Genomic DNA, 230,686 nt, shown 5'->3' on the forward strand with positions numbered 1-230,686 from the left:
CCGTAATCTGCTGGTGGTAAACGTCGAACACGAGTTTCACGTTCGGGCTGCCGACTTGATCGATGACGTCGACCGATTCGTCCGAACGTTGAAGGAAGTGGCCGGCGTGATCGACCAGCCCGTTCAATGGTTCGACCTCCAGCACGATGCCGGCGTCTTCGAACAGCGGAGCGCAGCGCTTCAGCGTCTCGACCATCGTTTGCCGTTGCGTATCGCGCGGCACGCCGTCCAAGACGTTGCCCGTCTGGGAGATGACCGAGCGGACGTTCAGAATCCGGCACGCCTCGATCGTCTGGCGGACGCCTTCCAGATAAGCTTCCCGAAGCGATTCGTCGACCAAGCTGATGAACTTCGTGCAAGTCGCGCTAATGCCGACGCCTATACGTTCTTGTTCCTTGGCTACGCCCTTCAGATCGTCCAAGTTCCACCAAGCGTAATACTCGAGACCGTGAAAGCCGTGCTCTTTGATTTTCTCCAGGTGATGGATTTCATCTTTGCCCGGGTAAGCTCCGATGCATAAAGAATATTTCATTCGATACAGAACTCCCTTCTCTATTCGGATAATCGAACCGGTTGGCCGGATACGGCGGACTCGTTGGCGGCGATCGTAATCTCGTGCGTGCGGAGAGAATCCTCGTAATCGGATAGGATGCGGGATCTGTCTCCGGTTCTAAGCGCATGAACGAAAGCCTCGTCTTCAACGAAATACGGGTTGGCCACGTTCGGATGAATGCTCCGTCCCGCGGAAGTAATCTCGTTTAACGCGTCGCCTCGCAGCTCGAGAATTCCGCTCTCCGTATAAATATCCAACCCTACGTGATGCCCGGCGGGCAGTAAGCACGTATTCGAGATCGTGGCGACCATGCCGTTCGCCAGCTTCAGCGTTACCGTCCCCACGTCCGGCACGTCGGTGCCTTCCACTTTGTCGCCCATTACTTGCAGCGCGTAAGCCGCATATACTTCGCTGACTTCTCCGCACAAATAACGGAGCAGATCCACGATGTGCGTCGTCTGTTCGACGAACTGGCCCCCGGAACCTTGCTGCACCCTCCACCAAGGAACCATCGGCATGCCGCCCATCCAGTATCCAAGCGCCATTCCCGCTTTACTATTTTCCAAGAGACGTTTGGCCAAGGTCGCCGATTCGTTGTATCTCCAGTGGTAGCCGACCGAGGTGAGGAGATTGCTTGCCTTTACTTTGGCGCCGATCGATCTCGGAAGCTCCCGGTCGATGCCGAGCGGTTTCTCTACGAGGAAAGGAATTCCCCGTTCGACCAGCTTATTTTCCGCGTCTCCGTGCGCCATAGGCGGTACGCAGACATAGACGCCGTCCAGCTTCGTCCCGTCCAACATCTCGTCCAAATTAGAGAACGCTTTCGCTCCGCCGTGAACGTCCGCGGCCTTTTGCGCTCTTGCGAGGTCTAAGTCGTAGAATGCCGTCAACTCGATGCCGTCAATCTTCGTCAAGTTGTCGAGGTGAGCATTGGCGATGCCGCCCGTCCCGATAAATCCAAGCTTCAAGGTCATTGGCTTATCCACTCCTGTAAATAGGGTATAAGATAATTCAACTACGACCCTATTGTAGATCAGCGGATAACGAATTAAAATATAATATAATTCATATTACGTATAGAAAAATGAAACTAGGTGAATCGCTTGAACGAGGCTTACAGCAGGCATTTCGTGACGACGGAATGGGACCGGGGCTTGCCGCTGCACCTGACGAGCGTCGGTCTCTCCGCGCACCAGCAGCCCATTCATCGGGAGCACGGTTTCGATAGCTACCATTGGCTGCATACGGTGGAAGGCTGCGGATCGTTCACGGTGAACGGCTCCACCGTGAAGCTTTATCCGAACCAAGGCATCTTGTTGAAGGCGGGGACGCCGCATAGCTATTCCGCGGAAACCGAGGTTTGGTCGACGTGGTTCATGACGTTCGACGGGGCGCTTGCCAGCCCCATTACGGCCTCGCTCGATCTTCCTCAAATGCTCCCGGTCAGTTGGGACGACGATTGCCCGCTGGCTCGCGTTCACGAGCAATACAGCGAGAAATTCGGCTATAGCTTCGATTTCGCGGGCATTAACGGCTCGCTCGAAGTGTACGTTTTCCTGACGCAATTGAAAAAATACGGGCAAATCAGCGGACGGTCTTCCTTGTCCAAAGGGCACGAAAGGCTGACGCCGATCTACTTGCTCATCGAAGAGCGTTACGGGGATCCGGGGCTGGGACTGGACAGAATGGCCGAGGAGTTGCTCGTAAGCCCGCAATACCTGAATAAGCTATTTCGGACAAGTTGGGGTATCAGTCCGTACCAATACTTGATGCAATTCCGCATTCAAAAATCCAAGGAGCTGCTGCTGGCGAACCGCGGCCGGACGGTTAAGGATATCTCCGCGGCGGTCGGTTTCCAGGACGATAGCCACTTCGTATATACGTTCCGCAAGCTAACCGGCAGGACTCCGATCCAATTTCGTCTGGAGTACGGGGATTAACTGATCGTAGGTCGATTCCAATCTTATGCCATGCAAGAAAAACGCAAATAGAATATTGCTTTTTCGGAAATACAGCGCTTCTTCGACCTCGTAAGATGAATGTATCAAACGCATAACATTACGAGAGCCGAGGAGTTGTATTGAGATGTTGAACGAAAGCCAATTAGCCGAATTCGCGAAAAACGGATTTTTGAAGGGAAGCGTGGTCCTAAACGATGCGGAGGTCGAAGCGTTACGCGCGGAATTGGACGATGTCATGCAAGGCAAATCGGTCAAGAAACCGGTATTGAACCATAACTTGCTAGGCGAAGATACTCTCTATGACGGCATGAAGATGACCGCGAACGAGAAAGTCGTTCAGATCGTTAACATCTGGATGGCCAGCGACGCGTTCTTCCGTCATGCCGCCAACAAAACGATTTGCGAGGAAGTTGCGCAATTGTGCAATACCGACACGCTTCGCGTGTGGCATGATCAGATTCAATACAAGCCTCCGATCACGGGTGGACCGACGGCTTGGCATCAGGACCATCCGCTGTGGCCGATCATCCAGCCGGCGGATCTCGTCAGCGCCTGGGTCGCGCTCGACGACGCGGTCATCGAGAACGGATGCATGTGGATGGTTCCCGGCAGCCATAAATGGGGCAACCATCAGAAGCATCTGACGAGCGACAAAGACTTCAAGCCCGTTCATCGCCATCCCGAGCTGTTGCCGGAAGGCGCCGACACGACGGCCGTGCCGTTCGAGATCAAGAAAGGCCAAGTCGGCTACCATCACAGCCTTACTTGGCACGGAAGTCCCAACAATCGCTCGGAGCTTAAGCGGCGCGCGATCGCCGTTCATTACATGCCCGCGCATACCCGCTACGAGCCGACGAGCAATCACGTCATGCTGAGTTATGTGGACGTGAACAAGGGAGATATCCTCAAGGGAGAACACTTCCCGGTCGTGTTCGAGGTCACAGGCTCGAGGTAGTAGCCAAACCTTTCGAGCCGCTCAACCGCCGCAGTCCGGCCAAACCGAATTGCACTGCCAACAACTCTCCCCCTTCACGGGTCAGGAGGGTTATTGGCGTCCTCAGCTCTCGATCCGAGCAGGCTCTCGCGAAATCGGAGATTGCGTCCAAACCGCCCTCGTTTTACAATCAACTCATCAATCATCGAAGCTCGTCGATCCTAGTGAAAGTTGGTGGATGAAAATGACCGATACGGCTGCGCAGCAATGGCCATTCGTGCATAGCGTAGGGGACGTGTGGGCGCAAGCGGGCAGCGTGCTTGGACCCAGAACGATTACGGACTACGAGCTCGTTTATTTTCCCGAAGGGACAGCTACTACATATGAACTTCAGGGTAAAGCGTTGCCGCTAGATTATCCGTGTTTCGTCTTTACTCGACCCGAAGAGGAGCACCGTTACGAATTCGATAGGGATCGCAACGTTCGTCACCTTTTCCTCCACTTCGACTACGTCGCTTTGCGCCAAGCCGATCCCAGGTTCGCAACGCTATTAGAGCCCGCCATGTCGATTCTTCCCGTTAGCGTCAATAGTTTGCTTCCATCGCTCATGAAACAGATGCTGCGAATCGCGAATTTCCAGCTTGCTCATTGGAAGAGGCGCCTTTCCGTCTTGCTCGCGGCAGCTTTGGAGGAATTGTGCGCATCCGCGGACAATGCGCTGGAGGAACTTGCCCATCCGCTTCCGATTCCAATCGCAAGAGCGATTGCTTTCATGGAACAGCACCTCGAACAACCGTTAACGATTGAAGCGATCGCTAGACAGTCGGGGTGGTCGCATGAGCATTTCACCCGAATGTTCGTCTCCAGCGTCGGCATGTCGCCGAAAAGGGCACTGCTCGAACGAAGATTGCTTCGCGCGGAGCAGCTCATGATGAACGGGCAATGGACAGTGAAGCAGATCGCTTACCGGGTCGGGTTCGGGGACGAGCATCATTTTTCGAAAATGTACAAGCACATCCGCGGGAATACGCCCACGGAGTATAAAGATCGCTGCGAGAACAGCCTATTCCGTCATACGACCGCCGTTCTCGACCCGGAGAATCCCTACCCCGCCAACCATCATATTCTGGTTAACGACGATATCAAATAAACACATCGTTTGCAGGGTTCCCTCCATTGAGTGAAGCGCCTCTCTTCGCGCACAATGGAAGTAAGACAATCAAGCAGGAGGGTTCTCCGATGGGTATTATTTATACGCCGAAATCGAAGCAACGCGAAGATAAATATTTGGTAAGCATTAAAGAATATGCGCAATACCATCGCAAAGGATATTTGATCGTTAGAGGTTTGTTATCAAAAGAAGACATCGGCGAGCTCTACCAACTGGCGGAGAAAACAAGGCTCGATAACGTGAAGAAAAACGAGAGGAAGATCGGAGAAAATGATCCGCTGAGAGCGGAGTTCGTCTCGCAAACCCGGGTCCATATGCTTTCCCGATTGGAAGCGGCCGCCGAGCGGGGGATGCTTCATCCGCGGGTGTTGGACGCGGTCGAAGCGCTAATCGGACCGGATGTCTACGCGCTTCAATCGATGATGTTCCTCAATCCGCCGGGCAAAGGCGGTCAAGGCTGGCATCAGGATTCCTGCTATATCAAGACGCATCCGGATACGTTGATCGGAGCTTGGATCGCGTTGGAAGAAGCGGACGAGGATAACGGTTGCCTGTGGGTCGTACCGGGCTCTAACCATGAACCCGTCTATCCGCCGGCCGAAGTCGGGGGAGGCAACGTTCATGCGGTCGACGCTTTCGCGGATCTGCACAACGTCCACAACGTGAGCCATCTTGACGACGAAGTGAATACGCTATCTAAGGTCGTTGCGAATTATCCGCCTCCGATTCCGGTGCCGCTTAGCCCGGGGGACGTATTGTTTTTCCATTCGCACCTGCTGCATCGTTCCTACCCGAATCGGACAACGGATCGATATCGCCGGTCTTATGTGCTCCATTATTGCAACGCGCGTTCTTGGGTTCCTTGGGATCATGACGGTTATGAGGGCGACTCAGGCAATTATCGTCAAATATTGGCCCGAGGCCGAACGCATTTGCCTTATGCGGAGCCGACTTTCGGTACGGAAGTGTGGTTAACGGAGGCGGATGAGGCGGAGGGAAGCGTTAGGATGATGGGAATGGATAACGGCATGATGATGCCGGTCGTTCAGATGAAAGAATAGTTTGTCTGAAAAGAACCCCTGCGGCTATTAGCGATTAGCCGACAGGGGTTCTTGCCGTGAATATCGCAGTCCCTCTGCCAAGCTAAGGTCTACCGAGCATTCGAAACTCGCTAGGCGTTAACCCGGTCACCCGTTTGAATTGGTGGCTGAAATAATGAAGGCTGGTGAATCCGAGACGCTCGGATAAAGCTTCGATTTTTTCTCCGTTCAGCAATGCACGCTTCGCCAGTTTGATCCGTTCCCCGATAATGTAGTGCTTGGGAAGAAGCCCGAGTTCTTCCTTGAACAGCTTGGCGAAGTGGATCGGATGGTAGCCGCAGAGAGCGGCGAGCTCCGATACGGCCCAGTTTCTCCCCGGCTCGTCATGCATGGCGACGATGGCCGGCTCGATCCGCCCACGGGTAACGGGCGGTTTGCCGATGTCGAGCAACTGGCGCAAGATGTGAACGATCGCTTGCATCATAAGCCCCCGCAGAGCGAGGCCGTACCCGGGACGCTCGAATTCGTACTCTTTGACGATTTTCGCTAGAATCGGCTCCAAACCGGAGACGGTCATATGCGTCGGGAATGTGACTTCCCCATAAGGAACAATGACGATCGAAGTCTGCGAGAGGGTAGCGCTACTAAGTTCCGCGTCATCCGCGTAGAGGATATGATGCCCCGGATGAACGGGAATTGCCGTTTCTTTCCGCCATTCGAAGTGGACGCTATAGTAATCCGTCCCGATCGGGGCACTCAATGCGTGAGGACATTCCGGACCGTAGTAAACGCATTCTCCCGTCCGAATCGTGTACGACTTTCCGCCGATGAATAGCTCAGCCTGGCCGGAGACGACATAAACCAGCTGGCAATCCGGAATGATGCGGGCTCCCCAGTCGGTATCGGTTTGAGTCGTAGCACGGTTAGCGAAATTGACGGTTGGCATGAGGTCGTCCAAAGAGCTTGTCGTCATGCGTGTTTTCTCTCCTCAGTTGCGACGAAAATAGGAAATCAACTTATGATTCCCCTCAATCTTAGCTATCGCAAAGGAAAGCCGCAAGATGCATTTGCTTTCGACCGGATCGGACTGAAAACGGCACGTATGGACGATCCGGTAGCGAATTCGTATCGGAATATACGTTTAGTACATGTTTTCGCAAAATGAGCAGTAGGTTTATGGAAGGGGAAAATATACAATCTGGATGAGATATCGCAAACAGTCATCAACACGAGGAGGGCTTTCGCGTATGTTGCAAGCTATTTCATTTTACGTATCGCCGCAAGGGAACGACGATAATCACGGTAACGAGCGGTCACCGTTCCTAACCATAGAACGAGCGCAAAGGGCAGTTCGCGAGAGCATCGCTAGCGGAATGTCCGCGGACGCGAACGTATACCTCGGCGGAGGTTACTACGAGGTCGGAAGTACGATTATGTTCGATGAAAGGGATTCGGGTCGAGACGGCTTTAGAGTTCGTTATCGGAACGTAACCGGCGAGAAACCGATTCTGGTCGGCGGGGAGTTAATAACCGGTTGGGAACGGCATGACGATTCGATCTGGAAGGCGAAACTGCTTCCCGGCCGCAGATTCCAAACGTTATATGCCGATGGGAGGAGGGTACGTAAAGCCCGTTTACCCGCTAGGGGGTACTTCAACACGGATGAGTCAGCCCCGGAATCGTCTAAAGAGGGAATCCGATATTTCGCCGCCGATCTTCACGACGAGTTGTGTTTGGAGGATGCTCAAGTGTTTACTTGGCCCGGGGAAGGGGAATGGAATTGGTTTTCCGAGACGAAATCCGTGAGGGAAGTCGATAGACAATCGCGAATGCTACTATTCGAGACTCCCGCGACGTGGGGCATCGGGCACGGCTCCCGTTACTATTTGCAAGGATCGTTAGCATTCCTTCAAGCTCCCGGTCAATTCCATCTGGACGAGCCGGGAGGAATCGTCTATTACTGGCCGGAGCAAGACGAAAAGGAAAGCGGAGATCCGAATCGGCAGACGATCGCGGCACCGATGGTAACCCGGTTGATCGAGTTGAGCGGAAGGGATAACGACCGAAGGTTGCGGAATTTCGAGCTGTCAGGATTAACGCTAGTATGCACGGACGGGTTTCGCGATTACGGCATTATGGACGGTAATTCGGAGCGAGCGGAACACCGCGAAGCGCTCATCTACCTTAATCGCGTCGAGAACATTAGCATTAAAGGCTGTACGATAAGCCAATCGGGTTCGTCCGGCATTTTCCTCGACCGCTATGCCCGTCAAGTTACGATCGATCGCAATACGATCGCACATGTCGGTTACGTAGGCGTCTATGCATCGGGTTACGCTCCGGGGGAAGGGGACTTCAAGACCGCGGACGACTCTTACACGAACAAAGGGCATACGATTACGAACAATCGGATTACCTGCGGGGGAGAATTGATCGGACACGGATGCGGGATCATGCTCTACCAGAGCGGCGATAACGGCATTTCACATAACGAGATTTCGCACATGCCGCGCTATGGAATATCGCTCAAAGGATTACGATTCGGTACGATGCCGGAATCGCTGTATGGCATTCCGGTTACGTGGGACAACCACTACGACTTCCTGCATTCCAAAAATAATCGGATCGCGTACAACGAAATATTTAACGTGATGACCGATAGCCAAGACGGAGGGATGATCGAAGCGTGGGGCCCCGGGAAGGGTAACGTCATTCATGGCAACCATCTGCATCATAGCGGAATCCACTTTTCGTTCGGATTCGGAATTTACTTAGACGACGCGAGCGATGACTTCACGGTTACGAGCAACGTGCTCAATGATCTCTACAGCACCGGTCAAGGAAAGCTGTGGATGCTGATTTTCTCCAAGGGGATCGGAAACCGAATTTACAATAATCTATTGGCTAACAATCCCCGGGCGATTTCCGCGTTCGGTACCCAAGAGATGGTCGGGGAGGCGAACCGTGACGTAGACATCGCGTCGAACCTCGTGTACGACTCCGGACAATATGTCTACTACTTTGTGAATTGGGACAAGACGAGGTTTAAGGCCGCCGATGGCAATCTCTATTGGAGAAACGGGGCTGCTTGCCTTGTGGCGGGAGAGATCGCGCAGTTGAAGCCAAGGGGACCGGATAGGCTTGAACGCAACGAATATGATTGGGAGGAGTGGCGGTCGCTCGTAAACGGAAAATACGACGGCAACACGATTATCGCGGATCCGTTGTTTCTCGACGAGGAAGCGAGAGATTACCGGCTCCGGCCTGATTCTCCGGCTTATCGGATAGGCTGGCAAGAAATCGAATTCGATCGGATCGGCCCCAGAAAAGATTAACCGTCGGCGGCTAACCGGCTTTTGTCGAAAAACTCCACTTCGACAAAGGCCTATTTCCGTTTGACGAATCCTGTAATAGTTCAGTAATTCGAATATTTCATAGTAGAAGTTAGGCCATCGATATGCGATTCTATAATTTGAAAAGCAAAATCGGATAACTTAGCTTGCACTGTAGAGGGAGCGGCTTACGATGCGGGTGCTGGGTCTCTATAAATCCAAAAAGTATTTGCAACGGGTTCTAATCTCCATCATGTTGTCGATGGTGTTGGTAATGTCGGCCTTATCGATTACGAATACGTTTATTCTGGAAAAGTCGGTCAAGAGGAACCAAGAGGCATCCAACTTAAAGGTTCTTACGCAAATTCAATACAACCTCTCTTATATGAACGAAATCATTACCCATCTTTCGATTTTCGTGTATCGGGATAATATCCTTATTCCGATGATGTTCGAGAACGATCTTCCCAAAATGGATTTGATTCGCGGTTATCAGAGACTGAATACCATATTGGAGAGTTCCTCCTTCCTGCATTCCATCGTCGTCTACAATCATAGCCAGAATAAGCTTTACGGAACGACGACTCCTTTCCTCTTGGACGATGGCGTGACGGAAGCGAAGATCAGGAAGTGGCTGTTCGATCCTTCGAGCCCGCACAAGAATTCAAGGCTGATTCCGGTCAGCCTGGAGAAGAAATCCGGGCAGATCGACGCGTTCGCGTTCATTGTCGCCGATTCTTTGAACGTGTTCAATAGCAGCGAGTCCGCGATCATTCTGTATATCAAATCCGACTGGGTATTCGATAGCTTGAAGAAAATGAACGTGGGCAGCGACCGGGAAATGGGAGAAGTCTATATCGCGGACGACGACGGCAGGCTGTATTCGTCCAGAACCGATAATCTGGTCGCGAGCGAGAAGGATCAGATGCAGGTCAAACAGCTCATAGACGGGGACAAAAAAGCGATGAACCGGCAATCGGGGTTCGTTATCGGAAACGTGGCGGGCAAGAAAAGCATGATTACATACATGGATGACGGCATGCGTAATTGGAAAATCGTTTATATTCAATCTTACGACAAGCTGATGCAGGATGTCAGACAGACGAGGCTTCAGTCTATCATGATCTCGGTCATTTTCCTCGTCGTCGCGATCGCCTTATCCATCGGGGTGTCTTATAAGCTTTACCATCCGATAGAGAACATGCTGCAACGGCTCCGACTGCACGTCCCGGGCAACGACCAGTCGGATCCCAACGAACGGGATGAGCTCTCTTTGATGAGCAACCGGTATTTGAAGCTATCCGACAAGCTGCACGAGATCAGCTCCGAGCAGATCGTTAACAAATATTACATTCGCAAATTTCTTACAGATAGCCAGATGTTCTCCCACAACGATATGAAGGATCTAATAGAAAAGCACAACCTCAACATATCCATAAGCAAGGAAATCATCGTTTGCGTGCTTCAAATCGATCACTATCCGGAATTCGACCGAATGACGACGGGCGCGACGAAGAAAATGTACAGTTTTGCGATGCTCAACATCGCTCAGGAAATGATGTCCGAGAGCTACCCTTGCGAAGCCGTCGAAATCCGGGGAGATCACGTCGTTCTGATCGTCTCCAAGAGCGATCGGGAAACCGACTTCCGGCAGGTTCATCCCATTATCAAAGAAATTCAGGACAAAATCCATCAATACTACAACCTTTCTTTATCTTGCGGGATCAGCGATACGATATCTCAATTCCCGTATCTCGCGTCCGCATACAGCCAAGCTATCCAGCTTATCCCTTACCGGATCGTAAGGGGAAACAAGTCGATTATCACGTCGGAGGAAGTAAAAGCGAATTTATCCAACAAACAAGTGGCGTTGCCGGATTCGATCGAGAAAAAGCTGTCGGAGGCACTGAAGAAGGGGCAAATGTCCGAGGCCGGAAGCGAATTGGAGAAGGCGTTCTCGATATTGTCGACGTTCCATTACGACGATATGCTGCGTGCCGTATCGAACCTAAGCTGGATTATCAAGAATACGGCCATGGAAATATCGAGCAACCGGATCGTCCAATTGGACAGGGATATGGATCATATCTTGAATTTATCGCAGGAGAAAGAAACTTTGGAGGAGATGTACGTTCCTCTCTTGTCCGCCTGCGCCCAGATTTGCGGAATCGGAAGGCCGGCAACGATGGAACGCAACGATATGATTCTGGAAACGATAAAGGAATTGATCGAACAGAAATATTCCGATCTGAATCTAAGCCAGCAATCGATCGCATCCAACGTGAAGCTTACGTCGGCCTATATCGGCAAGCTGTTCAAAGATAGCACGTCCATGTCCATTACCGAGTATATTAACGATATTCGCTTGAAACATGCGCAACAATTGCTCGAGAGCGATAAATATACGATTCAAGAAATCATGGAAAAGTGCGGTTACTCGAACTCAAGCTACTTCTTCCGGTTGTTCAAAACGAAATTCGGAAGCACGCCGAAGGAATACCGCATGAAAAAGATGCTTTTTTAGAAGAATAAACGCGGCTTGACCCGTATTCTTAGACCCGTAGAGGGTTCGAGAATGCGGGTTTTTTGGTTCGTATACGCGAATAATGCATGGAATCGAATTTTGTACGCTTCGGGTTTATGCCTTTTCGAACATTGTATCGTATTTTTATTCCGGGCCATGTGGCAAGATTGGCATCACAAGGAGGAGATAGAGACATGGATAAGCGCAAAAGGGGATTAAGCGGTATCGTCTCAAGGGAGATCGTACACTTACGCAAGAACAGAGAGTTGCTCATACTCGCGATTCCCGGAATCCTATACAAACTCATTATCAATTATTTGCCTCTCATAGGATTGATCCTAGCGTTTAAGTATTACAGGTATGACCGGGGCATTTTCGGCAGCAAATGGGTAGGGCTGGACAATTTCAAGTTCTTATTCAAATCGCAAGACGCGTATCGGCTAATCCGGAACACGTTAGGCTACAACTTTGTTTACATCATACTGGGCACGATCGTCGCATTAACGTTCGCGCTCTTGTTAAATGAATTGACCGGTCGAATGATCAAGGTATATCAGACGACGATGTTCTTGCCGTACTTCCTGTCGATGGCTCTGATCGGATTCGTTACCTATGCTTTCTTGGAAAGCAAGAGCGGGTACTTGAACCAAATTTTCGTTTCAATCGGTTTAGAACCCCATAAATGGTTTTTCGAAACGAAGCCATGGCTATTCATTCTGCCGATCGTTGCCGTGTGGAAGGGCGTAGGCTTCTCCACGCTCGTGTATTATGCGGGAATTATGGGAATCAGCAGCGAGTATTACGAGGCGGCCAAGCTGGACGGCGCATCGCGGTTTCAGATGATGATGAGAATCACGCTTCCGCTGCTCAAACCCCTTATTATCATTTTGTTCATCTTAAGCTTGGGCAATATATTCCGCGGAGATTTCGGGCTTCACTATTTCGTTCCGAACAACGTAGGGTTGAACTTTGCCACTACCGATATCATCGATACTTACGTTTACCGTGCCCTGAAGCTAAGGAACGATATCAACTCGGCGGCAGCCGTAGGCTTCTTGCAGTCCGTTGTCGGTTTCGTTACGGTCGTAGGCGCCAATATAATCGTGCGCAAGGTCGACAAAGAAAACGCCATGTTCTAATCGAATGAAAGGAGATCGCCATGAATACTTCTACGTCTCAAACTACTTCGAACGAAGTTACGGAACTGCGGTTGCCCGAGAACGAAAGCTCCAGGAAACCCGGGCAATCCTCGAATTGGTTCATTAATCTCTTTTTCATCCTCATTTGCGGATTCATCGTCGTACCCTTCGTGCTGGTCATCGCCATCTCCCTTTCTTCCGAACAAAGCATTACGCAGAACGGTTTCCGGTTTATCCCGGAGCAATTCAGCTTTGAAGCTTACCGAATCGTATTCGAAGTTCCGCGGACGATCATAAGGGCTTATGGAGTTACGATATTCATTACCGTCGTAGGCACGGTTATTTCTTTGCTCATGACCGCTTTGATGGCGTATCCGATCTCCCGCAAAGACTTTCGTTACAATCGGCCGTTAACCTTCTACGTTTTTTTCACGATGCTATTTAACGGCGGAATGATCCCGTTCTACATCCTAATGACGCAATACCTTCACTTGAATGATACGTTAGCCGCTCTGATCATTCCGCTCTTGCTAAGCCCCTTCAACATTCTGATCATGAAGGGCTTCTTGGACAAAATCTCGCTCGAAATTATCGAGTCCGCCAAAATCGACGGGGCCAGGGAATTCCGGATTTTCTTCCGAATCATTCTCCCGCTGTCGACGCCTGCGCTCGCCACGTTAGGCTTGTTCATCGCTTTCGCCTATTGGAATGATTGGTATAACGCTCTGCTGTTCATCGATAGCGACAAATACGTTCCGTTACAGTTACTGTTAGTCAGAATTATTACCAAAGTGGAATTCCTAGCTAACTCGCCCTTCGCGACGGCGGCCGATAAGCTTAAATACGCGAGTTTCCCGACTATGTCTGTCAGGATGGCCATGGCAATCGTCGCGGGTGGACCGATGCTATTCATTTTCCCCTTCTTCCAGAGATATTTCGTCAGAGGGATTTCTGTTGGTTCGCTGAAAGGCTAACAACCCGTTGCATGGGACTTAAACAATCATTATTGAAGGGAGGTGAGGGGAGCGGCTTAATGGATCGTTAGGTAATCACGATATAACAAGTATGGGGTTAACAAAGAAGCATGGGGTTAAAAAATACGGAGGTGTCCAGGTTGAATAAAACAAAAAACGGATTAATGAAGCTCTTGTGCATCGTGCTCGTGGTTTCTTTAATGGCTGCATGTTCCAAGAACAACAATAACAATGCTTCCCCATCGGCAAGCGCAAGCTCGCCGGCGGCCTCGGATCCGGCCGCAAGTCCTAGCGAAAGCTCCGCTCCCGATCTACCTGAAGTTAAACTGACATTCTACTATCCGGTCGGTAGCGCGCCAGGAGCGGATCAACAGAAGGTAAACGATGAAATCAATAAATACCTGAAGGAAAAGATCAACGCGACCGTGGACTTGAAACCTCTTACTTTCGATGAATACGAACCTAAATTAAACGCGGTTATGGCTGCGGGCGAAGCATTCGATATCGCTTGGAGCTCCAGAGGCTGGTTGCTTAACTACCAACCGAACATCGACAAAGGCGCCTTCACGGAGCTGACGGACGCCATGATCGAGCAGTACGCGCCGCAAGCGCGCGCTAACATTCCGGATAAATTCTGGCCGGATATGAAAGCGAACGACGGTAAAGTATACGGCTTCCCGATCTACCAAGTTTCCGCGAAAACGAAAAGCTTAGTCGTGCAAAAACGCTTTATCGACAAATACAATCTCGACGTATCGAGCATTCATACTTACAAAGATTTGGAGCCGTTCCTGAAACAAATCAAAGACGGCGACCCTAGTATCATTCCGCTCGGAATGGCGGCCAATAGCTGGGGCTTGTACACGAACCCGGATGACGTTGGCGCGGACGGACTCGCGGCCGTGTACAAGAAAAACGATGCTTCCTATACGAGAATAAAAGAAATCGATCAGTATAACGAGAAACTAGACTTCTATAAAACGTTACACCAATGGTATAAAGCGGGCTATATCAACGAAGATGCTCCGATCATACAGAACATCAATGACCTGAAAGCCAAAGGGAACGTTGCGGTAGGCTTGGAGTTCACGTCCAAACCGGGCGGAGAAGCCGACGAGAAGAACATTAACGGCGGCAATGATGTCGTCTATATTCCGCTCACGGACTCTTACTTCACGGGCATCGCAAGCGCGATGCACGTCATCAGCAGAACATCGAAAAACCCTGAGCGTGCTCTTATGCTCCTTAACCTGCTGAACACGGACAAATATTTGTACAATCTGATATGCAACGGCATCGAAGGCACCCACTATACGAAAACGGGCGACAACACGATCGAGCCGATCAAAGATTCCGGATATGCTCCTAACGGAGACTGGGTATTCGGCGACCAATTCAACGCCTATCTCAAACCGGGTCAAGCGCCCGACGTATGGGAAAGAACCGTTAAATTGAACGATGAAGCCGTCGTTTCCGCCGCGTACGGATTCTCCGTCAACGAAGAGAAAATCAAATCCGAGATCGCGAACATCGAAGCGGCGAAAACGGAATATCGGGTTACGCTCGAGACGGGAGCCGTTGATCCCACGACGATTCTGCCGAAATTCATCGACAAGCTGAAAGCGTCCGGCATCGAGAAAGTCGATGCGGAAGTCGACGCCCAGTGGGATGCGTTCCTGAAAAGCAAAGGCTTGAGATAATTCGAATGAAGCTTGAACGAGAGGCAAGCAAGGGTCGATATTCCCTAAAGCTGTAAGAGAAGGCGTGCCTTGGCGTCATAGGAAAGGGGAGGTCGCAAGTCGTCGCGGAATCGCGATGTCTTGCGGCCTCCCCTTTGGTTTACGCGGCGAACGCCATAGACGGAGACAAAGTACCGCGTCTCGCGGATGCGGACGACGACGTTTGAAGGCGCCTGCTTTGCAGCAGGGCGATCGCCGGAGCGAATTCCGACTCGTTGTGCTGCATAAGCGCGAGCAAGGCATCGATGTCCCCGATGCGATACGCGGTAGCCAAGGCTCTAAGAACTTCAGAGAGCCCTTCCTCCTTGGGCGCGGCTAACATTTCCTTGTCGATAGCCTCTCTAACGGACGGCAATGTCAAACGCGCCCGATGAAGCGCGGCCTTGATTGCCCCTTCCGAAGTTCCGAGCAGGCTCGCCGACTCCGCGCTGGAGTATCCGAACAAGTCTCGCAGCAGAAATACCGTTCTTTGCAACGGAGACATATGCGCTAGCAAAGCTTGGAATATCGATTCGAGCACGATCGCTCCTTGATCGGGCATCTCGGCTTTCGCGGTCTTCGCCGACGCCTGCTCGGCGCTAATCATTCTGGCCAGCGCCGATTGTCTTCTTGATCGGTCGATCCAAGCGTTACGGGCAATCCGAAGCAAATAGGCTTCCGGATTCGCGTGGTTGAGGCCGATGGCGGAATCGATAGCCTTCAGCCAAGCTTCCTGCGCCAGATCCTCGGCGTCCCAACGGGATTCCGTCAAGCTTAAGCAATATCGACTCAGTGCGCCTTGGAGCCCTTCGACGGCTGAGCGATCCAGCCCGACTTCCGTCGCGGCGATGACAGGGTTCGGGGTCATACGGCACGCTCCTTCGTTTCTTATTTCATGTTATGGATAGAGGTATCCTTATTAAAGTAAACGAATGAACTCCCCCTAAGGGTACGCGATTTATCCAATTTTATTTCTTCTTTTGCCCGTATCTTCGCTGCGCGTTCTTTCGTTTACGTGTCGTAATCGATAATACGCCAAGAAAGAGGGATGACCCATGAGTAATTACGTACCGTACGTCGTCGAACAATCGAGCGGCGGAGAAAGATCCTACGACATCTATTCCCGTTTGCTGAAAGACAGAATCATATTCCTCGGTACGGCGATAGACGAGCAAGTGTCGAATAGCGTCGTAGCGCAATTATTGTTCCTGGCGGCGGAGGATCCGGACAAAGAGATCAGCCTGTATATCAACTCGCCGGGCGGATCCACGACGGCGGGATTCGCCATCTACGATACGATGGAGTTCATCAAACCGCCGGTGCATACGATCTGCATGGGGATGGCCGCTTCCTTCGGATCGTTCTTGTTGCAAGCCGGAGCGAAGGGCAAGCGGTTCGCGCTGCCGAACAGCGAGATCATGATTCATCAGCCTTCCGGAGGCGCGCAAGGACAGGCGAGCGACATCGCGATTAGCGCGAGAAGAATATTGGAGCTTCGCGAGAAGATCGTGCGCATCACGTCGGAACGGACGGGGCAACCGCCGGACAAGGTGGCGAAGGATATCGACCGCGATTATTTCATGACCGCCGAGGAAGCGAAGGAATACGGGCTCATCGATCAAGTTATTACGCAGATCGGTCACGTTTAACGCTGGGTTAAGCGCCATCGAAATGCTCGATCGATAAGAGCACGGTTCTGAGCTTGGCTTCCATATGAGCGAGTTGATTCGCGAGATCGTGCGTTTGGCCGGATCGAACTATATTCTGCAGTTGCCCGGCCGCTTCGGCAAGCTCCGTCGCGCCGATATTCGCCGCAACCCCGGATAGCGTATGGGTTAACGATAATACAAGCTCCCGGTCTTCGCTTACGGCCGCTTGCCGAATCAACTCCACCGCATCGGAATGCTTGCTCGCGAACATGGCGAGGATTTCACGGTAAATTTCGGTTCGATTGCCTAAGCGCTTGAGAGCTCCTGCCGTATCCAAGCCAGGCAGTCCGCCGAAAGAGAGCAAGCCGGCCTCGAGTGCCCCCTTATCGAAGCGGTTCAAAGAGGAGCCGGCAGGCTGCCGCAAAATCCGTTCCAGCATTCCGAATAGCTTAACGGGATCGAACGGCTTGGTGACATAGGCGTCCATGCCCGCCGCCAACACTTGTTCTTTGACCCCTTTCATGGCATCGGCGGTCATCGCGATAATCTTGATGTCGGACGCATTATCCAGCTTCCTGATTTCCCAGGTCGCTTCGTAACCGTCCATGACCGGCATCTGCAAGTCCATGAGGATTAAGTCGTAGCTGGTATGCTTGATTCTCTCGATCGCCGCAAGCCCGTTGCCGGCAACGTCGACGACCGACGCTTTTTGCTTCAGGATTTCTTTGGCCACTTGTTGATTGATCTCGTTATCCTCGACGACCAATATTCGGGCTTGCCGCAAATAGGCATAAGGCTCGGCCGAAGTTAGAGGCTGCACCGGACGAAACCGCTCGGAGAAATAATGCCGGAAAAGCTCAACGATTTCGTTGTAGAGCAGGGAATGGCTAATCGGATAGAAGAGCGTTTTGTCGACCGCGGAATTCGGCGAGCTTTCCGGCAATACGGGCTCATGGTAGGAACTGACCAACAAGAGCTTGGGCACAGGCAGAGCGTGGGCTCCCAGTATGTCGTCGATCATTTTGTCCATCCCCGGATCGGTCGGCTTCCATTCCAACACGACGAGCTCGTATCTATTGTTCGACAGGATGAGCCCGATCGCTTCACCTTCCGTTGCGGCCAGATCGACAAGGAAAAGGAACTGCTCGAACTGAGTCTTCAGCACGATCCGCATCTCGGGATCGCGACAGACGAGCAATATGCGAAGCGGACGCCAAACATTGCCGTCTAGCCGTGAAGCCGGCATATTAACGGGGATCCCCGGATTCATTCGGCTGTACGGGGCCGCGACTTCGAAACGTGCCGTGAAGGTGAACCGGCTACCTTTGCCGACTTGGCTCTCTGCTTGGATCGTTCCGCCCATGAGCTCCGCCAGACTTTTGCTGATCGCAAGACCGAGACCGGTGCCGCCGTATTGCCGCGTCGTGGACATATCGGCTTGGGTAAATTCGCGGAATAGCCGGTCCATCTGATCCTTCGTCATGCCGATGCCCGAATCGGTAACGGAAAATCGGAGCATAAGGCCAGTCTGCGCGTCAGTAAGCAGTTTATTGTCATCTACCGTCGTCGCTTCGATCGCGATTTCGCCTCGGTCGGTGAATTTCACGGCGTTATTCGCGAGATTGGTCAGGATTTGCCCTAGCCGAAGCGGATCGCCGACGAGCATTTGCGGAACTTCATGATGGATGGAGAAGCGCAATCTCAATTGCTTGTCGTAGGCTTTGTAGCCGATGAGATTCGAAACGTTGTTAAGCACTTCGTACAGGTCGAATTCGACAGCCTCGATGCTCATTTTTTTCGCCTCGATCTTGGAGAAGTCGAGGACGTTATTAACCAAGGCCAGCAAGTTTTCCGCCGAATGCATCGTTTTGCTTACGTAGTCCTGCTGCTGCTCCGTTAGCTCGGATTGGCGAAGCAAATGACCCATGCCGATGACGGCGTTCAGAGGCGTGCGAATCTCGTGGCTCATGTTGGCGAGAAACTCGCTCTTCGCCCGGCTGGCGGACTCCGCGGTTTCCTTCGCAACCGCCAATTGGGCGTTTTTGTTCGCAAGCTCCGTCGTGCGTTCTTCCACGAGATCTTCGAGATGCTCCTTATAATGCATGAGCGCTTTTTGCTGTTGTTTCATTTTCGTCACGTTATGGCCCGTTCCCATCACCTCGACGATCATTCCGTTCTGGTCGAAGATTGGAGAAAGCGTGTAATGATAATTCTGGCGCTCGCTTCCGGGATAAAACCGGTCGCCTTCGAACGATTTCGATTGTTTGGTCGCCAGAACTTCTCCCAACGTCTGCCGCCAGAGGTTGAGGTCGTATTCCGAGGGAATGAGAGTCGTTATGTTAAGTCCGATTAACTCATCGGTTCGCATCCTTAGAAATTCCGTCATCTGATGGTTGACTTGCGTCAGCTTCCCGTTCAGATCGCAGCAGTAGATGAGATCGGGTGAATTCTCGACGAGGGAACGGTATTTTTCTTCGTTTTCCTTTAACTTTCGTTCGGTTTCGTATCTCTTGTATTCGAATGAAATCAAAGAATAGAAAAGCGGCGTAGTCAACAAATGAAATAAGAGAAAACTAAGGGCGTAATCGCCATAAAATAGCTTTTGCGTTTCCGGAGGCGCAAGCAGCGCCCAAGCCAGAGTCTGCACGCCGACGATTAACCCGAGGAGCCACAGGTTTCTTTCGAGGCCTTTCTCGTGAGTCCGCTTCAATCGGTAAGCCGTGAAACTGATCATGTAAGTCGTCAGAATGGCCCCTACGGGGAAAATAATGGCTCCTCCCAAGGAGATCCGATAGCCGGCGAGGAACACGGTCGTGATGAGTCCCGATAGAGGACCGCCGAAAATGCCGGAGAGCAGAATGCTGATGAGCCGAACGTCCATATGCAAGCCTTGCGAAATAATCAAGGGCATTTGCATGATAACGAAGCCCATCGCTGCATAAGCGATCCCGTTGATCACGGATTGCATGCGAGGCGATCGGGTACTCATGAAAGGATAAAGCCGTCTCATGAGAAAGACGAATGTGACCAGTACGGCGCTGTACTGCGCAAAATAGACAAGAATATCCACTGCGGCACCCCTATGTCGTTATCTCTTTGTCGAATGTTCCCGAATCGGCTGCTGATAAATCTATCATCGGCATTTCGCGGGCGTGACGTAAGAGAGGTTTGCGACTTGACGATCATTCAAGCTCGTGCCATAATGTACACGCGTACATTATTCATTGACGGACAGGAAGATTACCCATTGACGAATCGCAAGGAAGTCGCCAGACTGGCAGGCGTATCGGAAGCAACCGTGTCGCGCGTACTTAACGGAATCGGCCCAATGAAGGATTCAACGAAGAAGCGGGTTTTGGATGCGGCCAAGCAATTGAACTACGAGTTGAACGCGGTCGCCTCGAGCTTCGCCAGGGGGAGAAGCGGCAATCTTGGCGTCGTGATGCCGCATGTTCCGAAAGTACATCTGTTCTCCACCTATTATTTCTCGGAGCTTCTAAGCGGCATCGGCGAAGCCGTTCGCTCGAAGGGATATGGGCTCCTATTGCTGTTTCGCGACCCGGCCGCGGAGTTCGACTACGTGTCCTTGTACCGAACGCAACGCGTGGATGCTTGCCTGATCTTAGGGGCCAGCGCGATCGATTCGGAGATCGCCGGCATTCATCGCCTAGCTGAGGCAAGTTTGCCGTTCTGCGTCATGGACCAACGATTCGAGCATTCGGGGCTTAGCATCGTGGCGGCGGATCACGAACAGGGCAGCTACGACGCGGTACGGCATTTGATCGACGGAGGCTGCACGCGTATCGGCTTCCTAAACGGTTCTCCGCAATATTCCAACAGCCAAGACAGGCATGAGGGGTACTTAAGAGCGCTTGCGGAAGCGGGAATCGAGCCGGACGAATCGATTTTCTACGAAGGCAACTATAGTCGCACGAGCGGAAGACGGGCGGCGGAAGCCGTCTATCGGGATCTCGGCCGGTTAGACGCGATCTTCGTCGGCAACGATCGAATGGCGATCGGGCTGATGCAAGCATTAAGGGAAAAAGGCTGTCGGCTTCCGGACGACCTGAAAATCGTGGCATACGACGACTCGGATGCGGCGAGCTTCACGGAGCCTCCGTTAACTACGGTAAAGGTCCCGTTCTACGACATGGGAAGATTGGCCGCGGATAAGCTGCTTGCCAGATTAACGGATAAGGATCAGACGGACGGCGTGATCAACGAGAAATTGCAAACCGAACTTAAAATAAGAAAATCAAGCGGCAATTAAGCGGAATGGGGAATATCGCGATGAAGAAGGCATTGATCGTATGGGGCGGATGGGACGGCCATCAGCCGAAGGAAGTGGCGGAAATTTTCCGCGGTCAGCTTGTCGAAGAAGGTTTCGAAGTCGAGGTGTCGGACACGTTGGAAGCTTTCGCTGACGGCGAGAAGCTGAAAGGCCTTGATCTGATCGTTCCAGTATGGACGATGGGACGCATCGAGCAAGATTGGGTCAATAACGTATCGGCAGCGGTGCAGAGCGGCGTCGGCTTGGCCGGCTGCCATGGCGGCATGTGCGATTCCTTCCGCGACAACACGGATTGGCAATTCATGACCGGCGGGCAATGGATCGCCCATCCGGGCAACGACGGCACGGAGTATACGGTGGAGATCAAAGCCGGCTCCAGCCCTCTAGTAGCGGGCATCGAGGATTTCGTCGTCTCGACGGAACAATATTACCTGCACGTCGATCCGGCAAACGAAGTGCTAGCCACGACCCGGTTCCCGCTTGCTCCGGGACCGCATTCTGCGAATAAGGCAGTGGATATGCCGGTCGTTTGGACGAAACGTTGGGGTCATGGACGAGTGTATTATAATTCGCTCGGCCATCAAGCGAACATCATGGAAATTCCCGTCGTGAAGGAATTAATGCGCCGGGGCTTTAACTGGTGCGCGGAAGGCAAGGGGCTGGCTCCGGCCGGCGAATCACAGGAAGCTTATACGGGCATGGCGGACAATCAACTCTAATAGCCGGGGGCAGAGGATACGAATGGATAAAATCAAAGTCGGCATTATCGGTACGGGGAATATTAGCGGCATTTATTTTCAGAACGGCAAAAGATTCGAGTCCATGGAAGTCGTCGCTTGCGCCGACTTGGACGTGGAACGCGCCAAAGCCAAAGCGGCCGAACACGGAATCCGCGGTTGCTCGGTAGAGGAGCTTCTGGCGGATCCCGAAGTCCAGATGATCATTAACCTAACCATTCCCGCGGCGCATGCCTCGGTTTGCCTCCAAGCGCTTGAAGCCGGAAAACACGTTTACGTGGAGAAGCCTCTTGCCGTTACTCGCGAGGAAGGCTTGCGGGTGCTCGAGCTTGCGAAGAGCAAGGGCTTACTCGTCGGAAGCGCTCCGGACACGTTCCTGGGCGGAGGAATCCAGACATCGGTCAAGCTCGTCGAGGACGGCTGGATCGGGACGCCGATCGGCGCTACCGCGTTCATGTTGTGCGGCGGACACGAGTCCTGGCATCCGGCTCCCGAGTTCTATTATCAGCAAGGCGGCGGTCCGATGTTCGATATGGGCCCTTATTATTTGACGGCATTGATCGCGTTGCTCGGACCGATTACCCGCGTGACGGGATCGACCCGCGTTTCCTTCCCGGAGCGCACGATCACGAGTCAGCCGAAATTCGGGCAGAAGGTGAAGGTCGAGACGCCTACGCATATCGCGGGCATTATGGATTTCGCGTCCGGTCCGATCGGAACGCTGCTTACGAGCTTCGACGTGAGAGGCAATACGATGCTTCCGCGGATTGAAGTATACGGAAGCGAAGGCACCTTGCTCGTTCCCGATCCGAACGGCTTCGGCGGCCCTGTCAGCGTATGGAGGGCGGGAGCTAAAGAATGGTCGAACATCCCTCTGACGCACGGCAAAGCCGAGAACGCCCGCGGCGTCGGCGCTGCCGACATGGCGCGCGCGATCCAGACAGGCCGTAAACACCGCGCGAGCGGAGAGCTGGCATACCACGTACTTGAGGCGATGCATGGCTTCCATGACGCTTCCGAACAAGGCGCCCATTACGTCATGAAAAGCTCCTGCGAGAAGCCCGCTCCGTTGCCGCTGGGCTTGGCGGACTTTAGTCTCGACTGATGCTAGTCGAATGAATCGTTTAAGAGCGTCGCTTTCCCTCCTTCGGGAGGGTTTTATTTTTTGCTTGGCGGGACTCCGAATCTTCGTAAATTGTTGTTGCGTCTTGGACGAATATCCTGCACACTGTGGATGGATTGCCTAGAGAGATAGGAGCAGAGACAGAAATAATGGACAAAAAGTGGATTTACTACGCGGGGTTAATTCTCGTTTCCGCCATTTGGGGAGCCAACTTCGGCGTATCGCGTTCGGCGATGGAAACGTTCGATCCGATCTTATTTTCGTTTCTTCGATTCGGACTAGCGGTACCGTTTTTCTTCCTGATCCTGAAGCTACGGGAGGGAAGTATCGGAATACCGTTCAGATTGGCGCTGCAGCTCGCGTTGGTCGGTTTGGTCGGGATAACGGGGCTGGAGATCGCGGTTATGTATTCGATCAAATATACGTCCCTTGCCAACGCATCCTTGCTGAACGTGGCGCCTTGGCCTATCTTCGCGGCGTTATTCGCACCGTTGTTCGTGAAAGAAAAGTTTACCCGGAGGCTTGGCGTCGGGGGCGCGGCGGCGATCGTTGGCGTCACGTTCATTATATTGGGGGGCGCAGAAGGGTTGGATCTGTCTTCCACGCACATGGTCGGCAATTTGCTGGCGTTCGGGGTAAGCGTGGTCGGAGCTCTATATAATCTGGCGTGCATGCCGATGATGAAACGCTATTCTTCCTTGCGCATCAGTACGTGGATGATCTTGTTCGGCAGCTTGTTCATGTTCCCGCTGACGTTGGGAAGCTGGAGCAAAGTCGACTGGGGCGAGCTCGGCGCAAGCCACTACACGGCAATCGCCTATAACGTGCTCATCGCCACTTTGTTCTCCTTCGTCGTATGGAATGCGAGCATGTTCAAAGTCGGCGCCTCGCGGGCGAACTTCTTCCGTTATGTCGTTCCGGCGGCGGCCGTCGTCGCGGGCTTCTTTTTCTTCGACGAAGGCATCTCCTCCTGGCAGATCGTTGGCGCCGTCTGCATGGCCGGCGGGTTGGTCTGGATCAGCAAGGAGCGGAGGGCTCAAGCCGTGGTGGAAGCTTAGTAGCTAGTAGTCTAAGGCGCGTAAGATTATAAGAAACGGCCGTTCCCGCGGGGGAAGCGGCTGTTTCTTTGTCGTTATTCGGTTATCCGTGATATCGGCTCGAAGTCTCGATACCAAAACCGAACTAGAAGCTCCCGAAGTCACTCAAACCTCGCTGTAGTCCGGCGAAAACGAACTAAATGCTCTGAAAGTAACTCCAATCTTGCTGTAGTCCGGTAAAACCGAACTAGAAGCTCCAGAAGTCTCTCGAACCTCACTGTAGTCCGGCGAAACCGAACTAGAAGCTCCCAAAATCACTCGAAGCTCGCTGTAGTCCGGTAAAAACGAACTAAATGCTCTGAAAGTAACTCCAATCTTGCTGTAGTCCGGTAAAACCGAATTAGAAGCTCCCGAAGTCAATCAAACCTCGCTGTAGTCCGGTAAAACCGAATTAGAAGCTCCCGAAGTCAATCAAACCTCGCTGTAGTCCGGTAAAACCGAATTAGAAGCTCCCGAAGTCAATCAAACCTCGCTGTAGTCCGGCTAAACCGAACTAAAAGCTCCTGAAGTCAATCAAACCTCGCTGTAGTCCGGCGAAACCGAACTAGAAGCTCCCGAAGTCAATCAAACCTCGCAGTAGTACGGCGAAACCGAACTAAAAGCTCCTGAAGTCACTCAAACCTCGCTGTAGTCCGGCGAAACCGAACTAGAAGCTCCCCGAGTAACACAAACCCCTATGTAGTCCGGCGAAACCGAACTAGAAGCTTAAACCTAGCTACTTACTATATTCCGGAGTATCGCAATCCTCGTTGTCGGCCCATGAGCAATAATTTGACTAAGTCAAACTAAACGATTCGAATGGAGGTGAGACGAGAACATTAGTTTGACCAAGTCAAACTAACCGGTTCAATTGGAAGCGAGACGAGGACATTAGTTTGACCAAGTCAAACTAACCGGTTCGAATGGAAGCGAGACGAAGACATTAGTTTGACCAAGTCAAACTAACCGGTTCGAATGAAGGCGAGACGAGGACATGAGTTTGACCAAGTCAAACTAACCGGTTCTATGGAGGGGGAGCCGAGGACATTAGTTTGACTAAGTCAAACTAACCGATTCGATGGAGGCCCGAGCAACCGAACCCCAACGATTATCGCGGATTCCGAGCCGTATGCCGGTATTCGGAGGGAGCCTGACCCCGCCATTTGCGGAATTTGCGGGAGAAGTAGAGCGCGTCCCCGAAGCCGACGGAGGAGGAGATCTGCTCGATCGTCATCGAGGTGGTCAACAGCAGTTGCTCGGCGCGCGTCATCCGTATTTTCATCAAATATTGCATCGGCGATATGCCCGTGGACTGTTTGAAAAGCTTGCAAAGATGCGTCCGGTGATAGCCGAGCATGCTGGACATTTGGGCGATGGAGATCGTTTGGGCGTACTGAAGCGACAAATATTGAATCGCTTGTTTGATGGCGTAATCGCCCGCGGAATCCGTCGGCGGGTCGATGGCCGCAGGCTGGCGCTTCGCGAGCCCGAGCTGCTGGAGCAGCAGGCGTAACCAGCCGTTCGCCTCCAGATTGGACAGCTCCGGATGCGTGCCGGACGGGAAGCATTCCCGAAGCTGGTTATAGTAGCTTCTGATCCGGGGAATCGCAGTCCCTCGGATGACCGCTTCATCGGGCGAAGCTCCGATCGTCTCCATCAATTCGCCCGACCCACGGCCCGCGAAGGCAACCCAAACATAGCTCCAAGGCTGAAGCTCGTCCGCCTGATAGAAGAACAGCTCTCCAGGGAAAATCAGGAAGGAATCTCCCGCCCGGCAAGAATAGCTTCTGTCCCGGATCGAGAACTTCCCGCTGCCGGACAGCACCGTATGGATGAGGTAATAATCGTGAATGGCCGGCCCCATTTTGTGCAGGGCAATAGGCTGGGCTTCCCCGCTGAACAATACGGACATTTCGCTTTCTAGGGGAGAAGGGTTAATGACCAGTATGTAATAGTCGTGTTCGGAACTCACTGTGCCGCACCTGCCTTGACATTAGTCTTATTAGTTTAACAATTAAACGACAAATGTCCATATAGATGCGCGAACTTTCCATAGGCATCCGAATCCGCTTGCATTAAATTAAGGGTAGCGGTACACCCACATTCATCGGAGGTCATGAACTTGCCCAAAATTACTTTTCTAGGCGCCGGAAGTACGGTATTCGCCAAAAACGTCCTCGGAGACGTCATGATGACGCCCGCGTTGCAAGGCTTCGAAATCGCTCTCTTCGACATCGATCCGGTTCGTCTGAAAGATTCCGAGAATATGCTCAATAACATCAAAAAGACATCCGGAAGCACCTGCGTCGTAAAGTCCTTTTCCGATCGCAAGGAAGCGCTTCGCGGAGCCAAATACGTCGTCAACGCCATTCAAGTCGGCGGTTACGATCCTTGTACGATTACCGACTTCGAAATTCCTAAGAAATACAATCTCAGACAAACGATCGCCGACACGGTCGGCATCGGCGGCATTTTCCGCAACTTGCGCACGATTCCGGTCATGCTCGACTTCGCCGCGGACATTCGCGAGGTATGCCCGGACGCTTTGTTCTTGAACTACACGAACCCGATGGCCGTCCTGACCAACGTTATGAATACTTACGGAGGCGTAAATACGGTAGGTTTGTGCCATAGCGTTCAAGCTTGCGTTCCCGAGATGTTCAAGCATCTGGGCATAAGCACGGAAGGCGTTAAAGCCAAGATCGCCGGCATCAATCATATGGCGTGGCTGCTGGAAGTGACGAAAGACGGGGAAGACTTGTATCCGGAGATCAAGCGGCGCGCGGCGGAGAAGCAGAAGGAAAAGCACGGCGATATGGTCCGGTACGAAATGATGCTGAAATTCGGCCATTACATTACGGAGTCTTCCGAGCATAACGCCGAATATCATCCGTATTTTATCAAGCGCAATTATCCGGAGCTCATCGAGCGGTTCAATATCCCGTTGGACGAATATCCGCGCAGGTGTATCGAACAAATCTCCAATTGGAAAAAAATGCGCGAAGAGCTCGTCAACGACGCGAACCTGGAACACCATCGCTCGCACGAGTACGCATCGTATATTTTCGAAGCAATCGAGACGGACGTGCCGTTCAAGATCGGAGGCAACGTCATGAACACGGGCGGACTTATCGCCAACCTGCCGCGCGAAGCCTGCGTCGAAGTTCCGTGCCTCGTGGATCGCTCCGGCGTAACTCCGACCTACGTAGGCAATCTTCCGCCTCAGTTGGCCGCGCTTAACCGCACGAACATTAACACGCAGTTGCTGACGATCGAAGCAGCGATTACGGGCAAAAGAGAACACATCTACCATGCGGCGATGCTCGATCCGCATACGGCGGCCGAGCTGTCGATGGACGATATTATTGCGATGTGCGACGACCTGATCGAAGCACATGGGGATTGGCTGCCTAAGTTCTCTGTGGTATAGTACGAAGGCATCAACTTAAGAAGAAAATCCGAACGCAGGGCCGAAGATCGGTCCGAGCGACGGGAGAGGTTCGCGAACTCCCTCTATAAAAAACTAAGAAAAACGCACACGTCCCTTACCGCCTGGCTGCAGCGCGTTCACGCTGCGGCCAAGGCTAATAAGCGGGTGCCGTTTTTTTCATGTTCTTTAGCAGACACGGGGCGTTCATGGGAATCTCTTTCTTCTACATTCGGAAGGGAGAGTTTTTTTATGCGCACGCAAGACGAAATGAAAGACATTACGTTGCTTGGTAATCAGGGAACGAAATATGTGTTCGAGTACGATCCGGGGGTACTGGAGGCGTTCGATAACAAACATCCGGGCCGCGACTACTTCGTGAAGTTCAATTGTCCCGAATTCACGAGCCTGTGTCCGATGACCGGACAGCCCGACTTCGCCACGATTTACATCTCTTACATTCCGGACGTCAAAATGGTCGAGAGCAAAGCGCTTAAGCTGTACTTGTTCAGCTTCCGCAACCATGGGGACTTCCATGAGGACTGCATGAACATCATCATGAACGATTTAATTCAATTAATGGAGCCTCGTTATATCGAGGTGTGGGGTAAGTTTACTCCTCGTGGCGGCATCTCCATCGATCCTTATTGCAACTGGGGCAAACCCGGTACGAAGTACGAGACGATGGCGGAACACCGTCTGCTGAACCATGATCTATATCCCGAAAAAGTCGACAATCGCTAACCTGGAAGACGGCTGGAACGAAAGGGACTAGCGGAGCGGCAACGCGATGACCAACTCGCATCCGATCGGTTGGTCGTCTTCACCCTGGGCGGATCCGATGGTTATCTCTCCCCCAAGCAAGTGAATGCGTTCCATCATCGTCGTCAGGCCGAAGCCGGGTTTGGCGTTGCCGAACGGCATGCCGTCGTTCCAGAGCGTAATTTCCAGCCGTTCTCCGACCGGGCGAAGCGTATAACGGAACCAACTGCAGCCGGCATGACGAATGCCGTTCGTCAATCCTTCCTGGAGCGCGCGGTAGATAACCTGCTCCGTGAGTCTATCCAGCTCCAGATCCTCGGGGATGACGATATCCGCCTCGATCGCGACTTCCATCGTCTCGATCGTATCGCGGATCAGCTCCCTGAGCGCGGCTTCCATTATAAGCTTAGGCGAATCGGTCTTGAGCAGGCGCACGGTTTTTCGAATATCGTCCAAGCCCTTTCTTACCAGCCCGCTTACCGTATCGAGCTTATCGATCGGTAAGCTTTTTTCTTTGGCGGCGAGCTTTTTCCCCGCTTCCAATTGGACGATCGCGGCGGTAAGCGTATGTCCGACGACATCATGCATCTCATGGGCAATCCGATTGCGTTCTTCAAGTACGGACACTTCCGCCAATGTTTCCGCTTTTTCTCTCATCGTTATGGACAGCGAGCGGTTAGCTTCTTCGAGCTCTTCCGTGCGGGTAACGACGAGAAGCTCGAGATTGCGATGGAATTGCTCCAGCTCGTTGTTCTTCGCCTGCAATTCTTTGGCATTGCGTTCGGATTCTTGATAGACTCGTCCGATTCGGTGAAAGAGAATCATGGCCATGCAAAGCATGAAAAGAAACAAGCCGTTGGCAAGGAAATTGTTAATGACGTTGTTCAAATAGGGTAGGGAAGAAAATAAACGATCTGACGCAGAATCGAAATTGGATAGAATATGTCCCAGACCGCAAACGACGAGAATATTATAGCCGCGAAGCAGCCATTTGCGCTCATTCTGCGGTTGCGAGCTAGGATAGCGAATAATCGCGTACGTAACGACGCCGATCGCGGAGACGGCAAGCCAAGGAAAGCCGAGCGTAAGCATGTTCCAATAGAGGGCCGGGCTTTGAAATCCGGCGATCAAGCAGGCAAACGAATAGATCAGCAACATGTTCTTGACGATTCGCACGGGAAATCTACGGGAAGCGCCAAGCGCCTCGCTCAATAGACCGGTAAACGAATATACGCCGATCGTCAGCAACATGTCCTTCCAATAGTACAGCGACCGGACGTTTAAGAACCATTGCAGGGATAAACATAATAGCAACAAGCCGAGTCCGGCGCATAACGCAAGCGAGGCGAACCACAGATAGAGGCGCTCTTTTCGTCTAACGAAGAGAATAAGACCGACGGCGAATGCGATCAGATAGATGACCGAGTATAAGTATCGAGCCGAATCCAGTCGGAGCAGTTGACTTAGGATTTGATGGGGATTGCCCGCGAGTACCCAAGAGTTGCCGAAGAATTTCATCCGATCCCAAGAGATTTTCATCGACAGTGTTTTCCCTGCGTCGTCGGGGCTGATGCGCAGCGGGTAACGGGTCATATAATAGTGGTTGTACACCGGACGATCGTCCATATGGAAGCTAATGACCTGGCGTCCGTCTAAGAATACTTGGTAACGGTTCATCGAGCTAATGTACAAATAAGGATCTCTCCAAGGAATTGGGGGAAGCGTTCGCCTGACCCATAAGACGCCTTCGTAGTTCTCCATATTTCTCCATTCCGAAAGGCCGAACGGTTGCCAGCCGTCTGCCGTCGGAGAATCGTGACCGTATTGGACTTCCCAATTTTTCGATAACGACACGGTCGGCGCAGAATCTCTCTCGTAAACGGAATGGCCTCTGAAAAAATACGAAGGGATGAAGAGGAGAACCGTAGTCGCGCAAATAACAAGCCATAGCAGGAGGGAAGCCGTGCCGCGTTTCATGGATTTAAGATCTCCTTTAGACGGATGATCGCCGCGCTGCGGTCGTTCGTGCCGATCTTGCCGTAGATCATGCTGATATAATTGCGGATCGTGCCCTCGCTCATATAGAGCGCGGAGGCGATCTGCTTGTTCGGTTTGTCTTGCACCATGAGCTGGATGATCTCCCGTTCCTTGTCGTTGAAGTATAAGCCCTGCAGCTTTAACGACTGTTCGCGGAATAGGCTCGGCTCGGGGGGATATTGGGAGAGTTGCTCCGTTAAACGTTGTGTCAGCTTGGCGGAAATCGGCGAAGGAAGAATAAGGTGCCCGCCAACGGCTTCCCGGATCGTCTGCACGAGCTGCTCTGCCGCGATGTCCTTCATTAAAAAGCCGTCGGCTCCGACCGCCATCGCTTCGATGATCCAGTTATCCTCCATGAACGTCGTCAGCATGAGCACGATCACTTCGGGATGCTGCTTCTTGATCGCTTTCATGCTCTCGATACCGTTTAAGAGAGGCATTTTAATATCCATGAGAATAACATCCGGCTTTAGGCTAGCGGTCAGTTCGATCGCTTCCAGCCCGTTTGACGCCATTCCTGCCGTCTGCATATCCTCTTCCAAGTTCACGATCGTCTGCAGTCCCTCGCGGAGCAAGGTTTGATCGTCGACAATCATTACGCGTATCATGGGCATCATCTCTCCGTTAAGATGCTTCCAGATTAACACAGACGCGCGCGAAAATGCGGGAAGTTCCCCATCTCATGACCAAAATGACAAAAATGGTGACGGGAGTCACGGGTGGGGGGAAGAAGGCGGAGAACGTAGCAAAACCCCCGACTTTGAATAAGTCGGGGGAGGAACAATCGATTGGAATCAGCTTGGGCTCGGCTTCGCGAACGTATGGGCCTTTTTCCACGTTTTCCCGCCGTCGGCGGAAGTATACATGACGGAAGGCTCTACGCTATCCGTGGTTACCCACCAGACATGTTGCGCGTTCTCCGCGGCGATAAATTGCGGACCGTAGCCGGAGAAGCTCGACTTGAGATTCGTCCATGTTTTCCCGCCGTCTGTCGTTTTGCCCATCGTGTTCGGGAGGTCGCAAGGGCCGCAAAAGCCTCCCATGAACGCTGTCTTCGTATCCACGACGTACAGAGGTCCGGGCGCAGCTCCGTTATTGCGAGGAACCTTCGTTTCGGCGTCGTTCTTGTAACCAGGCGCGGGACCCGATCCGGCTTGATTATTGGCGATTACGGGTTGCCATTTTCCGCCTCCGTCGGTCGTATGGAACAGAGAGTAAGAAGTCTGGCTCATTCCGGAATCCCCGACAAGCTCGATCCAGGCATCATTCTTGCCGGCGGAACGGATAATCGCTTCCGTCACGGGTGATACGGTCGGCATTTCATGTACGGATTTCCAGCTTTTTGCCCCATCGACGGTTCTCATGAAATGGATTTTGTCCTTGTCGTAAGTAACGGCCCAGCCGTTGTCGCGATCATGGAAATAGGCGTTATTGACGGTATTGTCCGGTAATTTGTACTCGGTCCAAGTTTTGCCGCCGTCCGTCGAACGGGCATTGCCGCTGAAAGCTTCGTTCGAGGACGCGAAGTGCAGGAATCCGTCGTTAGGCACCGTGCCTGCGTTGTTCCAATTGTTCCCGCCATCCTTCGAATGGAGAAGCTCCAAGCCTGGCGAGCCTGCTCCGACAGTCGCCCATACTTCCCGGTTGTTCAACGCGAATAACTGCTTAACCGTAGATGCCGGATACGTTTGCGGTTGCCAAGTCGCCCCTCCGTCGTCGGTTCTCGCGATCCAGCCTTCTCCGCCGGCCCAGCCGGTCTTGAAGTCGGCTAACCGCAGAGCGGTCACCGTTCCAAGCTCTTTCGTCGGGGATGGAGGCTTCGGCGACTCGGGCGAAGCGCTCTCGGACGATACGGGCGAACTGTCGGGGCTTGAAGTCGCTCCGGACGAAGGGGAAGCGGTCGCGGTTTCGCTCGGGTCGGACGTGCCGTTCGTTGCGAGGCTGCTTCCTTTCGAACACCCGATCAACGTTAATGCGACCAGGGAGGAGACGAGAAAGAGTTTGAATGTGCTCTTGGTTGCCATGATACTCCACTTCCTTTCTTGCTGAGTTAGACGATACGGACCTTAGGAAGTTCATTCCTGCCCGTTATCGCCATCGTTTAACCATTTTACCCAGTTCGCTCCATTCATAATAATAAAATAAACAAGCCATGATTACCGTGCGAACGGTTATCATGGCTTGTTCTTAATCGTGTCGTATAATCCGCGATGCGTTAAACTTGCGCCTTAATTTTCTCTGCGATCAGCTTTCCGTGAAAACGGCCGCTCTCGATGAATATTTCGTTCGCTTCCCGTCCCGCGGCGATGACGCCGGCAATGAACAGTCCCGGGACGTTCGTCTCCATCGTCTCAGGATCGAAAGCGGGTACCGTCGTATCGGCGTTCACTTCGGCACCCGCATCCGTGAGCAGCGTACGCTCCGGGCGGAACCCCGTCATCGCGAGGACGAAATCGTTCTCGATCGTATGCTCAGCACTGCCTTCTTGGTTAGGCTGAACGGTTACGCTCCGTTCGTCGATACGGACGACGCGCGATGAGAAAAGCATCCGAATTTTGCCTTTGGCGACATTCCCTTCGAACATCGGCCTTACCCAAGGTTTAATGCTCGGCGAATAGTCGTCGCCGCGATAGACGATCGTCACTTCGGCGCCTACGCGCAACAGCTCCATGGCCGCATCGACCGCGGAATTGTTGCCGCCGATGATCGTCACTTTCATGCCGGTATACGGATGGGCCTCGCGGAAAAAGTGGGTGACCTTGGACAACTCCTCCCCGGGAATGCCGAGAAGGTTCGGATGGTCGAAATAACCGGTCGCGACGATGACGTTCCGCGCCCCGTATTCCGTTATTCCTCCGAATCGATCGACCGTCCGCACGCGAAACGATCCGTCTTGAAGCTTCTCGATGGAGGAAGCTTCCTCGTAAGCTTTTATCCGAAGCTTTCGGCGAAGGGCGACGTCCCGGTAATAGTGCAAGGCTTCCAGACGGTAAGGCTTTTCGTTCGGGCAGGTGAACGGAATTCCTCCGATTTCCAGAAATTCCGCGGTGCTGAAAAATTGCATATAGGTCGGGTATTGGAAGATGGAGTGGACGACCGCGTGTTTCTCGATCAATAACGGCTCGATTCCGACGGCTTGCAACTCTAACGCCGCCGACAATCCGCACGGGCCAGCTCCGATTATGATCGCCTGTTCCATGATTTCGTTCGTGATATCGTTCATTTCGTATACTCCTAAGTATGATCCTGGGGAATAGCGGACAGCACCCACTCGCACCACTCGATGTTTGTTCGGCAGCTCATAAGCGCTTTGTTCAGTAAAATATACGCACCGAACAAAGGATCGCGATACGCAGGAACCTCGCCTTCGTCTAAGTCGCTGGTTTCCTTGATTTTGCGTATTTTTTCCTCGTACCTTTGAAGATTATTCCTGTAATACTCCAGCCGGGACTGGAATAAGTCGCGTGTAATCGAGGGGTCTACCAATGGGACGCAGTAGGCTTTGAGCATCAGCTCGTCGCGAAGTACCGGTGCGGAAGCAGGCTCGGATAACCACTCCCGAAGGGAATCGATGCCTTTGTCCGTTATGGAATACACTTTCTTATCGGGTTTGTCGCTCTGCGCGACCGTCTCGAAGGTGACCTGCTCGTCTTTCTCCATCTGGGAGAGAAGGGGGTAGATTTGGCTATGCTTGGCCGGCCAGAACGGCTGGATTCTTAGCGTAAGATCGTACCCGGATAAGGGAGAATGGGAGAGCAAGCTCAACAAGCCGTAAGACAAGGTATTCATTTCCAGTCCTCCATACCATAGGTAAACTTTGACATAGTAGCAATTCGGTAGTATTATTATTTCTTTGGTCTCTATTATATGTAAAATGAGACATAAGATCAATGAAGGACATGGGGGAACAGCATGCAGGAGTCCAGTAATCAACAAGTACGTTTTTTGCCGATCATGGTTGCAATTTTTATCGGATCATTTTTATGTATCCTTGCTTCAAGTACGATTAATATCGCGCTTGAAATTCTGAAGAACCATTTCGAAACGACTTTGGATACGGTCACGTGGACGCTTACGGGCTTCATGCTCGCGATGGGCACAACGGCTCCGATCGTAGGTTATCTCGGAGAGAAAATCAGCTACAAACGACTTTATTTGTATTCGTTGATCGGATTTACCTTAAGTTCGGTATTATGCGCGGCGGCTTGGGACGAATACTCCCTGATCGCTTTCCGTGTGCTTCAAGGCGCATTCAGCGGATTGATCATACCGGCGACGATGTCCATCATTTATCAAATCATCCCTCGCGAGAAGCAAGCGATGGCGATCGCGTTATGGGGCCTCGCGTCGATGATGGCGCCGGCATTCGGGCCGACCTTAAGCGGCTGGTTGCTGCAAAACTACGATTGGCAATGGTTGTTCCTGATGAACGTGCCGGTCGGCATCATCGGAATCTGGTGCGTGGCCAAGTATATTCCGTATTATCGACTCAATGTTCCGAAAAGCTTTGACTTGCTCGGGTTTCTGACCGTCATTCTTAGCAGCTCCTCGTTATTGCTCGCGCTGGGCCAGGGGCACAAATGGGGCTGGGACTCCGCGAAAACATTAACCCTGCTCGTAGGCGGAGCGATCATGCTCGTCCTGTTTATCTGGAGAGAGCTTACGGCGCAGACGCCGTTGTTGAACCTGCGGGTATTCCGCAACGGCAGGTACACGTTAAATCTCCTGATCGCGAACATCTTGACGATCAGCCTGTACTCGGGTACTTTCTTGACGCCGGTATTCCTGCAACGGATCCAGAAAGTATCCGCCATGGATACGGGTCTCATCCTATTGCCTGCTTCGCTCGCCATGGCGCTGGTCATGCCGATCGTGGGCAAGCTCTACAGCGTTGTCGGACCTCGCTTGTTGATGGCGGTAGGTATCGTATTGCTGACCGTAGGAACGTTAACGTTGAGTTGGCTTAGCATTGACGTATCCCATACCTATATTTTGCTCTGGATGGTCGTTCGTAACTTGGGTATCGCGCTCGTTATGATGCCTTCGAGCAATGCGGGCATGGAAACCGTGCCTCGCGAGCTGTCCGGACACGCTTCGTCGATCATGAACTGGACGCGCAACGTCTTCGGTTCGTTCGCGATCGCGATCTTCACGACGCTGCTCGCGACGCGTTCCGTTCATCACGGCACGGCCCTCGCGACGGGCGGAGATACGGATCAAGTCCATATCTCGATGATGTCGTTCACGATGAGCGTCAACGACGTATACTTGATCGCGACGTTTATCGCAATTGCGGCATTGCCGTTAGCTTTGTTCGTCCGTAAGGTCAAGCACGAGCCGACGGTTCCGTTAACGAAATCGGAGAAGGTCTCCGCATAATCACCGAATACGCAAGTTTTCAGAGCCGTAGACGTTGGGGATAATTCCCAGCGTCTGCGGCTCTTGTTGTGTGCTATAATGAATCGTTTGCTCCGCAAAGCGGAGCCGCGGTTCGCAAACTCCCGCGTCAACAAAACTAGGAGGAAAGATGATGTTTAATTTCGGTTGGGGCGTATTGTTCGTCCTGGTCAACTTTGCGCTGTTCTTGATCTGTTATCGGTTGTTCGGAAAGATGGGGCTGTACGCTTGGATCGCCGCCGCGGTCGTGCTCGCCAACATCCAAGTCGTCAAGACGATCGGCATGTTCGGCTTCGTCATGACGCTAGGAAACACGATGTACGCGACGATCTATCTCACTACGGATTTGCTGAACGAGAAGTACGGGGAGAAGGAAGCTAAGAAAGCGGTATGGTTCGGGTTTTTCTTCTTGCTCATGTCGACGGCGATCATGCAAATGGTGCTCGTGTTCCATCGGCAGGAATCGGATTTCGGACAAGAGGCGTTGCAGACGATTTTCGGATTGGCGCCGCGCATCGCTTTAGGAAGCCTTACCGCCTATATGGTCAGCCAATTTCTCGACGTGCGGATATTCAGCAAGCTGAAGGTCATGTATCCGACGAGAAGCCAGCTCTGGATTCGCAACAACGGAAGCACGGGAGTCAGCCAATTGGTGGACACGCTTGTCTTCTGTTCGATCGCGTTCGCCGGGGAATATACGTGGGACATCTGGTGGGAAATCGCGATTACGACCTATGTTCTGAAGTTCGTCATCTCGGTCGCATCGACGCCCGTCATTTATATCGCAAGGAATTTCAAGTTCGATAAAGAGTAAGCATAGTAAGCCGGATCGGAGTCTTCTCAGACTTCGGTTCGGCTTTTTCATTTAGGTCGATTTTAACGAAACTTAGACCGAAGCTCCAATCTCTTCGCGTCTACGGCCTCCGCGTAACGATTCTCGAATGACTCCTCCGAGTAGGGGCTTCAATCGACGTACCTCTTCCAAATTCGTCCTTTTTTTACATCGTACATGAAGGAGGTGGGTAACCGCATTAAGATTTTCTCATGTAACCCCTTTCCGAAGCGGCGCGATACTTGACTATAGGAAAACGCAATTCTACACTGGTTACACTTAAGCGTTAAGCATCGGAGGGAAACATACGTGGCTTCGTTCGCCGGATCGAACCGGGTAGCCTCGGACCCGGCTGCCAAGGCAGCCGTGCCGATTTTGCTCGCCATCAGCTTGGTACACATGCTCAACGATTCCATGCAAGCCGTCGTTCCGGCTTTGTATACGATTCTTGAGGATTCATTGAATTTGTCTTTGGCGCAGGTCGGTTGGATCGGATTCATGCTCAATATGACCTCGTCCGTGATGCAACCTGTAGTCGGAGCGTTCTCGGACAAACGCTCGCTTCCGATCATGCTTCCAATCGGTATGGGACTTAGCCTTATTGGAATGCTGGGGATCGCATTCGCCCCGCAATTCTGGTACTTGCTGTTCGCGGTCGTATTCGTCGGGCTCGGTTCGGCGATTTTCCACCCTGAGGGCTCGCGCGTTGTTTATTTCGCGGCGGGAGGCAGACGGGGATTCGCCCAGTCGGTATATCAGGTAGGCGGGAATGCCGGTAGCTCGCTAGCGCCGCTCATGACGATTTTCATCTTCGCTCCGCTTGGTCAGATCGGCGCGGTCTGGGGCACGCTGTTCGCGGCGCTTGCGATCGCGGTTCTGTTGGGGCTGCTGCCTTGGTATAGGAGGAAGCTGAAGGAGTGGGAGACGGCGCGGGCTCAAGCCGCCGCATCTAGTGCTGCGGGTAATGGGGGGGCGACGCTTGTCCAAAGAGCGAGTCACCCCCGGGTGAAATTCGCGATGGGCATGCTCGTATTTCTCGTCTTCGCCCGTTCGTGGTATCATGCCGGCATAAGCAGCTTCTACCAGTTTTACTTGATTAGCGATTACGGGCTAACGAAGCAACAAGCGCAAATTCCCGTATTCTTGTTCCTAGCCGCGGGGGTGTTAGGAACCTACTTCGGAGGCGTCTTGGCGGACCGGTTCGGCTTGAAAAACATGATCGTGTTTTCGATCGCCGGAGCGTCGCCGCTCGCGCTCTTATTGCCGCATCTTCCGCTGGCGTGGGTATATCCGTTGATCGCGGTGCTCGGATTCGTCATCCTGTCCGGATTTTCCGTCGCCGTGGTATACGCTCAGTTCCTCATGCCCGCCAACGTCGGGATGGCTTCGGGAATGACGACCGGTCTGGCCTTCGGCATGGGAGCGATCGGAGGCGTCGCCCTCGGGAACGCGGCGGACGCTTACGGCTTGCACTCGGTCATGTTCGCGTGCAGCTTCTTGCCGCTAGTCGGGCTGTTCGCTTTCTTCTTGCCAACCGATCGGCCGAAAAAACAATAAAACAACGCCCTAGTGGGAGCCGATGCGGCCTCCATATAGGGCGTTTGTTAATTTTTTGGCGATAGACTCCAATTCCGCACGCATTTAGTTTGACTAAAGCTAACTACAGTCTCGCCAACCTGCTACCGAACGCATTTAGTTTGACTAAAGCTAACTACAGTCTCGCCACCCCTGCCACCGCACGCATTTAGTTTGAATAGAGCTAACTACAGTCTCGCCAACCTGCTGCCGTACGCGTTTAGTTTGACTAAAGCAAACTAAACGCGTGACAGAGTGAAGCAATCACTTAGTGAAAGAAATGTTACTTAAATAAATGCGTACCTTGAGAATGACCGAGAACAATCGTACGCGTTACATATCCCTGCGAAGCGCCCGAAGAACGTCTATTCGCGTTGCGCGCTTGGCCGGACGGTATCCGGATAGCAAGGCGACGCCGAGAGAGATCAAGCATGCGATGATCGCCAAGTAGGGCGGGATTAAGGAGAAACGGAAATCGTCCGGCACTTTTTCGTCCATGAAGCCGCGGATGATGATCGGCAGTCCGATGTTGACCGCTACGGAGATGATATAAGCAACGATCGTGCCGATCGCGGCGCCAAGCAGTCCGATCATGCTGCTCTCCAGCAAGAAGATACGGCGGATCGAATTCGGATGGGCGCCTATCGCTTTCATGATGCCGATGTCCTGAGCGCGCTCGGTAACCGCCATAGTCATCGTGTTAAAGATCCCGATAGAGGCGATCAATACGGCGATCGTTCCGATGAAACCGAGCCCGATCTTCATAATCAGGAAAACGAGGTTGATTTGCTTCAGCTCGTCGGCGATCGAATGGCTGATATAGCCCTTCAGGCGAATTTCTTCCGCGATTGCCTTAACGTGATTGGCTTTGTCGGCGATAACTTGAACCCCGCTGTAATGACGCGGATCGTCCAGCCCTATTTTATCGATGCCGGATTCGCTGTCTTTGACCCCTGGAACGCGTTGCGCGCCCCATTGGGTCTGCGTGAAGCTCTCGATTTGCTTCAAAGTTCCGTTGCCGATGTATACCGCCGTATCCGTTTTCCACTCGCGGGTAGGTTTCTCGGTTACGCCGACGATCTTTACGGACAACGTCTTGCTTTGTTCGGTGCCGTCCTCGGCGAATTGGGACACTTTCATCTCGAGGGACTTGCCAATCCAATCCTTGGCAGGCGGGACTTCGTCACCGGGTTGGCTATTCGGCAATTGCCGAACGTTGTATCCGACGACCACTTCGTTCTCGCCGGCCGGGAGTCTGCCCGAGCTAAGCTTGAAACCGGCTTTGTTTTCGGCGTCGAAGTCGACGTTGATCGTCGAACTGCTGTTCACGTCGGTTCCGTCCAAGGTAATCATTATCGATTGTTGAATGTAATTGCGATAGGTGACGGCCTTAACATGATCGACGGTACGTAAATAGTCCAAGTTGGATGTTCCGATCTGCCTGCCTTCATCGTTGTCGGATTGGATGCCGTAGATTTCGATGGACGTGACCATCCGATCGCCGACGGCTTTGTCTACGATGCTCTTCTGCAGACCGAAGCCCACGGAAGCGAGTACGATGAGGAAAGAGCATCCCATTGCCGTCGCCAGCACGGTCATGAACAGTCTGGTTTTGTTTTTCTTCATATTTTGCCGGACGAACCGGAACTGGTCATTGAATTTCATGGGCTAGCGATCCTCCTTTGGCGTATGCGTGCAAGAGATGGCCGTCCTTCAGCTTCAGGATCCGATGCGCGGTGGAAGCGACTTGATCGTCGTGAGTGATCAGCACGAACGTCGTCCCGCGTTCCTCGTTCAGCGTTCGGATGAGCGCAAGAAGCTGCCGCTCGTTATCGCTGTCCAAGCTGCCGGTAGGCTCGTCCGCGAGTACGATGGGAGGATCCAGCATAAGCGACCTCGCCACGGAAACGCGCTGTTGCTGGCCGCCGGACAGTTCTCCGGGATAGTGTCCCGCGTATTCCGCGATTCCGACTTGCTCGAGGAGCTCCATGACGCGTTGTTTGCGCTTGGAAATGCCCACGCCTTGCAGCACGAGCGGAAGCTCAGCGTTCTCGAAGGCGGTCATGCTCGGGATGAGTTGGAAGCTCTGGAACATGAAGCCGAGATGGGACAGGCGGAAATTCGCCCAATCCCCTTCGCTTAACTTAGTTACGTTCTGTCCGTTCACGAGTATTTCGCCCGATGTCGGCCTAATATAACCGGACATGAGGTTAAGCAAGGTGGATTTGCCGGAACCGCTCCTTCCGACAATCGCGACGATCTCGCCTTGTTTAACGTGAAGGTCGATATCATGCAGGACGGGAACGATACGTTCCTTGCCCTTCTTGCCTATGGCGAATTGATGATTGACTCGGTTTAATTGAATCATGGGGTTATCCCTCCGTTCTAGTTCGATTATACAAATACAAACATTAATAAAGTGGTAATAAGTCTTAAAGAATTTCTTAAGAATACATTCAGCCCATTTTCATGCCTCGTTAAGTTAGGGTTAATCTTCTCCTCAGTAAAGTGGACAATAATTGGTGTGCAAGCCCAATTCGTCATCCAAGGAGGAAAGCAATATGAAAAACACGGTAAGAACGCTAGGAATAACGGCCGCTTTGGCGGTTATGATCCCATTATCGGCTTATGCGGCGAACAGTTCGGGAAGCTCCTCGACCACGGTTACGGAGAAAAAGAGCGAAGCGGCATGGTCCTTCAACGGAGGAGCGACCGAGAAACGCGGGGACTTCGAACGCGGCGGCAAATTCGTCGGCCAAGAAGTGCTTGATCTGCTCAAGCTCGATCAAGCGGGTTTGGACGAGAAAATCAAAGCGGGCTCTACGCTGGCTCAGATCGCCGAGCAGCAAGGAGTAACTCGGGAGCAATTGAAAAGCGCGATGACCGCTGCCTACAATAAGCAACTAGAGGAGCGGAAGCAGGAGTACGCAGACAATTTGGACAAGATGATCGACTCCAAACCGACCGATAATCAGAAGTGGGGACGCGGCGGTTCGTTCGGCGCGCCAACCGATTTCACGGCTGCCGGAACCTTGCTCGGGCTCAGCGCCGATGAAGTGAAAACGCAACTGAAGGCCGGCAAGTCTCTGGCCGATCTCGCGAAAGAGAAAGGCGTGGAAGCGCAGAAGCTCATTGACGCGCAAGCGGCGGCGATTACGAGCAGCATTAATCAAGCCGTCAAAGACGGCAAGCTGACTCAAGCTCAAGCGGATAATCAATTGAAGAACGTAGCGGACATAGCCGCGAAAATCGTCAACGGCAAAGGTTTCGGCGAAGGTCGCCATCCGGGCGGGGCAGGCAAGGGGCGCGGAGAAGATAAGCCGACGATAGAAGCGGATACATCGTCTAGCTCGGCTAGCTAACGGTAGAAGAAAAAAAGTAAAGTAAACCCCATTGCGTTTTCGTCGCAATGGGGTTTTTGGAATTGTTGCGACACAACCGCGTTTACGCTCCGACGGAAATCAATCTGACTTCGATGCCGGAAGGATCTTTGACGCAATATTGCCCTTCTTGAAGGCTATACGGGAATCCGGCGTCATCCAGCCGGGCAACGATTCGCTCCAACTCGCTGCCGTTTGGAAGCACGATCGTGAAATAGGCCAAACCGGTCGCGTTGGCGGGAGCCTGAGGCGCGCCGACGCCCGCCCATATGTTCATGCCGATATGATGGTGATAGCCGCCCGCCGAAACGAAATAGGCTCCCATCATGCTCGCGCCGTCCACCACAAGGTCGAAACCGAGGACGTCGCAGTAGAACGCCTTGGATTCCGCTAGAGAGGCGACGTGCAAGTGAATGTGACCGAGAATCGTCTGCGGCGACAGTCCCGTCCATGGCTTGTTGCCCGCGAGCGCCAGCAGTCCCTCGATATCGACGGGATCCGTACCCATTAGGATATTGCCTTGCGCATCATGTTTCCATTCGGACCGAGGCCGGTCACGGTAAATTTCGATGCCGTTATTGTCCGGATCGGAAATGTAGAGCGCCTCGCTAACCGAGTGATCCCCTTGGCCGACGGGGATGCCGGATTCGGCCAGCCTACGCAAAGATAAACCGAGATGTTCTCTCGTCGGTACGAGGATCGCGAAGTGGTACAACCCGGAAGACGTTCTTCTCGGCGTAATCAGCGCGCTCGGAATTTCTTCGAGAATAGCGAATGCATGAATTCCGTCGACGGTTAGCCGAGCGGAGCTTTGGTCTTGGCTTAATACTTGGAAACCGACGACTTCCCGATAAAATTCGATCGATCGTGCCAAGTTGCTTACTTTTATTTTAAATGAACCGAGTACGGTATCCGCGTGTATGGATGGAATAGTCATCCGATCATACCTCCAATGAAATTTAGTTACTTATTGTAAGTTACTATAACAAACGCAATCAGATATGTAAATATTAGCTCGATGAATCAATGAGATTTCTCTATAAAGACTGCTAATGCCCCGCCCTCCCACATAAGGATAAAATAGCGGGCATAATCGGGAGGGATCCGGGTGGCGATCAAACCATTAGCGTTGGCGCAAGGGGATACGGTCGGAATCGTAACGTTAGGCAGCCCTCTTGCGCGCGAAACGATCGATACGCGGATCGCCTATTTGCAGTCGATGGGATTAAAGGTCGTCATCGGGAAATACGTATACGCGGAGAACGGTTTTCTTGCCGGAACGGACGCGGAGCGGGCGGAGGATCTGATGAACATGTTCCGCGACGATAGGGTAAGGCTCATTCTGCCATCCCGAGGAGGAGTCGGCGTGGAAGGTATTTTGCCCTATCTCGACTACGATTATATTCGGCGACAACCGAAAATCGTAAGCGGATATAGCGACATAACGGTACTGTTAAACGCACTGGCGCAGTTTTCCGGAATCGTGACCCTCCATAGCTTGCTTTTGATCGACTTCAAACCATCGACTCCCGCCTATAACTTCGAGCAGTTTTTTACCGCGACTTCGTCGATCGTGTTGCCTCGAAAGCTGGACAATCCTCCGGGAAAGCCATTAACCGGCAAAGTGGCGGGCATTGCGAGCGGACCGATCGTCGGCGGAAACTTAACTTCGCTGGTCGGTTCTCTAGGCACTGCATTCGAAATCGATACTCGCGGCAAAATTCTTTTTTTAGAGGAGGTCCATGAACCGGTTAACACCGTGTACCGTTATGTGGAGCAGTTAAAGCTGGCGGGTAAGCTCGAAGATTGCAACGGCATTCTTATGGGCGAATGCACGGAATGCCAGGATGCCTACGGCGTCTCGTACGAGAAAATGATCGACGAATACATCGTGCCGCTAGGCAAACCTCTCATTATCGGCCTTTCCTCCGGACATGGCGTATATAAAATGGCTATCCCGATTGGAGCTTACGCGAACATGAACGCGTACGAAGGAACGGTAACGTTGCTGGAAGCGGCGGTAAGTTATTGAGGCAAACGGAATCGCGGACGCTCGAAAGCAATATTCGTTTATTTAATGGGCAAAATGGTTAGTTGGTAAAGATAGCGATTATGAGTCAGGAGGGACAAGCATGAAACGTTCGACGGTAGTATGGCTTGTGGTCGGGGCGCTCGTGATTATCTTGATCATGTCAGCGGTTAGTTCTTACAACGGTCTAGTTTCGAAGGAAAACGCAGTGGACAACAAGTCGGCGCAGATCGATACGCAGCTGCAGCGGAGGGAAGATGTGATCCCGAATCTGGTGAGCACGGTGAAAGGATATGCCGCGCACGAGAAGGAAGTGTTCCAAGCGATCGCCGACGCGCGCACTAAGCTAAGCGGCGCGGGTACGACCGCGGAGAAGTCGGAAGCGAATGCCGAGCTGGAAGGCGCCTTGTCGAGATTGCTCGTCGTCGTAGAAAATTATCCTACCTTGAAGGCGGATGCCCAGTTTACCAAATTGATGGACGAGCTGTCCGGCACGGAGAACCGCATTGCAGTCGCCAGGCAGGACTATAACAATTCCGTGACGGAGTACAATACGAAGATCAGGAAATTCCCCGCGGCTTTGTTTGCTTCGATGTTCGGCTTCGAGAAGAAGGACATGTTCAAAGCGGCGCCGGGCGCGGAAACCGTACCCGAAGTGAATTTCTAAGATGGCTCGCCTTCATCGCGCCGTGAAGGTGTTCGCCGTCGCTTGGATCGGGATCGTCTGGTTAGCGTTCTCCCCGAATGCCGCGACCGTGCGGGCGAACGTCGATTACGGCGTATACGTGCAGGACGAAGCGGGGGTTTTGTCCGCGCAGACGAGACAGGAACTCTACAATCGCGCGATTTGGCTGCACGAGCAGACCGGGACGGCGCAAGTCGGCGTCGTGGCGGTGAAAGACTTGGAAGGTCGGACGCTGGAGGATTACGCCGTCTCGAGATTCCGCAAGCTGGGACTAGGAGATCGGAAGAAAAACGACGGTGTGCTGCTCCTTTATGAGGATGCGGGACGCCATGTGAGAATCGAAGTCGGTTATGGGCTCGAAGGGCGAATCACGGATGGTAAAGCGGGAGCGATCCTCGATACGTACTTCGTTCCCAATAGGGATTCGGGTCAGTTGGACTTGGCTTTCTCGCAAACGCAGAGCGCAATCGTAAGCGAGGTGGCGGCGGAATACGGGATTGACGCTTCGGGAGTTACGGACCGGGGACTTCCTCCGTTAGAGGATGGGACAGGCGGAAGTTGGTTTGCTGCGATGCCAGGTTACGCGAAGCTGATTCTGGGAGTGGGAATCGTCTTCTTGATCTTCCTCGACTTCAAGTTTACCGGCGGGGCGATTACCTTCTTCGTCCTTAATCTCATTGGAAGAAGAGGGGGCTCTGGAGGCGGACGAACGGGAGGGCGGGGTGGAGGCGGCTCATCCGGGGGCGGGGGAGCTAGTCGTTAGCAACGAGCCTAAGGATCGCGGAACAATAACCCGGAACGGATTCCGGGTTATTCGCGTTGACAGGAACAGGTCTCTTCGATGTAGAATTGGTAGAAATAACTCGAATCATGAGGATAACGTCGACAGGTGACAATATGAAGGCTAAGTTATGGACGATCGCGATCGTTTTCGTTGCGCTGCTCGGGGCGCGGTTGATCTGGATATACGTAGACGAATCGCCCAAACCGCAGGCTCAAGCGGGAGTCATGGACTTATCCCGCTGGAATCCGGACAATGGAGATGTCGTCAGCCTCCGGGGAGAATGGACTTTTATCCCGGGAAAGCTGATCGAACCGAAACCCGGGGAAGCGCTGCGGGAAGACGAAGAGGCCGAGTATTTGAAAGTGCCCGGAAGCTGGGACCGGGCAGTCGCGCCCGACGGGACGACGACGGCATACGGGTATGGTACATATAAGCTTAAGATTTTATTGCCGCCGGAAATAAAGCGAGAATATGCCTTAAGGCTGCAGACCATCCGAACGTCGCATAAGCTTTTCGTAGACGGCAAGTTGGCAGGGCAGAAAGGAGAGCCGGGAACGGATCGCGATTCCGCCAAACCGCGGGTTATGCCTTATACGGTGAAGTTTACTCCGGAAGGCAACGGGGTGGAATTGGTTGTCGCGGTTGCGAATTTCGGTTATGGCCATTACGGCGGCATCTTCGAGGATATCCGTTTCGGTTCGTCGGAAGCGATCGAAAGGAGCACTCAGCTTCGGCTCCTCGGAAATAATCTGATGATGGGCTTCTATCTGATCAGCGGAATATACTTTCTCTTTCTATTTCTATTCCGCAGGAGGAACAAGGAGCTTCTGTACTTTAGTTTGTTTTTCTGGATGTCTTTGGTTTTTTGGTCGACGCACGGCGAAAGACTGCTGTTCTGGTTGTGTCCTTCCATCGGTTACGTTTGGCAGACAAGGCTGCAATTGTTTTCTTCGTTCGGGGTATTTTTCTCGCTGTTCCTAGTCGCCCGTTCGATGTTTCCGGATTACGATAGACGTTGGGTTTCCCGTTTAATCTCGGCAATAAGCGCCATTACGGCTTGCATAGCGATTACAAGCGACGTGACTTTCTTCTCTAAGTTGGAAATACCGTTCATGGGCGCGGAACTCGTCATTTTCGTATATTCTTTTTACGTTTTATTTTTCGGGAGCCTCAGGAACGAGAGCGGCACGACGTATTCCTTGATCGCCGCCGTTTGCATCCTGATGGAAGGACTTGTTCAAGGTTGGCATTACTTAGGTTATGCTCCTAATGCGGCCATCCCGCCATTCGAGCGGATTGTATTCATCTTCGCGATGGCACTATTTATCGCGAAGAGATTTTTCTCGAATATGGAACAGGTAGAGATCCTGTCCAAGCGTCTGCTGCTCGCGGACCGGCTGAAGAACGAATTTCTCGCCAATACCTCGCATGAAATACGAATGCCGTTGCACGGCATGATTAATCTGGCGCAGCTTATGATCGACGACGGCGCGCAATGGGAGCCGAGACAACAAGAACGTCTGGGACTTATGGTGGCGACCGGCAGAAGATTAGCTTACCTGTTGAACGATATTCTCGATCTGTCCAAGCTGAATGAAGGAGTCGTCGTACTGCAGCCCCGGGCGGTCGATACCCGAATAACGATTAACGGGGTATTGGAAGTCATGCGATACATGACGGACAGCGGCAAGGTGAACTTCGAGAACCGTACGGAGCCGGGCGTCCCTCCCGTGCTGGCGGACGAACAGCGATTGATGCAAATTTTGTTCCAACTGCTGCATTACGCGGTGAAGTCCGGCGCGGATGGCGTCATAGCGGTTCAAGCAGAACCCGCGGGCGACGGGGAGAGGGCTAGGATCGCGATCGTTGCTTTTTGCGGAGACGATACCGCGGTAGAAGCCGGATCGGAATCGGAGCTCAGCCTCGAAATCAGCCGCAAGCTGATCGAGATGCACGGTGGAGAGTTGCTCGTCAACGAGGCGTCTTTCTCCCGGCGTATCGGCTTAAGCTTCACTCTGCCTTTGTCCGCGGATGAAAGCCCGCAGATCCTAACGGGGGGTCTCGATTCAGGCATCGCCGAGACGGCGGCGTCGCTATCGCTGTCGCAGACCGAGGCGCCCGTGTGGAGATCGGGCTCTCCGGATGCGCCGAGAGCGTTAATCGTCGACGAAGATCCGGTTTCCCTGCGAATCATGGCGAACATCCTGGAGCAAGAGGGTCTAAGCGTTACGGCCGAAACCGACGGCTTGCGAGGATTGAAGGCATGGGAGAGCGGAAGCGATTGGGAACTCGTCGTGTTGGATATCATGCTTCCGAGCATGTCCGGATACGATTTATGCCGCCATATCCGCTCGAAGCATTCCTTCTATGATTTGCCCGTGATTTTCTTGACGTCCCGCAATCAGCCCGCCGACCTGCTCGTAGGCTTCAACGCCGGAGCGAACGACTACGTCACCGAGCCGATCGACGCTTCCGAATTTCGAGCTCGGGCAAGGACGCTGTTGCGGATGAAGCAGTCGATACGCGATCGGTTGCATATGGAGATGGCGCTTTTCCAAGCGCAGATCAAACCGCATTTTCTGTTTAATACGCTCAATACGATCGCGAGCCTGAGCGAGACGGATCCGGATAGGACGAGGGAGCTATTGAACGATTTCGCGAGTTACCTTCGCGGTAGCTTCGATCTAAGAAACCTGGATAAGCTCGTTCCGTTCTCGAAGGAATGGACGCTCGTGCAATCCTATCTGCAGATCGAGCAAGCGAGATTCGGCAATCGGATACGGGTGTCGATAGAGTTGCCCGACTACCGGGAATTCAAGCTCCCGCCTCTATCCATTCAGCCGATCGTGGAGAACGCCCTGAGGCATGGAATATTACAACGATTCGATGGGGGACAGCTGTTCATCGGAGTGGATAAAGAAGCCGACGGTTACCGCATTCGCGTCCGGGATGACGGCGTTGGATTCCCCCCGGGCAAAGCCGAGGCGGCATTGTCGGGAAATTCGCGAGCGGGTATCGGGCTGATGAACGTACATCGCCGATTGATAGGGGCGTACGGCACCGGGCTGACGATTTTAAGCGAACAAGGGATTGGAACGGAAGTCAGCTTCCGGATTCCGATCGTTAAGGAGGGAACGGTATGAGAGCTATCGTAATCGATGACGAGAGGCCGGCGTTGGAAAGCTTGGCGCGCCTGTTGGAACGCAACGGCGTGGATGTGGTCGGAGCTTTCCAAGATCCCAGGGAAGCGTTGAAGCAAGGGGGGCTCCATAAGGTGGACGTCGCTTTCGTCGATATCGAAATGCCCGAGCTCAACGGGCTGGAGTTGGCTGCCCGATTGCAATCCGCGGAAGCGGACATTCATATCGTTTTCGTGACCGCTTACGAGCAATACGCGATCGAAGCCTTTGAACTGGCGGCCGCGGACTACTTGTTGAAACCGGTCCAACTGGCAAGACTCGATGTTACGATTAAGCGGATTCAAACTATGAAGTTTGCTAGAAGCGACAAGAAAGACGATAAATACCCCGGGACATTGTGCCTGTTGCACCGTCTGGGATTCATGGATGGGCACGGCAAACAGCTCGAGATTACTTGGAGAACGACGAAAGCGAAAGAACTGTTCGCCTACTTGCTCCATGCCGGCGACAGGGCTCCGAACAAAGACGAACTGCTCGACAGGATCTGGCCGGACGGAGAGATCGAGAAAGCGGCGACCCTCTTGCACACGACCTTGTATCATGTCCGTCAGACGATGAAGAACGCCGATCTTCCGCTACGCATCGATTACAAGGAAGGGCGCTATAAGCTTGTCCTTCCGCAAGGCGCCAAGGTGGACGCCAGACTATGGGAGCAAGCGATATCGGAAGCGGTAGACCAAGAAGATGCCGAACGCCAGCAGCGACTGCTTCTCGACGAATATCGGGGAGATTACTTGGAGATGGAAGGTTTTCTGTGGGCGGAAAACGAGCGGGAACGGTTGCGGGCTTTATGGCTTGAACACGCCCTGCATTTCGCCAGTTGGATGGAAGTATCCCAGATCAGCGTTGCCATTCCTCTCTATCAGCGGATACAAGCCCGTTTTCCGGAAATCGAAGAAGGTTATTTCGGTTTGATGAGACTATACGATAAGCTGGGCCATACTTCCGAGGTTCGGCATCAATACGCTAAGCTTACGAGAATGCTCGAAGAAGATTTCGGAATGCGTCCCACTCGGAGCGTTGCGGCTTGGTTCGACGAGTGGAACGGGCGCAAGTATTCTTGATCGCATACTGAAAACGGAAAATTGTTCAGAATTTGTTGAGTATCGTCGTTTATGATCGAAGCAGGGCACTCCGGTTTAGTCGGAAGTCTAAGATAAGGGTGTTCCCCGCTTGGAGGTAATGCCGATGGCGAGAATCATGGTAGTCGACGATGCCGCGTTCTTGCGCGCAATGTTAAAGGATATCTTGATAAAAGGCGGACATGAAGTCGTCACGGAAGCCGTGAACGGACAAGACGCCGTCGATAAATACAAGGCAATGCGTCCGGACCTCGTGACGATGGATATCACGATGCCGATCATGGAAGGCGTGGAAGCGGTCAAAGAAATTCGCAAACTGGACCCGAACGCGAACATCGTCATGTGTTCCGCGATCGGTCAAAGAAACTTGATCATCGAAGCGATTCAGAGCGGCGCCAAAGATTTTATTATCAAGCCGTTCCAGACGAACCGGGTGCTGGAAGCGATAGAAAAGGCGATCGGTCTATAGTCGGTTTTACTCCAATATCGAAACCGCTTTGCTAGAAACTAGCGAAGCGGTTTTTTTGCATGGGCCGAACGTCTTTACGCGTGGCCCATGCTCTTCCTGCGGAAAGCCAAGGGAGTGATGCCCTCCTTGGCGGAAAAGCAGAACGTAAAGTAGGAGCCATGCTGGAACCCTACCTCTTCGGCGATGCGGCCGACCGACCATTCGGTCTGCAAGAGCAGCTTCTTGGCTTGTTCGATGCGATAGTGGACCAAATAGTCCATGGGCGTCATCCCGTATACCTTGAGCATGCACTTGGCCATGTAATTCGGGTGATAGTTCAATTCGCTCCGGAGCGTCGAATTCGTTAGCTTGCCCGTATAATTCTGCCGGATGTAGAGCTCGACCTTCTCCGCCAGTTGGAACGCGGTACCGTCGGACGTCTGGGCCAATTCGCGGTCCAGATGCTGGATGAACAATTGGAACGAGCTCTGCCTCTTCCAGTTGCGCAGCGATCTCGCTTCGTCTTCCAATTGGAAAAACTGCCCCAGAATATCCATCGCCTTGGCGGTTAACTTCGCATGCTTGGGAAGGAAGACCGAACACACTTCGCTATGGTTCAAATAAGCGTTCTGCTTGTGGGCGGCGATGAGGGCGGATTGATTATCCAAGCACTTCCCCATGCTGCTGCATTCGTCCCAAGCTCCGAACGTATTGAAGTGAATCCAGATGATCTCCGTATCCGTCTTGCAGGGCTCGGTGCCGTAATGGCTGGCGTCCGGCCTTAGAATGAACGACTCCCCGGTTCCGATCGTCCACTCGCTTGACCCTTCGCCGAGATGCAGCGTACCCTTCGTAACCACGACGAGATCGAACACTCCGATGTTATTCCGGGTAATATGCCGCTCTCCTTCGCCATAATACGCGCGGCCGCAATCGATGAAATAGGGGATGGGCGGAGAGATGAAATGCAGGATGGGAGAGCTCATTCAGGATGCCTCCTGTTGGTTGTAATTTCTAAAAAAGTGGTTGTAAATCAATATATAAATACCATGATATCACATGTAATATGATTAATGTAGCGCTTTCATCTAAGGTGGGATTTATAAAATAAAGGGGCATACTTGATGAGTAATTTATCCATATCAACACCCGTTCAATTGAAGAACGTGACGATCCAGGATGACTTCTGGTCCCCTTATATTTCATTGGTTCGCGATGTTGTCGTGCCATACCAATGGGAAGCGCTTAATGACCGAATCGAAGGCACCGAGCCGAGTCATGCCATCCGGAATTTCAGAATCGCGGCCGGATTGGAGCAGGGAGACTTCTACGGGATGGTGTTCCAGGATAGCGACGTGGCGAAGTGGCTTGAAGCCGTCGGTTATCTATTGGAGCGAAAGGCTGATCCCGAATTGGAAAAGATAGCGGACGAAGTCGTCGATCTGATCGCTAAGGCGCAGCATGCGGACGGATACTTGAATACTTATTTCACGCTCAAAGAGCCGTCGGGCAGATGGACGAATCTCGCCGAGTGTCATGAGCTCTACTGCGCGGGTCACCTGATCGAAGCGGCGGTCGCCTACGAGAAGGCAACGGGGAAAGGAAAGATTCTGGAAGTCGCGTGCAAGCTCGCCGACTGCATCGATGCGGCGTTCGGCCCGGAGGAAGGCAAGATCAAAGGCTACGACGGGCATCAAGAGATCGAGCTGGCGCTGATGAAGCTCTACAGAGCCACTTCGAACGACCAATATATGAAACTAGCGAAATTTTTCTTGGACCAGAGAGGACAGACTCCGCACTTCTACGACCTGGAGTACGATCGCCGCAACGGGGATACGCATTTCAAGTCGTTGAGGATGGCCAAGGACAAATCTTACAGCCAAGCGCATCTCCCGATCCGTTTGCAAGAGACGGCCGAAGGCCATGCGGTAAGGGTTGTCTACATGTGCGCGGGAATGGCCGACGTGGCTGCCGCGACCGGCGACGAAGAGCTGCTCCAGGCTTGCTTGTCGCTCTGGAAGAACATCGTGAACAAGCGGATGTACATTACCGGAGCGATCGGGTCGATGGCATACGGAGAGTCGTTCACGCTCGATTACGATCTGCCGAGCGATACGGCTTACGCGGAAACTTGCGCATCGATCGGTCTCATCTTTTTCGCCCAGCGCATGCTTCAGATCGAGCCGAGAAGCGAATACGCGGACGTCTTGGAGCGTGCTCTCTACAACACCGTGATCGGGGGGATGTCCCGCGACGGACAGCATTTCTTCTACGTCAATCCGCTGGAAGTATGGCCCGAAGCAAGCGGCAAGAATCAAAGCTTCGATCACGTCAAGATGGAGCGACAGCGATGGTTCGGCTGCGCGTGTTGCCCGCCTAACATCGCCAGGCTACTCGCCTCGTTGGGCAGCTATATCTATTCGGTTCAAGGGCAGACCCTCTACGCGCACTTATATATCGGAAGCCAAATCACGGTAGATCTGGACGGCAGCGCCGTTCAATTCGTTCAACATTCCGAGCTGCCTTGGGAAGGGAACGTTCGATTCGAGCTGACGATGGACCGACCGAAGAGCTTCGCCTTGGCGCTTCGAATCCCGGGTTGGTGCACAGCGTCGGACGTCAGGGTGAACGGGCAGCCGGTTCCGGAAGCGGCGAAGCGCATCCTTAACGGTTATCTTCATCTCGAGAGGGAATGGAGCTCCGGAGATATCGTTCATCTCATTCTGCCGATGAACGTAAATCCGATGAAAGGCAATCCGGACATTCGCGAGACGGTCGGCATGGTCGCCATCCAGCGAGGACCGATGGTGTACTGCCTGGAGGAAGCCGATAACGGCAAGGGCCTGCACAAGCTGCTCCTTCACCCGGGCGGAGGCGATCGGGTTCGCTTCGATCCTGATTTAATGGGCGGAATGCTTACCATCGAGCTTCCCGCTTACCGGATTCAAGAAGAAGGTTGGGCGGACCAGCTCTATCGCGCGAATGCCGAGGATCGCTTGGAAGCGACGACGGCCACTTTCATTCCTTACTTCGCCTGGGCTAACCGGGGAATCGGCGAGATGAGAGTATGGGTTAGGGAAAATACGGCTTTACCCTTTTGAGGTGCAAGAATAGATGATTGCTGACTCTGGTCAGGGAGGGAAGGGCATGGAGCTAGCGTTCCTCAGTATAACCGTCTCATAGACAGATGAAATATTCCCCGCGGACGCGGGAGGAATTAAGGAATGACGACGAATTATATATGATGGAGGGGTTAATGTGAAGACAATGAAAAAGGGATTCATGTTAAGTATCGCTATGATCTTGATTTTGGCCTTGATAGTGGGATGCAGCTCCAAGAATAACAACAATACAAACGCATCGCCTTCGGTAGAAGCTTCGAAATCGCCAGAGAATTCTCCTGAGAGTTCACCGGAGAAATCGCCAGACAAACCGGCGGAGAAAGTCGAAATTATCTACTCGGTTTGGGGAACCGCGGAAGAGGGGAAAGTAGTCCAAACAACGGCGGACAAGTTTAATTCCTCCCAAGACAAAATCCAAGTCAAAATTCTTACGATTCCGAACGAAAACTACATGACCAAGTTGAATACGATGGCAACTGCGGGCCAATTGCCGGATGCGGGGATTATGCGGGAGGATGGCGTCATTCAGTGGGCCTCCGAAGGCATGCTGAACGATGTAAGCTCCATGTACGAAGGAAGCGACAGCAAGCCGCTGGATAGCTTGGCTTACACCTATCAAGGCAAGCCCGTAGCCTATGCCGCTGCCAATGAAATCCTCCTCATGTATTACAACAAAGATATGTTCGACAAAGCGAATGTGCCGTATCCTCCTTCCGTGCTGGATAAAGCATGGACATGGGATGAATTCGTAGCAACTGCTAAGAAGCTGACGATTGACAAGAAGGGCAAACATCCTGACGAGGCTGGCTTTAATCCGCAGAGCATCGTTCAGTACGGCGCATCTGTAGAAAATTTTACGTGGCAGCTGGAACCCTGGACGCTTTCCAATGGCGGCGGTTTCTATAACACTGACGGGACAGAGGTCAGAATCGGAGAAGACGCCAGCGTCGAAGCGATTCAGAAAGTCGCGGATCTGTACTTGAAGGATCATGTTGCCCCGTTGTCGGTTGGACAGACCGATGACGGCATTCAGCGCACCATCATTTCAGGTACGGTCGCCATGGCTACGAACGGCGCATGGAACGTGGGAACCAGCCTGAATGCGTGGAAGGATGCAGGTAATCATTATGGCGTAGCCGTATTGCCTTACATGAAGGAAAAGGTTACCGTCAACACAGGCGGCGCCAACGTTGTATTCTCGCAAACCAAGCATCCGAATGAAGCAATGGAATGGCTCAAGTGGTACGGTCAAGAAGAAAACAACTGGGGACTCATCTCTTCGGGCATCTGGATGCCAGTGCTGGATAAGTGGTATAAGGATGAAACGTTCACCCACAAATGGGTCGACAATCCGAACTTCCCTCCGTATGACCAATACAAGTCTGCGGTAGTCGATTATGCGCAATCCGCTGCTAGACCGGCTTCCTGGTTCTTTACGAATCATACGACGGACTTCAACGCCTTGCTAGGATCGACTCTGGGAGATGTGTGGACCGGTAAGAAGACCGCCAAGGAAGCGATTTCTGCAAATCTCGATGCTTTGAAAGCGGCCAATAAAGGCACAAAATAAAGAATATGAAGGATGACCGCCAAGTTCACGCAAGTGGCGGTCATCCTTCAAACATGGGGTGGGGAGCGAGATATGGAAATCATCAACAAAACGACGAGACGCCGTTCCCGTTTTTATTCTAGCGAGGCACGAGTTGCTTATCTATGCTTGATTCCGGCTTTTCTCGGACTGTTCTTCCTGACTTATGCGCCTCTTGTGGGGGTGCTGGGAATCAGTATGACGAATTGGACAGGGTTAACTAAACCCGGATTCGTCGGCTTCGATAATTACGTCAATCTATTTAAATCAGATCCTTATCTTAAAGATTCGATTATCGCGACGATCTACTTCGCTATTTTATCCGTCGCCGGAAGCATGATTTATTCGCTTTTTATCGCGATTCTGTTGAATCGGAAAATTCCGGCACGAGGTTTTTTTAGAGCCGTATTTTATGTGCCGTTTGTTTTGCCGGCTGTCGCCATATACGTTGGTTGGTCCTGGCTTTACGAGGCGAATTTCGGGTTTTTCAACTTTCTGCTCTCCGAAATCGGATTAAAAAAAATTCTCTTCATCGCGGATTCCAGCTATGTAGTCCCGTCCCTTTCCTTGATTTCGGTTTGGCTGGCGGGGAACTTGATCGTTATTTTTTTGGCCGGACTGCAGAACGTTCCGAGCGTCTATCATGAGGCGGCCGAAATGGACGGCGCAAGCGGATGGAAACGCTTCAAGCATATTACCTTGCCTTGCATGACGCCCATTATCTTTTACAACTTGTTGTTGAGCCTCATTGCTAATCTCCAAATCATTACGCCCGCCCTTGCTTTGACGAATGGCGGTCCAGGAAATTCTTCCCGATTCTTGACTTATCTGATGTACGATCAGGCTTTTGTTAATTACAAGTTGGGCTATGCCTGTGCGACGACCTTTATTATTTTCGCCATTCTTGCCGCCTTTACTGCCGTTCTGTTCAAAACGTCAGGTCGGTGGATCTTTTCTGAAGGGGGCGACGACAAATGAGCGAAGTCGTATACGGTAGACTAAAGAGCAAGAAACGCAACAATCTCATGATGAATATCGTAACGCTTGTCGTCATCGTTTTCTTTGCCATTCTCGTGCTCTTTCCGATTTGGTGGATATTCCGTACGTCTCTGATGACGACTCCCGAGATTTACAAATATCCGCCATCCCTTATACCGCCCAATTGGCTGTTTTCCAACTATGAAAAAACGCTAGAAACATTTCGTTTTTGGAAATATTTATTTAATACGATGGTGATTATCGTTCCGTCCTGTTTGGCGGGAACGTATACGGCCACCTTGTGCGGATATGCCTTCGCAAGGCTGCGGTTTCGGGGCAAACAGTTTATCTGGACTCTTTGCATCGGTTCTATGCTCTTGCCTGCCATGGTTACGCTCATTCCGCTGTACATCGGATGGACAAGGGGCTTGGGACTTCATGACAGCTATCTGCCATTGATTCTGCCTTATTTTTGCGGCGGCGGCGCTTTTAATATCTTTTTGATCCGACAGTTTATCCTCTCCATACCGAGAGAACTCGACCAAGCGGCAACGATCGACGGCGCCGGGTACTTCCGCATCTTGTTCAGCATTATCATGCCGGCGATCAAGCCCGCCATGATCGTCGTCGCGTTGTTTATCTTCATCGGCTTGTGGAACGATTTGCTCCAACAGATGATTTACATTAATTCGAGCGACAAATACACCATTGCGTTGGGGCTTACCAATTTCAGAGGTCAATTTAAGTCAGACTGGTCGCTGACGATGGCAGCCACTTGCATGTCCTTTGCCCCGGGCGTCATTTTCTACCTGATTGGTCAAAAGTATTTTGTAGAGGGAATTACAATGACTGGAATAAAAAGTTAGTCTGGATCAAGGGCTAGTATCGACATCCATAGCTTCAAGAGCAGCGCCTGCCGCTTTGCGGTAGGCGCTTGGCGTTTGTCCGGCATTGCGCTTGAAGACCGAAATGAAGGAAGCGATATCTTTGTAGCCGACGGCTTCGGCTATCGAACCGATCGCCAGCGAGGTACTCCGAAGCAGCTCGCGGCTCCGCTCGACCCGCAACGACTGCAAGTAGCGATGGAAAGGCTGGGAGGCGTGCCGAAGGAATAACCGCTGCAGGTGCCTTTCGCTCCAGAGACTGATTTCGGCGAGGTGCGACAGCGTTAACGGTTCGGACAGGCGGCTTTCCATATAGGCGAGCAAATGCTCGAATCGGTCGAACTTGCGCGTAGCCGGAGATGGCGTTTGCGATTTCAGGCGATGAACGGCGACGAACAATTGAAGGAGCAGCGAGATAAGGTAGTCGGTCGTTCCTTGCCGCGGCAAGGCGTATTCCCGATGCAGCAGGAGGAAGAGCTTGCCGATTGCATCGTCCGGATCCCGCAGCGCGTAATGCGTTTCTTTCCCGTCCAGGATTCGGCGGATGTCGGATTGAATGTCCGGATCGGACGAGAAGCCGGCGAGTTTCCCGAGTAACACGGGAGAGAAAACGCAATTGAAAACGATAAGCGTATGCTTTACCGCGTTCGTGGACGCGGGGCGGAAGACGTGAGGCGTTCCGATCGGAATGAAGAACAGCTGGCCTTTGACGGCTTCTCTCACTTCTCCGCCGATATGGTGAAAGCCGCTTCCTTCGGCAACGTAGGAGAATTCGATAAAGTCGTGATTGTGCATAGGGAGGTCGAAATTCTCCGTGGCCCGATTAACGTAGAGAGGGAAACGTTCGTGGAAAAATTGGTCGGATCTGAAGGTTTCTACCGATCGCTTCAAGCGGAATCAGCTCCCTGTGGAAAATTCGCACGATAAATCGCAGATGTCCGTTATGCCCATTAAATATGTCCGTTATACCGCAATACATAGCTTCGTCTCCATTATATCATAGACGTAAATCGTCACTTCAAGGAGGAGTTTCCGTCTATGTTGAAAGTCATGGATTTGCGTTGCGAGTATCGGGATCGTCCGATCGGCATCGATGTCGTTAGTCCCCGTATCAGTTGGAAGCTCGAATCGGATCGGAGATCGGCCGAACAAGCCGCGTTCGAGATCGAGGTCGCCGATACCGATCGCTTCGGGAGTGTCGTGTGGAGTTCGGGCAAAGTCGCGTCCGCGCAATCCGTCCACGTTGAATTGACGGGATTAAAAGTCGTTTCCCGAAAGCGGTATCATTATCGCGTGCGGGTATGGGACGTTGAAGGAGCAGGCTCGGAATGGTCGGCACCCTCCTATTGGGAGATGGGCGCGTTCGACGCATCGGAATGGCGGGCGAAGTGGATCGGGGAACCCGTAGCCGCCGGAGAAGCGGAGCCCGAGAGAAGTCCGTTTCTGCGTAAAGTCTTTCAGGCGAAGGGAGATATCAATCAAGCCCGCGTCTACGCTTCCGCTCAGGGGCTATATGAATTGGAGCTTAACGGCGAGAGAGTCGGGGATAGCTATTTCACCCCGGGTTGGACCAGCTATCGGCATCGGTTGCAAGTCCAGACTTACGATGTGACGGGATTGCTGACGACCGGGGATAACGTCATAGGAGCGACGCTTGGCAACGGTTGGTTTAAGGGCAATTTAGCTTGGGAAGGCAAAAACAACGTTTACGGGGACAGAAGAGCGCTCTTCCTCGAACTTCATATCCTTTATAACGACGGAACAGAGGAAGTCGTACTTTCCGACGAGAGCTGGCGTACCGCCGGCAGTCCGATCTTGCTGTCCGAAATCTATCACGGGGAAACCTACGATGCTAGACTCGAACTGTCGGGATGGAGCCGGGTCGGTTTCGACGATGGAAGCTGGACGGCAGTCGAGATCGTCGAACGTTCGAACGACGCGTTGATCGCCCAAGAAAACGAGCCTGTGAAGAAGTTTGAAGAGATCAAGCCAATCGAGATCATTAAGACTCCGAAGGGCGAAGTCGTACTCGACTTGGGGCAAAACATGGTCGGTTGGTTGCGATTTACGGTGACGGGCGCGGCGGGAAGCGAAGTGGAGATTCACCATGCGGAAGTTTTGGACGGGGAAGGTAACTTCTATATCGACAATATCCGGTCCGCCAAGCAGACGATCCATTACGTGCTGAAAGGCGGAGAACCGGAGACGTTCGAGCCGCATTTCACTTTCCAAGGGTTCCGGTTCGTCCGATTGATCGGATTTCCGGAGAGTCTTCGATTGGAAGATTTCACGGGTATCGTGCTGCATTCCGACATGCCGGCTACAGGCGGATTCGAATGCTCCGACCCGCTCGTGAATCAATTGCAGCACAATATCGAGTGGGGGCTAAAGGGCAACTTCCTCGACGTGCCTACGGATTGTCCGCAACGCGACGAGCGGTTGGGCTGGACGGGCGACGCGCAGATGTTCATTCGCACGGCGGCTTACTTGCGCAACGTCGCACCGTTCTTCACGAAGTGGAGCCGGGACGTGAAGGCCGATCAACGGGAAGACGGCGGAGTTCCGTTCGTCGTACCGCACGTGCTCGACGAGAACGGCTATTCCTCGGCGGCATGGGGGGACGCGGCCGTAATCTGCCCTTGGACGATCTATCTGTGTTACGGGGACAAGCGGATATTGGAGGAACAATACGACAGCATGCAAGCGTGGGTCGGATACATCCGGAGCCAAGGGGATAACGAATATTTATGGAATACGGGATTCCACTTCGGCGATTGGCTCGGTCTCGACTCCAAGCCGGATTCCTATATCGGCGCGACGGACAGGGACTATATCGCGACGGCGTTCTACGCGTATTCGGTTTCTATCTTGCGGAAGACGGCCGAGATCATCGGCAAGTCCGAAGATGCTGCCGAATACGGCGAATTGTACGAACGGATCGTTGTCGCGTTTACCGATGAATTCGTGACGAAGACGGGCAGACTGTCCGTGCCGACCCAGACGGCTCAAGTACTAGGCCTCATGTTCGGTTTGCTCGAAGGAGATGCGAAGAAGCGGGCGACGGCCAAATTGATGGAGTTGCTGGAAGAGAGCAAGTTCCATCTGACGACCGGGTTCGTCGGAACCCCTTACTTGAACCATGTGCTTAGCGAGAACGGCCATAACGATACGGCCTACAAGCTGTTATTCCAGCAGGACTATCCATCTTGGCTCTTTCAAGTAACCAAAGGCGCGACCACGATCTGGGAGCATTGGGACGGGATCAAGGAAGACGGAAGCTTCTGGAGCCGCGATATGAACTCGTTTAACCATTACGCGTACGGGGCGATCGGGGATTGGCTATATCGCGTCGTGGCTGGTATCGATACGGACGAACAAGCCGTAGGCTACAAACGGATCACCGTTCGTCCGCAATTCGGAGAAGGGTTGACTTGGGCGGAAGGACGTCTGGAGACGATGTACGGCGAAGTCCGGTCTTATTGGAAAAAGGAGACGGATGGAGGCGTAAGGTTGGAGGTTACGATTCCGGCGAATACGACCGCGGAAATCCGTCTTCCCGGAGCGACGCTGGCTGTCGTACGCGAGAGCGGCATCGCGTTAGCCGACGCGGAAGGCGTGGTCTCCGCGACGCAAGATTCGGAGACGGTCGTCGTCGCCGTCGGATCCGGCAGCTATACGTTTAATTGGTAATACAGTTACTAGCTATCGCCCATTCAGTCATTGAACCGTCAGCGACAATATATATTGTCGCCGACGGTTTTTGACACATGGCGAGCATCGCGCAATATCGCATAACAAAAAAACAATTTCCAGGTGCATCCATGTTGGTTTTGTTCTTTTATAATGAAGGAAAGAAAAGAAAAGTCGAACGATGAGGGGTTGAAACGCGAGTGGAAGGAGCCTACAAAACGAAGCTGAGCGAAAGCCAGCTGGAGCAAGCGATTCGCGCGATTTTCGACGAGGATATTGCGTCCTGTTCCGAACTGACTCACGGATGGGCGAATAGCGCTTACGCCGTCGAGCTGGCGGGGGGCAAGAAAGTCGTTTTGAAGGCACGCCCTTCTACCGCAGTTCGGCTCATGAGATGCGAAGTCGACACGATGAAGGCGGAAGTCCTGGCGATGAGACGGTTGGCCGAGGCGGACCCGACATTCCCCGCGCCGGCCATTTACGCTTACGACGATTCCTTGGAGCTGCTCCCCGTCGAATATTTCGTGATGGATTATATAGAGGGAACGCTTTACAACCAAGTCAAATCCGGAATGCCCGAACAGGAAAGGAACGTCATCGAGTTCCAGCTCGGCCAGCTTAACCGACGGATTAACGAAGTCCGGGGAGATCAGGGATTCGGGTACTACGCGAATCCGGTACATACCTCGTGGCGGCGGGCATTCGCGGACATGATCCAAGGCGTGCTAGAGGACGGGAAAGAATCGGGCGTAGAGCTGTCGATTCCCTATGAGGAGCTGGAGAAGGAAATCGAGCGTCGCTTGCCCGCACTGGACGAAGTGATCGAGCCGCGCTTGGTGCATTGGGATTTGTGGGACGGCAACGTTTTCGTAAAGGACGGCAAAATCTCGGGAATCGTCGATTTCGAGCGGGCGATGTGGGGAGAGCCGCTCATCGAGCAGTACTTCGGCAAATTCAATGCCTCGCCTGGATTCAGGGAAGGTTACGGATATCATCCGTCGACACCGACGGAAATCGCGAGGAGAGAGCTGTACGATCTGTTCCTTGATCTGATTCTCTTCATCGAATGCCCGTTCAGGAAGTACGAGAACGAGGGACACGTCCAATGGACGCGCGATAACTTGGAAGAAGGCTTGAAGAAGTTTATGGCAACCGAATAGGCAAAATGGAAAAATAGATTCAAACTCGCGGAGGCTCCCCTGTATGTTTGTAAAACGTGGAATCATCATTATTTTCGCCATGCTCCTGACTACAGCTTGCCAGAGCCATGCGGCCGACCCCAATACTGAGAAGAAGGCGGCCAGCGCTTCGGCTTGGAATGGAGCAACCACGTCCCCTAGTGACTCTGTCCCTGCCTCGACCGACGCCTTCGAGGAGTCGACCTCCGCGGCCGAGAACGATGATAGCGTGACCATCAAAGACATAAGCAAGTGGGATCATCCCGTGAAGCAAGTGCTCGAAGGTCGCCGCGTTACGATTAACAGCGTCGTACTAAAGAACAACCGGACGTATCCGATTTTCGAGGTATCCCTTCCCTTCGATGCGGAAGACGAGGAAGGCAGGAACTTGCAATCGCTATTGAGCGATACTGCGAAGGCAAACGCCTTTTGGGACTTCCGGCTGATCGATAACGAGCGGAAGATGAATATTTCCGTCGTCTGCAACAGAATGAAGAAAACGATCGACAGTATGATCCTGAACGGGAAGCCCTGGCAACCCGACGCGTGGCTATCAGGCCAAGAGACTGCAGATCCCATCGATTTATACCTGAATGAGGCGAACATCGACAAGGTTCAACTCAACATGCAAGCGAAGGGCGATCTGGACGGCGACGGCATCGACGAGGAGATCATTCTTTTCCGCGATCATTACTATGTAATCAAGCAAAACAAAAATAAGTATGTCAATCTAGGCATGTTGGAAGATCCCCTTGAAGGGATTGAGCATACGAATACTGCGGTTACCGTTCAATCTTTGGATAAAACGACCGCGAAGTATGTCATCGTCTATGCAGAAAACAGCGGGTACGCCAAAGGCTTCACAATCTATCAACTGCATAAAGGCAAGGTCGAGGTTCTATTGAACAACTACCCTGATGCGACGAACGAAGGGGAACGTCTGCTCGAAGACATCGATAACGACGGTGTATTTGACAGCGTGTCCGTTTTCAACTACGGGGACTACCAGATGCATGTCGTCACCGAGTACAGCCCGTTCAATCTCTCTAACGTTCAAGCCACGCGCGTCGAATATGACAACGAGGAAGGACGATTTGTCTACCCAGGGAAGCCAGAAGAGGTCGTCCTGAATCTGATCGAAGATATGAACGACCGCGCAGCGTTCTACGATGAGATCAAACAGTTGGCGACTACGAAGCAGGCCCAACAATATGCCGTGGAAGTCAAGTTCTACACGCGCTCTCCGTATTTTACCGCGAGCAGCCTTCTCTTCGAGTTGTTCAAGGACGAAAACCTCCGGAAGGTGGTCAGGGTCGAAGGCAGCAGCTCGGACGAGGGAGAACTCTTTTTCACGCTAAAGCGGACCGGGGAAAGATGGACTGTGACGGAGATCTCGGATAAGGCGCCGAAGTGAGCCGCCAGGAACTATTTGAGGACGATTCCCGACAAGAGGAAGTAGCCAACTCGGGCAAACTATAAAGAGAGACGGGATGTAATTTCCCCGTCTCTCTTCGCGTTATTAGTTACCAATAGCGTATAAGCAAATCGATCGGATATCTGCCTGCGTTGCGTCCGTACAAGGCGAGACCTCCGGCGAGATCGGGGCTAGTTGCGCTGTCGACTGCCAATCCGAGCGTGAAACCGCCAGCCCTGATAATGGAGGGGATTAACCGGCTAGGCACCGTCACTCTCTGCAGGTAACCATAAGAGCCGGCTTCCTCTAAGCGGGTATCCTTCGACTGATAATGCCAAGTAAGCACGCCGCGACTATCCGCGGGATCGTCCGGCAAGTATCGCCGATCAACGGCTTGGCCGTCGATGCTGATGCATAACAGGGAAGGCTTTTTATTGTCGTCCGTCATGTAGTAGGTGTTCGGATTCGTATCGGGATCGGGTGTGACCCCGCTCATGAAGTCCAGATCGATGGCTACGGAGGTCGTTTTTTCCTTGTCTTTCTTCAGGACGACTTTGGCTCCGGCTTCGAAGACGATTTCCAGATTGCCGATCGCTGCGGATCGAGCCGTCTGCGGCAACTTGATCTCATACTCGACGTAGCCCTCGGAGCCGCCGTTGATCTTATTCCCATTCAGCGCATGCCAAGCGTTCGGCCACTCGATGCGCTCGTATTTCTTAACCGGAACGGAGAGCCATTGTCCTTCGAGATCGTAAACGCCGTCGGCAACGCCGCTCTGAACGTCGAACGTAATGAAATTGCGAGTAATCGCGATTCCTTGTTCGTCTCGGAGAACGACGGAGAATATGGCAACGGAGTCTACCGCGGGCATGCTCGTTTGTACGCTATCGAGCTCACGAACTCCATAATCGTTCCAGTCGATCGTTTGGGTACCTTGCTGAGCGATCATTCTTGCGCCTAAGTTGTCGTACGACAGCTCCCATTCCAAACGAAGCTTCCGTCCGTGATAACGATCGGAATAGCTGGAGCGCAGCATTCGGATCTCGACCGACTGCCCGGTTGCGACCGTCCGGGAAGGGGGGGCATCGAAGACGATGAAATCGGGCGAGTGCAGGTCGGCGACGGTCATGCCGCTAACGAAGTCCCCGTATCCGAAATCTTTGTCCGCGCCGTCAATACGATAGTACCCGTTATATTCGTTCACGACGTCATGGAACTCGGTGAAGATGAATCCGCACATCTTGTCGTGGCGGCGGAACTCGTTCAGCATGTACTTGTATTGCCAGGCGATGTCGCTATCTCCGGCGCTGCCTTCTATGCCCCATACGGCGCCGCATTCGCTGTTCATGAGCGGCGCGTCGGACTGCACATTACCGCCGGTATAGTTGAATTCGGATCCCGGGAACGTCTTGTCGACGACTTCCTGAACGTGATCGCGAACGAGCTGGTAGCCGTTGCGATAGAAGTGCCACGTATTCAAATCGCTTTCCACGTGATCGAAATTGCAAGGGGAGTTGTCTTCGATTAACCGCGTCGGATCTTCCGACTTCGCCCATCGGTACACCTCGCGGACCCATTCCTGCGTTTCGGGCAAGAAGCTTCGGACCTTGTCGCGCGTCGAGAACAATCCCCACGTTTCATTAAAGACGACCCAAGAAACGATCGAAGGATGATTGTAATCGCGGTTCATGATTTCGCGAGCTTCCGCTTCATAGGCCGTCCGAGCCGTCTCGTCCGGCTCGCCCCAGAAGCAAGGCATGTCTTCCATGACGAGAATGCCCAGCTTGTCGGTCCAATACAGCTTTCGCGGTTCTTCCGGCTTGATATGGATTCGCACGAAGTTCAGGTTCAGCCTTTTCAAGCGCCAGATTTCGTCCTGAAGCTCTTCATCCGACGGAGCGGTGAAATAGCCTTCCGGATAGAAAGCTTGATCCAGCGTTCCGTTCAGATAGACGGGTTTGCCGTTCAGCGTAATCCAGCGGTAATTTCGTTCGCCGTGGAGAACGGTTCCGATCTCGCGAATGCCGAAATACGTTCCTACCGAATCCGATCGGCCGTCGGCGGTTAACGTAATCGTTCCTTCATATAAATAAGGATCTTCCGGACTCCAGTGACGGGGCTCGGGTACTCGGAAACCGGTTTGGAAGTCATTGCGTCCTTCGCTCAACGCAAGCTTCGTCTCGTGCCGCACGGTTCCCTCTTCGAAGTCGAAGCATAACGTCGCTTCCCCTGAAGCGCTGGCGCAGATGGTCCCAGTAAGCTCGACCGTTCCGTCCAACCGCGTTACGAAGCGGGCGGATTCCAAGAAATCGGGCGCGCGGGTTTCCAGCCAAACGGTCTGCCAAATGCCGCGAATTTCGCCGTAGCCTTGCTTGCCTCGGGTCTGGTAAGCATGGTCGCGATCCTCGGCCCGAACGACGATATGATTGATCTGGCCGGATTGCCACGCATCGGTAACGTCGAACGAGAATGCTCCGTATCCGCCCTCGTGGGAACCGACCGATCGCCCGTTTACCCACACGTTAGCGGAATAATCTACCGCCCCGAAGTGAAGGAACAATTTCTCGCCGGAAGCGAGGTCGGAGTACCGAACGCTTTTGCCGTACCACGCGACGCCCTGACGGTTATCCCCGATTCCGGAGAGCGGGCTTGCCCAGGAGAACGGAACGACGATTTTAGCTTCGAACGATGCATTTGCCGCGTCTTGCCATTGCCGGGAGAGACCGAGATCTTCCTCGTCGAAGCGGAAATCCCACTCGCCGTTCAGATTCATCCACTTCGTGCGTTGCCAGTCGGGACGAGGGTGTTCGGGCCTAGGAATCGTCGTTGCGGGTATCGATGATTGTTGTGCTAGAGCCATTTTCGGGCACATCCTTTTCATGTGTATTATGAATTCATAATGTTGATTATTGTAATCGTATAATATATATAGCGATTATGCAATGATGTTTATTAAAAATATATACATGGTATAATGGACGGAATAGAAGTAGAGGAGAGGTTTACATGAACGGATTGCCGGACAACGTCAAGAAAATCGCGAAGATGAACGTTCAAGAGACAGCCAAGGCGTTATCCGGGGATCTGCGTTTGAGAATCGTCGAGGCCCTGGGGGAGCGGGAGATGAGTATTTCCCAATTAGCCGAACAACTCGGCGTGGCTCAACCGACGGTTACGATTAACGTACAAATGCTGGAGTCGGTCGGATTGGTCGAATCGAGGCAAGGGATTAACCGGGAAAAAATCTGCTTCCGTACGTACGATACGGTCGTATTGGATTTGCCGAAGAAGCCGGGAGAAGGGTTGCACGGCATCGAGGATATCCAGATGGGCATCGGGATGTATTCGTCGTGCGACGTGGATTCGCCCTGCGGCTTGCTCGGACCGGAGGACATGATCGGCTGTCCCGACGATCCGCGCGCTTTCTACGACCCGCAACGCGGCTCGACGGAATTGTTATGGTTCGGCGGCTCCGGTTACGTGGAGTATTATTTTCCGAATCCGGTGCCTCCGGGCGTCCGATTGAAGGAGCTTCGCCTCAGCGCCGAAGTATGTTCCGAAGCGCCGGGCTACGAGATGGAATGGCCCTCGGATATCGCCGTATGGATCAATGGCCATTTGATCGGGGAATGGACGAGCCCGAGCGATTTCGGCGATCGCAAAGGAGTATTAACCCCGAGCCGATGGCTCGGAATGACGCAGTACGGCAAGCTGACGGAATGGGCGGTCGGCGAGAACGGCAGCAGAGTGAACGAGCGCAAAGGCGCGTCCGTCAAGCTCGCGGATCTCGGGCTGCACTTTAGCAAACCGATCGTCGTTCGGCTTGGCGTCCGGGAGGACGCGGAGAACAAACGGGGGCTTAATCTGTTCGGGGAACGTTTCGGAGATTATTCGCAAGGATTGAAGCTTTCGTTCGTTCATCAGGACTAATAGCAGAAACAACAAGCCAATATCCCAATCGCAAACTTTATGATCGTCTCCTTGTTCCGCGCGGATGTCGGATTTACGCTTAAGAAGCGTTAAGTTCCGGCTAGGAAGGGGATAGAAATATGCAAACAATCGCGGTTACGGGCGGTAGCGGTAAGCTCGGGACGTGGGTCATCGAGGAATTGATCTCCGAAGGGTATCGGGTCGTCTCGATCGACGAGAAAAGTTCCGACCGCGTCCGCTGCAAGCAATTAAAAGTGAATTTATCCGATTTCGGGCAAGTAGTCGGTGCTTTGCAGGGCGCGGATGCCATCATTCATCTGGCAGCCATCCCCGCCCCGATCGGTTTTACGAACGAGACGATATTCTCCAATAACGTCCGATCCGCATATAACGTGCTGGAGGCCGCGTCGGCGCTCGGCATTCGTAAAGTGGTTATCGGTTCCAGCGAATCGGCATACGGCTTCTGTTGGTCGCCCGAACCGTTCTCCCCGGATTTCGTGCCGGTCGACGAGAGTCACCCGCTTGTTCCTCGCGAATGTTATGGTCTTTCTAAGGCCGTCGCGGAGCAATCGGGGGAGATGTTCAGCCGCAGAGACGGCATGCGGGTCATGGCGCTCAGATATGCCATGATCGTGGCGCCTCACGAATACAAAGGCTTAACCCCCGGCAAGCCCGAGCGATACTACAAAATGCTCTGGAGCTACGTCGATATTCGCGACGCCGTACAGGCGACTCTGGCAGCTCTTCGATCGGAAGCGGAAGGATTTCATGCGCTGAACATCGCGGCCGACGACTCGTTATGCGACCAACCGAGCGAACGCATTCTCGATGATTACCACCCCGAGATCGCGGAGCGGCGCGGGAAGCTTGACGGCCGTGCCGGGATCGTCAGCAACGAAAAGGCGAAGCGCGTATTAGGTTGGAAACCGTCGTATTCGTGGGAGCAGTATAAGGAAACACTATAAAGTTTTCTTTTGCCCCCGTGCAATCTTAAACTGCTTTCGTTATAGTACACTTGTAAGCGATTCCTAGAGATAGCTTCGTAGACGAATTCATTCGTGGAAGGGCTAGACGCGGGAGGATGATGGGAATGTTGCGCGCACTGATCGTAGACGACGAATTCGAGATTCGGGAAGGCTTGCGCAAGCGCATCCCTTGGGGCGACTACGGAATCGAGGAAGTATTCGCGGCGGACGACGGGGATACCGCGCTCGAGATCGCGCTCGAGAAAAAACCGGATCTGATCGTTACCGATATTAAGATGAGCCGGATGTCCGGTCTGGAATTTCTTGGATCATTATACGCCGAGGACGATTACCCCTGGAAAGCCGTCGTCATTAGCGGGTACGACGATTTCGATCTGGTCAAACAAGCTATGCAGCTTGGGGCGATGGACTATATTCTGAAGCCGATCAATACGGACGAGTTGGGCCGGATCGTGCGCAAAGCCACGGAGCAGATCACCCGCGAGCGGACGGACAAGATAAACCAGGCCCAATTGCGCAATCAGATGCAGCTGGCGGTGCCGAAGCTAAGAGAAGAGCTCCTGCGCGAGATTATAGAGCACGAATACGATCCATACCGGGAGACGAGAATCTCGCATCGGCTTCATGCCCTTAAGCTGGAGTGGATGGCGCAGTTGCCGCTACTGCTCATGATCGTCGAGATCGACGATCTGAAAGCCATTACCAACCAGAGAAATTACGTGAACGAAAAGGAGCTCGTGCTCTTCGGCTGCGGGAACGTCGTCCATCAGACATTGGCGGAAGAATTCGCGGCGCCGTTCGCGTTGTTCAGCGATTCGAACCAACGCTGGGTCGCCGTTCTGAGCTGCAAGCAGCATGATCAACTCGCCGTGGGCAAAGCGATCGCCCAAGTGTGCATTCGGAGAATAAACGAATACGTAAAGGTCAAAGCAAGCATCGGCGTGAGCTCTTCGCCGAAGGAGCTTAAGCATATCCACGAAATTTTCCTCGAGACGGGGGAACTGTTGGACCAGAAAGCGATCTACGGCGGCAACCGCTTATTCACGGAGCAAGGCATAGAATTCGACGGGGAGCGTTCGGAGCTTTCTCTGCAAGAACCGGGCGAAGTCATCGATCTCGTGAAATACGGGACCAACGAGGACATTACCGCATCCATGAACGATTTCGTCGAGATGGTTCAGGCTTGGGGGTTGTTCGAGCTGAGGGATATCCAGCAGCAAATATTCAAGTGGCTGATGGGTATTTTTCGCGGGGCGGCGGCTTTGGGTTGGCCGAATCGGAGTTGGGAACGGAATCCAATCTCGATCTGGGAGCAGTTGGAGCAGTTCGATAATTTGCAGTCCCTTCGAATGAAAGCCGAACAATATTTGCTGGAGATGGCGGAAGATTTCCGCAAAATGGCGACTTCCCCGGGGCAAATCGTGCTCGAGGCGGAAAAAATCATTCGCAATCGGTTTTCCGAGAATTTATCGCTGCAGATTGTTGCCGATGAGGTCCACGTGACTCCCGTGTGGCTGAGCAAGTTGTTCAAGAAAGAAAAGAAAAAGACGTTTCTCGAGTATTTGACGGACGTGCGAATCCTGAAAGCGAAAGAGATGCTGGGAGACGTGAAGTTCAAAATCTATCAAATTTCCTATCAAGTCGGGTACAAGGATCCGGTTCATTTTACGAAGCTGTTCAAAAAGCAGTCGGGCGTAACGCCCAAAGAGTACAGAAAGCAAAGGGGCATTGCCGATGATTAAAGCTTCTATGCGGCTTGCCTCGTCTTTCCGCAACAAAATGATTCTGATTTTCTTCGCGATTACGATCGTGCCTTTTATCCTATTCGCTTATTACGCGTACTCGAAGTCGATCGAGGGCATCAAGAACGCGAACTCGACGTTCTCCATGAGCTATTTGCAACAGGCTAAGATCAATTTCGAGACTTACCTCGCGCAGTTGAACGAACAGTTGAACAGCTTGGTGGGGGACGGCACGATACAGCGAAACCTGGAGCACGAACCGAAAAGCGCCGAGGAGGAGGAATCTTTCGCGGAAGATCTCATCGCCTTCGTGTATAACCGGAAGCCGCAGATCGACGCGCTCCGCGTCCGGGTTTACCCGCTCGAGCCTTCTCATTATCCGACTTACATGAACACGATGGGCGTCTCTCCCTCGGTCGGCGCGGAAGATTGGTTCCGGGAAGCGCGAACGAGCGTCATCCCTACCTGGCATTTGTCGATGCCTCAGAAAGGCCTCTACGGGAGGCCTTTGTTGACGTACACGAAGACTTTTACCGGATTGCATGACAGGCGTGCTAGAGGCGTTATCGTGACCGACTTGGCGGAGGACCATCTTAGGAGGTTTTTCTCGCCGTCGGAAAGCATGCCCGGGCAGAAGTTTCTGATCGTAGGAGCAGATGGGCAGGTACTGTTCGATTCTTACGATAACGAGTGGACGGGCATTCCGATTCCTTCCCAGAAGTTTCTCGAATCGATCGGAACAAGCTCGGAAGGCGCGGAGACGCTGAAGGTCGGCGGCGAAAAGAAGTTGATTACGTTTACGAAAATGGACACCCAGCCTTGGACGATCGTCAGCATGACGCCGCTGCATGCATTGACTCATCCGATGAGCGTTTTGAACCGATTGCTCGTATATTTTCTCGTCGCTTATTTGATCTGTTCGGTCGGCGTCGTTATTTATATTACGCTTAACTTCACTCATCCGATCGTTCGGCTCGTCCGTTTGATGAGGAAGCTGGAGCAGGGAGACTTCGAATACCAAGTCGCGGAATCGTTGCGCAAAGACGAGATCGGTTGGCTCTATCGCGGTTTCGGCAGCATGATGAATACGATCGAGGAGCTGATCGAGCAGACATCGCGATCCGAGCGGAACAAGAAGGAACTGGAGTTCCAGGTGCTCAGCCACCAGATCAACCCGCATTTTCTCTATAACACGCTGGAGTCGATCCGATGGAAGGCCGAGAATCACGGAAGAAGCGACATCGGTGAAATGGTGTCCGCTCTCGGAAACCTGCTCAGATTAAGCTTGAATCAAGGCAAGGATATTACGACGGTCGGTCGCGAGGTCGAGCAGGTCAAAGCTTATGTTCAGATCGAGCAGGCACGGATCGGCATGCCGCTCAGAGTGCTGTACTTCTTCGACGACGAGATGTTGTCTTTGCCGTTCATGCGGCTGCTGCTTCAACCTCTCGTGGAGAACGCGATCCAGCACAGCATTCGGGACAATTTCGAGAAGGGTAAAGTCATATTGTCGGGCTACGTGGAAGATCAAGACATCGTCATCGAGATTACGGATAACGGCAAAGGCATTCCCGAATCCGTGCTCGCGCAGCTCGACGTGGAGGAGCAGGAGACGAACGGCAAAGCCTCGCGCCGCCAAGGCGTAGGCTTGCGCAACGTCAACGAACGCCTGAAGCTCAGCTTCGGCAAGAACTATAAGCTCTCGATCGAGACGGGCGAAGGCATGGGCACGAAGATCAAGATCAGGCATCCGATCATGGAACCGTACGGTCCGGAAGAGGGCAAGGGGATCGAGGATTCCGTCGGCTGAGCCGGCGGGTTGGAGCGGTGCTCGAAAGGTATTATTTGCTCGGAGTTACTTGCTCCGGCGGACTAACTGGTGCTCGAAAGGGACTCCCAGCAGGGAGTTACTCGAAAGAATCGAACATCTCGCGCTCGAGAGGTGCTTCCGGCAGGGAGTTACTCGAAAGAATCGATCATCTCGCTCTCAAGAGGGGCTCCCAGCAGGGAGTTGCTCGAAAGAATCGAACATCTCGCGTTCGAGAGGGACTTCCAGCAGGTAGTTACTCGAAAGAATCGAACATCTCACGCTCGAGAGGTGCTCCCAGCAGGCAGTTACTCGAAAGAATCGAACATCTCACGCTCGAGAGGGGCTCCCGGCAGGCAGTTACTCGAAAGAATCGAACATCTCACGCTCGAGAGGGGCTCCCGGCAGGGAGTTACTCGAAAGAATCGAACATCTCGCTCTCAAGAGGGGCTTCCGGCAGGTAGTTACTTGCTTGCTCCGGCAAACTAACTGTTGCTCGATTGGGTCTCACTGCACGGAGTTACTTGCTCTGGCAAACTAACTGTTGCTCGATTGGGTCTCTCTGCACGGAGTTACTTGTTCCGGCAAACTAACTGTTTCTCGATTGGGTCTCTTTGCTCGAAGTTACTTGCTCCGGCAAGCTAACTGACGATCGATGGGGTCTCTCTGCACGGAGTTACTTGCTCCGGCAAACTAACTGTTGCTCGATTGGGTCTCACTGCACGGAGTTACTTGCTCCGGCAGACTAACTGTTGCTCGATTGGGTCTCACTGTACGGAGTTACTTGCACCGGCAAACTAACTGGCGTTCGATTGGGTCTCTCAGCACGGAGTTACTTGCTCCGGCGAACTAACTGGCGCTCGAGAGGGTCTCTCTGCACGGAGTTACTTGCTCCGGCGAATTAACTGGCGCTCGATGGGGTCTCTCTGCACGGAGTTACTTGCTCCGGCAAACTAACTCGCGCTCGTTTTTCGCGGTTTCCCGAAGCTCATACTAAAAAGACCCTCCAAACCGCCGATTCATCGGGGACTGGAGGGTTTTTTACCCTAATCTTCTTTGGCTAGCCCCACCGTTACGATCTGGTAGCGTCCGACGGGTACGTAACCTTCGACGCTAACGGCGCTGCGTTCTTCGAGGATGTTGCTACGGTATGCTTCTCCATCCTTAGCCGTCGCCAGACGAACCTCGGTATCGGTGCCGGTTACGTTATACCAGCGAGCCATCCAATCGCCGCGAGGCTCGTTCGTCTTCAGATTGGAGAACAGGACTCCCTCGCCTTCCCACCGGAGGAACTCGAATCTCGGCGGGAGCGTTCCCCCATGCAAACCGGTCTGGCAAATCGTTAACGGGACGGGGAAACGCTGAGCTTCCCGGTACGCGTCGACGCGGTCATGACCGCCATGAGGCAAAATCATCCACTCGGCCGAATGCTTGCCGAGGCACTGCGCGTCAGGCGTGGGGAAGACGCCCCAATCGCCCAACTCGCCGACCGAGCGAAGAAGCGTGACGGCGAGCGTGTTGCGGCCGTCGAGCAACGTCTCGTATTCGTTGAGGCCTTTGCCCGCGATCGTAAGTCCGCGGTTGTTCTCGAAAACGTCTACGAAGGCTTGCATGTGCTGACAATAGCTTGGATTGCGCCATTCCGAGGACGGCTGCGTCTCGCGTTCGGCGACTTCGAAGATGGAGTCCGCGAAGTGGGTCGTCGCCCGAACGTCAGACGGATAGAGGACGCGAATTCGATGATCTTTGGCCGGATTGTCGAAGCTGGCGCTGACGTGAACTCCCTTTCCTAGTCGTTCCAAGCTCACCCGCGTGACGATCGTGAGCGGGACGAGAAGCTCCGAACGTCCGGCTTTGCGGTCGAGAATGGATACCATCGTGTTTACTTCTTGATCTAGCAAAGCATCCGCGCTCGCGGGAATTTCCATCGTTTGAACGATTTCGATCGTCGCGCGATAAGGCGAATCCTCTGCGACGCGAATGTCGGCGATGCCTCCTCTGGTCGTGATCGCGACATCGTTGTCGGGTTGTCTGTAAATGTACTCGTTGCCGACGTCGCCCGTATTCTCGTAGTGTCCCAACCCTGAGAATTTCTGACCGCTGCGTTTATCGAACAAGGTCAAGCTCCCGTCGGTCTCGACCGTCACCTTCAGGTTGCCGTTCTCGAGCGTCGCCGTTCCCGTAAACAAGGAGCCCTGCGACGAAGCCTTACCGTTCGCTGCTCCTTCGCCCTCTTCGGAAATCCAAGCGAAGCTAGCATGCCCCATCGCAGGCAGAACGCCCGTCTCGAACGTTAACGTCAGCGTTCTGGCCATATAAGGCTGCCTGAACTTGTCGTCCGGCAAATCGTAGCCGAACGTGACGCCATTATCCTCGACCGCGCATTTCAGCGTTTCCCCGCGATAATTAATCAAATACCCTTCCGCGCGAGTGCACGACTCGACTTCCTTTGCTACTTGTACCGGATTCTCGTTTTGTTTGAAATAACGCCTCGACAGCTCGACGGAGAACGTTGCGACCGACGAACCTTCATAGCCGCTCGTATTGAAGACGACGAACGGAGTCGCGTTTTCACGGTCGAAACCCATCGTATCGACCTGGCCTACGAGATGCTTTACGCTATCCTGCACGATCGCTTTGCCGACTTCCATGCTCTTAGCAAAACGCGTTTCCATCTCGCGATAGACCTCGTCGACGCTGCAGCCGCAAATGCTGTCGTGCGGATGATTCTGCATGAGCGTTTTCCAAGCGTAATTGAGCAACGCATGGGGATAAGCCAGACCTTCTCCGGAAGCGAGAGTGGCGAGGGGTTCGGCTACCTTCTCCAGAAGCGTCTGGTTCTGCTGATTAAGCTGCTTGATCGACACGCGGGCGGAGGCCGTGTTCACGAGGGTGAACCAGCCGTCGGTTTTCTGTCCGCGCAATTCCCCTCGCGTGACGCTCAGCTTAGGAGGAAGCGAGGAAAGCACGTCGTTCATGTAATCGTCGAAGTTGGAATGCACGAATTCATGCTCCGGATACAGTTCCCGAGCTACGCGCAGCGCCTCGGACAAATTCCTCTGGACGGGCTGGTGGTCGCAGCCGTTCATGAGCAACAGATGCGGCGTCGAAGCGTAGCGGGACGTGCTGGCAATCCGATGATCCCAATACTCCTTGGCTTCCGCGGGATCGACGGGAATTTCCATGCCGTTATTGTACCAGTTCGCGAACAAGACGCCGATCACCTGGGAGCCGTCCGGAGACTCCCAGATTAATTCGGAGAAAGGAGATTCCAGGTTGGAGCCTTCGCCGACCTGATTGTTGAAGCCCGTCGCTTTGACACCGCGTCCGAACACCGCGTTATGGATGCCCGCTTGCTTCAGCAGTTGGGGAGCTTGGCCCATGTTGCCGAAGGAATCGGGGAAGTAGCCGACCTTGGAAATCGGACCGAACGCGGTGGCGTCCCGGTGACCGATCTGCAGGTTGCGCACATTCGCTTCGCTGCTTGTCAAGAACTCGTCTTGCAGAACGTACCATGGTCCGGCGGATATTTTTTCTTCTTTGCAGAGGCGTTGCAGCAGCTCTCTTTTCTCGGGATACACTTGCAGGTAGTCGTCCAGAACGATCGTCTGGCCGTCCAAATAGAAGCTGCGGAACTCCGGATCGGTATCGAAAGTGTGAAGTAGGGCATCCATCGTATGGATGAGCTTAACGTGATGGGCTTCGTAAGGCATATACCATTCCCGGTCCCAGTGGGTGTGGGAGATGACGTGAATGACTTGTTTCGTCGTGTTCATGCGAATGCCTCTTTTCTGCGAATGAATTGGATATACGCGGTAATTTTAATAGAATCCGCTCTCCGACCGCAATGAGGGGATTACAAACTTTATGGTCTGATCTTAGCGTTCGCGAATACATCGCCGATCCGGCTAGAAATCGCTTGGTAAATGATAAGAATGGCTCATATTCAATTCATATTCTCTGGAGTATGATTTAGCCGACTTCGGTCGCGAAGTCTTGTAAGCCCTTTCAATATTATGCGGCGGAAGGGAGCTGATCTGACCTAGCTAACGCAAAAACGCAGCCGAAATGACGTTCGAAAACTGCGGAAGGAGGAGGGTACGGAATCCGAATGATTAAATGAATTCGTATGCCAGGCTAGTCGCAGTGCGCTTCGCCACATTTAAACCAAGGAGGAATTCAATGATGCAAGTCCTTCGTACGTTCAAAGGCAAAAACGCATTTACCGTCCTGCTTCTCGTCGCCGCGTTGCTCGCGACCCAATTTTCTTTGTCCCCTTCCATCGCTTCGGCGGCTTCCGCGTTTAACCAGATCGCGGCATCAGGCTACAGCAGCCAATCCGGAATTCAATTGGAAAATTCGACCGAAGGCGGGCAGAACGTCGCCTTCATCGACAATGGAGATTACGTCGCGTATACGAACATGGATTTCGGCAGCGGGGCTTCGACGTTCCAAGCTCGGGTTGCCAGCGCGGCAAGCGGCGGCAACATCGAAATCCGGCTCGATAGCGCCACGGGAACGCTTATCGGAACGGCCGCCGTGCCCGGGACGGGCGGTTGGCAGAACTGGACGACGGTTAATGCTACCCTTACAGGAAGCGCCACCGGCGTTCATACGCTTTACCTAAAGTTTACGGGAGGCACGGGAAATCTGTTTAACTTGCTGTGGTTTAAATTCGGCGCGGCAGGATTATCCGCATTCTCGCAGATCGAAGCGGAAGCCTACAATGCGCAATCCGGCATTCAGACGGAAGCGTGTAGCGAAGGGGGGCTGAACGTCGGTTGGATCGATAACGGAGATTACTTGCTGTTCAATAACGTTAACTTCGGCAGCGGTGCGACTTCCTTCCAAGCGAGGGTGGCCAGCGCCGCGAGCGGCGGCAATATCGAGATCCGGCTTGACAGCTTAACGGGCACGCTCGCCGGCACGGCGAGCGTATCCGGGACGGGCGGCTGGCAGAACTGGACGACCGTGAACGCCTCCGTCAACAACATTACCGGTATTCACAATCTTTATCTCAAGTTCACCGGGGGAGCGGGCAATCTGTTTAACCTCAATTGGTTTAAGTTCGGCACGACGCCTCCCGTTACCGGCGGCGACGTCGAAGGCAAGCTGTTCGCCGGCTATCAAGGCTGGTTCAACGCCTCGGGAGACAATTCGCCTAACGGAGGCTGGATCCATTGGTCCAAGAACAACAATGCCCCGACGGCCAACTCCAACGTCAACTTCGAGCTATATCCGGATATTCGCGAGTACTCGAAGCTGTATGCGACGAACTTGGCGAACTTCGGCAACGGCACGCAGGCCAAACTATTTTCCTCCTATGACCAAGAAACCGTGAACAAGCATTTCGAATGGATGCAGACGTACAATATCGACGGAGCGGCCTTGCAGCGGTTCGGCGCGGACCTGAGCGATACGCCAAACAACTGGAAAACGAATCGCGACAGCGTCGCCGTCAAGGTGAAGAACGCCGCGGAGACGTATAATCGCAAGTTCTACGTCATGTACGACATCACCGACATGAACGCCAGCACTTGGAAGGAAGCCGTCAAGCACGACTGGACGACGAACATCGTGAATGCGATGCACTTGACGTCTTCGAGCGCTTACGCCAAGCAGAACGGAAAGATCGTCGTCTGCATCTGGGGCATCGGGTTCACCGATCGGCCGGGTACCGCGGCGGAGCATCAAGAACTCATTAACTGGTTCAAAAACCAAGGCGTATACGTCATCGGCGGCGTGCCGACGTATTGGAGAACGGGCAACAACGACTCCAAGGCGGGCTTCATGAGCGTGTACGAATCTCTAGACATGCTGTCGCCGTGGTTCGTCGGACGCTTCGGCCGGAACGGCTTGGCGGACGTCGATAATTACTCGACGAACCAATACGGTCCGGACTTCGCTTACACGCAGCCTCGCGGCATCGCTTACCAGCCCGTCATCTGGCCGGGCTCCGCATGGTCCAACCTGAACCCGAACGGCCCTCGGAACGAGAATCCGAGGCTGCACGGCGACTTCATGTGGCGGCAAGCCTACGACATGAAAAACCTCGGCATAAACACCGGCTATATCGCGATGTTCGACGAGTACGACGAAGGTACGGCCATCGCGAAGATTGCCGAGAACAGCTCAATGATTCCGACTAACCAGTATTTCTTGACGCTGGATGCGGACGGAGTCGCCTTATCGTCAGACTTCTATCTCAGACTGGCGGGGGACATCAACCGGATGTTCAAAGGGCAAATCCCGATCACGGTAAACCATCCGACGTCCCATCAATAAACGCGATAAGCGGCTCTCGGAGGACTTTCCTTCCGGGGGCTGCTTTTTCGTGGACATGTAAAGACGTTCATATGGACGAATTAGTTGCGTGCGACGAACAACAAGACAGCAATATACTGGAAAATTTAATATCGCCTCATGTTGGATTTCGTCCAGACATTATAAGATAGCCTAGAAAATTGAAATGAAGCTATGCCAAACGGTTTTGAAAAGAATAAATGAAAGCACTTCCACTCAGGGCGATTGCAAGGAGGTGGTAGGGAAACCTCGGAATTTGAACACTTCGAAGAGAATGCCGGAGGACGGGGTTGCCGCAACCTGACGCAAGCAAGAAGCTAGTCAGCTAGAAAGCCAGACAGCAAGACAGCACAACAAAGAAACACAAGGCATGATCTCAAATTAAAAGGAGCGTATTCACAATGAAAAAATCTCTAATCGTCTTGTCCATGGTAATCGTAATGCTCGTAAGCAGCGTTAGCTTGGCGTTCGCGGCCGTGAATCCTTACGGAACGATCTCCCCTAGCGACAACTCGGAGATCAACAGCGATTCCGGCAAATTTTCCGACGGTAACGGCCCACGCATCGAAGACAACGAGAATAAAAACCTCGGTTACATCGTGAAAGGCAACTACGTGAAATTCAGCGGCGTGGACTTCGGCGCTTCCGGAGCATCCAAAGCGAAGATCGAGCTCGCGACGCCGAACGCGGCAGGCTCCGTAGCTTTCGTAATCGACGATCCTAAGGGTACGCCTTTCGCTACCGTCAAATACGATCCGACCGGCGACTGGCAGAAATATAAATGGTTCGAAGCCCCGGTAACCGGAGTAACCGGTTCGCATGACTTGTACGTTATTTTCACGGATGGAGACATCAACGTTCGGGCTTTCGGCTTCGAATCCGCTGGAGGCGGAGACGCGGCGGCTCCGGCCGGAAACCCTGCAACGGGCGACAATGGCGTTCTGATGTACGTACTGCTTGCGGCAGGAGCGGCGGCGGTTATGGTTCTCTCCAGAAAGAAATTCGCTAAACAGCAATAATTATAAGGTTCATAGGGTTAGCGCCCATTATTCGAACGAGAACGTTCCCGCTACCGCGCAAGCGGTGGAGGGACGTTCTTGTATGGAGCGATGCAAATGTGAGGGTCAACATTAGCGAAAAAACGATCAGAACAAGCATGCTCGTTGCCGGCGCTATCGTTCTCTCGTTCGCGTTGTACAAAATCGGCGCCTACGAGAAGGACAGTTACGTGAGCAAGAAAACATACGCCGATCTTAGGGATGTTTATTATGAGCAATCGCTCGATCGGGTCGCTTATCCATCCGCGTTGAATGCGAAAGCGGGTGCCCTTACCGGGCTACCAACTCCCGTTCATAAGGCGAAACCGGAGTTTAACGCGAAATTCTCCGATCTGGTCAAGGTAAACGAGGATATCGTCGGTTGGGTTAAGATCGAGGGAACGAGAATCGACTATCCCGTCGCGCAAGGAGAAGACAACGAGTTTTACTTGAACAACGATATTAATAGGAAAAGCAATGTAGCGGGCAGCATTTTCATGGATTACCGGAACGAACTAGGAGGAGAAAACCGCAACGTCATTTTGTACGGCCACGACATGAAAAATAAAACGATGTTCGCCGATCTGGTCAGCTACGAGAGCAGGTGGAATTTCGAAAATAAGGCGACGATCGAATTCGATACCCTTTACGGTGACGGCAAATGGGTCATTTTCTCCGCGTATACGACGGATATCTCGTTCGATTATCTCCGTACGGACTTCCAGTCGGACGAGGACTATCAACTATTCCTAGACACGATAAAAGCGAAATCGTTGCACCGTTCCGATGTTCAGGTTTCAGCGAAGGATTCGATCCTGACGTTATCGACTTGTTCGTCGGCATACAAGGACGCCCGTTTCGTCGTTCACGCCAAACGATTGGATCCGAATTAAGGGGAACCAGCAGTCGATTCAACATAAATAGAAAAACAGAGAGTGGTGCGGAGTTGAGTTACATCTCGGTCGAGGGCTTAACCAAGAGGTTTAAGAGACAGGTTCGCAGAACGGGATCGATGGGCGCGTTCAAGGATTTCGTGGCTCCGCGCTACGAGCAGAAGGATGCCGTTAACGAGGTTAGCTTCTCCATCGACAAAGGGGAAATCGTCGGGTATATCGGTCCGAACGGCGCCGGGAAGTCCACGACGATCAAGATGATGGTCGGCATTCTCGTCCCGACGTCCGGAACGGTGACAATCGGAGGGCTCGTCCCCTTCGAGAATAGATTGGAGAACTCCCGCAGAATCGGCGTCGTTTTCGGTCAACGAACGCAGCTGTGGTGGGACATTCCCGTCATCGAGACCTACAAGCTGATGCAATACATTTACAAAATTCCGAAGGTAAGGTTCGAGCATAACATTCGCCAATTCGCGGACATCCTCGGCATCGACGAATTCGTGAACACGCCGGTCAGACAACTTAGTCTCGGACAACGAATGCGGGCGGACTTGTGCGCGGCGTTGCTGCACGACCCGGAAATCATCTATTTGGACGAACCGACGATCGGGCTCGACGTCGACGTCAAGGAGCGCGTGCGCGGCTTCATCAAGGAAGTAAACCGATCGCGGGAGACGACGGTCATCCTAACGACCCACGACACGTCGGATCTCGACAAGCTTTGCTCGCGGGTTATGGTTATCGATCAAGGGACGCTCATGTACGACGGGGACCTCGATTACTTAAAGAAGAACTATTCCGGGCACGACATCCTGACCGTCGAGACGGAGAACGAGCTTCCCGACGGCTTATTAGCAGGGCGATTCGGCGACGCGTTCACTCGCGAAGGGCGCAAATGCCACGTCCGCGTCTCGCCCGAAACGGACAGCTCTGCGGAATGCATCGCTTGGTTCCTCGGCAGCGCGACCGTCAAAGACATTCAAATCCGCCAGACGGAGATCGACGAGGTCATCCGCAACCTCTACGGCTCCTTCAAGGAAACCGAACGGGGGTCTTAATCGCATGAGACTATACCGGGCCGTACTCCTTCGGTCTTTCCAGAGCAACACGGCTTATCGGGCGGAGACGGTCATGAAGTTCTTTTTCAGCCTATTGCAAATTCTTATCCAGACTTCGATATGGATTGCGCTATACGGAAGAGACAACGTCCATTCGTCTTCCGTCGGCGACGTTTCCCTCCGGGAAATGCTGACTTATACAATTCTCGGCATCTGCGTTCAAATCGTCGTCGGCAACGACATTATCTGGCGTCTCGGCTCCAAGATCCAGTCCGGGGAAATCGCGTCGGACTTGATTAAGCCGATCCCTTTCGCGAGATTCATGTTCGCGGAATCCGGCGGCCAGACGTTGTTTCGGATTGTATTCGAGATGGTCCCGATCGTGGCGTTCGGTTTCTTCGCTTACGGTCTGCTTTTTCCGTCAGCCGCGGACCTGGGACTGTTCCTTCTCTGCCTGTTGAACGGAATCGCGCTGTATTACTTAATGTCCTTCATCGTCGGACTGTTCGCTTTCTGGTATATGGTGTATTGGCACTCGGGCTCCTTGTTTCACGTCGTCATGTCCTTATTCTCGGGATCGATGCTTCCGTTATGGTTTTTCCCGGAATCGTTCATTCGGGTCGCGCAGTTTTTGCCTTTCCAGCTCGTGTTCTATGGTCCGATTTCCGTGTTCGTCGGCAAGACTACGTTCCTCGAAACGCTCCGGCTCGTCGGCATGCAGTTCGTCTGGATCGCAATTTTGAGCTTCGGGCTCAAATGGGTCTGGTCGAAAGCTTGGCGCAAGCTCGTTATTCAAGGAGGCTAACATGCACGGCATTCGATTGTATTTGCGTTTTGTAATCATCTACTTGAAAACGAAAATCGAATACGACCACTTCTTCGTGTTCATGGATCTGGTGCTCAATTCGATCTGGCCGCTCGTGAACTTAACGATGTTATGGATCATGCTGGATCGCTTCGGCCAAATCGACGGCTGGGATTTCGACCAGTTGATGTTTCTGTTCAATCTTTCGCATATGGCCTACCTGGTCTGCGCGGTAATCATATGGAATCCTACGCGCGAGATGCAGGAGCTCGTCCGCTCGGGTGGGTTCGACGCTTATTTGATTCGTCCTATCCACCCTCTCGCTCATTTGATCATGAGGCAATTTTCGCATGGCCACTTCTTCGGGTTGGTCGTATCGGTCTCGATACTGATCTATAACGTAAACCGGTTGCAGTTGGACGTGACTATAGGGAGCGTCGCGTGGTTCCTCTCCATCGTCATCGGGGGAGCTTTGATCTATAGCGCGTATATGCTCGTTTGCGGAACGTTATCCTTCTGGATCGTCAAGACGGAATCCGTCTATGAGCTCGTCGTCGACAACTTGCGCGGCATTACGGAGTTTCCGCTTACCATATACAACAAGACGGTCAAAGCGATTCTCTTGTTCGTCGTCCCCTACGGGTTCGTCAATTACGTTCCCGCCAGCGGGATGTTCTTCCCGGAAAGCTCGCCATGGCCGGAAGTGGTCCGGTTGCTGGCCACCCCAGTCCTAGGAGCGGTTTTGTTCGGCTCCGCCTTGTTGTTTTTTAGGATCGGGATGAAAAGGTACCAGAGTACGGGAAGCTGACGATGCAATGACCTTGCCAACATAGAGCAAAGGGTGACTCTCGGATTATCCAAGGTCATCATTAAGCGCAATTGCGGAAGGAGGATGAAAAAGCGGCATTCGCCGCATTTTGCTAACCGGAATTGAAAGCGCTATCTAAAAGATCCGCATTTCAAAAAAACGGGAGGAATCAATGATGAGTCATTTCATGCTTGGGGCTAAAGCGAAAAAAGGTTTAAAATCGGTGCTAGCTGCGTCCATTCTGGTGTCGACGATTACGATGCCCGCCGGCAGGGAAATCGCGACCGCCAGCCCGACGAGCCATTCCCTGAACGTAAGTACGGGCACGCTTAACGTGGATTACGCGAACTATTTGTCCAAACACGACATCGTGTTCAACTCGCCGGTTATCGAACCGAAAAGCGGACTGACCGTCGGCAACGGGCGCGTCGGCGCGATGGTATGGAACACGTCCGGCGGTCTGACGATGCAAGTTCAGGGGGTGGACGCATCGCAGGAAGGCTTCGCATCGCAGGGACTCGTGAATTTATATTCGAATCCCGGCTTAGACTCCGGCTACTCTTCCTATCAGCAAAGATTATCCCTGTACGACGGGCTGGTGACGACGAAGTACGACTCCAACAGAACCGTTACGATCATGGGTTCGCCCAACTCCGAGGTGATGGGCATCCACGTGGACGACACCCGATCCAGCGTATCCAGCGTTTCGTTGGATTTGAGCTTATGGGACGTAAGCGCGTTTAGCGGCGGAGACGTTCCGGATATCAACACTTGGCGCACCGTTTCGACGTTTGCCGATCCGACCGTCGTCGGATTCAGCCGGGGGCAGACGGATTCGCAGAACTTCGGTTATACGCTCGCGGCTACCGTCGAAGGGGCTAGCTTCACGACTCAGACGGTCGATTCCCGGAAGGTTCGTCTCAACATTACGCCATCGTCCAGCTACACGATCTGGATCGCCAGCGCCAGCAGATTAAACGCCCCGGGCAACAACTCGGTGAACCAAGCGAAGAGTTTGCTTACGAACGTCAAGAACACGGGCTACGCCACGACGCTGACGAACTACAAAAACTGGTGGCACGATTTCTGGGGCAAGTCGTTCGTGCAGTATTCAAACGCGAACGGCGACGCGGACTACTTGGAGAACTTCTATTATTTGTCGACTTACATGATCGCCGCGGGCGGTTACGCTAACTATCCGAACCATTTTATCAACGGGGCGTTCAGCGCGGTGAACGACAACGACAGCGGCAAGTGGAGCAACGCTTACTGGTACTGGAACCAGCGCGACGTCTACCACTCGTTCCTCGCGTCGAACCATCCGGAGATGGTGAATACGTTCAATAATTTGTATAGCCGTAACTTCAATGCGCTCAAGTCGTACACGATGACCCGCTACGGGATCGACGGCATTTGGGTGCCCGAGACGATGGGGTGGGACGGCAACGCGAGGGGAACGATCAACAGCGATTACACGAAAAATACGCTGTCGACGGCGGCCGAGGCGGCGCTGAACATGTACGCTCAGTACAAGTATACGAACGATTCGTCGTACTTGAGCGGAACGGCTTATCCGTTCATGAAGGAAGCGGTAAAGTTCTACGCGGGCAAATTGAGCTATAACAGCGGTACCGGAAAGTACTACATGGCTTCCTCCAACGTACACGAGCAGCATTGGGATGTTCAGAACGCGATCACGGATTTGGCGGCGGTCCGCGCATTATTCCCGGTAACCATCCAGACGAGCCAGTCTCTCGGGCTCGATGCTTCGCTTCGCACGCAGTGGCAGAACATTCTGAATAACCTTGTCGCGTATCCGGTCGATCCGGCCAACTCCCAGAAATATTTTCCTCATACGCCTCCCTTATCGCAGAACCGCAACAACGAGAACGTCGTGCTGGAGCTGGCATGGCCATACAGCGTAAGCGGAATCGGCGCATCGGATCAGCAGATGCTCGTGAATAACTATACTTCGCGTCCTTATCCGTACGGGGGGAACAATGTTTGGGATCCGGCGCCGATTCAGGCGGCAAGATTGGGTCTCGGGGACGAAGCGAACTTGGGGATGAAAATGATGCTCCAGCGCTACCAAGATTATCCGAACGGACGCACGACGAATACGAACGGGGAATTCGAATACATCGGCGTTCACTTGATCGCGATGAACGAATCGCTGTTGCAAAGCTACAACGATAAGATCCGCGTTTTTCCGGCGGCGCCTAGCGATACGACGTTTAACGGGAAGTTTACGCTGCTCGCGAGCGGAGGTTTCTTGGTCAGTTCCGAGAAAGAAGCCGGCGAGATCAAATACGTCGGAGTTAAAAGCTTGTACGGCAAGCAAGCGACCGTCGTCAATCCTTGGGGGACGCAGCAAGTGCAGGTGCGGAAGTTAAGCGACAACTCGATCGTGACGACTTCTTCCGGCGGGGAGCTCAGCTTCGCTACCGCTTCCGGCGCGGCGTATGTCGTGGAAAGGACGGTTAAAACGCTCGGCAGCTACGCTTATCAGGCGTTGACGGGTACGGCCAGCATCGGTCCGAGGACGGCCTCGATGGCTGGAACGCCGAGAACGCTTGGTAGTGGCGCTCCTTATACTGGCGCCAAACCGACGTTTTATCCGAACAGTAACTATGGAGGAACGGGAGTTTCTCTGCCGCCCGGCGAGTATAATATTTCGCAGATGACGGCCGCGGGGATCGCTAACGATTCGATTTCGTCGATAAGGGTACCTGCGGGCATCACGGTAATCGCCTACGGAGATGGCGCGTTCGATGGACCTTCGTGGACGTTTACCGCCGACAATCCGAATTTGGCCGCGACGGGTAATGATAAAACGATTTCGTCGCTTAAGATCTTAAATAGCGGAGGCGGCGGCTCCTCCGCTCCAATCGGCTTGACGATCACGTTCAAGGCGTCGGTGAACGGTCTGTTCGTTTGCGCGGAGAACGCCGGAGCGGCGGCGTTGATCGCGAACAGGACGGCGGCCGGAGGCTGGGAGCAGTTCGCGGTTATCGATGCTGGCGGCGGTGCCGTAGCGCTGAAGGCTACCGTCAACAACAAGTACGTGAGCGCGACCGGCTCCGGGGCGGGTAACCTCGTCGCGTCTGCCGATACGATTGGCAATTGGGAGAAATTCAGTTGGATCGCGAACGGCGACGGCACGTTCTCTCTGCAGGCGGTAGCGAACGGTCAGTATGTCTGCGCCGACAATGCCGGCGCGGCGGCTTTGATCGCCAATCGGCCCGCAGTAGGCCCTTGGGAGAAATTTGTTCGGGGGTGAGAACTACAAAACATCAAACTCGCAACTCCTCACAACTGGCGGTACTGCACAACCGCGGAACTAGCATACCGTAAAACACGTAAAATAGCCCAACACGCACATCGCCCAACACGCACATCGGACAACACGCACATCGCCCAACACGCACATCGCCCAACACGCACATCGCCCAACACGCACATCGCCCAACACGCACATCGCCCAACACGCACATCGCCCAACACACACATCGCCCAACTAATGTATCTTTTCTTTGCCAACTCGCCGAATATTTGCTATCTTATAGCTGATAGTTCGCGCGTGAAGCACACGCCGCTTGCTCCGTTTCCGGAGCTGGCGGCGTTTTTTTATTCTCTGGAGGAGGCGGTTTGAGTGTTCGAGTTGGAGTATGAATCGTTGTTGAAGAAGGAGCTTGCCGGAGCGCGAGGTCAACGCCGGGAGATGCTGGAGCGAGATTTGTCCGCTACGAAAAAAATGTTGGAGGTGATCTATCCCGTTCTAGGGAAGTTGGAGGGAATTGTTCTGGAGTACGAGATGGTCGCTTTATCCGGCGTGAAGATCTACGGTGATGCGTTTCATCGCGCGCTGAACACAGTGTTCGAGGAGGAAAACTTTATCACCCACGCGGAAACCATTACGAGGAAAAGATTTTCTTTCGAACGCGCCAGAGCCCGTTCCGTCGGCGTATTCGGGCACACCTACTTTCCCTACAGCCGGGACGAGTTGGAGCAGCAACCGGACATATGCAGACGGGATTTGCATGAGTTGATGGTTGTTCACGCCAATGTGGAAGGTATGGGTATATTGGAGCTCCCTGTATACGAACGTGAGGTTTTGAGGTTTGCGCTTCTTCGGGATAAGCCATTCGGCTTGGGGGAACTTTCAGGTTGTTTGAAATTAACCCCTACAGCTTGCGGAAAAATTACTAAGACTCTTGTAGTTAAGGGTTTATTGTCCAAGGTCGGAGGAGGTGAACGCCGGTGTTTCGAATTCAGAATTACAGAAGCAGGTGTGTCCATGTTTAATCGAAGGCATAGTGGACGTTCATTGGGGCGTTTCAATTAACTGGCACTCTAAGGGGACTCCCAGCAGGGGGTTACTTGCTCCGGCGAATTAACTAGTGCTCGAACGGGACGCCCAGCAGGAAGTTACTTGCTCCAGCGAACTAACTGACACTCGAATGGGACTCTCAGCAGGGAGTAACTTGCTCCGGCGAACTAATTGGCGCTCGATTGGGACTTTCAGCAGATAGTTACTTGCTCCGGCAAACTAACTGGCGCTCGATTGGGACTCGCAGCTTGAAGTTACATGGCACTCGATTGGGACACTCTGCAGGTAGTTACTTGCTCGGGCGAACTAACTGGCACTCGATTGGGACACTCTGCAGGAAGTTACTTGCTCCGGCGATCCAACTGGCGCTCGAACGGGACTCCCAGTAGGGAGTTACTTGCTCGGGCGAACTAGCTGGCGCTCGAACGGGACTCCCAGTAGGGAGTTACTTGCTCCGGCGAACTAACTGGCGCTCGATTGGGACTCTCAGCAGATAGTTACTTGCTCCGGCAAACTAACTGGCGCTCGATTGGGACTCTCTGCAGGTAGTTACTTGCTCGGGCGAACTAACTGGTGCACGAACGTGTCTCCCAGCAGGTAGTTACTCCCTCCGGCGAACTAACTGGTGCACGAACGTGTCTCCCAGCAGGTAGTTACTCGCTCCGGCGAACTAACTGGTGCACGAACGTGTCTCCCAGCAGGTAGTTACTCGCTCCGGCGAACTAACTGGCGCTCGATTGGGACTCTCTGCAGGTAGTTACTTGCTCGGGCGAACTAACTGGCGCTCGAACGGGACTCTCAGCAGGGAGCTACTTGCTCGGGCGAACTAACTGGCGCTCGATTGGGACTCTCTGCAGGTAGTTACTTGCTCGGGCGAACTAACTGGTGCTCGAACGTGTCTCCCAGCAGGTAGTTACTCCCTCCGGCGAACTAACTGGCGCTCGATTGGGACTCTCAGCAGGGAGTTACTTGCTCGGGCGAACTAACTGGCGCTCGAACGGGACTCCCACTAGTGAGTTACTTGCTCCGGCGAACTAACTGGCGCTCGATTGGGACTCCCAATGGGAGTTACTTGCTCCGGCGAACTAACTGGCGCTCGAACGGGTCTTCTAGCAGGGAGTAACTTGCTCCGGCGAACTAACTAGTGCTCGAACGGGACTCGCTGCTAGAAGTTACATGCTTTGGCGAACTAAATGGCGCTCGAAGGGGATTCCCAGCAGATAGTTACTTGCTCCGGCAAACTAACTGGCGCTCGATTGGGACTCCCAGTAGGGAGTTACTTGCTCCGGCGAACTAACTGGCGCTCGATTGGGACTCTCAGCAGATAGTTACTTGCTCCGGCGAACTAACTGGCGCTCGAACGGGACTCCCACTAGTGAGTTACTTGCTCGGGCGAACTAACTGGCGCTCGAACAGGACTCTCAGCAGGGAGCTACTTGCTCGGGCGAACTAACTGGCGCTCGAACGGGACTCCTACTAGGGAGTTACTTGGTCCGGCGAACTAACTGGCGCTCGAAGGGGATTCTCAGCAGATAGTTACTTGCTCCGGCGAACTAACTGGCGCTCGATTGGGACTCTCAGCAGGGAGTTACTTGCTCCGGCGAACTAACTGGCGCTCGAACGTGTCTCCCAGCAGGTAGTTACTCTCCCCGGCGAACTAACTGGCGCTCGATTGGGACTACCAGAACGAAGTGACTGACGAAAAGCAAGAAGCCCCCCATCCAACACTATCGTTATTGCCTGTAAACGTTAAGATTGGCTCATTCCGACTTGGCGGTCGATCCTTTAGGCTGTTAGTAATTGTTAATTTGCCAATAGGAGTTCTGACCATGACGAGAAAAACAAAGCTGCTCATCGGCGCAAGCGCGCTCGTAATCCTTCTGCTAGTCGGCTTAAGCTATTTCTTATTCGTCAAACCCGACGACTCCAAAACCGCCGATCCGGCAGCGGCGAAGCTGCCCGAGAAATACAAAGTGCTTCTCTTCACCAAGACGGCCGGCTTCCGGCACGATTCGATCGAAGCGGGCATTACGGCGATCAAGAAGCTCGCCGCGGACAATTACTTCGAGGTCGACGCGACGGAGGACGCGACGAAATTCACGACGCCGAACCTCGCTCAATACGCCGCGGTCATTTTCTTAAACACGACCGGCGAGATTTTGAACGAGGAACAGCAAGCGGCGTTCAAGACGTATATCGAAGAGGAGCACGGATACGTCGGCATTCACTCCGCCTCCGACACGATGCACACGTCTGAATGGTACATGAGTCTAGTTGGCGGTATGTTCACGGATCATCCGGAGTTCGCGCAAGGCACAGTAAAGGTAGCGGACAAGGTACATGCGTCCACCGTGAACCTGCCATCCGTCTGGCCGCGCGCGGAAGAGTGGTACAATTTCCTGGCGAATCCGCGGGGCAAAGTCCACGTCCTTGCGACCGTCGACGAGAAGACGTACAAAGGCGGGAAGATGGGCAACGACCACCCGATCTCTTGGTGCCAGAAATTTGACGGAGGAAGGTCTTGGTACACCGGACTCGGCCATGCGAAGGAAAGCTACACGACCGATTCGAACTTTCTCCAGCATATCCTCGGCGGCATTCAATGGGCGGCGGGCAAAGCCGAGGGAGATTGCGCGGCGACCGTCTACAACGATACGAACTATAAGAAACAAGAGCTCATGACGAAGCTGCAGGGCCCCCTCGGTCTCGACTTCGCGCCGGACGGACGGATGTTCTTCATCGAGATCGGCGGAAATGTCAAAGTGTACTCCCCGACAACCGAGCTGACGACGATCGCGGCGACATTAAAGGTCGTGAGCGGCAACGAGCAAGGTTTGCTCGGGATGGCGCTTGATCCGGGCTTCGCCAAAAACAATTGGATGTACCTGTACTATTCGCCGGTCGGACCGGATAACGAGGATCGTATCTCGCGATTCGAAGTGAAGGGGGATACGGTCGATCTCAAGAGCGAGAAAGTCGTCCTACGCGTTCCGACGCAACGAGAGGAGTGCTGCCATCACGGCGGCGATCTGGAGTTCGATCAAGCCGGCAACCTTTATTTGTCGACCGGCGACAACACGAACCCGTTCGCTTCGGATGGATACGCGCCGATCGACGAGTCTGCAGGTCGTTCCGCTTGGGACGCGCAGCGCACCGCAGGCAGCAAGAACGATCTTCGAGGTAAAATTCTGAGAATCAAACCGGAGAAGGACGGAACTTATTCGATACCGGAAGGCAACTTATTCGCGGACGGCTCAGGTAAACCCGAGATCTATGTTATGGGAACGCGGAATCCATATCGGATGGCGTTAAGCCCATACGACAATACGCTCTATTGGGGAGACGTCGGTCCGGATGCGGGAGCGAACAGCGGATCCCGGGGGCCGAAAGGTTACGACGAGATCAACAAAGCCGTCAAAGCGGGCAACTATGGCTGGCCTTATTTTATCGGGGACAACAAGCCTTACATGGACTATAACTTCGCCTCGCATTCGATCGACAAGCTATTCGATGCGGCAGCTCCGATCAACGATTCGCCAAACAACACGGGAGGAAAACAATTACCGCCTGCCCAACCCGCGATGATCTACTATCCTTACGGACCGAGCATCGAATTTCCCGAGATGACGGACGCCACTGGCCGAACGGCCGCCGCAGCCGCGGTGTACCGCTATGACGCGAACAACAAAAACGTATTCAAGCTACCGGCATACCTCGATAAGTCGCTCATTATTTTCGATTTCTCGAGGCAATGGTTCAAAGAGGTTAAGTTCGACGAGAAAGGCGATCTGCTGAAGATCAATCCGTTCCTTACGAACCTGAAGTTCGACCACCCGCTCTACGGGAAAATAGGACCCGACGGAGCCTTGTACGTTATCGAATTCGCGACAGGCGGTTCGGACGGAAAAATCTCCAAAGTCACCTACAACGGAGCGGCCGGCAACCAAGCTCCTAACGTTAAGGCAACCGCCGACGCAACGAATGGACTTGCGCCGCTGGCGGTTACGTTCAGCACCGAAGGGACGGTCGACGTGGACGGCGATTCGATGACCTATGTCTGGGATTTCGACGGAGACGGCAAAGTCGACTCGACGGAAGCCAATCCGAAATATACGTACGACAAGAACGGCAACTACAACGCGAAAGTCACTGTTACCGACAGGAAGAAAAACGCGACTTCGGTCATTATCCCGATAACGGTCGGCAACCGTGCGCCAATCGTCAAGATTACGGCGCCGATCGAAAGAGGATTTTTTGCTTGGGGCGAAACGATAACTTATTCCGTGACGGTTACGGATGCGGAGGATAAGGAGATCGACTGCTCCAAAGTGCAAGTGACGCCTGCTCTCGGCCACGATGAGCACTCGCATCCGAGCCCGACGCAGACGGGGTGCACGGGTACGTTTCAGACGACGACGAGCGATACGAATATCGAGAACACGTTTTACTATATCACGGCTAGCTACACGGACAACGGCACGGCGGATGCGGCTCCGTTAACGGGCAGCTCGACGATGGTCATTCTCTCCAAAGACCGTCAGGCGGAATATTACGACGACTCGAGCGGCGGCAAGCTCCAGACTGAGGAAACGAAGGATACCGGCGGGGGAAGGAACCTCGGATTCATCGAGAGCGGAAGCTGGATCGCATATAAGAAAATGGACCTGGCCAACATCAACGGCATTCAAGCGCGGGTATCGTCGGCAGGTTCCGGAGGCACGATCGAGATGAGGGCCGATTCCGAGACGGGACCTTTGCTGTCCACGCTTAAAGTTCCGGTAACCGGCGACTGGCAAAAGTGGGTCGACGCGAAAGGCGAGATCAAGGATGCGCCCCAAGGCCAGCACGATATTTATTTCGTGTTTAAGGGCGGGGATGGTTGGGTGTTCAACGTTAACAAGTTCGACTTTATCGGTAAGGGTATCGCCACGGTAAAATAAAATGGAAGCAAACAAAAGGAGAACCTTCCGTCGTCGGAGAGTTCTCCTTTTTGACTATATCTACGGGACTGTGCTTAACGCCGAATCTCCAACTTTAGCGGTCATCTACGACACTTCAAACTCGGCGACGGCTTCGATCCGGTCGGAGCTCGGTCCGACCAGCACCCGGAACGTACCGGGCTCGACGATCCATTGCCCATTCCGGTCTAGCAAGCGAAGATCGCGCGTGCCCAAAGCAAAGACGACGTCCGATCGTTCTCCCGGCAACAACCGGATTCGCTTAAATCCTCGCAGGTCCTTCTCGGGTCTGGCCACCGAGCTCACGACGTCGCTTACGTACAACTGAACGACCTCGTCTCCCTCAAGCCGTCCCGTATTCTCGACCGTTATCGTTACCGTGATGGAGATATTCTCGTCTCGGCCGATTGCCGATCGGTTCAACCGAATGTCCGAGTAGGCGAATGTCGTGTAGCTTAGCCCATGCCCGAAAGCGTATAAAGGTTGGTTGTCCCCTTCGACGTAATGCATCTGTCCGCCGCGACGGCGATTGTAGTAGACGGGAATCTGCCCAAGCGATCGCGGGAACGAGATCGGAAGACGGCCCGCGGGATTGTAATCCCCGAACAGCACTTCCGCGATCGCGTCGCCGCCGTTCTCCCCGGTATACCAGGCCTCGAGAATCGCGGGAACGTGTTCCGCCTCCCAGCTCATCGTGACCGGACGCCCGTTCTGAAGCACGAGCACGACCGGCGTACCCGTATCGTATACGGCTGTTAACAACTCGAGCTGAGCGCCCGGCAGGTCGAGGCTGGAACGGTCGACGCCTTCCCCGCACGTCTTGTTGGAATCCCCGAGAGCGACGATGGCCACATCGGCTTGCTTGGCGATCTCGACGGCTTCCTGAATACCTTCCGAGGCCAAGTTCCAACCGAGCAAGACGGATACGCCGTTCGTATCTTTGCGATATTCCAAGCGTACGTCATACTCGCGATCCGCGATTAAATCGACGGCAACGCAGCGCGTAGCCTGTTTGTCCCGGCCCCATCCATCCACGATGAGACTGTCGTCCAACCATAGCCGCATGCTATCTTGACTGATCGTACCTAAAAACCCTTTGACGTCATGTTTAGGAACGAGTTTGCCGGTCCAGCGAACGGAGAAGTCGAACGCAGGGACACTTCGGTCGGGTTTGGCGAGCGCCCAATTGAAGTTGACCGATGAATCCGTTCGTGCCATAACGGGCTCGCCCTCCAACGCAGGGTTCGCGAAATATTCCCCGAACAAGCCGGATCCGCCGCGTCCGTCCGTTAAACATTCCGAAGGAATCGCATCTAATTCATCCGTCAGAATTCCCGTTCCTCTGGCATACAGTACCGTTGTTTCCGGCGAGACCAGCTTTCCTATGCCTCCAAGCACGGTAACGGGCTCGAAGCCTTCGATATATGGCGTATAATCCCCTAGCCGGGCGACGTTCGCGCTCGGACCGATGACGGCGACGCGGGACAACGTCTTCCTCAGCGGTAAAAGACCGCTTTCGTTTTTCAGCAGCACGATCCCTTCCCTGGCGGCTTGCCGAGCGATATCCGCATGCCCCACGCAGCGAACGACGCTCTTATATAGATCCGGCTTTATGTACGGGCGCTCGAACAAACCGAGCATGAACTTAGCCCGCAACACTCGCGCGACCGCGACGTTCACGACCTCCTCGGGCAACTCTCCGTCGGTGACCATTTCGACGATCGCATCCTGATAGACGTCATGCGGGAAGTCGTAATACTGCATGTCGTTGCCGGCCGCGAGCGCTTGGCGAATCGCTTCCTTATCGGAGCCCGCAGTGCGATGCGCCGACCGTAATCTCGCAATGGCTCCCAGATCGGAACGCACGAATCCCGGCAGGTTCCATTTTCCGCGCAAAACGCCCGTTAATAGACTCTCGTCCGATGCGCACGGTACGCCGTCGATCGAGTTATAGGAGCACATCGCGTTCGCCGCGCCGCCTTCGACGAAGGCCGCTTCGAACACGGGCATGTAATACGTCTCGATCTCGTTCTTCCCAAGCGAGACCGGAGATTGGTTCAAGCCGCTCTCCGGAACGCCGTGCACGGCGAAATGCTTCGGCTCGGCGATGACCGTATGGTCCGTCGCGAGGCTGTCGCCCTGCAACCCTTTTACCATCGCGACCGCCAAGCGGCTTGCCAGGTGCGTGTCTTCGCCGAAGGTCTCCTCGACCCGTCCCCATCTCGGTTCGCGAGCAAGATCGAGCACGGGCCCGAACGTCTCGTGAATGCCAAAGCTTCTCGTCTCCGCCGCGATCGCCTTGCCGATTTCCCCGACGATGTCGGGATTCCATGTCGAAGCCATCGAAATCATATGCGGGAACACGGTAGTCCCGGGTCTGAGCAAGCCGTGAAGCGCCTCTTCGCTGAATAAAATCGGAATGCCTAGGCGAGTCTGCTCGACGGAGTATTGCTGAAGCTGATTGTTGACTTTCGCAGTCCCGTACAGATCGTGGATGCAGCCGACTCCGTCCTCGCCGACGATACACATCACCTTGTCCCATAAAATTTGGGCGTCGTTCGCCATGACGGTGTTCATGCAAGGATGCGTCGCGCTCATGAACGAAGCTCCGAAATATTGGTCGAGCTGGCGCGCTTTTTCCCTTAACGTCATTCTGGACAGCAGGTCTTCGATCCGGTCCTCGACGGACGCATCCGGGTTGCGATACAAGGCGACTTCCTTCTTCGTATCGTTCATGTTAGGACGTTCCCCCTTCGCGAAATGAAAGCGCTATACAAAATGAATATCTTAACTATAGAAAAAAACCCCCGACATTTCTTGTCAGGGGTTACGAACGGGTCGTCATTTTTTGTTGCGATAGGCGGAAGGGGTGCTTCCGGTCACCTTCTTGAACACGCGATTGAACGTCTCGATGCTCCCGAAACCCGCGCGAAAAGCGATCTCGGTGACGGATTCCTCGTGTTCGGATAGCAATTCCATGGCTACGTTCGTTCGGTACGTGTTGACGTAATCGACGAAATTCGAACCGGTGGCCTCTTTAAAGAAACGGGAGAAGTAGGTGACGCTGAAGCCGGACACGTCCGCGGCGCTCTGCAAGGTGATCTCGTTTCCATAGTCCGCTTCGATGTACTTCAGTACCTTGTCCAGTCGCTCCAACTGCTCCAGCCGCTTTATTTTCTCCTGATGGGAGTAAGCTTCCATCGGAAGATGCCGGATGATGGCGGCGGCAAGATCGTTCATTCTTGCTTTAATGACAAGCTCGTGCCCGGGCTTTCTCTCGCTCCATTCTTCATAGATCGCGAGAATCGTTCGCTCCATGAAGCCGTGCAGATGAGCCTTACCCCCGTAGATCCCATTCCCGGCAACCGAATCGGAAGAAGCGCTCAGGAATGGAGAGACGAACCGATGGCCGAAAATAAGATCCGAATACGCATCGAAAAAGGACTTGCCGAGTTGAAGAATGATTTTATTGCAGCCGAGAGGATTGGGAACGTAGTGGTGCAGCTCGCATGAGCCGATGAACAGCAGGTCTCCAGGAGACAGGGAATAAAGGCTTTGGTTAATGCCGATTTGCATTTCCCCGTGCAGGACGTAGACGATCTCGATCTCCTGATGCCAATGCGTAGGGAAGCCGTCTTCGACGGTGCTGACGATGATCTTGAGCGGATTTTTCTGCTGAAGGGCGATTTTCTCATGCCAAGGATTCATGGTCTCGACCCTCCGGAATTGACTCTTTTATCCATATACTAGCCTATTTGATAGCGAGGGACAAGCGTCGGACAGCGCGATTGCGACAATCGGAAAGCCCTATATTCCCGCTTAAATCGCGGTTTTTCCGACAAATTCCGATGGGAAAAAGGATGCGGATCAACAAGCTAATATTAGACTGCAAAAGCCAAGTTTCACTCCTGTTTTGCCCTCGCGGGGTTACTGTAACATGGGATGAAAGAAGGATAGCAAGAGTACAACGCGAGAGGTGATTGTCGGTGGGAAGCATCACGTTTAACCATGTGTTCAAACAATACAAAGGGGAGTCGCGCCCGGCTGTCAACGACTTCCACCTGTCCATCGAAGAAGGGGAATTCCTCGTGCTCGTCGGTCCTTCGGGCTGCGGCAAGTCGACGACGCTGCGCATGCTCGCGGGACTGGAAGAGATCAGCGACGGGGAACTGTATATCGACGATAAATTCGTGAACTACGTGTCGCCGAAAGACCGGGATATCGCCATGGTATTCCAGAACTATGCCTTATACCCGAACCTGACGGTATACGAGAATATCGCGCTCGGCCTCAAGCTGCGCAAAACCGCGAAATACGACATCGAGCTCCGCGTCAACCGAGTGGCGAAAATATTGGAAATCTCGCATTTGCTGGACCGTAAGCCCAGCCAACTGTCCGGCGGTCAGAAGCAACGCGTCGCCCTGGGCCGCGCCATCGCCAGGGAACCGCAGGTGTTCCTCATGGACGAACCGTTGTCGAACCTCGACGCCAAGCTGCGGGCGCAGACCCGTGCGGAAATCATCAAGCTTCAGAGCGATCTGAAGCGCACGATGGTGTACGTGACCCACGATCAGGTGGAAGCGATGACGATGGGCACGCGGATCGTCGTCATGAAGGACGGAGTCATTCAACAGGTCGCTCCGCCGCGCCAGCTCTACGACGAGCCCTCTAATCTATTCGTTGCGGGCTTCATCGGTTCGCCGCAGATGAACTTCGTCAACGGCACGGTCACGCTTGAAGAAGGAAGCTATTTTTTCTCCAACAAGCGGATGAAGTTGCTCATTCCTCGCCGTTACGACGATCAGTTCAAACGGATGGACAGGAGCGTACGCAACGTCGTGCTAGGCGTTCGGCCGGAGCACGTCATTCTTAAAGCGGAAGAAGCGGACGACGAGGAGAGAGGGTTCGTCTCGTCGTCCGTGCAGATGACCGAAGTAACCGGAGCGGATTCCTACGTGTACGTCAACGTGGGGGAATCGAAGATTATCGCCCGCACCGATCCCGGAATTACGTACCGCAAGGACGATAAACCTGCAATCGGTTTCAATATGGCGAAGATTCATTTCTTCGACGAGAATACGGGCGCGTCGTTAGCAATCGGGGGAGATGAAGGATGAGGAAGGCTCTCAAACCCCGCATCGTCATTCGTTTGCTCATTGCCGCGATCGTCCTGTTCGGCGCGATTCGTTGGTTTTCCGGATCCGATCCAGTCATCTACGCGTCGAGCGTCAGCGCATCCCAGTTGCTTAGCTACAAGGACGAAGGCGACAAGCTTCCGTATGCCAAGCTCATGACAGACAATAAGGTCGATCCGTCGGCGGAGCAGGCGCTTCTGCCGATCGCGATCAACGCTAACGAATTCGCCGCCGCGGACCCGAAGGCAATGCTCGAGAAGACGAACGATGCGGACGGACCGGCGCTCAATTGGAACAACGCCGAGGGCTGGGTCGAATGGACGTTCGACGTAGCCGCAGCCGGATGGTATGAGCTCCAACTGGACTACAAACCATTGCCGGGAGGCAATACGGCCGTTATTCGCGGCATTCAGATCGACGGCAAATTCCCGTTCGCCGAATCCGAGCATCTCGAATTCCAGCGCATATGGAAGGACGCCAAATACCCGTACGACAAAAACGACATCGGCATGCAGATCCGTCCTCAGCAGACGGAACTCGTAGGGTGGACGACGAAAGCGGTCGCGGATTTCTCGATTTCTTCGACGCCGCTCCTTTATCGATTGGAGTCGGGCAAGCATACGCTCAGGCTAGTCGGCGAGAGAGAACCCGTGGCGTTGCGCAACTTGACGTTCCAGCCGCCGAAGCCGACGAAGTCTTACGCGGAATACGCTTCCTCGTTTCCTCCGGAAACGCCGGAAGAGAGCTGGTACGCGACCGTCGAAGCGGAAAATTTCCAGCGCAAATCGAGCCTGGCCATCCAGACGGATCACTGGTCGGAGCCTTATATTTCGCCGGATCCGAAAGGAAGGATCACGTACAACGTGCTTGGCGGCGCGAGATGGCGTCTGCCCGGGGAGTGGGTCGAATGGAAAATCTCCGTTCCGAATGACGGTTGGTACGAGATCGACCTCAAAAACTTCCAAAACTACCGCAACGGTTTCCGCGCATATCGGACGATCGAGATCGACGGCGAGACGCCGTTCAGCGAGCTCTATCATTTCGGGCTCGATTACCACAAAGAGTTCCTGATCACGACGATCGCGGACGCGGACGGCAAGCCGTATCGTTTCTATCTCAAGAAAGGCGATCACGCGATCCGGATGACGGCCGACTCCTCGGAGCTTCAGCCGGTCAACTTGGCCTTGAAGGAAACGCTTGAGCAACTGGCCGCGTTCGACAGACACATCCGTCTCATCACGGGAAACTACAGCGTCAAGGCTTTCGACGCGAACATGGACTCCACGCGCACTTGGGACATGGCGAAATTCGATCCCGACGTGGACAAAAAGATGCAAGGCTTCATCGATAACCTTCGGAACATTCAAGACTATATTAACGGTCTGAACAAGAAAGATTCGGATTTGTCGGAAGCGATCAAAGTGTCCGTCGGAATGCTCGAGAAGCTGAAGAACGACGTGAACAACATTCCGAACAAGATAGACGATTTCGCGACGATCCAAAGCAAGATCGGAACGTGGATGTCCACGCTGACGCAGCAACCGTTGTTGTTCGACTTCATCGTCGTGCGGACGCCGGGAACGAAGACCGGCTTGAAGGAGCCTACGCCGTTATCGCGCATTCCATACTCGCTTGTGGACTTCGGTCGCTCTTTCTACATGGATTACGACAATCGCAAGAGCAACGAGAAGGAAGCCATTACGATCTGGATTCAACGAGGCCGCGATTACGCGGACTTGCTACGCGAATTGGTCGATCAGGAATTCACGCCGAAGACGGGCATCCAGGTCAACATTAACCTTATGCCGAATCCGAACCAGCTCGTGCTCGGCAACGCCGCGGGCGACGTTCCGGACATCGCGCTCGGCATCGGCGAAGCCACGCCGGCGGACTTCGCGATGCGGAACGCGGTCGAAGATCTATCCAAGTATCCGGGCTTCGACGAAGTGAAAAACCGCTTCATTCCGGGGGCGAGCCGCTCGCTTGATTACAACGGCGGAACATACGGGTTGCCGGAAGTCGAGAATTTCCAGGTTCTTTTCTACAGGACGGATATTTTCGAACGATTGAAGCTGAAAGTTCCGGACACTTGGGACGACGTCTTCAACATACTGCCGACTCTCCAGGAGAACGGGATGACGATGAACTATCCGAAGGCGGACTTCTCCACGATGTTCTTCGAGAACGGCGCCGAAGTGTATTCGCCCGAAGGATTGAAGGCGAACTTGGCCTCGAATGAAGGGCTTAAGGCATTCCAACGCTGGACGGATCTTTACCGCAAATATAATCTCCCGATCGACATCCCGGCGTTTTTCCAGCATTTCCGCGATGGAGATATACCGATCGGGGTCGCCGACTTCAGTACTTACGTGCAGTTGCAGGTCGCCGCTCCGGAAATTACGGGCCACTGGGCGATCGCGCCGCTGCCCGGCATCAAGCAACCGGACGGCAAGGTTGCGAGATGGTCGCCGCAGAGCTTATCGGCGGCGATGATCATGAAGAAAAGCGAGAAAAAGGACCAAGCCTGGGAGTTCCTGAAATGGTGGACATCCGGCGAGGCGCAGGCGCAATACGCCAAGGACATCGAATCTTTCTACGGCATCGAATTTAGGTGGAATACGGCGAACGTCGACGCGATGAAGTCGTTGTCGTGGCCGGCCGAGGATCTCAAGGCGATCCGCGAGCAAGCTCGCTGGGCAAAGAACATGCCTTACGTGCCCGGCTATTACTTCCTATCGCGGGAGATGGAATTCGCATGGAACCGCACCGTGTTCGACGGGATGCCCGCGGAGGAGTCGCTCGAGAAAGCCCAGATCAGCCTGCAGCGGGAAATGAACCGACGGCAGAAGGACTTCGGCATCGACCCCAAAGATAATCTAGGCATCCGGCAAATCCAGCAGCCTTACGAATGGGAGGAATCTAAGCCATGAATACGGAGCTTTCTCCCGGCTTAACCAAAATCGTACCGCAATCGTCCATCAGGTTGAAATGGAACCGGTTCTGGCGGGAAATCCGGCGCGACAGCTTCTGCTACTTGTTTCTCGCGCCTTTCCTGATCTGCTTCACCGCATTCATCGTCATCCCGGTCATCATGGCCGCCACGCTGGGCTTCACGTCCTACGATGGATTCGGTTCGCTGCGGTTCATCGGGTTCGACAACTATATCATGCTGTTCACGCAAGACGTCGTGTTCTTGACCAAAGCGTTGCCGAACACGTTCATGTTCGCGCTTATCGTCGGTCCCGGCGGCTATGCGCTAGCCTTCCTGTTCGCTTGGCTGATTCATCAGCTGCCGATCCGCATCCGCGATTATTACACGCTCGCGTTCTACGCGCCGTCTATGGCGGGAGGCGTAGCGCTGTCGGTCGTCTGGATCGCGGCGTTCAGCGGAGACCGCGTCGGATACTTGAATAACTTTTTGTTGACCATGGGCTGGATCGATAATCCGATCATTTGGCTGCAGAACCCCAAATATTTGCTCAATATCATGATCATCGTGTCCCTCTGGATCAGCTTCAGCGTCGGTTTCCTCGCGATGCTGGCGGGCTTGCAGACGGTTAACCGGGAATTGTACGAAGCGGGCAGGATCGACGGCATTTCCAACCGGCTTCAGGAAGTGTTCTACATCACGGTTCCTTCGATGAAGCCGCAGATGCTGTTCTCCGCGGTTATGACGATCGTGACGACGCTGAAGGCGGGCGCCATCTCTACCCAGTTAACGGGTTTGCCTATCACCCCGCAATATTCGGGCCACTTGATCATTAACCACATCGACGATTATGCGTTCATTCGCTTCGAACTCGGTTACGCTTCGTCCGTCTCGGTTATGTTGCTGATCGTCAGCTACTTTGCCATGAGATTCGCGTACCGGCTGTTCGGCTCGAAGGAGGAGGCGTAACCGATGCTTTTAAGCAGACTTCGCAGAATTACGTTTTTCGATTTCGCGCTGGTTCTCGGATTTACCGCCCTTGCCGCGTTTATGTCGCTTCCGATCATCTTTATTTTGAACCATGCGTTTAAGCCGACGAACGAGCTGTTTCTGTTTCCGCCGCGCTTCTTCGTGCAAAATCCGACGTTCAGCAACTTCGAGCAATTGTTCCTCCACGCTACGAACGCGACGGTCCCATTTAGCCGTTACGTGTTCAACAGCGTTGTGGTAGTGACGATGACCCTCGTCAGCGTCATTGTCGTCAGCACGATGGCCGCATACGTACTCGCCAAGTACCGGTTCCATTTCAAGCAGATCATTCTGTCGATGATTACGCTGTCCCTCATGTTCGCGCCGGAGACGGTCGGCATTCCGAGGTATCTGATCATTAGCGGCATTCATTTGAACAATACGTATCTCGGTCACGTTTTGCCTGCGCTCGCTTCTCCTATCGCGGTATTCATGCTCGTCGGCTTTATATCGCAAATTCCGAACGAGTTGCTCGAGGCGGCCAAGATCGACGGAGCCAGCCATGTCGGCATCTTCGCGAGAATCGTGCTGCCATTGTCGGTGCCCGCGATCGCGACGATCTCGATCTTCACCTTTCAAGGCGTGTGGGGCGACGTGGAAACGTCGACGTTGTTCATGCAGGACGAAACGATGCGAACGCTCGCCTTTTACGTGAACAGCTTGCTCAGCGGTTTGCAGAACAGCGTGGCCGCGCAGAACGTGGCGGCCGCTGCCGGCTTGCTCATGTTCATCCCGAACTTGATTATTTTCTTGCTCTTCCAGCGAAAAGTGCTTGAAACGATGATCCATTCCGGAATCAAGTAATTCCATCAGCAAAGGAAGTCGTAACGATGAAGAGATTGCTTGCTTTCCTGCTTCTGGCGACGACGGCTTTGCTCGTCGCGCCGGGAACGTCGCTCGCGAGGTTGCCTTATCCGACCAACTTCTACGACGGCTCGCAGTGGCTGCGCATTCAGGCGGTCTATACCCCCGCGGCCGCTTTCGGAGCCGATCTGGAGGAGCCGGTCGACTTGCAGGTCGGACCGGACGACAAAGTATACGTGGCCGATAAGAAAACCGACAAGGTCGTCGTGCTGGGAACCGACGGACAACCGATCCGGACGCTCGGGGACGAGGAGGACGGTCCCGGCAAGCTGAGCGGACCGGAAGGCGTATTCGTCACCTCGGATAACCTTGTATATGTAGCCGATACCGGCAATCAGCGGATCGCCGTATTCGGCGCGGACGGCGCATTCGTTCGGGAATACAAAAAACCGGAAACGACGTTGCTCGCTTCTCAGCGTTTCGTGCCGGTGAAGCTCGTCGTAGACCGGCGAGGCGTCATGTACGTCCAAACAAGTTCATCTTACCAGGGGCTACTCCGGATGAGCCAAGACGGAGAGTTCATGGGCTACTTCGGCGCGAACAAAGCCCAGCAGTCCGTGCTTAGCTGGGTCAAGAAGCTCATCCTCAACAAGGAACAACTGGCGAAGGAAACCCCGAATTTGCCGAAGCCGATCACGAACGTCTCGATCGATCAGGACGGTTTCATCTACACGTCTACGGGCGGAGATTACGGCAAGGGGGCCATCCGCAAGCTGAACGCCGGCGGCGTCGATTCGTTCAAGAACAAGACGTTGGAGCATGGACACGGCATCGTGGATACCGCGATCGACAAAGAAGGATTCTTGTATAACGTGGACATGGATTCGGCAAGGGTCAACATCTACGATCGCAACGGCAAAGCGTTGTTCGCGTTCGGCTTTATCGACAACAATACGCAACAATACGGAGTGCTCGGATTTCCTACGGGTCTCGGCGTCGATTCGAAATACAACATCTGGATCGCCGATAGCCGGACGAAGACGATTCAGAAGTACGCGAGAACGGAATTCGGCAGCGACGTTCTGAGCGCGCTCGTGCTCTACATGGATGGAAAATACGAGGAAAGCAAGCCTTACTGGGAACGCGTCGACGCCCGGAACGAGATGTATACCGGCATCTACCAGGGACTTGGCAAAGTGTATTTGCACGAAGGCAAATACGGCGACGCTCTCGATTATATGAAGGAAGCTTTCGATAAGGACGGTTATTCCAAAGCGTTCTGGGAAGTCCGTCTCGACTGGCTGCAGAATCACTTCGTCGGGCTGGCCGGGGGATTGGTCGCATTTTTCGCCGTCGTCACGTTAGGGGTTCGATGGCTGCGCAAATGGCTCGGCCGCAAGAAGTTTTCCGAGTTCTGGAGCAAGCAATTGACCGACCTGAGAACGTTCGGATTCACGATGTTCCATCCGTACCAAGGCTTCTACAAGCTCAAGGAGACGAAGGTGTCGCCTTTGGTGACGATTCTCATTCTAGTCGCCGTGCTGCTCGTCAAAATCTTGTCGGTATACGAGACCGGATTTTTGTTCCATCCCGTGGATTTGTCGCAGATCGATTTGGTCCGGGAGCTCGAATTTTTCGTTCTGCCCTGGATTACTTGGATTATCGCGAACTATCTCGTCTGCAGCGTAAAGGACGGCGAAGGAAAATTCAGGGAAGTCGTCCAGGGCAGCACGTTCGCGCTTATGCCGTACTTGTTCTTCTCGGTACCGCTTCTCGTGCTGTCCAACGTCGTGACGCTCGACGAGAAGGTCATTATCGGCACGCTAACCTCGGTTATGACTCTATGGCTGGGCGCGATGTTCATCGTCATGACGCAAGTTATCCATAACTTCGACTTTATGGAGACGATCAAGAATTCGGCGATTACGGTATTCGCTATCGGTACGATCTGGCTGTTCGGGTTCATCGTATTCGGCCTCTCTTACAACTTGTACGACTTCTTCTATCAGCTTTACAAAGAGGTGAGTTTCTATCGTTAACTTCATCAAGCGCCTATCCCTTCGCGTAAAGCTGATTTCGATCGCGGTTCTTATTCTGATCGTTTACTTGCTGAGCTTTTTCCTTCGCGGCGGAACGCCTAGCGCCGCGGAGACATTCGCTAAAGCCGGGATAAACGTTGCGGAGGCTGCGCATGCGGCCTTGTACCAGGGCGAAGCTTGGAAGCCGAAACCCGGCGCGGACGGATTCGCCTTGGCGCTGGAGAACGAGTCTTATGCGCTTTATATCAGGCCGGACGACACGCAGATCGCGGTCGTGAACAAGCGCAACGGCTACCGATGGACCAGCAATCCGACGGAGGAACAGCTTAAAGAAGAGAAAACCAAGGGCTTGCCGCTGCAAAATCTGAAATCGCCTTTCGCATTGGTGTTCGTCATGACCCAAGGCAAAGACCAGACGATTCGGGATACGTTAAACGTTTCTTCGCCGAAGATGGAAGTAGCTATGATCAAGAACGACAAAGGCGTACAAATCTCTTACTGGTTCCCGGAAAAGAAAATCGGATTGGCGATTCAATACGAGCTGACGACGCAAGGGTTGAAGGTAAGGGTACCGACCGACGGCATCCGCGAAGAAGGCGAATTCGTCGTCTTCACGCTCGACCTGTTGCCGTATTTCGGAGCCGCTACCTCTAAGGAAGACGGTTACCTGTTCGTGCCCGACGGTCCGGGCGGCTTGATCCGTTTCGATTCCGAGCAGGCCGATATTTCCCGCGGCTACAACCACGAGGTATACGGTTCGGAGATTACGAACATGGCGAACTACACGAGGTCCGGCGAGCGAAGGGAAGATATCGCCTACCCGGTATTCGGCGTGAAGAAGGGCGACAACGCATACGTGGCCGTGCTCACCCAAGGAGGGGATTCGGCGAACATCAGCGCGATGCCGCCGGGCTTGAAGACTTCCTTCTACAACGTGAACTCGAATCAGATCTATCGCGAGGAGTACCTGTACCAAGTCAGCCGGTTGTCGACGCCGACGAAGGCCAACCAGAAACAACGACTGGATAGGGACCGAGAGGTCGAATACCGCTTCCTGACCGGGGAAGATGCTGGTTACGTCGGCATGGCGAAGTCTTACCGCGAGTATCTGAAGGCGAACGGACAATTGACGCAAACTCTGAAGCCGGTTTCGCACGCGCCGATGTACCTGAAGATCTTCGGCGGCAATTTCAGGGAAGCTTACAACCGGATCCAGTACGTTACCGCGACGACGTTCCCCCAGGCGACGGAAATCGTCAAGTCGTTAAAGGATAAGGGGATGACGAACGCCAAGGTCATCTACTACGGTTGGCAGGATCAGGGCGACTACAACATGGAGAAACGATTCCCGATAGAGAAATCGCTCGGAGGGGATTCGGAAGCCAAGAAGTTCGTCTCGGAGATGAAGAAGGAGAACATCGACGTCATTTTCCAAGACGATTTCTCCTGGATCGACTCGGCGTCGGCCTCTTCGGGCAAGAACAACGCCATTCGCGGAATCGACGGCACGGCGTTCGACGGCTACGGGTGGTACATGGCGAAGCCGGAAAAGACGGTCCGCGAAGCTTACGACACGATCGACAAGCTCAAGGACATCGGCGTGGCGGGAATCCACTACAATATGCTCGGCGAGGTGCCGTTCAACGATTACGATCCTTCGGGCATCAGAACCCGGGAATATACGATCGATGCCTACAAAGGCTTGCTCGACTATACCCGCAAGCAGCTCGGATCGGCTAGCGTCTACCGCGGCAACGCCTATGCGGTCGGCAGCGTCGATTACATCGATTATTTCCCGAACGAATCCAGCTACGACTTCATGATCGGCGAAACGGTGCCGTTCTACCCGATCGTGCTGCACGGGTACGTGCCTTATTCGTTCGATGAAGGCAACTTGCGCAACAACGTCGAGGACGAATTCCTGAAAGCTATCGAATACGGCGCGATCCCGACCTACTTCCTGACTTACAAGGATTCGCGCGATCTGAAATACGTCGCTTCTTGGTTGTTCAGCAGCCAATACGAGAAATGGGCCGATAGGCTCGTCAAGGAATATAAAGATTTCGATGCTTTGTCCGGCTTGTTCTCGCAGACGATCGTCAATCACGAGAAGCTGACCGCAAACCGATTCGTTACGACTTACGAGGATGGCACTAAAGTGATCGTCGATTACGGCAACAAGTCCTTCAAGGTGGAGAAAGGAGGAGGGGCATGACAACCCAGACGAAACAAAGACGCAAGCAGGCGCTCCTCCACCGAACGGGAAGCTATGGCAAAGGCTTGTTGTTCATGCTTCCTTGGTTGATCGGTTTCTGCGCGTTCGTCGTTATCCCGATCGGTTGGTCGATCTTCATGTCTTTCAATAAAGTGAAGATCGTTCCGGGCGGGTTTAAGTACGAATGGCTTGGGTTGCAAAATTTCCGCGATGCTTTCCTGAAGGACAACAATTTCCCGGTCGACCTGATTACGTACTTTCAAGAAATGCTGCTCATGGTTCCGATCATCGTCATCTTCGCGCTCATGATCTCTCTTATGCTGAATCAACGTTTTCCGGGCCGGTTCATCTACCGCGCGCTCTTCTTCCTGCCCGTTATTTTCGCCACGGGCCAGGTGCTGTCGGAATTGTTCGTGCAAGGCGCCGGCGAGGTTCCTTTCATTCAGCAATATAACCTGGAGACGATCGTAGACCAATACGTCGGTCCGGAGCTTGCGAAGACGGTCATGAACGTGCTCGAGAAAGTCATTCTGATTTTGTGGTACTCCGGCGTCCAAATCCTGATCTTCATCGCGGGCTTCCAGACGATCTCCCCGACGATCTATGAGGCGGTACGCATCGACGGCGCATCCCCATGGGACAGCTTCTGGAAAATCACGCTGCCGGCCAGCATTCCGTTCATCAGCCTGAACGTGCTGTATACGATCATCGATCTGTTCACGTTCCCGCAAAATCCGATCCTCAAGTACATCAAAGAAAACATGATCAAAGTGGATACCGGGTACGGATACGCGAGCGCGATGGCCTGGATCTATTTCGGGTTCATCTTCATTCTGATCGCCGTCGTCCTATGGCTGTTCGAACGAACGATGAGAACAAGGAGGGGGCGTTCATGAATCCCGCAACGATACTGGAAAAAGTAAAGGTTCAAATTTTGGGATTGCTATGGAACCGTAAGTCTCAGAAGGTCAAGATGATCGTCCTAGGACGAAATCTCTCGGATGGATTGCTGGCAAAGCTGATTATTTACGCGCTGCTGTCGATCGTCGCCTATCTCTACTTGCAGCCTTTACTGTACATGGTCAGCACGATGCTTAAGAACAGCGTCGACCTGAACGACCCGACGGTCAAATGGATTCCCCGCGTCGTGACGTGGGAGAACATGACCAAGGCGCTGAAGGGGATGCAGTATCCCGAAGCCATCAAGAACACGGCGCTCATCGCGCTGGCTTGCTCCGCGTTTCAAGTCATCATCTGCGCGATGACGGGTTACGCCCTCGCGCGGCTGAACGTGCCTTTCAAGGGCTTGATCACCGGGCTTGTCATCTTAACGTTCCTAATTCCGCCGCAGGTCATCATCATTCCGCTTTACGTCATTTACAGCAAGCTGCATCTGCTTAACACGATTTACGTGTTCTTGATTCCGGCCGTATTCGGGCAAGGGCTCAAGGCAGGGTTGTTTATCCTCATTTTCCGGCAGTTTTTCCGGGCACAGCCGATCAGTCTAGAGGAAGCGGCCAAGCTGGACGGCGCTTCCACGGCCAGATTGTTCTTCGGCATCATGCTGCCGCTCGCCCGTTCGGCTTGCCTGGTCGTGTTCCTGTTCTCGTTCATCTGGTATTGGAACATGTACTACGAGCCATCGGTGTTCTTGGCGAAAGGATTCACCCCGTTGTCGATCCGCCTGGATAACTTGGAGAACGTTCTGAACCCTTCGTTACTTGGCAATACGCACTTCATCACCGATCCGGTAACGGAGGCGACGAAGATGGCCGCGGCGTTCATGATCATCCTGCCGCCGATCGTCGTGTTTATGTTCCTCCAGCGATGGTTCGTCACGGGAATCGAAAGAACGGGAATCGTGGAATAAGGAATTGCGAACTTAAGGGTATGACTTGAGGGGAGTGATGCCTAGCAAGGTCAAGCCTCATCGCTTTGCCCGTTTACGCAAGGGGACTTATACGCAACTCAAACAACCATTATTAGGGGAGGAAATACAAAGTGAAAAACAAACGCGCGTTATCGTGGATGCTCAGTATCGTCTTAATGTGTTCTTTCGTCCTGTCGGCATGTTCCGGCGGCAATAAAGATTCCGGAAACGGAGGCGACGCTTCGAATAGCGCAAGCGTCAGCCCGAGCTCGAGCGCTTCGGAAAGCGCAACGGCCTCCGATGAAAAACACGATCCCGTAACGCTCAAATTCATTTCTTGGAAAGACACGTACAACGGTCTATACGATCTGTTTCACCAGAAGTACCCTTGGATCACGATCGAGCAAGTACCGGTTAACGGCCAGCCGATCATGGGCATCATCCAGGCGATGGAAGCCGCGGGAACGCCGGCGGACGTATCCGAGATCGATCAAGATTTGATCGCTTTCGATCAAAACCAGCTTCTTGAAGACTTGACCCCATATATCGAGAAAAGCACGATCATGCAAGGCGTGTCGTTGCCGCAAGGCTTCTACGACACGATGACTTTCAATAACAAGAAGTTAGCGGTACCGATGGTCGACGTGCCGATGTGGATTCTGGTCAACAAGGATCTGCTGGCGAAGCATGGCGTAGAAATGCCTGCCAACGACTGGACTTACGATGACTTCCGTAACGTGGCCAAGAAAATAACGGATCCGGATGCCGGGGAGTTCGGCTTGACGACGCAAGCCGAGTTCCAAATGCGTTTGCTGAGCACGAAAGCCGTCGCCGACGGACATGCGGCCAACCTACAATACATGAACGAAGATCTTACGCAGAGCGTCATGAACTCGCCTGAAGTCATGTCGGACGTTAAATGGCTTCAGGAATTCGTTACGAAAGACGGGTCCATGCAAAGCAATGATGCGGCAACGGCTTCCGGTAACGTGTCCAGGGAGTTCAAGAACGGTAAAACGGGCTTCGCGATCGGCGGAGACTGGGTGCTGCCAGGCTTGAAAAAAGAAGCCAAATTCAATTGGGACGTTCTGCCGTTCCCTCGCGGCACGCAAAGCCAACCGGGCTATACGATCTACGGCCCTCTTTCGTTGCTCGCGGGCTCGAAACATAAAGAAGAAGCGTTCCTGTGGCTAAGCTTCCAATTCACGATGGAAGCGCAGAAGTGGAAAATCGACCAAGGCGCGAACGCGTCCGTTATCGATCCTGCTCTGACCGCTTACTACGACGAAACGGAAATGTGGAAGGGCAAAAACACGGAAGCGGTCAAAATCGCCAAAGAAAACGCGAAGATCCAACCGGGCCTTACGGTTCCCGGATGGGGAGAGTATAACTGGAATAACATCATGAACGATATTATTTTCGGAACCCGGGACATTAACGATATCATTCCGGAGACGGAAGCTTGGAACAAGAAAACGCTCGAGCTGGCCGCCTCTTTGAAATAAGGCATCGGCTTGAACGGGGGAGCGGGAATGATTCCGCTCCCTTTCTTGAATTTCCCCATACATCGGTATGGTTGGCTGAGGAGAGGGACGGCATGCGAGAGAAATCGGGAGGAATCGGCCGACTGCGCTACGATCGACCCGCATCGGCATGGGAGGAAGCGTTCCCGATCGGGAACGGGCGTCTCGGGGCCATGGTATTCGGGAGCCCGCGGGAAGAGCGGATCGCGCTCAACGAGGATAGCGTTTGGTATGGCGGGCCGAGCGACAGGAACAATCCGGACGCGCTGGCCAACGTAGGGATGGTGCGCGAGCTGATCGCGGCCGGTCGGCCGGGAGAAGCGCAAGAGCTGTCCGCGCTCGCGTTGTCCGGGGTGCCGGAATCGCAGCGGCATTATATGCCGCTCGGGGACTTGCGACTGAGCTTCCGCGGCCATGCGGGAGAAGATACGGACTATCGTCGGGAATTGGATCTGGGCGAAGGGATCGTCAAGATCGGCTATCGGGCCGGAGGCGTCTCGTACGAGAGGGAATCGTTCGCGAGCTATCAAGACCGGGCGATCGTGCTTCGATTGACATCGGATCGGCCGGGAGGAATATCGCTTAGAGCGAAGTTGACGCGCGGACCGACGAACCGTTATTACGACGAGCTATCGAAATCGGAGGACGGCCGGACGATCGTCATGCGCGGCAATTGCGGCGGCGCCGGGGGCTCGGATTTCCGGACGGTGCTTCGAGCGGACTTGGAGGGCGGAACCCTAAGTATCATCGGCGAGACGATGATCATCGAGCAAGCGGACAGCGCGACGCTGATTGTGACGGCGGCGACCTCGTTCCGGCATGCGGATCCCGAAGCGGAGGCGATTCGCGCCGCGGATGAAGCAAGCGCCAAAGGTTATGCCGGGCTCAGGGAAAGCCATCGAAAGGACTTTCGCTCTCTGATGGAGCGGGTTAGTCTCCGTATAGGAGGCGGAACCGACGAGGAAGGCTTGGGGGAATTGACGACCAAGGCGCGACTGAATCGGGTGAAGGAAGGTCGCGCCGATGCGGGGCTGGCCGCGCTTTATTATCAGTTCGGGCGATACTTGCTCGTCTCTTGCAGTCGTCCGGGGTCGTTGCCCGCCACGCTTCAAGGCATATGGAACGAGCATATGCTCCCTCCTTGGGATAGCAAATATACGATCAACATCAATACCCAGATGAATTATTGGCCCGCGGAGAGCGGAAATCTAGCCGAATGTCACGAGCCGCTGTTCGACTTGCTGGAGCGCATGCGCGAGCCGGGAAGAAAAACCGCGCAAGCCATGTACGATTGCGGCGGATTCGTCGCGCATCACAATACGGACATCTGGGCGGACACCGCGCCGCAGGATATTTACATTCCGGCGACTTATTGGCCGATGGGAGCCGCATGGCTTTCCCTCCATCTCTGGGAGCACTACGCTTTCGGCAAGGATCTCGCCTTTCTGTCGAAGGCGTATCCGACGATGAGGGAAGCCGCCGAGTTTTTCGTCTTTTTCCTGAAGGAGCGGGAAGACGGAACAGTCGTAACGACTCCGTCCGTTTCTCCGGAAAATACGTATATCCTTCCCGGTGGCGAGTCGGGAACGCTTTGCGAAGGGCCTGCGATGGACAGCCAAATTTTGCACGAATTGTTTACGTCCTGTATCGAAGCTTCGGCGAAGTTAGGCATCGACGAGGAGTTCGCCCGCTCCTTGCGTGAACTTCGGGGTAAGCTTCCTCAGCCGGCCATCGGCAAGCACGGGCAGCTCTTGGAATGGTTGGAAGATTACGAGGAAGCGGAGCCGGGCCATCGGCATATTTCCCATTTGTTCGCCTTGCATCCGGGTAGCCGATTCACGGTACGCGGTACGCCCGACTGGACCAAGGCGGCCCGGGTAACCTTGGATCGGAGGCTCTCATTCGGAGGCGGCCATACGGGCTGGAGCCGGGCATGGATCATCAATCTCTGGGCTCGTCTCGAGGATGGGGAGAAAGCTTACGACAACGTGCAAGCGTTGCTGGCGTTGTCCACGCTTCCGAACTTGTTCGACAATCATCCTCCGTTCCAGATCGACGGCAATTTCGGCGGAGCGGCGGGTATTGCGGAGATGCTGCTTCAAAGCCATGCGGGAGAGCTTCGATTGCTACCGGCGTTACCTAGCGCCTGGCCGGAAGGAGAAGTATCCGGTCTGCGCGCGAGAGGCGGCTTCGAAGTCGATATCCGCTGGTCGGGAGGTCGTCTGACGGATGCGACGATTCGCGCCGGACAAGACGGTTATTGCTCCGTGCGAATCGGCGATTTCGACGCGCGAGTCACGACCGCTGACGGACGGATCCTGGAAGCGAAATCGGCAGGCGTCTCGAACTTAGGTTGGCAGGCCCAAGCGGGCGTCGAATATAAGCTCGTTCGCGTTTAATGCACTCGCCCGCATGGGGAGGGAAATTCGGTTCCCATGTTGAATTTCCTATTCGAAAGGTTTAATGTGAATGTCGACATAACGCGATGGGGAGAGAACGCAGTATGACCAAATCTCGCATTCGAACGACGATTCTCGCTTTGGTTGCCAGCTTGCTGATCGGAATGGTTTTGTCCGCATGCAGCAAACGGAACGATTCCTCCCCTCCTGTCGGCAACGCCAGCGAAGTGACGCTGAAGTTCTATTTCGGAGGCGTGAAAAAAGCAGCCACGGACGAGGTATGGGCCAAAGTCAGCCAACATTTGAAATCCAAAGGACTTAACGTAAAATTCAGCATCAATTTCATTCCGATCGAGGATTTCAAGCAGAAAATGCTCGAGATGGCCGCTGCCGGAGATCAATGGGACATGAACTTCGACGCCGACTGGTTATCTTACAAGCAGATGGTGTCCCGCGGTTCATACATGTCCTTGAACGATCTGCTTCCGAAGTACGCGCCGGATTTGTATCGCAAATACCAAGAGCAGAAAACATTGTCCGCGGCCACGATGAACGGCCAAATCGTCGGTTTGCCATGGACGATCAAGATGAACGAAAGACCGTTCGTCGGCTGGAGATCGGACCTGGCGGAGAAAGCGGGCATTTATCGAGAACCCGATTCGATAAAAACGGTCCAGGACCTGGACGTGCTTTTGCATGAGCTGAAAAAGGCGTATCCCAACGAGAAGTTGTCCCGCACGCCGCCGCTTTCCCTATACCTGGTAAGGGACGAGTGGGTCGATCTGCAGTTTCACGGACTCGGTTTTTACATGAACGATCCCGGGGTAAAGATCAAGGCGATCGAGCAACAACCCTTTTATCTGGAATCCGCTTTGATGAGCAAGAAATGGAACGACGATAAAATATTGAACCGCGACGCGACGATCGATACCGAGAACGGGGCGGATCAGTGGCGGAACGGGAAGACGCTGTTCACGATCACGTCGCATGAATGGGCGAACGCCAATCCGGGTTTCGTCGATCCTTCCTATCGGCAGCAAATGTCTCTCATCTATCCGGACAAGAGATACGTTAACCGCAGCCCGCTCGCCAACGTACTGGCCATTAACCGAAATTCGATTCATGCCGATCTCGTGCTGAGATTCCTGGATATGATGGAGACGGACAGAGAGCTATACGATCTGGTGCAGTACGGAATCGAAGGCAAGACTTACGAATTGAACGGGGAAGCGGCAGAGTATCCCGAAGGCATGCAGTTCAACACGAGCAATTACATGGAATGGGAAAGCCAGTGGGCGTTCTGGAAGCCCCAGTTCATGCGCCCGACTCCGAGCTATCCTGGAGACTTCTGGGTAAAGGAGGCCGAGTTCGCGAGCTTGCCGATCAACGTAAGCTCCGCGGTGGACGGATTATTCATTTCCGACGAGACGATCAAGAGCGAGGTTACCGCGCGGGACGGACTGTTCGGGGAAGTCGGCAAACGCATCGAATACGGCAAAACGACGAACGTGGCGCAAGAAGTCGCGAACTACGTAGAGAGGCAGAAAGCAATCGGCTTGGATAAGGTGATCTCCGCGGTTCAGAAACAGGTAGACGAATATATGGCTAGCCGGAATTAATCGCCGCCCCGTAAGGTTTAGTTTCATCGCATTCGTCCTGAGGCTCTCCCAAGGTTCAACAGAACCTAACGGGAGAGCTTCTTTTTCATTTGCGCATCAAACGAGCCGGAACAAGCCAATTCTCGCCCGCAAAGTTTAAGTTTGGCACATGGAAGGCGAACGGCGCCCCTTATAACATGAATAGTAAGGCAAATAACGGCTATAGACGTCAGAGGACAAGGGAAGAGAAGCGATGGGAAGCAAGCTTTGGAAGAGCAAGGGAATGCGAATCGGGGCGGCAGCCGCAGTAGCTGCTATTGTAGTTACGGCGATCATCCTCGCCAAAGGATCGAAGGAGGGCGAAGGGGCAGAAGGGCGGAGCAGTCCGGCCGCAGCTTCGCCAGCTACGGTTAGGGAGACAACTTCATCGGCAGCGCCGGAGTCAAGCGTTCCCGTCAAACCCGTATGGATCAATCCGGAAGTCCAGAAGAAAGTAAGAAATACGCAATTCCCTTCGCAGGACGTCGTGGTCGCGGAATATAACGTCATGGATTTCGGAGCCGTCGCTGACGGATCGGCGGATAATTCGGGAGCGTTCCAGAAGGCGCTGATCGAAGCGAGGAACAACGGAGGCGGGGTCGTCTTCGTTCCCGCCGGCAACTATAGATTCGATAGCACGCTGCTGATCCCGACGGGGGTAACTCTACGGGGGGACCGCCAATACGATTGGTCCGGAGGAGCCGTCGAAGGTACGATTCTCGAAGTTTACGCGGGGCGGGGCGAAGAGAAAGGCGAGAGCTTTATCCAACTGCAGCAGGCGAGCGGAATTACGAATTTATCGATCTGGTATCCCGAGCAAAGGCTCGAGAAGACGTATGCCTATCCTTGGACGATCCAGCAGTTGTCCGGAGATAGCGTGACGGTCGAGAAGGTTACGCTCGTGAACTCTTATCAGGGTATTAAGATCGGTCCAGACTGGAATGAGCTTCATTACGTTCACGACGTGTCGGGTACCGCCTTGAAGACGGGCATCTTCCTCGATTTCACGACGGATATCGGACGTCTGGAGGGCGTTAGGCTGTCTCCGGAAGTTTGGGCGAACTCGGGCTTGCCGGGCGCGCCGGCTCCGGAGCCGCTGTTCGGGTATACGACTTTGCATGCGGAAGGCATCGTAATGGGGCGTTCAGATTGGGAGTACATGTCCGACATTCGATTGTCGGGCTTCAAGAACGGGATGAGGGTCACGACGAGAACGAATTCGACCGAGACGGCGAACGCCCAATTTTATCGGATCGATATCGACAATTGCAACGTGGCGCTGCTAATCGAAGGCGTAAACGACTTCGGCTTGCTCGTGACGGATAGCAGCTTTAAGGCTAACGTAGGACTCTCCCCGATCGCTATTCGCGCGACGGAAGGCTTTAAATCGATCGCGCAATTTAACGCGGTCACGGTTGGCGGCGTAACGAAGGATGCCGTCGTGAACGAAGGCGCCGGCGTACTCAGCTTCGAGAATAGCAACATTAGCGGGTGGGGTGAAGGCGGTCATGGCATCGTAGCCAAGGATGGCTCGCTTATTCTAGGCGGCACTGCCTTCGCTTCGCCGAGCGGGCACGTATTGCTCGAAGCGAATGCAAAGACGGTTAAGGCGCTCGATTCCGGCATGGGCGGCAAGCTGGACATCGCGAACGAAAGTGCCGCCGCGGAGTTGAAGGTCACGCAAGATAGTCCGTATCAGTTGCAACGGCTTCCGGAGATAGGCAATACGGACGCGCCTAAGCAGCCAAGGCCGGCGACCGATCTCTTGTTCGACGTAACGGCCGAACCGTACAAGGCGGACAAAACCGGGAGCTCCGACGCCTCTATCGCGGTCTCTCAAGCGTTGTCCGATGCGGGAGCTTCCGGGGGAGGCACCGTTTTCCTCCCGGCGGGCACTTATCGGATCGAGCAGCCGCTTGTCGTACCTAACGGAGTAGAACTGCGCGGCTCGTGGGACGTCCCCCATCATACGATCGGAGGAGGCAGCGTTATATTTACCCGTCACGGGGAGAACGACGTGAAAGCGACTCCGTTCATTACGTTAGATGCGAATGCGGGAGTCAGAGGGTTAAACGTCTACTACGACGGCCAGAAATGGGACGCGATCAAACCCTACGGGTGGACGATCCAAGGGAAAGGACGCGGAGTATACGCCATTAATACGACGCTTCCGGATTCCTATCTGGGCATCGATTTCGGCACTTACGATACGAGCGGCCATTATATCGATTACGTGGCGGGATCCCCGCTCAAGGAAGGCATATTCGTTGGAGGCGGGGCGGAAGGGGGCTTCGTGCGGAACGTGCAGTTCAATCCGCATTACGCAGGCCGAAGCAATTATCCGGGACGTCCGGTCGACGGCGAGTTCGATAAGGTGTGGAGCTTCCAGAAGGAAAATCTCGACGCGTTCCGGATCGGCGACGTGAAGGGGGAAACGATCTTCAATACGTTCGTATACGGGTCGTTGTACGGCATACATTTCGTGTCGCAGACGGGCAACGGCGGACCGGAGGCGATTGTCGTCGGGCATGGAACGGACGGCAGCAAAAAAGGGGTCTACCTGGAAGCGGCAGGGCCCGGCGGTCTGAACTTCGTCAATACGGAGCTCGTGTCGATCAGCACTTCGGATAAGGTGTACGTGACGTTGGAGCAAGGATTCAATTCTTCTGCGACGTTCTACAATACGTCGATGTGGGGCGACCCCTCGCGCAGTATCGACGTGAAGTCCGGGAAAATCACGATGCAGCAAGGCAACTTCACTTCCGTCGGATTTCGCGGAATCAATTCCGGAGGCGGCGAAATCCATTTGCTCGATTCCTATTTCCAGCAGGCGGGAAGGACGCACGTCTATGCGGGAGCGAACGTCCGGAAGATGGTCGTATCGAACAACTTATACAAGGGGCCGATGGGCTTCGAGGACGATTCGCCGGCCGGAACGGTGACGGGGACGGACCTCGATCGCTGACTCACCCGCTTCCTAATGCCAAGACAATAATGACCACTAAAGTTTAATTTTGTCACATTGTAAGCGCTTCATGCCGAGCCTATGATTAAAACAAACCAAGGCGAAAGGGGAATGGCCATGAAATCGATGACGGGTACGAGGGTGATAGCGGGCATCAAAAGAAACGGAGTCATTCGCGAGCTCGTTCGCAACCGCACCTTGCTTCTGATGTTTTTGCCGGCCGGCGTCTTTCTGTTCCTCTTTAACTATTTGCCTCTGGCGGGCCTTGTCATCGCGTTCAAAAATTTCGATTTCGATAAAGGAATTTTCGGAAGCGATTGGGCGAAGCCGCTGTTGTATAACTTCGATTACTTGCTCTCGTCGGATACCGCCTATCGGGCCGTCCGTAATACGATCTTACTCAACGCCTTGTTCATCGCCGTCGGCCTGGTGTTCGAGGTCGGTCTCGCGCTGATGCTGAACGAGATTCGCAACAAATATTTCAAGAGAGTGACCCAGTCGCTTACGTTTCTGCCTTTCTTCATTTCCTGGATCGTGGTCGGGGTATTCGCCTACAATCTCATGAATTACGAGAGCGGGGCCATTAACCGGATCGTTCAGTCGCTCGGATTCCAGCCTATCGATTTCTACAGCGACGCGCCGCTATGGCCGTTCATCCTGACGTTGGCGGTCCGCTGGAAGGTGACGGGATACGGAACGATCATCTACCTGGCGGCGCTTACGAATATCGACCAATCCTACTACGAGGCCGCGTCCATCGACGGAGCTTCGAGATGGCAACAGACGCGTTACATCAGCATTCCGATGCTAAAGCCGACAATCATGATCCTGACGTTGCTCGCGGTCGGGCGAATCATGAACGCCGATTTCGGAATGTTCTACGCGATGGTCGGAGACGCGGCGCTGTTATTCCCGACGACGGACGTCATCGATACGTTCGTGTACAGAAGCTTGCGGAAGTCGGGGGATATCGGGATGGCCTCGGCGGCAGGCTTCACGCAATCGATCGTCGCGTTCGTCCTCGTTCTGGGAAGCAACTATATCGCCCGCAAAGCGGATAAGGATTCGGCGATATTCTAACCTCGCCGCCCCTATAAGGGAGCGGGGCGCGACATTCGATAGCGGAGGTGCGAAGCGATGCATTTGAAAAAATTATCCCCAGGGCGCATAGCCATCGTAACGGTCATTTCCTTATTCAGCCTATCTTGCCTCTTGCCTTTTATCATGGTGATTTCCGGATCGTTAAGCGTGGAGAACGACATCGTGAACCATGGCTACGAATTATGGCCGAGACGCGTGACGTTCGATTCCTATCGGATTTTGTTTTTAGGCTCCAACCGGATCGTCGATGCCTACGGAATCAGCGCCCTGGTCACGGTTGCCGGAACGTTGCTCTCTTTGCTCGTTACTAGCATGGCCGCGTACGCGATGGCGAGGCGTTCTTTCCGGTATCGCAACATCTTGTCCATCTACGCGATCATCACGATTTTGTTCAGCGGCGGGTTGGTACCTTGGTACATCATCTGCGTCCGGTATCTCGAATTGAAGGATACGATCTGGGCGATGATCCTGCCACCGCTCGCCAATGCGTTCAACATGTTCCTAATGCGGAACTTCATGATGGCGATGCCGGAAGATTTGCATGAATCGGCCAAGATCGACGGCGCGGGAGAATTCAGAATCTATGCGCGGTTAATCATTCCTCTGGCGAAGCCGGTACTCGCCACGATCGGATTATTCGTATCCCTGAGCTATTGGAACGATTGGTTCCTCGGGCTCATGTTCGTCGACAAGCAAGAACTCCAACCCTTGCAACTGCTCCTGAGAACGCTCATTTCCAACGTGGAATTCCTCAGAAGCTCGAGCAACGCGATTGATATGCAGCGCATCGCGATGCAATTGCCGACCGAATCGCTGAAGATGGCGCTGACGGTCGTCACGATCGGACCGATCGTGTTCCTGTATCCCTTCCTGCAACGGTACTTCGTCAAAGGACTGCTGGTGGGCGCGGTGAAAGGGTAGAAAAGCGGGCAATACCAGCTACGGCTGTATTGTATATAACAAGTCTAGGGGAGAGGGTTCCATGTTTAAGAGGCGAGCGAGACTGCCGGCTATCCTTATGTGCATTCTACTTCTATGTCTAGCCCTGGCAGCATGCAGCAAAGGCAACAACGGCAACAACGCGGTCGAACCAAGTAAGGAATCATCGCCTGCCAGCGTCAAGCCTTCGGAATCCGCGTCCGCGGAAACGCCGAAAGAGGAAGAAGAAGTGACGCTGAAATTTTACTTCGGCGGAGACAAAAAATCGGCAACGGACGAAGTGTGGGGCAAAGTCAGCGAGTATTTGAAGGGTAAAGGCTTAAACGTCAAGTTCGACGTCAATTTCATTCCTTTCGGCGACTTCAAGGACAAGATGCTCGTAATGGCCGCTTCGGGGGATAAATGGGATCTGAACTTCGATGGAGATTGGCTCTCTTATAAGCAGATGGCTGCAAAAGGTTCCTATATGGCCTTGAACGACCTGTTGCCGAAATACGCTCCTAACCTGTTCAAGAAATATCAGGACCAAGGAACGTTGCAGGCGGCAACGATAAACGGCCAAATCGTCGGATTGCCATGGACGATGAAGATGAACCAGCGCTACTTCGTCGGCTGGCGCTCGGACTTGGCGGAGAAGGCGGGCATCTCTCGCGCGCCGGACGCGATTAAGACGATCGAAGACGTCGATGCTTTGCTGCACGACCTAAAGAAGGCGTATCCGAATGAGAAGCTGTCGCGGACGCCATCCCAAGCGATGTATGAGACTCGCGAAGAGTGGGTGGATCTGGGCTTCCATAAGATGGGGTTCTACTTGAACGATCCGGAAGTAAAAGTTCAACCGGTCGAACAGCAGCCGTTCTACCTGGAGGCCTCGAAAAAGACGAAACAATGGTACGACGACGGAATCCTGAACCGCGATGCGATGATCGACAAGGAAGACGGCGCGTCTCAATGGAGAAACGGGAAAACGCTGTTTACGATGACCTCGCACGAATGGGCATTCGCCGATCCGGGCTTCTCGGATCCGTCGTTCAAGCATCAGATGGCGTTCCTCTATCCGGATAAGAAATTCGTGAACCGGACGGCGCTCGCCAACGTGCTCGCCATCAACCGCAACTCCCAGCATGCGGATCGCGTGCTTCGTTTCCTGGACATGATGGAGACGGATCAGGTGCTCTACGATCTCGTTCAATACGGAATCGAAGGCAAAACGTACAAGTTGAACGGGGACGTGGCCGAGTATCCGGACGGAATGGACTTCACGACGAGCAACTACATGGAGTGGGGCGGCCAATGGGCGTTCTGGAAGCCGCAATTCATGCGTCCTAACCAGACGTATCCGAAAGACTTCTGGGTGAAGGAAGCCGAGTTCGCAAGCTTGCCGGTGAACGTCAACTCTCCGGTAGACGGTTTGTTCATCGCGGAAGACAACATCAAGAACGAGGTCGCGAAGCGCGATCAAGCCTACGAAGAATTCGGCAAGCCGATCGAGTTCGGCGTCGTCAAGAACGTGGACGGTTCCGTGAAGGATTATATCGAGAAGCAAAAGAAAAACGGGCTCGATAAAATCATGGCCGAAGCCCAAAAGCAAGTCGACGCCTATCTCGCAAGCAAGAAATAACAACTTCGCAGAAGCCGGCCTAACTTGAATTAGGTCGGCTTCTTCACCTCGCTGCCGCACTCATTCTCAACGATATAAAGGAGGAATATCATGTACGAGTTATTGATGCCGAAGTCCTCGCCGCAAGGCGGCGGAGGGCTGGCCAAACGTCTTGCCATGATCTTGATGGCCGTTTTGTTGATCGTTTCGGGATTAAGCGGGGCTCCGGCCCCAGCCAATGCCGAAGCAAGCTCCGTCAGCATTACGCTAGGCGACGTTCCGGCGGAGAACGGCATTCAAGCAAGGGCGGGAGACAATCCGGACGGACTCCGCACGGGAACATTGGACGGCAAATCGTATTGGGAAACGGACAAGACGACCGGGACGGTCTACTTCTACATGAACGTGGACGATGCGTACCTGTACGACAACGTCGATCAGAACGTGCAAGTGACCGTGGAATATTACGATGCCGGCAACGGCAAAATGGTGCTCCAATACGACGCGGAATCCGCTCCGTTTAAAGACGCTCCTCTCTACACATACACGGCCGACAACGCTTGGAAGACGTACACGTTTTTCTTAAGCGACGCCAAGTTCGCCAACCGTACGGGAGGCGCGGATTTCCGGCTCGGAATCGAAGGCGGCGGAGCGAGCGCCGCTACGAACGAGGATCTGAAAGTCTCGTCGATCATCGTTACGAAGACGCCGAAGCCTGTTCCCCCCGAGCAAGTGAGCGTGACTTTAGGCGCCGTTCCGGTCGAGCGGGGCATCTCGCCGCGCGCGGGCGATAACGGAAACGGCCTGCAAACGGGCACCCTGGGCGGCAAAACTTATTGGCTTACCAATCGGGCTCAAGGAACTTCCTATTTGTACATGAACGTTGACGACGGATATTTGTACGATAACTCGGATAAGGACGTGTACGTCACCGTCGAATATTACGACCAAGGAAGCGGAAGTTTCGCGCTGCAATACGACGCGGAGTCGGCGCCGTTCAAAGATTCCTCGTTATTCACTTACAAGAATACGGGGCTATGGAAATCCCATACGTTTAAGTTATCCGACGCGAAGTTCGCGAACCGAACGAACGGCGGGGACTTTCGGATCGCCGTCGAAGGGGCTGGGTCGCCGGGAGATAATCCGGATCTACGCTTGGCCTCGGTTACGGTCAAGAAGAAAGCGAAGGTGAACATGACAAGAGCGACGAAAGTCATCGCGACGAACTACCCTACGGACGACATCGCGATCGCGGATTATAACGCCGCGGAATTCGGCGTTGTCGGCGACGGAATAACGGACGATACACAAGCCCTCCAGGAAACGTTGGACGCGGCAGCCAATAACGGCGGCGGGGTCGTGTTCGTCCCTTCCGGACGTTACAAGATTACCGGAACGATAACCGTTCCGACCGGCGTTACGCTACGCGGCGATTGGCGTAATCCCGGAACGGGGGGGGCCGTTGAAGGAACGATCCTGCAAGCCTACTTCGGACGCGGCAATCCCGACGAGACGAGTTTCATTCAATTGCAGCAAGCCAGCGGAGTGACGAACTTGTCTGTCTGGTATCCGGAGCAATCGCTGAGCGATCCGACGGCTTATCCGTGGACGATCGAACAGCTCTCGGGCGACAGCGCAACCGTCGCGAACGTGACGCTCGTCAATTCGTATAACGGAGTCAAAATCGGACCGGCTTGGAACGAACTGCATTATCTGAAGAACGTGTACGGTACCGCGTTGAATACGGGGATTTTCCTCGATTACACGACCGATATCGGAAGACTGGAGAACGTTCGCCTAAGTCCGGATTATTGGGCGTTGTCGGGCTTGGCGGGCGCTCCAGCGCAAGCGGAGCTGTTCGGCTATACGACGACCCGCGCGGAAGGCGTCGTGATGGGGCGTTCGGATTGGGAGTACATGTCCGACGTATACCTCTCCGGTTTCAAGACGGGGATGCGGGTGACGACCCGAACGGGTTCGCTCGAGACGGCCAACGCGCAATTCTATGGCGTCCATATCGACAAGAGCAACGTCGCCCTGAAGATCGAAGGCGTCAACGATTACGGCTTGCTCGTTACAAACAGCAGCTTCAAGGCTAGCGTGGGGGACAATCCGACGGCGGTCTACGCGACGGCGGGTTTCCATTCGATCGTTCAATTCAACAACGTAACGATCGGGGGAAGTCCTCGCAACGCCGTCTTGAACGAAGGGACCGGCGTGCTGAGCTTCGAGAACAGCACGATCGGAAGCTGGGATGCCCCTAACGGAGGCTACGGAATATCGGCCGGAGCGGGTTCGCTTATTTTGGGGCATACGGTATTCTCGCAATCGGGCAACCAAGTGCATCTGCTCGGCGGAGTAAAGGCCGTCACTTCGGTGAATTCAGGCTATCAAGGCGTCTTAAACCTAAAGAACGATAGCGTCGGTGCCCAAGTCAAAGTCGATACGGACAACGATTACGTGCTCGAACCTCTTCCGGCGATCGGAGGAATGGACGTGGCGGAGAGGCCGAAACCGGCAAGCACTCAGTTGTTCGACGTCACTTCGGCTCCTTACGCCGCAGACCGCACGGGGGCGTCGTCCGCCGCCGGGGCGGTGAAGCTGGCGTTGCTCGACGCAGGGGCCGCGGGAGGCGGAACCGTCTATCTGCCAGCGGGGATATACCGCATCGACGAGCCGATTATCGTTCCTTCCGGCGTCGAGCTGAGAGGTTCGTGGGACGTGCCGCATCATACGGTCGGGGGCGGGACCGTCATTTTCACGAATCACGGCGAAGGGAATCCGAATGCGACGCCGTTCATTTCCTTGGAAGCGACGGCAGGCGTTCGCGGTTTGTCGGTGTATTACGACCGGCAGAACTGGAACGCGATCAAGCCGTACGCCTGGACGATCCAAGGACGCGGGCACGGCGTATATGCGATCGATACGACGCTCGTCGATTCGTATCTCGGCATCGACTTCGGCACGTACGATACGAGCGGACACTATATCGATTACGTCGCGGGTTCCCCGCTTAAGGAAGGTATCTATCTCGGAGGCGGTGCAACGGGAGGCTTCATGCGCAACGTTCAGTTCAACCCGCATTACGCGGCGAGAAGCTCTTATCCGAATCGACCGGCTTCGGGCGAAGATTTCAATAAGGTATGGGATTACCAGAAAGAAAATCTGGATGCCTTCCGAATCGGCAACGTGAAGGGCGAGACGATCTTCAATACGTTCGTCTACGGTTCTCTCTACGGAATCCATTTCGTCAAGGAGAGCGGGCAAGGTCCCGAAGCGGCGATCATCGGCCACGGAACGGACGGCAGCAAGAAAGGCGTCTACGTGGAAGGAGCCGGCCCGGCAGGTTTGGCTTTCGTCAACACGGAACTCGTGTCCATGAGCACGACGGATAAAGCGTACGTGACCGTCGGCGATCAGTTCGATTCGAAAGCGACTTTCCATAACAGCTCGATGTGGGGCGATCCTTCCCGGTCGTTCGATATCTACGCAGGCAAAGTCCGTATCCAGCAGAGCAATCTCACGGTTGTCGGACAGATTGGCGTCAACGCGCTCGAAGGCGATATTACGTTGTTCGACTCCTACTTCCAGCAAGGCCAGACTACCCATGCGTATGCCGGGCCGAACATTCAGCGAATGATCGTTTCGAACAATCTGTTCAACGGCGGCTTGAAGATGAACAACCAAGCGCCCGCGAAAGTGAGGGGCACGAACGTCGTACCGATCTCGCTGGACGCGAATGTAGCTCCGTATGACGTAAGTCACCCGGAGAACACGAACATTTCGTTAACTCTGAAGAACTTGTCGATCGCCCAGCCGATCAAAGGCAAGCTCGAGCTAACGTATCCGGTCGCCTACAAAACCAAGATGGAGCCGGTTCGATTCGAAGGAGTCGCTACCGGTCAAACGCTGACGATCAACCTGCCTTACATGGCGAGCGACTTGATCGGATACAAGGTAACGCTGGACGACGGCAAATCGTACTCTTTCCTCTTCAGGATCGGCCAGTCGTTCGCGGCTCCCCAGAAAGCGAAGAACCCGGACGTTCCGCCGATCCTCCTGAATTCGATCGAGCAATATGCGAGCGTAGGCGGAGCATGGGGAGGCACGAACGACCTGAGCGCACAGGCTAGCGTGAAATGGGACACCCAGAAATTATACTTCTCGGTGGAAGTCAAAGACGACGTGCACGCGCAGAGCTGGAAGAATGGGGATATTTGGCAGGGAGACAGTATTCAGATCGGTATCGACATGTCCCGGAAAAACGGCTCGGCAAGCGCGAACGTCAGCGAAATGGGTTTTGCGCTCGGCAACGATGGCACTGTGTCGAACTGGAGATGGCGCGCGCCTACGGGTTTGGCGACCGGAACGATCAACGGAGCGCAAGTGTCGATCGTTCGCAACGAGAACAAGAAACTGACGACGTATCAGATCGCGATTCCGATCGCATCGCTGCTAGGAGCGGGTAGCGCGTTTAATCCGAACGATCCGATCGGGTTCACGTTGCTCGTGAACGAGAACGACGGAGCGGGCAGGAAAGGCTTGCTCGAATACAACGAAGGCATCGGCAGCACGAAGGACGCGACGAGATACGGAGCGCTTCAATTGTTGGGCGGCGACTTCGCGCAGATTCAAGCGAAGTCAGCGGTTAAAGCGGTTCTGGACGCGGTGAAGCTCAGAACGATTACTTCGATCGATACGGCCAAGAATTACTTGAACGCGTGGATCGACAACGTCGTGAAGAACGGCCTTCTCGCGCAACTGAAAGCGATCGTACCGAAAAAGTAAACTAACGATGGGCAAGGAGCAGAAGCGAATGGCGAAAATAACGGGAATCAAATGCATCCGGACGAGGCGTGACGGCAGTTGGACGATCGTGAAGGTATCGACCGACCAAGACGGTTTGTACGGAATCGGATCGGCATCCGATATGTACGCTCCGGAAGCGGTCATCCAGGTGATCGAACAGTTGCTTGCGCCGGTTATCATCGGCCGGGACGCGGCGAATATCGAGGACTTGTGGAATACGATGAATCTAAGCGGATATTGGCGTAACGGGGCGATTTTGCAGACGGCGATCGGCGGCATCGACATGGCGCTGTGGGACATCAAGGGCAAGGAGGCCGGCCTTCCGGTTTATCAGTTGCTTGGCGGCGCAAGCCGCTCTGCGGTTGCCTGTTACGGCCACGCCGGCGGGAGGGATATCGTCGAACTGAAAGAGGATGTCCACCGGTTCGTCGAGGAAGGCTACACGGTCGTACGATGCCAGCTTGGCGGCTACGGCGGCGGAGGCTTTCTTACGGGCAAGGAAGCCCGCTTGCCGGATAACGCTTGGAAGAAGGATGCGGTGTTCGACGAGCATGCGTACTTGCATTCGATTCCGCGCATGTTCGAACAGCTCCGGTTGACGTTCGGTCCTGAGGTTCAATTCACGCACGACGTCCATGAGCATTTGTCGCCGATCATCGCCATTCAATTGGCCAAACGGTTGGAGCCTTATGGCCTGTTCTACCTGGAGGATGTTCTGCCGCCCGAACATATCGGCTGGTATCACCAGCTTCGGCAGCAGAGCGCGACTCCTCAAGCGGTCGGCGAGCTGTTCGTTAATCCGCAGGAATGGACAGAGCTCGCGAAGGAACGGCTGATCGATTTCATTCGCGTTCGAGTATCCAAGGCGGGAGGCATTAGCGCCTGCCGTAAGATCGCCGCTTTGTGCGAGGCGTTCGGGGTGAGAACAGCCTGGCAAGAAGGCGGGGAGAACGATCCCGTTAACCAAGCGGCGGCGGTGCATCTGGACATGGCGATATGGAACTTCGGCATTCAAGAGATCAACCATTTCCGGCCGCAGGAGCGAGAGGCGTTCCCGGGAATCATCGAGCGCAGGGGCGGTTATCTCTACGTTAACGATAAGCCGGGCTTAGGCATCGATATCGACGAGGTTCTGGCCGCAGGACTGATCGACGAAGGCTGGGATCGCTTTGCCTATCATCGGCCTTATCCGCTCGACCGCAAAGCCGACGGGACGATCGTCCGTCCGTAGTTTCGCTATCGTCACCCGGTCGTTCGATCTTCATGAAACCTTCATCTAACGTTCATCATACCTTCATGCAGCTTCGGCTTGCATAAGGTATGATTTTTTTATACTCGGATACCTATAGAAGGAAGTGCATAACGATGCGTAAAACGATCATTATCGGAACTGGACCGGCGGGCTTGACCGCCGCGATTTATTTGGCTCGCGCCAACCTGAACCCTCTCGTCATCGAAGGGCCGGAGCCTGGCGGGCAACTGACAACGACGACCGAAGTGGAGAACTTCCCCGGATTCCCCGACGGAATCATGGGACCCGATCTCATGGCGAACATGCGCAAACAAGCCGAACGGTTCGGAGCCGAATTCCTCACCGGCTGGGTCAATAAAGTAGACACTTCCAAGCGACCGTTTACGCTTACGGTGGAAGGCAAGGGCGAACTGACCGCGGAGACGCTCATCATCTCTACGGGCGCTTCGGCGAAATATCTCGGAATTCCGGGAGAACGCGACAACGTAGGACGCGGCGTAAGCACTTGCGCGACTTGCGACGGCTTTTTCTTCCGCAACAAAAAAATCATCGTCGTCGGCGGCGGGGATTCGGCGATGGAAGAAGCGCATTTCCTGACGAAATTCGCTTCCGAGGTCGTTTTGGTGAATCGCCGGAACGAGCTTCGCGCGTCGAAAATCATGCAGGATCGCGCCCGCTCCAATCCGAAAATCAGTTGGAACCTGAACCGTACGCCGCTTGAAGTCGTTAGCGGACCGCTCGGCGTAACCGGACTCAAAGTGCTGAACAACGAGACGGGGCTGGAAGAGACGATCGCCACGGACGGATTGTTCGTCGCCATCGGCCATACGCCGAATACGCGTTTCCTTGACGGACAGCTGGATACCGACGAAACCGGCTATTTACTCGTTACGCCGGGTACGACGGAGACGAACGTTCCCGGCATCTTCGCTTGCGGCGACGTACAGGATAACAAGTACCGCCAAGCGATCAGCGCCGCGGGAACCGGATGCATGGCCGCGCTCGACTGCGAACGGTACCTGGAAGAAGTCCATACTCCGGTTCACGTTTAATTCGCCCGATCGTTTTCTATAATCCACGAAAAGCCGCATTGCTCCTCGGTCACGTCGCGACCGCCGGCAATGCGGCTCTTCGTTTTCCCTAATGATCCGGTTCGTCCGCGATCTCGCAAGCTTGTTCAGCCGCTTCTCGGAATTCGTCTTCGTTGTCCGAAGCCAGCCGACTTCCGAATTGGTCTAGCCGATCGGGATTGCCGGCCGGGCCGGTATTGTCCGGTTTACTGTTGCGACCCGTCACAAGATCACCTCCCTCCGGTTAGCGGATAAGCTTACTTTGCGTAAACATCCGGCAAACCATACGGACATGGAGGGAAATTGTCCGGTTATTCGTCGGCTAAGCGATAGCCGACACCGCGAACCGTGGCGATGTAGCGAGGAGTCTTCGGATCATCCCGGAGCTTGCTGCGCAAACTGCGGATGTGCACGTCGACCGCGTTGCTGCCTCCGAAATACGATTCGCCCCAAACTTCGTTCATGAGCGACTGACGGGTCATCACTTTTCCTTTGCCCGCCATAATGGATCTGAGCAGATCGTACTCCGTTTTCGTAAGCTCGACTTTGTCTCCGCCAAGGGTAACGGTCATGCGTTCCGGGTCGATGCGGAGTTCTTTGAATACGAGACCGGTTTTCTCTTCGGTCGTCGTGTCCAAGGAAGTTTTGACGGCAAGGCGTTCGATGACGGCATAGATTTCTTCGATCGGACCGGGCCATAACACGCGTTCCTCCCCTTCGGGTACGTGCGCATCGAGATCCGATACGAGGGCCAACACGGGAGAAGAACCGTTCGCTGGCAAAGCGGCCGTCATCGTCGGCGGCAATTCCACCGTCCGGTCGACGACGATGATGTGGCCTTGAACCATGTTGAGCAAAGGATCGTCCGCATGGTGCAGGAGCAGAACGTCGTAGCATCTAAGCGCTAATTCCGCAACCAACGATCGCAACGAAGCCGGTCGCGGACTTACGATCAGAATGCGGCTCGTGATTGCGCAGAAATCTTGTTGATCCGCTTCCGACGCCGTTATTAAATCGCTTTGCAACATGACTCGCACACTCCTTTGAACACGATATGCTCTTCCGAGATCCGATAACCGGTCTGCTCGGCGATCGATTGACGCCACTCCGAAGGCGGGGGAACGAACGTTTCTTCGACTTTGCCGCAGAGGGTACAGACGACATGCTGATGGTCGTCCGTCCGGGCATCGTAGCGGCAAGCGCCGCCTTCGAACTTCAACTCGTGGATCAAGCCTTCGTCCGTCAAATATTTTAATGTATTATAGACCGTAGCGTACGCGAATTGATGACCGTCGGCCTTCAGCTTCTCGATGAGATCGGAAGCCGTCGGGTGATCGTTGGCGGAGGCGAGCAGATCATAGATCGTTTTTCGTTGCACGGTCATGGCCCCGGCTTTTCTCATCGCGCTCACCCTTTAATTTAGATTTAGTTTAAGTTTAGCGATGTTAGCCTTAATCGTCAATGCGCTTCACGAAGCTGAGATAGTTGTCAACATCAATCCATAGAGAGCATAATGGACGAAAGAGGTGAAACGCATGTTGCGCATTTTGGCGGTAACCGAGGATCAAGAGCTACTTGAAAACATTCCCCTGAATCGTTTGATGGACGACGCCATCAAATGGTTCTGGGTCGATTTCGATTGCCCTACGGACGAGGAAATTCAGTTGCTCGACAGCTACTTTCATTTCCACCCGCTTGCCATCGAGGACTGCTTGCATTTCCTTCAACGTCCTAAAGTGGATCATTACGACGATACGCATTTTTTCGTACTGCACGCCCTTCACCCCGACTCGTTGGCCGCTGAAGAGATCGACTTCTTCCTCGGACCTAGGGGAATCGTGACCTTTCATCTGGCGCCTTCCCAGGAAGTCGAGGAAGCGTGGCGAAGAATGCTGGATCCCGCTATACGCAAAGGCAAGGACCACAACTTCGCGGCCTATGCGATCGTGGATAAGCTGGTCGACAATTATTTTCCCGCCTTGTATACGATCGAGGATCAATTGAACGATCTGGAGGCCAAGGGTGAAAACAAATCGGAGGCGGATATCCAAGCTTTGACGGAGCAGGTTTACGATATTCGAGCGGATTTGCTGCGGATCAGAAGAACGATTATCCCGATGAGGGATTTGTTGTATCGGGTCATTAATTCGGACAAAATCGCCGGCGTTAAAGAACAGCATGTGTATTTTACGGATATCTACGATCATTTACTTAAGCTGACGGAGATGATCGAATCCAATCGCGAGATGACGGCGGATCTCAGGGATAGCTATAATTCCTTGCGGTCTAACCGCATGAACTCCATTATGAAGACTTTAACCGTAATGACGACGATCTTCATGCCGCTGACGTTTATCGCCGGCGTGTACGGGATGAATTTCGTGAACATGCCCGAATTGGGATGGAATTCGGGATATTATATCGTAATCGGGATCATGGCGGCTCTTGGATTCGGAATGTACGGCTGGTTTAAGAAAAAAGGATGGTTCGATTGAATCTAATGCTTAGATTGGTCGTGTAAGCCGAGAGTCCGTGTGAACGGACTCTTTTTTCATGTACAATGGGAGCATACATAGAGAGGGAGAGATGGCATATGGCGATAAAAGCGGTTATTTTCGATTTTGACGGAACGCTCATGGATACGGAATCTTGCGCTTACGACGCGTTCTGCGAGATTTACGCGGAGCATGGACAACAATTGAATTCGGAAGCATGGGCGGCAAACATCGGCACGATCGGCACGTTCGATTTTTATGCGGAATTGGAAAGATTGACGGGCAAGCCGATGGATCGCCATTCGACGAAACAGCGGTTCGAAGAAACGCATTCCGCGAAGGTGGCCGGTATTAAGTTGCTTCCGGGGGTGCTGGAACGTTTGGAAGAAGCTCGCCGGCTCGGTCTGGCGATCGGTCTCGCATCCAGCTCTGACCGGGCGTGGATCGAACGACACCTCGAGAGTCAAGGCATCCGCTCGTATTTCCAAGCGATTCGATCCTCGGACGACGTGGAAAACGTGAAGCCGGACCCGGCCCTCTATCGATTGGCAGTAGAAGCTCTAGGCGTTCGACCTCACGAAGCGGTGGCGATCGAAGACTCCGTGAACGGATTGCGCGCCGCCAAAGCCGCGGGATTATACGGAGTCGCTGTACCTAATCCGATGACGTCCGGCATGGATTTCGGGCTGGCGGATTTGAAGCTAAGCAATCTGAAGGAGCAAACTTTGGAGCAGATTATCGAGCGGTTAGAACGCGATTAAAGATCTTAAGATGTTTATCATCGCATGACTCGTAGTTTTGATGAAAAAAGCTGCTGTTACGATGACTTTCATCATATGAGGTTGAAATTGTGGTGATTTGCCCCTGATTCGGGTAGCGGTACTATGTTATATATCGTATCATGCTCATTTTTGCAGCTAATGCCTGCTAATACGATGTTAATCATTAGTTACGATTGGATTGCGAATTACTGAACTTGATCAAATAGAAAACTTTTGGCACGCTGATGGTGGGAGTGAAGGGGGCCTGCAAATGTGCAGGAATTATGCCCTCTTCTCTTCGAAAAACTCAATATTCCTGCAAATGTGCATCTATTCGACTCGGGTGAGGACAAAATTAACATATCGTCTATGAATTCCTGCGCATTTGCAGGATTCTCCTAACCATCGCCCGAAATTCGAACGATTCCTGCGTATTTACATCTTTTACGGGGTGAGGCTTAACCGTTGCTCATTCGACAAACTGATGTAAATAACATTCTAGTCGACGTAAATAAACCCGGGGCACCGAAGAGCTCCGGGTTTTGCGATTATGGCGTTGTGATTGATGTCCCGCTGTTTACCGCATGAGTCCTTGTCGGATCGTCTGGTGGCGGCTAACGATTTGTTTGAATTGCTCCTCTTGCGCGGAGTCCGCGAACCGATCTCTCGGGACGATCCAGAATTGACGCTTGTCCAGAAAGAGGTAGTAAAATTGCTTGGTCGCCCATACTTTCGTGATTTGGCTCCAGTTCGATTCGGATGACACGTCTTCGGAGCTTAAACGAATGTCTTCGTCCCCGATCGACAAGGTAAACAATTTGTTATACCTGGGGTCGTTCGCGAATCTCATTGGTTGCAAATATAACGCGGTCGCGTAAGAAAACGCGAGAATGGCTAAAACGGCCAAGGCGATCCACAGCAACGTAGTGTTGGAAGTGATCGAGTAGGCGACGATCTCCAGCAACACGACGGCTAATCCGATGCCGTTCGAGAGCCAGAAGCGGAGCGAGTTGTAATGAAACCCGCGCAGGGCTTTGATCATATACTCGCTGTACTTAAACGTAATGTCGACCAACGGGTAATTCCTCCTTGATAAATGATCGGCGAAGTTATTCCAAAGCGTTCTTGGCTTGCTGCAAAGCTTCAATTATCCGATCCAGCTCTTGTCGGTCATCGATGAACAGGGAAACGTATTTCGGGCGATATCCGCTCGTAGAGAGTTCGATATGCACGTGTTTCTTATCGCTGTCGGCGCTGATGTCGATGTGTTCCGTCGTATAGATCATTTGGCTTGGCATCGGGAAAACCTCCATTTACAGATACCTAAACTATATCATAACTCGTAAAAGTTGGGCATTCCCAACGAAGCGCGGGGTAAGCGTACAACTTGTCTTTCCTTAGAGGCGGATGGTACGTACAAGTTCGACATATGCTATAATATCCTTATTCTATAGGCCGTAATCGTTCCAGTCGGAGGAGTCCGCAATGAATTCACAATCGCCGAAATATTTGCAACTTAAAGAAGAAATATTGTCTTGGATCGCGGGAGGACGGTATCGCCCGGGGGACAAGCTTCCGTCGGAGAACGAGCTCGCCGACCAATTCTCGCTTAGCCGGCAAACGGTTCGCCAGTCGATCGGAGAGCTGGTGCAGGAAGGTTGGCTTGCCCGCGAACAGGGCAAAGGCACCTTCGTCAGCCGTCAATCTCCCGAGCGGAGAAACGCCATGGGCAACCGTACGGTGGGCATTATTACGACCTCGATATCGGATTATATTTTCCCGTCCATCGTCCGCGGCGTAGAAGCCGCGCTCAAGGAACAAGGCTATCGGCTGCTGCTCTCGAGCACGGATCAACGGAAGGATCGGGAGCGCGAGTGCTTGGAAATGATGCTGAGCCACTCGGTATGCGCCTTGATCGTGGAGCCTACGAAGAGCGCCGAGGGCAACCCCAACTTCGATAATTACATGGCTATCGAGGATCACGGCATTCCTATGCTGATGATTAACGAGTCTTATCCGGATCTCGAATGCCCTAGCGTCCGGGTCGACGACGATGCGGGAGGCCACATGGCCGCGAATCACGTGCTCGAGCTGGGACATCGCCGGATCGCCGGTTTCTTCAAGACGGACGATCTGCAAGGGGTTAGGCGGATGAAAGGCTTCATGCGGGCTTGTCGCGAGCATCAAATCCAGCCCGACGGAAGCATGATCGTACGATATTCGACCGAGGACAAAGAGGAGCGGCCGCAACGGATGCTTCGGGAGCTGCTGCAGTCCGAACAACGGCCGACGGCGATCGTCTGCTATAATGACCAACTCGCGGTATCGCTGCTGGATACGGTCAGGGAGCTGGGGCTCAGAATCCCGGAGGATCTATCCGTGATCGGATACGACGATTCGTTCCTGGCTACGGCGACCGAAATCAAATTAACGACGATCGAGCATCCGAAATCGGAAATCGGCAAACGTGCCGCCAATCTGTTGATCGCGCAACTGGAGAGAGGAGAGGCGCCCCCTCCGAAGGAATTGCTCTTCGCTCCCAAGCTGATCGTTCGCCAGTCTACTTTGGAGATTCGCTAATCTCCTATCGACATACATGTACGTACAAGTATATAATATGGACTGTGAGATAGGCTGCCAAGCAAGCCGAAGCGGCGAAATATCTAACGGGAGGAAGTGTTTCTACTTGTTAGAACAACTAAAGGAAACCGTGTGCCAAGCCAATGCGGAGTTGCCGAAATACGGACTGGTGACTTTCACTTGGGGGAACGTTAGCGGATTCGATCGGGAGTCCGGGTTGATGGTCATTAAGCCGAGCGGCGTACCTTACGAAGAGCTGCTTCCGGAGCAAATGGTCGTCGTCGACTTGGAAGGCAGGGTAGTCGAAGGCGATATGCGGCCTTCCTCGGATACTCCGACTCATCTCGTGCTCTATCGCGCATTCGAGAACATAGGCGGCATCGTCCACACGCATTCCCCGTGGGGTACGATATGGTCCCAAGCCGGACAAAGCATTCCCGCGCTCGGAACGACGCAAGCCGATTATTTCTATGGGGCGATTCCTTGCACGAGGCAAATGACGAACGCGGAAATCAAAGGCGCGTACGAAGCGGAAACCGGTAACGTAATCGTAGAGACTTTCCAAGGCATCGACCCGAATCGCGTACCGGGCGTGCTCGTGAACAGCCATGCGCCATTCGCTTGGGGCAAGGATGCGATGGACGCGCTTCATAACGCCGTCGTTCTCGAAGAAGTGGCGAAGATGGCTTACCACACCCGGCAATTAAATGCCGGAGTGGCGCCGATGAATCAAACGCTCCTTGATAAGCACTATTTGCGCAAGCACGGTGCGAATGCCTACTATGGTCAACCTGGAGATTCGCGGCACTCATCTTAATCCCTATTAAAAGGAGTTAACTTGCCATGAGCCACAAATACGCAATCGGCGTCGATTACGGTACGCAATCCGGCCGAGCGGTTCTCGTAGATTTAACCAACGGACATGAAGTAGCCGACCACGTCACTCCGTATCCTCACGGCGTCATCGACGAGACGCTTCCGACGTCCGGCAAGCAGCTTGAACATGATTGGGCGCTTCAGCATCCCGGAGACTACATCGAAGTGCTTCGGCGTTCGATTCCGGCCGTGCTCGCGCAGTCGGGGGTGTCGCCGGCGGACGTCATCGGTTTGGGGATCGATTTTACGGCTTGCACGATGCTGCCCGTCGATGAACGGGGCACCCCGCTTTGCTTCAAGCCGGAATGGTCGGACAATCCGCACGGATGGGTGAAGCTGTGGAAGCATCATGCCGCCCAGGACGAGGCGGATCGGTTAAATGCGATGGCGGCCCAGCGGGGCGAGAAATTCCTTCCCCGTTACGGCGGCAAGATTTCTTCGGAGTGGATGATCGCCAAGGTGTGGCAAATCGCGAACGAAGCGCCCGATGTATACGATGCAAGCGATCTGTTTACGGAGGCGACGGACTGGGTCATCTCGCAGCTAACCGGTAATTTCGTGCGCAATAGCTGCACGGCCGGTTATAAATCGATCTGGCATAAGCGGGAAGGCTATCCGAGCAGTGATTTTTTCAAGGCGCTCGACCCTCGTCTAGAGAACTTGACGGAGACGAAGCTACGCGGAGATATCGTTCCTCTAGGCACCAAAGCCGGAGAACTGACGGAAGAGATGGCGAAGCTGACGGGCTTAAACGCGGGTACCGCGATCGCCGTCGGGAACGTCGACGCGCATGCCGCCGTGCCGGCGGTCGGAGTCGTTACGCCAGGTAAGCTCGTCATGGCGATGGGGACGTCCATCTGCCACATGTTGCTGGGAACGGAAGAAGTGGAAGTCGAAGGCATGTGCGGAGTCGTCGAGGACGGGATCATCCCGGGATACTTAGGTTACGAAGCCGGTCAGTCCGCTGTCGGGGACATTTTCGAATGGTTCGTCGAGGAGGCGGTGCCTGCTTACGTGAAAGAAGCGGCCGGCAAGGAAGGCGTCGGCGTGCATCAGTGGCTCACGGAACGAGCTTCGGCTTATCGGCCGGGCGAAACGGGACTGCTGGCGCTGGATTGGTGGAACGGAAACCGATCGGTTCTCGTCGATACGAATCTTACCGGCGTTATCGTGGGCTTTAGCCTATTAACGAAGCCGGAGGAAGTGTACCGCACGCTTCTCGAATCGACGGCATTCGGTACGCGCAAGATCATCGACGCATTCCATCATAACGGAGTGCCCGTCGACGAAGTCTATGCCTGCGGCGGATTGCCGCAGCGCAACCGTCTGCTCATGCAGATTTATGCGGACGTTACGAACCGGGAGATCAAGATCGCGGATTCCAAGCAGACGCCGGCCGTAGGCGCGGCGATGTTCGGAGCGGTTGCCGCGGGCAGCGCCAAAGGCGGTTACGACAGCGTCGTGGACGCGGCCAAAGCGATGGCGAGAGTGCGCGAGGAAACGTTCAAGCCGATTCCGGAGAACGTGGCGATCTACGACAAGCTTTATCGCGAATACGGCGAACTTCACGATTATTTCGGCCGCGGAGCGAACGATGTCATGAAGCGCTTGAAGGCATTAAAGGACGAAACGTCTCGCTAGTAAGGCCTATCCTAAGAAAGCCGTTCCGTGAACTTACGGAACGGCTTTTTCGCATCTTTTCGAGGGAAAGAACTAATCACTGATTTTGCTTAAAATAATCCAAAATAATGTCGAAATTTGTTGCAACCATTTCATCTCCCAGGTGTGTATAGGTTGTACAACTACGAGAATAGGAAGGTTGATCGCATATGGGCAGAAGTTATCTGGGTATCAGAAAGTTATGTTTGATGGCTGTCCTGTTGGCCGTTTCATCGACGTTCGGGCTTGCGGGGGGAGTAGCTCGCGCTTCGGACGATCAACCGGCGGGACTCTATTCGATTGCTTCAGGGCAATTCGCTTTAACCGCGGCGCCTCCGTTGGTAACGAACAGCGTTTTTAACCCGGGCCATTTATATTTGGATAACGGTAACGCCGTGGCAACGGCTTCCGCAGGTTCCATTAACGTCGTTGCCAGCACTAGCGCGTTGCAGACGGTTGATACGATCGGGGTTACGTTTTATTTGCAGAAGTGGAACGGATCCGTGTGGGAGACGATTAGCTCGGGCACGATGAAAAGCGCTACCCAGCAAAGCAGCTTTAGTTCTAATCAAAGCTATTCCGTCGCTGCAGGGAGTTATTACAGATCGCGAACGGTTCATTGGATTATCAAAAACGGAACCTACGAAGAAGGCGAGCGATTCAGTAATTCGGTATTGGCTTCGTAATGGGGGGCTGGACGGACTGGATCAAGGAAACCCATCCGCAACCGAACGCGACGGACGTTCCCGAAGATACGCTCGTCTCGATTACTTTTCATGAGGATATTAACCGCAATACGCTGAACGCCAGAAATATTCTCGTGCTCGACGGGAATCAGCGAGGCCGTCTGATATCGGAACGCTTTTTGTTTCGTTACGATTCGGAATCCAAAACGTTGTTCATTTACTTGAAGGAGGAAGAGGAAAGACTAGGCCCCAATAATACGATCGAGATCATCGTTACGGGCAGGATCGCCAACTTCCATGACAAACGAATGGAAATCCCCTTTCATTTGCGGTTTACGACCCGATGAGTAGAAAGTCGTTCACGGATGCGACGAAGCCGCCCGATAGAATCGGGCGGCTTCGTCGCGCTTGTTCGATTATTTGAACATATTCTCGTAGATCCGTATGACCTCTTCGCTCGGAAAGGGACAACTCATGGAGATGCCGACTCCGTCGACGAACACCTCCAGGTAAGTCCGATTTCCCGATGTCGTCAAAATGCCGGTAGCATTGCTTAATTTAATCGACTTTACCGTAACGCCTTCTGAGGCGCCACTATATCCGAAGCTTGGAAAATACTTGGCGTTGATCAATTGAAAGTACATAACGACGCCTTGTTTGTTCTCGAAGTTGTATCGGACTTGATCGGCTCTATCCCGTTTATTGAAGAAATCGATCGTGACATCCTTGAAGGAGACGCCTTCCGGGATGTAGTTAAACGTGGGCGCCCGAAATGAAAGCAGTTTGCTTGCTTGCTCTCTCGTGACCTTGGCAACGACCGCGTCCCCGACCTGCTCGACGTCAAGACCTTCGAAATAATCCGGGGGAGGAAGGGTTTTGGCATTGGACTCATCCTTGTCTTCGTCTCGGCCGAAAATGAAACCCATGATGCCCGAAGGGTATTCCATGAGGGTGGCGTACATGGGCTCGATTGCTCTAACCGCCCGGACGTTGCCGAATATCGCGGCGCCGACGAGGATGGAAGCGGCTACGATGGCTAGCTTAGACAGCCTCGAAATCATTCTCGTCCTCGAGCGTTGTTTGGCGATCCGATGCCGGACTTTCTGCCAGGATGGGCGGTGATCGACAATGGTTTGATCTTGAGGTTGCTCGACGGCGTTTTCGAAAGCGGCATCGAAAGAAGCGTCGAACAGACGGTCGAATTTCCCGTTACTCATCCCGTTTCCCCCAATCCATGTGCAGTTTTTTCTTCAGGAAAATCCGAGCTCTATGCAGTTTGTGTTTAACCGCGACCTCGGTATCCTGAATCTCGTGCGCGATTTCCTTATAGGACAATCCTTTTTTCCATTTGAGTTCGATGAGTTCCCGCTGCTCCGGCTTCATTCCCGAAAGATGCCGCGAGATTTGCTCCTCCAGCGATCGGGCTTCCACTTCCTGTTCGACGGACGCCGCAACCGCATGGGTGATCTTTCCTCCGTCCCAAGCGAGATCGAAGCTGATGTCTTTGCGGGATTTGCTGCTTTTGCGTATCTGGTTGATCGTAAGGTTTTTGGCGACGACCTTGATCCAGGCTTTCATATGTTCCTCGTTCTCGACGACGGGACACTTTCCAAGCGCGATCATGAACGTTTCTTGTATAATATCTTCCGTAGAGGAATGATCATTGATCATGAAGTTGATAGGCTTGTACAAATAATGATAAAACTCGCGGTAAATCTCTTCCTGCAGCGATTGGTTTAATTTATGGAAACCGGAGCCGAGCAGAAGAAGCAAATTAGCTTGCATGGAAAGATTCACCTAATTTCGACGTTGGGATTCATGTGAAGGTCGTAAGACTCTCTATCAGTGTAGTCGAAATAGCAGGGAGAGAGAAGCAGTAATTTTACAATAACACCGGATATTTGAAAAAGTTGCCGTTCTTCGGACGCATCGTTATATTCTACTCGCTAGTGTCCGATAATGAGAGCATTTGGGGCAATTAGAGGAAGGGGCATGTTCGCTTGCGTCGTGCAACGTTGTTGAAAATTTCGGCGGCAGCCGCGATCGTAGCCTTATTGCTATGGATTGACTTTACGTATATTAAAGCAAACCCGGAATCGATACGCCAATGGGTGTTGTCGTTCGGATGGATGGCGCCTTCGCTGTATATCGGAATATATATCGTGAGGCCGTTCGTCTTGTTTCCGGCGTCGGTCTTATCGATGGCGGGAGGACTAGCGTTCGGAACGTGGTTCGGCATGGCGTATACGTTGGTCGGGGCGGTGACCGGAGCGGTTCTGTCCTTCTTGTTCGCGAGGAAAATCGGAGCCGGTTTCTTCCGGGGGAAAGAGGATCCCAGATTGGGGAAAATCGAAAGAGCGATGCAACGTCGCGGGTTCATTATGGTTCTTATGCTGCGAATCGCTCCGTTCGTTCCGTTCGACTTGGTGAGTTATGCCGCCGGCGTGGCGCGGGTGCGACTCAAGGCTTTTCTCCCGGCGACGATCATCGGCACGCTGCCGGGTACGTTCGCTTATAATTTCCTTGGCTCGAGCTTGAGCGAAGGAAGCTGGCAAGATATCGCGATCGCGGGCTGTGTGTTCGCGGTCGCCCTAGCCATTCCCTTCCTGTTCCGCCGCAAGGTGGAACAGGAAGTGGAAGAGAACGGGGGCGATCTAGAGGGGGATGGGGATCGCGCCTCCTGAGGTTAGAATCAGCTCCAAGCTGACGAAGCTTCCGGGATCCGCGGGTGCGTCGAGCAACGTTTGCGGGATAACTCGGCCGTTATAACGAAGTTGCGCAACCGTTTGTCCGCCGATGGGGATACCGGCTACGCTACTGATGTATCCGTCTGGCCCGAAGCCGACGACCCCTGTCGATACAAGCGCAAGACGGATCGTAATACCCGGATAGAAGGGAATGTAATTCGTGAAATTGATAGTCGGAAACGCCGCTCCTCCGATAATACGGACGGTGATAAACGACTGCTGAGGCGGAAAAGGCTGCGGCCCGGGAATCGGGACCGGAATGGGGACTGGGACTGGAATCGGTACCGGGAACGGTCCTGGACCTGGCGGAAACGGCCCTAACCCTGGCGGGAATGGTCCCGGCCCAGGCGGGAAATGTCCCGGACCTGGCGGGAAATGTCCCGGTCCCGGAGGAAACGGACCATGCCCTGGCTGGGAATGTCCAGGTCCATGAGGAGTCTTTCCCGGTCCGTGGCCCCCATGGCCGCCGCCGGGCATTCTGCCCTTAAAGTTGCGTTCTTGCGGGAATACCCACCAAGGAATCGGACGGATTACCGCGGGTTCTTGCTGTTCTTCGTTTTGGTGCAGACGCACGACGTCTTGTTTGGGCGCATCTTTCTTCAAACCCTTGCCGGAAGCGATGGGTTTCGATTGAGTTTGCGAGGCGTGCGGTTGACGCGACGAAAGCTTCGCTGTCGGATCGGCCGTTGCTTTGCGCATAAGCGGCTTGGCTACCTGCGATCTTAACTTCGGCATCTCTGTTCCTCCTTCGACCATAGGCATACAACTGATAATGCAGGATATGCGCCCAGCCTATTTCAGGTGCAATGCCTAGGAACGCCCCCTCGATGGCAGTCGAGGGTTTGTTTGCATACTCGCACGTTTTCCAATCAAGTTAATCGGTTAATCTAAGTTAACGCTGTTAACGTTACAAAAAACAAAAATAACCTCTTGTAATCGCTTTATTTCCGACATATAATCATCGCATAAGGTTAAACGCTTAAACTAAATTCATCGCAGCACCCTAAATGCGAGCGATGAATACTCGAAGCAGGTGACGAACATGAAACGGATTACGATTCGGGATGTATCCGAGAGGGCGGGAGTCTCGACGGCCGCGGTATCCTACGTATTGAACGGACGAGAAGGGAAGGTGTCGTCCGAGACGGTAGCCAAAGTGCGAAAAGCCGTCGAAGATCTCAACTATATCCCTGATTTCTCCGCGCGAAGCTTAGCGAATAACAAGTCGAAGCTCATCGGCGTCGTTATCCCCCAGACGGAAGACCGCAAGCAGCTGCTGCTTCAGAATCCGTTCTACTCGGAGCTGATCTGCGGCATCGAAGCCCGGCTTCGGCAATCCGGATTCCATATGATCCTCTCCGGCGTCGAGAAGGGAGAAGGGTACCTGGACACTTCGATGCAACGAAACTTGGATGGGGCGATCATTACCGGCATCTACCAGGAGAGCTTCTACGAGGATTTGAAGAAGGTGAGGATGCCGATCGTGCTCGTCGACAGCTACGTGTACGACAGTCATTTCCACGTGGTAGGCATCGACGACGAGTTGGGAGGCTACTTGGCGACGCGGCATTTCATCGAGAACGGGCATACGAATATCGCGCTCGTAACGGGATTGATTCGCAAGGACGGAGTCGTGGAGAAAAGATTTCTCGGATATAAGCGGGCATTAAAGGAAGCCGGCCTGTTCTACAATCCGGATCATGTGTTCGAGCATTCGGTCACTTACGAATACGGGCAAGAAGCGGCGCGGCTCATCGCGACGAAATATCCGGAGATTACCGCGGTGTTCGCCACGAGCGACCTTATGGCGATGGGAGTCATGCAAGGGGTTCGCGACGAAGGCAAAGAAGTGCCGGAACATATATCGGTTATCGGTTTCGACGATATTTCCGTCGCGCGAATGTGTACGCCGCCGCTCACCACGATTAAGCAAGACGCGATTGCCAAAGGAATCATGGCCGCGGAACGTTTGTTGGCGGCGATAGAAAACCCGGATGCCGAGCATTCCGAGAACCTTATGGTTATGCCCTTGTCTCTCATAGAACGCAATACCGTGCGCAAGCTGCCGTAACGGCGGCGATGCATTGATTTTACGACAGGGGATCATCGGGGAGGTGGTTGCGGCACCCATAAGGCTTGTTTTCGGAATTCGGAATAGAGTTTTACAGAAACAAGTGATTTCTCATCATTCCTAAGGAGAGGGTTCGAATGTTGAAGAAAAGCGGGGCAATCCTGCTGCTAGCCACCATGATGGTCTTAAGCGCATGCGGTTCTAACAAAAACAATAATCAAGAAAGCAGTTCGGCGCCGCCGTCGGAATCCGCGTCTACGTCGCCATCCGCGTCCCCGTCGGATTCGCCTTCCCCGTCGAAGGATCCGGTTACGATCAAGTTGATGATGTACACGGCGAACGGACAAGAGGAAACGCTCAAGGGCATCGTCGACGCGTTCCAAGCCGCCAATACGGACGTGAAGGTCGATTACGAGGTCGTTCCTTACGCCGATTATGACACGAAACTGACTACGCTGCTGGCCAGCGGAAGCGAACCGGATCTGTTCGAGGTCGGATACGAGAATTTCAGAACGTACGCGGCGAAGGACTTGCTGCTGGATCTGACACCGACGATCGCGGCGGATTCGTCCTTCAAGCCGGAAGTCTACAAGAAGCTGGCCTATGACGCCTTTAACTATAACGGCAAACAGATGGGCGTTACGCACAGTTTCTCGGATGTCGTGCTCTTCTATAATAAGGATTTGTTCGACGCCAAAGGAATGAAGTATCCGGATGCTTCCTGGACTTGGAAAGAAGAGTTGGAAGCCGCGGAGAAATTGACCGATGCCAAAAATGGCATTTGGGGAACATATGCGCCGATTCAATTCTACGAATTCTACAAAACGATCGTCCAGAACGGCGGCGGAATGTTCGACGCAAATGGCAAGCCGACGGTCAACAGCCCGGCTAACGTGCAAGCGCTTCAATGGATGATCGATAAGGCAAGTAAATACAAAGTATCGCCCGCGCTTAACGACGATACGTTTAATCAGCCGGATGCCGACTTGAACGCGTTCAAAGAAGGAAAGCTGGCGATGGCTCGTTTCGGAATCTGGAATTTCAACGGGTTCAAGGACACGGCTTTCAAATGGGATATCGCGTTGGAACCAGGGCAAACGCAGAAAGCCCATCACTTCTTCGCCGACGGTCTCGTAGCCTCGAAAAATACGAAAAACGCGGACGCGGCTTGGAAATTCATGAAATTCATCTCCAGCGATCCTGCCGCCGTCAACCTGCGAATCTCCGCGGGGTGGAGCGTACCGGCCGTGGCCGACGAAACGATCATGGACGCGTATTATAAACAAACGCCTCCGGACTCGAAGAAAGTCGTGTCGGAAGCGTTGGATTCGCTCGTGTTGCCACCGGTCGGTCCTAAGCCGGAAAAATGGAACGAACTTAAGAGCGCCGTAGGCGATGAGCTGGACAAAGCGAAGCTTGGAAGAGTGAGCGCGCAGAAGGCGCTTGACGCCGCACAGAAAAAGGTTGAGGAACTGCTCGGCAGCTAATCCTAACGCTATCGGCTTTATCCAGCACGAATTCGGAGGAGGGACAATGGTATGGCCTTACGATTGTCCCTTCTCCGTCTATTCTATAACCCTGCCGAGGTTTCGTATAGAGGTAGGGCGAAAGGAAAATGCGAATGGTAGGACAACGCAAATGGAATCGCCGACTCGCCGTCCTCGTGTTTTTGTCCCCCGCGCTGCTCGGGCTCTTGGCATTCCAACTGCTGCCGATGGTTTCTTCGGTCGTCATCAGCTTCTCCGATTGGGACTTGCTCACCAAATGGACCCATATTCGGTTCATCGGATGGGACAATTACGCGAATATTTTCAAAGACGAGAAATCTTACACTTCAATAAAGAACGTATTTTATTTCCTGATCGGTTACATGCCGGCGATCACGATCTTAGGGACATTGTTCGCCGTGCTACTTAATCGCAATATTCGGGGAATCAAGTTGTACCGCGCCGCGGTATTCGTCCCCGTGATTACTTCGTGGGTCGCCGTCTCGATCGTATGGAGATGGTTGCTGAACGGACAAAGCGGCCTTGTGAATTACTTGTTGTCGCGGGTAGGGATTGACGGGCCGATATGGCTCCAGGATGACCATTGGGCGCTGATCGCGATTATCGCGGTAACGCTGTGGAAGGATATCGGTTTCGTCTCCATTATTTTGCTGGCAGGCTTGCAGGATATCTCCGAGGACTACTATGAAGCAGCCGACCTGGACGGGGCGTCGGCATGGAGCAAGCTATGGCGGATTACGGTTCCGATGCTTTCCCCGACCTTGTTCTTCGTCATTACGATTTCGTTGATCAATTCCTTTCAATTGTTCGACCAGGTGCTCATCATGACGAACGGCGGACCTGCGGGAGCTACGAGCACGATCGTCGAGCAAGTGTACAAGAACGCTTTCCAATTCAATAAAATGGGCTTTGCCGCCGCGCAATCTTGGGTGCTGTTCGTCATTATTTTTACGGTAACCATGATCGTGCAACGCCTTCAACGGAGGTGGGTCGTCTATGACAGATAACCGATCGATGCTCAAGAACGCCTTGACCCACTTGATCTTGATCGCTACGGCCATAATTCTCGTCTTCCCGTTCGTATGGATGGTTTCGGGCGCCTTCAAGGCGAAGCTAGAAGCGGTCAAGATGCCGCCTCAGTTGCTGCCGTCCCATTGGAACTTCGATAACTTCAAACTGATCGAGCATTATTTTCCGTTATACCGTTTCTTGTATAACAGCGTTGCCGTCGCGATCGCCACGACGATCTTGCAACTGTTCATCTGCGCGATGGCCGCTTACGTCTTCGCCAAGATTCCGTTCAAGGGCAGGAATGTGCTGTTCGTTCTTTTCCTGACGACGATGATGATCCCGAGCCAAGTGACGTTAGTGCCTTTGTTCATCCTATTCTCGCAGACGAATTTGATAGATACGTACGCCGGGCTCATATTGCCGGGAATCTTCAGCGCGTACGGGACGTTCCTGATGCGGCAGAACATCATGACCATTCCGAACGAGCTGCTGGAAGCCGCCTTCATGGACGGGGCGTCCTATTACAAAGTATTCCGCACCGTTATTCTGCCGCTCGTCAAACCGACTCTTGCCGCCCTTACGATTTTCGCGTTCATGAGTTCCTGGAACAATTTCCTGTGGCCGCTCATCGCGACTAACAGCAAGGAATTAATGACGTTGCCGCTCGGTCTTAGCAAGCTGCAGGGCAAGTGGTCGACGGAATGGAACGTTCTTATGGCTGGCAACGTCGTCAGCTTCATCCCGATTTTCATCGTTTATCTTTTCGCGCAACGTTATTTCATTAAAGGGATGACGATGACCGGTATCAAATAAAATCCAATTACTTGTCCGCTATGCGGCCTAGCTGGGGGAATTCAGATGAAGGAAATACGACTTGGATTAATCGGTCTCGGAGGAATGGCCAACGTTCACGCCGAGCAGCTCGAAGGAATCGAAGGCGCTTCTATTACCGCCATATGCGATCGCGATCCCGAGAGAGTCGCGGAATGGGGAACTAAGCTGGGCATCGACGAAAGCGCACGATATTCCGAGCCCGAAGAGCTTATCCGGAACGCGGACGTAGACGGCGTGTTATCGATTACTCCCAATAACGCGCATTATGAAATCCTGCGGCTTTGTTTGCTCCACGGCATGCCGATCATGACGGAGAAACCTTTTACGCGGACATTCGAGGAAGCCGAGGCGCTACTGGAGCTTTCGAACAATCATGATACGACATGCATGTTGGGATTTTCTTACCGGTATACTCCGTCGTTCCGCATGGCGAGGGAAATGATCCGCGATGGCAAAATCGGCACCGTGCGGCATGTTTTTCTCCAGTATTTGCAACAGTGGGGAGGTCCATTGTTCCAGACGAAAATGAATTGGCGTATGGACAAGTCGATTACCGGTACGGGGACGCTTGGCGACCTTGGCTCGCACATGATCGATGCCGCACGTTTCTTGATAGGGGAGCCGATCGAAGTATCCGCCTTGATGAGCTCGTTGATCACGGAACGCGAAGATCCCGTCACCGGTGCTCCGGTTCCAGTGGATATCGACGACTTCGCCGCTTTCGTCGCTGTATTGGAGCCCGGAGTTCCGGCCGTCTTCCAAACTTCGCGGAATGCCTACGGCAGCCAGAATCAATTCGAAATTTCGGTGTACGGAGATACGGGATCGCTCAGAATGGGATGGGAATACGGGGAAACGCTGCATTGGACGCATCCGGACGACCAAGGCGCCGAGGTCAGGGAACAATTGCAAGTTCCCGACGCTTATAAGCTGAAGCAGATGCAGGATTTCGTCGATCTGCTGCGAGGACAATCGAGGGAAGAGACGGCGACGCTTCGCGACGGATACCGCAATCAACGAGCATTGGAAGCGGTAGTGCAAGCCTACGAAAGCAAAAAAGCGGTAACGGTAGATGAGGTCGGCGGCAAAGCCGAAACGACGATAGAGGTGAAATCATGAGCGGATCTGCGGGCGTAAAAGTCACGGTCTGGAACGAGTATCGGCATGAGCGTAACGACGAGCAGGTAAAGGCGGTTTATCCGGAAGGCATTCATGAAGCGCTGCGAAGCGGGCTTTCGTCTTTCGGGTATGAGGTCGGCACCGCGACGTTGGACGAACCTGAGCATGGACTGACGGTGGAGAAGTTAAACGACACCGACGTATTGATCTGGTGGGGGCACCAAGCGCACGACGAGGTCGACGACGCAATCGTGCAACGGGTTCAGGAGCGCGTGCTTCAAGGCATGGGGCTGATCGTGCTGCATTCCGGCCATTACTCCAAAATATACAAGAAGCTGATGGGGACGTCATGTGCGTTGAAGTGGCGGGAAGCCGACGAGAAGGAACGCTTGTGGGTTGTGAAGCCGTCCCATCCGATCGTAGCGGGATTGCCGGAATACATCGAACTGGAAGAGGAAGAGATGTACGGGGAACACTTTGACATTCCCGACCCCGACGACCTCGTTCTCGTAAGCTGGTTCGAGGGCGGCGAAGTGTTCCGCAGCGGCGTCACCTACTCCCGGGGGCAGGGGAAAATCTTCTATTTCCGCCCGGGGCACGAGACGTATCCGACCTACTACCGGGAACCTGTATTGCGAATTATCGCGAACGCGGTGAAATGGGCGGCTGAGGAACGAGGGGCATCACCTTATTACGGAAACGCCAAGCCTCTTGAAACGATCGTTGCGAAGAAATAAAAAAAGTGGGCTTGCGGCCGTTAGCCGCAAGCCCGAGATATATTATTGAAAAGGGGGGTCATGTATGTATTGTAACCCCCTTACATGAAGAGAAGATGAAGGCGATATTACGGTTCCATTACAAATGTTGAATGAATCAGCGACAGTCGCGTAAACCGCATAGTTAATTACAAACTTCTACCCAACAACACCCCGACTTGTTTGGCCATATCCTTAGCCGTATAGGGCATACCATTCCTAATCCACCACTCAATAACGCCCACATATGCTGTTCCGGCATATTGCAGCATTACATCCTCCATTAACCCCGTGTTTTTTCCGCTCTCTCTGTCGATCTCGCCTTTGAATCCTTCCATAAATGAGGCAAGAAGCCGCGCTCTGAAAGATGACGGAGCTTCTTTGCTTGCTAACATAGTGGAATAAAACAAATAATTTTTCTCGAAAAATTCAAAGTAAGGTACAAGCGCGTCATTCCATTCCATCTCGCAAGCCCAACTATTCATCTCTCCTAGCTCATTAAGGTGTGATTCGATTAGCTTATCCAATAAATCAAATTTGTCCTGGTAATGAAGATAAATGGTTCCGCGATTTAAGTTTGCCCGTTCGGCAATATCCTGAATGGTAATGTCATCGAATTTTTTTTCGGCCATCAGTTCGATAACGGCTTTTTTTAAAGATTCCTGCGTTTTAAGAATTCTCCGATCCACTTTCGCCATCGTTTTTTCACCAACTCTCCAAGATAGTTAACACTTTTAGAAATTGTGTTGATATATCAACAAATCGCGTTTCTTTAACCATTGAATTGTCGGAACTAAATATATAATAATGGACACATGTTGATTAATCAAATCGATTCGATTAAACATCATAATTTGATTGTAGGAAAGAAGGGAACAATGCCCTATGTGCAAAACAAGCGTTCTAAGTGTTTCTGCAGCTAAAGCGCCGTTCAAGAAGTCAACGATAGAAAGGCGACAATTACGTCCGGATGACGTCTCGATCGATATTAAGTTTAGCGGCATTTGCCATTCCGATATCCATAGTGCACATGGAGACTGGGCCGGAGGGATTTTCCCGATGGTGCCTGGCCATGAAATCACTGGTATTGTAAAGGCAGTAGGGGAAAGAGTTACGAAGTTTACCGTAGGCGACCGAGTCGGGGTAGGCTGCTATGTGGACTCTTGCGGAAAGTGCGAATACTGTCTCCGAGGAGAGGAACAGTATTGTGCCAAAGGCTATGTAGCCACCTATAACTCCTTGGATTACGAAGGCAATCCAACTTACGGCGGTTACAGCCAGAACATTGTCGTTAAGGAAAGTTTCGTTGTGCATATCCCGGATGGTATGGAATTAGACGTAGCCAGTCCGCTTTTGTGCGCCGGAATTACAACGTACTCTCCTTTGAAACGCTGGAATGCCGGCCCGGGAAAAAGGGTAGCGATTCTCGGAATGGGGGGTCTTGGCCATGTGGCGATTCAGTTTGCGCATGCGATGGGGGCGGAAGTGACCGTCTTAAGCCGAGCGAAAAATAAAGAAAACGAAGCTTTGAGATTTGGAGCAGATCATTACTTTTCAACGCTTGATCCAGAAACCTTTAACGCGTTGGCCGGTCGTTTCGATCTGATTCTTAACACCGTGTCTGCCAGCATCGACGTTGATTTGTATTTATCGCTACTTCGCGTAGACGGAACGCTTGTTAATGTCGGCGCACCGGCTGAACCAAGCCAATATCACGTGTTCTCCTTAATCTTGAGTCGCCGCAGTATTGCAGGCTCCTTAGTCGGCGGACTTCCGGAGACGCAAGAGATGCTTGATTTTGCTGCAGAGCATGGCATTGCTCCGCAAATCGAAGTAATCCGTGCCGAGCAAGTAGACGAAGCCTATGAGCGAATTTTGCACAGTGACGTGCGTTACCGATTCGTTATCGATATATCCACATTATAAATGCGAATGGACGATAGATTTAAAAATCATTCGCTTCGTTTAGCCCTGATTCTTGCCGCGTTTTCCGCTTTGGGTCCATTTACGGTCGATATGTATCTTTCATCGCTTCCGCAGATTATGGAGTATTTCCAAACTAACGCATCTTCGATTCAAGCTAGCTTGACCGCCAGTTTACTTGGATTAGGCTTAGGTCAAATGATAATGGGTCCTTTAAGCGATCGTTACGGACGACGAACGCCATTGATGATCGCAATGACCTTTTATATTATTTCTTCAGTCTGTTGTGCTTTCGTACATCATATCGAATTGTTTATCGCATTACGATTCATTCAAGGGATTGCCGCTTCGGCCGGACTCGTGATTTCCCGTGCAGTTGCACGTGACAGATATAGCGGCGTGGAAATGACGAAGTTTATTTCTCTGCTTACGACAATCAGCAATGTGGCGCCCTTAATTTCCCCGAATGCCGGAAGCGCGGTGACATCTTTCAGTTCGTGGGTTGTTGTGTTTGTATTTCTGGGTATGTTGGGAATGTTATTAACGGCAATCACAATATGGGGGTTAGACGAAAGTTTACCTGCAACGAATCGAGTCCAAGGGAACGCTCTGGCATTACTGAAGAACTACAAACGATTGTTTCGTGATAAGACGTTTATGGGATTTGCCCTAGTTAACGGAATATTATTCGCAGGTGTATTTGCCTTCGTTGCGGGAACTCCGTTTATATACCAGAACATTTTCGGTGTGTCTCCGCAATTATTTTCAGTCCTGTTCGCAATGAATGGTCTTGCTATTATGATAGGATCGCAAATCGTAAAAAGAGCAGCCGGACGGTTCACTGACCGCTTTATCTTGCGAGTAGGATTAACGTTATCCTTGATTTCTACTTTGGCGATCCTGATTGCGGTTCTTTCGAAGGGATCCTTATCGTCGATAATTGTTTCTCTGTTCTTATTTGCTTTATCGATCGGGATTATTGGACCTGTTTCGGTTACGCTAGCGATGGAATCGCATGGACAAATCGCGGGTAGCGCGTCAGCCGTGCTCGGCACCTTTCAATATGCGCTAGGCGCAATTACTTCGCCTCTCGTGGGGATCGCGGGCGAGCATTCGGCTATCCCTTTCGGAATCGTTATGTTTGCGACCAGCATTCTGGCCATCGGTTCCTATTTGGTTTTCATAAGAAAGGAAGAGCTAATTAGCGATGGCGGCAACAACTCGATAATAAAAAATACGTAACTCAAGCGGAGGGATTTAGAACATGGAAATCAGAAAAATCGGATCGCAACCTTCAGGGAAAGGACCAGCCGATTATTTTACGGGCACGGTTCGCATTGATCCGTTAATTGAGGCATCGGATCCTGCACGGGTAGCTGCTGCAAGCGTGACGTTCGAGCCTCGTGCAAGGACAGCATGGCATACTCATCCACTGGGTCAGACGCTGATCGTAACTGCGGGAAAAGGAAGGGCTCAACGTTGGGGCGGCCCGATCGAGGAAATCAGTCCCGGTGACGTGGTTTGGTTCCCTCCAGGGGAGAAACATTGGCACGGAGCATCGCCGACCACGGCAATGACCCATACCGCGATTCAAGAACGTCTTGACGGCAAGGCGGTAGAATGGTTGGAAAAAGTCAGCGACGAACAATATGGTGAGAATGAACAGTAAATAATGCACAAATTCATTCAGTCCTCGACCTTAAAATCCGCAGCCAATTTTACTGATAAATCGGTCATGTATCCTTTGAATTGTTTTACGATCCGATAATCTCCAGGTTTAAGCTTCCGCGGAAAACTAACCTCCTCCTGGTGTGTTAGGCCTGGCTTCATACTGAACCCGATTGCCGGAACGGGACGATCATCGGGTATTAGCTTCCAGCCGTCAGAAACTTTTTGATAAATCCCATAACCATAGCCGAAATAAAGATCGGTTGGACCGGCATTATAAAGAGATAGCTCCGTTTGATCAGATCCGTGGAGCGAACGTTTTATGGTAAGGCGAGCGTTGAGTTCATTCGGCGGTACGAAAAAGGTCGTTATAAACGTATCCTCTACAACACCCTCCGGTGAGACGATTTCTATGCTGAGGAGATAGTTTACGTTCGGCTGTTTTGGGGTGTCGTATGAAAAATCAAGACGACCGTCAAGCGAATTGTTGATGTCAGCCACATACTCTGTAATTAGTTGAAGTCGTTGTCCGTCTTCGTTCCGGCTTGTAATTTGAAAACGCACGGACCGCCCCTCGGGAATCTTGCCTAAAGCAGCTCCTACTTTGCTTCCCGCCTCCGTATCTCCTTCAGTGATAGAAGTTATGAGATTGAATCCGTTCTCTCCCTCAAACCACTTACCTGTCTTGGGCTGGTAATCGCTAGCGGCAGATAGTGCCCGTTCACGAGAGAGCTTGGCGGAAACAATTACTTTATCCGGATTGCCTACAGAATCAGTTAAATGGGCAACAGTCTCATCAATGATTACAGAAGGAACGCTCTCCGACTGCGGGCTTGATTTATTTTCGCATCCTAACAAAACAAATCCGAATGCAAAGATCATTAGAAGCTTTCGCAAAAAAATCCCCCCCTTTCTCTATAGACGGCTCAATTATGTAAAAGTTACCCTTATTATTAAGGAGCTTGCTTCGATGCAGCTCCTTTTTTGTAAAACAATAATCTGTAAAATATGGAACTTTTCCTTTGCAATATCGTCTTATTACAAAATAACCTTCAGGAGTCTTTACGGCTCAAAATCTATGAGGTGTACTCAGTGAGCAAAAAAATGATGACAGAAGAAGCTCAGAAGCGAGCGTTAAGCAATCGTAGACACTTCAGCTTTCGTTTGAATGTCTTTTTCTTTGTTACCTTTTTTGTTTTTTCCCTATTAATCGTTCGTTTGGCATATTTGCAATTCGTAGAGGGAGATGCCCTACGGGCAAAGGAACACGAGAACGGCTCGAAAGGAATCCCGGTTCCCCCCATCCGGGGCGATATCTACGATTCAGTTGGCAATGCGATCGCTTATTCGGTTTCCACGCAATCCCTTTACTACACGCCGCTTGATTTGAAGATAAAAGCGGACGAAGGAATGGCTTTGGCAGCAAAAATGGTCGACATTTTCAATGATCTTGGCAATAAGTCCGAGAATCCGCTCACGGTAGAAAAAGTGTTCGACAACATGGATTTGAAAAGCCGCGTCCATTCCGCTTTTCATCCACGAAGAATCAAAACAGGACTTACTAAAGAAGAAATCGCGTATTTCTCAGAGCATCGGAACGAGTTTAAGGGAATCGAAGTTATTGAGGAGAGCATTCGACAATACAGCAAAGACAATATCGCGGTCCAATTAGTCGGGTATACGAAGAAGTTAAGCGGCGCAGTAGGGAGTATCGATAAATACAAAGGCATTAACGACAATCAGACGGACGAAGCGCTGAAGTACGTGGAGACAGAACAAGTCGGGGTCGATGGACTGGAGCTGTTGTATCAGGACGAGCTGAGAGGCCGCAACGGTCTCAAAGAGTTTCCGATTAACAAAGACAGTCTAATCATTGGCCCGATGAAGCTGACTAAGCCGATTAAAGGCCATAATCTTTACTTAACGATTAACACCAAAATTCAGCTAATCGCGCAACAAGCGATCATGGATCAGATTCAGGAAATTCGTACCACGCCAAATGAATTTCAAAAAGATTCTCATCCAACAACAGGCTATGCCGTTGCCATGGAGGTAAAGACGGGGAAGGTAGTCGCCATGGCCAGCATGCCGGATTACGATCCATCCTTGTGGCAAGGCGGGATTAGCGAAAAGGATTGGGAGTCCGTTCAATATTTTATGAGCAATGGAACGATCAGGGACGTACAGCCTCCCTATGCAGATGACAAGGAACGTAGTATTCATCCTTCCTCATTCGTTAACTTAGGATCCACACAGAAACCGCTGTCTGTTCTAGTTGGGTTAAACGAGAAGCTAATTACCCCAGAATCGACTTTCCTGGATAAGGGGTATTTCGCATTCGGCGGTAAAGGGCATGAGACGCAGGTTAATAATGCCAGCCAAGCAATGAATGGTATATTGAAGCCGACCATGGCCATCGCCAAATCATCTAACGCATTCATGGCGGGGATGATTGGTAATGCGCTGTATTTACGGGATGGTCCTAAGGGCGTGGATATTTGGGATGGCTACATGAAGCAATTTGGTCTTGGCGTCACCACGGGAAGCGAGCTGCCCAACGAATCCAAAGGCAAGACGAACTACTATGAGGAAATTAAATCGGGGAGTGCGCAATCGGCTCTGATCTATGCTTCGTTCGGCCAGCAAGCCAAGTATTCTACGTTGCAGCTCGCTCAATACGCGGCAACGCTCGCTAGCCATGGCAAGAGATTGAAGCCCCAGTTCGTAAATGAGATCAAGGATGCCGACGGGAAACTCGTTCAATCCTATCAAAGCAAAGTACTGAATACAATCCACTTTCCCGATTCCTATTGGAAAACGATTGAAGACGGGATGGCGCTCGTTAAAGTAAAGGGCTTCGACGATTTCGGCTATAACTTCTATCGGAAGACCGGAACGTCGCAGCAGGATGTCGGAAGTCGCAAGAAAGTGGAGAACGCGGTATTCATCGCTTACGCGCCTGCGGAAGACCCGGTCTTGGCTGTCGCGGTCGTTGTACCGGACGGCGGTTACGGCGGGTATGCCGCAGCTCCGATAGCGCGTAAAATCTTCGATGCTTATGATTCCGAGATCGGCTTAATGGGAACGCCCCGCAAGTAAATCGCTAGAATCTCTGTTGACGATCCGATGACTCGTTTGCTACAATGTCCCCCATCAAATAGGAAAAGGATGAGGACGATGGTTCGTCGTTTGAAACGGTTTAAGAATGTTGCTACTGCGTTAAGCTTCTAAGTGAAAATGATTTATTTAACTTAGAAGCGAGGGAAAAGCATGAAACAACATCGGTTTAACCACTGGTCTGAAATTAAGTATCTAAAGGATATCGTCACCAACCCAATGATTGAAGTAGGGGAATACTCCTATTACTCTGGTTATTACGATCATCATGATTTTGAAGATGGGTGCGTTAGATACCTTTGGGGAGACGAAAAATCAAGAAAGTTATTCAACCCCATCGAAGACTATGGTTGGCATTTAGATAAATTGATTATCGGAAAATACGTTTGCATTGCAAGTGGCGTAATTATATTGATGGGCGGAAATCACAATCATCATCCTGAATGGATTACCGTGTATCCGTTTGCGGAGCAGATTAAAACCTCTTATGAACCAAAAGGGGATACAATCATCGAAAGCGATGCTTGGATTGGAATGAATGCAATGATTATGCCCGGCGTAAAAATAGGCGAAGGTGCCATTGTTGCGGCAGGATCGGTTGTTGTAAAAGATGTTCCACCCTATACGATAGTAGGCGGCAACCCTGCTAAAGAGATCAAGAAACGCTTTTCAGACGATGAAATCGAAAAGTTAAAGGAAATGCGTTGGTTCGATTGGGAACGCGAGAAAATTGAACGAGCCAGTCCTATCTTAGCGAGCTCTTCTATTCATGAATTATATGGCTTTTACCAAAGGGAAATTAAACCATAGGATTACCTCGTTTGATAAAAACAATTCAAGCTACCGAGATTATTATCGGTAGCTTGTTTAAATATAGGGCATTTTTAATTGTATAACTCCTTTATCTGTGTTAATCTGAGGACTAATTAAAGATGTTTAATAAGTTACGGCGGTGAATTCAATTAAACGACCATTTGTGAATCCGAAAATGATGGGCGAAATGATTCGTCAACAAATTCGCGAGACGCTCTACCGCGAAGTTGAATCGACCAAGGTTGAGCTTGCGCAGAGCACGGGCATCAGCTTTCCTACAATTAGCAAGGCGCTCGATGAAATGAATGATTCCGGAGAGGTGCTGCTAATGGGCTTGGGCCTATCCAGCGGTGGTAGACGGCCGAAAACCTATAAATTGAATCCCGCCTATATGACGGGGCTAGTCGCATGCCTGGAGAAGGATTATTCTTCCTACTCGATTATGAACTACGAGGGGGACGTCATCGCCCGAGAGACGCTTCCCGGCGTGCTGCAAGTCGGCCCGAAGCTCCTGACCGAACAAATCGGGACTTTTTTGGCGCGTTATCCCGCGATGCGTGTTCTTACGCTAGGCGTTCCCGGTGCGGTGGATAACGGTCGCGCGTTTCACATTCCCGATTACGAACGATTTAAGGACTTCAACTTCAAAGCCGCATACGAAGAGCGGTATTCTCTTCGGGTTCAGGTCGAGAACGACATGAATGCCACTGTTATCGGTTATTACGATCGCATAGGCAACGATGATTCTCTTTCTCTTGTGTACCTGTACATGGGTAAAAACGGACCAGGCGCCGGAGTGATTGTAAATGGCAAAGTCGTGAGAGGCAAAGCCTTTTTTTCAGGCGAGGTTTCTTATGTGCCGCTGTCTGATACGCGGAATTTCGGTCAATTGCTTGCAGAAGCCTCTCCTGTACAGAATAGCAATGAAGGGGAGCGGTCGAGGCTTATTGACGCTATAAGCCGTCTCGTTGTCGCCTTCACGGCTACGATAAATCCGCATACCTTCATTTTCAACAACAAGGAACTTACCCATCCTGAGCTCGTACAAATCCGGAGTAGAAGCGCGTCGCTTGTTCCGGAAGAGAGCCTGCCGGATCTTGTGGTTAGCGACTGGGAACAGGATTATTTTCACGGGCTGCAACAATTGACAATAAGGAGCATGCTGGCTGCAGATTGAAGCTTAATAGCCTTGGAGGACATCATGAACAATTCACTTAACATTCATAAAATCCATTTGTGGAAGATCGCTATTTATTTCTTTTTTGCGCTGCCCGGTTTTGCTATCGCCTCATGGGTATCGCGTACGCCAACGATTCGGGATGCTCTGGGTGCCACGACGGCCCAGATGGGCTGGATCATTTTCGGAATGGCCGTAGGCTCCATCGTCGGTCTGCTCGGCGCCAGTCATCTTATCGCGCATAAGGGTGGGCGATTCGTAATGGTAACGGGCATGGCGGTCAGTTCGGTTGGACTTGTCATTGTAGGTATGGGCGGCACCTGGCTAATTAATGGCGTCGCGGTGTTTGCGGGATTGGCGGTATTCGGCTTCGGGAACGGAATATGCGACGTGGCGATGAACGTGGAAGGGACCGCGGTGGAGAGAGCGACTCGGAAGTCGCTCTTAACCGGCTTTCATGCCGCGTTCAGTGTGGGAACGCTGCTAGGCGCACTTGCCGGAGCGGCTGCGATCAAGGCCGGTATGTCGGTCGTCGTCCACCTGGCGCTCGTCGTGGCGGTCATCGTGGTGTCCGTTATTTATTTATACCGGCTCGTGCCCGCGGGGACAGGGAAGGAGACGGGCGAGAATTCGAACGTTTCCCCAATGACCGCTAGGGAACGCATGGCCGTATGGAAAGAGCGGCGCACGGTTCTTATTGGAATCATTGTGCTAGGAATGGCTTTTGCGGAAGGCTCGGCGAATGACTGGCTACCGCTTGTTATCGTGGACGGCTACAAAGTCACGCCAGCCACGGGTTCATTTGCTTTCGGCTTATTCGTGGCCGCGATGACGATTGGCCGTGCAGCAGGCGGCATTTTGCTCGACCGGCTCGGCCGAGTTGTCGTCCTGCGGGCATCCGCGCTCTCCGCGATCGCGGGACTGCTCATCGTGATATGGGGGCAGAGCTACGCGGTTGCGATTGTCGGGATTGTGCTATGGGGACTCGGCGCGGCATTCGGCTTTCCGGTGGGGTTATCCGCTGCAGGAGACGATCCGCGCGGAGTAGCCGCAAGGGTAGGCGCAGTATCGACGGCCGGTTACCTTGCGTTCCTAGTCGGTCCACCTGTCTTGGGGATTATCGGCGAATCGGTAGGCCTGCTTCGCGCCTTGATTGTCGTGCTTATCGGCGTGACGATCGCAGGCTTACTGTCTCAAGAGGCAAAGCCTATTGGCGAGCCTAATCAATGAAAGGCTTGGGAGCCGGAACGAATGTTCCGGCTCTCTTTTAATTAGGGACACTTCAATTCACCGATAGACCCGTTAATCTGAACCGTACCGTAAGTCATTAAACTATCGGCATGATAATGGAACTACTTAACTTATTTCGAGGCATTAAAAATAATGGTAAAATTATCAATTATAATGTTGAAAAGGAGGGCGTGAAAATTTTGAAGTTGAAACATAACTGTACACATTGTATGAAGCCCATTAAATGGAAAAAGTTTCATTTGACCTTATCAGACAAGATAAAATGCTCCAATTGTGGTGAAAAGAATGAAACTCAATTTTGGGCACGCTACTTTCATCAAATATTATTTTTTGCTCTAATTCCAATTTTAAATATATGGTTTGTCTCTTTTTTTTATCAAAATAGAAAAGTTGTATTTCCAATAATGATTGTTTATATAATTTGCGGTTTATTGGTGAGACCCATCTTTTTAAGAATTAAGTGAAGTTTGAATGTATTTTTGAACTAACGGGACACTATTATTGAATATACATCGAAGACAAGTCTGCCGGTATGAATGGTAAACCTCACCTAAAGGGAGGTTAGTTCTTATTTCTCACTTCCTCTTTTATGCTCAAGCCGTGCTTTACGGAGAAATTTTAATATTAGCGGATATTTGTCAGTGTTAAAATAAAAGCGAAGAACGAACCTAAATCTAGGCAAATGCATAGTGTGAAAAGGAGTGATATTCCGGATTTGCGGAGGTTATGTGATGAGTTTTCAAAATCCAGCAACTCAAGAACGAGTTCTGTATCAAGCGGACCCTAACGTAGTTACTACTTTAAGGTCAATTCGGGATCGTGTATATCATATTACCAGCACACATGTAAATCGGCGAGTTCGTGTTCAGTCCTTAGACGGTAATACCTACGAAGGTGTAATTGTACATGTCGATAGTAGACACGTTTATTTAATGGTTCCACACCCATCAGTACAACGTGCCTTCTTTGGTCCTAGTGAGGCGGCGATCCTTACTTTAGTGCTCTTCGAATTGCTTGTCATCGTTTTGTTGGCATGAAGACTGTAAAGGTAACGAGGCTACCATGGGATCGATCGGCAGATTCGTTACGCTAACGGGACGCTATAGTTGAATATACTTCGAAGACGAGGCTGCCAGCATGAATGGCAGCCTTTGCTCGCCTAACGGGCAGGATAGTTGAACAAGAGTAGGAGAATATACTCTGATTGTGGAATTAGATTAATGAAAAAGAGGTGTGTTACATAGATGGAATTAAATATAGTAAGTGCTAATTATCGGAGGATGCTATGACTAATTTCAATTCAGCAATGAACTTAATAAAAGAAAAGCCAGGTATTCATTTAGGGAAGAAGAGCTTAACATTATTACGTGGATTTATTACCGGCTTTTCCCACGCTGAGGACAGTTATAAATTATTTAAAGAAAATTCAACATTATTTCCATTACCTTTTCATTTTTTTCATGAGTTTGTAAGGGCTAAATTGGGGTGTTTTGAGTCCACATCAGGTTGGTACAACATGATTTTCGAAAAGAACTTTCATGATGAAGAAACAAGCTTTGATGAATTTTTTCAACTGTATGAAGAGTTTATTAATCTGAAAATCGAGATTTGTGTAAGCGCCATCCTCACTGAGGAGAACAAATATTTCCATATTCATGACCAATTTACACCTAAACAGGTGATTGGTTTTGATGAAAAAGGTGGTTTTATAGATGCACCTTATTTTTCTGATCCAGAACAAATATTTCTAATCAAGCTTTCAAATAATCTTGGCTACCTACGAGTGATTATCACTAAAAAAGAATGCATTTTGGTATTTTATTTTATTAAACAAAAAAAGAAGTCTATAGAATACTTCCATAAACTTTTTGGTGATACTTTGAGTTGGATTAAAGACGAGTGGAAGGATGAAGTGTTAGACAATAGAGAAATAACTTGGGTCTCTAAACTAATTTAATGTGAGGTAACGGGGAACTTTAGCATAATCGCAGTAGGGGAGGAAAAGTTCGATGAAAAAACCTATCGGGGTTCAAATAGAAGGAAGTATTTATGCAAACGAAGACGACTTGGGACATAATCAGTTTTTAAATGCTTTTATTGAGTTTGTCGAAAGTAAGGGTTGGTTTTTTGGTGGAGGTACACATCAAGTGGATGAAGAAGGCGGAAAGATAGATGATATCGATTGAACCCTTCAACTAGCGGGACAAGAGAGCTTGAAAAACAACAGGAGCAGGTGCCACGGTGCCTGCTCCTGTAGTTGAAGTAACGGGCAGTTTAAGTTTAAGGCAACATTCGATTATTACTAACGTCCTAATTTATGGGATAATTGGCGATGTCTAAAAGGGCGTGATTATATGAACCAACAAATAGCTGGTAGCCAGTTTATCGGCAGTTAGCTCAGCTAACGACAGGATAATGCTCGGAAAGGGGGAAATTCATGACAAATTCAATTTCAAATATACAATCCACAGGATTACCAATGTCATTATTACTGATACTTTTAGTTTTAATAGAACTAACTATAAAGAAATATTTCCTTGTAGAGGAATTAAATAAGATCTCGGATACTGACGGTAAGAATATCAATAGGTGGGTAAAAGGATTACTTGCATTCATTTCTTTGTTTATTTTCTTCTTTGTTTTGGATACAACGAATATCAACACACTTAAGTGGTTCTGGTTAATACTTTTTTTAGTTGCAATGGGACAACATGCGTTTATGGAATGGAGGTATTTGAAGGGTTCAAAAGAATATATAACTTCACTTATTAAATTAGCAGTTGGATTAATATACATTTTTATTTTTTTATTCTAAAGTTATTGGGTATTTTACTGTTCTTTTTAAGATGGCTTACTTGAATAAACATTGATTGCGCTAACGGGGAACGGTAGTTCAATAAACGCGAAGAAAGGCAGCCTATGTGAAGGCTGCCTTTTTCTCAACTAACGGGCAGATTAGTGGAACAAAGAGGAGGAAGACTAATTACGGAGAACATAATAATTTAGGAATTACGCGACCACGGCCAAACTTGTTAATAAATATAATTTATATACATTAAAAAAGGGTGTAATTGTAGGGGAGAGTAGCTAATTATGAGGAGATTCTACTTAGTATTACTTATTATGGTTATTTTGTTTTTATCGGCTTGTCAATCATCAGAAAAATTAAAGCCGATAAAAGAAGAAACAATTGATTTCGACATAAACACTGCAATTGAAATGGTTGAGAAGAAAGAAAAAATGATCATTGATTTAGCGTTGAGAGAAAAGGTGTCAAAACTGGAGTATAAGGAATTAGAGAAATCTTTTACCGAAGAGTTTGGGAACTATGCTAAGGAAATTTTATCTATATTATTTATCAATAATTTAGATTCCGAGCCCGAATCAGATCGGTATGTACAACGGAACACGCTATTCCCAACAGTATTCCATAAAGGAATAACGATAACAAATGCGGTCATTTATAAGAGTTACTACGAGAATGAGTTTTTTAATCAAACTAGATTAAGCATTAAGGAAGAATATTTTGGTGAAGACGAGAAGTTAAAAGATTGGAATAGAGAATATATTTTTTCTCCCAACGAAGATGGAGAATGGAAATTAAATGGATTTTCTGGAAAAATGAATTTCTTAGGAGAAGAATATAATATGAATTATTTAGATTTAAAGAGGTAAATAGTTGAATTATTGAACGCAATGCAAAATTAATTGAATTTGAAAATATTCGTTATATAACTAGGGGGGTGCCTATGCGCAAAAGAGGAACATCAGATAAAGCCCTGGTGTATGGACTGGCAATAGGAGTTGCATTAGGAACGACTTTTGGTTTCATGTTTGATAACTTTGCTCTCGGTGTGGCAATCGGTATTGCACTTGGAGCAGGAATCGGTGCATCAGTACAATCCAAGAAGTAATATAACTAACGAGGAACTTTTCAAGCGAAGAGTTGGCTGTTCTAGTAGCTCGGCTGATTGATTATATTGAAGGAAAAACAATAAAAGGAGTGAATCAACTTTGAAATGGGATGATAAGAAATGGCAAATAACGGCCGCAGCGATTATCCTCGTCATAATCTTCAGCATCATGTTGAAATCTTGTGGATAATGCCGCCAGACACTTGCAAGTACGTGCTAAGAGCCTTCTAAGCGGTAGCACCTTTTTCGATAGTTTAAGTAACGGCAGAATAATTGAGTAGCTATGACGAAATAATTACATAATAATCCTAATCGAGGAGTGACAGTCCCTCATGTCGGAGCAAATAATTCATCTGTTGAGTCAGGTACTAAGTGAGCTACAGGCAGTAAAAACAGAAGTAGTAAAGAAGGTGGAACAAGACGAACGCTTCGAAGCAAATGTTGACAGGCTCGAAGGTGTGGAAGACCGGCTAGACTCTATTATGGAAATGCATGAAGATTGAACGATAGGGGAGCTATAGTTTTCTTGCTTTGACTACAAAAGTTACAGGAAGCATCTTTGCTCTTTTTGCAAAATCGCTGTTATCATCCCGCGATTGCATAAATTCATCATCAGATTCCTCAATCATTTGCTCAATAGCAAATCCCGCTTTGGCCAACGCATTCACATAGGTTGATAGTTTACGATCGGATAATGTTAGCACACCATCATCAAGGGATAACGAATACCAAGATTCATCGAAATAGCATTTATTAAAAACGAGCATATCATTTTCTGCAACGACACATCTATGTATAGGGTGAGACCAACTGAAAATAAATACACCGTCTTTTTTAAGGTAAGAAGCGATCCGGCAAAAAGTGCCCTCAAGGTCGGTGGTCCAGCCTATGGCATAAATCGAATAAACAAAGTCAAAATAATCCACCGGTATGCCGCATTCTTCTTCCATCGGAGAACAAATCAATTTTGCTGAAAGACCGCATGCCTTCAAATGTTGCGTTGCCTTTTCGATTTGCTTTTCTGAAATATCCACAGCCCATAGTTCAGATGCTTTGCGTTCCCCCTGATACTGCAAGGATTGACCGTTTCCACAGCCTACCTCCAGCATCTTTTTCCCTGAGACATCGCCAAAAAGCTGGCATTTTTCTTCCGAGACAAATGCTCCATAAAAAGGAAGCACGATTGCTCCTAAAAATTCATTTCCTTTTGTGTCCCAGTAGAAGCTGTTTGTTTTATAAACAAAATTCTTGTCCATGCCGACGCCCTCCCCAAATATTAATAATATGACCTAAACGTATATCCCGACTTGCGAATTATCCCAAGCCCTCATTGCCCTTCTCAACTAACGGGCAGGCTAGTTGAAGATGATATAATAATATAAATCAGAGTAATAATAAGGAGCCTTACAGTTTTGGATGCAAAATGTATTAAATTCTACGAATTCGGTAGCCCTAAAGATGTTTTAAGAGTTGAAAATAAAAGCATTGAGCCCCCAAAGGATAATGAAGTCCTTGTTCGAATGTTAGCACGTCCTATAAATCCCTCTGACTTAATACCGATTAGAGGAGCATATTCCAATCGGATTTCTTTGCCCAATATTCCGGGGTACGAAGGAGTTGGAATTGTAGAAGGTGTCGGATCTTTAGTATCTCATAATCTTATTGGTAAACGTGTTTTACCTTTACGTGGGGAAGGCACTTGGCAAGAGTTTGTTAAGACATCAGCAGAATTTACAGTTGCTATACCAGATTCTATTAATGACTTTACGGCTTCGCAGATGTATATCAATCCGATTACAGCCATAGTGATTTGTACGGAAGTTTTAAAATTAAGACCTGATGATGTCTTATTGGTTAACGCATGCGGTTCTTCTATCGGGCATATTTTTGCTCAATTATCTAAGGTTTTTGGTTATAGATTGATTGCAGTTACCAGAAATAATAAACATACAGAAGATTTACTTCATCTTGGTGCTTCTTATGTGATAGATACCTCTGAAGTTCCGCTTTACGAAACAGTTATGGAATTAACTAATGGAATGGGTGCAGATTCTGCTATTGATTCCGTTGGAGGTCCATCTGGAAACGATTTGGCTTTTTGTGTTCACCCTAATGGTCATTTTATAACCATCGGTCTTTTATCAGGGGTGCAATTAAACTGGGCAGATATTATAAATAAAGCAAGAGTGAATGCTAATCTGTTTCATTTACGGAATTGGAATAAAAATGTCTCAGCACATAAATGGCAAGAAATTTTTAACCATTTGATAACCCTAATAAATGATAATAGATTAAGTTTGATGATGGCACATTCTCAATACGACTTATTTAACGTAAAGAAGGCTGTTGAGGTTGTTGAATCATCTAAAAAAACCAAAGGGAAAGTATTTTTAACAAGCTATCGAAAATGATTCTGTTGGGGATTGAGCAGGTGATACAGGAACAGGAGACAAAACGCACATCCGGTTATCGGATGGGCGTTTTTAGAGAGCTCTACACTTGACTTTTAGGTTAGCAGATTTTGATACATGACTTCTATTCTCCGGTCTTGTTTAATAAGAGTTACTGCTTATTAGAAACGGAGACTTAGAACTTGAACCAGACTAGCAGAACCAAAATGATTACGATTTTATTTGCATTTCTATTAATAGGTATTACGGTTTATGGATATAAGAAGCATAAAGAGTTGAAACAAGAATTGGATCAATTGCAAAGTGAAAAGCTTCAAAGTACACGTAACTGGGTACAGATGCAAATGATGTATGCTGAAACGGTAGATTTGGATCTGGCTAATATTCTAGCTTCGAATTCCGCTTCCTATCGCAAGAAATACTTGAAAGCTGCCTATGAATCCGCCTCCTATATGGCGAATATACACTGGTTCAATCCATCTCCAACGATTCTAAATGACTTTCAGTATAATCGCGCTGAGCCATTTTGGAGACAAACAGCAAGTTATTTAGGTTACTTATTGGATGATGGCGCAGAAACGCTAACGAAGCTTCAGCGACAAAACTTATTAAAGATGCGGAACTTCACACTCAAAACGGGTCCTGCGATGCATCAAATACACGAGAACGTGATGTATGGTCCTCATGTGAAAGAAGTTCCCGCGGATGAACTGAGTCGACGATTAACCTCATTAACGAATGAGCTCGATTCCAACCCCTTAATCGGCGATAAGGAACCATTGTTCAATGAGTATCTTTACAAATTACACCCTTATCGCCCTCAGGTTGACGTGTTTAAGAATGACAAACGAGTGTATAAGGAACAATTGCAGTCGAAAGTGAAATCTTTCATGGATTTGCTCTGGAAAGATAAGAGTGATAATCAAATCACGTCGAGCGGCGGGGGTGTGACTCCTGAGTTTAGAGATAGCCTCAAGTTTTGGTCTGGGAATGGCAAGAAAATGTTCTATGAAGTTGAAATCAGTGTCTCTGGGGCACATATTCTACGCATTTATCCAGCTGGAGATGGGCCAAAGAAGCTTGATAATGGACAAATGACTAAGGAAGAAGCCATTAAGTTAGCCCAATCCCTTGTGTTACGTTGGGGGGAGGCTCCTTTGGTTATCGATCATACATTATCGAAGGGTTCTGTACTCTATGTAACATTTGTTCCTCAAGTTGGAGGAGTTCGTGATCCTGAAGCAATCGTTAATGTTACGATCGATACAGCAAAAGGAATTCTGCAGTATTTCGATACGACAGGTTATTATTTGAAAAGAGATCGAAATGTCCAAACGAAAGCAAGCGTACAGCCTGAGACTGCGCTAAATCAAATAAATGCTGAATTGGAAATTACAGATCGACCCATGCTGATGATTCGTAATGGAAAGCTGGTTTACTCCATCACTGTTAAAGGATATGACCGGGTCACAAAGGTCTATGTTGACGCTCAAACCGGGAAACAAGTCGATATTGAGTATGAAAGTCTTGATAAGTTGAAAATGTAAAACCCGTGTCAGAGCAGACGTCATTGACAAATCAACTACTACGTGTTACTTTGTAGAGGTAGTAAGTATCACTTCATACCTGTGATACAGAATACCAAGGGGTGATTGTGCTGGAAAATCTAACGGAAATGCTCAAAGGGGCGCTTGAGGGCTGTGTCCTTGAAATTATAAGCCGCAAAGAAATCTATGGCTACGAAATAACGCGGCGGTTGAACGCCCTCGGCTTTACAGATGTTGTGGAGGGAACGGTGTACACCATCCTGATCCGACTTGAAAAAAACAAGTTGGTGGAGATCACCAAAAAGCCCTCCGACATTGGACCGCCGCGAAAGTTTTTCGCGATCAACGACGCAGGGCGCGAAGAGCTGCGGAGGTTCTGGGAAAAATGGGAGTTCGTATCATCAAAAATTAACGAGCTAAAGGAGGGGCAACAATGAATTTTTGGGAAAAAATCACCGGCAGCGACATGACTAAAGAATTGAAAAATTTTGAATCGCGAGCCAAAAAGCTGCCGGCTGATTATCAAGCGGCATGGGAAAAAATTAATGCCAATCTTTGGCCGCACTCAGATTTCACCGGTCGCAACCTCATGCCAATTCTTGACGGTGTTCTTGGCCTGCTCGAAGAAACGGCGGCGGACGGTCAGAGTGTTCAAGAGGTTTTGGGTGACGATATCAAAGGCTTCTGCTCAGCGCTAGCCGGCGAAGAAGGGGCAAAGTCTTTTCGCGACAAGTGGCGCGAGCAACTCAACAATAATATCGCTAAAAAATTAGGTAAATAGAAGGAGGAGGATAAAATGAAAATACGGGATATCATTGAGGGCAAAAAAGAGTGGCGAGCGCACATGGCGCGTGTCAAAGCGCTCCCGCAAGATTATCAGATTGTTTATAAAGAGATTCAAAAATATCTCTTTAAGGTCGGCCCTGTTGAGCTAACCGAGGGGACTGGTTTGCTCTCGGGAATTATCGATCTTTTTGAAGAGGGCGCGGCCTTGGGGAAAGGCGTGCTCAAAGTGACGGGCAGTGACGTAGCGGCTTTCTGCGACGACCTAATCAAAGATTCAAAAACTTACTCTGACATTTATCAAAAATCTGTTGACCAAGAAGTTTACAAGGCCATAAAAAAGGTTACGGATAAATCAAAGTAAAGGGGGATTAAGATAACCAGGATGTTGCAGGACTACGGAGAACTATAGCTGAGGAGCTTGCCGCGCGGCTGCTCCTTTTTGATTTGTTGAAGTAACGGGCAGGTTAACGGGGACTAGTTTTAAATAAGCTAAATCGAAAGTATGGTGAAGCCGTGAAAGATTATCACGAACTTGTACAAGAGCTTGAAAAGAAACTGAAACAGGAACCTGACAACGTCGGTGTCCTGAATGACCTTGCAATAGCCCTGATGGAAGTGCTCCGATATGAAGATTCGTTTGAATACTTTCGACAAGCAGCTCGGATATTTCCATCTATTCAATCTCTACATAACTTAGCGTTTTTTTATTACGCGGAAGGCGAGCCCGCAGAAGATGGATGGTGGGCGAGTTCCGAAGATAAAGCTGTCCAGCTACTTGAAATAGCCATTGAACAAAAACCAACATCACACTTCCCCTTTACCCTGTTAGGGAGAATTTACGCAGGAAAAGAAGATTACGAAAAAGCGATTCCTCTACTTGAACAAGCAATAACGCTTAAACCAACCCTCGAAAATTTAAATAACCTTGGGGTCTGTTTTTATTTCACTTCTAGGCTAAACGAGGCGACTGATTGCTTTCAGCAGGCTAGCCTTTTGAGAGGCGAAAACAATTCCAGTATGCATCCCTTGCTCAGTTATGGAGTCTGTTTGGCGCGACTTGGAAAACAAAGCGAAGCAAGGCAAGTTGCCAATGAGTTGCTCCGTTTATGCAAGGAATCGGAATCGGATTTGGATGAAGATTACATTGCATCAATTTTCTACGAAATCTACGATTTTGCCGATGTCATAGAATTGTATCAGCACACGAAATTACGTTATGCCACCTATTGGATCCCTCAGTATTTGTACGCCCTACATCAGTGCGGCGATAACGCGAAGATGAATGATGTTTTTGACAAGGTGCTGCTTTTTAACGAGAACGAAATAGAAGAGACGAATCAGGATGATGACGAGGACTGGGAAGAAGGTCGCAAAGCGGAGTACATCGCAGAACTAAAAGCCGATATTACCTTATACAAAACCGTATTTAAAGAAATAAAGGATGGCAAGAGTCCGCCGTCAGAATATAAGCCCAGCATCGAAAGCAACTGCTATTTGTTTGGTTGCACGAGGCACAATAATTCAAATTATCTCGAAGACTAAATATATTCAATGCATATGTGATGATTCCGCTAACTGTGATCTTTAGCATGGGCGTGTTGATAATAAGTCATTGGTGAAGGATATTTATGATATCCTATTGAAAGCATGATGCGAAAGGTCCAGGAAAGGCAGGTATGTGTCATGAAGCTTATATTTCCACACGTGAACACAGCGGCAGAAATCGTGGAGGTTGCTCGATTGGCAGCAGAAATATGGCGCGAGTATTATGTATCCATTATTACAATCGAGCAGATTGATTACATGATTGACAAATTCCAATCGATTCCAGCGATTACGGATCAGATCCATCATGAGGGCTACGAATATTACTCGATCCATCACGAAGGCTCCGCAGTCGGATATATGTCGGTCAGGCAAGGAGAGGGGAAGCTTTTCCTAAGCAAGTTTTATATAGGAAAGGAGCACCGGGGACGCGGCTATGCCAACAAAGCGTTGGCATTCCTGGAGCAGCTGTGCAAAGACCGAAACCTGAGCCATATTTGGCTGACTGCCAATCGTCATAACAAATCCAGTATTGCGGTATATGAGAAAAAAGGCTTCCGGATCGTACGGGAACAAATTGCGGATATCGGGAATGGATTCGTCATGGATGATTATATTATGGAAAAAGAAATTCCGGTTCCATAAGTTAATAGAGGCAAGACACGATAGTTCAACTACATCAGGGCTGCCGCAAGGCAGCCTTTTACTCAACTAAAGGGCAGAATAGTTCCAGTATATGGAGTGTTAAGAAAAAGAATTAATCAGGGGGGTGGCAATGTTGAGGGAAATAAAGCACCTAGTTAAGAGTCCATCTAGGATTGGAACCATTATAGGCATGATTGTTATTATATCGAGTCAATCTATTCTTGTATTGAGATCATGGGATCAGAGGGGGGTATTCTACGCTTCGTTAATGACAGTTCTTCTGTGTTTAGTTGTACTGTTACTCGCATTGTACAGAACATATTTTAAGAAACCAACCGAGATATGCTTATCCAATGAGCAAATCATATTAAATGGGAATATAATTCATTCAAGGGATATTAAATTGATAATTACCAGGGGCTACTTTAAGCCTGTTATTGGGATATTACCTTACAGGAGGAAGATCGTTCCATCTGGTATGGCATTTAGGTATTCAAAGGATGAAGATAGAGGTATCTCGGATTTAAAGAATTGGGCAAAAATGAACAATGTAAAGATGGTCAATAAATCGTTTCAAACTTGGATATAAGTGCATTCCCTAGCGATATTCGGTACGATACGAATGGCATTTCCTATTAGACTTAAAACTAAAGTGAGTCTATCGCAGTTGCATAAAGTAAAAGTAAAGTTTGCGCTTACGGGGAACGTTAGTTCCATAAACACGAAATAACGGCAGCCTGCATATAGGCTGCCGTTTTCTTAACTAACGGGCAGTAATGCGTAACAAAGATAGTGCGTATCTATATGAAATCGAACAAAGTTGAAATGAGGTGGGGAAAATTAAAGCTTTCGGTAGGTTTGTGGTTTTAATGTTATACATATTTCTAATCACTTCACCGAATAAAAGCTTCGCATGGTCATGTGGAAACAGTCAGGAAGCAAAGGAATTGTTTAAACAACACGATACAGTCTTTATTGGCAAAGTTATCAAATCATCTTATAAGGATGTAGGTACTTTGAATCCCAAAAGCAGGGTAACATTTGAGGTTAAATCGACACTCAAAGGAAGATTAAATAACAATGAAACTGTTGTAACATCCGTTGGTAGTGTATTCCTAGAAGGTAAGGAGTATCTTGTGTATGCGTATAAAACAACGAAGGAGAATTATTTATATAAGTATGAAGAGGGAGAATTAGCGACTGACACTATGTGCGGTGGTACAAAAGAACTTTCTGTTGCTAATAATGACCTTGAACAGATAGCTGAATCGAAACAACTTCATGAAATCCTCTATATTATTATTCCCTTGGTAGTTTTGTTTGTAATTATTACGTTATTCTTGATTGTTAAACGAAGGGGTAATGCAACAGTTAGCTAAGCTAACGGGACACGATAGCGGAGAAACGGCAGCCTATGTGAAGGCTGCCTTTTTCTCAACTAGAGGGCAGGATAGCAGGGATAGATCACGAATCAGGTAGTAACAAAGCTTATTATTAGGGGGCTGCAACATGTTGAAACTATTCGAGTATAACTGGCAAGTTCGCAAAGATTGGTTTGACTGGTGCGATACAGTGAGCGAGGAAGAGTTGTTAAGAAAACGCACCGGCGGCATAGGGTTCATACTTCCCACGCTGTATCACATTGTGGCAGTCGAGTATGGCTGGATATGCGGTGGAATACAAGAAAAAGCGATTAAAATCCCTCCGTTCGAGGAGGTGGCTAGCTTGCAGCAAATAAAGGATTTTTCCGCCCGTTGCCATGTGGAACTTGCTCCATTTGTCTATGATTGGAATGATAGACTGGAAGACCGCATTATGATTGATATCACGGATGAAGGGGAACGGGAAGCCCATAAATACGGCGAAGTGATGCGGCACGTGATCGCCCACGAGATCCACCATATCGGTCAATTGTCTATATGGTCACGAGAAATTGGAAAGAAGCCGGTTACCGCAAACTTGATCGGCAGAGGGTTATTCGATCTTTAGTTATTCAAAGTCTGATCGTCGCTAATTTAGAGGAGGGCACTATGGACAAAGAGAAACTCATCCGTAAATTCGATAATCAATCCCAAATCTACGAAATGAGAAGGAAGAAGCGGTCGGAACGGAAATGGCGGGAAAAATTGATCGGGAGTGCAAAGGGGAAGGTTCTTGAGGTAGCTGTTGGTGCCGGAGCGAACTTTTACTTTTATCCCAAAGATGTGGATGTGACTGCTGTCGATTTCAGCGGTGCTATGTTGTCCAAGGCAAAAGAGTCCGCAACGGCTAGCAATGTTCGGGCCACATTCATTCAATCCGATATTGAATCTATTTCGTTTCCTGATAACTCATTTGATACCATCGTCTCGACATTATCCTTTTGCGGTTACGAATATCCTGTTAGAGTGTTGGAATCTTTCAGCAGGTGGTGCAAGCCGGGCGGTCAAATTTTGTTAATGGAGCATGGTCTCAGTTCAAATCGGTTGATTGGCAGCATCCAAAAGATCATCGAGCCGGTATTCCTACGCGTTGTCGGCTGCCATCTGGATCGTAATATGATCCATATTTTTCAACAATCCCCGATTCATATCCATCATATGGAACGCTACAAGTTGAATACCTTTCATTTGGTGTGGGCGTCGCCAATCAAAGATGAGGGTAAAAGTGTTAAGGAGAGTAGCGGAAAACTATAGTTCAATAATACAGCGGTAGTCTAGGACTTTATTTTCATGTCCTTGGCTACCGCTGTCTCATTTATTTGAAGTCAGTTAATAACTTCCCCGTATACCCTTATTTGAATTCGTTCAAAGTCTCTTCCAGTCGATCCCAAGTTTCGGTGATGCCCTGCAGCATGCCCATGTCCATGACGGTCTTGACGGCTTCCGCGGACACATATTCACCACGGCTGACCAGTTTCGTCTTGCCGTCAAGATCGATGAATTCCATTGTAACTTCGGTCGACGGCATGGAGTCATTCGAATTGCCTTCCGCATCCGAGAAGTAATCGGTGTAGATGATCGTCTCCGACTCGACAATTTCCTTATAAACGGCTTTGCCCCAAGATTCCATACCGTAAAATTGACCTAGGTTTTGATCGACGCACTTCATGCAGTAGTGCCATACGCCGCCCGGACGGAAATCGACATTGCAAACCGTAACCTCAAAGCCTCTCGGTCCCCACCAACGCTTGAGATGCTCAGCCTCCTTAAACATCTTGAACACGAGATCGCGCGGCGCATCGAAAACGCGCTCCAGTACCAGCACCCGATCGTTCTCTATTCTCGAAACCATTGCATTGTTTGACATTGTAAAAATCCTCCTCATCACTTTGAATAATCTTATGATTGTTCCTTGTTCTGCAGTTCACGCAAGTAGTCTTCCAGATTGTCGAATCTGTCTTCCATGACGCGCCGGAAGGACTTCACCCAAGAATCCAGCGCTTGGAAGGGTTCGGGCCGGAGCTTGTAGATCCGACGATTGGCTTCGGCTCGAACTTCCAAGATCCCGTTGTCGCTAAGAACCTTCAAATGCTTCGAGGCTTGGGGTTGGCGAAGCCTTAGCCGGTCTGCGATTTCCCCTACGGTCAGAGGACCGTCGCGCAAAAGTTCGACAATATCCATACGATTCGGTTCGGCCAATGCGCTCAGCGTCGTCATGTCCATGCCTGGATTCTTCCCTGACATGTCGCTCACCTCGTTAAATGATGGTCTCTCGGCACATTCACCACCTTCATCACTAGGGTCATTTTCCTAATGACTTAAATATGCACCAAAGGGAATATTCCTGTCAAGGAATATTTAAGAACATGCTTAGATAATTGAATAGTTAACCCAATCTCCTTGTATGCCCCCCATTTTATCAAAAAAACGTTGAGCTCGTTTATTATTAGTAGCCGTTATCCAGGACATGCGGACATAGTTATGTTCCTGCGTGTACCTCTGACATTCTAAAAACAGTTGTGTTTCCACTTCTGTATCTCTGTATTGCTCAATAACAAAAAGGTCGTTCATTACAGTATATTTATCTGCTTTCATAGTGCTGAATGTAAAAAATAATGTAGCAAAACCGACTAAATTCCCATCTTGTAATGCAACAAACTGTACACCATCTTGCTACTCTAAAAGTGTGTGAATCAAATTATGAATTTTTTCAGTGGCTGGTCTAGGTTGCTTATAAAAACCAACAATGTATTCATACATTAATTCGGTTAAACCATTTAAATCATCAGATTCAGCATTTCTTATGACAAGTGACATTATAAACCCTCCCTTTATTGTTACATAAATATACGGTATATTGAATTTATATACAAATCGTATTGAAATGACGGGTAGAACGCTTGAATAAATGCTATAATATTACAGAAAGTTTTAGTAGCAAGTATAAATAAAATTGGGGTGGGAATGTGACAACGGCGTTAATTGGAAGTGTTTCTTTTTTGGCAGTTGCTATTTTATACATATTGTTAGCTATGGGTTTACCTTACGGAGATTTTGCAATGGGCGGTAAGCACAAAGTAATGCCAAAACAGTTGAGAGTTGCATGTGCAATTTCGGTACTCATTCAGTTGATTGCAATCCTATTTATACTACAAGCAGGGAATGTAATCTCGATAGATGCTTTAAAAACGATTGCAAAAGGAGTATGTTACTTTTTTGCAGTTTATTTAATAGTAAATACCATCATGAATGCGTTGTCCAAAAGCAAAAAGGAAAAGCTTGTTATGACACCCTTATCTTTTCTAACGGCGATCTGTTTCTTAATTACTGCGATGAATAGTTAGTTACTTTTAAGTAATCGATGAGACGAAGAGGGGGAAACCGAAATGAAGACGATCAAGCGCATGATGGACCACTTGTACTGGGCGGACGGACGCATCTTGGACGCGCTCGAGGAGAGTGAGACGAAGAACAAGGACCTTCTGAAGCTGGTTCGGCACGTCGCGGTCGCGGAACGAGTCTGGCTGTCCCGATTGCAGGGCAAGGGCAGCGAGCAATATTCGTTGTGGGAGGAAGCGGAAGACTTGACGGCGATCCGGACGATGTTCGAAGAGAACGCCGAGCAATATCGCATCTATATCGATGAGCTCGAGGAATCCGAGTTGGACGAGATGGTCGACTATGCGAACCAGAGCGGGGTTCCGTTCCGAACGTCCGTCCGGGACATCCTGTCGCAGGTCCTCTTACATGGGCAGTATCACCGGGGACAGATCAACCGGGTACTTCGGATCGAATCGGCAGAGCCCGTCCAAGTCGATTACATCACGTTCGCGAGGCTCTAACGGGGAACAATAAACTGAACGTCAGAGAATAAGCAGGGATGAAGTGAAAAGTGGTGGTGTTATGAATATACGAGAGCGAATTAAAACAATCTTTTTATATGGTGTCTTCATTTGTTATATCGTTTTTTTAATTAAATTATTGTTTTTATCAAGAATTTCGCTTTTGGAGATGTTTAATAGTCACAGGACTTTAAATAGGTCAATCAATCTTATTCCTTTTAATAGTATAAAGGAATATATACTTGGCGGTTCTGCGACTTTAAAGAGATTCGCTTTTAGTAATGTGGTTTGTAATATTGTTCTTTTTATTCCTCTTGGTACTTATTTGTCATTATTCAAAAAGGACAAAAGAGTAATAACCAATCTGTTGTTTATATTCTTGGTGAGTTTATCTGTTGAAATCACTCAGGGGTTTTTAGGCATCGGAACCTCAGACATTGATGACATAATATTAAATTGTTTGGGTGGATGGATTGGTATTTTAGGGTATAAGTTTTTAGCGTTTATATTACGAGATGAGAAAAATGTACGTACCGTAATCACAATACTATCTGCTATAGGGTTACCTGTAATATTATACTTATTATTTATGGTGAGTTTGAGGCTCTAAATTGCGCTAACGGGCAGAATAGTTAAATCTTCGGATTTAACAAAAAATTTTCATGAATACCTTGCTATATATAGTATTGTGTTATATAAATAAATTACAAATGATTACAATTCTTGTGAGTGTGGAGGTGAGCATGTGGAAGTAAATAAAGAGGTATTAAAGGGTCATATAGACACGATAATACTCTCCCTGTTGTGCAACAACGAGATGTACGGCTATGAGCTTGCCAAATTAGTTCGAGAAAAAAGCAGAGAACAATTCGAATTGAAGGAAGGAACGCTCTACTTGTCACTGAAGCGGCTGGAAAAAAACGAGTGGATTTCTTCTTACTGGGGTGACGAGCAAGGGCCAGGCGGAAGAAGGAAATATTATAGAATCATGCCCTTGGGAGAAGAAACTTTCAAACAAAAACGCTTGGAATGGCGGTTCATCAAAGGAATAATTGATTCATTTTTGGAGGGGGGAGATAAGAAATGAAGCAAATCGAAGCATTTGTCGATTCTGTTTATCAAAACGCTGGGGGAAATAAAAAAGAAATAAAAGAATTAAAAGCTGAAATGAGAAGCCACCTTCTGGAAGCAGTACACGAATTGAAAAAAGAAGGGAAATCGGAGCAGGAAGCAGTTCAGTTCGCAATCGAACGTTTTGGCGGAGAACAGGAATTGCGTTCCGAAATTTCTCAGCTTTATCACAAACAAAAGTTATTTGCAAAAGGGGTGTTGTTTGCAGCTTTAACGGTACTTATCTTCGCTATATTTTCGTTTCAATTCCTGTATCAACGAGATGAAGAGGTCAGTGGTAATTTTCCTCATCGTTTTAACGAAAAGATACTTGACATTCTAAAAGACCACGAATCAATCACAGAAGAAGTAAAAAAAGAAGTTGAATCCAACGTACAAAGCAATAAGAGAGTGCACAAAATAGAAATTTATAATACCAAAGGTATTGAGGGGGATGTGTTATTTAATTACTTGGAGGATTCTAAGCCGATTTATTCGTACTCTGAAGAAGTTAATACTCCAAAATGGCTATGGGCAGGATACAATAGCGGCGGTAACGGCATGGGAAATTGGTTTGTTTACACGTCAGCATTCGGTTATTATGTAATATCCTATTTAATTCTGGTTTTGGGAATCACTCTATATTGGGCTTTATTCACAATCTGGGCAATTGTATATGCTTTCCATACGACAAGGAAAGTCAGTGTCTTATGGACGCTAATTTTCTTGTTTTTTAATATCATCGGTTTCGCGGGCTTCCTTTTGACTAAAAAGAAGTTTCGCAATTTTAACGTATTCAATTCTAATCAATAATCATTTTATTAAATTAACGGGACACGATAGTTGAGGAGTTTGCTAAAGGCAGCTCCTTTTTCGATTGTTGAAGAAACGGGCAGATTTGCGCAACAATGTTGTCTTCGAAGAAAATTCAGATTTCCACTTGACCCTTACGTTACGTAATGTTTTATAGTGAACGTAAGAGCAGGACGAAAACACGGGCCTACTGCCAAAAAATCGAACAACTAAATTCGAAATCAGAGGAGAATCAAACATGAGAAAACTCGTATTGTTCATGCATGTGTCGCTGGACGGGTATGCGTCGGATACGAACGGAGGACTAGATTGGATTCCGTACAACGAGGAATTAGAGAAATACGCCGAGGAGGTCGTAGCCGAAGTCGGCTCTCCCGTATATGGACGCCCGACGTATCGGATGATGGAGAGCTACTGGCCCACGGTGCTGGACAATCCGAATGCGTTGAGGCATGATATGGAACATGCCAAATGGCTGCAAGATGTTAAGAAGATTGTCATTTCCGGCTCTATGGACAATGTCGAATGGAACAATACGATGCTGATTAAGGACAATATCGCAGAGGAAATCAAAGCGCTCAAGGAGCAACCTGGCAATAATCTCGTTATCTTCGGCAGCCCGGGGGCAGCGAAGACGTTGCTTGAGCGCGGCCTGATCGACGAATTCCTGCTGACGATTTGCCCGGTCATCTTGGGCGGCGGAAAATCGGCATTCCACATCGACGGTGAGAAAATCAGGCTTAAGCTGCTGTCCAGCCGAACGTTCAAGTCGGGCATTATCGCGACCCGCTATGAGTTGGAAAAATAGCCGTGCAGTACAAGGTGTTCCACTAACGGGGAACTATAGTGGAGGAGTTTGCCTCGCGGCAGCTCCTTTTTGATTTGTTTAACTAACGGGCAGGTTAGTGTGAAACAAAAACCTAATTGTATGCTAACGGGATATCTGAGATGATTAAGAAAATCGGAAAATAAAGGAACGGTCTTTATGTTCAAGAAGCAACTTCAACTTAAAAAATCATTACTCTTAAAGGAACAACTAAACTCTATTTGGAACATTACAGGTTATTATTGGTATCCTTTGTCTCAAACGAGTAGAGATGATGTAATTGCGTTTGACTTTTCTTATATTAACATTGAGTTGAAGATAGATTTTTTGAAAAATTGTCTTATTAGACATGGTGTTACAGACATATATGAGTACTGGGCAGGAAAAGAACTTTGCTATGAAAATGCTTTAACCCAGGACACAAAACAGCTATTCTGGAACAGTGACCCATACTTTTTTGAATGTTACAACGAAGGGTTCTGGTTCTCGAAGCAAAGGGATTGGATTATTTATTTTACTCATGAGGAAACATGTACAATTGGCGGAGAATGGTTGATAGCGATAGTAAAACAGGAATGGCAAGATTGGAATATAAATATAAAGTGGGACACAAAAAATGATAAATTGTTCAACTAACGGGACATGATAGCGGAAGAGTTTGCAGTGAGGGGACTCCTCTTTTGTTAGTCAAGTAATGGGTAATTTAATGGGAAAATTCGGCTGTAGTTCAAGGGATTAATTCATGATAAATTCAAGATAACAACTTATGCATTTTAGGGGATTGTAAACTGGAGAAGATAAAGGCATTTTTTAAGAGAGATTCTGATATTTTAAGGGATACAATTGTGCTTCTTTTTGGTTCAACTTTAGGCATTTATAAACTCATTTGGGACCACCGTGTACCATCCATAATTCTTGGCTTGTTTTTAATTCCTGGTTCTATCTTCTTATTCATAAACATTATAAAAGAACTTAAACGACTAAATAAGTGATTATTGAACGGCATTGTTTAAACAATCTAGGGCATTTCCTGTACGATGCCAGCTTATAGGATAGGGTAACGATAACATGAAAAATAGTACAATGAATAAAGCAATGTCCATCCTATCGATCGTTCTCGTGGTGGTCGGCTGGTTTTGTTGGATGTCTTATAATGCTTCAAAGGACCAGCTCATGGAGAGCAAAATGAAAAAAGCGATAAGCAACGCCGTGAACGCTATGCAATATAATGTTGAGCGTACCAAGATGAACCAATCGTCGAACAGTTTGCCCTATTATTTTGCTCGGATAGACAAGAATGAGGATCAAGTCGAAAAAGAAGCCCTTTACCAATTAAATACGGACTCTTCCGTTCTTTCTTTCAAATTCGTTCATTTCTCGATCAACTGGTTATCGTCCTACAACATACATGTAACCGCCACTTATCCAGGAGCATTGGGTATAAGAAGAAAATTAGATCTCAATTTTACTCAGAAAGTGATCGCATTTAAGAATAAGACGGGTCCAGACAAGTTCAGCTCTTAGTAATAAGAACTCGGTTGGAGGTTTGAGGGGAGATAAACTTATGGATTGTTGTACTACATCAGCTAATAGTGCCGTAACTGCAACAACAGAGTGTCCTTCCTGCGGTGAGAAGGGCAAGAACGTGCAACTCATAACGCTGAAATCCCTTCTTAAAGCATCGGCGTTAGAAGCCATTGAGCCAGAGAACTCTTTCGTTTTTTGTTCTAACCCTGAATGTTCTGTCGTCTACTTTAGCGGCAACCATTTGCAAACATTTGTGGAGAACGACCTAAAGGTGCCAGTGTTCCAAAAAAACCAGGGCACAGATGTGCCTGTGTGTTACTGCTTTGACTGGACGAGAGAGCGGCTTATCAAAGCCGTCGATACCGACAAAAAACCAGCTGACCAAATCAAAGCTCATGTTCAAGCGGGGCGATGTGGGTGCGAGGTAAACAATCCTCAAGGGGCTTGTTGCTTAGGCAATGTAAACTCTTTTGTACGAGGTCTCTAAAAGGTGTACGCATGAGCGTGTGTTTCAACTAACTGGGAACGATAGATAAGGGGCTTGCTTCGATGCAGCTCCTTTTTTGTTTATTGAAGTAACGGGCAGGATAGTGGAATAAGGACGTGTATGCAGGTAACTATAACCTGTAGATTAAATAAGAAGGAATAATGTTTAAATATTGACCTGGGGGCAACTTAATTGGAAAATCCCGTTATGTTTTATAAACATCGCAAGTGGAAAATAATCATGGGTGAAGTTTTCTATTTTGGTTTTATCATGTTATGGTTGATAATTATTATTCAAGGTATAGTTGAAAAAGATTGGCGTTATTGTGCTCTTGGAGTTGTTATTGTATTTTCGACTATATTGTATTTCCGTAAATCTCGGCAAGAAGTTAAAGGCTACATAGCCGTTTATTCAAATAAAATTGTAGAAAAGAAGAAACAAAGTAATGAAGTTTTTTTCAAGGACGTAATTGAAGTTAGATATTTTAAAAAATTAAAAAGGATTAAGGGCAGTATAGTCTGGTATATGGATTGTTTGCAATTTTATGTAAAGGACCAGGAGGTTCCAATACTTATTAATCCTCATTTTATAGGAACAGTAGTACCCTATGAAATGACTGAAGAAACAACGGCTATTTTGGATTATATTAGGGCTAATTTTCCTTTTATTAAATTTACAAAAGAAGAATGGAAGGGACCTTATTAAAAACGATTTATTGTTAAACTAAACTAACGAGGAACTATTGTTGAATATACATCGAAGACAAGGCTGCCGGTATGGATCGGCGGCCTCGTTGCGCTAACGGGCAGTTTAGTAAGTGAGATGCAGTGTTATAATGAAAATGTAAAGATTAACAAAAAGGGACGGATTAGAGCATGGATTTAGATTTATTACGAGAAGCAATTCAAGGCAACAAAATGGATGCTGCTTATAGCATGTTAGAGGAAATTGGCGTGCTTAAACTCGAAGAAGCTATACCCCTACTTATCGAATATTTAAAAAGCACTGAGAACAACAGTTTGAGAAATTCTATTGCACTTGCTTTAAGTGACATTGGAAGCGAGCAAGCCGTTGAGCCGCTGATTGAATTGATAAATCACCCAAAAACATTGGGAGATAGAGGTTCATTGTTATGTGCACTGAGACCATTTGATTGTTCTCCACATTTAGAAACTTTGGTTTATCATTTGATAACAGGAAATTTTGAGGTCCAATTTTATGCTAATGAACTTATTATGGAAAACATTAAGTCAGGCGTAACAGATGATGTGTTGTTGAAATGTATCCTAAAAGTAAAGGATAGAATAAACGAAATTGAACGCCAACACGAAATAATTTCAGATATATTTGAAAGGCTATTTTCCCTCAAGAGGATTTAACAACTAACTTCTTATTCGACTAACGGGCACGATAGTTCAATGGAAAAATATTACCGATACAACGACTGCATGTCGGTCCAATTTGAGATATGGAGCAAGCGGGGGGCCAGAGAGGATGTGTCCAGAAATTCTCATAAGTTATTCCGATAATGGAACTGGGCATGAGGACTTAATTTTGGAAATCAACCAACTAAATCTTCGTGTTGTTGCTGACACGTATTACTTTAGGATTATTAATGATTTTGAACCAAATACAGATGATGATTCAAGAATAAAACATGCTGTGGCAGCATTGCTTGGATATTGGATGAAAAAACTCGCTGCATTGAACTTTTCGGAATATTGTTATTTGCCATTTGATTTCTCTGATCAATATACGGGTTGCATGAAGGTAGTTAATGTTCAGAAGAATGCCTTTCGAATATCTTACGGTTATTCTTTGTTGGTTGAGGGATGGAACGTTGACCCATTAGACCCTGATGATTACACCGAACGAGTAGCCGATTTTCAAGCAACCACCGAAGAAATTGATATTCAATCAAATGCATTTGTGGGAATGATCACTACCATATACGAACAGCTAATTTGTTAAGCTAACAGGGAACGTTAGTTCAGCGATCCTAGGGAGCAGTTTGCTGCCGCCCCAGTTGCTCCTCCTGTTATTAAACTATAGGGCAGGATACATTCCATAAAGGAGTCCAAGAATTGAAAAGTATTATTCTGGGCTGGGAAAGGCTTGAGGTTGGCTAACGATCTTTCTTGCCTTGATTACAAAAGTTACAGGAAGCATCTTTGCTTTTTTTGCAAAATCGCTGTTACCCATAAATTCATCATCGGATTGCTCAATCATTTGCTCAATGACAAATCCCGCTTTTGCCAACGCATTCACATAGGTTGATAGTTTGCGGTCCGATAATGTTAGCGTACTTTCGTCAAGAGATACCGAATACCAAGATTCATCGAAATAACATTTTTTAAAAACAAGCCTATCATTTTCTGCAACAACGCATTTGTGTATAGGGTGAGACCAACTGAAAATAAATACGCCGTCTTTTTTTAGGTAAGAAGCAATCCGACAAAAAGTACCGTCAAGGTCGGTTGTCCACCCTATGGCATAAATCGAATAAACAAAGTCAAAATAATCTTCTGGTATGCCGCATTTTTCTTCCATGGGAGAACAGATTAATTTTGCTGAAAGACCGCACGCCGTCAAATGTTGCCTTGTCTTTTCGATTTGGTTTTCTGATAGATCCATACCCCATAATTCAGATGCTTTGCGTTCCCCCTGATACTGCAAAGATTGACCGCTTCCACAGCCTATCTCCAGCATCTTTTTTCCTGAAACGTCGCCAAAAAGTTGGCAATTTTCTTCTGAGACAAATGCTCCATAAAAAGGAAGTGATGTTGCTCCTAAAACATCATTTCCTTTTGTATCCCAAAATAAGCTGTTTGTTTTATGAACATCATTCTTATCCATGTCGACCGAGATGGCGACGCCAGCTTCGCCAGCGCCTATAATGTTTGTTCTATAAACAGAATTTTTGTCCATGCAGACACCGTCCTCAAATAAAATAATATGAGCCTACACTATACCATTTTTTATGAACAAATCCACCTAATGTCATCCATATAGCCTTTGCTCACCAAACGGACAGGATATTATCAAAAGACTCTCGAATAATTAGACAAAAGTGGGAATTGCATGAGTTCGAATTATCTCGGATAAGGCGGATGAATTAATGAACGAAGAACAAGTTTTTGAGCAATTCAGAATGTGGAGAAGCTGGACGATTGATTTGGTTGAGTCACTGGACGAGGCCCTGCTTGACGATATTCCTACTGGGTTCTCGAATAATATAAGGTGGAATATCGGACACATCTTGGTTGGATGGGATCATGCTGTTTTTACCAATATCCAGAAGGATAGGCAATTATCTCTCCAATATCACACCATGTTTCCTAGAGGCAGTATGCCATCACTTTGGGTTGAAACTCCTCCCTCGCTAATTGAACTTCGAAATAGTTTATCTAAACAACAAGATGACATTGTAGATGCAACACGAGGACAACTAGACAGAAGATTAGTTGAACCGTTTCTCCATATGAACACCATTGGAGAGATAATGCTATTTCAACTAAGCCATGAAGCATTACATGCGGGAGTCATAACAGGTATAAGGCGTTGTTTGGTATGAAAACTGAAATGGAAGATCAAAACCATTAATTTTTTGTTCGGCGAGAAAATTCAAATAGCAATGCAAAAGCTGTAACTTTAATGGGTTTTTCATTACGCTAACTGGACACGATAGTATAGTTGAAAAAGGAACTTAAATTTAAATCTCGAATATCTAATGTAATCGGATAGCTAAAAATTTGATAACAGACAGGAGTTAGATACGATGATAAAGGGTTTCGGAGGAATATTTTGGAGAACTAACAATCTTGAAGTTATAAAAAAATGGTACAGTGAAGTATTGAAGATTGAAATAGAAAATTGGAATGGGACCGTGATAAAACCCCAATTAGGAAATGAAACTATCTTTTCTTTCTTTACCGAGAATGACAGTTACTTTCCAATAGAACAACAAGTGATGTTAAATTTCCAAGTACATAATCTAAACGAGACCATTAAGCATCTTGAACATATTGGTGTACCTCTAGCAAAGAAAGAGGAGATTGGCGAGTATGGAAAATTTATATGGATTGAAGATCCTGATGGTCGACTGATCGAGCTTTGGGAGAAATAACGAGTTGTAGGGTGCGTTATTGATACTTTTCCTCACAAAAGAACCCGGTCGTTAATACCGGGTTTGGTAATGCTTTCGTACTATTAGCTGGACATTTCAGCTTTACTTCGAATTATTCAGCTTTTTAGGTCTTCCTTGATCGTTTGGGTCATTAGATCGTGACGGGCTATTCTTTGGGTTGTTTTTATCCGGTTTGGTTTTAGTACTCATTCTATAGTTCACCTCCTGTGTTTTCCATAAAGAGTATTTCTCCAAACCGTAATCTTTATCAGATTAACAATTATGGTGTTGGAAGCGACGATAAATGGGGGATGGGAGGTATTAAAATGAATAAAGATGCGGATAAAAATGAACCAACTGTGGTAGAGCCCTTTAATGCTGCAACAGAGCATTTACAGCAAATTATTGGAGTACCAAACAAGTCTGTCGACTTAAAAAGCATGCCAAAACCAATTAGATGGTTTGGTTATTTCTTCGTAGGTTTTATCATCTGTGCTTTATTGACGTTGGTGCTCATTCAATTATTCTATTAGTGGTCGCCAACTTTACTCCTGTTTGTTACGTAATTTGTATATAGGAGGTTGATACGCATGTTCATGTTCAAATTGATCTCAATCCTTTTTATAATAATGGGAGCTGTTGGAGTGTTTTTTCCAAGAATATCTTGGTATATGGGTGTGGGTTGGCAATTCAAGAATGCTGAACCAAGCACGGCAGCCCTTATCTCGGCTCGAATAGGCGGCATCTTTGCTATTGCGGCAGGAATTTTCCTTCTTACTTCTGGTATTCTGCCTGGTTGACTTGTCGAAAATACTTTTGTGTTCGACCAATACAATGCAAAGGAGATTTACTATGACCAAAGAATTATGGCTCAATCTGCCGGTCAAAGACCTGAGCAAGTCAAAAGAGTTTTTCAGTAAAATCGGCTTCGCGCTTCATCCGCATCATATGAACAACAGTGAAATGGCCGGCCTAGTCATAGGCGATAACAAGGTGATGGTGATGCTTTTTCCGGAGTCCGCTTTTAAAGGCTTTGCGGGAAATGAGATTGCTGACACAACCAAAGGAACCGAGGTGTTGTTTTCCATTGACGCGGCAAGTCCGGAAGAAGTAGATGAATTAGTACGCAAGGTTGTTAACGCGGGTGGCACTGTATATGGTGAGCCCGGTTACAAGAATGGTTGGATGTACGGTGCCGGATTCGCCGATTTGGACGGGCATCGATGGAATGTATTGTATATGGATATGGACAAGATGCCGCATTAGTAAAAATGAAACTGACTTAGAGACCGTCCAGTGGGCGGTCTTTTTCACGGATAGTATCCTTGACACTTCGTTTTACTGGATATATGATCTATTCAATAAAACAATTGAATTGTTGAGGTGGAGCATGAGCTTAGAGCGAAAATGGAAAGATCAAATTTATCAGGAGTTTGCTCGTATTGGAAAGTGCCTTTCTAGTCCTAAACGTCTGGAATTGATGGATATACTCTCGCAAAGCCCTAAATCCGTCGATCAACTCGCTAAAATTACCTCGATGAGTGTTGCAAATGTATCTCAACATTTGCAAACCTTGCATGAATCCAGATTAGTTCGTTTCACTAAGAAGGGTAATTTTGTGATTTATGAAATTTCCGATTTATCTATTGCTGATTTTATGGTGTCCTTACATCGTCTCAGTGAAAAACAATTAGTCGAGATTCAGCGCCTGAAGAATGAAATTTTACATCATCAAGTGAATATGGAACAAATAACGTTAGAAAAACTTGAGGAGCGAATGGGCAAAGGCGAGGTTTTGTTGATAGACGTTAGACCGGAAGAGGAGTACGAAGCGGGCCATATTCCTGGCGCTATTTCCATCCCGATTGAAGAACTAGAAAAGCAGCTGGCATCTTTACCGGTAAATAAACAAATTGTGGCTTATTGCCGCGGTCCATATTGTCTTATGTCTGCGCATGCTGTTGAAATGTTGACGAGAAAAGGTATAAAAGCATTCCGTTTAGAAGAAGGCGTGCACGAATGGAGTCAAAGAGCGGAAAAAGCGGAGAGTTTCTAATGCCTGCCCAACAAAATTGAAAGGCGGTTCTGAGCGATGACGCATGAACCCCATAGCAATAATGAAGAGCATCTACGAAGTTATATTGATAACCCGAATATGCAAAAGCGGCTTTATAAACGTACTTTAATAATCGTAGTCTTATCACAAATCTTCGGTGGTGCAGGACTTGCCGCAGGAGTCACTGTCGGTGCCCTCTTAGCTCAAGACATGTTGGGAACTGAAAGTTATGCCGGCGTTCCCGCTGCATTGTCCACGCTGGGTTCGGCTGTCACCGCTTTGCTTGTCGGGCTCCTTTCGCAACGTTACGGACGCCGAATGGGGCTTGCGGCCGGTTTTTTGGCAGGAGGCATCGGTGCAATGGGCGTCGTATTTGCCGCGGTAAGTCACAGCATAATCCTTTTATTTGCCTCCCTGCTTGTCTATGGCGCCGGCACGGCTACTAACCTACAGGCACGTTATGCGGGTACGGATTTAGCAAAGCCGAGACAGCGGGCAACGGCGGTCAGCATTGCAATGGTGTCTACTACTTTCGGCGCCGTTGCCGGACCCAATTTGGTTGAAGTGATGGGTCGCTTTGCTGCATCAATTGAAGTTCCGGCCCTTGCAGGACCTTTTATACTTGCAGCGGGGGCTTACATGATTGCTGGTCTGGTGTTTTTAGTTTTACTCCGGCCAGACCCGTTCGTTGTCGCCAAAGCAATCGTAGCAGCTCAGAGTAAGCATTCAGAGTTGCAGACGGATGCTAGGCTACATAACAACAAGGGAATAATCGTCGGAGCCACGATAATGATCCTCACTCAAATCGTAATGGTCGCCATAATGACCATGACTCCCATACACATGAAGCATCATGGACATAGTTTGGGCGACGTGGGATTAGTCATAGGCATCCATATCGGCGCGATGTATCTCCCGTCTCTCGTTACAGGTATTCTAGTCGATAAGGTCGGACGCACAGTCATGTCGATTGCTTCGGGCGGCGTCCTACTTGCTGCCGGTATTGTTGCGGCGATTGCGCCCGCTGATTCCATGCTGTTGCTCATTATCGCTCTTGCTTTGTTGGGTCTTGGTTGGAACTTTGGTCTAATCAGCGGAACAGCTCTAATCGTGGATGCGACTGACCCGGCGAATCGAGCGAAGACTCAGGGAACGATCGATGTGTTAATCGCATTAGCCGGAGCGTCAGGCGGAGCACTTTCCGGCATGATCGTAGCTCAGTCCAGCTATGCCATGCTATCGCTTACCGGGGGATTCCTTTCGCTTTTGCTTATACCGGTCGTGATATGGTCCCGTTATCATAAAGCGGCATTATCTAAGAATAAAGCGTTGAACTAAACATTGCGGGGTGCAGGTTAATGGAAAATAATCGAAACTGGGCTGGCAACTATAGCTATAACGCTTCGGAACTCCACGTTCCGGAAACCGTGGAACAAGTACAAGATTTGGTAGCTCGAAGCAGTCGAATCAAGGCGCTTGGCACGCGCCATTCGTTCAATGGAATCGCGGATTGTAACGAGAGTCTCCTGTCTCTTCAGAAGCTTAACCGTGTGATTGAGTTAGACCATAAACGCAATAAGGTTACGGTCGAGGCCGGTATTAGATACGGGGATCTATGCCAATATTTATACGGACACGGCTATGCTTTGCACAATTTGGCGTCGTTGCCGCACATTACAATTGCAGGCGCATGCGCGACGGCAACGCATGGTTCCGGTGACCGGAACGGTAATCTCGCTACGGCGGTTCATTCCATGGAAGTTGTCAAAGCGGATGGGGAGAGGGTCGTTTTCTCCCGTGATCAACAAGATGGACTCCTAGCCGGAGCGGTCGTGGGACTTGGGGGATTGGGGGTTATCACGCAAATGACTCTGGATGTCATCCCCGCCTTTCGGATGAGTCAGAACGTATTCGATAATTTGCCCTTAGCGCAACTTAAAGATCATTTTGACGATATTTTCTCTAGTGCTTACAGCGTAAGTCTATTTACGGATTGGAATACGGCGACTTTTAATCAAGTCTGGCAAAAGCGGAAAATAACAGATCACGACTCTGCTGGTGCGGAAACCGATTTTTATGGGGCAAAGCGAGCAGACGCGCATCGACATCCAGTACCAGGCCACTCGGCGGACAATTGCAGCGAGCAGCTTGGCATTCCCGGACCCTCGCACGAACGGTTGCCGCACTTCCGCATGGATTTCACGCCAAGCGCCGGCGAGGAACTTCAAAGCGAATACTTCGTGCCGCGCCAAGATGCCTATCATGCGCTATGTGCGATTGACCGGATACGGGACCGCATATCGCCGTACCTTTATGTGTCCGAGATTCGCACGATCGCGGAAGACGATCTGTGGATGAGCCCTTGTTATAGGCAGGATTCGGTTGCTATTCACTTTACCTGGAAACCGGATTGGGAGGCTGTCCGGCAAATATTGCCGATAATCGAGGAACAGATTGCGCCCTTCCAGGCCCGTCCGCATTGGGGAAAGCTGTTTACCATGCCGCCCGTCCATCTTCAATCACTGTACGAGAAGTTGCCGGACTTTCGGCAATTGCTCCTTCAATGCGACCCTCAAGGAAAGTTCCGCAACGCGTTCTTGAAAAACTATATCATGGACAACTATTCATAGGTGGAATCGACGATGCTCATTTTCCAATAATCGTCTATAATGAAAGCATTAATGAATAAGGAGGCAATTTACATGAAAAACATGATGAATCAAACCGTACAAACATATAAGGGTGGAACACTTTCTTAATTGTAACGGTGTACTCCCTTATATGTGTTTATTAAACAACACAAATAAGGGGTAAAAAATCATGCATTTTCCAATGAAAAAATTCTTCTCCTATTACAAGCCTTATAAGAAGCTATTTGTTATGGTTTTGACTTGCGGATTGATCGTATCCGCAACGGCTTTGGTGTTTCCCCTGCTCGTTCGGTATATTACGAAAGATGTTCTGAACGGAGACTTGTCCACTGTACTAAGAGAAGTGTATGGGGTGGGCGCGCTGATGCTTGGTTTAGTCGTGATCCAGAATATGGGGAACTACTTTGTCGACTATTATGGTCACCAAGTCGGAGCTCGTATGGAGAGCGACATGCGCAGCGAGCTTTTCGCGCACATGCAAAAACTTTCCTTTAGCTTTTTCGATAAGGAAAAGACAGGTCGGCTCATGTCTCGAATAACGAACGATCTGCTGCTGCTTTCGGAGCTATACCATCACGGTCCGGAAGACTACATCAAATATCTCGTCCGCTTTACCGGAGCGTTTGTCATTTTGTACTTTATTAACGCGCCATTAACGATCGCCGTATTCTGTTTCTTGCCATTCTTGGGTGTCTTTGCGTTGTATTTTAATAAGATGTTGAACAAGGCGCTAAGAAGAAACAAAGAGAGAATCGGAGACGTAAACGCGCAAGTAGAAGATAGTCTATCGGGAATCCGCGTAGTAAAATCGTTTGCCAACGAGCACGTAGAAATCGCGAAGTTTAACCGGGAAAACAATCGTTTTCTCGATAGCCGCAAGAAAACCTACAAGGCCGAGGCGTACTTTTACAACGGCGCCGAAGCATTTCTACAACTGATTACGATCACGGTCATCATTTTTGGCAGTGCCAGTATCGTGGGCAACACTTTGGATTTAGCGGATTTGATCACTTTTTTGCTGTATATCGGCTTTATGATTGAACCGATTCAAAAACTGACTCATATGAGTACGCAGTTTCAAGAAGGAATTACCGGCTTCCAGCGTTTTATGGAAATCATGAATCTGAAGCCGGACATCGAGAACAAACCGAATGCCATGACGCCGCAGAAGGTAAATGGTGAAATCGAGTTCAAACAGGTCTCCTTCCGTTACGAAGATCATCTGGAAAACGTGTTATCAAACTTGTCGTTTCGTGTACAACCGGGAGAGTATGTTGCGTTAGTTGGTCCCTCTGGCGCGGGCAAGACTACATTGTGCTCGCTCATCCCCCGCTTTTATGATGCGATAGCTGGGGAGGTGTTACTGGACGGGATAAATGTCCGCGATATCGACCTGCAATCATTGAGAAATAACATCGGCGTCGTACAGCAGGACGTTTATCTTTTCTCGGGAACGGCGATGGAAAATATCCGTTACGGAAATCCTGCGGCGAGCGATGACGAAGTTATTGCGGCTGCCAAGCACGCCAATGCTCACGACTTTATCATGGGTTTGCCGATGGGTTACCACTCCGAGATCGGACAGCGAGGCGTCAAACTATCCGGCGGTCAAAAGCAGCGACTAAGTATCGCTCGCGTATTCTTAAAGAATCCACCGATTCTTATTCTAGATGAGGCAACGAGCGCACTGGATAATGAGAGCGAAAGCATCGTTAAGGAGTCGCTGGAATCGTTGGCCAAAGGGCGTACAACCATCGTCATTGCCCATCGCCTTTCCACGATCCGGAATGCCCAGAGAATCATCGTATTAACGGAGGACGGTATTGTGGAGCAAGGTACGCACAATGCTTTGCTTGCACGCGATGGAGCTTATGCATACTTGTATTCCAAGCAGTTTGAATTGCAAGTGTAGGCTCTTGAGCAATTCGAAATAGCAGCAACAAAAAAAGGAGGCATGCGGCAACGAGCCGCATGCCTCTAAGTGTATATAAGAAAAGGGGGGTCATGTTTGTATTGTACCCGCGCAGTATGAAGGGAAGATGAAAGAAAGATTACGATTGCATTACATTGCTTGGGCGAAGCATTAAAAAGCAACTCTGTCAAAAACTGATGAAATTTGATATATTAATGTCGAATAAAGAGATTTGGCTTCGACAATCGGCAGCGACGGGTGATGTGATATGCAAGCATGGATGATATCGGGAATGTCATTGCTAGCTGCATTAGCTGGAATAGGCGGCGGTCGCGTCACCAGCCGGGTTGTTCGGGATGCTTCGAAATACAAGCATGCCGAAGAGGAGCTCCAAGCAACCCGTAAAGCATTCGCGACGATATTGCGGGAACAGCACGGTTTGATTTTCAAATTCAAGAAAATCGACGGAAAATACCGTTACACCCTCGCGGACGGGAAGCTTTATTATTCGCTAGGCCTCACCCATTCCATTGTCGGTAAAACGATGGAGGAGATCGTTCCCGAAAGGTTGCACGATTATATCCGGGGGAACTATGATCGGGCATGGTCCGGCGAATGCTTTCAATACGAATCGGATTTTAACGATCATATTTATTTGAACAGCGTCACTCCGATTATGGAGAACGGCGTCGTTACGGAAGTGCTCGTCGTCGGCGGCGAAATCACCGATCGCAAGAAGGCGGAGCAAGTGATTCAAGAGAGCGAGGATTGGTATCGGACGCTTATCGAGCTGTCCCCTGATGCGATTATTGTCCTCGTAGACTCCCATATCCAATTAGTCAACGAAAAAGCGGTCGAGGTATTGGGCGCTCTCAGGTCCGAAGAGATTATAGGGAAGACCATATTCGAGTTTCTTCATCCGGAGTATCGCGATCTGGCGATCAAGCACGGACACACGATTATCGAGAAACGGCTCACTGTTCAACCGGTAGATTCGAAAATTGTTCGAGCCGATGGACAGATCATAGATGTCGAAGCTACGGGAACCCGGATCATGTATAACCAGAAGCCATCGATTTTCATCATTTTCCGTGACATAACGAAGCGCAAGTTGGCCGAACATCAGATGCAGGAATCGAATCTGCTGTTATCCAGGCTTGCCAATCTTGATGGCTTGACGGGCATCGCGAACCGCAGATACATGAACGATAAGCTGGAACAGGAATGGGTGCTCGCCGCGGCGCGAGGTGCCGTGCCCCTCTCCATCGTATTGTGCGACATCGATTACTTCAAACTATACAACGATACTTACGGTCATCTCGAGGGAGACGCTTGTTTGAAAAGGGTGGCCAAAGTTCTCGACGAATATGCATATCCTTCGGGCGGCTTCGCGGCGAGATACGGCGGGGAAGAGTTTCTCGTCGTATTGCCGGAGACCGACTCCGCGGTCGCCATGAGGATCGCAATGGAGCTGAGTTACGCCGTTGAAGCTTTGGCGATTCCCCACCAGGCTTCGCAGGCGGCCGAACATGTGACGATCAGCCTCGGCGTGGCTACGTTGCAGCCATCGATCGGTACGCCTCGGGAGTTGCTGATCCAGCATGCCGACGAAGCGCTCTACCGGGCGAAGACGAGGGGAAGAAATCAGATGCAGGTCTATTCGGGGGTCTGATTGCATGACGAAAACGGGATCATAACTCGGTGGCATTCCACCGGGTCGTGATCCCGTTTTCGTTTGAGCTTCTTATTTATCCTCGCGATTCTCTTCGCGCATACGCGTCATTTGTTGCCATACCGAGCCTGCGGCTTCCTCTCCGCGTTCGATGCGCGCGACCGCCATCTCCGCTTGCAGCCTAACCTCGAATTCGGTTTCGCTGGATGTCGTTCGCCTTAGAGCTTCCAAAGCCGATTCGTCTCCGGCTTCGTAGAGGAAACGCGCGGCGCGCCAACGGACCAGCTTATTGGAATCTTCCAGCGCGCCGATCATCGACGGAGTCGCCGCCGGGTCTCCGATATCGGACAGCGTATCTCCCGCCGTACGGCGAACGGATCCGGAGGAATCCTTGAGCGCCTCGAACAAATAAGGCATGGCTTCGGGCGTACGCAGATCGCCGAGATAGACGACCGCAAGCCTGCGTACCGATAGCTGGCTATCTCGCAGAGCCCGTGCCACGACCGGCAGATCCTCGGCCGTAGGCTTAAGACGTTCCAACGCGGCATAGCGCTCGCGCCAGTCCTGCGAATCTAGCGCCTTCAGCACCTCGTCTCCGCCGAGCGGCGCAGGCGGCGCGGGAGGAGCGGCTTCCGGACCGGCGGCCTTCGCCTGCTCGACCAAATCCCGAAGCCGCGCTTCCGAGTAGGCCGCTTCTAGTTCGCGCGTGATCTCGTCCAGCACTTCTTGCGGCTCGCCGTAACGTACGCCAAGATCTTCGAGCATGCGTTCGCGGATCATCGTGGAGCCCGCCGCGTCCGACACCGCCTTCGCGAATCGCTCGGGCATCGCCGCCCTGAACTCTTGGCCGCCGCTGCGCACGCGGAGCTGCATCGGGATGCCGCGGAACATTTGCACGCGAACGTGCGCTTCGCCGAAGCCCCCGACGAGATCTTCAGCCGGGCCGGTCAGAGACCCGCCCGAGGCGATTCCGAACGCTTCCCGGACGCCGTCCAGGATTGCGGCCCAGTCGGAGTTGCCTCTGCGATCGAGCGCTAGGAAATCGGACGTGTGGAAAATACTTTTGACTCCGGGCACTTCGAGCAGCTTCGCGATCAGAGGAGGGATTGCCCCGGATCGGGAATCCTTGCCTCCGTAATTGAATTGAATTCCCGGATCGAGCTTCGCGTCCACGTTTAACTTCATCGTATTGGGACTCGGGGTCGGCTCGATGGACAATAATTTCATGGAACTCCCCTCGCTTTCTACCTAATCTCTACATCTCCAACAATACCGCAACTGCGAAAGAAATGCCAAACGGCCAATAGGGTTATTCGTTCCTAAAGTCGGGTAATAACTAAAGCAAACGGGATATTGGCCATTCCCTATACTGGGAAAGGCTTTTTTTCATAGGGTCTTGGTACATTTCCGCGTTTCCTGATATAGTATACATGAACACATCATCGGAGGGATTTCATGCTTAGAAGACGCTTCGGCAACTTGGATTCCATAGGTGCGGGCAAAGCATCTAAGGAACAATTCGACCGCTGGCGTGAGGATCGGTTCCGCAAGCTACGCAAAGAGGGGTACACCGATTGCGTTCCCAGCGTGGCGCCAGACCTGAGATTTCTACAGCATAACCGAAGCGAGCCGTCCATCACTTGGATCGGACACTCCACGTTTCTCATACAGATGGCCGGCCTCAACATCGTTACGGATCCCGTATGGGCGAGGAGAATGGCATTTCAGAAAAGACTCGTGCCGCCCGGAATCGAACTATCGGACATGCCGTCCATCGATGTCGTTCTCATTTCCCACGCCCATTACGATCATTTGCACGTTTCTTCCCTTCGAAGGCTTCGCGGTCCCAAGAAGATGATCGTGCCGGCGGGTTTGAGGAGAAAGCTCATGCTCCGCGGCTTCCTTCAGTCACAAGAGCTGCATTGGTGGGAGCATACGACGGTCCATGGGGCGAAGTTTACTTTCGTACCCGCGCAGCATTGGACTCGTCGCAATCCTTGGGACATGAATACTTCCCACTGGGGCGGATGGGTGCTGCAAGTCGATCAAGGACCAACCGTGTACTTTGCAGGAGATAGCGGCTATTTCCGCGGCTTCAGCGAGATCGGGCGAAGGTTCGACATCGATGTCGCACTGTTGCCGATCGGAGCGTACGACCCCGAGTGGTTCATGGCCTCTCAACACGTCAGCCCCGAAGAAGCTTTGCAAGCATTCATAGACGTGAAGGCAAAATATTTCGTGCCCATGCATTACGGCGCGTTTAAGCTGTCCGACGATACGCCCGCGGAAGCTTTGGAGCGATTGGAAACCGCGCGCGAGCGCCTCGGGATTCCGAAAGAAAAGCTGTTGCTGCTGCAGCACGGCGAGACGATGCGTTTCGAATCCCATACACTAGATACCCCTAAAGCAAAGGATGGATTAGACTTATGATTACCGTATCCGGCGTTAGCCTGCGTTTCGGCAAGCGCCCCCTGTTCGAAGACGTCAATATCAAATTTACGCCCGGCAACTGTTATGGTCTGATCGGAGCGAACGGAGCGGGCAAGTCTACGTTCCTCAAAATTTTGTCCGGAGAAGTAGAATCAAGCTCGGGCGATATTTTCATTACCCCGGGAGAACGGCTTGCCGTCTTGAAACAAAACCATTACGAATACGATGAATTTAATGTCCTAGAGACGGTGATCATGGGTTACGACCGACTCTACAAAGTGATGAAAGAAAAAGACGCGATCTACTTGAAAGAGGATTTCTCCGACGAGGACGGTATGCGCGCGGGCGAGCTCGAAGCCGAGTTCGCGGAAATGAACGGCTGGGAAGCCGAGAGCGAAGCGGCCGGCATGTTGAACGGCCTCGGCATTACGACGGAGCTTCACGACAAGAAAATGTCGGAACTGAGCGGTAACGAGAAGGTCCGCGTATTGCTCGCGCAAGCTTTGTTCGGCGCCCCGAACATCCTTCTGCTCGATGAGCCTACCAACCATTTGGACCTTGAGTCCATCAACTGGCTGGAAGACTTCTTAGCCCGTTACGAGGGTACCGTTATCGTCGTATCCCATGACCGGCACTTCTTGAACCAAGTTTGTACGCACATTGCGGATATCGACTTCGGCAAGCTGCAGCTATACGTCGGTAACTATGACTTCTGGTACGAGTCGAGCCAATTGGCTCAACAGTTGATGCGCGACCAGAACAAGAAAAAAGAAGACAAGATGAAAGAGCTGCAGGCGTTCATCCAGCGCTTCTCCGCGAACAAGTCGAAAGCGAAGCAGGCGACAAGCCGGCAGAAGATGCTCGACAAAATCTCGCTCGACGACATTCGTCCGTCGAACCGCAAGTATCCGTTCATCAACTTCAAACCGGAGCGCGAGGTAGGCAAGCAGGTCGTAACGGTCGAAGGCTTGACGGCTTCCCTGGAAGGCGAGAAAGCATTGAACAACGTCAATATCGTCGTTAACAAAGGCGATAAGATCGCATTGGTCGGTCCGTACGGATTGGCCAAGACGCTGCTGTTCCAGATTCTCGTCGGAGAGAAGGAGCCGGAGGCGGGTAGCGTAACCTGGGGCGTAACGGCGGTCAAAGCGTATTTCCCTAAGGAAAACGGAGCTTACTTCGACGGCGTGGAAACCAGTCTCGTAGAGTGGCTGCGGCAATACACGAAAGATCCGGACGAATCGTTCATCCGCGGCTTCCTTGGCCGGATGTTGTTCTCGGGCGACGAAGCATTGAAGAAGGCTTCCGTCTTGTCCGGAGGAGAGAAGGTTCGTTGCATGCTTTCCCGCATGATGCTTACGAACGGTAACGTCTTGCTGCTCGACGAACCTACGAACCACTTGGACCTGGAGTCCATCACGGCACTCAATAACGGCTTGATCGACTTCGACGGTCCGATCATTTTCACGTCGCATGACCATCAGTTCGTGCAGACGATCGCCAACCGGATCATCGAGATTACACCGAACGGCGTCATCGACAGAATGATGACCTTCGACGAGTACCTGGAGCATCCGGAAGTCAAGCAGCTTCGCGAGAAGCTCATTCCTGAAGAAGATAGATAATACCCGCAAAGCTTGCCGAACCTCCGGCAAGCTTTTCTTTTTTTTAGAGCGACCAGAGAGTGGTAAATTAATCCCCGGCATGAAATATTTCATCAATGCGGTTCTTGATGGGCGTGCTTTATAGTATGAAGTGCCTATTACTTTGTGGGACTATTCATCCATAGAGAGGATGATGTCTAAGATCGAAGGCTCATGGAAGTGTTCTTTTGTCGAAAATATAATGGACAAGTAGGATCAACACCATGGGAGGAAAAGACATCATGAAAAAAGGATTGCTGCTGTTACTCGCGGTGTTTTTATTCGTCGCGACGATTCCGGCGCTGGCGGCAGCTGCCCTATCGGGGAATGCCAATATTGTTGCATCGGTCAGCTTACGTAATGGACCGTCCACTTCCGCATCCGTTCTGAAAATTCTTAAGGTCGGCGAGAAGGTATCCGTTCTTGACGACTCCAATTCCTATTGGCTTAAGGTTAAAGATTCCACTGGAACGATCGGTTATGTTTCCTCTAGCGACAAATACGTGAGCTATGAAACGCCGAAACAAATCGTCTCTGGCACCAATGCTGTAATTGCAGCGTCGGTATCTTTCCGCAAAACGCCTTCAACGGACGGCGCTCGCATCCGCTACTTGCAGAAGGACGAGCAGATCATCATCACTAGCGTCGTGAATAGTTACTGGTATGCGGTGAAAGATACTTCCGGCGTATCGGGATACGTTAGCAGCTCGGATCAATACGTGAAGCTGACAGGACCTATTTCAACACCAAAGCCAACACCAACACCAACACCAAAGCCAACACCAACACCAAAGCCAACACCAACACCAACACCAACACCCACACCAACACCAACACCAACACCAACACCAACACCAACACCAACACCAACACCAACACCAACACCAACACCAACACCAACACCAACACCAACACCAACACCGACGCCGACGCCGGCCGGGCCAACGTCTAACCAACAAGTCGAACTAGTCATCGCGGCGGGTCTTAAGTATTTAGGCACCCCATATGAATTCGGCTCCGACCGCAATACGACAACAACGTTCGATTGCTCGGATTTCGTGCGGCAAGCGTTTATGGATGCCCTTAGCATCAAGCTTCCGGCTAGTTCCAGCACCCAAGGCGCATACGTTCGGGGGAAAAACCCGGTGACGACAGACTGGCATTCGCTGAAACGGGGAGACCTGATGTTCTTCATGGATTACAAGGGGACGAAGGCGGCCAGCTACGATAACAAACGCCCATTCGAAGAAAAAATCTCGCATGTCGGTATTTACCTAGGCAACGGACAAGTTCTTCACACTTACTCGGTGGCATCCGGAGGCGTTAGAACCGACAGTATCGTCGGCAAGCACTGGGAATATCGGTTCTTGTTCGGAGGCAGCGCTTTGTAATACGAATACGATAGACGACGCAACCGTTTTCGAGGCTAAACGCTTCGAGAGCGGTTTTTTTCTATCTTTAACGAAAACGATTTCGAAAAGGATACAATTGCGCAATAACGAGGTTACATGACGCACATTCTTGAAATCCGATCCGTTTTATAATGTACTTGCCGGGGTTTGAGATTGAAACGGCAAACCAAATGAAACGGGGGATCGAATGATGTGGATCACGAGATTTAAGCGCGGGGAGATTATGTTTCTGATCGCGGCGCTTGCGTGCACTTTGTTGCTGTCGGTCGGGATCGGCAAAAGCTATGGGGCGCCGACGGGTTACTATCATACGTCGGGCAACCGTATTGTCGACTCCGAAGGAAAACCGGCCGTATTCAACGGGTTGAACTGGTTCGGCTTCGAAACGGCCAATTACGCGCCGCATGGATTATGGCAGTATTCGTTGGACAGCTTTATGGACAAGATTAAGGACCACGGATACAACTTGATCCGGTTGCCGTTCAGCACGCAAATGTTCGATCCCGGATCCATGCCGAACAGCATCAACACGAACACGAACCCGGATTTGATCGGGCTGACGCCGATTCAACTCATGGACAAAGTGATACAGAAGGCGGGAGAACGGGGCATTAAAGTGTTTCTGGACCGCCATCGTCCGGATTCCGGAGGCCAGTCGGAGCTATGGTATACGGCGCAATATTCCGAGCAGCGTTGGATTAACGACTGGGTTATGTTAGCGACGCGTTACGCGAACAATCCCACGGTCATAGGCGCCGATCTTCATAACGAGCCTCACGGGACTGCAACATGGGGAACAGGGAGCATGACTACCGACTGGAGGCTGGCTGCGGAACGGGCGGGCAACGCCATATTGGCGGCAAACCCTAACTGGCTAATCATTGTCGAAGGCATACAGCAGAACGTTCAGGGGGAAACCGGCACTTACTGGTGGGGAGGTAATCTGAAAGGCGTTCGGAACTATCCGGTGCGGTTAAACGTGGCCAATCGCGTCGTCTATTCCCCGCATGACTACGGTCCGGGAGTGTCCGCGCAAACTTGGTTTTCCGATCCGGCGTTCCCGAATAACATGCCGGCATTGTGGGATTCGTATTGGGGATATATCAGCAAAGAAAATATCGCTCCGATCCTTGCCGGAGAATTCGGCGGTAGAGGCGTCGATACGTCGAGCCAGGAAGGCAAATGGCAAAACAAGCTGGTCGATTATATTAAAAGCAACGATCTATATTGGACGTACTGGTGCTTGAACCCGAACAGCGGCGATACCGGAGGGCTGCTCATGGACGATTGGCTCACTTGGAACGCTCCGAAGCAGACGATGCTTGACCGCATTATGAAACCTTTGAGCGGCGGGGGTTCGACGTTATCCGCGCCGACAGGCTTGACGGCTACGGCGGGCAACGCGCAAGCGGCGCTTAGCTGGACGGCGGCAAGCGGCGCCGCGAGCTATACAGTGAAGCGAGCCACGACAAGCGGCGGCCCTTACACGAACGTGGCGACCGCTTTGACCGCGACGAGTTACACGAATACGGGCCTGACGAACGGCACGACTTACTATTATGTCGTCAGCGCGTCCAACGCTTCGGGAGAAAGTCCCAACTCCGCGCAAGTTAGCGCGACGCCTAGCGCGGGCGGTGGAGGAGGCGGTTCAACTACCTTGGTCGCGCAGTATAAGCTGAGCAATACGAACGCCACCGACAACGTGATCAACGCGACTTTTAATATCAAGAATACCGGAACGGCCGCCGTAAGCTTAAGCGGTCTGAAATTACGCTACTATTTCACGAAAGACGGCACTGCCAGCCTGAATTTCTTCTGCGACTATGCCCAAGTGGGCACGGCGAACGTTCAGGGAGCGTTCTTCAGCGCTACGGGAACGGGCACGGATACTTACCTGGAGCTTTCGTTTGCGGCTGCGGCAGGGTCGCTCGCAGCAGGAGGGCAAAGCGGCGATATCCAGATTCGGATCTCGAAAGCGGATTGGTCTAATTTCAACGAAGTCGGAGACTACTCGTTCGATCCGACGAAGACGGCCTATGCCGACTGGAACAAAGTGACGTTGTATCAGAACGGTACGCTTGTATGGGGCATAGTGCCTTAAGCAAGCGGCCTGAATCGAAATGACCTGAACCGTTTTCCGGCACAAGCCGGAAAACGGTTTCTTGTTGTTTGCCAAGCCTTTATCGCAAACGGTTACATGAGCGTTACAAACAAGTCACATCACGCACATTTTCCAAAGTTGTACGGTTTTATAATGGAAATGCATAGAAAACCTTTTCGTAAAGGAGGCGCCTCCGTAACTTCTCCAAGCAATGATTAGCTCACCAATCAATAACGAAGAAGGAGGGAAGTTGATGAGGAAAAACAGGCTTCGAAAAACGATGACCTATGCGGTCATTGCCTCGCTATGCAGCTCGCTGTTGCTGGGCGGGGGTTTTTGGAAGGCTCCCCATGCCAAAGCATCCGTAAGCTCCTATAACTATGCGGAAGCCTTGCAGAAGTCGATCTATTTCTACGAAGCGCAGCGCTCGGGTGCCCTTCCTGCCAACAATCGCGTCTCGTGGCGCGGTAATTCCGGCATGACCGATGGCGCCGACGTAGGCAAAGATTTGACGGGCGGCTGGTACGACGCCGGGGATCATGTCAAATTCGGTTTGCCTATGGCGACGTCGGCTACGTTGTTGGCTTGGTCCGTCTATGAATACAAAGACGGCTATGTGCAATCCGGGCAATATGACAAAATACTGGAAAATATTAAATGGGCGACCGACTATTTCATTAAAGCCCATACCGCGCCGAACGAACTGTACGTTCAAGTAGGGAACGGCGATACGGACCATCAGTGGTGGGGGCCAGCCGAAGTCATGCAGATGGCGCGCCCGTCGTACAAAATTACGGCTACCTGTCCGGGATCCGACGTCGCCGGCGAGACGGCCGCCGCGCTTGCGGCAGCATCGATCGTTTTCAAGCAGGAGAATCCATCCTATTCGGCCACTTTGCTTACGCATGCCAAGCAGCTGTATTCTTTCGCGGATACGTACAGGGGAAAATACAGCGATTGCGTTCCGCAAGCGAGTCCGTTCTATACTTCCTATTCGGGTTATTGGGACGAATTGTCTTGGGGCGCCGCTTGGCTGTATATGGCAACGAACGATAATAGCTATTTGACGAAAGCGATCAGCGCATCCGCCAATTGGGGCAAGGAAGGGCAAACCCAAAATTGGGGATACAAATGGACGCACGCCTGGGATGACAAACATTACGGAGCGGAGCTGCTGTTGGCCAGAATCACGAATGATCCGCAGTATATAACGGCCATTGAACGCAATTTGGATTTCTGGACCTCCGGAACCTCGGATACCAAAGAACGAGTAACTTACACGCCCGGAGGCTTGGCTTGGTTGGATACGTGGGGGTCGCTTCGATATGCGATGAACGCTTCGTTTCTCGCATTCGTGTATTCCGATTGGGTGACCGACACGGCCAAAAAGAATAAGTATCGCACATTCGCGAGCAATCAGGTGCTCTATGCGTTGGGCGATAATCCCTCCAATCGCAGTTACGTGATCGGATTCGGGAACAACCCGCCGCAGCACCCGCATCATCGAACGTCACATGGATCTTGGGCGGATAGCCAGACGGTTCCGGTCGAACATCGTCACGTGCTGTATGGAGCGCTGGTCGGAGGGCCGAACAGCAGCGACCAATATACCGATTCGATCGCCGATTACACCTCCAACGAAGTCGCTACCGACTACAACGCCGCTTTTACCGGCAATTTGGCGAAAATGAAGCTGCTGTACGGCACTGGCCAACAGCCGCTGGCCAATTTCCCCGCACCGGAGACGAAGGAAGACGAAATGTTCGTCGAAGCGTCGTTCAACAGTACGGGACCGACCTATACGGAAATCAAAGCGCTCGTTAACAACCGTTCCGGCTGGCCGGCCAGGATGGGCGACAAACTTTCTTTTAACTACTACATGGACTTGTCCGAAGTGTTCAGCGCCGGTTACGGCCTTAGCAATCTTACGGTAACGACCAACTATAACCAAGGCGCCACGGTTTCGGGGTTGCTGCCTTTCGATGCGGCGAACAACATCTACTACGTCAAAGTAGATTTCACGGGCACGAAGATTTATCCGGGCGGGCAGCCGAACTACAAGAAGGAAGTTCAATTCCGAATCGCGGCTCCTTCGGGGACGACTTTCTGGAATCCGAACAACGACTTCTCCGCGCAGGGGCTCATAAGCAGCAGTACGTCTGCCAAAACCGTCTACATTCCTTTGTATGACAACGGAGTTAAGGTGTTCGGCAATACGCCGGGTCCGGTTGCGCCGCAGCCTCCGGCGGCGCCGACGGGTTTGACTGCGAAGGCGGGGAACGCACAGGCGACTCTAAGCTGGACCGCGTCGAGCGGGGCGACGAGTTACACGGTCAAACGCGCCACGACAAGCGGCGGACCGTATACGGCAGTAGCAACCGGCGTGACGTCGACAACCTACGCGAATACGGGCCTGACGAACGGCACGACTTATTATTACGTCGTCAGCGCGGTTAACGGGGTCGGCGAAAGCGCGAACTCGTCCCAAGTCAGCGTAACGCCGACCGCTCCGCAGCTTCCGGCAGCGCCGACGGGCTTAATTGCAGCGGCGGGAAATGCGCAGGCGACTTTAAGCTGGACGGCGTCGAGCGGGGCAACGAGCTATACGGTCAAGCGCGCCGCGACAAGCGGCGGACCGTACACGGCAGTAGCAACCGGCGTAACGACGACAAGCTATACGAATACTGGTCTGACGAACGGCACGACGTATTATTACGTCGTCAGCGCCGTTAACGCGGTTGGCGAAAGCGCTAATTCCGCGCAAGTCAGCGCGGCGCCAAGCGCAGGCAGTACGGGCAGCTTGGTAGCGCAGTACAAAGCCAACAACACGAACGCGACCGATAACCAGATCGGCCCTCATTTCAACATTAAGAACACGGGAACGACCGCCGTCAGCTTGAGCAACTTGAAGCTGCGCTACTACTTCACGAAAGACACCAGCGCCAGCCTGAACTTCTACTGCGACTATGCTCAAGTCGGCACGAGCAACGTCAGCGGCGCGTTCGTGACGATCAATCCGGCGAAAACCGGAGCGGACACGTATTTGGAAATTTCGTTTAACTCCGCGGCCGGAACGATCGCGGCAGGCGGACAAAGCGGAGACATACAAGTTCGCATCGCCAAATCCGATTGGTCGAACTTCAATGAAGCGGACGACTACTCGTTTGACGGGACGAAAACTTCCTACGTCGACTGGAACAAGGTGACTGTTTATCAGAACGGCACGTTGGTATACGGCATCGAGCCGTAAGGCGATTCAATCAATTTAAGGAGGAATAAACCATGTCTCAAGGCATCTACCGGAAAGGATTGATATGGTGGATCGCGGCAGCCATGCTTATTTCGGCGTATGCAAGCTTGTGGGCAGCGCCGAAGGAAGCTTCCGCCGCAACCGTTTACGAGACGAGATTTTTACAGCTGTACAACCAGATCAAAAACCCGGCGAACGGCTATTTCTCTCCGGAAGGAATTCCTTATCATTCCATCGAGACGCTGCTCAGCGAAGCGCCCGATTACGGCCATATGTCGACGTCGGAGGCCTACAGCTACTGGCTGTGGCTGGAGGCGCTTTACGGCAGATACACGGGGGACTGGACCAAGCTGGAAGCGGCATGGAACAACATGGAGAAGTACATTATCCCGATTAACGAGGGTGACGGCGCGGAAGAACAACCGACGATGAACTACTATAATCCAAGCAGCCCGGCGACTTACGCGGCCGAAAAGCCTTTTCCCGATCAATACCCGTCGCAATTGTCCGGTCAGTATGCGCCCGGCTCGGACCCGCTGGACGCCGAACTGAAAGCGACATACGGCAACAACCAGACGTATCTGATGCACTGGCTGATTGACGTGGATAATTGGTACGGTTACGGCAATTTGTTGAATCCGAGCCATACTGCGACTTACGTCAATACGTTTCAGCGAGGGGAACAGGAATCGGTTTTCGAAGCGATCACTCACCCGTCCCAAGACAACAAATCATTCGGCAAAACGAACGAAGGCTTTATGTCCCTGTTCACCGGGGAGTCGGCGGCTCCTGCCGCGCAATGGAAATATACCGATGCCACGGATGCGGACGCGCGGGCCGTCCAAGTCATGTATTGGGCGAAACAAATGGGCTTTAACAATACGACGATTCTCAACAAAGCGAAAAAAATGGGAGACTACCTCCGCTACGGCATGTTCGACAAGTACTTCGAACAGATCGGCAGCGCTAGCAACGGCACTCCTACGCCCGGAAGCGGTAAAAACTCCGATATGTATTTGCTCGCTTGGTACACCGCTTGGGGTGGCGGGCTCGGTTCCAACGGCAATTGGGCTTGGCGGATCGGCTCCAGCCACGCGCACCAAGCTTACCAAAATCCCGTCGCGGCCTATGCTCTCGGAACGACGGCGGGCGGACTCGCACCGTCATCGGCTACCGGCCAAACCGACTGGAACACATCGTTGACGCGCCAGCTCGAGTTTTACAATTGGCTGCTCTCCAGCGAAGGAGCGATCGGCGGCGGCGCCACGAACAGCTGGAACGGAAGCTACAACGCTTATCCGGCAGGCGTAAGCAAATTTTACGGCATGGCTTATCAGGAAAACCCGGTTTATCACGATCCGGGCTCCAACACCTGGTTCGGCTTCCAAGCTTGGCCGTTAGAGCGGGTTGCGGAGCTATACTACATTCTTGCTTCCAGCGGGGATACGACCTCGCAAAACTTCAAAATGGCTAAAAACGTCATTACGAAATGGATCGATTGGGCAATCGATTATTCGTTCGTAGATAAAAAACCGGTTACCGATTCGGCCGGTTACTACTTGAACACCTCCGGCCAGCGCATTCTCGGAGGCCTTAATCCGCCAGTGGCGACCACTTCCGCTCCCGGTCAATTCTCGATTCCGGGCGGTCAGGAATGGACCGGTCAGCCTGATAACTGGAACAGCTACGCGACCTTTACCGGCAATCCGAATTTCCATGTCATTACGAAAGATCCGAGTCAGGATATCGGCGTGCTTGGAAGCTATATCAAGGCGCTTTCCTTCTTCGCTGCGGGGACGAAGGCGGAAACGGGCAGCTTCTCGACGTTGGGCAATCAAGCCAAAACGTTGGCCGACCAATTCCTTGGCGTCGCATGGAACTTCAATGACGGCGTCGGCATCGCGATCGACGAGCAACGCAAAGATTACAACCGGTTTTTCACCAAAGAAATTTATTTCCCGAACGGATGGACCGGTAAGTTCGGCCAAGGCAATACGATTCCCGGAACGGGCTCTATTCCTTCCGATCCGGCCAAAGGCGGCAATGGGGTGTACATCAGTTACGCCCAATTGCGTCCGAAAATTACGCAAGATTCGAAATGGCCTTATTTATTGAACCTGTACAACACTTCATGGAATGCGACCACTCAAACTTGGGATAACGGCGTTCCGACCTTTAAGTACCACCGCTTCTGGGCGCAAGCCGATATCGCCACGGCCTATGCGGAATACGACCGGTTACTCGGAGGATCGACGTCGCCGATTGTGCCGGCCGCGCCGACAGGCGTAACCGCAACGGCAGGCAACGCGCAAGTGGCGCTGAGCTGGACGGCTTCAAGCGGCGCGACGAGCTACACGGTCAAACGCGCGACAACGAGCGGCGGACCCTACACGAACGTGGCGACGGGCGTCACGGCAACGAGCTATACGAACACGGGGCTGACGAACGGCACGACGTATTATTACGTGGTCAGCGCGTCGAATAGCGCGGACGAAAGTACCAATTCCACGCAAGCTAGCGCGACGCCGACCGCAGGAGTAACGATACCCGCGGCTCCGACGGGCTTAACCGCAACGGCGGGCAATGCGCAAGTGGCGCTAAGCTGGACGGCGTCGAGCGGCGCGACGAGCTATACGGTCAAACGCGCGACGACAAGCGGCGGACCTTACACGAATGTGGCGACTGGCGTAACGGCAACGAGCTACACGAATACGGGACTGACGAACGGCACGACGTATTATTACGTGGTCAGCGCATCGAACAGCGCGGGCTCAAGCGGCAATTCTACCCAAGCGAGCGCGACGCCGACCGCAGGGGTAACGATACCTGCAGCACCGACGGGCTTAACTGCAACGGCGGGCAACGCGCAAGCGGCGTTGAGCTGGACGGCATCGAGCGGTGCGACGAGCTACACGGTCAAACGCGCGACGACGAGCGGCGGCCCTTATACGAACGTGGCGACGGGCGTAACGGCAACGAGCTATACGAACACGGGGTTAACGAACGGCACGACGTATTATTACGTGGTTAGCGCGTCGAATAGCGCGGGGGAAAGCGTGAACTCGACTCAAGCGAGCGCGACGCCTTCGACAGCGGTAACGATACCCGCGGCTCCGACGGGCTTAACCGCAACGGCGGGCAACGCGCAAGTCGCGCTAAGTTGGACGGCGTCGAGCGGCGCTACCAGCTACACGGTCAAACGCGCGACGACGAGCGGAGGACCGTACACGAACGTGGCGACGGGCGTGACGGCAACGAGCTATACGAACACGGGGCTGACGAACGGCACGACGTATTATTACGTGGTCAGCGCGTCGAATAGCGCGGGGGAAAGCGCGAACTCGACACAAGCAAGTGCGACGCCAAGCGCGGGTACCGGCACGGGCAGCCTGATCGCGCAGTACAAACTAAGCAACTCCAACGCGACCGACAACATGATCTATGCGACCTTCAATATTAAGAACACGGGAACGACCGCCGTCAGCTTGAGCAACCTGAAGCTGCGCTATTACTTCACGAAAGACACCAATTCCAGCCTGAACTTTTACTGCGACTATGCGCAAGTCGGAACGAGCAACGTCAGCGGCGCGTTCGTTACGATCAATCCGGCAAAAACCGGAGCGGACACGTATTTGGAAATTTCGTTTAACGCCGCGGCAGGATCGATCGCTGCAGGCGGGCAAAGCGGAGACATTCAAGTCCGTGCGGCCAAAGCGGATTGGTCGAACTTTAATGAAAACGATGATTATTCCTTCGACGGCACGAAAACTTCCTACGCGGACTGGAACAAAGTAACGGTTTATCAGAACGGCACGCTCGCATGGGGAATCGAACCTTAAATCTTATCGAACAAAATCCAAAGGAGCTGAGTACAAATGGCAACGGCTTTAACGAAACGTTCCACGATGCTTTTGGTCATTCTCGCGCTAGTGTTGAGCAGTTTCATATCTGTAGGGATTAAGAGCGCTTCTGCCGAATCGCATGTCGACAATCCGTTCGCGGGAGCGACGGCCTACGTGAATCCCGACTATGCGGCGTTAATCGATACGTCGATCGCACAAGTCAGCGACAGCAACCTGATCGCGAAAATGCAGACGGTCAAAACTTATCCGACGGCCGTCTGGCTTGACCGCATCGTGGCCATTGCCGGCGGCGCCGCCAACGGAGGCCGCAAGAGCCTGGCGCAGACCCTCGACGCCGTGCTCGCGCAGAAGCAAGGAAACACGCCGATTACGGTAACGTTCGTTATTTATGATTTGCCGGGTCGCGACTGTCACGCTTTGGCGTCGAATGGAGAGCTGCCGTTGACGGCGGCGGGTTTGCAAACTTACAAAACCCAGTACATCGACCCGATCGCCGCGGTGTTCGCCGATACGAAATACCAGAACATTCGGATTGTCACGGTTATCGAGCCGGACTCCCTGCCTAACCTCGTGACGAACTTGAGCGACCAACGTTGCGCTCAAGCGAATTCCACGAACATTTACCGGGATGCAACCCGTTATGCGCTCGATAAATTGCACGCGATTCCGAATGTCTACACCTATATGGACATCGGCCACTCCGGATGGCTCGGTTGGGATTCCAACCGTCAACCAACTATCGATCTGTTCACCACTGTCGTGGGTGGAACCTCGGCAGGACTCGCAAGCGTAGACGGTTTTATCAGCGACACGGCTAACACTACGCCGCTGGAGGAACCGAACTTGCCGAATCCGGATCTGACGATTAACGGGGCTCAACTAAAGTCGGCGAAATATTACGAATGGAACCCGTACTTCGACGAAGCGGACTTCACGGCGGCATTGTATAGCGGGTTCGTTGCGAAAGGCTGGCCGGCCAGCATCGGATTCCTCGTTGATACCTCTCGCAACGGCTGGGGCGGCCCGAACCGGCCGACTGGCGCGAGCGGCACGACCGTCGACGCCTATGCGGATTCGGGCCGTATCGATAAACGCCTCCACCGCGGAAATTGGTGTAATCCAAGCGGAGCGGGCATGGGCCAACCGCCTCAAGCTTCGCCGGCTGGTTATGCGGCATCGCATCTTGATGCGTTCGTATGGGTGAAGCCGCCAGGCGAGTCGGATGGGGCCAGCTCGGAAATCGCGAACGACGAGGGCAAAGGCTTCGACAGAATGTGCGACCCGACCTACACGAATGCAAACGGCACGTTGACGGGCGCTTTACCGAACGCTCCGGTATCGGGCCACTGGTTCCATAGCCAGTTCGTCCAACTCGTGCAGAATGCCTACCCGGTTATCCCTGGAGGCACGGTGACTGTACCCGCGGCTCCGACGGGCTTAACGGCAACGGCAGGCAACGCGCAAGTCGCGCTAAGCTGGACGGCGTCGAGCGGTGCGACGAGCTACACGGTCAAACGCGCGACGACAAGCGGCGGGCCGTACACGAACGTAGCGACGGGCGTCACGGCAACGAGCTATACGAATACGGGACTGACGAACGGTACGACGTATTATTATGTGGTCAGCGCGTCGAACAGCGCGGGCGCAAGCGCCAATTCTACCCAAGCGAGCGCGACGCCGACCGCAGGGGTAACGATACCTGCAGCCCCGACGGGCTTAACCGCAACGGCGGGCAACGCACAAGTGGCACTAAGCTGGACGGCGTCGAGCGGCGCGACGAGCTATACGGTCAAACGCGCGACGACAAGCGGCGGGCCGTACACGAACGTGGCGACAGGCGTCACGGCAACGAGCTATACGAATACGGGACTGACGAACGGCACGACGTATTATTACGTGGTCAGCGCGTCGAATAGCGCGGGCGAAAGCGCCAATTCCACGCAAGCGAGCGCGACTCCAAGCACAGGCGTAACGATACCCGCGGCTCCGACGGGCTTAACCGCAACGGCGGGCAACGCGCAAGTCGCGCTAAGCTGGACGGCGTCGAGCGGCGCGACCAGCTACACGGTCAAACGCGCAACGACGAGCGGAGGACCGTACACGAACGTGGCGACGGGCGTCACGGCAACGAGCTATACGAATACGGGACTGACGAACGGCACGACGTATTATTACGTGGTCAGCGCGTCGAATAGCGCGGGCGAAAGCACCAATTCCACGCAAGCGAGCGCGACGCCAAGCACAGGGGTAACAATACCCGCAGCTCCGACGGGCTTAACCGCAACGGCGGGCAATGCGCAAGCCGCGCTAAGCTGGACGGCGTCGAGCGGCGCTACCAGCTACACGGTCAAACGCGCGACGACGAGCGGAGGACCGTACACGAACGTGGCGGCGGGCGTCACGGCAACGAGCTATACGAACACGGGGCTGACGAACGGCACGACGTATTATTACGTGGTCAGCGCGTCGAATAGCGCGGGGGAAAGCGCCAATTCCACGCAAGCAAGTGCGACGCCAAGCGCAGGTAGCGGCACGAGCAGTCTTGTCGTACAGTACAAAGCAGGTAATACCAATGCGACTGATAACCAACTCGGACCGCATTTCAACATCAAGAACACCGGCACGACCGCGGTTAGTCTGAGCAACGTAAAGCTGCGCTACTATTTTACGAAAGACACGAACTCCAGCTTGAATTTCTACTGCGACTATGCGCAAGTCGGAACGAGCAACATTAGCGGCGCGTTCGTAACGATTAGCCCGGCGAAAACCGGCGCGGACACGTATTTGGAAATTTCGTTTAACGCCGCGGCAGGATCGATCGCGGCGGGCGGGCAAAGCGGCGACATTCAAGTCCGCGTCGCCAAAACCGACTGGTCGAACTTTAACGAGAACGATGACTATTCCTTCGACGGCACGAAAGCGGCTTACGTGGATTGGAACAAAGCAACGCTCTTCTTGAACGGCACGCTTGCATGGGGTATCGAGCCTTAAAACGATCTAATAGGAGGGTTGATCGTTCCGATCGTTCCTGACCGTTCAGGACCGGGAGCGATCAACCCGCTTTTAGCTTTTAAGCCAAGGGGAGGAAAACCGATATGTCTATCGAGCGCAATAAACGCTTCTATGCGACCTTGTTGATTCTGGCATTGGCCGTTGCCCTGCTGTTTCCGCTCGGCACGGGCAACAGTTACGCCGCAGGTCCCGTCGTTCCCGCATACGGACAAATCAAAGTCGTCGGCAACCAACTGGTCAGCCAAGCCGGAACGCCGATTCAATTAAAAGGCATGAGTTCCCATGGACTCCAGTATTACGGGAATTACGTGAATAAAAACAGCATTCAATGGCTTAGGGACGATTGGGATGCGTCTTTGTTCCGGGTAGCGATGTATACGGCGGAAAACGGATATATCAGCAATCCTTCCTTGAAGGACAAAGTGAAGGAAGCCGTACAAGCGGCCATCGACCTTGGCATATACGTCATTATTGACTGGCATATTTTATCGGATGGGGATCCGAACACCTATAAAACGCAGGCAAAAGCGTTTTTTCAAGAGATGGCCACGCTATACGGCTCTTATCCTAACGTCATCTACGAAATATGCAACGAGCCGAACGGCGTGAGCTGGAGCGGCCAAATCAAACCTTACGCTCAGGAAATCATTCCGGCCATCCGGGCGATCGATCCCGACAACATCATCATCGTCGGCACCGGCAATTGGAGCCAAGACGTGGACCAGGCCGCGGATAGCCCCCTGTCTTACAGCAACGTTATGTATTCCGTTCACTTCTATGCGGGAACGCACGGCCAATCGCTGCGCGATAAAGTAACGTATGCGCGCAATAAAGGCATCGCCATTTTCGCGACGGAGTGGGGAACGAGCAGCGCTTCGGGGGATGGCGGACCCTACCCGACGCAATCGACGGAATGGCTGAATTTCCTAGACAGCAACAAAATCAGTTGGGCCAACTGGTCGTTGTCCACTAAAGCCGAATCTTCGGCGGCGCTGCTCCCAAGCGCGAGCGTAAACGGCGGATGGACGTCTGCCCAATTAACGACGTCCGGGCAATATGTCCGTTCCAAAATGCTGGCGGGAAGCGGTACTCCGGTTCCGGCGGCGCCGACGAGCCTAACGGCAACGGCGGGCAACGCGCAAGTCGCCTTGAGCTGGACGGCGTCGAGCGGCGCGACGAGCTACACGGTCAAACGCGCGACGACGAGCGGCGGACCGTACACGAACGTGGCGACTGGCGTAACGGCAACAAGCTATACGAATACGGGACTGACGAACGGCACGACGTATTATTACGTCGTCAGCGCGTCGAACAGCGCGGGCGAAAGCGTGAACTCCACGCAAGCTAGCGCGACGCCGAGCGCAGGAGTAACGATACCCGCAGCTCCGACGGGCTTAACCGCAACGGGGGGCAACGCGCAAGTCGCCTTGAGCTGGACGGCGTCGAGCGGCGCGACGAGCTACACGGTCAAACGCGCGACGACGAGCGGCGGTCCGTACACGAACGTGGCGACGGGCGTGACGACGACAAGTTATACGAATACGGGACTGACGAACGGCACGACGTATTATTACGTCGTCAGTGCTTCGAACAGCGCGGGTCAAAGCGCCAACTCCGCGCAATCGAGCGCGACGCCGAGCGCGGGCGGCGGCACCGGCACGGGCAGCCTTGTCGTGCAATACAAAGCCAACAACACGAACGCGACCGATAACCAGATCGGACCGCACTTCAATATCAAGAACACCGGCACGACCGCCGTCAGCTTAAGCAACTTAAAGCTGCGATACTACTTCACGAAGGACGGCACCCAAGCGCTGAATTACTACGTCGACTGGGCGCAGGCAGGCAGCGGCAACGTTAGCGCGATTTTCGCGAGCACTTCGGGAACAGGCGCGGACACCTATATGGAAGTCTCGTTTACGACCGCGGCCGGTTCGATCGCGGCAGGCGGACAAAGCGGCGAGATTCAAATGAGGATCGCGAAAGCAGATTGGTCCAACTTCAATGAAGTCGGGGACTACTCGTTCGATCCTACGAAGACGGCCTTTGCCGACTGGAGCAAAGTGACGCTTTACCAGAACGGCACCCTCGTTTGGGGAACGGAGCCGTCATAATCGCGAGCCGAGGTTGATGAAGTCACATTAGTGTTAGGCAGGTCATCGGAGTAGCTAGATGAAGCGAATCCTTTTATTGTATAATTGTTATATAAATCGGAAATGAGGGGTGAGGAGTCGCGGGGCTTGGGGTGAAACGGCCGCTTCGAAGGGGTGAACGGATGGATAATGGGAAAACGGAATACAGCAGTTGGATATTGCCTATTCGGATTTCGGTAAGAAGATGGAGTATTCCATTACCCGAACATGAACGCAATTTGTTGGAGTATGCATTATGCAATGCGACCGATGAATTAATCAGGCATCCTTTGTCGGGAGCCACTGTGCGCATTAGGCACGGTGCGGCTGTTTTTCTGTTCGGATTACCCGCGCAAAATCAGATTTTATCCGGAGTGGAGCATCGTTGCAGGCAACTGCGTAAATTCGCCAAAGCATCTCTGTATGCCGATGTCGATATCGATATCGGAGAGACCGTACCCATGAAGGAGTTGGCGCTGGATAATCGGAATGAACCGGAAAACAAACAGCCGCAGTCGAACGATTTCGGGCGATTGCTGCACATGCGGCAAGATCGACATTCGGACGACGCGATTATTCGGCAAGTTTTCGACTACATCGAAGAGAATTTGTTGGACCAGCTGTCCCGCGAGAAAATCGCGGATTTCGTACATTTCCATCCCGCTTATTTGTCCCGATTTTTCCGTAAAAAAACCGGATTATCGCTATCCGAGTACATCGTTCAGCAACGAATCGAACGCGCCAAGGTAATGCTGACGCAATCGGAGTTGCGAATCGGCCACATCATGAACAACCTCGGTTACGACAACTTGTCCCATTTTACCCGAACGTTCAAGAAAATGACGGGCTATACGCCTCTGCAATACCGTAAAATCATCCGCTGAATGAAACAAGCATCACCTTCCACGCCAGTGGTCGGGGATGCTTGTTTGTTGTTCGGCAATACGAGTCTTGCTTAATCCATTAAAGCCAATACGGCTTCCGAGCACTTGGCGGGATGGTATTCGGCGTTGCGAAGAGCGAGCAGAGCGTCGCGATGCTGGTCGGCGGCGTACGGCTCTTGAATTAGCCGGAACCAACGGTCGATCGTCTCCGTGTTCGTCATTAGCTCGCCGAAGCCGTGAGTGACGAAGTACTCGGCGTTCTCTTCTTCTTGACCCGGGATCGGCTCGTAGAAGAGCATCGGAATGCCTTTGGCCATACCTTCCGTGCAGGTCATGCCGCCCGGCTTCGTAACGAGCAGATCGGACACGTCCATCAGCTTGCTGATTTCCTTCGTGTATCCGATTACGTGCACGTTGGGGTGCTGGAAGCGCGGATCGGAGAGCAGCTTCTCCCGGGCTTTCTCGTTATTGCCCATGCATAGGATAAGTTGGACCTTCTCTGCATATCCTGCCATATATTCGACGAGCTCTTCGCCGTAGAGAAGTCCCCAACCGCCGCCCATAACGAGAACGGTCGGCATGTCTTTTAATTGGAATTGCGAGAGAGCTTCCGCCCGATCGTGCGGGTGCCAGAAATTCGGATGCACGGGAATTCCGGTCACTTCTATGGAAGTAGGAGGTACGCCTCGCGCGATCAATTTGTTCCGAACCGCAGGGGTGCTGACCAAATAAGTATTGACCTCGGGGTTCGTCCAAGTCGCGTGAGCGTCGTAATCCGTTATAAGCGTATACAAAGGGACATCCAGGCCTAACCTTTTTAACCGGCTGACGACGGCGTTAGGAATCGGATGCGTGCAGACGATGGAGTCCGGCTTCAACTGACGGACGACGTCGGATACTTGATTGTAGAACAGTCGGTGCAACGCGAATTGCGTAACTCGGTTTAAAGATTTATGATAGCCGCTGCGGTACATCTTACCGACCAGCTTGGGCTGTTTGCTCACGGTCTTGCGATAAGCGGACAAAATCAGCGGGCCGATGATGGGATTCAGGAAGGTGCCCAGTTCGATGACGCGCGTCTGAATTCGCGGCGAAAGCTGGCGCAGCCCGACTGCGAGCGCATATGCGGCTTGCGTATGTCCGGTACCGAAACCTTCGGAAAGCAGCAGAACTCGTTTTTTACGCATAAGAAATAATCCTCCACTTTACCTACTTCCATATTACGCTGAAGCGGGTTCAGTAACAAGTGGTACAATGATAAGAAACAAGCTTAAGGGGGAATTCTTTACAATGGACCAAACCGGCGAAACGTCGCAAATTGTGAAAATAAGCTATAAAACGGGGAATTATGTCGGAGAAGCGATCGATCGCGACGAGCGCAGAGTTCTCGTGAAAGTGTTGGCCGTCCTTCAACACCCGACGCAGGGAGACTTGCATAGCTCCTACGAACCGGACGTAGCTCTCTTCCATGAGAGAAAGGCATTATCCTATACCGAGAAAGTATGGGTGCCGGCTCAGACCGCGCAGCCTTATACTGGCGCGATTCCGGATTATAGGGACTCTCTGCGTACGGCGCTCGGCATCGAGATGGAGCGAATCGACCGCATGAAACGTTGGGCAGAGCTGTGCTTGGAGAAGCTGGAAATCGTACGACAAGACTACGGAATGTGAACCGCCACTAAAGTCCCGTTTTTTCGTCATCGATATGTCGAATGAAGCCGTCCCTGTAGTCAACTTGACCTAGGGGTGGCTTTTTTGCGCGTGAAATTCGGGAAATTCCGTTTTCCATCTTCAGGAATCGGTCGAGATAGCCGTTATAAAGGTAGAGTACCGCAATGAATACATGCCTATGGAGGAACTGCTTAACAATGAAAATGTGGAGCACAACAGCTAGACATCAGACCCTGTCGTCCCGTCCCAGCAACATGTTTCATCGCGTTCTGGCGATGTTCCTAATCATCGGAATGATCGGGGGCTCGTTCGGCGGAGTCGTATCCGCGGCGGATGAGATCGTGACCGAGGTTTACCTTACGCCCGACCAGCAGAGCGGAAAATTATACGTAGATGATAATTCGATCATCTTGAATGCTTACGCCCAAATAGACAAAGTTAACGCTGCCAGGAATGTCACGGAGGATGCGACCTGGTCCTCGACGTCCACTTCCGTCAAGGTCGTCAAAGGCGTTATTACGGCGTCCGGAGCCGTGTCGTCGGCTACGATTACGGCTAAATACAAAGACAAGTCGGACACTTTTATCGTGACCTCGGAATATTACTACGATGACGTGAAGCTAAAGACGTCTTCCGGAGTTGATGCTCCCGACAAACAGGATATTACTTTAGGTAAGGTATTGAATCTGTCGGCAAGAGGCGTCAAGGGGAGCACGGTGAACGACGATATTACGTCGAACGCGCAATGGACTACCTCGAACTCGGCGGTAGCGACGGTGAGCGAAGGAAAAGTTACGTTGCTTACCGCGGGCACGGTTACGATTACGGTTAAATACAAAGGCAAATCAAGCAACATTGTTCTTACCGTCACGACTCCTTATTCGACGATCGATATTATGGATAGCGTCTCCGGTAAAGTAATAGATGGTCCGATCGACCTGTACGTTGACGCCGTACGTACGCTTAAGGCTCAAGCGAACTTGAAAGCCGGCGGTACGGAAGCCATTACCGAAAGCGAAATTTGGACGAGCAGCAACGCCAAGGTCGCCAAGATAGACGAGAACGGCAAGATGACCGCAGTCGGAGCGGGTACGGCCGTCATCACCGCAAAGCGTTACGGGATTTCGGCTTCCGTTACCGTTATCGTCAGAACGGAATTCGAAGCGCTGAAGGTGACTCCAGATAAGCCGGTATATTTTACTTTGAATAGCTCGGGAGTCGACTTAACCGCTGTTGCTTTAAGCGGATTAGAAGATCCGAAGGACGTATCTTTGTTAGCGGAGTGGAAGATTTCGGATGCGGATCAAGCCGTTGCGGTCATCGAAAAATCCAGCTCCAAAGTCAACGTTGTTCCTAAAGGCGCTGGCTCCGCATCGATCTCCGTTAGCTACAAGGGATTGACGAAGACGATTTCCGTGACCGTCTTCCCTACGATTACTACGGTCGAGTTTGCCAAGGATTCGCTCGACGTATTCGTGGAAGATACGGCCGCTCTTCCGGCCGTAACCGGAAAGACGTTGGCCGGCGATTCCAAAGATATTAGCAAATTAGTGAAATGGACTTCGGATAATACGAAAGCCGTCACCGTCGAAGACGGGAAATGGAAGGCGGTAGCGGTCGGGAAGGCAACTTTGACGGCGGAGGTCGACAACGTCAAGAGTACGATCGTAGTCGAGGTTCACAATAAAATTCTGGCATTAGTCGCTTCTTCGGATAATATTAGCGTCGTTATCGGCAAAGAAGTCACTTTGCCGACGGTGACATTACTATACGAGAACGGGCTGGAAGAACCGATCACCGATAAAGTCGCGTGGAAGTCCTCTACGGCTAACTTATTGGTAAAGGAAAAAACGATGCGAGGATTGCTCTCGGCTACGGCTACTTTGACCGGGACGTATCTCGGCAAGACGGTTAAGGTTAAAGTGACGGTGGAAGAAGAGTATGTGTCCTTCGAAATCGCGCCGACAAAGATCAGCCTTACTCTAAATAAGTCCCAAACGATTAAAGTAACGGGAACGACGAAGAGCGGCAAAAAGGTTTCGTTAGGCTCCCGGATCGATTGGGAAGCTTCCACTCCGGAGCACATGACCATTAAAGGCGCTTCCGCTAAGGCGCTGGTCGAGGGAAGCGGTAAACTGACGGCTACGATTCAAGGAAAATCGTTGGAGCTCCCATACGTCATTACGGCTAAACTTTCGAAGCTCACGGCTTCCGTAACATCGGTAAGCTCGGCAATCGGCGAACAAACGAGCATTAGCCTTACATCCCTCTATGAGAACGGCAAGAGCCTCAGCGCCACGACTCAAGCGGTATGGACGACCTCTAAAGCGACGGTAGCGACCGTCGACGACGGCAGGATCACGGCTAAAGGCAAAGGAACGGCGACGATCAAGGCGGCGTTCGGCGGCAAGACGGTCACGATTCGCGTCACCGTGAAGTAAATTACCCAATTGGAAAAGGCTCCTTCGATCGATGATCGAAGGAGCCTTTTTTTGGCTTTCTTGGGTATGCTATTAGGAATTAATGAATGCGGCGAGCAGATTTTTGCGGAAGACGACTTGATAATCCAACCCGGCGCTGATGACGGCGAGCGGTACGTAGGTTTTCTGGGTTTTGCCCACCTGCTGGAAGTAAGCAGGCGTTGTCAGCGGTTGAGTAGTTCCGTTCACGACGATGGATTTGGCGCCGACTTGAATGACGACTTCTTTACCGTCCTTGGAGAACACCGCCGTCTTGGTTTTCTGGATCCATTGCACCTTGGCGCCTACTGCTTCCGCGACGTCCGTTAGGGCAAGGAACGTTGTATTGTTTTTAACCGTAGGCTTGTTGCTAGGCTCCTTGCCGTTAATGACGATGGAAAGAGGTACGTTGGTTTCTCTAGGAGCAAGCTTGCGGTAGTCCTTCCAAACCGTATCCGCGAATGCTTTAGCGATGACCTCGTAACCGGCTTGGGTAGGATGGGTGTCGAATTCCTCCATTAAATTGAAGTGCGTATACGAGCTTTGCTTGCCTTCGAACAAAGCGGACACGTGCACGATCTTCACCGGTATTCCTTTGTTATTTTCCGTCGTTGCGAAGGTATCCAAGGAGGTGGACAAGGTTTGGGCGACCAGCCACAGATCCTTATACAATTCATGTGTTTTCATTAGCGGAAGGTACTGATCAGCCAGCACGATCTGCGCTTCGGGAGCGAGTTTGTGCAACTGACTCATCACTTTATCTAAATCTTCTGTATATTTATTCATTGTTTCGGCGGAAGTGTCCTGTATAATTTTACGTGCAGACTCCGTAGGCTGGTCTTTCGCAGCTTTGATGATCCCGCCGAAATCGTTGGCGCCGATCGTCATGACGACGAGATTCGCCTGTGCGAGATCGCTCGATAGTTGCCTGGTTTGCTTCGCTACGGTGTCCGCTTGTTGTGCGACATCCGGGAGGAAAGACGAGAAATCCTGCAAATCGGCCGATTGTAACGGTTTGCCATCCGCCGCCCCTTGCAGCAAGTTCGTTAGGCCTGACGTAGTTAAGCCCATGATGCCGTAATTCGCGAGCTCGGAACGTCCGTGGAACAGCGCTTGATCGTACAAGCGGTCAACGTAACCGTAAGGAACGGATTTTAGATCCATTTTCGGTTCATAACCGACGGTAATGGAGTCGCCTAGAGCGACGATCCGATAAGGTTGACCGGAGGCTGTTGCGTCGTTACCGGCAGCCGCCGCCGCGGATAACCCGCTTACTGCCAGGACAGCAGATAGTACAACCATTATCGGTTTGCGAATGTTGATTTTCACTGAATAAATCCTCCCCAGCTTCAATTCAATATGGTAATAAAAATCAGTCGGCACATAGCAACGGTTATCGACATAATAAAAAAGATTAAATTGCTATCGTTCTTTCGGCGGTGGTAAAATAATTTTTAATAAATTAGCAGAATAATTATGAATTGTCGCCGCGATTACCCACGATTACGTTCAAATCCCCCGTTGTTCCCGTCGGTTTCCTCCATAAACTCTATTCTAGGTCATATGGAATGGGATTTGAAGCCGTATTTGCTTAATTTCCTAAACTGCGTATAGAAAGGTTGATATACATGATAGAGATGCGTAAAGGTCTACCCGTCAAACAGGGGATGTATGACCCGCAGTTCGAGAAAGACGCATGCGGCATGGGGTTTGTCGCGCATATCAAAGGACGGAAATCGCACGAGATCGTCGAACAAGCGCTAACTTTGCTTTTCAATATGGAGCACCGGGGCGGCCAAGGCAGCGAACCGAGCACCGGCGACGGAGCCGGAATTCTATTGCAAATTCCGCATCGCTTTTTCTCGGCCGAGACGGCCAAGCTCGGCTTCGAGCTACCGGAAGTCGGCCAATATGCCGTAGCGATGGTGTTCTTGCCGCAAGAGGAATCCGCACGCCGCAATCACGAAGCGATCTTCGAAGGCATTATCGCCGAAGAAGGCCAATCCATGTTGGGCTGGCGCACGGTTCCGACGAACGATGAATCACTGGGCCAATCCTCGAAGAAGGTAAAGCCATTCGTACGTCAAGCGTTCATCGCACGCTCGGCCGCGTTGGCAAGCGACATGGCGTTCGAGCGCAAGCTGTACGTCATCCGCAAGCGCGCGGAGCAGGCGATTCGCTATTCCGGCATCGAAGGCGCGGACATGTTCTACTTCCCAAGCCTGTCGAGCAAGAAAATCGTCTACAAAGGAATGTTGACCACCGAGCAAGTCGGACTGTTCTATCCCGAGCTGCGCGATCCTACTCTCGATACGGCGATGGCGCTCGTTCACTCCCGTTTCAGTACGAACACGTTCCCGAGCTGGGAGAGAGCTCATCCGTTCAACTACTTGATCCACAACGGCGAGATCAATACGTTGCAAGGTAACGTAAATTGGATGCGCGCCCGCCAAACGTTGTTCCAATCCGAGTTGTTCGGAGACGACCTGAAGAAAGTAAAACCCGTTATCGCTCCGGATGGCTCCGACACGGCGATGTTCGATAATACCTTCGAATTTATGTATTTGTCCGGCCGTTCGATGGCACACGCCGCGATGATGATGGTTCCGGAACCGTGGCAGAACGACGAGCACATGGACGAAGAGAAAAGGGCTTTCTACGAATACCATGCTTGTTTGATGGAGCCATGGGACGGCCCTGCGGCGGTCGGCTTCACGGACGGCGTGCAAATCGGCGCGATCCTTGACCGCAATGGATTACGTCCGGCTCGTTATTACGTGACGAAGGACGATCTGATCGTACTTGCATCCGAAGCGGGAGTCGTGGATTTGCCAGAAGAGGATATTATTCTCAAGGACCGTCTGCGTCCGGGACGCATTCTGCTCGTAGATACGAAGGAAGGACGCATCATCTCCGACGAGGAAGTGAAGCGTTCGATCGTAACGGAGCACCCTTACCGCGAATGGTTGAACGACCATCTCGTCGATCTGGAAGACCTTCCGGAAGCCGCCGAACTGCCAGAGCCGGATCACGACACGGTCCAGCTTCGCCAGCAAGCGTTCGGCTACACGTTCGAGGATATTCGCAAAGTAATGGAGCCTATGGCCCTTACCGGCGTAGAGCCGCTCGCGTCCATGGGGTACGATTCCCCGTTGGCAGTGCTCTCGGAGAAGCCTCAGCGTTTGTTTAACTACTTCAAGCAATTGTTCGCGCAAGTAACGAATCCGCCGATCGACGCGATCCGGGAGGAAATCGTTACTTCGACTTATACGACGGTCGGTCCCGAGCGCAACCTGCTCAATCCGGAACCGGAAAGCTGCCGTCAGATTCGGCTCTATACGCCGATTCTATCTAATGAAGAATTCGCGAAGCTGCGGCACGTTCATCGTCCTGGCTTCAAATCCATCACTTTGCCGATTTTCTTCGAAGCGAAGGAAGGGGAAGCCGGCCTTCGTAGCGCGCTTCAGTTGCTGTGCGACGCCGCGGATCGCTTGATTTCCAAAGGACACAACATTCTGATCCTGTCTGATCGAGGCGTGGATGCCGATAATGCGGCTATTCCTTCCTTGTTGGCGGTATCTACGTTGCACCACCACTTGATCCGTCAAGGCACGCGGACGAAGGTCAGCATTCTGCTCGAGTCCGGAGAACCGCGCGAAGTTCACCATTTCGCGTTGCTGCTTGGTTACGGAGTAAGCGCGGTGAACCCGTACTTGGCGTTCGAGACGCTTGACGATCTGATTCGCCAAGGCATGATCCGCAACGTCTCGCATGAGAAAGCGGTCAAGAACTTCATCAAAGCCGCGACCAAAGGCGTCGTGAAAGTATTGTCCAAGATGGGAATTTCCACGATTCAATCGTACCGCGGAGCGCAAATCTTCGAAGCGGTCGGTTTAAATTCGGAAGTTATCGGACAATATTTCACGGGCACGGCATCGCGCATTCAAGGCGTCGGCTTCGACGTCATCACGCAAGAGACGCTTGTCGCCCACGAGCGCGCCTTCTCCAAACAAGAGGGAGCGGAGCGCGAACTGGATTCCGGCGGAGATTACCAATGGCGTAAAGGCGGCGAGGATCATCTGTTTAATCCGCAGACGATCCATACGCTTCAGATTGCGACCCGCACGGGCAATTACGACACGTACAAAAAATATTCGGCGCTCGTTCAAGGCGAATACGAAGAAGTTCGCACGTTGCGTTCGTTGTTGAAATTCAACTTCGATCAGCCTCCCGTACCGATTGAAGAAGTCGAATCGATCGAATCGATCTTTAAGCGGTTCAAAACCGGTGCCATGTCGTTCGGATCGATCAGCAAGGAAGCGCACGAATCGCTCGCGATCGCGATGAACCGCATCGGCGGGAAGTCGAACTCCGGAGAAGGCGGCGAAGATTCCGCGCGTTACATTCCGGATAACAACGGCGATTCTCGCCGCAGCGCGATCAAGCAAGTCGCTTCGGGCCGTTTCGGCGTAACGAGCTATTATTTGTCCAACGCGGAAGAAATTCAGATCAAGATGGCACAAGGCGCCAAGCCGGGCGAAGGCGGCCAGCTCATGGGACGGAAGGTGTATCCATGGGTAGCCGAAGTTCGGGGAACGACTCCGGGCGTAGGCCTGATTTCGCCGCCGCCGCATCACGATATTTACTCGATCGAAGACTTGGCCGAGCTCATTCACGACTTGAAGAACGCGAACCCACGCGCTCGCATTAACGTGAAGCTCGTATCCGAAGTCGGCGTAGGCACGATAGCGGCCGGCGTTGCCAAAGGGCGCGCGGACGTTATCCTCGTCAGCGGTTATGATGGAGGTACGGGCGCTTCTCCGATCGGCTCGATCCGACATGCGGGCTTGCCGTGGGAGCTCGGACTTGCCGAGACTCATCAAACGCTTATCTTGAACAACTTGCGCGACCGCGTCGTCGTGGAAACAGACGGCAAAATGATGACGGGCCGCGATATCGCGATCGCGACTTTGCTCGGAGCGGAAGAATTCGGCTTCTCGACGGCGCCGCTCGTCGTTCTCGGTTGCATCATGATGCGCGTCTGCCAGTTGGATACGTGCCCGGTCGGCGTCGCTACGCAAAATCCGGAGCTTCGCAAGAAGTTCATGGGCGATCCGGAGCATGCCGTTAACTTCATGAAATTCGTGGCGCAAGAATACCGCGAGATCATGGCGCAACTCGGCTTCCGTACCGTCGAAGAGATGGTCGGACGCGTGGATCGATTGGATACGAAAATGGCGATCGGACACTACAAGACGCAAGGGATCGATCTGACGCCGCTCTTGCATATGCCGGAATTGCCGGAAGGCTCTTACCGTCACAATGCCAAAGGCCAGCACCATCTGCTCGAGGAGTCGCTCGACATGACGACGTTGCTCGACGCCGCGGCTCCGGCATTGAACGACAAGCGGTCCGTAACCGGAACGTTCCCGATCAAGAACACGAACCGCGTCGTCGGAACGATCGTCGGCTCGGAAGTGACGAAACGTTACGGCAAGGACGGCTTGCCGGAAGACACGATCAAGTTCCATTTCGTCGGAACGGCCGGACAAAGCTTCGGCGCGTTCATGCCGAAAGGGATGACGCTGACGCTTGAAGGCGACTCGAACGACTATGTGGGCAAAGGATTGTCCGGAGGTAAAATCGCGGTCTATCCGTCCTCGAAATCTTCTTTCGTAGCGGAAGACAACGTCATTATCGGCAATACGGCCTTGTATGGCGCGACAAGCGGTGAAGCTTATATTCGCGGCGCGGCGGGCGAACGCTTCGCGGTTCGTAATAGCGGCGTGAGCGTCGTCGTAGAGGGAGTGGGAGACCACGGCTGCGAATACATGACGGGAGGACGCGTCGTCGTACTCGGCAAAACCGGACGTAATTTCGCGGCGGGAATGTCCGGCGGTATCGCCTACGTGATCGACTGGGACGGCCAATTCGTCAATCGCTGCAACTTCGAGATGGTGGGGCTGGAGGCGTTGGAAGACGAAGCGGAAACTGCCCAAGTACGGGCGATGATCGCCAAACACGTGGAATATACGGACAGCGATCTCGGTCGGCGCGTACTGGAGGACTGGCCGAACGTGACGGGGAAATTCGTAAAAGTCATCCCGAAAGACTACAAAAGGATGATGGAGCAGATCGCCAAAGTTCAAGCCCAAGGCTTGAGCGGGGAACAAGCCTTGCTTGCTGCGTTCGAAGCGAACATGAGAGATTTGTCCCGCGTCGGCGGTAACTAATACGGATACGGAATGCAGGCGAACGGAAGCCGGCCGCAACGAATATCGTTGCGGCCGGTTTTTTGCGTTATGTCGCGGATGAGCGAGAAATCCCATATTCGAGTAACATTAACTTCATTTTATATCAATCTATTAAAATTCTTTCAAAATGGTAAATTAAGGTGTAAAATGAAAGCGACTACATCTTTGGAGGCAGAAGCATGGAGAGAATATTGGTAGATTTCGGCGTGAATATATTCGAGACCATTGCGGGAATAAGTCTTATTTTAGCCATTTATCGGTTTCCCGTAATGACCTATATTCCCCAAATCTTGTTCGCGGCCGTCGTCATGGCGCAAACCTCTTATCTCCTGCGGGAAGTGCTGAATCAGGAATCAATTACTCCATTGTTCATGATCGCTTGGATATTCGTCTTTTTGTGGCTCATGTTCAGAGTGCACTACTTCTATGCGTTTCTTATGGCGATAACCGGTTTTCTGGGTTATATCCTTATCGAAGTATCGATCGTCTACTTGACCCGATTTCTCAACTACCGTATCGATGTTTTGACCGATTTCTATGCCGTCAAAATCATTCAGCTCATTTCGTCGACGATCACTTTGCTTATCTGCATAACGCTGTTGAAGAAAAGGATCGGATTTTCGTTCGTTCCGGACCGAATGCGTGAAAAGGTCGATTTTCACGGAACGAATAGGCTTTTGTTGTATGTATTGATCATCGGGAGCTTGTTGGCTTCCGCGATCGTTTTCATCTATGAAAGAGGGACGACTTCCTTGCTGCTGGCTTTTGCCTCGGCCGCGTTCGCGCTCTACGCCATCTTCTATTTCGCGCTCATGAAGGAGAGAAGCTTATGATCGAAGCGCTATCCCATAAAATTAGCGATTACGTGTACAGACACAATGAACGCGGCCACGTTAGCCGGGAAGTGATGCAATTCGCGATCAATTCGATATTGTCGAATTCGATCACGTTTACCTTGTCGTTGTTGATCGGGCTTATAGACGGCGCATTCTGGGGAACCGCGATGTCCCTCGTGGCGATCGCGCTCATGCGCAACCTGACGGGAGGTTATCATTTCAAGTCGACGACCGCATGCATTGTCGTTTCAACCGCGGCGGTCACCGTCATTCCGTTTATCCCCGTAAGCGATGTTGCAATGTACGCAATGAACGCCGTTGCCTTGGGGTTCGTCATAGCGTTTGCGCCATCCAATCTGCGTGGCGTCACCCGGCTAAGCGAACGGCAGCTGCAAAGAATGAAGTGGGTCGGAGCCATCCTCATTGCGGCTAATTTCTTTTATCAATCCGATATCCTATCGTTAGCTTTCTTTGTTCAATCGATTTCTCTCATTTCAGGGAAGCGAGGTGAAAATGATGACGCGTAAAAAAATCGCTGGATTGCTGGCGACGATGTTAGGAGCCTCCGCAATCGTATTCGTTACGACTGCATGCTGGGTCTTCGGCAACCGCCCAGAAGTGCCTCAAGAATTGCTAAAGCGTTAATGCTATGATCGCATGGGCTGCCGGATGAATGTCATGCAGCCCACGCGTTTAACGCGCAAGGAAGAGGAACAGGTAAATGGACATGGAGTGGAATGAATGAAACAACCCGTCACAAGGGATCGGAACAACGAAAGTGAGATCATCATGATGGATATGTCGGAAGTATTATATATCCAAACAGAAGATGGAGCAGTCGTCTTTCACACTTCCAACGGCAGGGTGTATCCTCTCGTTCCGTCTCTCAGCATGTATGCCAAACATACCGAATCGATGGGCTTCCGGAAACTTGATCGGACGAACCTAGTAAATATGAAGAAGCTTAAAGCGTTCGACGAGAAGCGAGGGTTGGTCTACTTCGACGAGGCGGCTCATACGGAAAGGCCGAGCGCTATCGTGGCTTTCATGAACATGGGAAAGCTTAAAGAGATGATTAAATTCTGGATCGATCGTAATGTCAAATAAACCAATCCCATAAGGAAGGATCGGTTTATTCGTTTTCTATAGATTGGTTTGTAATGGAACCTATGACGATTTCAAATCATTCGTGCAAAACATGCGTTGTTCGACAAAACTTCTTACTAAAAAATACCAATTGGACTCCATCGCTCGACACCCTCCGCAAGACCTATGCCCTATACTAATTTTAGTGTCATAACTGGGGAATAGAGAGGGTTTGGGAGCGGAAATGGATAAGGAAATACCGATGGGAACGAACGCAAGCGAGCAACCGTTGGCAATTGACATCCGCAAGATCCTCGAACAATTAGGTATCCAGAAAGACAAATGGCCGGAAGAATACCTGTACCCGGTGCAGCAATCTTAGTAGCCAATTCCTACATAAGAATACAGACAATAAGGAAAACCTCGACAGTGTCGCGATGCATACGCATCGCTACCGCGAGGTTTTATTTGTTGTATGCTTATAGACTGTTCATATTCCGCTCGGCACGGACGAAAGCAATGAATCTTCGGGCTTCTTCGGTAGTAAGCTTGCGTCCATCGATCGTAAGGGCGTAATTATCTAAAAGCTGATCGTCCGATAGCTCCAGCTCGTCCGAAAATTGGCGAACTTCGGGATCTAAGGTGACGGTGGAGTGAGCGGTTCTTCCGACCAAATAATCTATTGAAACTTGGAATAAGTCGGCTACTTTTCCCAAAGTCTCGGTATCGGGCTCTCTGCGATTTTTCTCGTAGTGGGATAAAGCCGCGCGTGAGATACCTAATGAAGTAGCTAGTTCTTCTTGAGTCAAGCCGCGTTGGTCCCGTAGAAAAGCGAGACGACTGCCGATATTCATTAGATCCCTCCAAGGATGGTCTTTGATCTCATCATAATATGGATACAGAACAATTGCATTATTTGCGACAAAATGTCGCAAATAATATTTCATATTTTATCATACCCATTACGAATGCCCTATAAACATGAATCCATCAAGGAAATAAACGATCCTCTTGACTTGATACAATTTGTATCGTAAAGTTATTTCGTGTAAATAGTTACGATATGTATCAAAAAATGAGGCTCGGTGATCACATGGAAGAGGAGAAGGAAGACAATAGGCGAGAGAGCGTTCGCTTCGGTTTCAATGTCCCTTTATTCGCCGAGTTATCGCTACGTAGCGTTAACGGGAGCGAGGTGGGAAGCCGTTCCCAGCGAGTGATGCTTAACAATGTAGGAATGGGCGGATGCTGTTTCGTAACCTTCCTACAATTACCCGTTCGCGAGGACGTCGAATGGTTCCTTAAAATGCGGTTGGGGAATTATTCTTTAAGCTTGCGGGGGATCATCGTATATCGGAATGAAGTGGAAGGTTATCAGAGCTACGGAGCAAAGTGGGTTCTTACCGGATTGGAACGTCAAGCGCTCCAATATCGGTTAAACGAGTACGTTCGTAACGTATTGGTGTCGAGTCCGCATATTCATACGCTTTATAAGAAGCTCTCCGCTCGAAACGACGATAGCGAATTTCGTCATTTAGACGTGTCATCTTAAGCGAAAAGGGGTAGCCCCAGTGAAACGCTCTCTAGTCATCAAAATTACGGTTTATTCCTTGTTGTCGCTTATAGTTATAGGATTATTAACCGGAGGATACATATGGTACTCCATGAACAAAACAATGGATGCGATGTACGAGCCGCTTCCATCCGTTAAATGGGTCGATCCGGTGTTCGAGAGGGAGCTCGGGGCGCAATCGGAAGATTCGGCCATTGCATCGCCCGGACCGGACTCATCGGCCGTCGACTCATCGCTTGTAGTGCCGGTAGCGACAACTGCAGGAGGCACGAACGATTCGCAAGCGCTTTCCCTGCTTAACGAGAAAGACGTGGAGAGGCTTCGGCATCCGAGCTTATCCGACGAGGATCCCTTTACGATTCTGCTTCTTGGGGTGGATGAGAGAGCCGGAGATCGTGGACGAAGCGATACGATGATTCTATTAACGTTACAGCCGAAGACACAATCCGCGGTGGCGATCTCGATACCTCGGGATACTCGAGTATTAATGCCGAATTCCGGTAAATACGACAAAATCAATCATGCGTATGCCTTTGGAGGTACTTCGCTTTCCGTGGAAGCGGTAGAGCATCTATTCGGTATTCCGATAGCGTATTATATGAAAACGAATATGGAAGGTTTGGTCGGCATCGTGGATACTCTCGGCGGAGTAGACGTGAACAATGAACGGGCGTTCAATTACGAGGGTTTGACTTTCCCGTTAGGCGAGCAGCATTTGGGCGGTAATGAAGCACTCGCCTATAGCCGTATGCGCAAAGAAGATCCTCACGGCGACTTCGGAAGAACGCAAAGGCAAAGACAGATTTTGTCCGACGCGGTCGATCGGGTGACCCGCATTTCTTCCATTACCAAGCTGCCGCGCTTGTTGTCCCAGTTGTCCGATTACGTAAGAACGAATTTAACTTCGCAGAATATGATCGATCTGGCGCTCAATTACCGACCTGCTATCAAGAACGTCGAAACCTTAAATTTGCAGGGGCAAGGGAAAATGATTAACGGAATTTATTACTATGCGGTGACGCCGGAAGCCCGGCAAGCGATTCAGAAAGAAATGGTTAACCATCTGAATGCGACTTAATCCCGCAGAAACTGACATCATTTACTTGACAAAGCCGACGTTGTGTCCTATTTTGTATATATGATACAAAATGTATTATTAAGAAACGAAATGTATATAAATGGAGGATCGTCATGGAGCATTCCGTTTTATTTTATTGCGTCAAGTGTAACCAACTGAAAACGGTGGAGCAAGCGGGCATCGTATTTCGAACGGGTTATTATCGCGTCCATTATCCGTTGGGATATTGCGTTCATTGCGAGCACCATACCAGATAAAATTTATATAAATGTTCGGAATTGGTAGCTGGAATTGGTATAATTGTCCTGTACGTAATCTAATATCGGAGGTTAGCTCATGTCACAAGCACCCGTCGTTCGCTTGCAGAACGTGACTAAAGTCATCGGCAAACGAACGATTATCGACCGCGTGTCCTTCGAGGTACAACCGGGCGAGGTATTCGGTTTTCTTGGTCCGAACGGATCGGGTAAGACGACGACGATTCGGATGATCGTCGGGTTAATGGGGATGACGGCAGGCGATATTCATGTTGGAAATCACAGCGTTCGCACGGAATTCCCCCTTGCGATCGAACAAGTAGGCGCGATCGTAGAAAACCCGGAAATGTATAAGTTTCTGACCGGATATCAGAATTTGCTGCATTATGCGCGCATGAATCCTTCCATTACCAAAGAACGGATTCAAGAAGTGGTCAAGCTTGTAGGTTTAGAAGGTCGGATACATGATAAGGTCAAGAAATATTCCCTCGGAATGCGCCAACGGTTAGGCGTGGCTCAGGCGGTCATGCACCGTCCGAAGCTGCTCGTGCTCGACGAGCCGACTAACGGCTTGGATCCGGCGGGGATTCGCGAGCTGAGGGATTATTTGCGCAGACTTGCTCAGGATGAAGGCACGGCTGTACTGGTATCGTCCCACTTGCTGTCCGAGATGGAATTGATGTGCGACAGGGTGGCCATTTTGCAGAAGGGCCAGATTATCGATATTCGCTCGATCAGAGGTCAGGAAGGCGACGTTGCGGCGACATCCGAAGAAGTATTATTCGACGTTGACCATCCGGATGCCGCTCTTGGCATTCTGGAAGGACAAGGCACCGGAAAAATTGTCGACGGGACATTATCCTTGTCCTTAGACCGCGCGGGCATAGCGGCCGTCAATCGTCGTTTGGTCGAAGCAGGCATTAACGTGTACGGCATTCGCGTGAAGATCAAATCGCTCGAAGATCAATTCCTCGAGATGACGGGGAGTGATAAAATTGGGTAAATTCATGAAACTCGTCCAGAACGAGAATATGAAAATATACCGCCGCATCCGGACCTGGATCATGCTCGGTTTCATTATCGGGTTGCCGATCTTGATCTCGGTAGGCAAGTTGCTGACTAGCGATTCGAATACAACATCCAGTTGGGGCATGATGCATATCGAATCGGTATTCTCATTCATACTCATTATTATTTTCACTGTAGTCATCGCCTCGGAGACCGTGGCAGGAGAGTTTACCTGGGGGACGATCAAGCTCTTGCTCATTCGTCCTTGGAGCCGATCCGCGATTTTATTGTCCAAGTACATCTCGACGATGCTGTTCGCTCTGTTTCTTACCGTTATCGCATTCGCTGTTACTTACTTGATCAATTTTGCATTATTCGGGAGTTCTCAGGCAGGTGAGATTCTGGGCGGCTTTGGCGGACTTTCGAACGGGGAGTTCATGCTGAAGTTTTACTTGTTCCAATTCATTAGCTTGATCATCATCGTGACTTTCGGATTTATGATGTCGTCCGCTTTCCGAAGCAGCGGTTTGGCGATAGGTCTATCGATTTCGTTGCTCTTCGCAGGGTCAATCGTAACCGGGATCCTAGCCTCTTCCGATAAGAAGTGGGTCGAATATGTGCTGTTCATGCATTTAGACCTAACGACTTACATCAACAATCCGAAAGGTTCCATTTCGAATCATCCGATGTCTCTTGGATTTTCGTTAGCCGTGCTGGCGGGATACTTTATCCTATTTAACGCCATCTCCTGGACGGTGTTCAAGAAGCGGGACGTGGCGGCCTAAGAACTTGCGATCATACGCAATAAAATGAAAACTCAGCCTGAATTCTAGGCTGAGTTTTTTTATTTTAAATCCTAAAATTCCATTACCGATTCATGAAATATTAACAATACAATTTGTATCCTTATACTCCGCATTGACGAAGGAAATGAGCATTTAATCAGTTGAAAAGCCGCAATGAAATCAGGTTTTATCGAGAGTGCGGGGTTTTTGCACAACCGTTAACTATATTGTAATAAAAAACCACATGTGATACAATCTGTATCATAATAACGAAAAGAGATACGGAATGAACTTTAAAAGAAGCCTATTGACTATATACGAAATGTATCATAATATTGATTTTGTTACAATCTGTATACAAAAGGTAATGCCTACTACACCTTTATCATTGTAGGTACTCGAGCATACTGTGGGCTGTTGACAGCCTTAGACGATCATCGTCGGTGGTGTGTTGTGAGGGGGGGTTGAATGCCCCGGTTAGATTATTTTCAAATGAGTACGGTACGGAAAACATCATGCGGGCAATAATCGACAAAATTAAAGCTCTTCTTGCATGTAGACCGACGGACAGCTATTAAGGGGTCGAAAAACAATACGGACTCGTGTCGAATCATTAAATGCGGAAGCAACCAAAAAACGAAAACAAGTTGGATGTGCGGACTAAAATACGATCTGGGTAGGTGAAAGAGTTAATGCCGGCGGCAACCAAGAACCATAAAATAATCGCTCATGAAAATCCCAGATCTCCCATATCCGAATCCTATAAAATGCTTAGAACGAATATTCAATTCACTTCTCCGGACAAGCCTGTTCATAGCATTCTTATTACTTCCCCCGAACCGGGAGCTGGGAAATCAACGACATCCGTCAATTTGGCGGTCACGTTCGCGCAAGAAGGCAAGAAAGTAGTCATCGTCGATGCCGATATGAGAAACCCCACTCAGCATTTTTACTTCGCGAAATCAAACAGATCGGGCCTATCCAATACTCTTGCGGGGCAAATGCCGCTGCAGCAATGCTTATTAGATACTTATATCGAGAACTTAACCCTTCTTCCATCCGGTGTCATTCCTCCTAACCCCGCCGAAATGCTTTCTTCGAATCGAATGAATCAACTCATGGCGGATTTGAAGGAGCAATTCGATATTATCATCGTGGACTCGCCCCCGGTGCTTGCCGTTACGGATGCGCAGGTGTTAGCTACGAAATGCGACGGAGTGCTTTGCGTACTGAATGCCGGGAAAGTGAAGCGGCAAGTCGCCCAGAAGACGTTGAAGCGATTGGAATACGTAAATGCGACGATATTGGGAGTTGTCCTAAATAAGATTCAGTACAAAAAAAGCGATGCGTTGTATTCGTACTATTATACAAATCACAAAAACAGTTAATTCAAGCCAAAAAACAATGGCTGGAGGTCATGATGGAACTAGAGCTTAAAGATTATTTCAAGATTATCGGGAGAAGATGGTGGTTTATTTTTCTGTTCGTTGTATTTTGCTGCTTACCGGTAAGCCTTTACGAATACTACACGATCCAACCGGAATACGAGGCCAGCACAAAGCTGATCGTTACGAACACGAGTCGGGACATCGCCCAGGCAAGATTGGATACGAATGAAATCAGTTCGAATATTATGATAATCAACACGTATAAAGAAATCATCAAAAGCCCCGCCATCATGGATAAAGTAGTTAACGGTCACCCCGAGATCGATCGGACTGCACAGAACTTGATAGACAACGTAAAAATCGTAGCTTCATCGAATTCGCAAGTGATGAACATTAGCATCATCGATTTATCCCAAGAAAAAGCCGTACAAATCGTCAATGCCGTATCCGAGGTGTTTAAGCGGGAAATTCCCGCAATCATGAGCGTCGACAACGTAACGATATTAAGCGAAGCTAAGGTGTCTAACCATCCAGAACCGGTTTCTTCGAACTTACTAATCAAAGGATTAATCGTATTCGTTATCTCGTTCATTATCGCGACGGGAATCATTTTCCTAAGGGAGTATCTGGACGATACGATTAAATCCGAAGAGGATGTCAGAAACCATCTTGGAAGAGCTACATTGGCAATGGTGGCAAAAGTAAAATCGTCGGAGTGGAAAAGTACGCCGGACTATTCTTTGAACAAAGTCGGAATCGAATCGATTCAACAAGGCATCAATCACCAAACATAAAGATAAAGAGGAGGGAAACGGGATGAAAAAAGTAAGAAAGGCAATTATTCCGGCTGCGGGACTAGGGACGAGATTCCTCCCCGCGACGAAGGCGATGCCGAAAGAAATGCTTCCGATCGTGGACAAGCCCACCATTCAATATATCGTTGAAGAAGCCGTGGAATCGGGAATCGAAGATATTATTATCGTAACCGGTAAAGGCAAACGGGCGATCGAGGATCATTTCGATAGCGCGTTCGAGTTGGAGCAAACCTTGCTGGAAAGAAAGAAGCTGGAATTGTTAGAGGAAGTACAGCGTTCGTCGAAAATTATAGACATTCATTATATACGCCAGAAAGAGCCCAAGGGGCTAGGACACGCCGTATGGTGCGCAAGAAAGTTTATCGGGGATGAACCGTTCGCGGTATTGCTCGGAGACGACATCGTCAGAGCGGAAACGCCATGCTTGCTGCAATTGATCGAAAAGTTCCAATTCATGCAGAGCTCCATCGTGGCTGTCCAACCCGTACCGGATGAAGAGGTGAGCCGCTATGGCATCGTTAATCCTATCGAACAGTACGGTAGGCTTTATAAAACGAGAGAGTTCATAGAGAAACCCGCGAAGGAACAAGCTCCTTCGAACTTGGCGATTATGGGCCGCTATATTCTAACCCCGCAAATATTCGATTTCCTGGAGAACGCGGAAAAAGGGGCGAGCGGCGAAATCCAGTTGACGGACGCGATTCAGAAATTAGCGGAAGTAGAGGACGTATATGCCTATCAGTTCGAAGGGACCCGCTACGACGTCGGCGACAAATTGGGGTTTATTCTTACTTCCCTCGATTTCGCGTTAATGAACAAAGAGCTTAGAATACCGTTGTTAAACGCCTTGGACAATATCGCCAAAAATAATCGAATAATCGTGTAGCCCTAGAATTAGGGGTTACCGAGGGGGATCCGGTATGAGTCTCAATGAATTCGAAATCTCGCTGGAAGCGCAAAGATTTCAAGTCATCATGCAGAATGATCTCTATAAGAAAGAAAAGCTTTCCTACTTGTTCAGCAAACGAGTGTTGGATATCGTCTGCTCGATTGCCGGTCTGCTGCTCATCATTCCCATTTTCGTGGTCGTGTGCATCTTGCTTAAAATAGAGGACCCTAGGGGTCCTATTTTATTTGCGCAAAAGAGAGTCGGAAAAGACGGAAAGATATTCAAGATGTATAAATTTCGCTCAATGGTTACGAACGCGGAGGAGTTGTTCCACTCCTTGCTCGAGAAAAACGACGTGAGCGGCGCCATGTTCAAGATGAAAGACGACCCTCGCATTACGAGAATAGGGAAATGGATTCGGAAAACAAGTATCGATGAGCTGCCTCAATTGTGGAACGTGCTTCGGGGAGAAATGAGTTTAGTAGGACCGAGGCCAGCCTTGCCGAGAGAACTGCCGATGTATTCGTCCTATGATATGCAGCGGTTGCTCGTTATCCCCGGATGTACGGGGCTATGGCAAATCAAGGGTCGAAACAGCGTAGGTTTTAAGGAAATGGTGGAATTGGATCTTCAGTATATCGCGAATAGAAATCTGACGATCGATGTCAAGATCATCCTTAAGACGTGCAGAGTATTATTCGGATCCAAGGAAGCATTTTAGCCGGAGTGGCATAATAGGGGATTTCTACGATGAAAAATACCGTGTTATTTCAAAGGTACTTCTATGCGTGGGCGATTTTTTTGCCGATTACTTCGTTCTTGCTTGTACCG

Annotated in this window: 189 protein-coding genes, 1 pseudogene and 1 riboswitch (2 of these 191 only partly in view); of the genes and pseudogenes, 151 read left to right on the top strand and 39 right to left on the bottom strand. The window is 51.3% G+C overall.

The genetic code is table 11. The features are described from left to right. Together D7Z26_RS14865 and D7Z26_RS14870 are read right to left on the bottom strand one after the other, a co-directional pair. On the bottom strand, positions 1 to 532 hold the 5' portion of the coding sequence (locus D7Z26_RS14865; RefSeq protein WP_120977762.1) for a TIM barrel protein. 236 nt of this gene lie to the left of the window's left edge; the window shows 532 of its 768 coding nt (coding positions 1–532); the start codon lies at positions 530 to 532; its stop codon lies off the left edge, out of view. A gap of 20 nt (positions 533 to 552) precedes the next feature. Continuing rightward, entirely contained in the window at positions 553 to 1,527 is a 975-nt protein-coding gene (locus D7Z26_RS14870; protein WP_120977763.1) for a Gfo/Idh/MocA family protein, read from the bottom strand. Between the two features lie 129 nt (positions 1,528 to 1,656). On the opposite strand from D7Z26_RS14870, the gene D7Z26_RS14875 reads away from it, so the two are divergent. The 4 genes from D7Z26_RS14875 to D7Z26_RS14890 all read left to right on the top strand — a co-directional run bounded on the left by D7Z26_RS14875 (position 1,657) and on the right by D7Z26_RS14890 (position 5,680). Next, positions 1,657 to 2,493 carry an AraC family transcriptional regulator gene (locus D7Z26_RS14875; RefSeq protein WP_158602328.1) on the top strand — a complete coding sequence of 279 codons (837 nt, stop codon included), beginning with the start codon at positions 1,657 to 1,659 and terminating at the stop codon, positions 2,491 to 2,493. A 145-nt stretch (positions 2,494 to 2,638) separates the two neighbouring features. Beyond that, entirely contained in the window at positions 2,639 to 3,469 is an 831-nt protein-coding gene (locus D7Z26_RS14880) for a phytanoyl-CoA dioxygenase family protein (RefSeq protein ID WP_120977765.1), read from the top strand. Positions 3,470 to 3,692: 223 nt separating this feature from the next. Beyond that, a complete protein-coding gene (locus D7Z26_RS14885; RefSeq protein WP_158602329.1) occupies positions 3,693 to 4,598 on the top strand; it encodes an AraC family transcriptional regulator in 906 nt (301 codons plus the stop codon). An 89-nt stretch (positions 4,599 to 4,687) separates the two neighbouring features. Continuing rightward, entirely contained in the window at positions 4,688 to 5,680 is a 993-nt protein-coding gene (locus D7Z26_RS14890; protein WP_120977767.1) for a phytanoyl-CoA dioxygenase family protein, read from the top strand. An 82-nt stretch (positions 5,681 to 5,762) separates the two neighbouring features. Here the strand turns inward: D7Z26_RS14890 and D7Z26_RS14895 are convergent, their stop codons facing one another. Beyond that, a complete protein-coding gene (locus tag D7Z26_RS14895) occupies positions 5,763 to 6,632 on the bottom strand; it encodes a helix-turn-helix transcriptional regulator (protein WP_120977768.1) in 870 nt (289 codons plus the stop codon). A 274-nt stretch (positions 6,633 to 6,906) separates the two neighbouring features. Here D7Z26_RS14895 and D7Z26_RS14900 point away from each other — a divergent pair, with 274 nt between their 5' ends. From D7Z26_RS14900 to D7Z26_RS14920, 5 genes are all read left to right on the top strand, one after another. Beyond that, positions 6,907 to 8,994: a right-handed parallel beta-helix repeat-containing protein gene (locus tag D7Z26_RS14900; protein ID WP_158602330.1), complete on the top strand. Its 2,088-nt coding sequence runs from the start codon at positions 6,907 to 6,909 to the stop codon at positions 8,992 to 8,994. Between the two features lie 190 nt (positions 8,995 to 9,184). Then, positions 9,185 to 11,515 carry an AraC family transcriptional regulator gene (locus D7Z26_RS14905; protein WP_120977770.1) on the top strand — a complete coding sequence of 777 codons (2,331 nt, stop codon included), beginning with the start codon at positions 9,185 to 9,187 and terminating at the stop codon, positions 11,513 to 11,515. A 194-nt stretch (positions 11,516 to 11,709) separates the two neighbouring features. After that, positions 11,710 to 12,654, top strand: coding sequence for an ABC transporter permease subunit (locus D7Z26_RS14910; RefSeq protein WP_120977771.1), 945 nt, complete (start codon positions 11,710 to 11,712; stop codon positions 12,652 to 12,654). Between the two features lie 20 nt (positions 12,655 to 12,674). Continuing rightward, positions 12,675 to 13,628 (top strand): carbohydrate ABC transporter permease, encoded by a 954-nt coding sequence (locus tag D7Z26_RS14915; RefSeq protein ID WP_120977772.1) that lies wholly within the window; start codon positions 12,675 to 12,677, stop codon positions 13,626 to 13,628. A gap of 140 nt (positions 13,629 to 13,768) precedes the next feature. Further along, positions 13,769 to 15,328: an ABC transporter substrate-binding protein gene (locus tag D7Z26_RS14920; protein WP_158602331.1), complete on the top strand. Its 1,560-nt coding sequence runs from the start codon at positions 13,769 to 13,771 to the stop codon at positions 15,326 to 15,328. Between the two features lie 139 nt (positions 15,329 to 15,467). Here D7Z26_RS14920 and D7Z26_RS14925 read toward each other — a convergent pair whose 3' ends face one another. Continuing rightward, entirely contained in the window at positions 15,468 to 16,214 is a 747-nt protein-coding gene (locus tag D7Z26_RS14925; protein ID WP_120977774.1) for an RNA polymerase sigma factor, read from the bottom strand. Positions 16,215 to 16,401: 187 nt separating this feature from the next. Here D7Z26_RS14925 and clpP point away from each other — a divergent pair, with 187 nt between their 5' ends. After that, on the top strand, positions 16,402 to 16,995 hold the full coding sequence (gene clpP / locus D7Z26_RS14930; RefSeq protein ID WP_120977775.1) for an ATP-dependent Clp endopeptidase proteolytic subunit ClpP: 594 nt from the start codon (positions 16,402 to 16,404) through the stop codon (positions 16,993 to 16,995). A gap of 7 nt (positions 16,996 to 17,002) precedes the next feature. Here clpP and D7Z26_RS14935 read toward each other — a convergent pair whose 3' ends face one another. Further along, complete coding sequence (locus D7Z26_RS14935; protein WP_120977776.1) at positions 17,003 to 20,065, bottom strand: hybrid sensor histidine kinase/response regulator; 3,063 nt, start codon at positions 20,063 to 20,065, stop codon at positions 17,003 to 17,005. Between the two features lie 132 nt (positions 20,066 to 20,197). Between D7Z26_RS14935 and D7Z26_RS14940 the strand changes: the two genes are divergently transcribed. The 4 genes from D7Z26_RS14940 (at position 20,198) to D7Z26_RS14955 (ending at position 24,204) form a co-directional block, all read left to right on the top strand. Beyond that, positions 20,198 to 21,265, top strand: coding sequence for a LacI family DNA-binding transcriptional regulator (locus D7Z26_RS14940; RefSeq protein ID WP_120977980.1), 1,068 nt, complete (start codon positions 20,198 to 20,200; stop codon positions 21,263 to 21,265). 20 nt (positions 21,266 to 21,285) lie between these two features. Next, positions 21,286 to 22,005 carry a ThuA domain-containing protein gene (locus D7Z26_RS14945; RefSeq protein ID WP_120977777.1) on the top strand — a complete coding sequence of 240 codons (720 nt, stop codon included), beginning with the start codon at positions 21,286 to 21,288 and terminating at the stop codon, positions 22,003 to 22,005. Between the two features lie 22 nt (positions 22,006 to 22,027). Next, positions 22,028 to 23,128: a Gfo/Idh/MocA family protein gene (locus D7Z26_RS14950; RefSeq protein ID WP_120977778.1), complete on the top strand. Its 1,101-nt coding sequence runs from the start codon at positions 22,028 to 22,030 to the stop codon at positions 23,126 to 23,128. A 167-nt stretch (positions 23,129 to 23,295) separates the two neighbouring features. After that, positions 23,296 to 24,204 (top strand): DMT family transporter, encoded by a 909-nt coding sequence (locus D7Z26_RS14955; protein ID WP_120977779.1) that lies wholly within the window; start codon positions 23,296 to 23,298, stop codon positions 24,202 to 24,204. 1,126 nt (positions 24,205 to 25,330) lie between these two features. Here D7Z26_RS14955 and D7Z26_RS14960 read toward each other — a convergent pair. Beyond that, on the bottom strand, positions 25,331 to 26,194 hold the full coding sequence (locus tag D7Z26_RS14960; RefSeq protein WP_233566927.1) for an AraC family transcriptional regulator: 864 nt from the start codon (positions 26,192 to 26,194) through the stop codon (positions 25,331 to 25,333). Between the two features lie 150 nt (positions 26,195 to 26,344). Here D7Z26_RS14960 and melA point away from each other — a divergent pair, with 150 nt between their 5' ends. Next, positions 26,345 to 27,652 carry an alpha-glucosidase/alpha-galactosidase gene (gene melA / locus D7Z26_RS14965; protein WP_120977781.1) on the top strand — a complete coding sequence of 436 codons (1,308 nt, stop codon included), beginning with the start codon at positions 26,345 to 26,347 and terminating at the stop codon, positions 27,650 to 27,652. A 59-nt stretch (positions 27,653 to 27,711) separates the two neighbouring features. Further along, a riboswitch (PreQ1 riboswitch) is annotated at positions 27,712 to 27,755 on the top strand. A 146-nt stretch (positions 27,756 to 27,901) separates the two neighbouring features. Beyond that, positions 27,902 to 28,393, top strand: a complete 492-nt coding sequence (gene queF, locus D7Z26_RS14970; protein ID WP_120977782.1) for a preQ(1) synthase — start codon at positions 27,902 to 27,904, stop codon at positions 28,391 to 28,393. 27 nt (positions 28,394 to 28,420) lie between these two features. Here the strand turns inward: queF and D7Z26_RS14975 are convergent, their stop codons facing one another. From D7Z26_RS14975 to D7Z26_RS14995, 5 genes are all read right to left on the bottom strand, one after another. Further along, on the bottom strand, positions 28,421 to 30,388 hold the full coding sequence (locus D7Z26_RS14975) for a sensor histidine kinase (protein ID WP_120977783.1): 1,968 nt from the start codon (positions 30,386 to 30,388) through the stop codon (positions 28,421 to 28,423). Beyond that, the gene (locus D7Z26_RS14980) at positions 30,385 to 31,056 is read right to left on the bottom strand and encodes a response regulator transcription factor (RefSeq protein WP_120977784.1); all 672 of its coding nucleotides are present in this window, start codon (positions 31,054 to 31,056) and stop codon (positions 30,385 to 30,387) included. Before D7Z26_RS14980 ends, D7Z26_RS14975 begins: the two co-directional genes overlap by 4 nt. A 186-nt stretch (positions 31,057 to 31,242) precedes the next feature. After that, positions 31,243 to 32,472: a VPS10 domain-containing protein gene (locus tag D7Z26_RS14985; protein WP_120977981.1), complete on the bottom strand. Its 1,230-nt coding sequence runs from the start codon at positions 32,470 to 32,472 to the stop codon at positions 31,243 to 31,245. Between the two features lie 191 nt (positions 32,473 to 32,663). Further along, entirely contained in the window at positions 32,664 to 33,647 is a 984-nt protein-coding gene (locus D7Z26_RS14990; protein WP_120977982.1) for a YpdA family putative bacillithiol disulfide reductase, read from the bottom strand. Positions 33,648 to 33,682: 35 nt separating this feature from the next. Next, complete coding sequence (locus D7Z26_RS14995; protein ID WP_120977785.1) at positions 33,683 to 34,237, bottom strand: PadR family transcriptional regulator; 555 nt, start codon at positions 34,235 to 34,237, stop codon at positions 33,683 to 33,685. 123 nt (positions 34,238 to 34,360) lie between these two features. Here D7Z26_RS14995 and D7Z26_RS15000 point away from each other — a divergent pair, with 123 nt between their 5' ends. The 3 genes from D7Z26_RS15000 (at position 34,361) to D7Z26_RS15010 (ending at position 38,234) form a co-directional block, all read left to right on the top strand. After that, positions 34,361 to 35,827 (top strand): DHA2 family efflux MFS transporter permease subunit, encoded by a 1,467-nt coding sequence (locus D7Z26_RS15000; protein WP_120977786.1) that lies wholly within the window; start codon positions 34,361 to 34,363, stop codon positions 35,825 to 35,827. 151 nt (positions 35,828 to 35,978) lie between these two features. Then, the gene (locus D7Z26_RS15005; RefSeq protein WP_120977787.1) at positions 35,979 to 36,659 is read left to right on the top strand and encodes a queuosine precursor transporter; all 681 of its coding nucleotides are present in this window, start codon (positions 35,979 to 35,981) and stop codon (positions 36,657 to 36,659) included. A 327-nt stretch (positions 36,660 to 36,986) separates the two neighbouring features. Then, on the top strand, positions 36,987 to 38,234 hold the full coding sequence (locus tag D7Z26_RS15010; protein WP_407643523.1) for an MFS transporter: 1,248 nt from the start codon (positions 36,987 to 36,989) through the stop codon (positions 38,232 to 38,234). A gap of 351 nt (positions 38,235 to 38,585) precedes the next feature. Here D7Z26_RS15010 and D7Z26_RS15015 read toward each other — a convergent pair whose 3' ends face one another. Together D7Z26_RS15015 and D7Z26_RS15020 are read right to left on the bottom strand one after the other, a co-directional pair. After that, positions 38,586 to 39,917, bottom strand: coding sequence for an ABC transporter permease (locus tag D7Z26_RS15015; RefSeq protein WP_120977788.1), 1,332 nt, complete (start codon positions 39,915 to 39,917; stop codon positions 38,586 to 38,588). Then, positions 39,904 to 40,620, bottom strand: coding sequence for an ABC transporter ATP-binding protein (locus tag D7Z26_RS15020; RefSeq protein WP_120977789.1), 717 nt, complete (start codon positions 40,618 to 40,620; stop codon positions 39,904 to 39,906). Before D7Z26_RS15020 ends, D7Z26_RS15015 begins: the two co-directional genes overlap by 14 nt. Before the next feature lie 193 nt (positions 40,621 to 40,813). Between D7Z26_RS15020 and D7Z26_RS15025 the strand changes: the two genes are divergently transcribed. Then, positions 40,814 to 41,614, top strand: coding sequence for a hypothetical protein (locus D7Z26_RS15025; protein WP_120977790.1), 801 nt, complete (start codon positions 40,814 to 40,816; stop codon positions 41,612 to 41,614). 82 nt (positions 41,615 to 41,696) lie between these two features. On the opposite strand, the gene D7Z26_RS15030 is transcribed toward D7Z26_RS15025, so the two are convergent. Beyond that, positions 41,697 to 42,569: a VOC family protein gene (locus D7Z26_RS15030; protein ID WP_120977791.1), complete on the bottom strand. Its 873-nt coding sequence runs from the start codon at positions 42,567 to 42,569 to the stop codon at positions 41,697 to 41,699. Between the two features lie 171 nt (positions 42,570 to 42,740). Between D7Z26_RS15030 and D7Z26_RS15035 the strand changes: the two genes are divergently transcribed. The 6 genes from D7Z26_RS15035 to D7Z26_RS15060 all read left to right on the top strand — a co-directional run bounded on the left by D7Z26_RS15035 (position 42,741) and on the right by D7Z26_RS15060 (position 49,881). Next, positions 42,741 to 43,664, top strand: a complete 924-nt coding sequence (locus tag D7Z26_RS15035; protein ID WP_120977792.1) for a S66 peptidase family protein — start codon at positions 42,741 to 42,743, stop codon at positions 43,662 to 43,664. A gap of 100 nt (positions 43,665 to 43,764) precedes the next feature. Beyond that, positions 43,765 to 44,328 carry a LemA family protein gene (locus tag D7Z26_RS15040; RefSeq protein ID WP_120977793.1) on the top strand — a complete coding sequence of 188 codons (564 nt, stop codon included), beginning with the start codon at positions 43,765 to 43,767 and terminating at the stop codon, positions 44,326 to 44,328. 1 nt (position 44,329) lies between these two features. Continuing rightward, positions 44,330 to 45,109, top strand: coding sequence for a TPM domain-containing protein (locus D7Z26_RS15045; RefSeq protein ID WP_120977794.1), 780 nt, complete (start codon positions 44,330 to 44,332; stop codon positions 45,107 to 45,109). 134 nt (positions 45,110 to 45,243) lie between these two features. After that, positions 45,244 to 48,273: a histidine kinase gene (locus tag D7Z26_RS15050; protein WP_158602332.1), complete on the top strand. Its 3,030-nt coding sequence runs from the start codon at positions 45,244 to 45,246 to the stop codon at positions 48,271 to 48,273. After that, entirely contained in the window at positions 48,270 to 49,394 is a 1,125-nt protein-coding gene (locus D7Z26_RS15055; protein WP_120977796.1) for a response regulator, read from the top strand. Before D7Z26_RS15050 ends, D7Z26_RS15055 begins: the two co-directional genes overlap by 4 nt. A gap of 124 nt (positions 49,395 to 49,518) precedes the next feature. Then, on the top strand, positions 49,519 to 49,881 hold the full coding sequence (locus D7Z26_RS15060; protein ID WP_120977797.1) for a response regulator: 363 nt from the start codon (positions 49,519 to 49,521) through the stop codon (positions 49,879 to 49,881). Positions 49,882 to 49,955: 74 nt separating this feature from the next. Here the strand turns inward: D7Z26_RS15060 and D7Z26_RS15065 are convergent, their stop codons facing one another. Next, positions 49,956 to 50,846, bottom strand: a complete 891-nt coding sequence (locus tag D7Z26_RS15065) for a helix-turn-helix domain-containing protein (protein ID WP_120977798.1) — start codon at positions 50,844 to 50,846, stop codon at positions 49,956 to 49,958. Between the two features lie 138 nt (positions 50,847 to 50,984). Here D7Z26_RS15065 and D7Z26_RS15070 point away from each other — a divergent pair, with 138 nt between their 5' ends. From D7Z26_RS15070 to D7Z26_RS15085, 4 genes are all read left to right on the top strand, one after another. Beyond that, entirely contained in the window at positions 50,985 to 52,961 is a 1,977-nt protein-coding gene (locus D7Z26_RS15070) for a glycoside hydrolase family 127 protein (RefSeq protein WP_120977799.1), read from the top strand. A gap of 166 nt (positions 52,962 to 53,127) precedes the next feature. Beyond that, positions 53,128 to 54,552 carry an ABC transporter substrate-binding protein gene (locus tag D7Z26_RS15075; protein WP_120977984.1) on the top strand — a complete coding sequence of 475 codons (1,425 nt, stop codon included), beginning with the start codon at positions 53,128 to 53,130 and terminating at the stop codon, positions 54,550 to 54,552. A gap of 72 nt (positions 54,553 to 54,624) precedes the next feature. Next, a complete protein-coding gene (locus D7Z26_RS15080) occupies positions 54,625 to 55,548 on the top strand; it encodes a carbohydrate ABC transporter permease (RefSeq protein ID WP_120977800.1) in 924 nt (307 codons plus the stop codon). Next, complete coding sequence (locus D7Z26_RS15085; protein WP_120977801.1) at positions 55,545 to 56,414, top strand: carbohydrate ABC transporter permease; 870 nt, start codon at positions 55,545 to 55,547, stop codon at positions 56,412 to 56,414. Before D7Z26_RS15080 ends, D7Z26_RS15085 begins: the two co-directional genes overlap by 4 nt. Before the next feature lie 6 nt (positions 56,415 to 56,420). Here the strand turns inward: D7Z26_RS15085 and D7Z26_RS15090 are convergent, their stop codons facing one another. After that, on the bottom strand, positions 56,421 to 57,323 hold the full coding sequence (locus D7Z26_RS15090; protein WP_120977802.1) for an AraC family transcriptional regulator: 903 nt from the start codon (positions 57,321 to 57,323) through the stop codon (positions 56,421 to 56,423). Positions 57,324 to 57,470: 147 nt separating this feature from the next. On the opposite strand from D7Z26_RS15090, the gene D7Z26_RS15095 reads away from it, so the two are divergent. From D7Z26_RS15095 to D7Z26_RS15105, 3 genes are all read left to right on the top strand, one after another. Further along, positions 57,471 to 60,122 (top strand): glycoside hydrolase family 78 protein, encoded by a 2,652-nt coding sequence (locus D7Z26_RS15095; RefSeq protein WP_120977803.1) that lies wholly within the window; start codon positions 57,471 to 57,473, stop codon positions 60,120 to 60,122. 200 nt (positions 60,123 to 60,322) lie between these two features. Next, on the top strand, positions 60,323 to 61,282 hold the full coding sequence (locus D7Z26_RS15100) for a phosphotransferase family protein (protein WP_120977804.1): 960 nt from the start codon (positions 60,323 to 60,325) through the stop codon (positions 61,280 to 61,282). Between the two features lie 43 nt (positions 61,283 to 61,325). Next, positions 61,326 to 62,714, top strand: coding sequence for a hypothetical protein (locus D7Z26_RS15105; protein WP_120977805.1), 1,389 nt, complete (start codon positions 61,326 to 61,328; stop codon positions 62,712 to 62,714). Positions 62,715 to 62,823: 109 nt separating this feature from the next. Here the strand turns inward: D7Z26_RS15105 and D7Z26_RS15110 are convergent, their stop codons facing one another. Further along, positions 62,824 to 65,574, bottom strand: a complete 2,751-nt coding sequence (locus D7Z26_RS15110; protein WP_120977806.1) for a glycoside hydrolase family 2 protein — start codon at positions 65,572 to 65,574, stop codon at positions 62,824 to 62,826. Positions 65,575 to 65,720: 146 nt separating this feature from the next. Between D7Z26_RS15110 and D7Z26_RS15115 the strand changes: the two genes are divergently transcribed. The 4 genes from D7Z26_RS15115 to D7Z26_RS15130 all read left to right on the top strand — a co-directional run bounded on the left by D7Z26_RS15115 (position 65,721) and on the right by D7Z26_RS15130 (position 71,182). Then, positions 65,721 to 66,644 carry an ArsR/SmtB family transcription factor gene (locus tag D7Z26_RS15115; RefSeq protein ID WP_120977807.1) on the top strand — a complete coding sequence of 308 codons (924 nt, stop codon included), beginning with the start codon at positions 65,721 to 65,723 and terminating at the stop codon, positions 66,642 to 66,644. 119 nt (positions 66,645 to 66,763) lie between these two features. Further along, complete coding sequence (locus tag D7Z26_RS15120; RefSeq protein WP_120977808.1) at positions 66,764 to 67,609, top strand: NAD-dependent epimerase/dehydratase family protein; 846 nt, start codon at positions 66,764 to 66,766, stop codon at positions 67,607 to 67,609. A gap of 125 nt (positions 67,610 to 67,734) precedes the next feature. Next, a complete protein-coding gene (locus tag D7Z26_RS15125; protein WP_120977809.1) occupies positions 67,735 to 69,372 on the top strand; it encodes a response regulator in 1,638 nt (545 codons plus the stop codon). Then, a complete protein-coding gene (locus D7Z26_RS15130) occupies positions 69,365 to 71,182 on the top strand; it encodes a cache domain-containing sensor histidine kinase (protein ID WP_120977810.1) in 1,818 nt (605 codons plus the stop codon). Before D7Z26_RS15125 ends, D7Z26_RS15130 begins: the two co-directional genes overlap by 8 nt. A gap of 1,043 nt (positions 71,183 to 72,225) precedes the next feature. On the opposite strand, the gene D7Z26_RS15135 is transcribed toward D7Z26_RS15130, so the two are convergent. Beyond that, positions 72,226 to 74,955: an alpha-mannosidase gene (locus tag D7Z26_RS15135; RefSeq protein WP_120977811.1), complete on the bottom strand. Its 2,730-nt coding sequence runs from the start codon at positions 74,953 to 74,955 to the stop codon at positions 72,226 to 72,228. A gap of 406 nt (positions 74,956 to 75,361) precedes the next feature. Here D7Z26_RS15135 and D7Z26_RS15140 point away from each other — a divergent pair, with 406 nt between their 5' ends. The 9 genes from D7Z26_RS15140 to D7Z26_RS15180 all read left to right on the top strand — a co-directional run bounded on the left by D7Z26_RS15140 (position 75,362) and on the right by D7Z26_RS15180 (position 91,353). Further along, positions 75,362 to 77,464 carry a carbohydrate-binding protein gene (locus D7Z26_RS15140; protein ID WP_199731714.1) on the top strand — a complete coding sequence of 701 codons (2,103 nt, stop codon included), beginning with the start codon at positions 75,362 to 75,364 and terminating at the stop codon, positions 77,462 to 77,464. Between the two features lie 419 nt (positions 77,465 to 77,883). Further along, positions 77,884 to 78,501 (top strand): carbohydrate-binding protein, encoded by a 618-nt coding sequence (locus D7Z26_RS15145; RefSeq protein WP_120977813.1) that lies wholly within the window; start codon positions 77,884 to 77,886, stop codon positions 78,499 to 78,501. Between the two features lie 98 nt (positions 78,502 to 78,599). Beyond that, positions 78,600 to 79,412: a class B sortase gene (gene srtB / locus D7Z26_RS15150; protein WP_120977814.1), complete on the top strand. Its 813-nt coding sequence runs from the start codon at positions 78,600 to 78,602 to the stop codon at positions 79,410 to 79,412. Positions 79,413 to 79,465: 53 nt separating this feature from the next. Continuing rightward, positions 79,466 to 80,470 (top strand): ABC transporter ATP-binding protein, encoded by a 1,005-nt coding sequence (locus D7Z26_RS15155; protein ID WP_233566931.1) that lies wholly within the window; start codon positions 79,466 to 79,468, stop codon positions 80,468 to 80,470. A gap of 4 nt (positions 80,471 to 80,474) precedes the next feature. Then, entirely contained in the window at positions 80,475 to 81,275 is an 801-nt protein-coding gene (locus tag D7Z26_RS15160) for an ABC transporter permease (RefSeq protein WP_120977816.1), read from the top strand. Position 81,276: 1 nt separating this feature from the next. Then, the gene (locus D7Z26_RS15165; RefSeq protein WP_120977817.1) at positions 81,277 to 82,083 is read left to right on the top strand and encodes an ABC transporter permease; all 807 of its coding nucleotides are present in this window, start codon (positions 81,277 to 81,279) and stop codon (positions 82,081 to 82,083) included. Positions 82,084 to 82,258: 175 nt separating this feature from the next. Next, a complete protein-coding gene (locus tag D7Z26_RS15170; protein WP_199731715.1) occupies positions 82,259 to 85,363 on the top strand; it encodes a fascin domain-containing protein in 3,105 nt (1,034 codons plus the stop codon). A 396-nt stretch (positions 85,364 to 85,759) separates the two neighbouring features. Next, on the top strand, positions 85,760 to 86,428 hold the full coding sequence (locus D7Z26_RS15175) for a hypothetical protein (protein ID WP_147423862.1): 669 nt from the start codon (positions 85,760 to 85,762) through the stop codon (positions 86,426 to 86,428). 1,814 nt (positions 86,429 to 88,242) lie between these two features. Next, positions 88,243 to 91,353 (top strand): ThuA domain-containing protein, encoded by a 3,111-nt coding sequence (locus D7Z26_RS15180; RefSeq protein WP_120977819.1) that lies wholly within the window; start codon positions 88,243 to 88,245, stop codon positions 91,351 to 91,353. A gap of 105 nt (positions 91,354 to 91,458) precedes the next feature. Here D7Z26_RS15180 and D7Z26_RS15185 read toward each other — a convergent pair whose 3' ends face one another. Both D7Z26_RS15185 and D7Z26_RS15190 read right to left on the bottom strand, forming a co-directional pair. Continuing rightward, the gene (locus D7Z26_RS15185; protein WP_120977820.1) at positions 91,459 to 94,107 is read right to left on the bottom strand and encodes a glycoside hydrolase family 3 N-terminal domain-containing protein; all 2,649 of its coding nucleotides are present in this window, start codon (positions 94,105 to 94,107) and stop codon (positions 91,459 to 91,461) included. Between the two features lie 105 nt (positions 94,108 to 94,212). Next, the gene (locus tag D7Z26_RS15190) at positions 94,213 to 95,079 is read right to left on the bottom strand and encodes a helix-turn-helix domain-containing protein (RefSeq protein WP_120977821.1); all 867 of its coding nucleotides are present in this window, start codon (positions 95,077 to 95,079) and stop codon (positions 94,213 to 94,215) included. A gap of 278 nt (positions 95,080 to 95,357) precedes the next feature. On the opposite strand from D7Z26_RS15190, the gene D7Z26_RS15195 reads away from it, so the two are divergent. From D7Z26_RS15195 to trxB, 18 genes are all read left to right on the top strand, one after another. Next, positions 95,358 to 96,488: an ABC transporter ATP-binding protein gene (locus D7Z26_RS15195; RefSeq protein ID WP_120977822.1), complete on the top strand. Its 1,131-nt coding sequence runs from the start codon at positions 95,358 to 95,360 to the stop codon at positions 96,486 to 96,488. Next, positions 96,485 to 99,436, top strand: coding sequence for an extracellular solute-binding protein (locus tag D7Z26_RS15200; RefSeq protein WP_120977823.1), 2,952 nt, complete (start codon positions 96,485 to 96,487; stop codon positions 99,434 to 99,436). Before D7Z26_RS15195 ends, D7Z26_RS15200 begins: the two co-directional genes overlap by 4 nt. Next, entirely contained in the window at positions 99,433 to 100,404 is a 972-nt protein-coding gene (locus D7Z26_RS15205) for a carbohydrate ABC transporter permease (RefSeq protein WP_233566933.1), read from the top strand. The genes D7Z26_RS15200 and D7Z26_RS15205 overlap by 4 nt, the downstream gene beginning before the upstream one ends. A gap of 3 nt (positions 100,405 to 100,407) precedes the next feature. After that, complete coding sequence (locus tag D7Z26_RS15210; protein WP_120977824.1) at positions 100,408 to 101,268, top strand: carbohydrate ABC transporter permease; 861 nt, start codon at positions 100,408 to 100,410, stop codon at positions 101,266 to 101,268. A 26-nt stretch (positions 101,269 to 101,294) separates the two neighbouring features. Further along, a complete protein-coding gene (locus D7Z26_RS15215; RefSeq protein ID WP_120977825.1) occupies positions 101,295 to 103,307 on the top strand; it encodes a YIP1 family protein in 2,013 nt (670 codons plus the stop codon). Between the two features lie 67 nt (positions 103,308 to 103,374). Beyond that, on the top strand, positions 103,375 to 105,522 hold the full coding sequence (locus D7Z26_RS15220; protein WP_147423863.1) for a DUF5696 domain-containing protein: 2,148 nt from the start codon (positions 103,375 to 103,377) through the stop codon (positions 105,520 to 105,522). Continuing rightward, complete coding sequence (locus D7Z26_RS15225) at positions 105,519 to 106,418, top strand: carbohydrate ABC transporter permease (protein WP_120977827.1); 900 nt, start codon at positions 105,519 to 105,521, stop codon at positions 106,416 to 106,418. Before D7Z26_RS15220 ends, D7Z26_RS15225 begins: the two co-directional genes overlap by 4 nt. Then, positions 106,415 to 107,392 carry a carbohydrate ABC transporter permease gene (locus D7Z26_RS15230; protein WP_158602333.1) on the top strand — a complete coding sequence of 326 codons (978 nt, stop codon included), beginning with the start codon at positions 106,415 to 106,417 and terminating at the stop codon, positions 107,390 to 107,392. Before D7Z26_RS15225 ends, D7Z26_RS15230 begins: the two co-directional genes overlap by 4 nt. A gap of 131 nt (positions 107,393 to 107,523) precedes the next feature. Then, positions 107,524 to 108,897, top strand: coding sequence for an ABC transporter substrate-binding protein (locus tag D7Z26_RS15235; RefSeq protein WP_120977829.1), 1,374 nt, complete (start codon positions 107,524 to 107,526; stop codon positions 108,895 to 108,897). A gap of 92 nt (positions 108,898 to 108,989) precedes the next feature. After that, on the top strand, positions 108,990 to 111,314 hold the full coding sequence (locus D7Z26_RS15240) for a glycoside hydrolase family 95 protein (RefSeq protein WP_120977830.1): 2,325 nt from the start codon (positions 108,990 to 108,992) through the stop codon (positions 111,312 to 111,314). A 104-nt stretch (positions 111,315 to 111,418) separates the two neighbouring features. Continuing rightward, complete coding sequence (locus D7Z26_RS15245; protein ID WP_233566934.1) at positions 111,419 to 112,933, top strand: extracellular solute-binding protein; 1,515 nt, start codon at positions 111,419 to 111,421, stop codon at positions 112,931 to 112,933. A 232-nt stretch (positions 112,934 to 113,165) separates the two neighbouring features. After that, positions 113,166 to 115,916 carry a glycosyl hydrolase family 28-related protein gene (locus tag D7Z26_RS15250; protein WP_120977832.1) on the top strand — a complete coding sequence of 917 codons (2,751 nt, stop codon included), beginning with the start codon at positions 113,166 to 113,168 and terminating at the stop codon, positions 115,914 to 115,916. Between the two features lie 117 nt (positions 115,917 to 116,033). Further along, positions 116,034 to 116,996: an ABC transporter permease gene (locus D7Z26_RS15255; protein ID WP_233566936.1), complete on the top strand. Its 963-nt coding sequence runs from the start codon at positions 116,034 to 116,036 to the stop codon at positions 116,994 to 116,996. Between the two features lie 57 nt (positions 116,997 to 117,053). Beyond that, positions 117,054 to 117,938 (top strand): carbohydrate ABC transporter permease, encoded by an 885-nt coding sequence (locus tag D7Z26_RS15260; RefSeq protein WP_120977833.1) that lies wholly within the window; start codon positions 117,054 to 117,056, stop codon positions 117,936 to 117,938. A gap of 61 nt (positions 117,939 to 117,999) precedes the next feature. Continuing rightward, positions 118,000 to 119,577, top strand: a complete 1,578-nt coding sequence (locus tag D7Z26_RS15265; RefSeq protein WP_120977834.1) for an extracellular solute-binding protein — start codon at positions 118,000 to 118,002, stop codon at positions 119,575 to 119,577. A 90-nt stretch (positions 119,578 to 119,667) separates the two neighbouring features. After that, positions 119,668 to 124,344, top strand: coding sequence for a glycosyl hydrolase family 28-related protein (locus tag D7Z26_RS15270; protein ID WP_233566938.1), 4,677 nt, complete (start codon positions 119,668 to 119,670; stop codon positions 124,342 to 124,344). A 28-nt stretch (positions 124,345 to 124,372) separates the two neighbouring features. Further along, a complete protein-coding gene (locus D7Z26_RS15275) occupies positions 124,373 to 125,596 on the top strand; it encodes an enolase C-terminal domain-like protein (protein ID WP_120977835.1) in 1,224 nt (407 codons plus the stop codon). 134 nt (positions 125,597 to 125,730) lie between these two features. Beyond that, positions 125,731 to 126,669 carry a thioredoxin-disulfide reductase gene (trxB, locus tag D7Z26_RS15280; protein WP_120977836.1) on the top strand — a complete coding sequence of 313 codons (939 nt, stop codon included), beginning with the start codon at positions 125,731 to 125,733 and terminating at the stop codon, positions 126,667 to 126,669. 88 nt (positions 126,670 to 126,757) lie between these two features. Here trxB and D7Z26_RS27495 read toward each other — a convergent pair whose 3' ends face one another. From D7Z26_RS27495 to D7Z26_RS15290, 3 genes are all read right to left on the bottom strand, one after another. Next, the gene (locus D7Z26_RS27495) at positions 126,758 to 126,913 is read right to left on the bottom strand and encodes a hypothetical protein (protein WP_199731716.1); all 156 of its coding nucleotides are present in this window, start codon (positions 126,911 to 126,913) and stop codon (positions 126,758 to 126,760) included. Between the two features lie 85 nt (positions 126,914 to 126,998). After that, positions 126,999 to 127,715, bottom strand: a complete 717-nt coding sequence (locus D7Z26_RS15285) for a winged helix-turn-helix transcriptional regulator (protein ID WP_120977837.1) — start codon at positions 127,713 to 127,715, stop codon at positions 126,999 to 127,001. Then, complete coding sequence (locus tag D7Z26_RS15290; protein WP_120977838.1) at positions 127,697 to 128,089, bottom strand: Fur family transcriptional regulator; 393 nt, start codon at positions 128,087 to 128,089, stop codon at positions 127,697 to 127,699. The genes D7Z26_RS15285 and D7Z26_RS15290 overlap by 19 nt, the downstream gene beginning before the upstream one ends. Before the next feature lie 133 nt (positions 128,090 to 128,222). Between D7Z26_RS15290 and corA the strand changes: the two genes are divergently transcribed. Further along, positions 128,223 to 129,182, top strand: a complete 960-nt coding sequence (gene corA, locus D7Z26_RS15295) for a magnesium/cobalt transporter CorA (protein WP_120977839.1) — start codon at positions 128,223 to 128,225, stop codon at positions 129,180 to 129,182. Between the two features lie 98 nt (positions 129,183 to 129,280). After that, the gene (locus tag D7Z26_RS15300; RefSeq protein ID WP_120977840.1) at positions 129,281 to 129,943 is read left to right on the top strand and encodes an HAD family hydrolase; all 663 of its coding nucleotides are present in this window, start codon (positions 129,281 to 129,283) and stop codon (positions 129,941 to 129,943) included. A 577-nt stretch (positions 129,944 to 130,520) separates the two neighbouring features. On the opposite strand, the gene D7Z26_RS15305 is transcribed toward D7Z26_RS15300, so the two are convergent. Both D7Z26_RS15305 and D7Z26_RS15310 read right to left on the bottom strand, forming a co-directional pair. Beyond that, on the bottom strand, positions 130,521 to 131,018 hold the full coding sequence (locus tag D7Z26_RS15305; RefSeq protein WP_120977841.1) for a YcxB family protein: 498 nt from the start codon (positions 131,016 to 131,018) through the stop codon (positions 130,521 to 130,523). Between the two features lie 34 nt (positions 131,019 to 131,052). Beyond that, positions 131,053 to 131,241 carry a hypothetical protein gene (locus D7Z26_RS15310; protein WP_120977842.1) on the bottom strand — a complete coding sequence of 63 codons (189 nt, stop codon included), beginning with the start codon at positions 131,239 to 131,241 and terminating at the stop codon, positions 131,053 to 131,055. Positions 131,242 to 131,428: 187 nt separating this feature from the next. Here D7Z26_RS15310 and D7Z26_RS15315 point away from each other — a divergent pair, with 187 nt between their 5' ends. From D7Z26_RS15315 to D7Z26_RS15335, 5 genes are all read left to right on the top strand, one after another. Further along, positions 131,429 to 132,523, top strand: coding sequence for a GntR family transcriptional regulator (locus D7Z26_RS15315; RefSeq protein ID WP_120977843.1), 1,095 nt, complete (start codon positions 131,429 to 131,431; stop codon positions 132,521 to 132,523). Between the two features lie 106 nt (positions 132,524 to 132,629). Further along, a complete protein-coding gene (gene araD, locus D7Z26_RS15320; protein WP_120977844.1) occupies positions 132,630 to 133,340 on the top strand; it encodes an L-ribulose-5-phosphate 4-epimerase in 711 nt (236 codons plus the stop codon). A 26-nt stretch (positions 133,341 to 133,366) separates the two neighbouring features. Continuing rightward, positions 133,367 to 135,040 (top strand): ribulokinase, encoded by a 1,674-nt coding sequence (locus tag D7Z26_RS15325; protein ID WP_120977845.1) that lies wholly within the window; start codon positions 133,367 to 133,369, stop codon positions 135,038 to 135,040. 188 nt (positions 135,041 to 135,228) lie between these two features. Beyond that, positions 135,229 to 135,744 carry a hypothetical protein gene (locus D7Z26_RS15330; RefSeq protein ID WP_120977846.1) on the top strand — a complete coding sequence of 172 codons (516 nt, stop codon included), beginning with the start codon at positions 135,229 to 135,231 and terminating at the stop codon, positions 135,742 to 135,744. Continuing rightward, entirely contained in the window at positions 135,744 to 136,091 is a 348-nt protein-coding gene (locus D7Z26_RS15335; protein WP_120977847.1) for an Ig-like domain-containing protein, read from the top strand. The genes D7Z26_RS15330 and D7Z26_RS15335 overlap by 1 nt, the downstream gene beginning before the upstream one ends. Before the next feature lie 69 nt (positions 136,092 to 136,160). Here D7Z26_RS15335 and D7Z26_RS15340 read toward each other — a convergent pair whose 3' ends face one another. Both D7Z26_RS15340 and D7Z26_RS15345 read right to left on the bottom strand, forming a co-directional pair. Beyond that, positions 136,161 to 136,961: a DUF4367 domain-containing protein gene (locus D7Z26_RS15340; protein WP_120977848.1), complete on the bottom strand. Its 801-nt coding sequence runs from the start codon at positions 136,959 to 136,961 to the stop codon at positions 136,161 to 136,163. Next, a complete protein-coding gene (locus D7Z26_RS15345; protein ID WP_120977849.1) occupies positions 136,954 to 137,529 on the bottom strand; it encodes an RNA polymerase sigma factor in 576 nt (191 codons plus the stop codon). The genes D7Z26_RS15340 and D7Z26_RS15345 overlap by 8 nt, the downstream gene beginning before the upstream one ends. 215 nt (positions 137,530 to 137,744) lie before the next feature. Between D7Z26_RS15345 and D7Z26_RS15350 the strand changes: the two genes are divergently transcribed. Continuing rightward, the gene (locus tag D7Z26_RS15350; RefSeq protein WP_120977850.1) at positions 137,745 to 138,428 is read left to right on the top strand and encodes a TVP38/TMEM64 family protein; all 684 of its coding nucleotides are present in this window, start codon (positions 137,745 to 137,747) and stop codon (positions 138,426 to 138,428) included. Here the strand turns inward: D7Z26_RS15350 and D7Z26_RS27500 are convergent. After that, entirely contained in the window at positions 138,399 to 139,226 is an 828-nt protein-coding gene (locus D7Z26_RS27500) for a hypothetical protein (protein WP_199731718.1), read from the bottom strand. The two genes, D7Z26_RS15350 and D7Z26_RS27500, sit on opposite strands and share 30 nt — an antisense overlap. 307 nt (positions 139,227 to 139,533) lie before the next feature. Between D7Z26_RS27500 and D7Z26_RS15360 the strand changes: the two genes are divergently transcribed. The 6 genes from D7Z26_RS15360 to D7Z26_RS15385 all read left to right on the top strand — a co-directional run bounded on the left by D7Z26_RS15360 (position 139,534) and on the right by D7Z26_RS15385 (position 145,771). After that, entirely contained in the window at positions 139,534 to 140,562 is a 1,029-nt protein-coding gene (locus D7Z26_RS15360; protein ID WP_120977851.1) for a LacI family DNA-binding transcriptional regulator, read from the top strand. 137 nt (positions 140,563 to 140,699) lie between these two features. Continuing rightward, positions 140,700 to 142,049 (top strand): ABC transporter substrate-binding protein, encoded by a 1,350-nt coding sequence (locus D7Z26_RS15365; RefSeq protein ID WP_120977852.1) that lies wholly within the window; start codon positions 140,700 to 140,702, stop codon positions 142,047 to 142,049. A gap of 128 nt (positions 142,050 to 142,177) precedes the next feature. Then, positions 142,178 to 143,077, top strand: a complete 900-nt coding sequence (locus D7Z26_RS15370; RefSeq protein WP_233566940.1) for a carbohydrate ABC transporter permease — start codon at positions 142,178 to 142,180, stop codon at positions 143,075 to 143,077. Then, positions 143,067 to 143,894, top strand: a complete 828-nt coding sequence (locus D7Z26_RS15375; protein ID WP_120977854.1) for a carbohydrate ABC transporter permease — start codon at positions 143,067 to 143,069, stop codon at positions 143,892 to 143,894. Before D7Z26_RS15370 ends, D7Z26_RS15375 begins: the two co-directional genes overlap by 11 nt. Positions 143,895 to 143,939: 45 nt before the next feature. Further along, positions 143,940 to 145,034 (top strand): Gfo/Idh/MocA family protein, encoded by a 1,095-nt coding sequence (locus D7Z26_RS15380; protein WP_120977855.1) that lies wholly within the window; start codon positions 143,940 to 143,942, stop codon positions 145,032 to 145,034. Beyond that, entirely contained in the window at positions 145,031 to 145,771 is a 741-nt protein-coding gene (locus D7Z26_RS15385) for a ThuA domain-containing protein (protein ID WP_120977856.1), read from the top strand. Before D7Z26_RS15380 ends, D7Z26_RS15385 begins: the two co-directional genes overlap by 4 nt. 167 nt (positions 145,772 to 145,938) lie before the next feature. On the opposite strand, the gene D7Z26_RS15390 is transcribed toward D7Z26_RS15385, so the two are convergent. Continuing rightward, positions 145,939 to 146,487 carry a TetR/AcrR family transcriptional regulator gene (locus tag D7Z26_RS15390; RefSeq protein WP_120977857.1) on the bottom strand — a complete coding sequence of 183 codons (549 nt, stop codon included), beginning with the start codon at positions 146,485 to 146,487 and terminating at the stop codon, positions 145,939 to 145,941. Between the two features lie 187 nt (positions 146,488 to 146,674). Between D7Z26_RS15390 and D7Z26_RS15395 the strand changes: the two genes are divergently transcribed. From D7Z26_RS15395 to D7Z26_RS15405, 3 genes are read left to right on the top strand one after another with little or no spacing between them, the layout of a single operon-like run. Then, positions 146,675 to 147,715 carry an NAD(P)-dependent alcohol dehydrogenase gene (locus tag D7Z26_RS15395; protein ID WP_120977858.1) on the top strand — a complete coding sequence of 347 codons (1,041 nt, stop codon included), beginning with the start codon at positions 146,675 to 146,677 and terminating at the stop codon, positions 147,713 to 147,715. Positions 147,716 to 147,721: 6 nt separating this feature from the next. Further along, positions 147,722 to 148,954: a multidrug effflux MFS transporter gene (locus D7Z26_RS15400; protein ID WP_120977988.1), complete on the top strand. Its 1,233-nt coding sequence runs from the start codon at positions 147,722 to 147,724 to the stop codon at positions 148,952 to 148,954. A gap of 22 nt (positions 148,955 to 148,976) precedes the next feature. Next, positions 148,977 to 149,381, top strand: coding sequence for a (R)-mandelonitrile lyase (locus tag D7Z26_RS15405; RefSeq protein WP_120977859.1), 405 nt, complete (start codon positions 148,977 to 148,979; stop codon positions 149,379 to 149,381). Between the two features lie 17 nt (positions 149,382 to 149,398). Here D7Z26_RS15405 and D7Z26_RS15410 read toward each other — a convergent pair whose 3' ends face one another. Continuing rightward, positions 149,399 to 150,277, bottom strand: a complete 879-nt coding sequence (locus tag D7Z26_RS15410) for an immunoglobulin-like domain-containing protein (RefSeq protein WP_120977860.1) — start codon at positions 150,275 to 150,277, stop codon at positions 149,399 to 149,401. A gap of 195 nt (positions 150,278 to 150,472) precedes the next feature. Here D7Z26_RS15410 and D7Z26_RS15415 point away from each other — a divergent pair, with 195 nt between their 5' ends. The 10 genes from D7Z26_RS15415 to D7Z26_RS27305 all read left to right on the top strand — a co-directional run bounded on the left by D7Z26_RS15415 (position 150,473) and on the right by D7Z26_RS27305 (position 160,155). Next, positions 150,473 to 152,479 carry a peptidoglycan D,D-transpeptidase FtsI family protein gene (locus D7Z26_RS15415; RefSeq protein ID WP_325050457.1) on the top strand — a complete coding sequence of 669 codons (2,007 nt, stop codon included), beginning with the start codon at positions 150,473 to 150,475 and terminating at the stop codon, positions 152,477 to 152,479. A 171-nt stretch (positions 152,480 to 152,650) separates the two neighbouring features. After that, complete coding sequence (locus D7Z26_RS15420) at positions 152,651 to 153,307, top strand: CatB-related O-acetyltransferase (RefSeq protein ID WP_120977861.1); 657 nt, start codon at positions 152,651 to 152,653, stop codon at positions 153,305 to 153,307. Positions 153,308 to 153,497: 190 nt separating this feature from the next. Further along, positions 153,498 to 154,487: an ROK family protein gene (locus D7Z26_RS15425; protein ID WP_158602334.1), complete on the top strand. Its 990-nt coding sequence runs from the start codon at positions 153,498 to 153,500 to the stop codon at positions 154,485 to 154,487. Between the two features lie 24 nt (positions 154,488 to 154,511). Then, positions 154,512 to 155,717: an MFS transporter gene (locus D7Z26_RS15430; RefSeq protein WP_120977863.1), complete on the top strand. Its 1,206-nt coding sequence runs from the start codon at positions 154,512 to 154,514 to the stop codon at positions 155,715 to 155,717. A 1,306-nt stretch (positions 155,718 to 157,023) separates the two neighbouring features. After that, positions 157,024 to 157,695, top strand: a complete 672-nt coding sequence (locus D7Z26_RS15440; protein WP_120977865.1) for a hypothetical protein — start codon at positions 157,024 to 157,026, stop codon at positions 157,693 to 157,695. Positions 157,696 to 157,747: 52 nt separating this feature from the next. After that, positions 157,748 to 157,924, top strand: a complete 177-nt coding sequence (locus D7Z26_RS27505) for a hypothetical protein (RefSeq protein WP_199731719.1) — start codon at positions 157,748 to 157,750, stop codon at positions 157,922 to 157,924. Positions 157,925 to 158,175: 251 nt separating this feature from the next. Further along, positions 158,176 to 158,553 carry a DUF4181 domain-containing protein gene (locus D7Z26_RS15445; protein ID WP_120977866.1) on the top strand — a complete coding sequence of 126 codons (378 nt, stop codon included), beginning with the start codon at positions 158,176 to 158,178 and terminating at the stop codon, positions 158,551 to 158,553. A 278-nt stretch (positions 158,554 to 158,831) separates the two neighbouring features. Then, positions 158,832 to 159,413 (top strand): hypothetical protein, encoded by a 582-nt coding sequence (locus D7Z26_RS15450; RefSeq protein WP_120977867.1) that lies wholly within the window; start codon positions 158,832 to 158,834, stop codon positions 159,411 to 159,413. 74 nt (positions 159,414 to 159,487) lie between these two features. Then, positions 159,488 to 159,652 (top strand): hypothetical protein, encoded by a 165-nt coding sequence (locus D7Z26_RS27510; RefSeq protein WP_199731720.1) that lies wholly within the window; start codon positions 159,488 to 159,490, stop codon positions 159,650 to 159,652. Between the two features lie 332 nt (positions 159,653 to 159,984). Continuing rightward, a complete protein-coding gene (locus D7Z26_RS27305) occupies positions 159,985 to 160,155 on the top strand; it encodes a hypothetical protein (RefSeq protein WP_158602335.1) in 171 nt (56 codons plus the stop codon). 12 nt (positions 160,156 to 160,167) lie between these two features. Here D7Z26_RS27305 and D7Z26_RS15455 read toward each other — a convergent pair whose 3' ends face one another. Further along, complete coding sequence (locus D7Z26_RS15455) at positions 160,168 to 160,908, bottom strand: class I SAM-dependent methyltransferase (RefSeq protein ID WP_120977868.1); 741 nt, start codon at positions 160,906 to 160,908, stop codon at positions 160,168 to 160,170. 156 nt (positions 160,909 to 161,064) lie between these two features. Between D7Z26_RS15455 and D7Z26_RS15460 the strand changes: the two genes are divergently transcribed. From D7Z26_RS15460 to D7Z26_RS15510, 11 genes are all read left to right on the top strand, one after another. Then, entirely contained in the window at positions 161,065 to 162,063 is a 999-nt protein-coding gene (locus tag D7Z26_RS15460; RefSeq protein WP_120977869.1) for a zinc-dependent alcohol dehydrogenase family protein, read from the top strand. A 182-nt stretch (positions 162,064 to 162,245) separates the two neighbouring features. Further along, entirely contained in the window at positions 162,246 to 163,610 is a 1,365-nt protein-coding gene (locus tag D7Z26_RS15465; protein WP_120977870.1) for a PepSY domain-containing protein, read from the top strand. Positions 163,611 to 163,738: 128 nt separating this feature from the next. After that, on the top strand, positions 163,739 to 164,047 hold the full coding sequence (locus tag D7Z26_RS15470) for a PadR family transcriptional regulator (RefSeq protein WP_325050458.1): 309 nt from the start codon (positions 163,739 to 163,741) through the stop codon (positions 164,045 to 164,047). Beyond that, complete coding sequence (locus tag D7Z26_RS15475) at positions 164,044 to 164,391, top strand: DUF1048 domain-containing protein (protein ID WP_120977872.1); 348 nt, start codon at positions 164,044 to 164,046, stop codon at positions 164,389 to 164,391. Before D7Z26_RS15470 ends, D7Z26_RS15475 begins: the two co-directional genes overlap by 4 nt. Before the next feature lie 15 nt (positions 164,392 to 164,406). Next, positions 164,407 to 164,757, top strand: coding sequence for a DUF1048 domain-containing protein (locus D7Z26_RS15480; RefSeq protein ID WP_120977873.1), 351 nt, complete (start codon positions 164,407 to 164,409; stop codon positions 164,755 to 164,757). A 152-nt stretch (positions 164,758 to 164,909) separates the two neighbouring features. Next, the gene (locus D7Z26_RS15485; RefSeq protein WP_120977874.1) at positions 164,910 to 165,938 is read left to right on the top strand and encodes a tetratricopeptide repeat protein; all 1,029 of its coding nucleotides are present in this window, start codon (positions 164,910 to 164,912) and stop codon (positions 165,936 to 165,938) included. A gap of 141 nt (positions 165,939 to 166,079) precedes the next feature. Continuing rightward, the gene (locus D7Z26_RS15490; RefSeq protein WP_120977875.1) at positions 166,080 to 166,586 is read left to right on the top strand and encodes a GNAT family N-acetyltransferase; all 507 of its coding nucleotides are present in this window, start codon (positions 166,080 to 166,082) and stop codon (positions 166,584 to 166,586) included. A gap of 130 nt (positions 166,587 to 166,716) precedes the next feature. After that, the gene (locus D7Z26_RS15495; RefSeq protein WP_120977876.1) at positions 166,717 to 167,175 is read left to right on the top strand and encodes a hypothetical protein; all 459 of its coding nucleotides are present in this window, start codon (positions 166,717 to 166,719) and stop codon (positions 167,173 to 167,175) included. 358 nt (positions 167,176 to 167,533) lie between these two features. Further along, positions 167,534 to 167,965, top strand: coding sequence for a hypothetical protein (locus D7Z26_RS15500; RefSeq protein WP_120977877.1), 432 nt, complete (start codon positions 167,534 to 167,536; stop codon positions 167,963 to 167,965). A gap of 130 nt (positions 167,966 to 168,095) precedes the next feature. After that, complete coding sequence (locus tag D7Z26_RS15505; RefSeq protein WP_120977878.1) at positions 168,096 to 168,575, top strand: DinB family protein; 480 nt, start codon at positions 168,096 to 168,098, stop codon at positions 168,573 to 168,575. Between the two features lie 41 nt (positions 168,576 to 168,616). Further along, positions 168,617 to 169,261, top strand: a complete 645-nt coding sequence (locus D7Z26_RS15510; protein WP_120977879.1) for a class I SAM-dependent methyltransferase — start codon at positions 168,617 to 168,619, stop codon at positions 169,259 to 169,261. A gap of 97 nt (positions 169,262 to 169,358) precedes the next feature. On the opposite strand, the gene D7Z26_RS15515 is transcribed toward D7Z26_RS15510, so the two are convergent. The 3 genes and pseudogenes from D7Z26_RS15515 to D7Z26_RS15525 form a co-directional block, all read right to left on the bottom strand. Next, positions 169,359 to 169,874 (bottom strand): SRPBCC domain-containing protein, encoded by a 516-nt coding sequence (locus tag D7Z26_RS15515; RefSeq protein WP_120977880.1) that lies wholly within the window; start codon positions 169,872 to 169,874, stop codon positions 169,359 to 169,361. A gap of 32 nt (positions 169,875 to 169,906) precedes the next feature. After that, positions 169,907 to 170,251, bottom strand: a complete 345-nt coding sequence (locus tag D7Z26_RS15520; protein ID WP_120977881.1) for an ArsR/SmtB family transcription factor — start codon at positions 170,249 to 170,251, stop codon at positions 169,907 to 169,909. Positions 170,252 to 170,377: 126 nt separating this feature from the next. Then, a pseudogene (locus D7Z26_RS15525) lies at positions 170,378 to 170,824 on the bottom strand (N-acetyltransferase family protein). Between the two features lie 149 nt (positions 170,825 to 170,973). Here D7Z26_RS15525 and D7Z26_RS15530 point away from each other — a divergent pair. The 12 genes from D7Z26_RS15530 to D7Z26_RS15585 all read left to right on the top strand — a co-directional run bounded on the left by D7Z26_RS15530 (position 170,974) and on the right by D7Z26_RS15585 (position 178,583). Further along, positions 170,974 to 171,351 (top strand): hypothetical protein, encoded by a 378-nt coding sequence (locus tag D7Z26_RS15530; protein ID WP_120977882.1) that lies wholly within the window; start codon positions 170,974 to 170,976, stop codon positions 171,349 to 171,351. Between the two features lie 42 nt (positions 171,352 to 171,393). Beyond that, the gene (locus D7Z26_RS15535) at positions 171,394 to 171,849 is read left to right on the top strand and encodes a DinB family protein (protein WP_120977883.1); all 456 of its coding nucleotides are present in this window, start codon (positions 171,394 to 171,396) and stop codon (positions 171,847 to 171,849) included. A gap of 43 nt (positions 171,850 to 171,892) precedes the next feature. Further along, positions 171,893 to 172,459: a VanZ family protein gene (locus D7Z26_RS15540; protein WP_233566942.1), complete on the top strand. Its 567-nt coding sequence runs from the start codon at positions 171,893 to 171,895 to the stop codon at positions 172,457 to 172,459. 135 nt (positions 172,460 to 172,594) lie between these two features. After that, positions 172,595 to 172,936, top strand: a complete 342-nt coding sequence (locus D7Z26_RS15545; protein WP_120977885.1) for a PadR family transcriptional regulator — start codon at positions 172,595 to 172,597, stop codon at positions 172,934 to 172,936. After that, a complete protein-coding gene (locus D7Z26_RS27805) occupies positions 172,933 to 173,772 on the top strand; it encodes a permease prefix domain 1-containing protein (RefSeq protein WP_233566944.1) in 840 nt (279 codons plus the stop codon). Before D7Z26_RS15545 ends, D7Z26_RS27805 begins: the two co-directional genes overlap by 4 nt. A 238-nt stretch (positions 173,773 to 174,010) precedes the next feature. Further along, positions 174,011 to 174,580 carry a dihydrofolate reductase family protein gene (locus D7Z26_RS15555; protein ID WP_120977886.1) on the top strand — a complete coding sequence of 190 codons (570 nt, stop codon included), beginning with the start codon at positions 174,011 to 174,013 and terminating at the stop codon, positions 174,578 to 174,580. A gap of 177 nt (positions 174,581 to 174,757) precedes the next feature. Further along, positions 174,758 to 175,234, top strand: coding sequence for a hypothetical protein (locus D7Z26_RS15560; protein ID WP_120977887.1), 477 nt, complete (start codon positions 174,758 to 174,760; stop codon positions 175,232 to 175,234). A gap of 432 nt (positions 175,235 to 175,666) precedes the next feature. Continuing rightward, the gene (locus tag D7Z26_RS15565) at positions 175,667 to 176,122 is read left to right on the top strand and encodes a hypothetical protein (RefSeq protein ID WP_147423865.1); all 456 of its coding nucleotides are present in this window, start codon (positions 175,667 to 175,669) and stop codon (positions 176,120 to 176,122) included. 40 nt (positions 176,123 to 176,162) lie between these two features. Further along, positions 176,163 to 176,612 carry a putative iron-sulfur cluster-binding metallochaperone gene (locus D7Z26_RS15570; protein ID WP_120977889.1) on the top strand — a complete coding sequence of 150 codons (450 nt, stop codon included), beginning with the start codon at positions 176,163 to 176,165 and terminating at the stop codon, positions 176,610 to 176,612. 192 nt (positions 176,613 to 176,804) lie between these two features. Further along, positions 176,805 to 177,317, top strand: a complete 513-nt coding sequence (locus tag D7Z26_RS15575) for a hypothetical protein (RefSeq protein WP_120977890.1) — start codon at positions 176,805 to 176,807, stop codon at positions 177,315 to 177,317. A 170-nt stretch (positions 177,318 to 177,487) separates the two neighbouring features. Beyond that, positions 177,488 to 177,991 (top strand): HEAT repeat domain-containing protein, encoded by a 504-nt coding sequence (locus tag D7Z26_RS15580; RefSeq protein WP_120977891.1) that lies wholly within the window; start codon positions 177,488 to 177,490, stop codon positions 177,989 to 177,991. Between the two features lie 175 nt (positions 177,992 to 178,166). Then, positions 178,167 to 178,583, top strand: a complete 417-nt coding sequence (locus D7Z26_RS15585; protein WP_147423866.1) for a hypothetical protein — start codon at positions 178,167 to 178,169, stop codon at positions 178,581 to 178,583. 123 nt (positions 178,584 to 178,706) lie between these two features. On the opposite strand, the gene D7Z26_RS15590 is transcribed toward D7Z26_RS15585, so the two are convergent. After that, a complete protein-coding gene (locus tag D7Z26_RS15590; RefSeq protein ID WP_120977893.1) occupies positions 178,707 to 179,540 on the bottom strand; it encodes a class I SAM-dependent methyltransferase in 834 nt (277 codons plus the stop codon). Positions 179,541 to 179,730: 190 nt separating this feature from the next. Between D7Z26_RS15590 and D7Z26_RS15595 the strand changes: the two genes are divergently transcribed. The 10 genes from D7Z26_RS15595 (at position 179,731) to D7Z26_RS15640 (ending at position 189,029) form a co-directional block, all read left to right on the top strand. Further along, the gene (locus tag D7Z26_RS15595) at positions 179,731 to 180,186 is read left to right on the top strand and encodes a DinB family protein (RefSeq protein WP_120977894.1); all 456 of its coding nucleotides are present in this window, start codon (positions 179,731 to 179,733) and stop codon (positions 180,184 to 180,186) included. A gap of 204 nt (positions 180,187 to 180,390) precedes the next feature. Further along, entirely contained in the window at positions 180,391 to 180,738 is a 348-nt protein-coding gene (locus tag D7Z26_RS15600) for a VOC family protein (RefSeq protein ID WP_120977895.1), read from the top strand. Positions 180,739 to 181,064: 326 nt separating this feature from the next. After that, positions 181,065 to 181,271, top strand: a complete 207-nt coding sequence (locus D7Z26_RS15605) for a hypothetical protein (RefSeq protein ID WP_233566946.1) — start codon at positions 181,065 to 181,067, stop codon at positions 181,269 to 181,271. 57 nt (positions 181,272 to 181,328) lie between these two features. Next, positions 181,329 to 181,538, top strand: a complete 210-nt coding sequence (locus D7Z26_RS15610; RefSeq protein WP_233566947.1) for a DUF6199 family natural product biosynthesis protein — start codon at positions 181,329 to 181,331, stop codon at positions 181,536 to 181,538. Positions 181,539 to 181,590: 52 nt separating this feature from the next. Beyond that, on the top strand, positions 181,591 to 182,004 hold the full coding sequence (locus D7Z26_RS15615) for a VOC family protein (protein WP_120977897.1): 414 nt from the start codon (positions 181,591 to 181,593) through the stop codon (positions 182,002 to 182,004). 124 nt (positions 182,005 to 182,128) lie between these two features. Beyond that, complete coding sequence (locus D7Z26_RS15620) at positions 182,129 to 182,794, top strand: ArsR/SmtB family transcription factor (protein WP_120977898.1); 666 nt, start codon at positions 182,129 to 182,131, stop codon at positions 182,792 to 182,794. Between the two features lie 36 nt (positions 182,795 to 182,830). Beyond that, complete coding sequence (locus D7Z26_RS15625) at positions 182,831 to 184,132, top strand: MFS transporter (protein WP_120977899.1); 1,302 nt, start codon at positions 182,831 to 182,833, stop codon at positions 184,130 to 184,132. 20 nt (positions 184,133 to 184,152) lie between these two features. Next, positions 184,153 to 185,424, top strand: coding sequence for an FAD-binding protein (locus D7Z26_RS15630; protein ID WP_120977900.1), 1,272 nt, complete (start codon positions 184,153 to 184,155; stop codon positions 185,422 to 185,424). Between the two features lie 190 nt (positions 185,425 to 185,614). Then, positions 185,615 to 187,357, top strand: coding sequence for an ABC transporter ATP-binding protein (locus tag D7Z26_RS15635; RefSeq protein ID WP_120977901.1), 1,743 nt, complete (start codon positions 185,615 to 185,617; stop codon positions 187,355 to 187,357). A gap of 292 nt (positions 187,358 to 187,649) precedes the next feature. After that, entirely contained in the window at positions 187,650 to 189,029 is a 1,380-nt protein-coding gene (locus D7Z26_RS15640) for a diguanylate cyclase domain-containing protein (protein WP_158602336.1), read from the top strand. Positions 189,030 to 189,101: 72 nt separating this feature from the next. Here the strand turns inward: D7Z26_RS15640 and D7Z26_RS15645 are convergent, their stop codons facing one another. Beyond that, positions 189,102 to 190,256 carry a virulence factor gene (locus D7Z26_RS15645; protein ID WP_120977903.1) on the bottom strand — a complete coding sequence of 385 codons (1,155 nt, stop codon included), beginning with the start codon at positions 190,254 to 190,256 and terminating at the stop codon, positions 189,102 to 189,104. Between the two features lie 228 nt (positions 190,257 to 190,484). Here D7Z26_RS15645 and D7Z26_RS15650 point away from each other — a divergent pair, with 228 nt between their 5' ends. The 9 genes from D7Z26_RS15650 to D7Z26_RS15690 all read left to right on the top strand — a co-directional run bounded on the left by D7Z26_RS15650 (position 190,485) and on the right by D7Z26_RS15690 (position 209,756). After that, positions 190,485 to 191,459: an MBL fold metallo-hydrolase gene (locus tag D7Z26_RS15650; protein WP_120977904.1), complete on the top strand. Its 975-nt coding sequence runs from the start codon at positions 190,485 to 190,487 to the stop codon at positions 191,457 to 191,459. Then, positions 191,456 to 193,084, top strand: a complete 1,629-nt coding sequence (locus tag D7Z26_RS15655) for an ABC-F family ATP-binding cassette domain-containing protein (protein WP_120977905.1) — start codon at positions 191,456 to 191,458, stop codon at positions 193,082 to 193,084. Before D7Z26_RS15650 ends, D7Z26_RS15655 begins: the two co-directional genes overlap by 4 nt. A 260-nt stretch (positions 193,085 to 193,344) precedes the next feature. Next, complete coding sequence (locus D7Z26_RS15660; RefSeq protein WP_158602337.1) at positions 193,345 to 194,493, top strand: C40 family peptidase; 1,149 nt, start codon at positions 193,345 to 193,347, stop codon at positions 194,491 to 194,493. Positions 194,494 to 194,704: 211 nt separating this feature from the next. After that, entirely contained in the window at positions 194,705 to 196,615 is a 1,911-nt protein-coding gene (locus D7Z26_RS15665; protein WP_120977907.1) for a cellulase family glycosylhydrolase, read from the top strand. Positions 196,616 to 196,868: 253 nt separating this feature from the next. Next, complete coding sequence (locus D7Z26_RS15670) at positions 196,869 to 199,865, top strand: glycoside hydrolase family 9 protein (protein ID WP_120977908.1); 2,997 nt, start codon at positions 196,869 to 196,871, stop codon at positions 199,863 to 199,865. A gap of 32 nt (positions 199,866 to 199,897) precedes the next feature. Beyond that, a complete protein-coding gene (locus D7Z26_RS15675; protein WP_120977909.1) occupies positions 199,898 to 203,704 on the top strand; it encodes a glycoside hydrolase family 48 protein in 3,807 nt (1,268 codons plus the stop codon). A 66-nt stretch (positions 203,705 to 203,770) separates the two neighbouring features. Beyond that, positions 203,771 to 206,719 carry a glycoside hydrolase family 6 protein gene (locus D7Z26_RS15680; protein WP_407643526.1) on the top strand — a complete coding sequence of 983 codons (2,949 nt, stop codon included), beginning with the start codon at positions 203,771 to 203,773 and terminating at the stop codon, positions 206,717 to 206,719. Positions 206,720 to 206,823: 104 nt separating this feature from the next. Further along, complete coding sequence (locus D7Z26_RS15685; protein WP_120977911.1) at positions 206,824 to 208,854, top strand: cellulase family glycosylhydrolase; 2,031 nt, start codon at positions 206,824 to 206,826, stop codon at positions 208,852 to 208,854. Between the two features lie 161 nt (positions 208,855 to 209,015). Beyond that, positions 209,016 to 209,756: a helix-turn-helix transcriptional regulator gene (locus tag D7Z26_RS15690; RefSeq protein WP_120977912.1), complete on the top strand. Its 741-nt coding sequence runs from the start codon at positions 209,016 to 209,018 to the stop codon at positions 209,754 to 209,756. A 71-nt stretch (positions 209,757 to 209,827) separates the two neighbouring features. Here the strand turns inward: D7Z26_RS15690 and D7Z26_RS15695 are convergent, their stop codons facing one another. Next, on the bottom strand, positions 209,828 to 210,943 hold the full coding sequence (locus tag D7Z26_RS15695) for an MGDG synthase family glycosyltransferase (RefSeq protein WP_120977913.1): 1,116 nt from the start codon (positions 210,941 to 210,943) through the stop codon (positions 209,828 to 209,830). Positions 210,944 to 211,046: 103 nt separating this feature from the next. On the opposite strand from D7Z26_RS15695, the gene kapB reads away from it, so the two are divergent. Together kapB and D7Z26_RS15705 are read left to right on the top strand one after the other, a co-directional pair. Then, a complete protein-coding gene (gene kapB, locus D7Z26_RS15700; RefSeq protein WP_120977914.1) occupies positions 211,047 to 211,427 on the top strand; it encodes a sporulation phosphorelay system protein KapB in 381 nt (126 codons plus the stop codon). A gap of 197 nt (positions 211,428 to 211,624) precedes the next feature. Continuing rightward, positions 211,625 to 213,868 (top strand): Ig-like domain-containing protein, encoded by a 2,244-nt coding sequence (locus D7Z26_RS15705; protein ID WP_120977915.1) that lies wholly within the window; start codon positions 211,625 to 211,627, stop codon positions 213,866 to 213,868. Between the two features lie 72 nt (positions 213,869 to 213,940). Here D7Z26_RS15705 and D7Z26_RS15710 read toward each other — a convergent pair whose 3' ends face one another. Next, positions 213,941 to 215,215 (bottom strand): stalk domain-containing protein, encoded by a 1,275-nt coding sequence (locus tag D7Z26_RS15710; protein WP_120977916.1) that lies wholly within the window; start codon positions 215,213 to 215,215, stop codon positions 213,941 to 213,943. A 299-nt stretch (positions 215,216 to 215,514) separates the two neighbouring features. Between D7Z26_RS15710 and gltB the strand changes: the two genes are divergently transcribed. The 6 genes from gltB (at position 215,515) to D7Z26_RS27310 (ending at position 222,444) form a co-directional block, all read left to right on the top strand. After that, on the top strand, positions 215,515 to 220,119 hold the full coding sequence (gene gltB / locus D7Z26_RS15715) for a glutamate synthase large subunit (RefSeq protein ID WP_120977917.1): 4,605 nt from the start codon (positions 215,515 to 215,517) through the stop codon (positions 220,117 to 220,119). A gap of 200 nt (positions 220,120 to 220,319) precedes the next feature. Continuing rightward, a complete protein-coding gene (locus D7Z26_RS15720; RefSeq protein ID WP_120977918.1) occupies positions 220,320 to 220,973 on the top strand; it encodes a hypothetical protein in 654 nt (217 codons plus the stop codon). After that, positions 220,970 to 221,503, top strand: a complete 534-nt coding sequence (locus tag D7Z26_RS15725) for an accessory gene regulator ArgB-like protein (RefSeq protein ID WP_120977919.1) — start codon at positions 220,970 to 220,972, stop codon at positions 221,501 to 221,503. Before D7Z26_RS15720 ends, D7Z26_RS15725 begins: the two co-directional genes overlap by 4 nt. Continuing rightward, a complete protein-coding gene (locus D7Z26_RS15730; protein WP_120977920.1) occupies positions 221,493 to 221,621 on the top strand; it encodes a cyclic lactone autoinducer peptide in 129 nt (42 codons plus the stop codon). The genes D7Z26_RS15725 and D7Z26_RS15730 overlap by 11 nt, the downstream gene beginning before the upstream one ends. A gap of 96 nt (positions 221,622 to 221,717) precedes the next feature. Next, the gene (locus tag D7Z26_RS15735) at positions 221,718 to 222,083 is read left to right on the top strand and encodes a LytTR family transcriptional regulator DNA-binding domain-containing protein (protein ID WP_120977921.1); all 366 of its coding nucleotides are present in this window, start codon (positions 221,718 to 221,720) and stop codon (positions 222,081 to 222,083) included. Between the two features lie 223 nt (positions 222,084 to 222,306). After that, positions 222,307 to 222,444, top strand: coding sequence for a hypothetical protein (locus D7Z26_RS27310; protein WP_158602338.1), 138 nt, complete (start codon positions 222,307 to 222,309; stop codon positions 222,442 to 222,444). 97 nt (positions 222,445 to 222,541) lie between these two features. On the opposite strand, the gene D7Z26_RS15740 is transcribed toward D7Z26_RS27310, so the two are convergent. Then, on the bottom strand, positions 222,542 to 222,916 hold the full coding sequence (locus D7Z26_RS15740; RefSeq protein ID WP_120977922.1) for a helix-turn-helix domain-containing protein: 375 nt from the start codon (positions 222,914 to 222,916) through the stop codon (positions 222,542 to 222,544). Positions 222,917 to 223,155: 239 nt separating this feature from the next. Here D7Z26_RS15740 and D7Z26_RS15745 point away from each other — a divergent pair, with 239 nt between their 5' ends. The 10 genes from D7Z26_RS15745 to D7Z26_RS15785 form a co-directional block, all read left to right on the top strand. After that, positions 223,156 to 223,614, top strand: coding sequence for a PilZ domain-containing protein (locus D7Z26_RS15745; protein WP_120977923.1), 459 nt, complete (start codon positions 223,156 to 223,158; stop codon positions 223,612 to 223,614). Between the two features lie 112 nt (positions 223,615 to 223,726). Then, complete coding sequence (locus D7Z26_RS15750) at positions 223,727 to 224,713, top strand: LCP family glycopolymer transferase (protein ID WP_147423867.1); 987 nt, start codon at positions 223,727 to 223,729, stop codon at positions 224,711 to 224,713. Positions 224,714 to 224,826: 113 nt separating this feature from the next. Further along, on the top strand, positions 224,827 to 224,970 hold the full coding sequence (locus D7Z26_RS27315; protein WP_158602339.1) for a hypothetical protein: 144 nt from the start codon (positions 224,827 to 224,829) through the stop codon (positions 224,968 to 224,970). A gap of 79 nt (positions 224,971 to 225,049) precedes the next feature. Then, the gene (locus tag D7Z26_RS15755; protein WP_120977925.1) at positions 225,050 to 225,973 is read left to right on the top strand and encodes an ABC transporter ATP-binding protein; all 924 of its coding nucleotides are present in this window, start codon (positions 225,050 to 225,052) and stop codon (positions 225,971 to 225,973) included. Further along, positions 225,957 to 226,763: an ABC transporter permease gene (locus D7Z26_RS15760; protein ID WP_233566949.1), complete on the top strand. Its 807-nt coding sequence runs from the start codon at positions 225,957 to 225,959 to the stop codon at positions 226,761 to 226,763. The genes D7Z26_RS15755 and D7Z26_RS15760 overlap by 17 nt, the downstream gene beginning before the upstream one ends. Positions 226,764 to 227,455: 692 nt before the next feature. Beyond that, positions 227,456 to 228,151 (top strand): CpsD/CapB family tyrosine-protein kinase, encoded by a 696-nt coding sequence (locus D7Z26_RS15765; protein ID WP_120977927.1) that lies wholly within the window; start codon positions 227,456 to 227,458, stop codon positions 228,149 to 228,151. 32 nt (positions 228,152 to 228,183) lie between these two features. Continuing rightward, complete coding sequence (locus D7Z26_RS15770) at positions 228,184 to 228,945, top strand: YveK family protein (RefSeq protein ID WP_158602340.1); 762 nt, start codon at positions 228,184 to 228,186, stop codon at positions 228,943 to 228,945. Between the two features lie 22 nt (positions 228,946 to 228,967). Further along, entirely contained in the window at positions 228,968 to 229,852 is an 885-nt protein-coding gene (gene galU, locus D7Z26_RS15775; RefSeq protein ID WP_120977929.1) for a UTP--glucose-1-phosphate uridylyltransferase GalU, read from the top strand. An 88-nt stretch (positions 229,853 to 229,940) separates the two neighbouring features. After that, positions 229,941 to 230,576 carry a sugar transferase gene (locus D7Z26_RS15780; RefSeq protein WP_233566973.1) on the top strand — a complete coding sequence of 212 codons (636 nt, stop codon included), beginning with the start codon at positions 229,941 to 229,943 and terminating at the stop codon, positions 230,574 to 230,576. A 29-nt stretch (positions 230,577 to 230,605) separates the two neighbouring features. Next, positions 230,606 to 230,686, top strand: partial view of a hypothetical protein gene (locus D7Z26_RS15785; protein WP_120977931.1) — the 5' end (the start) only. Its footprint extends 1,179 nt past the window's final position; the window shows 81 of its 1,260 coding nt (coding positions 1–81); it begins with the start codon at positions 230,606 to 230,608; its stop codon lies beyond the right edge, outside the window.

Source organism: Cohnella endophytica (genome assembly GCF_003628305.1).
Classification (GTDB): Bacteria; Bacillota; Bacilli; order Paenibacillales; family Paenibacillaceae; genus Cohnella; species Cohnella endophytica.

Coding starts and splice junctions, on each gene's coding strand:
- D7Z26_RS14870 (WP_120977763.1), bottom strand. CDS start 1,527: ATGACCTTGAAGCTTGGATTTATCGGGACGGGCGGCATCGCCAATGCT.
- D7Z26_RS14880 (WP_120977765.1), top strand. CDS start 2,639: ATGTTGAACGAAAGCCAATTAGCCGAATTCGCGAAAAACGGATTTTTG.
- D7Z26_RS14885 (WP_158602329.1), top strand. CDS start 3,693: ATGACCGATACGGCTGCGCAGCAATGGCCATTCGTGCATAGCGTAGGG.
- D7Z26_RS14890 (WP_120977767.1), top strand. CDS start 4,688: ATGGGTATTATTTATACGCCGAAATCGAAGCAACGCGAAGATAAATAT.
- D7Z26_RS14895 (WP_120977768.1), bottom strand. CDS start 6,632: ATGACGACAAGCTCTTTGGACGACCTCATGCCAACCGTCAATTTCGCT.
- D7Z26_RS14900 (WP_158602330.1), top strand. CDS start 6,907: ATGTTGCAAGCTATTTCATTTTACGTATCGCCGCAAGGGAACGACGAT.
- D7Z26_RS14905 (WP_120977770.1), top strand. CDS start 9,185: ATGCGGGTGCTGGGTCTCTATAAATCCAAAAAGTATTTGCAACGGGTT.
- D7Z26_RS14910 (WP_120977771.1), top strand. CDS start 11,710: ATGGATAAGCGCAAAAGGGGATTAAGCGGTATCGTCTCAAGGGAGATC.
- D7Z26_RS14915 (WP_120977772.1), top strand. CDS start 12,675: ATGAATACTTCTACGTCTCAAACTACTTCGAACGAAGTTACGGAACTG.
- D7Z26_RS14925 (WP_120977774.1), bottom strand. CDS start 16,214: ATGACCCCGAACCCTGTCATCGCCGCGACGGAAGTCGGGCTGGATCGC.
- clpP (WP_120977775.1), top strand. CDS start 16,402: ATGAGTAATTACGTACCGTACGTCGTCGAACAATCGAGCGGCGGAGAA.
- D7Z26_RS14940 (WP_120977980.1), top strand. CDS start 20,198: ATGTACACGCGTACATTATTCATTGACGGACAGGAAGATTACCCATTG.
- D7Z26_RS14945 (WP_120977777.1), top strand. CDS start 21,286: ATGAAGAAGGCATTGATCGTATGGGGCGGATGGGACGGCCATCAGCCG.
- D7Z26_RS14950 (WP_120977778.1), top strand. CDS start 22,028: ATGGATAAAATCAAAGTCGGCATTATCGGTACGGGGAATATTAGCGGC.
- D7Z26_RS14955 (WP_120977779.1), top strand. CDS start 23,296: ATGGACAAAAAGTGGATTTACTACGCGGGGTTAATTCTCGTTTCCGCC.
- queF (WP_120977782.1), top strand. CDS start 27,902: ATGCGCACGCAAGACGAAATGAAAGACATTACGTTGCTTGGTAATCAG.
- D7Z26_RS14975 (WP_120977783.1), bottom strand. CDS start 30,388: ATGAAACGCGGCACGGCTTCCCTCCTGCTATGGCTTGTTATTTGCGCG.
- D7Z26_RS14980 (WP_120977784.1), bottom strand. CDS start 31,056: ATGATACGCGTAATGATTGTCGACGATCAAACCTTGCTCCGCGAGGGA.
- D7Z26_RS14985 (WP_120977981.1), bottom strand. CDS start 32,472: ATGGCAACCAAGAGCACATTCAAACTCTTTCTCGTCTCCTCCCTGGTC.
- D7Z26_RS14990 (WP_120977982.1), bottom strand. CDS start 33,647: ATGGAACAGGCGATCATAATCGGAGCTGGCCCGTGCGGATTGTCGGCG.
- D7Z26_RS14995 (WP_120977785.1), bottom strand. CDS start 34,237: ATGAATACCTTGTCTTACGGCTTGTTGAGCTTGCTCTCCCATTCTCCC.
- D7Z26_RS15000 (WP_120977786.1), top strand. CDS start 34,361: ATGCAGGAGTCCAGTAATCAACAAGTACGTTTTTTGCCGATCATGGTT.
- D7Z26_RS15005 (WP_120977787.1), top strand. CDS start 35,979: ATGTTTAATTTCGGTTGGGGCGTATTGTTCGTCCTGGTCAACTTTGCG.
- D7Z26_RS15015 (WP_120977788.1), bottom strand. CDS start 39,917: ATGAAATTCAATGACCAGTTCCGGTTCGTCCGGCAAAATATGAAGAAA.
- D7Z26_RS15020 (WP_120977789.1), bottom strand. CDS start 40,620: ATGATTCAATTAAACCGAGTCAATCATCAATTCGCCATAGGCAAGAAG.
- D7Z26_RS15025 (WP_120977790.1), top strand. CDS start 40,814: ATGAAAAACACGGTAAGAACGCTAGGAATAACGGCCGCTTTGGCGGTT.
- D7Z26_RS15030 (WP_120977791.1), bottom strand. CDS start 42,569: ATGACTATTCCATCCATACACGCGGATACCGTACTCGGTTCATTTAAA.
- D7Z26_RS15040 (WP_120977793.1), top strand. CDS start 43,765: ATGAAACGTTCGACGGTAGTATGGCTTGTGGTCGGGGCGCTCGTGATT.
- D7Z26_RS15045 (WP_120977794.1), top strand. CDS start 44,330: ATGGCTCGCCTTCATCGCGCCGTGAAGGTGTTCGCCGTCGCTTGGATC.
- D7Z26_RS15050 (WP_158602332.1), top strand. CDS start 45,244: ATGAAGGCTAAGTTATGGACGATCGCGATCGTTTTCGTTGCGCTGCTC.
- D7Z26_RS15055 (WP_120977796.1), top strand. CDS start 48,270: ATGAGAGCTATCGTAATCGATGACGAGAGGCCGGCGTTGGAAAGCTTG.
- D7Z26_RS15060 (WP_120977797.1), top strand. CDS start 49,519: ATGGCGAGAATCATGGTAGTCGACGATGCCGCGTTCTTGCGCGCAATG.
- D7Z26_RS15065 (WP_120977798.1), bottom strand. CDS start 50,846: ATGAGCTCTCCCATCCTGCATTTCATCTCTCCGCCCATCCCCTATTTC.
- D7Z26_RS15070 (WP_120977799.1), top strand. CDS start 50,985: ATGAGTAATTTATCCATATCAACACCCGTTCAATTGAAGAACGTGACG.
- D7Z26_RS15075 (WP_120977984.1), top strand. CDS start 53,128: ATGAAAAAGGGATTCATGTTAAGTATCGCTATGATCTTGATTTTGGCC.
- D7Z26_RS15080 (WP_120977800.1), top strand. CDS start 54,625: ATGGAAATCATCAACAAAACGACGAGACGCCGTTCCCGTTTTTATTCT.
- D7Z26_RS15085 (WP_120977801.1), top strand. CDS start 55,545: ATGAGCGAAGTCGTATACGGTAGACTAAAGAGCAAGAAACGCAACAAT.
- D7Z26_RS15095 (WP_120977803.1), top strand. CDS start 57,471: ATGTTGAAAGTCATGGATTTGCGTTGCGAGTATCGGGATCGTCCGATC.
- D7Z26_RS15105 (WP_120977805.1), top strand. CDS start 61,326: ATGTTTGTAAAACGTGGAATCATCATTATTTTCGCCATGCTCCTGACT.
- D7Z26_RS15110 (WP_120977806.1), bottom strand. CDS start 65,574: ATGGCTCTAGCACAACAATCATCGATACCCGCAACGACGATTCCTAGG.
- D7Z26_RS15115 (WP_120977807.1), top strand. CDS start 65,721: ATGAACGGATTGCCGGACAACGTCAAGAAAATCGCGAAGATGAACGTT.
- D7Z26_RS15120 (WP_120977808.1), top strand. CDS start 66,764: ATGCAAACAATCGCGGTTACGGGCGGTAGCGGTAAGCTCGGGACGTGG.
- D7Z26_RS15125 (WP_120977809.1), top strand. CDS start 67,735: ATGTTGCGCGCACTGATCGTAGACGACGAATTCGAGATTCGGGAAGGC.
- D7Z26_RS15130 (WP_120977810.1), top strand. CDS start 69,365: ATGATTAAAGCTTCTATGCGGCTTGCCTCGTCTTTCCGCAACAAAATG.
- D7Z26_RS15135 (WP_120977811.1), bottom strand. CDS start 74,955: ATGAACACGACGAAACAAGTCATTCACGTCATCTCCCACACCCACTGG.
- D7Z26_RS15140 (WP_199731714.1), top strand. CDS start 75,362: ATGATGCAAGTCCTTCGTACGTTCAAAGGCAAAAACGCATTTACCGTC.
- D7Z26_RS15145 (WP_120977813.1), top strand. CDS start 77,884: ATGAAAAAATCTCTAATCGTCTTGTCCATGGTAATCGTAATGCTCGTA.
- D7Z26_RS15160 (WP_120977816.1), top strand. CDS start 80,475: ATGAGACTATACCGGGCCGTACTCCTTCGGTCTTTCCAGAGCAACACG.
- D7Z26_RS15165 (WP_120977817.1), top strand. CDS start 81,277: ATGCACGGCATTCGATTGTATTTGCGTTTTGTAATCATCTACTTGAAA.
- D7Z26_RS15170 (WP_199731715.1), top strand. CDS start 82,259: ATGAGTCATTTCATGCTTGGGGCTAAAGCGAAAAAAGGTTTAAAATCG.
- D7Z26_RS15180 (WP_120977819.1), top strand. CDS start 88,243: ATGACGAGAAAAACAAAGCTGCTCATCGGCGCAAGCGCGCTCGTAATC.
- D7Z26_RS15185 (WP_120977820.1), bottom strand. CDS start 94,107: ATGAACGATACGAAGAAGGAAGTCGCCTTGTATCGCAACCCGGATGCG.
- D7Z26_RS15190 (WP_120977821.1), bottom strand. CDS start 95,079: ATGAATCCTTGGCATGAGAAAATCGCCCTTCAGCAGAAAAATCCGCTC.
- D7Z26_RS15200 (WP_120977823.1), top strand. CDS start 96,485: ATGAGGAAGGCTCTCAAACCCCGCATCGTCATTCGTTTGCTCATTGCC.
- D7Z26_RS15205 (WP_233566933.1), top strand. CDS start 99,433: ATGAATACGGAGCTTTCTCCCGGCTTAACCAAAATCGTACCGCAATCG.
- D7Z26_RS15210 (WP_120977824.1), top strand. CDS start 100,408: ATGCTTTTAAGCAGACTTCGCAGAATTACGTTTTTCGATTTCGCGCTG.
- D7Z26_RS15215 (WP_120977825.1), top strand. CDS start 101,295: ATGAAGAGATTGCTTGCTTTCCTGCTTCTGGCGACGACGGCTTTGCTC.
- D7Z26_RS15225 (WP_120977827.1), top strand. CDS start 105,519: ATGACAACCCAGACGAAACAAAGACGCAAGCAGGCGCTCCTCCACCGA.
- D7Z26_RS15230 (WP_158602333.1), top strand. CDS start 106,415: ATGAATCCCGCAACGATACTGGAAAAAGTAAAGGTTCAAATTTTGGGA.
- D7Z26_RS15240 (WP_120977830.1), top strand. CDS start 108,990: ATGCGAGAGAAATCGGGAGGAATCGGCCGACTGCGCTACGATCGACCC.
- D7Z26_RS15245 (WP_233566934.1), top strand. CDS start 111,419: ATGACCAAATCTCGCATTCGAACGACGATTCTCGCTTTGGTTGCCAGC.
- D7Z26_RS15250 (WP_120977832.1), top strand. CDS start 113,166: ATGGGAAGCAAGCTTTGGAAGAGCAAGGGAATGCGAATCGGGGCGGCA.
- D7Z26_RS15255 (WP_233566936.1), top strand. CDS start 116,034: ATGAAATCGATGACGGGTACGAGGGTGATAGCGGGCATCAAAAGAAAC.
- D7Z26_RS15260 (WP_120977833.1), top strand. CDS start 117,054: ATGCATTTGAAAAAATTATCCCCAGGGCGCATAGCCATCGTAACGGTC.
- D7Z26_RS15265 (WP_120977834.1), top strand. CDS start 118,000: ATGTTTAAGAGGCGAGCGAGACTGCCGGCTATCCTTATGTGCATTCTA.
- D7Z26_RS15270 (WP_233566938.1), top strand. CDS start 119,668: ATGTACGAGTTATTGATGCCGAAGTCCTCGCCGCAAGGCGGCGGAGGG.
- D7Z26_RS15275 (WP_120977835.1), top strand. CDS start 124,373: ATGGCGAAAATAACGGGAATCAAATGCATCCGGACGAGGCGTGACGGC.
- trxB (WP_120977836.1), top strand. CDS start 125,731: ATGCGTAAAACGATCATTATCGGAACTGGACCGGCGGGCTTGACCGCC.
- D7Z26_RS15285 (WP_120977837.1), bottom strand. CDS start 127,715: ATGTTGCAAAGCGATTTAATAACGGCGTCGGAAGCGGATCAACAAGAT.
- D7Z26_RS15290 (WP_120977838.1), bottom strand. CDS start 128,089: ATGAGAAAAGCCGGGGCCATGACCGTGCAACGAAAAACGATCTATGAT.
- corA (WP_120977839.1), top strand. CDS start 128,223: ATGTTGCGCATTTTGGCGGTAACCGAGGATCAAGAGCTACTTGAAAAC.
- D7Z26_RS15300 (WP_120977840.1), top strand. CDS start 129,281: ATGGCGATAAAAGCGGTTATTTTCGATTTTGACGGAACGCTCATGGAT.
- D7Z26_RS15310 (WP_120977842.1), bottom strand. CDS start 131,241: ATGCCAAGCCAAATGATCTATACGACGGAACACATCGACATCAGCGCC.
- D7Z26_RS15315 (WP_120977843.1), top strand. CDS start 131,429: ATGAATTCACAATCGCCGAAATATTTGCAACTTAAAGAAGAAATATTG.
- D7Z26_RS15325 (WP_120977845.1), top strand. CDS start 133,367: ATGAGCCACAAATACGCAATCGGCGTCGATTACGGTACGCAATCCGGC.
- D7Z26_RS15330 (WP_120977846.1), top strand. CDS start 135,229: ATGGGCAGAAGTTATCTGGGTATCAGAAAGTTATGTTTGATGGCTGTC.
- D7Z26_RS15335 (WP_120977847.1), top strand. CDS start 135,744: ATGGGGGGCTGGACGGACTGGATCAAGGAAACCCATCCGCAACCGAAC.
- D7Z26_RS15340 (WP_120977848.1), bottom strand. CDS start 136,961: ATGAGTAACGGGAAATTCGACCGTCTGTTCGACGCTTCTTTCGATGCC.
- D7Z26_RS15345 (WP_120977849.1), bottom strand. CDS start 137,529: ATGCAAGCTAATTTGCTTCTTCTGCTCGGCTCCGGTTTCCATAAATTA.
- D7Z26_RS27500 (WP_199731718.1), bottom strand. CDS start 139,226: ATGCCGAAGTTAAGATCGCAGGTAGCCAAGCCGCTTATGCGCAAAGCA.
- D7Z26_RS15360 (WP_120977851.1), top strand. CDS start 139,534: ATGAAACGGATTACGATTCGGGATGTATCCGAGAGGGCGGGAGTCTCG.
- D7Z26_RS15365 (WP_120977852.1), top strand. CDS start 140,700: ATGTTGAAGAAAAGCGGGGCAATCCTGCTGCTAGCCACCATGATGGTC.
- D7Z26_RS15370 (WP_233566940.1), top strand. CDS start 142,178: ATGCGAATGGTAGGACAACGCAAATGGAATCGCCGACTCGCCGTCCTC.
- D7Z26_RS15375 (WP_120977854.1), top strand. CDS start 143,067: ATGACAGATAACCGATCGATGCTCAAGAACGCCTTGACCCACTTGATC.
- D7Z26_RS15380 (WP_120977855.1), top strand. CDS start 143,940: ATGAAGGAAATACGACTTGGATTAATCGGTCTCGGAGGAATGGCCAAC.
- D7Z26_RS15385 (WP_120977856.1), top strand. CDS start 145,031: ATGAGCGGATCTGCGGGCGTAAAAGTCACGGTCTGGAACGAGTATCGG.
- D7Z26_RS15390 (WP_120977857.1), bottom strand. CDS start 146,487: ATGGCGAAAGTGGATCGGAGAATTCTTAAAACGCAGGAATCTTTAAAA.
- D7Z26_RS15395 (WP_120977858.1), top strand. CDS start 146,675: ATGTGCAAAACAAGCGTTCTAAGTGTTTCTGCAGCTAAAGCGCCGTTC.
- D7Z26_RS15400 (WP_120977988.1), top strand. CDS start 147,722: ATGGACGATAGATTTAAAAATCATTCGCTTCGTTTAGCCCTGATTCTT.
- D7Z26_RS15405 (WP_120977859.1), top strand. CDS start 148,977: ATGGAAATCAGAAAAATCGGATCGCAACCTTCAGGGAAAGGACCAGCC.
- D7Z26_RS15420 (WP_120977861.1), top strand. CDS start 152,651: ATGAAACAACATCGGTTTAACCACTGGTCTGAAATTAAGTATCTAAAG.
- D7Z26_RS15425 (WP_158602334.1), top strand. CDS start 153,498: ATGATTCGTCAACAAATTCGCGAGACGCTCTACCGCGAAGTTGAATCG.
- D7Z26_RS15430 (WP_120977863.1), top strand. CDS start 154,512: ATGAACAATTCACTTAACATTCATAAAATCCATTTGTGGAAGATCGCT.
- D7Z26_RS15440 (WP_120977865.1), top strand. CDS start 157,024: ATGACTAATTTCAATTCAGCAATGAACTTAATAAAAGAAAAGCCAGGT.
- D7Z26_RS27505 (WP_199731719.1), top strand. CDS start 157,748: ATGAAAAAACCTATCGGGGTTCAAATAGAAGGAAGTATTTATGCAAAC.
- D7Z26_RS15445 (WP_120977866.1), top strand. CDS start 158,176: ATGACAAATTCAATTTCAAATATACAATCCACAGGATTACCAATGTCA.
- D7Z26_RS15450 (WP_120977867.1), top strand. CDS start 158,832: ATGAGGAGATTCTACTTAGTATTACTTATTATGGTTATTTTGTTTTTA.
- D7Z26_RS27510 (WP_199731720.1), top strand. CDS start 159,488: ATGCGCAAAAGAGGAACATCAGATAAAGCCCTGGTGTATGGACTGGCA.
- D7Z26_RS27305 (WP_158602335.1), top strand. CDS start 159,985: ATGTCGGAGCAAATAATTCATCTGTTGAGTCAGGTACTAAGTGAGCTA.
- D7Z26_RS15455 (WP_120977868.1), bottom strand. CDS start 160,908: ATGGACAAGAATTTTGTTTATAAAACAAACAGCTTCTACTGGGACACA.
- D7Z26_RS15470 (WP_325050458.1), top strand. CDS start 163,739: ATGCTCAAAGGGGCGCTTGAGGGCTGTGTCCTTGAAATTATAAGCCGC.
- D7Z26_RS15475 (WP_120977872.1), top strand. CDS start 164,044: ATGAATTTTTGGGAAAAAATCACCGGCAGCGACATGACTAAAGAATTG.
- D7Z26_RS15480 (WP_120977873.1), top strand. CDS start 164,407: ATGAAAATACGGGATATCATTGAGGGCAAAAAAGAGTGGCGAGCGCAC.
- D7Z26_RS15490 (WP_120977875.1), top strand. CDS start 166,080: ATGAAGCTTATATTTCCACACGTGAACACAGCGGCAGAAATCGTGGAG.
- D7Z26_RS15495 (WP_120977876.1), top strand. CDS start 166,717: ATGTTGAGGGAAATAAAGCACCTAGTTAAGAGTCCATCTAGGATTGGA.
- D7Z26_RS15505 (WP_120977878.1), top strand. CDS start 168,096: ATGTTGAAACTATTCGAGTATAACTGGCAAGTTCGCAAAGATTGGTTT.
- D7Z26_RS15510 (WP_120977879.1), top strand. CDS start 168,617: ATGGACAAAGAGAAACTCATCCGTAAATTCGATAATCAATCCCAAATC.
- D7Z26_RS15515 (WP_120977880.1), bottom strand. CDS start 169,874: ATGTCAAACAATGCAATGGTTTCGAGAATAGAGAACGATCGGGTGCTG.
- D7Z26_RS15520 (WP_120977881.1), bottom strand. CDS start 170,251: ATGTCAGGGAAGAATCCAGGCATGGACATGACGACGCTGAGCGCATTG.
- D7Z26_RS15535 (WP_120977883.1), top strand. CDS start 171,394: ATGAAGACGATCAAGCGCATGATGGACCACTTGTACTGGGCGGACGGA.
- D7Z26_RS27805 (WP_233566944.1), top strand. CDS start 172,933: ATGAAGCAAATCGAAGCATTTGTCGATTCTGTTTATCAAAACGCTGGG.
- D7Z26_RS15555 (WP_120977886.1), top strand. CDS start 174,011: ATGAGAAAACTCGTATTGTTCATGCATGTGTCGCTGGACGGGTATGCG.
- D7Z26_RS15560 (WP_120977887.1), top strand. CDS start 174,758: ATGTTCAAGAAGCAACTTCAACTTAAAAAATCATTACTCTTAAAGGAA.
- D7Z26_RS15565 (WP_147423865.1), top strand. CDS start 175,667: ATGAAAAATAGTACAATGAATAAAGCAATGTCCATCCTATCGATCGTT.
- D7Z26_RS15570 (WP_120977889.1), top strand. CDS start 176,163: ATGGATTGTTGTACTACATCAGCTAATAGTGCCGTAACTGCAACAACA.
- D7Z26_RS15580 (WP_120977891.1), top strand. CDS start 177,488: ATGGATTTAGATTTATTACGAGAAGCAATTCAAGGCAACAAAATGGAT.
- D7Z26_RS15590 (WP_120977893.1), bottom strand. CDS start 179,540: ATGGACAAAAATTCTGTTTATAGAACAAACATTATAGGCGCTGGCGAA.
- D7Z26_RS15595 (WP_120977894.1), top strand. CDS start 179,731: ATGAACGAAGAACAAGTTTTTGAGCAATTCAGAATGTGGAGAAGCTGG.
- D7Z26_RS15600 (WP_120977895.1), top strand. CDS start 180,391: ATGATAAAGGGTTTCGGAGGAATATTTTGGAGAACTAACAATCTTGAA.
- D7Z26_RS15605 (WP_233566946.1), top strand. CDS start 181,065: ATGAATAAAGATGCGGATAAAAATGAACCAACTGTGGTAGAGCCCTTT.
- D7Z26_RS15610 (WP_233566947.1), top strand. CDS start 181,329: ATGTTCATGTTCAAATTGATCTCAATCCTTTTTATAATAATGGGAGCT.
- D7Z26_RS15615 (WP_120977897.1), top strand. CDS start 181,591: ATGACCAAAGAATTATGGCTCAATCTGCCGGTCAAAGACCTGAGCAAG.
- D7Z26_RS15620 (WP_120977898.1), top strand. CDS start 182,129: ATGAGCTTAGAGCGAAAATGGAAAGATCAAATTTATCAGGAGTTTGCT.
- D7Z26_RS15625 (WP_120977899.1), top strand. CDS start 182,831: ATGACGCATGAACCCCATAGCAATAATGAAGAGCATCTACGAAGTTAT.
- D7Z26_RS15630 (WP_120977900.1), top strand. CDS start 184,153: ATGGAAAATAATCGAAACTGGGCTGGCAACTATAGCTATAACGCTTCG.
- D7Z26_RS15635 (WP_120977901.1), top strand. CDS start 185,615: ATGCATTTTCCAATGAAAAAATTCTTCTCCTATTACAAGCCTTATAAG.
- D7Z26_RS15640 (WP_158602336.1), top strand. CDS start 187,650: ATGTCATTGCTAGCTGCATTAGCTGGAATAGGCGGCGGTCGCGTCACC.
- D7Z26_RS15645 (WP_120977903.1), bottom strand. CDS start 190,256: ATGAAATTATTGTCCATCGAGCCGACCCCGAGTCCCAATACGATGAAG.
- D7Z26_RS15650 (WP_120977904.1), top strand. CDS start 190,485: ATGCTTAGAAGACGCTTCGGCAACTTGGATTCCATAGGTGCGGGCAAA.
- D7Z26_RS15655 (WP_120977905.1), top strand. CDS start 191,456: ATGATTACCGTATCCGGCGTTAGCCTGCGTTTCGGCAAGCGCCCCCTG.
- D7Z26_RS15660 (WP_158602337.1), top strand. CDS start 193,345: ATGAAAAAAGGATTGCTGCTGTTACTCGCGGTGTTTTTATTCGTCGCG.
- D7Z26_RS15665 (WP_120977907.1), top strand. CDS start 194,705: ATGTGGATCACGAGATTTAAGCGCGGGGAGATTATGTTTCTGATCGCG.
- D7Z26_RS15670 (WP_120977908.1), top strand. CDS start 196,869: ATGAGGAAAAACAGGCTTCGAAAAACGATGACCTATGCGGTCATTGCC.
- D7Z26_RS15675 (WP_120977909.1), top strand. CDS start 199,898: ATGTCTCAAGGCATCTACCGGAAAGGATTGATATGGTGGATCGCGGCA.
- D7Z26_RS15680 (WP_407643526.1), top strand. CDS start 203,771: ATGCTTTTGGTCATTCTCGCGCTAGTGTTGAGCAGTTTCATATCTGTA.
- D7Z26_RS15685 (WP_120977911.1), top strand. CDS start 206,824: ATGTCTATCGAGCGCAATAAACGCTTCTATGCGACCTTGTTGATTCTG.
- D7Z26_RS15690 (WP_120977912.1), top strand. CDS start 209,016: ATGGATAATGGGAAAACGGAATACAGCAGTTGGATATTGCCTATTCGG.
- D7Z26_RS15695 (WP_120977913.1), bottom strand. CDS start 210,943: ATGCGTAAAAAACGAGTTCTGCTGCTTTCCGAAGGTTTCGGTACCGGA.
- kapB (WP_120977914.1), top strand. CDS start 211,047: ATGGACCAAACCGGCGAAACGTCGCAAATTGTGAAAATAAGCTATAAA.
- D7Z26_RS15705 (WP_120977915.1), top strand. CDS start 211,625: ATGAAAATGTGGAGCACAACAGCTAGACATCAGACCCTGTCGTCCCGT.
- gltB (WP_120977917.1), top strand. CDS start 215,515: ATGATAGAGATGCGTAAAGGTCTACCCGTCAAACAGGGGATGTATGAC.
- D7Z26_RS15720 (WP_120977918.1), top strand. CDS start 220,320: ATGGAGAGAATATTGGTAGATTTCGGCGTGAATATATTCGAGACCATT.
- D7Z26_RS15725 (WP_120977919.1), top strand. CDS start 220,970: ATGATCGAAGCGCTATCCCATAAAATTAGCGATTACGTGTACAGACAC.
- D7Z26_RS15730 (WP_120977920.1), top strand. CDS start 221,493: ATGACGCGTAAAAAAATCGCTGGATTGCTGGCGACGATGTTAGGAGCC.
- D7Z26_RS15735 (WP_120977921.1), top strand. CDS start 221,718: ATGAAACAACCCGTCACAAGGGATCGGAACAACGAAAGTGAGATCATC.
- D7Z26_RS27310 (WP_158602338.1), top strand. CDS start 222,307: ATGGATAAGGAAATACCGATGGGAACGAACGCAAGCGAGCAACCGTTG.
- D7Z26_RS15740 (WP_120977922.1), bottom strand. CDS start 222,916: ATGAATATCGGCAGTCGTCTCGCTTTTCTACGGGACCAACGCGGCTTG.
- D7Z26_RS15745 (WP_120977923.1), top strand. CDS start 223,156: ATGGAAGAGGAGAAGGAAGACAATAGGCGAGAGAGCGTTCGCTTCGGT.
- D7Z26_RS15750 (WP_147423867.1), top strand. CDS start 223,727: ATGAACAAAACAATGGATGCGATGTACGAGCCGCTTCCATCCGTTAAA.
- D7Z26_RS27315 (WP_158602339.1), top strand. CDS start 224,827: ATGGAGCATTCCGTTTTATTTTATTGCGTCAAGTGTAACCAACTGAAA.
- D7Z26_RS15755 (WP_120977925.1), top strand. CDS start 225,050: ATGTCACAAGCACCCGTCGTTCGCTTGCAGAACGTGACTAAAGTCATC.
- D7Z26_RS15765 (WP_120977927.1), top strand. CDS start 227,456: ATGCCGGCGGCAACCAAGAACCATAAAATAATCGCTCATGAAAATCCC.
- D7Z26_RS15770 (WP_158602340.1), top strand. CDS start 228,184: ATGGAACTAGAGCTTAAAGATTATTTCAAGATTATCGGGAGAAGATGG.
- galU (WP_120977929.1), top strand. CDS start 228,968: ATGAAAAAAGTAAGAAAGGCAATTATTCCGGCTGCGGGACTAGGGACG.
- D7Z26_RS15780 (WP_233566973.1), top strand. CDS start 229,941: ATGCAGAATGATCTCTATAAGAAAGAAAAGCTTTCCTACTTGTTCAGC.